Source organism: Exiguobacterium sp. CH10 (assembly GCF_018617635.1).
Classification (GTDB): domain Bacteria; phylum Bacillota; class Bacilli; order Exiguobacteriales; family Exiguobacteriaceae; genus Exiguobacterium; species Exiguobacterium aestuarii_A.
The window spans coordinates 287332-518017 of record NZ_JACSKO010000001.1; the positions used below are offsets into that span (position 1 = coordinate 287332).

233 protein-coding genes, 2 tRNA genes, 1 pseudogene, 1 riboswitch and 2 other annotated features (2 of these 239 running past the window's edge) are annotated in these 230686 nt (G+C 46.9%); of the genes and pseudogenes, 46 read left to right on the forward strand and 190 right to left on the reverse strand.

All coding sequences use genetic code 11. From position 1 onward, the window contains the following. The 14 genes from recN to aroQ form a co-directional block, all read right to left on the reverse strand. Positions 1-444 carry the start of a DNA repair protein RecN gene (gene recN, locus KNP04_RS01530; protein WP_214820203.1) on the reverse strand. The gene continues 1254 nt to the left of window position 1, outside the view, so 444 of the gene's 1698 nt are visible here — the first part of the coding sequence; its start codon is at positions 442-444; its stop codon lies beyond the left edge, outside the window. Between the two features lie 13 nt (positions 445-457). Further along, complete coding sequence (ahrC, locus tag KNP04_RS01535) at positions 458-907, reverse strand: transcriptional regulator AhrC/ArgR (RefSeq protein ID WP_214748051.1); 450 nt, start codon at positions 905-907, stop codon at positions 458-460. Positions 908-1062: 155 nt separating this feature from the next. Next, on the reverse strand, positions 1063-1878 hold the full coding sequence (locus KNP04_RS01540) for a TlyA family RNA methyltransferase (protein ID WP_214820205.1): 816 nt from the start codon (positions 1876-1878) through the stop codon (positions 1063-1065). Positions 1879-1884: 6 nt separating this feature from the next. Then, positions 1885-3777 carry a 1-deoxy-D-xylulose-5-phosphate synthase gene (dxs, locus tag KNP04_RS01545; protein ID WP_214820207.1) on the reverse strand — a complete coding sequence of 631 codons (1893 nt, stop codon included), beginning with the start codon at positions 3775-3777 and terminating at the stop codon, positions 1885-1887. A gap of 123 nt (positions 3778-3900) precedes the next feature. Beyond that, complete coding sequence (locus KNP04_RS01550; RefSeq protein ID WP_214820209.1) at positions 3901-4779, reverse strand: polyprenyl synthetase family protein; 879 nt, start codon at positions 4777-4779, stop codon at positions 3901-3903. After that, the gene (gene xseB / locus KNP04_RS01555) at positions 4776-5000 is read right to left on the reverse strand and encodes an exodeoxyribonuclease VII small subunit (RefSeq protein ID WP_214820211.1); all 225 of its coding nucleotides are present in this window, start codon (positions 4998-5000) and stop codon (positions 4776-4778) included. The genes KNP04_RS01550 and xseB overlap by 4 nt, the downstream gene beginning before the upstream one ends. After that, positions 4975-6321: an exodeoxyribonuclease VII large subunit gene (gene xseA, locus KNP04_RS01560; RefSeq protein WP_214874508.1), complete on the reverse strand. Its 1347-nt coding sequence runs from the start codon at positions 6319-6321 to the stop codon at positions 4975-4977. The genes xseB and xseA overlap by 26 nt, the downstream gene beginning before the upstream one ends. Continuing rightward, complete coding sequence (gene folD / locus KNP04_RS01565; protein ID WP_214820215.1) at positions 6314-7150, reverse strand: bifunctional methylenetetrahydrofolate dehydrogenase/methenyltetrahydrofolate cyclohydrolase FolD; 837 nt, start codon at positions 7148-7150, stop codon at positions 6314-6316. Before folD ends, xseA begins: the two co-directional genes overlap by 8 nt. Positions 7151-7213: 63 nt before the next feature. Next, positions 7214-7600 (reverse strand): transcription antitermination factor NusB, encoded by a 387-nt coding sequence (nusB, locus tag KNP04_RS01570; protein ID WP_214820217.1) that lies wholly within the window; start codon positions 7598-7600, stop codon positions 7214-7216. A 112-nt stretch (positions 7601-7712) separates the two neighbouring features. Next, the gene (accC, locus tag KNP04_RS01575; protein ID WP_214820219.1) at positions 7713-9056 is read right to left on the reverse strand and encodes an acetyl-CoA carboxylase biotin carboxylase subunit; all 1344 of its coding nucleotides are present in this window, start codon (positions 9054-9056) and stop codon (positions 7713-7715) included. Positions 9057-9063: 7 nt separating this feature from the next. Then, positions 9064-9513 (reverse strand): acetyl-CoA carboxylase biotin carboxyl carrier protein, encoded by a 450-nt coding sequence (accB, locus tag KNP04_RS01580; protein WP_214820221.1) that lies wholly within the window; start codon positions 9511-9513, stop codon positions 9064-9066. Between the two features lie 117 nt (positions 9514-9630). Beyond that, a complete protein-coding gene (gene efp / locus KNP04_RS01585) occupies positions 9631-10197 on the reverse strand; it encodes an elongation factor P (protein WP_214820223.1) in 567 nt (188 codons plus the stop codon). Positions 10198-10226: 29 nt separating this feature from the next. Further along, on the reverse strand, positions 10227-11294 hold the full coding sequence (locus KNP04_RS01590) for a M24 family metallopeptidase (RefSeq protein WP_214821688.1): 1068 nt from the start codon (positions 11292-11294) through the stop codon (positions 10227-10229). Further along, positions 11290-11727: a type II 3-dehydroquinate dehydratase gene (gene aroQ, locus KNP04_RS01595; RefSeq protein ID WP_214820225.1), complete on the reverse strand. Its 438-nt coding sequence runs from the start codon at positions 11725-11727 to the stop codon at positions 11290-11292. Before aroQ ends, KNP04_RS01590 begins: the two co-directional genes overlap by 5 nt. A gap of 141 nt (positions 11728-11868) precedes the next feature. Between aroQ and KNP04_RS01600 the strand changes: the two genes are divergently transcribed. After that, positions 11869-12810 (forward strand): DUF1385 domain-containing protein, encoded by a 942-nt coding sequence (locus tag KNP04_RS01600; RefSeq protein WP_214820227.1) that lies wholly within the window; start codon positions 11869-11871, stop codon positions 12808-12810. Between the two features lie 14 nt (positions 12811-12824). Then, positions 12825-13235, forward strand: a complete 411-nt coding sequence (locus KNP04_RS01605) for an SA1362 family protein (protein WP_214874509.1) — start codon at positions 12825-12827, stop codon at positions 13233-13235. Between the two features lie 24 nt (positions 13236-13259). Here the strand turns inward: KNP04_RS01605 and hpt are convergent, their stop codons facing one another. Both hpt and mntR read right to left on the reverse strand, forming a co-directional pair. Further along, positions 13260-13787: a hypoxanthine phosphoribosyltransferase gene (hpt, locus tag KNP04_RS01610; protein WP_074033308.1), complete on the reverse strand. Its 528-nt coding sequence runs from the start codon at positions 13785-13787 to the stop codon at positions 13260-13262. Between the two features lie 175 nt (positions 13788-13962). Then, positions 13963-14391, reverse strand: coding sequence for a transcriptional regulator MntR (gene mntR / locus KNP04_RS01615; protein WP_074033309.1), 429 nt, complete (start codon positions 14389-14391; stop codon positions 13963-13965). Between the two features lie 163 nt (positions 14392-14554). On the opposite strand from mntR, the gene KNP04_RS01620 reads away from it, so the two are divergent. Further along, a complete protein-coding gene (locus KNP04_RS01620; protein WP_083600098.1) occupies positions 14555-14935 on the forward strand; it encodes a rhodanese-like domain-containing protein in 381 nt (126 codons plus the stop codon). A 35-nt stretch (positions 14936-14970) separates the two neighbouring features. Here the strand turns inward: KNP04_RS01620 and gcvPB are convergent, their stop codons facing one another. The 14 genes and pseudogenes from gcvPB to KNP04_RS01685 all read right to left on the reverse strand — a co-directional run bounded on the left by gcvPB (position 14971) and on the right by KNP04_RS01685 (position 23721). Continuing rightward, a complete protein-coding gene (gene gcvPB / locus KNP04_RS01625) occupies positions 14971-16446 on the reverse strand; it encodes an aminomethyl-transferring glycine dehydrogenase subunit GcvPB (RefSeq protein ID WP_483297962.1) in 1476 nt (491 codons plus the stop codon). Continuing rightward, on the reverse strand, positions 16446-17783 hold the full coding sequence (gene gcvPA, locus KNP04_RS01630) for an aminomethyl-transferring glycine dehydrogenase subunit GcvPA (protein ID WP_214821690.1): 1338 nt from the start codon (positions 17781-17783) through the stop codon (positions 16446-16448). The genes gcvPB and gcvPA overlap by 1 nt, the downstream gene beginning before the upstream one ends. Before the next feature lie 25 nt (positions 17784-17808). After that, a complete protein-coding gene (gene gcvT, locus KNP04_RS01635; RefSeq protein ID WP_214820231.1) occupies positions 17809-18885 on the reverse strand; it encodes a glycine cleavage system aminomethyltransferase GcvT in 1077 nt (358 codons plus the stop codon). Positions 18886-19033: 148 nt separating this feature from the next. Next, the gene (locus KNP04_RS01640) at positions 19034-19372 is read right to left on the reverse strand and encodes a hypothetical protein (RefSeq protein WP_214820233.1); all 339 of its coding nucleotides are present in this window, start codon (positions 19370-19372) and stop codon (positions 19034-19036) included. Then, positions 19369-19857 carry a shikimate kinase gene (locus KNP04_RS01645; RefSeq protein ID WP_214820235.1) on the reverse strand — a complete coding sequence of 163 codons (489 nt, stop codon included), beginning with the start codon at positions 19855-19857 and terminating at the stop codon, positions 19369-19371. The genes KNP04_RS01640 and KNP04_RS01645 overlap by 4 nt, the downstream gene beginning before the upstream one ends. Continuing rightward, a complete protein-coding gene (locus KNP04_RS01650) occupies positions 19850-20116 on the reverse strand; it encodes a hypothetical protein (RefSeq protein ID WP_214874510.1) in 267 nt (88 codons plus the stop codon). The genes KNP04_RS01645 and KNP04_RS01650 overlap by 8 nt, the downstream gene beginning before the upstream one ends. A gap of 8 nt (positions 20117-20124) precedes the next feature. Further along, positions 20125-20478, reverse strand: a complete 354-nt coding sequence (locus KNP04_RS01655; RefSeq protein WP_251129805.1) for a hypothetical protein — start codon at positions 20476-20478, stop codon at positions 20125-20127. Then, positions 20479-20586: pseudogene (locus KNP04_RS15470) on the reverse strand (prepilin-type N-terminal cleavage/methylation domain-containing protein); the annotation flags it as partial. It lies immediately after the preceding gene. Beyond that, positions 20543-20779 carry a hypothetical protein gene (locus KNP04_RS01660; RefSeq protein ID WP_074033316.1) on the reverse strand — a complete coding sequence of 79 codons (237 nt, stop codon included), beginning with the start codon at positions 20777-20779 and terminating at the stop codon, positions 20543-20545. The pseudogene KNP04_RS15470 and the gene KNP04_RS01660, both read right to left, overlap by 44 nt. Next, positions 20766-21197: a prepilin-type cleavage/methylation domain-containing protein gene (locus tag KNP04_RS01665; protein WP_214693002.1), complete on the reverse strand. Its 432-nt coding sequence runs from the start codon at positions 21195-21197 to the stop codon at positions 20766-20768. Before KNP04_RS01665 ends, KNP04_RS01660 begins: the two co-directional genes overlap by 14 nt. Continuing rightward, positions 21194-21496, reverse strand: coding sequence for a prepilin-type N-terminal cleavage/methylation domain-containing protein (locus KNP04_RS01670; protein ID WP_214820238.1), 303 nt, complete (start codon positions 21494-21496; stop codon positions 21194-21196). Before KNP04_RS01670 ends, KNP04_RS01665 begins: the two co-directional genes overlap by 4 nt. Positions 21497-21510: 14 nt before the next feature. Next, entirely contained in the window at positions 21511-22488 is a 978-nt protein-coding gene (locus KNP04_RS01675) for a type II secretion system F family protein (protein ID WP_214820241.1), read from the reverse strand. Next, positions 22470-23276, reverse strand: a complete 807-nt coding sequence (locus KNP04_RS01680) for an ATPase, T2SS/T4P/T4SS family (protein ID WP_214874511.1) — start codon at positions 23274-23276, stop codon at positions 22470-22472. Before KNP04_RS01680 ends, KNP04_RS01675 begins: the two co-directional genes overlap by 19 nt. A gap of 58 nt (positions 23277-23334) precedes the next feature. Beyond that, entirely contained in the window at positions 23335-23721 is a 387-nt protein-coding gene (locus KNP04_RS01685) for a Spx/MgsR family RNA polymerase-binding regulatory protein (RefSeq protein ID WP_074033321.1), read from the reverse strand. A gap of 250 nt (positions 23722-23971) precedes the next feature. Here KNP04_RS01685 and KNP04_RS01690 point away from each other — a divergent pair, with 250 nt between their 5' ends. Further along, a complete protein-coding gene (locus tag KNP04_RS01690) occupies positions 23972-24235 on the forward strand; it encodes a DUF2626 domain-containing protein (RefSeq protein WP_012726597.1) in 264 nt (87 codons plus the stop codon). 31 nt (positions 24236-24266) lie between these two features. Here KNP04_RS01690 and KNP04_RS01695 read toward each other — a convergent pair whose 3' ends face one another. Continuing rightward, positions 24267-24887, reverse strand: coding sequence for an MBL fold metallo-hydrolase (locus tag KNP04_RS01695; protein WP_074033322.1), 621 nt, complete (start codon positions 24885-24887; stop codon positions 24267-24269). A 157-nt stretch (positions 24888-25044) separates the two neighbouring features. Between KNP04_RS01695 and KNP04_RS01700 the strand changes: the two genes are divergently transcribed. Next, positions 25045-25224, forward strand: coding sequence for a DUF2759 domain-containing protein (locus tag KNP04_RS01700; protein ID WP_074033323.1), 180 nt, complete (start codon positions 25045-25047; stop codon positions 25222-25224). 112 nt (positions 25225-25336) lie between these two features. Here the strand turns inward: KNP04_RS01700 and KNP04_RS01705 are convergent, their stop codons facing one another. From KNP04_RS01705 to KNP04_RS01810, 22 genes are all read right to left on the reverse strand, one after another. Continuing rightward, complete coding sequence (locus tag KNP04_RS01705; protein WP_214820245.1) at positions 25337-27253, reverse strand: LTA synthase family protein; 1917 nt, start codon at positions 27251-27253, stop codon at positions 25337-25339. A gap of 223 nt (positions 27254-27476) precedes the next feature. After that, positions 27477-28439, reverse strand: coding sequence for an ROK family glucokinase (locus KNP04_RS01710; RefSeq protein WP_214820247.1), 963 nt, complete (start codon positions 28437-28439; stop codon positions 27477-27479). Positions 28440-28532: 93 nt separating this feature from the next. Continuing rightward, entirely contained in the window at positions 28533-28727 is a 195-nt protein-coding gene (locus tag KNP04_RS01715; protein WP_012726602.1) for a YqgQ family protein, read from the reverse strand. Next, positions 28724-29746 carry a M42 family metallopeptidase gene (locus KNP04_RS01720; RefSeq protein ID WP_214874512.1) on the reverse strand — a complete coding sequence of 341 codons (1023 nt, stop codon included), beginning with the start codon at positions 29744-29746 and terminating at the stop codon, positions 28724-28726. Before KNP04_RS01720 ends, KNP04_RS01715 begins: the two co-directional genes overlap by 4 nt. 12 nt (positions 29747-29758) lie before the next feature. Beyond that, the gene (locus KNP04_RS01725) at positions 29759-30808 is read right to left on the reverse strand and encodes a rhomboid family intramembrane serine protease (protein WP_251126051.1); all 1050 of its coding nucleotides are present in this window, start codon (positions 30806-30808) and stop codon (positions 29759-29761) included. 124 nt (positions 30809-30932) lie between these two features. Beyond that, entirely contained in the window at positions 30933-31889 is a 957-nt protein-coding gene (locus KNP04_RS01730; protein ID WP_074033328.1) for an L-lactate dehydrogenase, read from the reverse strand. Positions 31890-32058: 169 nt separating this feature from the next. Further along, positions 32059-32829 (reverse strand): DUF92 domain-containing protein, encoded by a 771-nt coding sequence (locus tag KNP04_RS01735; RefSeq protein WP_214820252.1) that lies wholly within the window; start codon positions 32827-32829, stop codon positions 32059-32061. Further along, positions 32808-33362, reverse strand: coding sequence for a 5-formyltetrahydrofolate cyclo-ligase (locus KNP04_RS01740; RefSeq protein ID WP_214874513.1), 555 nt, complete (start codon positions 33360-33362; stop codon positions 32808-32810). The genes KNP04_RS01735 and KNP04_RS01740 overlap by 22 nt, the downstream gene beginning before the upstream one ends. A 54-nt stretch (positions 33363-33416) precedes the next feature. Further along, entirely contained in the window at positions 33417-33581 is a 165-nt protein-coding gene (rpmG, locus tag KNP04_RS01745; RefSeq protein ID WP_255313299.1) for a 50S ribosomal protein L33, read from the reverse strand. 84 nt (positions 33582-33665) lie between these two features. Further along, positions 33666-35867 (reverse strand): 1,4-alpha-glucan branching protein domain-containing protein, encoded by a 2202-nt coding sequence (locus tag KNP04_RS01750; protein WP_214874514.1) that lies wholly within the window; start codon positions 35865-35867, stop codon positions 33666-33668. Positions 35868-35882: 15 nt separating this feature from the next. Further along, positions 35883-36635, reverse strand: a complete 753-nt coding sequence (locus tag KNP04_RS01755) for a DUF4912 domain-containing protein (protein WP_214820258.1) — start codon at positions 36633-36635, stop codon at positions 35883-35885. Between the two features lie 115 nt (positions 36636-36750). Further along, on the reverse strand, positions 36751-37413 hold the full coding sequence (phoU, locus tag KNP04_RS01760; RefSeq protein WP_214874515.1) for a phosphate signaling complex protein PhoU: 663 nt from the start codon (positions 37411-37413) through the stop codon (positions 36751-36753). A gap of 16 nt (positions 37414-37429) precedes the next feature. Next, on the reverse strand, positions 37430-38191 hold the full coding sequence (gene pstB, locus KNP04_RS01765) for a phosphate ABC transporter ATP-binding protein PstB (RefSeq protein ID WP_224862754.1): 762 nt from the start codon (positions 38189-38191) through the stop codon (positions 37430-37432). Between the two features lie 110 nt (positions 38192-38301). Beyond that, on the reverse strand, positions 38302-39213 hold the full coding sequence (gene pstA / locus KNP04_RS01770) for a phosphate ABC transporter permease PstA (protein ID WP_214874516.1): 912 nt from the start codon (positions 39211-39213) through the stop codon (positions 38302-38304). A 1-nt stretch (position 39214) separates the two neighbouring features. Then, positions 39215-40159, reverse strand: a complete 945-nt coding sequence (pstC, locus tag KNP04_RS01775; protein ID WP_214874517.1) for a phosphate ABC transporter permease subunit PstC — start codon at positions 40157-40159, stop codon at positions 39215-39217. Between the two features lie 83 nt (positions 40160-40242). After that, positions 40243-41178 carry a PstS family phosphate ABC transporter substrate-binding protein gene (locus KNP04_RS01780; protein WP_214693040.1) on the reverse strand — a complete coding sequence of 312 codons (936 nt, stop codon included), beginning with the start codon at positions 41176-41178 and terminating at the stop codon, positions 40243-40245. A 153-nt stretch (positions 41179-41331) separates the two neighbouring features. Continuing rightward, positions 41332-43395 (reverse strand): peptidoglycan D,D-transpeptidase FtsI family protein, encoded by a 2064-nt coding sequence (locus KNP04_RS01785; protein ID WP_214874518.1) that lies wholly within the window; start codon positions 43393-43395, stop codon positions 41332-41334. A 156-nt stretch (positions 43396-43551) separates the two neighbouring features. After that, on the reverse strand, positions 43552-44160 hold the full coding sequence (locus KNP04_RS01790) for a superoxide dismutase (RefSeq protein WP_214874519.1): 609 nt from the start codon (positions 44158-44160) through the stop codon (positions 43552-43554). Between the two features lie 84 nt (positions 44161-44244). Then, entirely contained in the window at positions 44245-45717 is a 1473-nt protein-coding gene (locus tag KNP04_RS01795) for an alpha-amylase (protein ID WP_214874520.1), read from the reverse strand. A gap of 113 nt (positions 45718-45830) precedes the next feature. Then, positions 45831-45904 (reverse strand) — tRNA-Ile (locus tag KNP04_RS01800). Positions 45905-45911: 7 nt separating this feature from the next. Next, a tRNA-Met gene (locus tag KNP04_RS01805) sits at positions 45912-45985 on the reverse strand. Between the two features lie 107 nt (positions 45986-46092). Next, entirely contained in the window at positions 46093-47736 is a 1644-nt protein-coding gene (locus KNP04_RS01810) for a Na/Pi cotransporter family protein (protein WP_214820266.1), read from the reverse strand. A gap of 180 nt (positions 47737-47916) precedes the next feature. On the opposite strand from KNP04_RS01810, the gene KNP04_RS01815 reads away from it, so the two are divergent. Then, positions 47917-48375, forward strand: a complete 459-nt coding sequence (locus KNP04_RS01815) for a hypothetical protein (protein WP_214820268.1) — start codon at positions 47917-47919, stop codon at positions 48373-48375. Positions 48376-48391: 16 nt separating this feature from the next. Here KNP04_RS01815 and KNP04_RS01820 read toward each other — a convergent pair whose 3' ends face one another. Further along, positions 48392-50092: a methyl-accepting chemotaxis protein gene (locus KNP04_RS01820; protein ID WP_214820270.1), complete on the reverse strand. Its 1701-nt coding sequence runs from the start codon at positions 50090-50092 to the stop codon at positions 48392-48394. A gap of 213 nt (positions 50093-50305) precedes the next feature. Between KNP04_RS01820 and ispG the strand changes: the two genes are divergently transcribed. Next, positions 50306-51427, forward strand: coding sequence for a flavodoxin-dependent (E)-4-hydroxy-3-methylbut-2-enyl-diphosphate synthase (gene ispG, locus KNP04_RS01825; protein ID WP_214693053.1), 1122 nt, complete (start codon positions 50306-50308; stop codon positions 51425-51427). 76 nt (positions 51428-51503) lie between these two features. Continuing rightward, positions 51504-52088, forward strand: a complete 585-nt coding sequence (locus KNP04_RS01830; protein ID WP_214820272.1) for a hypothetical protein — start codon at positions 51504-51506, stop codon at positions 52086-52088. Between the two features lie 38 nt (positions 52089-52126). Here the strand turns inward: KNP04_RS01830 and KNP04_RS01835 are convergent, their stop codons facing one another. Genes KNP04_RS01835 through KNP04_RS01850 form a run of 4 tightly spaced genes read right to left on the reverse strand, consistent with a single transcriptional unit; the run spans position 52127 to position 55585 of the window. Next, positions 52127-53515: an NAD(P)H-hydrate dehydratase gene (locus KNP04_RS01835; protein ID WP_214820274.1), complete on the reverse strand. Its 1389-nt coding sequence runs from the start codon at positions 53513-53515 to the stop codon at positions 52127-52129. Between the two features lie 36 nt (positions 53516-53551). After that, the gene (locus KNP04_RS01840; protein ID WP_214747940.1) at positions 53552-53977 is read right to left on the reverse strand and encodes a Fur family transcriptional regulator; all 426 of its coding nucleotides are present in this window, start codon (positions 53975-53977) and stop codon (positions 53552-53554) included. Further along, a complete protein-coding gene (locus KNP04_RS01845) occupies positions 53970-54827 on the reverse strand; it encodes a metal ABC transporter permease (RefSeq protein ID WP_214782324.1) in 858 nt (285 codons plus the stop codon). Before KNP04_RS01845 ends, KNP04_RS01840 begins: the two co-directional genes overlap by 8 nt. After that, positions 54824-55585 (reverse strand): metal ABC transporter ATP-binding protein, encoded by a 762-nt coding sequence (locus tag KNP04_RS01850; RefSeq protein WP_214820276.1) that lies wholly within the window; start codon positions 55583-55585, stop codon positions 54824-54826. Before KNP04_RS01850 ends, KNP04_RS01845 begins: the two co-directional genes overlap by 4 nt. Before the next feature lie 186 nt (positions 55586-55771). Between KNP04_RS01850 and KNP04_RS01855 the strand changes: the two genes are divergently transcribed. The 3 genes from KNP04_RS01855 (at position 55772) to KNP04_RS01865 (ending at position 59733) form a co-directional block, all read left to right on the forward strand. Beyond that, complete coding sequence (locus tag KNP04_RS01855; RefSeq protein ID WP_214820278.1) at positions 55772-57301, forward strand: Ppx/GppA family phosphatase; 1530 nt, start codon at positions 55772-55774, stop codon at positions 57299-57301. A 2-nt stretch (positions 57302-57303) separates the two neighbouring features. Further along, positions 57304-59469, forward strand: coding sequence for an RNA degradosome polyphosphate kinase (locus tag KNP04_RS01860; protein WP_214820280.1), 2166 nt, complete (start codon positions 57304-57306; stop codon positions 59467-59469). Positions 59470-59562: 93 nt separating this feature from the next. Further along, entirely contained in the window at positions 59563-59733 is a 171-nt protein-coding gene (locus KNP04_RS01865) for a DUF1427 family protein (RefSeq protein ID WP_074033351.1), read from the forward strand. A gap of 28 nt (positions 59734-59761) precedes the next feature. Here KNP04_RS01865 and KNP04_RS01870 read toward each other — a convergent pair whose 3' ends face one another. From KNP04_RS01870 to KNP04_RS01890, 5 genes are all read right to left on the reverse strand, one after another. Further along, on the reverse strand, positions 59762-60331 hold the full coding sequence (locus KNP04_RS01870; protein WP_214820282.1) for a hypothetical protein: 570 nt from the start codon (positions 60329-60331) through the stop codon (positions 59762-59764). Positions 60332-60334: 3 nt separating this feature from the next. Then, entirely contained in the window at positions 60335-61237 is a 903-nt protein-coding gene (locus KNP04_RS01875) for a deoxyribonuclease IV (RefSeq protein ID WP_214821692.1), read from the reverse strand. Between the two features lie 81 nt (positions 61238-61318). Beyond that, positions 61319-62662 (reverse strand): DEAD/DEAH box helicase, encoded by a 1344-nt coding sequence (locus tag KNP04_RS01880; protein WP_214693072.1) that lies wholly within the window; start codon positions 62660-62662, stop codon positions 61319-61321. 61 nt (positions 62663-62723) lie between these two features. Then, positions 62724-63662, reverse strand: a complete 939-nt coding sequence (locus tag KNP04_RS01885; protein ID WP_214820284.1) for a sugar ABC transporter substrate-binding protein — start codon at positions 63660-63662, stop codon at positions 62724-62726. Beyond that, positions 63659-65413 (reverse strand): sensor histidine kinase, encoded by a 1755-nt coding sequence (locus KNP04_RS01890; protein WP_251126133.1) that lies wholly within the window; start codon positions 65411-65413, stop codon positions 63659-63661. Before KNP04_RS01890 ends, KNP04_RS01885 begins: the two co-directional genes overlap by 4 nt. A gap of 129 nt (positions 65414-65542) precedes the next feature. Between KNP04_RS01890 and KNP04_RS01895 the strand changes: the two genes are divergently transcribed. Continuing rightward, positions 65543-66496, forward strand: a complete 954-nt coding sequence (locus KNP04_RS01895; RefSeq protein WP_214874521.1) for a 4-hydroxy-3-methylbut-2-enyl diphosphate reductase — start codon at positions 65543-65545, stop codon at positions 66494-66496. Between the two features lie 44 nt (positions 66497-66540). Here KNP04_RS01895 and KNP04_RS01900 read toward each other — a convergent pair whose 3' ends face one another. From KNP04_RS01900 to KNP04_RS02025, 26 genes are all read right to left on the reverse strand, one after another. Further along, positions 66541-67653 carry a Nif3-like dinuclear metal center hexameric protein gene (locus tag KNP04_RS01900; protein WP_214874522.1) on the reverse strand — a complete coding sequence of 371 codons (1113 nt, stop codon included), beginning with the start codon at positions 67651-67653 and terminating at the stop codon, positions 66541-66543. Next, positions 67653-68369, reverse strand: coding sequence for a tRNA (adenine(22)-N(1))-methyltransferase (locus tag KNP04_RS01905; protein WP_214874523.1), 717 nt, complete (start codon positions 68367-68369; stop codon positions 67653-67655). The genes KNP04_RS01900 and KNP04_RS01905 overlap by 1 nt, the downstream gene beginning before the upstream one ends. A 96-nt stretch (positions 68370-68465) precedes the next feature. Beyond that, complete coding sequence (cccA, locus tag KNP04_RS01910; RefSeq protein WP_012726639.1) at positions 68466-68804, reverse strand: cytochrome c550; 339 nt, start codon at positions 68802-68804, stop codon at positions 68466-68468. Between the two features lie 132 nt (positions 68805-68936). Then, positions 68937-70031: an RNA polymerase sigma factor RpoD gene (gene rpoD / locus KNP04_RS01915; protein WP_012726640.1), complete on the reverse strand. Its 1095-nt coding sequence runs from the start codon at positions 70029-70031 to the stop codon at positions 68937-68939. Between the two features lie 35 nt (positions 70032-70066). After that, positions 70067-71878, reverse strand: a complete 1812-nt coding sequence (gene dnaG / locus KNP04_RS01920) for a DNA primase (RefSeq protein ID WP_214874524.1) — start codon at positions 71876-71878, stop codon at positions 70067-70069. Positions 71879-72005: 127 nt separating this feature from the next. Next, on the reverse strand, positions 72006-72848 hold the full coding sequence (locus KNP04_RS01925) for a pyruvate, water dikinase regulatory protein (protein WP_214820296.1): 843 nt from the start codon (positions 72846-72848) through the stop codon (positions 72006-72008). Next, positions 72835-73464 carry a transcriptional regulator CcpN gene (ccpN, locus tag KNP04_RS01930; RefSeq protein ID WP_074033362.1) on the reverse strand — a complete coding sequence of 210 codons (630 nt, stop codon included), beginning with the start codon at positions 73462-73464 and terminating at the stop codon, positions 72835-72837. The genes KNP04_RS01925 and ccpN overlap by 14 nt, the downstream gene beginning before the upstream one ends. A 20-nt stretch (positions 73465-73484) precedes the next feature. After that, entirely contained in the window at positions 73485-75539 is a 2055-nt protein-coding gene (gene glyS / locus KNP04_RS01935) for a glycine--tRNA ligase subunit beta (protein ID WP_214874525.1), read from the reverse strand. Further along, positions 75532-76425 (reverse strand): glycine--tRNA ligase subunit alpha, encoded by an 894-nt coding sequence (glyQ, locus tag KNP04_RS01940; RefSeq protein WP_214760239.1) that lies wholly within the window; start codon positions 76423-76425, stop codon positions 75532-75534. The genes glyS and glyQ overlap by 8 nt, the downstream gene beginning before the upstream one ends. Before the next feature lie 295 nt (positions 76426-76720). Beyond that, positions 76721-77470: a DNA repair protein RecO gene (gene recO / locus KNP04_RS01945; RefSeq protein WP_214874526.1), complete on the reverse strand. Its 750-nt coding sequence runs from the start codon at positions 77468-77470 to the stop codon at positions 76721-76723. A 3-nt stretch (positions 77471-77473) separates the two neighbouring features. Next, positions 77474-78382, reverse strand: a complete 909-nt coding sequence (gene era / locus KNP04_RS01950; protein ID WP_214749221.1) for a GTPase Era — start codon at positions 78380-78382, stop codon at positions 77474-77476. Positions 78383-78412: 30 nt separating this feature from the next. Next, complete coding sequence (locus KNP04_RS01955) at positions 78413-78760, reverse strand: diacylglycerol kinase family protein (RefSeq protein ID WP_214749223.1); 348 nt, start codon at positions 78758-78760, stop codon at positions 78413-78415. After that, positions 78757-79233, reverse strand: coding sequence for an rRNA maturation RNase YbeY (gene ybeY, locus KNP04_RS01960; protein WP_214782295.1), 477 nt, complete (start codon positions 79231-79233; stop codon positions 78757-78759). The genes KNP04_RS01955 and ybeY overlap by 4 nt, the downstream gene beginning before the upstream one ends. Further along, positions 79211-81298, reverse strand: a complete 2088-nt coding sequence (locus tag KNP04_RS01965; protein WP_214820301.1) for an HD family phosphohydrolase — start codon at positions 81296-81298, stop codon at positions 79211-79213. Before KNP04_RS01965 ends, ybeY begins: the two co-directional genes overlap by 23 nt. 42 nt (positions 81299-81340) lie before the next feature. Next, on the reverse strand, positions 81341-82297 hold the full coding sequence (locus KNP04_RS01970; protein WP_074033920.1) for a PhoH family protein: 957 nt from the start codon (positions 82295-82297) through the stop codon (positions 81341-81343). A gap of 134 nt (positions 82298-82431) precedes the next feature. Further along, positions 82432-82854, reverse strand: coding sequence for a hypothetical protein (locus KNP04_RS01975; RefSeq protein WP_214820303.1), 423 nt, complete (start codon positions 82852-82854; stop codon positions 82432-82434). Between the two features lie 5 nt (positions 82855-82859). Next, the gene (floA, locus tag KNP04_RS01980) at positions 82860-83846 is read right to left on the reverse strand and encodes a flotillin-like protein FloA (RefSeq protein ID WP_074033371.1); all 987 of its coding nucleotides are present in this window, start codon (positions 83844-83846) and stop codon (positions 82860-82862) included. After that, positions 83843-84355, reverse strand: a complete 513-nt coding sequence (locus KNP04_RS01985; protein WP_074033372.1) for an NfeD family protein — start codon at positions 84353-84355, stop codon at positions 83843-83845. The genes floA and KNP04_RS01985 overlap by 4 nt, the downstream gene beginning before the upstream one ends. Positions 84356-84486: 131 nt before the next feature. Then, the gene (locus KNP04_RS01990) at positions 84487-84936 is read right to left on the reverse strand and encodes a GatB/YqeY domain-containing protein (RefSeq protein WP_074033373.1); all 450 of its coding nucleotides are present in this window, start codon (positions 84934-84936) and stop codon (positions 84487-84489) included. A gap of 34 nt (positions 84937-84970) precedes the next feature. Then, a complete protein-coding gene (rpsU, locus tag KNP04_RS01995) occupies positions 84971-85165 on the reverse strand; it encodes a 30S ribosomal protein S21 (protein ID WP_029334745.1) in 195 nt (64 codons plus the stop codon). A gap of 74 nt (positions 85166-85239) precedes the next feature. Continuing rightward, positions 85240-85905, reverse strand: a complete 666-nt coding sequence (gene deoC, locus KNP04_RS02000) for a deoxyribose-phosphate aldolase (RefSeq protein WP_214749232.1) — start codon at positions 85903-85905, stop codon at positions 85240-85242. Positions 85906-85984: 79 nt separating this feature from the next. Continuing rightward, entirely contained in the window at positions 85985-86863 is an 879-nt protein-coding gene (rarD, locus tag KNP04_RS02005; RefSeq protein ID WP_214693116.1) for an EamA family transporter RarD, read from the reverse strand. Positions 86864-86971: 108 nt separating this feature from the next. Next, positions 86972-88129, reverse strand: coding sequence for a bifunctional cystathionine gamma-lyase/homocysteine desulfhydrase (locus tag KNP04_RS02010; protein WP_214693119.1), 1158 nt, complete (start codon positions 88127-88129; stop codon positions 86972-86974). Continuing rightward, the gene (locus KNP04_RS02015; RefSeq protein ID WP_214874527.1) at positions 88095-89033 is read right to left on the reverse strand and encodes a PLP-dependent cysteine synthase family protein; all 939 of its coding nucleotides are present in this window, start codon (positions 89031-89033) and stop codon (positions 88095-88097) included. Before KNP04_RS02015 ends, KNP04_RS02010 begins: the two co-directional genes overlap by 35 nt. 1 nt (position 89034) lies before the next feature. Next, the gene (locus KNP04_RS02020) at positions 89035-89502 is read right to left on the reverse strand and encodes an S-ribosylhomocysteine lyase (RefSeq protein WP_074033378.1); all 468 of its coding nucleotides are present in this window, start codon (positions 89500-89502) and stop codon (positions 89035-89037) included. A gap of 16 nt (positions 89503-89518) precedes the next feature. Continuing rightward, positions 89519-90142, reverse strand: a complete 624-nt coding sequence (locus KNP04_RS02025) for a class I SAM-dependent methyltransferase (protein ID WP_214874528.1) — start codon at positions 90140-90142, stop codon at positions 89519-89521. A gap of 309 nt (positions 90143-90451) precedes the next feature. On the opposite strand from KNP04_RS02025, the gene KNP04_RS02030 reads away from it, so the two are divergent. After that, a complete protein-coding gene (locus tag KNP04_RS02030; protein ID WP_214874529.1) occupies positions 90452-94105 on the forward strand; it encodes a S8 family serine peptidase in 3654 nt (1217 codons plus the stop codon). A 44-nt stretch (positions 94106-94149) separates the two neighbouring features. Here KNP04_RS02030 and KNP04_RS02035 read toward each other — a convergent pair whose 3' ends face one another. The 6 genes from KNP04_RS02035 to hrcA all read right to left on the reverse strand — a co-directional run bounded on the left by KNP04_RS02035 (position 94150) and on the right by hrcA (position 100563). Beyond that, positions 94150-94902: a 16S rRNA (uracil(1498)-N(3))-methyltransferase gene (locus KNP04_RS02035; RefSeq protein WP_214820310.1), complete on the reverse strand. Its 753-nt coding sequence runs from the start codon at positions 94900-94902 to the stop codon at positions 94150-94152. Between the two features lie 3 nt (positions 94903-94905). Beyond that, positions 94906-95844, reverse strand: coding sequence for a 50S ribosomal protein L11 methyltransferase (prmA, locus tag KNP04_RS02040; protein WP_214820312.1), 939 nt, complete (start codon positions 95842-95844; stop codon positions 94906-94908). A gap of 18 nt (positions 95845-95862) precedes the next feature. Next, on the reverse strand, positions 95863-96969 hold the full coding sequence (gene dnaJ / locus KNP04_RS02045) for a molecular chaperone DnaJ (RefSeq protein WP_214693130.1): 1107 nt from the start codon (positions 96967-96969) through the stop codon (positions 95863-95865). Between the two features lie 110 nt (positions 96970-97079). Continuing rightward, on the reverse strand, positions 97080-98906 hold the full coding sequence (gene dnaK / locus KNP04_RS02050) for a molecular chaperone DnaK (protein ID WP_214693135.1): 1827 nt from the start codon (positions 98904-98906) through the stop codon (positions 97080-97082). 29 nt (positions 98907-98935) lie between these two features. Beyond that, positions 98936-99523 carry a nucleotide exchange factor GrpE gene (grpE, locus tag KNP04_RS02055; protein ID WP_074033385.1) on the reverse strand — a complete coding sequence of 196 codons (588 nt, stop codon included), beginning with the start codon at positions 99521-99523 and terminating at the stop codon, positions 98936-98938. Positions 99524-99540: 17 nt separating this feature from the next. Further along, a complete protein-coding gene (gene hrcA / locus KNP04_RS02060; RefSeq protein ID WP_214820314.1) occupies positions 99541-100563 on the reverse strand; it encodes a heat-inducible transcriptional repressor HrcA in 1023 nt (340 codons plus the stop codon). Positions 100564-100755: 192 nt separating this feature from the next. Here hrcA and KNP04_RS02065 point away from each other — a divergent pair, with 192 nt between their 5' ends. Continuing rightward, on the forward strand, positions 100756-101361 hold the full coding sequence (locus KNP04_RS02065) for a DUF1054 domain-containing protein (RefSeq protein ID WP_214820316.1): 606 nt from the start codon (positions 100756-100758) through the stop codon (positions 101359-101361). Between the two features lie 44 nt (positions 101362-101405). Here the strand turns inward: KNP04_RS02065 and hemW are convergent, their stop codons facing one another. The 5 genes from hemW to lepA form a co-directional block, all read right to left on the reverse strand. After that, positions 101406-102560: a radical SAM family heme chaperone HemW gene (gene hemW, locus KNP04_RS02070; RefSeq protein WP_214820318.1), complete on the reverse strand. Its 1155-nt coding sequence runs from the start codon at positions 102558-102560 to the stop codon at positions 101406-101408. Positions 102561-102627: 67 nt separating this feature from the next. Continuing rightward, complete coding sequence (locus KNP04_RS02075; RefSeq protein ID WP_214874530.1) at positions 102628-103809, reverse strand: DUF1015 domain-containing protein; 1182 nt, start codon at positions 103807-103809, stop codon at positions 102628-102630. A 10-nt stretch (positions 103810-103819) separates the two neighbouring features. Further along, positions 103820-104983, reverse strand: a complete 1164-nt coding sequence (locus KNP04_RS02080) for a phosphoglycerate dehydrogenase (RefSeq protein WP_214874531.1) — start codon at positions 104981-104983, stop codon at positions 103820-103822. After that, a complete protein-coding gene (serC, locus tag KNP04_RS02085; protein ID WP_214874532.1) occupies positions 104928-106031 on the reverse strand; it encodes a 3-phosphoserine/phosphohydroxythreonine transaminase in 1104 nt (367 codons plus the stop codon). The genes KNP04_RS02080 and serC overlap by 56 nt, the downstream gene beginning before the upstream one ends. A 114-nt stretch (positions 106032-106145) precedes the next feature. Further along, the gene (gene lepA / locus KNP04_RS02090) at positions 106146-107969 is read right to left on the reverse strand and encodes a translation elongation factor 4 (protein WP_214693159.1); all 1824 of its coding nucleotides are present in this window, start codon (positions 107967-107969) and stop codon (positions 106146-106148) included. Between the two features lie 219 nt (positions 107970-108188). On the opposite strand from lepA, the gene rpsT reads away from it, so the two are divergent. Further along, the gene (gene rpsT / locus KNP04_RS02095) at positions 108189-108449 is read left to right on the forward strand and encodes a 30S ribosomal protein S20 (protein ID WP_012726675.1); all 261 of its coding nucleotides are present in this window, start codon (positions 108189-108191) and stop codon (positions 108447-108449) included. Positions 108450-108476: 27 nt separating this feature from the next. Here the strand turns inward: rpsT and KNP04_RS02100 are convergent, their stop codons facing one another. Together KNP04_RS02100 and holA are read right to left on the reverse strand one after the other, a co-directional pair. Then, the gene (locus KNP04_RS02100; RefSeq protein WP_214874533.1) at positions 108477-108914 is read right to left on the reverse strand and encodes a GNAT family N-acetyltransferase; all 438 of its coding nucleotides are present in this window, start codon (positions 108912-108914) and stop codon (positions 108477-108479) included. A gap of 9 nt (positions 108915-108923) precedes the next feature. Continuing rightward, positions 108924-109934, reverse strand: a complete 1011-nt coding sequence (gene holA, locus KNP04_RS02105; RefSeq protein ID WP_353047911.1) for a DNA polymerase III subunit delta — start codon at positions 109932-109934, stop codon at positions 108924-108926. Positions 109935-110024: 90 nt separating this feature from the next. Between holA and KNP04_RS02110 the strand changes: the two genes are divergently transcribed. Beyond that, on the forward strand, positions 110025-110189 hold the full coding sequence (locus tag KNP04_RS02110) for a YqzM family protein (protein WP_012726678.1): 165 nt from the start codon (positions 110025-110027) through the stop codon (positions 110187-110189). Between the two features lie 61 nt (positions 110190-110250). On the opposite strand, the gene KNP04_RS02115 is transcribed toward KNP04_RS02110, so the two are convergent. From KNP04_RS02115 to KNP04_RS02130, 4 genes are all read right to left on the reverse strand, one after another. Continuing rightward, the gene (locus KNP04_RS02115) at positions 110251-112368 is read right to left on the reverse strand and encodes a DNA internalization-related competence protein ComEC/Rec2 (protein WP_214874535.1); all 2118 of its coding nucleotides are present in this window, start codon (positions 112366-112368) and stop codon (positions 110251-110253) included. 1 nt (position 112369) lies between these two features. After that, positions 112370-112945 (reverse strand): helix-hairpin-helix domain-containing protein, encoded by a 576-nt coding sequence (locus tag KNP04_RS02120; RefSeq protein ID WP_214874536.1) that lies wholly within the window; start codon positions 112943-112945, stop codon positions 112370-112372. Positions 112946-113194: 249 nt separating this feature from the next. Then, positions 113195-114838, reverse strand: coding sequence for a methyl-accepting chemotaxis protein (locus tag KNP04_RS02125; RefSeq protein WP_214820332.1), 1644 nt, complete (start codon positions 114836-114838; stop codon positions 113195-113197). Further along, positions 114838-115806: a BMP family lipoprotein gene (locus tag KNP04_RS02130; RefSeq protein WP_214874537.1), complete on the reverse strand. Its 969-nt coding sequence runs from the start codon at positions 115804-115806 to the stop codon at positions 114838-114840. Before KNP04_RS02130 ends, KNP04_RS02125 begins: the two co-directional genes overlap by 1 nt. A 205-nt stretch (positions 115807-116011) precedes the next feature. Here KNP04_RS02130 and KNP04_RS02135 point away from each other — a divergent pair, with 205 nt between their 5' ends. Continuing rightward, positions 116012-116281, forward strand: coding sequence for a hypothetical protein (locus KNP04_RS02135; protein ID WP_214874538.1), 270 nt, complete (start codon positions 116012-116014; stop codon positions 116279-116281). A 52-nt stretch (positions 116282-116333) separates the two neighbouring features. On the opposite strand, the gene KNP04_RS02140 is transcribed toward KNP04_RS02135, so the two are convergent. From KNP04_RS02140 to KNP04_RS02150, 3 genes are read right to left on the reverse strand one after another with little or no spacing between them, the layout of a single operon-like run. Further along, positions 116334-117854, reverse strand: coding sequence for a flotillin lipid rafts scaffold protein FloT (locus KNP04_RS02140; RefSeq protein WP_214693180.1), 1521 nt, complete (start codon positions 117852-117854; stop codon positions 116334-116336). A 3-nt stretch (positions 117855-117857) separates the two neighbouring features. Beyond that, positions 117858-118379 (reverse strand): NfeD family protein, encoded by a 522-nt coding sequence (locus tag KNP04_RS02145; RefSeq protein WP_074033399.1) that lies wholly within the window; start codon positions 118377-118379, stop codon positions 117858-117860. Next, complete coding sequence (locus KNP04_RS02150) at positions 118379-118780, reverse strand: hypothetical protein (RefSeq protein ID WP_214820336.1); 402 nt, start codon at positions 118778-118780, stop codon at positions 118379-118381. The genes KNP04_RS02145 and KNP04_RS02150 overlap by 1 nt, the downstream gene beginning before the upstream one ends. A gap of 119 nt (positions 118781-118899) precedes the next feature. On the opposite strand from KNP04_RS02150, the gene rnhC reads away from it, so the two are divergent. The 3 genes from rnhC to KNP04_RS02165 all read left to right on the forward strand — a co-directional run bounded on the left by rnhC (position 118900) and on the right by KNP04_RS02165 (position 122022). Continuing rightward, positions 118900-119814, forward strand: coding sequence for a ribonuclease HIII (rnhC, locus tag KNP04_RS02155; RefSeq protein WP_214874539.1), 915 nt, complete (start codon positions 118900-118902; stop codon positions 119812-119814). Between the two features lie 71 nt (positions 119815-119885). Beyond that, positions 119886-120698, forward strand: a complete 813-nt coding sequence (locus KNP04_RS02160) for an alpha/beta fold hydrolase (protein ID WP_214820340.1) — start codon at positions 119886-119888, stop codon at positions 120696-120698. Between the two features lie 301 nt (positions 120699-120999). After that, positions 121000-122022, forward strand: a complete 1023-nt coding sequence (locus KNP04_RS02165; protein ID WP_214874540.1) for a PTS sugar transporter subunit IIC — start codon at positions 121000-121002, stop codon at positions 122020-122022. 40 nt (positions 122023-122062) lie between these two features. On the opposite strand, the gene pheT is transcribed toward KNP04_RS02165, so the two are convergent. The 9 genes from pheT to infC form a co-directional block, all read right to left on the reverse strand. Next, positions 122063-124438 carry a phenylalanine--tRNA ligase subunit beta gene (gene pheT, locus KNP04_RS02170; RefSeq protein WP_214874541.1) on the reverse strand — a complete coding sequence of 792 codons (2376 nt, stop codon included), beginning with the start codon at positions 124436-124438 and terminating at the stop codon, positions 122063-122065. 12 nt (positions 124439-124450) lie between these two features. Beyond that, complete coding sequence (gene pheS, locus KNP04_RS02175; protein WP_214820344.1) at positions 124451-125473, reverse strand: phenylalanine--tRNA ligase subunit alpha; 1023 nt, start codon at positions 125471-125473, stop codon at positions 124451-124453. Between the two features lie 302 nt (positions 125474-125775). Beyond that, entirely contained in the window at positions 125776-126522 is a 747-nt protein-coding gene (locus tag KNP04_RS02180) for a TrmH family RNA methyltransferase (RefSeq protein WP_214820352.1), read from the reverse strand. A 1-nt stretch (position 126523) separates the two neighbouring features. Next, positions 126524-127603: a M42 family metallopeptidase gene (locus tag KNP04_RS02185; protein ID WP_214782226.1), complete on the reverse strand. Its 1080-nt coding sequence runs from the start codon at positions 127601-127603 to the stop codon at positions 126524-126526. 19 nt (positions 127604-127622) lie between these two features. Then, entirely contained in the window at positions 127623-128105 is a 483-nt protein-coding gene (locus KNP04_RS02190) for a dUTP diphosphatase (protein ID WP_214749310.1), read from the reverse strand. Between the two features lie 24 nt (positions 128106-128129). Next, positions 128130-128384, reverse strand: coding sequence for a hypothetical protein (locus KNP04_RS02195; protein ID WP_214693206.1), 255 nt, complete (start codon positions 128382-128384; stop codon positions 128130-128132). 86 nt (positions 128385-128470) lie between these two features. Then, complete coding sequence (gene rplT / locus KNP04_RS02200) at positions 128471-128830, reverse strand: 50S ribosomal protein L20 (protein WP_012726696.1); 360 nt, start codon at positions 128828-128830, stop codon at positions 128471-128473. A 27-nt stretch (positions 128831-128857) separates the two neighbouring features. Beyond that, positions 128858-129052 carry a 50S ribosomal protein L35 gene (gene rpmI / locus KNP04_RS02205; RefSeq protein WP_012726697.1) on the reverse strand — a complete coding sequence of 65 codons (195 nt, stop codon included), beginning with the start codon at positions 129050-129052 and terminating at the stop codon, positions 128858-128860. Positions 129053-129082: 30 nt separating this feature from the next. Beyond that, a complete protein-coding gene (infC, locus tag KNP04_RS02210) occupies positions 129083-129613 on the reverse strand; it encodes a translation initiation factor IF-3 (protein ID WP_074033409.1) in 531 nt (176 codons plus the stop codon). 341 nt (positions 129614-129954) lie between these two features. Here infC and KNP04_RS02215 point away from each other — a divergent pair, with 341 nt between their 5' ends. Beyond that, positions 129955-130164: a hypothetical protein gene (locus tag KNP04_RS02215; RefSeq protein ID WP_012726699.1), complete on the forward strand. Its 210-nt coding sequence runs from the start codon at positions 129955-129957 to the stop codon at positions 130162-130164. An 81-nt stretch (positions 130165-130245) separates the two neighbouring features. Here the strand turns inward: KNP04_RS02215 and KNP04_RS02220 are convergent, their stop codons facing one another. The 9 genes from KNP04_RS02220 to KNP04_RS02260 all read right to left on the reverse strand — a co-directional run bounded on the left by KNP04_RS02220 (position 130246) and on the right by KNP04_RS02260 (position 138905). Further along, a complete protein-coding gene (locus KNP04_RS02220) occupies positions 130246-130659 on the reverse strand; it encodes a DUF2231 domain-containing protein (RefSeq protein WP_214874542.1) in 414 nt (137 codons plus the stop codon). A 98-nt stretch (positions 130660-130757) separates the two neighbouring features. Further along, positions 130758-131630, reverse strand: a complete 873-nt coding sequence (locus KNP04_RS02225) for a DUF1002 domain-containing protein (RefSeq protein WP_214820356.1) — start codon at positions 131628-131630, stop codon at positions 130758-130760. A 104-nt stretch (positions 131631-131734) separates the two neighbouring features. Further along, the gene (gene thrS, locus KNP04_RS02230) at positions 131735-133678 is read right to left on the reverse strand and encodes a threonine--tRNA ligase (RefSeq protein ID WP_214782220.1); all 1944 of its coding nucleotides are present in this window, start codon (positions 133676-133678) and stop codon (positions 131735-131737) included. 300 nt (positions 133679-133978) lie between these two features. Continuing rightward, entirely contained in the window at positions 133979-134893 is a 915-nt protein-coding gene (gene dnaI, locus KNP04_RS02235) for a primosomal protein DnaI (protein ID WP_074033411.1), read from the reverse strand. 4 nt (positions 134894-134897) lie between these two features. Next, positions 134898-136250: a DnaD domain protein gene (locus KNP04_RS02240; RefSeq protein WP_214820358.1), complete on the reverse strand. Its 1353-nt coding sequence runs from the start codon at positions 136248-136250 to the stop codon at positions 134898-134900. Positions 136251-136290: 40 nt separating this feature from the next. Next, positions 136291-136758, reverse strand: a complete 468-nt coding sequence (gene nrdR / locus KNP04_RS02245; protein WP_012726705.1) for a transcriptional regulator NrdR — start codon at positions 136756-136758, stop codon at positions 136291-136293. Positions 136759-136770: 12 nt separating this feature from the next. After that, on the reverse strand, positions 136771-137142 hold the full coding sequence (locus KNP04_RS02250; RefSeq protein ID WP_214874543.1) for a hypothetical protein: 372 nt from the start codon (positions 137140-137142) through the stop codon (positions 136771-136773). Between the two features lie 112 nt (positions 137143-137254). After that, a complete protein-coding gene (gene speD, locus KNP04_RS02255; protein WP_026825618.1) occupies positions 137255-137641 on the reverse strand; it encodes an adenosylmethionine decarboxylase in 387 nt (128 codons plus the stop codon). 232 nt (positions 137642-137873) lie between these two features. Then, entirely contained in the window at positions 137874-138905 is a 1032-nt protein-coding gene (locus KNP04_RS02260) for a glyceraldehyde-3-phosphate dehydrogenase (protein ID WP_214820362.1), read from the reverse strand. A gap of 157 nt (positions 138906-139062) precedes the next feature. Between KNP04_RS02260 and KNP04_RS02265 the strand changes: the two genes are divergently transcribed. After that, positions 139063-139545 (forward strand): site-2 protease family protein, encoded by a 483-nt coding sequence (locus tag KNP04_RS02265; protein WP_214820364.1) that lies wholly within the window; start codon positions 139063-139065, stop codon positions 139543-139545. Between the two features lie 23 nt (positions 139546-139568). Here KNP04_RS02265 and coaE read toward each other — a convergent pair whose 3' ends face one another. From coaE to dnaE, 15 genes are all read right to left on the reverse strand, one after another. Next, a complete protein-coding gene (gene coaE, locus KNP04_RS02270) occupies positions 139569-140174 on the reverse strand; it encodes a dephospho-CoA kinase (RefSeq protein WP_214874544.1) in 606 nt (201 codons plus the stop codon). 12 nt (positions 140175-140186) lie between these two features. Further along, a complete protein-coding gene (mutM, locus tag KNP04_RS02275) occupies positions 140187-141014 on the reverse strand; it encodes a DNA-formamidopyrimidine glycosylase (protein WP_214874545.1) in 828 nt (275 codons plus the stop codon). Positions 141015-141035: 21 nt separating this feature from the next. Next, positions 141036-143630: a DNA polymerase I gene (gene polA, locus KNP04_RS02280; protein ID WP_214874546.1), complete on the reverse strand. Its 2595-nt coding sequence runs from the start codon at positions 143628-143630 to the stop codon at positions 141036-141038. 241 nt (positions 143631-143871) lie between these two features. Then, complete coding sequence (pnpS, locus tag KNP04_RS02285; RefSeq protein WP_214874547.1) at positions 143872-145599, reverse strand: two-component system histidine kinase PnpS; 1728 nt, start codon at positions 145597-145599, stop codon at positions 143872-143874. Further along, the gene (locus KNP04_RS02290) at positions 145596-146297 is read right to left on the reverse strand and encodes a response regulator transcription factor (protein ID WP_074033421.1); all 702 of its coding nucleotides are present in this window, start codon (positions 146295-146297) and stop codon (positions 145596-145598) included. Before KNP04_RS02290 ends, pnpS begins: the two co-directional genes overlap by 4 nt. A gap of 182 nt (positions 146298-146479) precedes the next feature. Then, positions 146480-147412 carry a malate dehydrogenase gene (gene mdh, locus KNP04_RS02295; protein ID WP_074033422.1) on the reverse strand — a complete coding sequence of 311 codons (933 nt, stop codon included), beginning with the start codon at positions 147410-147412 and terminating at the stop codon, positions 146480-146482. Positions 147413-147449: 37 nt separating this feature from the next. Beyond that, complete coding sequence (gene icd, locus KNP04_RS02300) at positions 147450-148718, reverse strand: NADP-dependent isocitrate dehydrogenase (RefSeq protein WP_214694005.1); 1269 nt, start codon at positions 148716-148718, stop codon at positions 147450-147452. Between the two features lie 99 nt (positions 148719-148817). After that, positions 148818-149930 carry a citrate synthase gene (citZ, locus tag KNP04_RS02305; protein ID WP_214874548.1) on the reverse strand — a complete coding sequence of 371 codons (1113 nt, stop codon included), beginning with the start codon at positions 149928-149930 and terminating at the stop codon, positions 148818-148820. 185 nt (positions 149931-150115) lie between these two features. After that, on the reverse strand, positions 150116-150580 hold the full coding sequence (locus KNP04_RS02310; protein WP_074033425.1) for a DUF441 domain-containing protein: 465 nt from the start codon (positions 150578-150580) through the stop codon (positions 150116-150118). A gap of 67 nt (positions 150581-150647) precedes the next feature. Beyond that, positions 150648-152390, reverse strand: a complete 1743-nt coding sequence (pyk, locus tag KNP04_RS02315) for a pyruvate kinase (RefSeq protein WP_074033426.1) — start codon at positions 152388-152390, stop codon at positions 150648-150650. Positions 152391-152483: 93 nt separating this feature from the next. Next, positions 152484-153452 (reverse strand): 6-phosphofructokinase, encoded by a 969-nt coding sequence (pfkA, locus tag KNP04_RS02320; RefSeq protein WP_214693237.1) that lies wholly within the window; start codon positions 153450-153452, stop codon positions 152484-152486. Between the two features lie 160 nt (positions 153453-153612). Beyond that, entirely contained in the window at positions 153613-154563 is a 951-nt protein-coding gene (locus KNP04_RS02325; RefSeq protein WP_214693239.1) for an acetyl-CoA carboxylase carboxyltransferase subunit alpha, read from the reverse strand. Next, positions 154541-155395 carry an acetyl-CoA carboxylase, carboxyltransferase subunit beta gene (gene accD / locus KNP04_RS02330; protein ID WP_214693241.1) on the reverse strand — a complete coding sequence of 285 codons (855 nt, stop codon included), beginning with the start codon at positions 155393-155395 and terminating at the stop codon, positions 154541-154543. Before accD ends, KNP04_RS02325 begins: the two co-directional genes overlap by 23 nt. Before the next feature lie 14 nt (positions 155396-155409). Beyond that, positions 155410-155964 (reverse strand): FadR/GntR family transcriptional regulator, encoded by a 555-nt coding sequence (locus KNP04_RS02335; protein WP_214874549.1) that lies wholly within the window; start codon positions 155962-155964, stop codon positions 155410-155412. Between the two features lie 77 nt (positions 155965-156041). Further along, positions 156042-159209, reverse strand: coding sequence for a DNA polymerase III subunit alpha (gene dnaE, locus KNP04_RS02340; protein WP_214874550.1), 3168 nt, complete (start codon positions 159207-159209; stop codon positions 156042-156044). Positions 159210-159311: 102 nt separating this feature from the next. Here dnaE and KNP04_RS02345 point away from each other — a divergent pair, with 102 nt between their 5' ends. Beyond that, positions 159312-159503 carry a YtzJ family protein gene (locus tag KNP04_RS02345; RefSeq protein WP_074033430.1) on the forward strand — a complete coding sequence of 64 codons (192 nt, stop codon included), beginning with the start codon at positions 159312-159314 and terminating at the stop codon, positions 159501-159503. Positions 159504-159519: 16 nt separating this feature from the next. Here KNP04_RS02345 and KNP04_RS02350 read toward each other — a convergent pair whose 3' ends face one another. Beyond that, complete coding sequence (locus KNP04_RS02350) at positions 159520-160488, reverse strand: DHH family phosphoesterase (protein WP_214782187.1); 969 nt, start codon at positions 160486-160488, stop codon at positions 159520-159522. An 87-nt stretch (positions 160489-160575) separates the two neighbouring features. On the opposite strand from KNP04_RS02350, the gene KNP04_RS02355 reads away from it, so the two are divergent. Further along, a complete protein-coding gene (locus KNP04_RS02355) occupies positions 160576-160878 on the forward strand; it encodes a YtpI family protein (protein WP_196431850.1) in 303 nt (100 codons plus the stop codon). Between the two features lie 42 nt (positions 160879-160920). Here the strand turns inward: KNP04_RS02355 and KNP04_RS02360 are convergent, their stop codons facing one another. After that, positions 160921-162231, reverse strand: a complete 1311-nt coding sequence (locus KNP04_RS02360) for a DRTGG domain-containing protein (RefSeq protein WP_214782184.1) — start codon at positions 162229-162231, stop codon at positions 160921-160923. 165 nt (positions 162232-162396) lie between these two features. On the opposite strand from KNP04_RS02360, the gene KNP04_RS02365 reads away from it, so the two are divergent. Further along, positions 162397-163494, forward strand: coding sequence for a M24 family metallopeptidase (locus tag KNP04_RS02365; RefSeq protein WP_214874551.1), 1098 nt, complete (start codon positions 162397-162399; stop codon positions 163492-163494). Positions 163495-163536: 42 nt separating this feature from the next. Here the strand turns inward: KNP04_RS02365 and KNP04_RS02370 are convergent, their stop codons facing one another. Together KNP04_RS02370 and KNP04_RS02375 are read right to left on the reverse strand one after the other, a co-directional pair. Continuing rightward, positions 163537-164259, reverse strand: coding sequence for a metallophosphoesterase family protein (locus KNP04_RS02370; RefSeq protein ID WP_214874552.1), 723 nt, complete (start codon positions 164257-164259; stop codon positions 163537-163539). Between the two features lie 11 nt (positions 164260-164270). Beyond that, positions 164271-164996, reverse strand: coding sequence for an SDR family oxidoreductase (locus tag KNP04_RS02375; RefSeq protein ID WP_214874553.1), 726 nt, complete (start codon positions 164994-164996; stop codon positions 164271-164273). Between the two features lie 183 nt (positions 164997-165179). Here KNP04_RS02375 and KNP04_RS02380 point away from each other — a divergent pair, with 183 nt between their 5' ends. After that, a complete protein-coding gene (locus tag KNP04_RS02380; RefSeq protein WP_012726732.1) occupies positions 165180-165617 on the forward strand; it encodes a universal stress protein in 438 nt (145 codons plus the stop codon). Between the two features lie 54 nt (positions 165618-165671). On the opposite strand, the gene KNP04_RS15420 is transcribed toward KNP04_RS02380, so the two are convergent. The 4 genes from KNP04_RS15420 to tpx all read right to left on the reverse strand — a co-directional run bounded on the left by KNP04_RS15420 (position 165672) and on the right by tpx (position 169458). Then, on the reverse strand, positions 165672-166268 hold the full coding sequence (locus tag KNP04_RS15420; protein WP_214874554.1) for a 3D domain-containing protein: 597 nt from the start codon (positions 166266-166268) through the stop codon (positions 165672-165674). Positions 166269-166647: 379 nt separating this feature from the next. Further along, positions 166648-167859: an acetate kinase gene (locus KNP04_RS02390; RefSeq protein ID WP_214693261.1), complete on the reverse strand. Its 1212-nt coding sequence runs from the start codon at positions 167857-167859 to the stop codon at positions 166648-166650. Between the two features lie 119 nt (positions 167860-167978). Then, positions 167979-168872, reverse strand: coding sequence for a class I SAM-dependent methyltransferase (locus KNP04_RS02395; RefSeq protein ID WP_214874555.1), 894 nt, complete (start codon positions 168870-168872; stop codon positions 167979-167981). A 97-nt stretch (positions 168873-168969) separates the two neighbouring features. Then, positions 168970-169458 carry a thiol peroxidase gene (tpx, locus tag KNP04_RS02400; RefSeq protein ID WP_214874556.1) on the reverse strand — a complete coding sequence of 163 codons (489 nt, stop codon included), beginning with the start codon at positions 169456-169458 and terminating at the stop codon, positions 168970-168972. A gap of 149 nt (positions 169459-169607) precedes the next feature. Between tpx and KNP04_RS02405 the strand changes: the two genes are divergently transcribed. After that, entirely contained in the window at positions 169608-170426 is an 819-nt protein-coding gene (locus KNP04_RS02405) for an NAD kinase (RefSeq protein WP_214694006.1), read from the forward strand. A gap of 53 nt (positions 170427-170479) precedes the next feature. Here the strand turns inward: KNP04_RS02405 and KNP04_RS02410 are convergent, their stop codons facing one another. Further along, a complete protein-coding gene (locus tag KNP04_RS02410) occupies positions 170480-172051 on the reverse strand; it encodes an amidohydrolase (protein WP_214874557.1) in 1572 nt (523 codons plus the stop codon). Between the two features lie 74 nt (positions 172052-172125). Next, complete coding sequence (ezrA, locus tag KNP04_RS02415) at positions 172126-173856, reverse strand: septation ring formation regulator EzrA (RefSeq protein WP_214693268.1); 1731 nt, start codon at positions 173854-173856, stop codon at positions 172126-172128. Positions 173857-174091: 235 nt separating this feature from the next. Between ezrA and KNP04_RS02420 the strand changes: the two genes are divergently transcribed. Further along, a complete protein-coding gene (locus tag KNP04_RS02420) occupies positions 174092-174574 on the forward strand; it encodes a GAF domain-containing protein (RefSeq protein ID WP_214874558.1) in 483 nt (160 codons plus the stop codon). 222 nt (positions 174575-174796) lie between these two features. Further along, positions 174797-175396 carry a 30S ribosomal protein S4 gene (gene rpsD, locus KNP04_RS02425; RefSeq protein ID WP_074033444.1) on the forward strand — a complete coding sequence of 200 codons (600 nt, stop codon included), beginning with the start codon at positions 174797-174799 and terminating at the stop codon, positions 175394-175396. Between the two features lie 35 nt (positions 175397-175431). Here the strand turns inward: rpsD and KNP04_RS02430 are convergent, their stop codons facing one another. Next, complete coding sequence (locus tag KNP04_RS02430; RefSeq protein WP_214874559.1) at positions 175432-176058, reverse strand: GTP pyrophosphokinase; 627 nt, start codon at positions 176056-176058, stop codon at positions 175432-175434. A gap of 96 nt (positions 176059-176154) precedes the next feature. Continuing rightward, positions 176155-177402, reverse strand: a complete 1248-nt coding sequence (gene tyrS / locus KNP04_RS02435; RefSeq protein WP_214821696.1) for a tyrosine--tRNA ligase — start codon at positions 177400-177402, stop codon at positions 176155-176157. Positions 177403-177449: 47 nt separating this feature from the next. After that, positions 177450-177647 (reverse strand) — a binding site (T-box leader). Between the two features lie 168 nt (positions 177648-177815). Here tyrS and KNP04_RS02440 point away from each other — a divergent pair. Continuing rightward, a complete protein-coding gene (locus tag KNP04_RS02440) occupies positions 177816-180269 on the forward strand; it encodes a transglycosylase domain-containing protein (RefSeq protein ID WP_214874560.1) in 2454 nt (817 codons plus the stop codon). Positions 180270-180312: 43 nt separating this feature from the next. Here KNP04_RS02440 and acsA read toward each other — a convergent pair whose 3' ends face one another. Then, the gene (gene acsA / locus KNP04_RS02445) at positions 180313-182019 is read right to left on the reverse strand and encodes an acetate--CoA ligase (RefSeq protein ID WP_214820419.1); all 1707 of its coding nucleotides are present in this window, start codon (positions 182017-182019) and stop codon (positions 180313-180315) included. Between the two features lie 155 nt (positions 182020-182174). Here acsA and KNP04_RS02450 point away from each other — a divergent pair, with 155 nt between their 5' ends. From KNP04_RS02450 to KNP04_RS02460, 3 genes are read left to right on the forward strand one after another with little or no spacing between them, the layout of a single operon-like run. After that, positions 182175-182804, forward strand: a complete 630-nt coding sequence (locus tag KNP04_RS02450) for a GNAT family N-acetyltransferase (RefSeq protein ID WP_214820421.1) — start codon at positions 182175-182177, stop codon at positions 182802-182804. An 11-nt stretch (positions 182805-182815) separates the two neighbouring features. Next, positions 182816-183448, forward strand: coding sequence for an acetoin utilization AcuB family protein (locus tag KNP04_RS02455; protein ID WP_012726747.1), 633 nt, complete (start codon positions 182816-182818; stop codon positions 183446-183448). Further along, positions 183445-184614: an acetoin utilization protein AcuC gene (locus KNP04_RS02460; protein WP_214874561.1), complete on the forward strand. Its 1170-nt coding sequence runs from the start codon at positions 183445-183447 to the stop codon at positions 184612-184614. The genes KNP04_RS02455 and KNP04_RS02460 overlap by 4 nt, the downstream gene beginning before the upstream one ends. Positions 184615-184665: 51 nt before the next feature. On the opposite strand, the gene ccpA is transcribed toward KNP04_RS02460, so the two are convergent. From ccpA to KNP04_RS02480, 4 genes are all read right to left on the reverse strand, one after another. Then, positions 184666-185679 carry a catabolite control protein A gene (ccpA, locus tag KNP04_RS02465; RefSeq protein WP_214874562.1) on the reverse strand — a complete coding sequence of 338 codons (1014 nt, stop codon included), beginning with the start codon at positions 185677-185679 and terminating at the stop codon, positions 184666-184668. A gap of 127 nt (positions 185680-185806) precedes the next feature. After that, a complete protein-coding gene (locus tag KNP04_RS02470) occupies positions 185807-186898 on the reverse strand; it encodes a bifunctional 3-deoxy-7-phosphoheptulonate synthase/chorismate mutase (protein ID WP_214693301.1) in 1092 nt (363 codons plus the stop codon). Positions 186899-187031: 133 nt separating this feature from the next. Beyond that, the gene (locus KNP04_RS02475; protein WP_214746413.1) at positions 187032-187580 is read right to left on the reverse strand and encodes a YtxH domain-containing protein; all 549 of its coding nucleotides are present in this window, start codon (positions 187578-187580) and stop codon (positions 187032-187034) included. 25 nt (positions 187581-187605) lie between these two features. Then, the gene (locus tag KNP04_RS02480; protein ID WP_214782151.1) at positions 187606-188118 is read right to left on the reverse strand and encodes a DUF948 domain-containing protein; all 513 of its coding nucleotides are present in this window, start codon (positions 188116-188118) and stop codon (positions 187606-187608) included. Between the two features lie 169 nt (positions 188119-188287). On the opposite strand from KNP04_RS02480, the gene KNP04_RS02485 reads away from it, so the two are divergent. Next, positions 188288-189400, forward strand: a complete 1113-nt coding sequence (locus tag KNP04_RS02485) for an aminopeptidase (RefSeq protein WP_214746407.1) — start codon at positions 188288-188290, stop codon at positions 189398-189400. A 42-nt stretch (positions 189401-189442) separates the two neighbouring features. Here KNP04_RS02485 and KNP04_RS02490 read toward each other — a convergent pair whose 3' ends face one another. From KNP04_RS02490 to KNP04_RS02515, 6 genes are all read right to left on the reverse strand, one after another. After that, complete coding sequence (locus tag KNP04_RS02490; protein ID WP_214693309.1) at positions 189443-189895, reverse strand: Dps family protein; 453 nt, start codon at positions 189893-189895, stop codon at positions 189443-189445. 97 nt (positions 189896-189992) lie between these two features. Beyond that, positions 189993-191300, reverse strand: coding sequence for a UDP-N-acetylmuramate--L-alanine ligase (murC, locus tag KNP04_RS02495; RefSeq protein ID WP_214874563.1), 1308 nt, complete (start codon positions 191298-191300; stop codon positions 189993-189995). A gap of 85 nt (positions 191301-191385) precedes the next feature. Beyond that, positions 191386-192090, reverse strand: a complete 705-nt coding sequence (locus KNP04_RS02500; protein ID WP_214874564.1) for a hypothetical protein — start codon at positions 192088-192090, stop codon at positions 191386-191388. Between the two features lie 54 nt (positions 192091-192144). Further along, positions 192145-192759 carry a YtpR family tRNA-binding protein gene (ytpR, locus tag KNP04_RS02505; RefSeq protein WP_214821698.1) on the reverse strand — a complete coding sequence of 205 codons (615 nt, stop codon included), beginning with the start codon at positions 192757-192759 and terminating at the stop codon, positions 192145-192147. Between the two features lie 54 nt (positions 192760-192813). After that, entirely contained in the window at positions 192814-193608 is a 795-nt protein-coding gene (locus tag KNP04_RS02510) for a DUF1444 family protein (protein WP_214820442.1), read from the reverse strand. Between the two features lie 6 nt (positions 193609-193614). Further along, entirely contained in the window at positions 193615-193926 is a 312-nt protein-coding gene (locus KNP04_RS02515) for a thioredoxin family protein (RefSeq protein WP_214874565.1), read from the reverse strand. A gap of 116 nt (positions 193927-194042) precedes the next feature. Between KNP04_RS02515 and KNP04_RS02520 the strand changes: the two genes are divergently transcribed. Beyond that, positions 194043-194375, forward strand: coding sequence for a hypothetical protein (locus KNP04_RS02520; protein WP_214693325.1), 333 nt, complete (start codon positions 194043-194045; stop codon positions 194373-194375). Positions 194376-194412: 37 nt separating this feature from the next. Here the strand turns inward: KNP04_RS02520 and KNP04_RS02525 are convergent, their stop codons facing one another. Together KNP04_RS02525 and KNP04_RS02530 are read right to left on the reverse strand one after the other, a co-directional pair. Then, on the reverse strand, positions 194413-195429 hold the full coding sequence (locus KNP04_RS02525) for a PTS sugar transporter subunit IIC (protein ID WP_214693327.1): 1017 nt from the start codon (positions 195427-195429) through the stop codon (positions 194413-194415). Between the two features lie 152 nt (positions 195430-195581). Next, entirely contained in the window at positions 195582-196655 is a 1074-nt protein-coding gene (locus KNP04_RS02530; RefSeq protein WP_214782140.1) for a M42 family metallopeptidase, read from the reverse strand. Positions 196656-196793: 138 nt separating this feature from the next. Between KNP04_RS02530 and KNP04_RS02535 the strand changes: the two genes are divergently transcribed. From KNP04_RS02535 to dhaM, 4 genes are all read left to right on the forward strand, one after another. Then, positions 196794-197096 (forward strand): PepSY domain-containing protein, encoded by a 303-nt coding sequence (locus KNP04_RS02535; RefSeq protein ID WP_012726763.1) that lies wholly within the window; start codon positions 196794-196796, stop codon positions 197094-197096. Between the two features lie 102 nt (positions 197097-197198). Beyond that, positions 197199-198176 carry a dihydroxyacetone kinase subunit DhaK gene (dhaK, locus tag KNP04_RS02540; protein ID WP_214693331.1) on the forward strand — a complete coding sequence of 326 codons (978 nt, stop codon included), beginning with the start codon at positions 197199-197201 and terminating at the stop codon, positions 198174-198176. Positions 198177-198195: 19 nt separating this feature from the next. After that, positions 198196-198786: a dihydroxyacetone kinase subunit DhaL gene (dhaL, locus tag KNP04_RS02545; RefSeq protein WP_214820445.1), complete on the forward strand. Its 591-nt coding sequence runs from the start codon at positions 198196-198198 to the stop codon at positions 198784-198786. Between the two features lie 10 nt (positions 198787-198796). Further along, positions 198797-199147 (forward strand): dihydroxyacetone kinase phosphoryl donor subunit DhaM, encoded by a 351-nt coding sequence (dhaM, locus tag KNP04_RS02550; protein ID WP_251129807.1) that lies wholly within the window; start codon positions 198797-198799, stop codon positions 199145-199147. A 39-nt stretch (positions 199148-199186) separates the two neighbouring features. Here dhaM and KNP04_RS02555 read toward each other — a convergent pair whose 3' ends face one another. Further along, positions 199187-199696, reverse strand: a complete 510-nt coding sequence (locus KNP04_RS02555) for a hypothetical protein (RefSeq protein WP_251126055.1) — start codon at positions 199694-199696, stop codon at positions 199187-199189. A gap of 105 nt (positions 199697-199801) precedes the next feature. Then, the gene (trmB, locus tag KNP04_RS02560) at positions 199802-200449 is read right to left on the reverse strand and encodes a tRNA (guanosine(46)-N7)-methyltransferase TrmB (protein WP_074033469.1); all 648 of its coding nucleotides are present in this window, start codon (positions 200447-200449) and stop codon (positions 199802-199804) included. Between the two features lie 138 nt (positions 200450-200587). Here trmB and KNP04_RS15520 point away from each other — a divergent pair, with 138 nt between their 5' ends. Beyond that, positions 200588-200698 (forward strand): hypothetical protein, encoded by a 111-nt coding sequence (locus KNP04_RS15520; RefSeq protein ID WP_012726769.1) that lies wholly within the window; start codon positions 200588-200590, stop codon positions 200696-200698. Between the two features lie 36 nt (positions 200699-200734). Here KNP04_RS15520 and KNP04_RS02565 read toward each other — a convergent pair whose 3' ends face one another. The 6 genes from KNP04_RS02565 to pepV all read right to left on the reverse strand — a co-directional run bounded on the left by KNP04_RS02565 (position 200735) and on the right by pepV (position 207754). Further along, positions 200735-201529, reverse strand: coding sequence for a phosphotransferase family protein (locus KNP04_RS02565; RefSeq protein WP_214820447.1), 795 nt, complete (start codon positions 201527-201529; stop codon positions 200735-200737). Positions 201530-201579: 50 nt separating this feature from the next. Next, entirely contained in the window at positions 201580-203745 is a 2166-nt protein-coding gene (pulA, locus tag KNP04_RS02570; RefSeq protein ID WP_214874566.1) for a type I pullulanase, read from the reverse strand. Between the two features lie 19 nt (positions 203746-203764). Then, positions 203765-204604, reverse strand: coding sequence for an NERD domain-containing protein (locus KNP04_RS02575; protein ID WP_214874567.1), 840 nt, complete (start codon positions 204602-204604; stop codon positions 203765-203767). After that, positions 204574-205149 carry an RNA 2',3'-cyclic phosphodiesterase gene (thpR, locus tag KNP04_RS02580; RefSeq protein ID WP_214874568.1) on the reverse strand — a complete coding sequence of 192 codons (576 nt, stop codon included), beginning with the start codon at positions 205147-205149 and terminating at the stop codon, positions 204574-204576. The genes KNP04_RS02575 and thpR overlap by 31 nt, the downstream gene beginning before the upstream one ends. Positions 205150-205154: 5 nt before the next feature. Continuing rightward, a complete protein-coding gene (locus KNP04_RS02585) occupies positions 205155-206276 on the reverse strand; it encodes an MFS transporter (RefSeq protein WP_353047912.1) in 1122 nt (373 codons plus the stop codon). Between the two features lie 89 nt (positions 206277-206365). Continuing rightward, complete coding sequence (gene pepV, locus KNP04_RS02590; RefSeq protein WP_214874570.1) at positions 206366-207754, reverse strand: dipeptidase PepV; 1389 nt, start codon at positions 207752-207754, stop codon at positions 206366-206368. Between the two features lie 308 nt (positions 207755-208062). Between pepV and KNP04_RS02595 the strand changes: the two genes are divergently transcribed. Next, positions 208063-208284, forward strand: coding sequence for a DeoR family transcriptional regulator (locus tag KNP04_RS02595; protein ID WP_074033475.1), 222 nt, complete (start codon positions 208063-208065; stop codon positions 208282-208284). Between the two features lie 100 nt (positions 208285-208384). Here the strand turns inward: KNP04_RS02595 and KNP04_RS02600 are convergent, their stop codons facing one another. Next, positions 208385-209095 carry a pseudouridine synthase gene (locus tag KNP04_RS02600; protein WP_214874571.1) on the reverse strand — a complete coding sequence of 237 codons (711 nt, stop codon included), beginning with the start codon at positions 209093-209095 and terminating at the stop codon, positions 208385-208387. Further along, positions 209095-210792, reverse strand: a complete 1698-nt coding sequence (locus KNP04_RS02605) for a putative polysaccharide biosynthesis protein (RefSeq protein ID WP_214874572.1) — start codon at positions 210790-210792, stop codon at positions 209095-209097. The genes KNP04_RS02600 and KNP04_RS02605 overlap by 1 nt, the downstream gene beginning before the upstream one ends. 143 nt (positions 210793-210935) lie before the next feature. Here KNP04_RS02605 and KNP04_RS02610 point away from each other — a divergent pair, with 143 nt between their 5' ends. Continuing rightward, on the forward strand, positions 210936-212201 hold the full coding sequence (locus KNP04_RS02610) for a BaiN/RdsA family NAD(P)/FAD-dependent oxidoreductase (protein ID WP_214693360.1): 1266 nt from the start codon (positions 210936-210938) through the stop codon (positions 212199-212201). Between the two features lie 106 nt (positions 212202-212307). Here the strand turns inward: KNP04_RS02610 and KNP04_RS02615 are convergent, their stop codons facing one another. From KNP04_RS02615 to KNP04_RS02635, 5 genes are all read right to left on the reverse strand, one after another. Further along, positions 212308-213300, reverse strand: coding sequence for a DUF2268 domain-containing putative Zn-dependent protease (locus KNP04_RS02615; protein ID WP_214874573.1), 993 nt, complete (start codon positions 213298-213300; stop codon positions 212308-212310). A 159-nt stretch (positions 213301-213459) separates the two neighbouring features. Beyond that, positions 213460-213972 (reverse strand): pyrophosphohydrolase domain-containing protein, encoded by a 513-nt coding sequence (locus tag KNP04_RS02620; protein ID WP_214693364.1) that lies wholly within the window; start codon positions 213970-213972, stop codon positions 213460-213462. A 17-nt stretch (positions 213973-213989) separates the two neighbouring features. Next, on the reverse strand, positions 213990-215117 hold the full coding sequence (locus KNP04_RS02625) for a hypothetical protein (protein ID WP_251129809.1): 1128 nt from the start codon (positions 215115-215117) through the stop codon (positions 213990-213992). Between the two features lie 117 nt (positions 215118-215234). Further along, on the reverse strand, positions 215235-217640 hold the full coding sequence (gene leuS, locus KNP04_RS02630) for a leucine--tRNA ligase (RefSeq protein WP_214874575.1): 2406 nt from the start codon (positions 217638-217640) through the stop codon (positions 215235-215237). A 39-nt stretch (positions 217641-217679) separates the two neighbouring features. Beyond that, positions 217680-217895, reverse strand: a binding site (T-box leader). 39 nt (positions 217896-217934) lie between these two features. Further along, positions 217935-219125: an MDR family MFS transporter gene (locus KNP04_RS02635; protein WP_353047500.1), complete on the reverse strand. Its 1191-nt coding sequence runs from the start codon at positions 219123-219125 to the stop codon at positions 217935-217937. Positions 219126-219304: 179 nt separating this feature from the next. Between KNP04_RS02635 and mnmL the strand changes: the two genes are divergently transcribed. Beyond that, positions 219305-220279 (forward strand): tRNA modification radical SAM protein MnmL/YtqA, encoded by a 975-nt coding sequence (mnmL, locus tag KNP04_RS02640; RefSeq protein ID WP_214874576.1) that lies wholly within the window; start codon positions 219305-219307, stop codon positions 220277-220279. Next, positions 220233-220805: a tRNA 5-(aminomethyl)-2-thiouridylate-methyltransferase MnmM gene (mnmM, locus tag KNP04_RS02645; RefSeq protein ID WP_214874577.1), complete on the forward strand. Its 573-nt coding sequence runs from the start codon at positions 220233-220235 to the stop codon at positions 220803-220805. Before mnmL ends, mnmM begins: the two co-directional genes overlap by 47 nt. Before the next feature lie 31 nt (positions 220806-220836). Here the strand turns inward: mnmM and KNP04_RS02650 are convergent, their stop codons facing one another. Further along, on the reverse strand, positions 220837-221550 hold the full coding sequence (locus KNP04_RS02650; RefSeq protein WP_214874578.1) for an alpha/beta hydrolase: 714 nt from the start codon (positions 221548-221550) through the stop codon (positions 220837-220839). An 88-nt stretch (positions 221551-221638) separates the two neighbouring features. After that, on the reverse strand, positions 221639-222109 hold the full coding sequence (locus tag KNP04_RS02655) for a GNAT family N-acetyltransferase (RefSeq protein ID WP_214782102.1): 471 nt from the start codon (positions 222107-222109) through the stop codon (positions 221639-221641). Between the two features lie 164 nt (positions 222110-222273). Between KNP04_RS02655 and KNP04_RS02660 the strand changes: the two genes are divergently transcribed. Further along, positions 222274-222795 carry a hypothetical protein gene (locus KNP04_RS02660; RefSeq protein WP_214874579.1) on the forward strand — a complete coding sequence of 174 codons (522 nt, stop codon included), beginning with the start codon at positions 222274-222276 and terminating at the stop codon, positions 222793-222795. A gap of 43 nt (positions 222796-222838) precedes the next feature. On the opposite strand, the gene metK is transcribed toward KNP04_RS02660, so the two are convergent. Then, positions 222839-224047 (reverse strand): methionine adenosyltransferase, encoded by a 1209-nt coding sequence (gene metK, locus KNP04_RS02665; protein WP_214820486.1) that lies wholly within the window; start codon positions 224045-224047, stop codon positions 222839-222841. 132 nt (positions 224048-224179) lie between these two features. Next, a riboswitch (SAM riboswitch) is annotated at positions 224180-224299 on the reverse strand. Between the two features lie 322 nt (positions 224300-224621). On the opposite strand from metK, the gene pckA reads away from it, so the two are divergent. Further along, positions 224622-226193, forward strand: a complete 1572-nt coding sequence (gene pckA, locus KNP04_RS02670; protein WP_214874580.1) for a phosphoenolpyruvate carboxykinase (ATP) — start codon at positions 224622-224624, stop codon at positions 226191-226193. A 23-nt stretch (positions 226194-226216) separates the two neighbouring features. Here the strand turns inward: pckA and KNP04_RS02675 are convergent, their stop codons facing one another. The 5 genes from KNP04_RS02675 to KNP04_RS02695 all read right to left on the reverse strand — a co-directional run. Further along, positions 226217-226981: an alpha/beta hydrolase family protein gene (locus tag KNP04_RS02675; RefSeq protein ID WP_214874581.1), complete on the reverse strand. Its 765-nt coding sequence runs from the start codon at positions 226979-226981 to the stop codon at positions 226217-226219. Then, positions 226962-227435 (reverse strand): RNA deprotection pyrophosphohydrolase, encoded by a 474-nt coding sequence (gene ytkD, locus KNP04_RS02680; RefSeq protein ID WP_074033492.1) that lies wholly within the window; start codon positions 227433-227435, stop codon positions 226962-226964. Before ytkD ends, KNP04_RS02675 begins: the two co-directional genes overlap by 20 nt. A 99-nt stretch (positions 227436-227534) precedes the next feature. Continuing rightward, a complete protein-coding gene (locus tag KNP04_RS02685) occupies positions 227535-228887 on the reverse strand; it encodes a glucose-6-phosphate isomerase (protein WP_214874582.1) in 1353 nt (450 codons plus the stop codon). Positions 228888-228993: 106 nt separating this feature from the next. Further along, on the reverse strand, positions 228994-230157 hold the full coding sequence (locus tag KNP04_RS02690; RefSeq protein WP_074033494.1) for an iron-containing alcohol dehydrogenase: 1164 nt from the start codon (positions 230155-230157) through the stop codon (positions 228994-228996). 74 nt (positions 230158-230231) lie between these two features. Next, positions 230232-230686, reverse strand: partial view of a Gfo/Idh/MocA family protein gene (locus KNP04_RS02695; RefSeq protein WP_214874583.1) — the final stretch only. It continues 538 nt past the right edge of the window; the window shows 455 of its 993 coding nt (coding positions 539-993); the start codon falls outside the window, past its right edge; the stop codon is at positions 230232-230234.

Below are 230686 nucleotides of genomic sequence, written 5' to 3' on the forward strand. Positions count from 1 at the left end.
GTCTAGAATGCCCAAGTGAAATTCTGAGTCCATCAAGTGTTGATGTTCATGCTGACCGTGAATATCTACAAGCAAGCGACCGAATTCACGTAGCGTCGAGAGTGGCATCATCTTCCCATTCACACGGCAGACGCTTTTCCCGCTACTATGTAAGTCTCGGCGCAAAATAACTGTCCCGTCCTCGATTTCGATGCCGTATTGTTCGGCCGCCTCAATGACCGGGTGATCCGATTCAACCATGAACATTCCTTCGATTTCGGCCTTATCCTGACCATAACGAACGAATTCGCTCGATCCACGTCCTCCAACAAGCAACCCAATCGCATCTAACAAAATCGATTTACCGGCACCTGTCTCACCCGTGAGAACGGTCATGCCCCGATTAAACGGAATGTTTAATTCGTCGATAATCGCAAACTGTTTGATTGATAGTTCTGCCAACATACGTACTTTCACCTCATAACATTCCGAGTAGTCGATCGATGATTTGTTTCGCTTTCTCCTCATCGCGAGCAATCATGAGAATCGTGTCATCTCCACAAACTGTTCCAATCAATTCGTCCCATGACAGATGGTCAATCAAGACACCGATTGCATCGGCATTACCTGGTAGCACTTTCATGACAACCAGGTTTTGAGCTGAGTCGACCGAGACGAAGCTGTCACCGAGGATGCGCTTCATTTTTCCGTATGGGTTAAAACGCTGATCCGCAGGCAAGCTGTATTTGTATCGTCCGTCGTTCAAAGGAACTTTCACTAAATGTAATTCTTTAATATCCCGAGATACAGTCGCCTGTGTGACGGGATATCCTAAGCGACGAAGTTCGTCTACTAATTCATCTTGCGTTTCGATTTCACGATTCGTCACGATGTCTCGAATTTTAATCAATCGCTGTCCTTTATTCATAAGCGCTGACACCTCATTCTTCGTTTCACATACACATTATCATTCTAAAGTATTGTCGAAAAAAGGTCTAGCATTCCGGTGGGTATTTCCACCATTCTCCATCTCTTCTTCGTCGATAAGAAAAAGCTACAGACAAAGCTGTCTGTAGCCATTGCTCATCCCTTTAGTTTGGCATGCGCCGCATCCACCACGTCTTCGACTCGAAGGGATGGTTCGACTCCACCTACCCCCGTATAACGAGCGAATAAGAGGAATTCAATGTTTCCGTCCCCACCCGTGATCGGGGAGTAGTCCAATCCTTCGACGAAGAACCCTTCCGATGCAAAATAGCGGACCATATCACTCGCCACTCGCTCATGTACGTCACGGTCTCGCACAATCCCTTTCTTCCCGACGTCGGCTTTACCGGCTTCGAATTGTGGTTTGACGAGCGCCATGACGACACCCTCCTGGTTTAAAATCGCTTTTAGAGGTGGCACCATGAGACGAAGTGATATGAAAGAAACATCAATCGTCGCAAAATCTGGTTTGACCGGGAATTGATCGGCTGTCGCATGACGGAAGTTCATCCGTTCCATGACGATGACGCGATCATCGCTACGAAGCTTCCATGCGAGCTGGTTGTAACCAACATCGACCGCATACATTTGCGTCGCCCCGTTTTGAAGCGCACAGTCCGTAAAACCTCCCGTAGAGGAACCGATATCAATCCCCACACGGCCTTGAACGTCGAGCGGGAACACTTGCAGAGCTTTCTCAAGCTTCAGCCCGCCTCGTCCGACGTACGGTAGAACTTGACCTTTCACTTCAAGAGGGATATCGTCAAACACTTTATCGCCCGCTTTATCCAGACGTTCGGTCCCGCTGTAGACAAGCCCGGCCATGACAGCCCGTTTCGCCTTCTCTCGTGTTTCAGCGAGACCGCGTTCGACGAGTAGTACATCTAATCTTGTTTTCGTTCTTTTTTCCATAATCCCTCACACATTCTGTCGATTTGTCTCCATCACGAACCGTTCAATCGATTCCGCCATTTGGGCTGGTCGGAGACCAATCTCTTCTAAAAGTTGGTTAACACCGCCGTGCTCGATATATCGGTCTGGAATCCCGAGGCGTTGAATCCGCGGGAACGCTCCTGTTTCATTCGCATGTTCTAACACACTGCTTCCAAAGCCACCTGCGAGTGCTGCTTCTTCAAGTGTCACGAGCGGAATGCCCTCTGCATATAAAGAAGTGAGCATTGCATCATCGAGCGGCTTAATCGTGCGACAATTGATGACGCGCACACTGAGCTTGTCCTCTAATAATGAGCGTACTTCCAACGCGTCTTGAACTTGTGGTCCGAACGTCAAAATGGCGACATCCGTTCCTTCCGCCTCGACTTCCCAATCATCGAGCGAGATTTCTTGGAGCGTATCACTCATCGGCACCCCAATCCCTTCACCACGAGGGAAACGGATTGCAATCGGTCCATCATCGTAACGAAGCGCTGAGTAAACGAGTTGTTGTAACTCTTCTTCATCTTTCGCCATCAAAATTCGAATATTCGGTACGTGACGCATGAAGGCGATATCGAATACACCTTGGTGCGTCTCTCCATCTGCCCCGACAAGTCCTGAACGGTCAATCGTGAATACAACGTTCAAGTTTTGACGACAAATGTCATGGACGAGTTGGTCGTACGCACGCTGGAAGAATGTTGAGTAAATCGAGACGACCGGTTTCAAACCTTGTGTCGCCTGACCTCCCGCTAGCGTTACCGCATGTTGTTCGGCAATCCCGACGTCAAACATGCGTTCCGGGAATTTTTTCGTGAAGCAGTCGAGTTTTGAACCAACACTCATTGCCGGCGTGATCAAAGTCACCCGCTCATCCGATTCTGCCACTTTCGTGATCGTCTCAGCGACGACTTTTGAGTAGCTCGGTCCTTTCGGCTTCCCTTTGATCACTTCACCTGACTCAATTTTATAAGGTCCTAAACCGTGCCATGTTCCAACACCATCTAACTCAGCGGGACGGTAACCCTTTCCTTTTTTCGTGATGACATGAACGAGAACAGGTCCATCGATTTTTTTCGCATACTCGAGTGTCTCAAGCAAGTCTTTCAAATCGTGACCGTCAGTCGGTCCAAAGTAAGTGAAACCGAGTTCTTCAAAAAATGTGCCTGGAATGAGTGCAGACTTCAACAAATCTTTTACTCGCTCCCCACTTCGTTCGAGTGAATTGCCGACGAGTGGAATATGCTTGATGATTGATTCCATCTCTTCACGTGCATGTTTCAATTTGCGTGACGCACGGATTCGACCGAGCATATTATGCATCGCCCCAACGTTCGGCGCGATGGACATCTCATTGTCATTCAAGATGACAATGACATTCTGCTTCTCGGCACCGATGTGGTTCAGCGCCTCGAGCGCCATTCCCCCTGTCAATGCTCCATCGCCGATGATGGCAATGGCACGATCATTCGCGCGTCCTTTTAACTCATTTGCGATCGCAATCCCCATTGCTGCTGAAAGAGACGTTGAACTGTGGCCAGTCTCCCATACATCATGTTCACTCTCACAACGTTTAGGAAAACCACATAATCCGTTGTATTGTCGAAGGGTATCAAACTGGCTCGTACGTCCTGTCAAAATTTTATGAACGTACGCCTGATGACCGACGTCCCATACAAGTTGGTCTTTCGGACTGTCAAATACACGGTGCAGGGCTAGCGTCAACTCCACAACTCCTAAGTTTGGCGCTAAATGCCCTCCCGTCACTGCCAATTTTTCAATCAAGAATCGTCTAATGTCTGAGCCGAGTGATTCGAGTTCGGTTACAGACATCCTTTTCAGGAATGACGGGTCTTGAATGGATGTCAAGTCCATAATGACCATCCTTTCTCCTCACATTTTACTGATTCGTACCTTACATTTTACAAGAATGTGACGGTAGATGCCACACATTCCCCAAAACAAAGGTGACACGATGTGCTCATCGTGTCACCGGGGTCAATGATTTCGTTTCACCACAAACGCCAACAAGTCTAATAATAGCGGAGCTTGAATCGAAAGTGACTCAATCGCAAAGGTCGCTGCCTCTACTTCTGCATCGAGCGCACGCTTCGCCCCGTCTAATCCGAGCAGTTTCGGATACGTCGTTTTTTCGTTCTCTTCATCCGAACCGACACGTTTCCCGATTGTCTGCTCGTCCCCGACGACATCTAAAATATCGTCTTGGATCTGAAATGCGATGCCAAGGTGTCGGCCGAACTGTTTTAATTGTGTTCGATCTTCCTCCGATACACCGGCAAGGATTCCACCTGCTTCAAGCGCATAGACGAGCAGTGCACCCGTCTTTCGTTCGTGAATCGACTGAAGTTCCTGTAACGTGACGTCACTCCGTTTCTCAGCAAGCATATCGTCCAACTGACCGCCGACCATGCCAGAGCTACCGGCAGCTAGACCGAAAACGCGGATGATTTCGACGATTTCTTCAGCAGGGAGCGACATTTGTGCGAGAATGCGAAACGCATCCGTCAGAAGCGCATCCCCTGCTAAGATGGCAGTCGCCTCATCAAACTGTCGGTGATTCGTCGGTCGACCTCGGCGAAGATCATCATCATCCATCGCCGGCAAATCATCGTGAATAAGTGAATATGTATGGACCATTTCGAGCGTCGCCGCAACCTCACTGCCTCGCTCGAGTGGTACACCGTACGTTTCTAGAACAGCATAGACAAGCGCGGGGCGGATTCTTTTTCCGCCCGCTTCTAAAGAATAGACCATCGCATCGCGAAGTCGCGACGGCATGTCACTCGTCTCAATGAGCGAACGCATCGACTCTTCGACAGTTCGCTTCCACTTGTTCAAATCATCCGTGCGATTCATGCAGATCCCCCTTTTTCACGAAGGGTACCGTCTAACTCTAGTATTTCGTCCATTTTCTTTTCAGCGGCCGAGAGTTTTGTCTGGCACAAAGCAGATAACCGGACACCTTCTTCATATAAAGTCATCGCTTCCTCTAACGGTACGTCACCGGTTTCGAGTTGCGCGACAATCTGTTCGAGTCGTTCAAGTGCCGCTTCAAACGTCTGTTCTTTTTTCGTCACCAACAATCCTCTCCTTCACCTCAGCGACAGCATGACCGTCCCGAAAACGAATCGAGATGTTCCCATCGCGTAATTCTTTCACATTTTGCACATATGCTCCATCTTGTTCAATGAAGGTGTAGCCCCGTGATAGGACGGCGAGCGGACTGACCGCATGCAATCTTCCTACCTGTTGCGCAAATTGTCGTTTTGATTGTTCTAATGGTTTCGTCCGACGAAGTCGATCGACCATTTGATTGACCTGTTCTCCTTGTTGCGACAAGGTTTTTGAGAACCGTTTCACATCAAGGTATTGTGACAACTGACGGAGCTGATGAGTCGCTTCGGTAAGATGTCGTTTCATCCCTTGCTCGAGGCGGATTTCCGACTGAGCAAACCGTTCTCGTTTTTGAGAAATCGTATATCGTGGTGATTTCAGGCCATAACTGTTGATCATTCGCTCTACACGATTCCGAGAATCATCGAGTTGAATCCTGACGGCTTTATGCAGATGGTTGTCAAGACGCTCTAAATCTTTCCGCTGTGAGTCAATCATCGCTGTGGCGAGTTCAGCCGCCGCTGTCGGAGTTGCCGCCCGAACATCTGCGACAAAATCAGCGAGCGTATAATCCGTCTCATGACCGACAGCAGAGATGATCGGGATGGTCGACGCATAGATGGCTTCGACCACGACATCCTCATTGAACGCCCACAATTCTTCAATCGAGCCGCCACCACGGCCGACGATGAGTACATCACAGTCGGTCCGTTCATTCATCCACCGAATGGCAGATGCCACTTGTGGGGCAGCCATTTCGCCCTGTACGGCCACAGGGGCAAATGTGATGGAAACGTGGGGCGCACGACGCCGAAGTGTAGTCGCGATATCATGTAGCGCTGCACCTTTCGGAGATGTGACAATTCCAATCCGCTCAGGAAACGTCGGAAGGAGTTGTTTTCGGTCTGCATCAAACCACCCCTTCTCCTCAAGTTCACGTTTTCTCGCCTCATACTGTTCGTACAATAAACCGATTCCGTCTTGACGCATCAGTTCGACGTACAATTGAACGTCACCGGTCGCTTCATACATAGTCACTCTTGAGACGGCGATGACCTTCATTCCATCTTTCGGTTCGAATTGAAGCTGTTTCGCATCTCGAGAGAACATGACGGCTTTCATGCGGGACGCATCATCTTTCAAGGTGAAATAACAATGACCAGATGAATAGCGTTTAAAATTCGAGATCTCACCGATGACCGCGACTTGTCGAAGCAAGACATCATCATCGAGTTGTCGCTTCACATATCGAACAACTTCGGAGACCGGAAGTGGATTAGCCACGTGACGCTACCTCGACCGTGTTATGCATAAGCATCGTGATCGTCATTGGACCGACACCGCCAGGAACCGGTGTAATCGCACTCGCCTTCTCTTTGACGGCCTCATAGTCGACATCGCCAACGAGACGTCCTTCGACACGGTTGACGCCGACGTCGATGACGAGCGCACCAGGTTTGACCATTTCTGCAGTAACGAGACTTGCACGCCCAACTGCGACAATTAAGATGTCAGCCTGTCTTGTCATTTCTCCAAGGTCTTTCGTTTTCGAGTGACAGTACGTGACCGTAGCAGATTCATTCAAGAACAACATGCCGACTGGTTTTCCGACGATTTGACTGCGACCGACGACCACGACGTGTTTCCCAGCAATCTCAGTTTGTGTCTTTGCGAGATGCAAAATGCCGTGTGGTGTACATGGAAGCAACGTATCAAGACCGAGCATCATCTTTCCGACGTTCTCAGGATGGAAGCCGTCAACATCCTTCTCAGGAGAGATACGCATGATGACTCGTGATTCGTCAATGTGTTTTGGTAGTGGGAGTTGCACGAGAATCCCGTGTACTTCCTCATCCTCATTCATCAAGTCAATCAAGTCGAGCAATTCTTTCTCGCTAATCGTTTCATCAAAACGGAGCACTTGTGAATCGATTCCGATTTCTTGTGCTGCCCGTTCTTTCCCGCGTACATAGCTATGACTTGCTGGGTCATCCCCAATCAATACTACTTTTAATTTCGGTACGATGTTGCGTGCACGAAGTGCTGTCACACGCTCTTTTAACGTTTCTCGATATGATGCTGCCACTTGTTTCCCGTCGATCACTACTGCCATCTCTCTCATCCCCCGTTGTCTTTAGGTTTTTCTGTAGTTGGTCTGGTGTCTTATCTCTATTTTTTAGTCTTCTCTAATAATGTTGCCGAGTACGCCATTCACGAGCTTACCGGCTTCTTCGTCTCCGAACGATTTCGCGAGTTCGACCGCCTCGTTGATCGTAACGTTCTCTGGGATCGTTTCGACGTATAGCAATTCAAACGTCGCCATTCGTAAAATCGTACGTTCGACATTGCCAAGACGATCCAAACGCCAGTTTTTCAAGTTTTCGACGAGTAAAGCGTCGATATCCTCTTGATGCTCTAGCGTTCCTGTGACGAGCTGTTCGTAAAACGGATCAGACTCTTGACCGTCCAATGCGAATTCGATGGCTTCGTCCACCTCTAATTTAGATACTTCGATTTGAAAAAGCGTTTGAATCGCTTTCTCTCGTGCTTCATGACGTTTCATTCAGTTACTCTCCTTTTACATGCTTTCATTGTGATAGTTTAGCATAAAGCACTCATAAATTCAGTACAAAAAACCAGGAAGCCGAAATAATGTTCGGGCTTCCTGGTTGTTGTTATTTCGCCAATGACATTTCTTTTTCGACAAATTTCGTGTCAAATGTACCGATTCGGAACTGTTCATGTGCCATCACTTGTTGATGGAACGGAATCGTTGTTTTGATTCCCGAAACCGTAAACTCGTCTAAAGCGCGTAACATCTTTAAAATCGCCTCGTCACGCGTCGGCGCATGTACGATCAACTTGGCGACCATCGAGTCATAAAACGGAGGAATCATCGCTCCTGCATATAGACCGCTGTCCACCCGAACGCCCATACCACCTGGGACGATGTATTGATCGATTTTTCCGGCCATCGGACGGAAGTCCATGAACGGGTCTTCTGCGTTAATCCGACATTCAATCGAATGTCCAGAGAACGTGATGTCTTCTTGTGAGATGGCGAGCGGATGTCCGAGCGCAACTTCTAATTGTGCTTGTACGAGATCGAATCCGGTGATCATCTCCGTGACCGGGTGCTCGACTTGAATCCGTGTGTTCATCTCCATGAAATAGAATTCATTGGATTCTGGAACATAGATGAACTCGATTGTTCCCGCTCCAGAATATTGAATCGCTTTCGCCGCCTTGACTGCCGCATCTCCCATCATTTGACGTGTCGCTTCGTCAATCGCAGGTGACGGGGCTTCTTCAACGAGCTTTTGCATCCGTCGTTGAATCGTGCAGTCGCGCTCTCCTAAATGAATCACGTTCCCGAATTGGTCAGCGAGTACTTGCACTTCTACGTGACGGAACGACTCGATAAATTTCTCGAGATACACATCTCCGTTACCGAACGCCTGCTTCGCCTCTTTGCGTGTCGCAATCAACCCTTGAATGAGTTCGTCTTCGTCTCGGGCGACCCGAATACCGCGTCCCCCACCACCTGCCGTCGCCTTGATGATAACCGGATAGCCCATCTCGCGCGCGAGTTCCACTGCCTCTTCATCCGTGACGACACCGCTAGAACCCGGGACGACCGGCACACCTGACTCGATCATCGTTCGTTTGGCCTCATCCTTGATTCCCATCTTGCGGATAGCATAGCTACTCGGCCCGACGAATTGGATACCACACGCCTCACACATCTCCGCAAATTCAGCATTTTCAGCTAAAAATCCGTATCCAGGGTGTACCATTGTCGCATCCACGGCACAGGCGACCGACAGGATGTTCGGAATATTCAAATACGAGTCTTTTGACGGGTTTGGTCCAATACAATATGCCTCATCGGCCATATGAACATGTAACGCTTCACGGTCTGCTTCTGAAAAAACAGCGACCGTCGGAATATTCAATTCTTTTGCAGCACGTATGATTCGAACCGCGATTTCTCCACGGTTAGCGATTAATAATTTCATAACGACCTCACTTCACGCTGAAGAGCGGTTGACCGAATTCGACGAGATCGCCATCTGCGACGAGCACTTCTACGATTTCGCCACTGATTTCCGCTTCGACATCGTTAAACAGTTTCATCGCCTCTAGAATACAGACGATTTGTCCTGACTCCACTCGGTCACCTACATTGACAAAGGCTTCTTTATCCGGAGCTGGGCGGGAATAAAACGTTCCGACCATTGGAGAGGTGATTGTACGATAAGACGCTTCTTCTGGCGTCGATTGTTCTTTATTTTCTTCTGCTTGAGGAGAAGGCGCAGGTGGCGCGATCGCTTGTGTCTGCATCACAGGCGCACTCATGACCGCTTGCGCTTCTTTCTTTAATGACAGTTTGAAATCAGATGTTTCAAGCTCCATTTCATGAACCGTTGATTGGTCCAATAGTTGAATGAGCTCTTTGATTTGATCGATTTGCATCTTTCTTACCCCCTGTTTATACCTGGTACTAATCTCCTCTTCACTATAACTGGTCAGACCAATGAATGCAACGAGAAAAAAAGAGTGCCCATTCATTCGAATGAACACTCTGTCAGATTAACCGTTGTAACGACCCATGAACTCTCCAGTACGTGTATCAACTGTCACTTTTTCACCTGGCTCGATGAAAAGTGGTACTTGAATCACATGACCTGTTTCAACTGTCGCGTTTTTCTTCACGTTCGATGCTGTGTCCCCTTTGACGCCTGGGTCTGCTTCGATGATTGTCAATACGACGCTTGTCGGAAGCTCGATTCCAAGAATCTCACCATTGTAGTCCGCGATGCTGACTTCCATGTTTTCAAGCATGTAAGGAAGCGCTGCTTTCACTTGTTCGCTCGTCAACTCAAGTTGCTCGTATGATTCATTGTCCATGAAGACATACGTGTCGCCCATTGGATAGAGGTATTGCATACGCTTACGCTCGATGTGTGCACGTTCGATTTTTTCTCCACCGCGGAACGTTGTCTCTTGAATCGCTCCGTTGCGCAAGTTACGCATTTTTGTACGTACGAATGCTGCACCTTTACCTGGTTTTACGTGTTGGAATTCGATGACTTGCCAAATCGAACCGTCAGAAGTTTTGACTGTCAATCCTGTTTTTAAATCGTTTACTGATACCATGTTAATTTCCTCCTAAATTCAGATGAGACTCAAGCCTCAATCGTAATTAACTCTTTTGGCGACTGCGTCAGACGGTAACATCCGTCTTCCGTAACGACGACATCGTCCTCAATTCGGCAACCGCCGACACCGTTGATGTAAATACCCGGTTCAATCGTGACGACCATCCCTGGCTCGAGTACTGTTTCCGAGCGGAATGATAATCCAGGTGCCTCGTGCACTTCCATGCCAAGGCCATGACCTGTCGAGTGGCCGAAGTATTCACCATATCCTGCCTCTTTAATGATGTCTCGTGTCAATGCGTCAGCTTCAATCCCTGTGATGCCAGCACGTGTACCTTCCACACCAGCGAGTTGGGCACGAAGCACTGTGTCATAGATTTGACGCAACTCGTCCGAAATCGGTCCGACCGCGAGTGTACGCGTGATATCTGAGCAGTACCCTTTGTAGTATGCACCAAAATCAAGTGTGACGAGTTCGCCAGATTCGATGACCTTATCGCTCGCAACTCCGTGCGGAAGTGCCGAGCGGAGACCAGAAGCGACGATCATATCGAACGATGACGAATCAGCACCTTTTGAGCGCATGAACATTTCGAGTTCGTTTGCGACTTCTCTCTCGGTACGTCCCGGACGAATGAATGTCTGGATATGTGCATACGCTGCATCAGCGATTGCCGCAGCTTCCTTCATAATCTTAATCTCTGATTCATCCTTAATCAAGCGCAGTTTTTCAACGATTCCAGACGTCTCGATTAGATTTGCATCCACTTCTTTTTCATAAGTGCGATATTGTCCGACTGTCATCGCGTCTTGCTCGATTCCAAGGCGTGCGATTGACTCACGTGACACAACATCTGCCACCGATTTGATGAGTGACGTATCAAGTTCAATGATGTCATACCCTTTTACTTGATCGTTCGCCTGTTCCGTGTAACGGAAGTCTGTGATAAAGCTTGCAGATTTCGCCGTGATAACGATCACACCGCTTGATCCGGTGAAGCCTGATAAGTAACGAATGTTCTCCCGTTTTGTGACGAGCAATGCGTCAATCTCGTTTGCCTCTAACTGTGCTTGCAGTTTGTTTACGCGTTCAATCATGTCGATTCCTCCAATGTTCGATTAGTGCATGCAGTGCCAACGTGTAACTCGTCAGTCCAAAGCCGGTAATGACACCTAGACATACGCCTGCGAGTTTTGACTCGTGGCGAAACGATTCTCTAGCATGCACATTCGAGATATGTACTTCAACGACCGGGGCAGCGATTGCAGATATAGCATCGCGAATCGCGATCGATGTATGCGTATAAGCACCCGCATTCATAATGACACCATCATAGTCGTAGGCATCATGTAGCGCATCAATCAACTCTCCTTCGTGATTAGATTGAACGAAAGTGAGTTCGACGTCATCCGGTGCAGCAAGCATCAATTCGGCAGCTAAACCTTTTAACGACACGTCCCCATACACGTCCGGTTCACGGCGACCCAATAAATTTAAATTCGGACCATTCAACACTAGAATCCGCAATCTTCTTCCCCCTCGTTCGTCAAGTCTTATCTATTGTAACAAATTTATCGAAAGAACGTGAATCGAGCCTTCCGCCCTTTCATTTTTTTTATAAATCGCGGTATAATTCAAGTACAACTCTGTAAGAATCGAGGAAAGTGAATGAATTCTAAACCAAACATTCCTGTCGGAGGACAGGCACTCGTGGAAGGCGTCATGTTCCAAGGCCGCTCCGAGAGCGCATCCGCCATTCGGCGAAAAGACGGATCAATCGAAACGTTCGAGCAAGCGCGCATCCTCGTCCCGTGGGTCCAATCGTTGAAAAAGGTACCGTTTTTAAGAGGGATTGTCGCACTATATGAATCACTGAAGAACGGGTCAGCGCATATGAATTTTGCAAGTGATCGCTATGACGTCGATCCGAGTGAAGATGTCAGCACGAACGAGGACCAGAAGCAGAGCATGTGGATGATTGCTTTCATCGCCATCATCGGTGTGATTTCTTATGTTTTTGGGAAGTTGATTTTTAACGTGACTCCAGCTCTTCTTGCCTCGATGTTTCAAGACGTGCCGTTATTTTCCGGACACGTGGTTCAAAACCTCCTTGAAGGGGGAATAAAATTAGTATTGTTGCTCAGTTACCTCTATTTGATATCGTTGACGCCTCTTATTAAACGCGTCTTCCAGTATCATGGGGCTGAACACAAGGTCATCAACTGTTATGAGTCCGGACGTCCGATTACGGTCGAACAAGTTCGAAAGAGCTCACGTCTTCATTACCGTTGTGGCTCGAGTTTTATTTTGTTCACCGTTTTCGTCGGGATTGGCGTGTACATGATCGTCCCAATCGATCCGCTTTGGCTACGACTCGTCAGCCGAATCGCGCTCTTACCTGTCGTCATCGGAATCTCATTTGAAGTCCTTCAATTCACCAACCGTTTCCGTGAACATCGCTTTCTTTCATTCCTCGGAAAACCGGGTCTGTCTCTCCAGCTATTGACGACTCGAGAGCCGAGCGATGAACAGATTCAAGTCGCAATCGAAGCATTCGAGACATGGGAACGTAAAGAGTTAGGAGAATCGGTCATTCATAGAGAGGGATAAGAGGAGGAAGCACCATGATCAGACAAAGAATTGGTTCGACCGCTGCAACAATCGTGTTTATCTTAGGCTTCATCGGGGTCGGGCATATGCTCGCCACCGATCCTGGTCGATTATTTAGACAATTGTTGTTCATCGGGATATTCGGGTTAGTCTTTTATGTGATCTATCGCGTTTTCATCGGACGACGTATGTCCCCAGAGGATATGCGCTATCGTAAAACCGCTCAAGCCTCTAAGAAACGTATGCAAGGGAACCGTGGACCTCAGGTCAAACCTTCCGCATCCGTGAAGAATAAGAAGAACAAGAAGCCGGGATCGAACGTCACGAAGTTGTCCAAACGATCGAACGTTCATCGAAGCAATCCCCCGCATCTCACTGTAATCGAGGGAAAAAAAGGGAAGAAGAAAAAGAAAGCCAACATGTAAAAAGGAGCGCCGCGGCGCTCCTTTTTACGTTGTCTCTACATATCCGATGTAGGGTAAGTTGCGATACTGTTCCGCATAGTCGATGCCGTACCCGATGACAAATTCATCCGGAATCTCAAAACCGACATAGTCTGCATCTAATTGTACGAGACGTCGAGCCGGTTTATCAAGAAGCGTACAGATTTTCAGCTGTTTCGGTTGATGTAGTTCCATATGCTTGCACAAGAACTTCAACGTCTGTCCTGTATCGATGATGTCCTCGATGATGACGACATATTTTCCTTCGACATCCAAGTCAAGGTCCTTACGTAATTGTACACTCCCACTCGAAACGGTCTTTTTCCCGTAAGAAGACGTTGCGACTGTGTCGAGTTGTACACTTCCTTTCATATAACGCATCAAATCAGCAGCAAACACCATTGACCCTTTTAAGACCGCAACAATGACAATAGGTGTCCCGTTAGCGTCTTTCTCAATTTCTTCTGCTAATTCTTGTACCCGATTTCGAATTTGTTGCTCATCAAACAGTTTTCCTTTAATTTGAATGTCCATCAGCTCGGCGAATGTTCGCCGTCACCCCCTATTTAGTGAATCCACGATTCATCTTATCATATTATCGACTTAAAAATATACATTAGAAGATAAAATAGGTTTTTCGTTCGTATTTAACCCCTATTCACCCTATAAAAAAACGTCAATCGTAAGAAATTGACGTTTTTCCTATACATTATTCTTCTGCAGCTCGCTCTTGCTCACGAAATTCTCTAAATTGATCCATTAGTTCGGGTTTGTCTTCAAAAAACTCTACAAACTGCGTCATGCAATCGAGCGTATTTGAACTGAGGTGATGTTCGATTCCTTCCACATCCTCATATACATCCGCTTCGTCGACTCCAATCAGACGTAAAAAAGACTCGAGCATCGCATGGCGCTCGACGAGTCGTTTCCCTACTTTTTGACCTTTCTTCGTAAGCATGAGGCCGCGATATTTTTCGTACACCAAATATTCTTCACGGTCCAACTTCTGGACCATTTTGGTGACAGAGGAGGGATGAACTCCTAAATGTTCGGCAATGTCAGAAACACGCGCATATCCTTTTTCTGACATGAGTAAATAAATCCGTTCTAAATAATCTTCCATACTCGGCGTCGGCATGGGCACGACCTCCCCTAATGTTCCGGTTTCCACTTTACATTTTATCCTAACTAAGCTGAAATCGAAAGGGAAAGCCCCAATTCATTCAGTCAATCATTGTCTCGTGACCTTAAATTCATTATAATGAGATATGGTAACTTTGAAAGAGAAGGGAAGAACATCTATGGGAATCGAAACAATCCTCGTCATCCTCCTATGGGTTGCCTTGATCGCCTACATCGTATGGCGCTTCATGCCAGCTCGCGGGTTGAAAAAAATGAAACAAGAAGAATTCCGTGCTTCACTCCGCAAAGGACAATTGATTGACGTACGTGAACCGAATGAATATAAAGGTGGTCACATCGTCGGTGCTCGAAACATCCCGGTCGGTCAACTCAAGATGCGCATGAAAGAATTACGTAAAGACCAACCGATCTTAATCTATTGCCAAGGAAGCTCACGTTCTAACCAAGCGGCCAAACTACTCATGAAAAATGGATATAACAATATCTACATGCTTGAAGGCGGCTTCAAGAACTGGAAAGGCAAAATTAAAAAAGCATAAAAAATGGGCGGGTCGATTGAATCGACCCGCTCCTTTTATTTCACGGATGACGCCTCACGACGTTCATATTTTAAAACAGGCTTCCGTGCAGCGAGCGTCTCATCCATACGTTTAACGACCGTCGTATGCGGGGCCGTCTGTACGATTTCTGGATTTTCTTCCGCTTCTTTTGCAATCTGAAGCATCGCATCGCAGAATGCATCAAGCGTTTCTTTTGATTCGGTTTCAGTCGGTTCCACCATAATACACTCTTCCACATTCAATGGGAAATAGATTGTTGGTGGGTGGTACCCGAAGTCGAGCAATCGTTTCGCGATATCCAGTGTACGAACACCAAGTGCCTTTTGTCGCTTACCTGACAAGACGAATTCATGTTTGCAATACGTATCGTACGGTACGTCGAAGGCATCTTTCAATCGAGCAAACATATAGTTCGCGTTGAGCACGGCTTCACGCGATACACGCGTCAACCCTTCTGCTCCCATCGTTTTAATGTAGCTATACGCGCGAACATTGATTCCGAAGTTTCCATAGAACGGCTTGATTCGACCAATCGAGAGTGGACGATCGTAATCCAAGCCAAACCCTTCGTCTGTCTTCGTGACGATCGGTGTTGGCAAGAACGGAATCAAATCACGTTTTACCCCTACTGGACCAGAACCCGGACCACCACCGCCGTGAGGACCCGTGAATGTCTTATGCAAGTTCAAGTGAACGACATCAAAGCCCATGTCTCCTGGACGTGCGATTCCAAGAATCGCGTTCGAGTTCGCACCGTCATAATAAAGCTTTCCACCAGCCTCATGAACCACTTTTGAAATTTCGAGGATGTCCGCCTCAAACAATCCGAGCGTATTCGGGTTCGTCAGCATGAGAGCAGCCGTATCTGCACCAACTTTTGATTTCAAATCATCCAAATCCACAAGACCACGCTCATCCGACTTGACCGTCACCGTCTCAAATCCAGCAACGACGGCAGAAGCCGGGTTCGTTCCGTGTGCCGAGTCTGGAACGAGTACTTTCGTACGAGCCGTATCCCCATTGCGTTCATGGAACGCTTTGATCAACATGAGCCCCGTCCATTCGCCATGCGCCCCTGCTGCTGGTTGCAACGTCACTTCATCCATCCCCGTGATTTCAGCAAGTTGCTCTTGTAAGTCGACCATGAGTTCAAGCGCACCTTGAATCGTCTCAACGGGCTGTAATGGGTGAATGTGCGCGAATCCAGGAAGGCGTGCCATATCTTCGTTCACTTTCGGATTATATTTCATCGTACAAGAACCAAGCGGATAAAACCCTGAATCTACTCCATGGTTTCGTGTAGAGAGCGCCGTGTAATGACGAACGACGTCGAGCTCAGATACTTCAGGAAGTTCAGCCACTTCTTTTCGAATCATCGTCGCCGGCAATAATGATTCGAGGTCAACTTCCGGAACGGTAGGTGTCGGTAAGTTATATCCTGTTCGTCCTTCACGTGATACTTCAAAAATTAGCGTTTGTTCGTGTTGCATCATTTCATCCCCCCGACCACTTCGACAAACTGATCAATCTCTTCTTTCGTACGTAACTCTGTCGCACAGACTAGCATCTGTGACTGGCGCTCTTCTTCATACGTTCCGAGCGGAAGTCCACCAATCATTCCATGTTCAAGCAAGTGACGAGATACTTCTTCTGCATCGCGTCCGAAATCGACAACGAATTCATTAAACATCGGTCCCTCGTCAACGATTGTAAATCCTGCTGCTTTCAATGCTTCTTTCATGTAATGAGCTGTTTGGATATTTCGAACAGCCATGTCACGAATGCCATATTTCCCTAAAGCGGACATCGTGATCGAGGCGGCCAATGCGTTGAGCGCCTGGTTCGAACAGATGTTTGACGTTGCTTTGTCACGACGAATGTGTTGTTCACGCGCCTGTAACGTCAAGACAAATCCACGTTTTCCATCCTCATCTACCGTTTGCCCTACGAGTCGACCAGGTAGTTTACGCATCAATGACTTCTTCACCGCAAAATAACCACAAGACGGACCACCAAAACTTTGTGGAATCCCGAACGGTTGAGCATCCCCGACCGTAATGTCCGCCCCAAGCGCACCTGGTGATTCCAAAATGCCTAATGCAAGGGGGTTACTTGATACGACAAAAAGTGCACCTGCATCATGCGCTTGCTTCGCCAATTGCTCCAAATTTTCAATTCGACCGTAGAAGTTTGGGTATTGTACGACGAGACATGAAGCGTCTGTTAAATCGAGATCAGCTACATCCGTCACCCCATTTGTGACGTTTGTATATTCGACAGAAAGTCCTGGACCATCCGCATACGTGCGAATGACATCTTTCGCTTCAGGATGTACCGCTCCAGAAACGACGACGCGTTTTTTCTTCGTCTGCGCACTCGCTAGGTAAGTCGCTTCAGCAAGAGCCGTGATGCCGTCATACATCGACGAGTTTGCAACATCCATTCCGGTTAACTCACAAATCATCGTCTGGAACTCGAACATCGCCTGAAGCTCACCTTGTGATATTTCAGGTTGATATGGCGTGTACGCCGTATAAAATTCAGAACGTAAAAGCATATGGTTCATCACGGTTGGTGAGAGATGATCATACATCCCGGCACCGAGGAAACTTGGATAGGACTTCGTGTGTTTGTTTTTATCCGCTAGTTTCGTCATGTGACGAACGAGATCAACTTCCGGAAGTGGTGACCCGATTGCTGCAAGCGACGCTTTTTCGCGAAGCGACTCTGGAATATCCGCGAGCAACGATTCGATGGAATCCACTCCAATCGTTTGAAGCATGTCTCGCTCATCTTGTTCGGTCATCGGTAAATAACGAAATTCCATTCTGTTCATTCTGAATCCCCCTGTTTCATTTCGTTCGTTTATAGAAAGGTGTCGGTACGCGTTCGGCTTCAATCTTTTTGCCACGAATGTCGATGACAAATCGCTCTTCATCTTTGTAACGTGCATCCACACGTGCCCATGCAATCGACTCGTTTACTGTCGGAGGCATCGTACCGGTAGTAACGACCCCAATGACGTTCCCGTCGATTTCTACTTGCGCACCTTGACGTGCGATTCCGCGACCAAGCAATTTCAAGCCCACCATCCGGTTCGGAATGTTTTCTTTTTGTGTAGCGAGCGCCTCTTTCCCAATAAAATCAGTATCTAATTTAACCGCAAAATTAAGGTTCGCCTCGAACGGAGTGACCGACTCATCTAGTTCATGCCCATAGAGCGGAAGGCACGCTTCAAATCGTAGCGTATCTCGTGAACCTAACCCACAAGGTGTAACACCCTCTGCTTCAAGCGCTGCCCAGATTGCCGAGATTCCTTCTGCCCGCGCATAAATCTCGAATCCGTCTTCTCCTGTATAACCACTACGCGAAATGATTGAAGCAACACCGGCCACATCACCGTTTATAAATTTAAAGAAACCAACTTCGTCAAGCGCTACATTCGTAATCGTTTGAAGAACAGCTTCCGCATTTGGACCTTGAATGGCAATTTGGCCATATTCATCAGACTCATTCGTCACAGTGACGTCACCACTAACAAATTGACGAATATGCGCCTCGTCTTTTTCGATATTCGAGGCATTGACGACGAGCCAATAAGCATCTTCATCTAATCGGTAAACGAGTAAGTCATCCACTACGCCACCATTCTCGAGGCAGAGAAGGTTGTACTGAGCTTGACCGACTTTAATCTTTGAGACATCATTCGTCACAAGATTCTGCACTTGTTCTAGAGCGTCCGGTCCTTCAACCCGAATTTCTCCCATGTGAGATACATCAAACATCCCCACGTTTTGACGTACAGCCTGATGCTCTTCTTTGATCGAAGAAAACATAATCGGCATTTCGAACCCCGCAAAATCAACCATCTTCGCCTTCGGTTCAATCAATTCGAACAAAGGCGTACGTTTCAAAGTAACCTTTTCCATAATATCCCCCAATCCCGAACATAAAATGCTTTTGTTTTTGAAATCTTTCGTTTTCCATTCCACTTTAACAATTTTTATTCTTTCTGCATAGTTAAAAAAGCGAAAAAGAAAAAGGATGAAAAACGAAAACGTTTTCATCCTCATTATTTCATATTTTTGGCTCGGTGGAAACGTCAGAGCGTTCGATTCCCGCCGTACGTTTGATTTCATGTGTCAGCCCGACTGCCGCCTGTTTCAACTCAATCGATTCGTCTTTAGCTTTGATGCCGAAATCTTTGATTTGAGTAATAGATCGGTTAACCGCATCCACATGTCCTTTAATTTCAGTGACTTGTTGGTTGATGACGTCAGCACGAATTTTAAATCGTTCCGTCAAACGGTTTAATCTTCCGAACGTCGGCTTCATCTGTTTTTTAAATAACAAATATCCATATACACCAAGTCCAATGATGGCGAATAAAAGAATTGCAAGGTTAATCCAAATCATACTTTTTCCTCCTTCATACGGATAATTTGCTCTGCAATACATTGCGGTGTCCGGGACGCATTAATCGTCTCGTCCGCTTCTTGATAAAGAATGGTCCGTCGGTTGTACAGCGTCCGAACTTCCGCCTCTCCTTTTTTCACAAGCGGTCGATTCGAATCTTTGATCCTTGCCCAGCATTCCTCAAATGGTAAATCTAAATGAATGATTTTACCGTGTTCGCGCATCCAATGAATATTTTCAGAGCGTTCGACAATTCCACCACCCGTGAGAACAAAGTCAGCATCGATTTGCTGAAGTACTTTTGTTTCCACTTCGCGAAACGCTGACTCCCCGTATCGGTCAAAATATGTAGCGATGTCGGTTCCAATCCAGGTTTCGATTTCTTCATCGAGGTCCACGACGTCTCCATGTTCTTGCATAAAAGTGAACAAGGTAGACTTACCTGTACCCATAAATCCCACGATATAAAACGGTTTCTTATTCATAAGCAATCACCTCTTTATGACGTTCACCAGATGTCAACACCATTTCCACTTCCGTTCGATTCGGTGCAATCGGACGACATGTCACCGTCCCCGTCGGTTTGGTGAGTGTTACTGGTTGATTGCCACAACGTTCTTTTGCCAACAACAAGTGGGATTCAAAACGTATGGCCAATATCTCATCTGAGATTCGTCTCGTCGTTCGTTCTACATCAGTATACCAAAATAATGCAGTACCAAGTAACCACACGACGATTGTCAACGTGGTGATTAGAAAGAATCCTCTTTCATACACATGACGTACCGCTCCCTTTCGAAAGTTGAATCTTTCCATGAAATTCGAAATCCCGTACCGACCGTTTCGACGCGATACTGATCGATTCCTCTTAATAATAACAAGTTCCCTCCTCCGTCTCCAACCATGACCAAGTTCCCATTCAACTGTTTGATTGTCCATGGCCACACTTCTTCATCTGCCTTAAGAAAATCGCCTTTTAATCGCCCCTCATCGACGCGACAATTTTTGCTGTTCTGCAAACGACGTACAATGAGTTGGGGAGTCGTATGGTGCTCCCACTTCGGTTGTTCGTAAAGGCGTTGACCAAGCGTGAGCAATTCGACCAACAATAATAAAAAAATGGGGAGGATCAACAATACTGCCGTCATTTCTAGCATAGTAAACCCCGGATCAAAGCGTCGGTAAGCAAAAACCCTTTTCACACACTTCTTCACGCCCAGTCGGTTCAGCGGCTTCAAGCAGCACCTCTCCTTGTAATCGTTCATAAATGAATAACGTGTCACGCAACCGTGCTACTTGTTCATTCCCTTGCGTCACAAACGACGTCAAAATGAGTACCCACCCCATCACGACCGCTAGGCTCACACTCACTTCCCATAACGAGAATCCTTTTTCATCCCCCTTCATGGATGATCACCTCCGGTTCATACGTCCCAAGCCGAAACTTAAACGTGACAGATGTTTTCCCACTGACAAATTTCCACTGTCCTGCATAGGAAGCTGTTGCCTGGGAGAAGGTGATGGTATTGTAGGTTGGAAGATAAACAATGATTCCTTCCGGTACGTCTACTCTTCGCACTAAGGTCATTCCACACATGATTAAATACCTTCTCTGTTTAGCCACCCAAATCAACTTCGGCACGCAACTTCCATTTTCCGAAATGTACGGGTATTGTCCTGCTTCTTGAATGTTCGTCACTAACGTATCTGTAAAATCATATAGTTCAAGTCGCTCAAAAGGCTTCACTACAGGACTACTGATCAGTAGCAGGAAGGAAATGATCACGAGTACCCACGCCATCTCGACAAACGTATAGCCTTTCATTGTTTCTTCAGCGAACCATCAAGTGGAGAATACGTGTAGGCTGACGATTGACAACTATACACAAGTGGATCCGATGCAGAAGCACGCCCAATTACTTCTAATGTGGCAGGGTACGATTTATGTTCGGCATAGTGCAAATTGATTTCTGACTCGACAATTCGGACACTTCCCTCACAACTTACTTGGTCCGCCCGTGACTTTCCTTCTGTCAGCGTCGGTACGAGCAATAACAGTAAAATTGAAATAATAAGTAAGACCGCAGCCATCTCAACGAGAGTGAAACCTTGTTCTTCCTTCATGTGAATTTCCCCTTTCATAATTGAGCCATAATGAGTTTTACCGGCAAGTAAAGCGTATAGAATAAGGTGCCGACCATGACACTGAGCACACCATAAAGTGCCGGTTCTACTTTTTCAATCAATTGACGACTATATTGTTCCATTTCTTCGAATACAAGTTCTCGATGAAGTGACATCAATTCACCAAGTTCTCCACTCATCGACCCTACCCCTAACAAACTGACCACTTCATAGTCAATAAACCGTTCCTGTTTGACTGCCATTTCGATTCCTTCACCAGCAGATAACCGTTTGTGAATCCGATTTGCTATTTCAGCCATCTCCCCTTTTTCATTGGCGAGACGACTGATAATTTGCCTGATGTTCGTTTCCGTCTGTTGTAACAACGACAATTCGCTGACAAACAAATAAGTCAGGTACAGAGTTTTGCCACGGTTCCATATGTAAAACGGTAGCTCTACACCTTGTCGATGTAGCATGTAGACCGTAATCCCTAGCATCACAAATACAGAAAATAGTGTTGGGAAGAACCATTTCGATAGCAAAATTGAACCTGCCCCATCATACGTAGAGACATCAACCATCCCCATCAGCTTCGGGAAAATGTACAATGCATAGACCATCCCAAGACTGAGCAAGATAAAGAATATGATTAAAGGATATCGAATGAGTCGCTTCAATTCTTCCTTCAGCCGCATCCGCATTTCTAAAACTAAAACGACTTGAGATAACCCATCCATGAACCGCCCGTTCCGCTCGGCTGTCATCAATATCTCTTGCATTTGGCGATTTGTGATGATTAGCGAGAACACGTCCGCTAAGGAAGTACCAGATTCGAGTTGTGCCCTCATCTCCTGAACGTCCGCTTTCCTGTTTCCTTTTTCATGATATTCAAGTGTCTCCATCGTGGCTTTCAACGATACGCCTCGGGATTGAAGACGCAGAAAACGGTGAATCAATTGAATCGGTGGTTTTACTGAAGCGTTGCCCATTCACACGTCACCCCCTGATCACGCGTTAGTACACACCAATGTCTTGTCACTGACGATTTTCCGAGCAATTGTTCGATCCGTTTCTCCCTATCTTGAATCGTCGCTGTATGAAACGTAGTAATCGTCAAATGCCCACTGAGTGCAGCATCATAGGCGACGTTCAACTCCTCTTCTGTCCGTACCTCCCCAATCACAATGATGTCCGGGTCGGCACGTAACGTTTCTTTCAATAACTGTCGATGACTCAACCCTGCATTTGCATTCACTTCAAGTTGAATCACCCCATCAATCTTTTGTTCTGGAGGGTTTTCAATCGTGACAATCCGCTCACGCTTTAAGTGATTGAGCAGCGCGTACAATATTGTCGTCTTGCCCGCACCAGTAGCGCCTCCGATTAATAAGAGGCCATGTCGCGATTCTGACATTTCTTTAAAACGTTCAACGTCTTCTGGTCTCAACAAGTGATGAAGCTCAAATGCTTGATTAGGTACCCTCCAGGACATCAATGTTTGCGCAAATGATGGAAGAAATGTTACGCGAATGTCTTCTTGATCAAGTTCGTACACGCCCGACTGAGGCACACGTTGATTCGTGTCCGGTAACGAACACCAATATCGCATATGAAGTGTGAGACGATCGTATTGATTGATATCCATCGACTGAAGATCAAGCAGTCTCATATCTGATCGCATTTGGATCTTCACTTCATGTGTACTCGGTATAAAATGAAGATCGCTTGCACCCGCCTCTCTCGCCACAATCATCAGTTGTTCAATAAGCTCCTTCATTCCGTTCACCTCGAGAACAGCATAAAAAAAAGCCCACTCTGTTGAAAGTGGACTTGTCTTATGAAACTTGTGTCGAAACGACATGATGACGACGTGCATATGTTTCGATTGAAACCTTGTCATAACCGACAATGACTTCTTTTCCATCTGTTAAAATCGGACGTTTTAACAACTTCGGATTTTCACTCATCAGTTTGAGTAGTTCGCTCAGTTTCAAATCCTCAACATCAACGTCGAGTTGTTTGAAGGCTTGGCTTCTAGTAGCAAGAAGAGAATCTACACCTTCTTCACTAATCGCAAGGAGTTGTAGTAATTCATCGACAGTTGGTGCATCTCTGAAAATGTGACGTTCGCTCACTTGAAGTTCTTGTTCCTGTAAAAACGCTTTCGTCTTCCGGCAAGAAGTACAGCTCGGGTACGTGTAAAACATTAATTCTGATGCCATTTTATGTTCCTCCTCATTTCAACTTTTCACTTCGCTCATTTTGTATAAGTTGATTATACATCTCTTATACCCCGTTTGTACATATTTTGTACAACTTTTTTATAAATTTTGTACAACTTTATTTCCCGCATTGATTTCACATATTTTTCACGATTATTTTGCTCAATTCTCACGTTTCCATAGCATTTTTTCGAATGTGTTGGTAAAATAGTGAATGAGAATGGAATAATGCACGTATGGGGGGATTAACATGGCAAGAATGTTTCGTGTCCTAGGCTTCTGGACTGGGTTAGTGGCGGCACTTGCTTTCGTAGGCGCACTAGGCGGCGACCAAAGTAGTAGTGAACATACTGGTGACTTTATCGTTATGGGACTTGTCTTCTTAGCACAAACGATTTTCTTCGTCGCACTTGGCTACTTAAAGCTTACTGAAAAAACATATGTATACGTCTTCGGCGCGTATTTGACAATTTTCTTCGTTGTCTTTACGTATTGGAGCAACTTCCAAATGTAAAAAAGATTGTCTCGTCGGAGACAATCTTTTTTTATTGTTTGAAGAATGGATTCGTTTGCTTTTCTTCTTCGAGCGTCGTCTTCGGACCATGACCTGGATAAAGAACCGTCGCACCCGGAATCAAGTGTTTCATGCGATCAATAGACCCCATCAACGTTGCTTGATCGCCTCCGAACAAATCGGTACGCCCGACTGATTGTTTAAAAATCAAGTCACCACAAAACGCTATCCCTTCATCCGCCATGTATAACACGACACTTCCCGGAGAATGACCCGGGGTGTGATAAAGATGGAATGTAAAATTGCCGATAGTCAACGTATCGCCTTCATATACCTTTTCAGCCGGTTTCATCGCCGGTACAGGAAGATTGAAAGCAGCCGCCCCGTTCTTTTCTCCATTCGTCAACCAATCGCTTTCAAGACGGTGGACATACACAGGAACTTCATAACGTTCACGGAGTGCATCGACTCCTCCAATGTGATCGAAATGGGCGTGAGTCAGCAAAATCGCAGCGGGTGTACCAAGACGATCGATCACCTCGAAAAATCTTGGGTCATCCGTTCCTGGGTCAATGATAACGACACTTCCTTCTTTTTCAAGGACGTATCCATTCTCTTGCGCTAAGCCAGACGTAATCTTCTTCACTTGCATATGATTGATCCCCCTCTCATTCAAAACAATATTGTGGCAAAATTGTATCGATGTCAACCTTTGCTCGACAGCGCCTCAATAATCGGATAAAATAATAATGATATTTCAGTGAAATTTTTATGAATTTCATGACGTATAATTAAAGGGGGAACTCGTCATGCATTTGTATGAACCGTTCGGATGGATTTCTGTCATCGTCGCGATTGTGGCTGTATGGGGAATGATTCGTTCATTCAAAAAACGCCAATTCTTTCCACTCGCAGTTGCAGGCTTAACTGTACTCGTATTCGGATTCTTTGGTGTTGCCACGTTGATCTACGGCGGTATTCCAGGTTAATGGATTCGTATCAAGCAATCATCAAGCGACTTCGGTCGCTTTTTTTGTGCCTATAATTCCTCAACATAAAAAAAACGAACCAAATCACATTGTGGTTTGGTTCGTTTTTAAATTATTCATTCGTTTGTTCTTTAAAGCGGAGAAGGTCGGAATAAATCAAATCATCGTTCATTTGTAAGATTTTTTCCGCTTCTTCCGTCATTGGACCACAAAGCGTTGTGTCCTCAACCACTTCTCCAGAAGTAGCATTGTAACAAGTTGATTGTGTCCATACATATTCATCCGTCACAACCGTACCATCTCGGAAGATTGCACGACTATTTCGGTTTTCAGAGAACAAGTCATTCCCAAAGCCGATTGTGTCCGACGTGTCAATTCCAAGTAAGTGCAAGATTGTCGGTTTCATGTCGACGTGACTTCCGATCGTTTCATGCACTTCACCTTTATCTTGATCCGGCAAGTGAATCGCAAACGGCACCTGTTGTAATTTCGCCACATCATATGGTGTCAACTCTTCTTTACCGAGCAACTCTGCCATCGCATTGTTGTGGTTTGTCGAGATACCGTAGTGGTCACCATAAACAACGAAAATCGTATCCTCCCACATTCCGTTCTCTTTCAATTGATCGATGAAGAGACCGAGTGCATAGTCTTGATATGCAAGCGCCTGCGGGAAGTTGTTTAACGTCGTCGAACTTGTCTCGAACTTCGGTACGAGTTCATAGTCTTCGCTTGGCATCGTATATGGGAAGTGGTTCGTCAATGTGATGAACTTCGCATAGTATGGCTCAGGCAACTCTTGAAGCATCGGGATCGATTGTTCGAAGAAACTATCATCTAGGAGGCCCCATTCTGTCATGTCTTCTGGGTTACCGAGATCGTAGCTCTTTTCATCGAAGAATTGATCGACACCGATATTTTTATACATTTGGTCGCGGTTCCAGAACGATTTATTGTTCGCATGGAAGACGGCCGAATAATAGTTATCTTCTTTAATCAACTCTGGAAGAGCTTGATATTCGTTGTCCGCGTTCGTAAAGTATACAGCACCACGCGGTAAGCCATATAGCGAGTTATCGAGCGCAAACTCGGCATCTGATGTCTTCCCTTGACCTACTGTATGGTAGTAGTTTGGCCAATAGTGAGACTCTTCAATCAGCTTGTTCAAGTTTGGCGTGATATATTCACCGTTCGGCGCTTTCATGTTATGCGTGAAGTTTTGTGCAGATTCGAATGACACAACAATCACGTTTTTTCCTTTATACTTACCAAACAAATCAGGGTTCGGTGCAGCATAGTTTTGACGAGTGAATTGTTCGATTGTTGCAAGCTCTGATTCGTCAGCCATCGCTTTTTGAGCAGATGTTTTCGTTTGAAGCATCGCGTCATACACATGGAAGTTAAATGTTCCGATGTTTTTCACTAATAGCTCACGGTCGAATGAACGAGTCAACAATTCAGGACGTTCTGTTTCAGCCAATGAAAGGTTGAACAAGAATACCGATACAGCTGCAACGAACGTTACGAGCGCGCGACGATGTGAAGCGGCATTCTCTTTCATATTCATACGCCATAAGATAAACGGTAAGACAAAAACGTCACCAAGAATGATCAAGTCTTTCCATTCGAGAAGTGATGTGAACGATGTCGATAGCGTCTCCATGTTCGATGGTTGCATAATGACCGGCATCGTTAAATAGTCCGTAAATTCACGATAATATACGGCATCCGCAAACAAGATGAAGGATGCGAGCGCGTAAAGCGTGTAGAGCACCCATTTTTGTTTGTTTCCTTTAAAGAAGAAATGGAAGGCAAACAAGAATAATGTCGAACTGATCGGGCTGATCAGTAGGATAAAAGCTTGTGCGGTGTTTTCAATCGGAATGTTGAAGAAAAATTGGTAGACGATATACGTCTTCGTCCAAAGCAATAACGTAAAAATCCAAAATAGACGATATTCTTGAAACGAAGCGCGGACCGTATCGTTCAGTCTCGTCGATAGCTTCGAGAAGCGTTGAGATGAATTCATCTGACGGTCTCCTCCTCTTTTCAGTTTTCGGCATGTTTTTATAGCCATTATTTTTATATTTGTTTATACATTGTACAATTCGATCTGAATAGTACACGTCCAGTATCAAGTCCAAATCTTACCCCTTTTTTAATAAAAAATCAACTGTGACGTTACAAATTTTACAATATCCCATACCCTTTCCCATAAGAAAACACGCCTGCAATGTGCAGACGTGTCAGTTTTATACGCGTGTTGGAAGGAAGTGTTTGCGTGCTAACCAGCCACAACCGATGACTCCGGCATCATTTTCAAGTTCAGCGATTTTAAACGTCGTCGACTCATAGACACGTTCGAGTGCAAAGCGCTTGAACTGAGCATCGAGCGGTTCAAGCAATGACGTCCCTGCTTTTGAGACGCCGCCACCGATGACGATCATTTTCGGGTTGAGTGTGTTGGCGATATTCGAGATTGTTAATCCGAGATATTCTGTCATCTCGTCAATCACTTCTGTCGCGATTGTATCCCCAGCTTTATAAGCTTCGAATACGTCACGTGCCGTCACTTCTTTCAATTCGTTCAACGAAGTATCTTGATTTTTCCGTTTTTGCAACGCTAAACGTGAAATACCTGTCGCAGAGGCAATTGTTTCGATACACCCTAATCGGCCACAACCACATTTTACAGCTTTCGCCTCATCTCGCTCGACGGTGATATGACCGATTTCTCCTGCCATGCCAGCCGTACCATGAACGATGTTTCCGTTCGTGATGACGCCACCACCGACGCCTGTACCGAGCGTGATGGCAAGTAATTCTGATGCACCTTCACCTGCACCCTTCCACATTTCCCCGAGGGCAGCGGCATTCGCATCGTTTTCGAGGACCGCGGGGAGTCCGACCGCCTTTTCGAACTCACTCACAAGAGCGAAGTCTTTCCATCCGATGTTCGGTGAATATTCGACAATACCTTCAGAGAAATTGATGAATCCAGGGGCTCCAATACCTGCACCTGCGAAATCTTCTTTCTTCTTACCTGACGTCTCTAAATACGTTTCAAATGAGGCTGCGATGTCTTTTGGAATATGTACACCGTTTTCTCGAATATCCGTTTTAACTTCCCACTTATCAGAAATGATGCCATTCATGTCTAAAACAGCCATCTTCACCGTTGTACCACCGATGTCGATTCCTAATAACCATTTCATACCGTTCACTCCTCATCTCAACTAAATCGCTTTCATTGAATAGTGTACACTATTATCCCCTCAGTGCAACCCTTTGCACTAAGGGGATTTCTGTCAATCTGTTGAATTTTTCAATTCGTGGGTCAAAATGATTTTTGCCGTATCGTATACACGCTGCTCGATGATGCCCCCTTCATACAACTCGTCGAGTTCCATCATCATCAGTGAGATTTCAGCATCCCGCTCCCCGATGTAAATAATGGTACCGAACGACTTTAAAAACTGTTGGACATCATAAAAGTTTTTCATGCTTCTTCCTCCATCGTTGACAAGACATAACGATTTAACAATTCTCTTGTCGCTTCCATAGACGTCACATGTGTCCGTTCGTAACTATGACTTGACTCAATTCCTGGACCAATCAAAGCGTGCTTCACATCGTATCCAGCCCGAATCGCAGCCGACGCATCCGAACCGTAATAAGGATAGATATCGACTTTATAAGCGATGTCATGTGTCTTACATAATGAAGTAAACTTACGGCGCAAGTTAATATCATAAGGACCAGATGAATCTTTGGCACAAATCGAAACCGTATATTCATCTGAATGTTGCCCATCTCCGAGCGCACCCATATCGACGGCGATGTACTCCACAACATTTTCAGGAATACCGGCATTTCCTCCGAATCCGACTTCTTCGTAATTCGAGATTAGAAAGTGGACCGTGTGGGGTAACTCGTAGCTAACCAAATCTTTAGCTAAGTCTAATAAAATGGCCACAGACGCCTTATCGTCCAAATGACGAGATTTCACGTATCCGGAAGCCGTCACCTTGAATCGTGGATCAAATGATACAAAGTCACCGATTTCAATTCCAAGTGCCGTCACATCTTCGCGAGAATGGACTTTCTCATCCAATCGAACTTCAATGTTTGATGCAGAGCGCTCTGCCGAATTCGTGTCCTTATAAACATGGACACTCGACTGATGGACGAGAATGGTCCCTTCGATTGCCTCACCCTCCTCGCGATGAATGAGACAGTTTTCTCCTTCAATCGCCGTCCAAGCGTATCCACCTACTTGCGTGAGTCGTAAGCGCCCGCTCGGCAAGATGTCTTTGACCATCGCCCCAAGCGTATCGACATGCGCCGTCAAAAGACGCGCCTCCTTCGAACGTCCTGGGAACGTTGCGAGCAACGCCCCTTTATGTAAACGAGACGTCTTCACACCGAGTGCTTGAAGTTCATTTTCTGCAAATCCAATCGCCTCCTCCGTCATGCCAGACGGACTCGGGATTTCAACTAATTTTTTCAGTGTATCAATCATCATATTCTCCCCTTACCAAGATCCATACCCGTATAGTAGACCAAACAACATGGCCGTGAGCACAGAAAATAAGATGCGTTGTGTTCGATTTTTCTCATCAGGCAATCCGACGACACCAGAGACGACGAATCCACCTAGTAAACCACCTGCATGTGCAAAATGGTCCAAGCTCGCGCCTAATACGAACGCGAGTCCCACATTTAATCCTAACATAATAAAGAGCGGAGGTCCGAGCGTCTTCATAAAGAGCGAACGATCCCGTAGTCCAAAATAGAGTAATGCACCGACCAAACCAAATAAGGCTCCTGATGCCCCGGCTGAAATGGATTCACTGAACGCATACGATGCCGTCGTCGCTAGAATCCCACCAACTACGTATATGATGAGAAAGCGGATGGAGCCATACATCCGTTCAACGAGCGGACCGAGTGACCAGAGCGCAAACATATTGATGGCAAAATGGAACCATCCGATATGCAGAAACATTGGCGTAATTAACCGCCACCATTCCCCTTCTTCGATGAGCGGGTTCACTTTCGCACCAAATGCGATCAACGTATTCGGGTCGAATGTCGAACCGACTGATTCAGCTAGCCACATGACTAAAAAGGTGATGAACATTAATCCGTACACTATTTGCGGTTTACCAAAGGAGAATCGTTTCTTTAACTCCGCTTTCTTCTTTCGATCCATTGCGACCGCGAGCAATCGAAAACGGTCGTCCTCCATCGTAGGTGTACAAATCGAGCGAGATAATGTCACTCTCGCCGGAATTGGGAACGTCATGGAGTCGACTCGCTCTTCATCAACGAGACGGTCGCCATATATGTGAATCGTCAAACGCTTTCGTCCAATACGAGATAGACGAAAAGCGCTCAAGATTGCGTTAATGTCAGTACCGACATGATTCGCCCATGCTTTTTCAGTTTGAACGTATAAGTCATAGCGATCACCTGCTTTTGTATCAAACAAGATGACTGCACGAGACGGCTCTAATATCCCTTCAATCCGCCCACCGTTCTCGATCGCTTGATAAATGCCTTCCCAGAAGCAAGTCGCCAACAAAACCCCTCCTCTCTCATTCTATTGTAAATCACGTTGTACCTCACGACAAAGTCACGGCTTGCCCAAAACGTACAAAAAAAACCCACAACCTTTAAGGCTGCAGGTCATTCAAATACGACAATTACAAGACAGGCTCCATCGTTTTCATGAGAACGTTAGCTGAATGTTGCATTTTTTGATGTTCTTCTTCTGACAACTCAATCTCAACGACTTCTCGCACGCCCTGACGGTTAATGATGGCTGGTACCCCGATATGAATATCGTGTAAACCGTATTCCCCATCAAGGTGAGCACCGACTGTCAGCAATGTGTTCTCGTTACGAAGGACCGCTTTGACCAGACGGAGTAATCCGAGGCCGATGGCATAGTATGTCGCACCTTTACGTTCGATGATGTGATAAGCCGCATCACGTACGTTCACATAAATGTCTTCAAGGTCTTGCCAGTTATATTCATCATGCTCTTCAAGCAACTGCTCAACAGACTTTCCGTAAATACGAGCATTGCTCCAAGCAGCAAACTCGGTGTCACCGTGCTCACCCATGATGTAAGCATGACAGTTACGTGGGTCGACATTGAAATAGTCGCCAAGCATATAACGTAAACGAGACGTGTCGAGTACGGTACCTGAGCCGAAGACGCGATGTTTAGGAAGTCCTGAATACTTCCATGCCAAATGCGTCATAATGTCGACAGGGTTTGAGGCGATAATGATAATGCCATCAAAACCAGAATCCATAATATCTGAAATCATCGACTTCATGATCTTCGCATTTTTCTCGACAAGGTCAAGACGAGTTTCCCCTGGACGTTGCGGTGCACCTGCAGTAATGACGACGATGTCTGCTACACCACAGTCTGCATAATCTCCTGCCCACACACGCATCGGTGAAGAAGCGAACGAGACGCCGTGGTTTAAGTCCATCGCTTCTCCTTCTGCTTTTGCCTTGTTGATGTCAATGATGACGAGTTCTTCACAAAGGCTTGCTGTCGTTAACTGGTACGCGAAACTCGCTCCAACTGCCCCTGCCCCTACGAGTGCGACGCGCGTTACTTTAGCATGATTTAATGTTTCCATATTGATTCTCCACCCTTCGATCAATCTGTTTCATGTTTTTGTTATCTCTGTTACAACAAGATTGTAACATCATTCACAAACCCTAACTACAGTGGAAACCGTTTTCACTTTGGCGATATTGTGACAACTTTCACATTCATTTGAAACATCTTCATTTTCTGTACTACCCTCATCCGAACACCAAAAAACAAATAGACGTCGCTCCAAGAACGGATAAAAAATTGACTGCATCATTCCCTAGCACACGCCATCCTGACACATACGTTGTAGGAACTTGATGATGAACTTTCTTTTCCGTCAGCTTTCCACAAACCGTACAGCGAAACTTCCGTTGAACAGTCGCCCCGAGCAATGTATCGATGACGCTCCCGCTCAGTCCGATTCCCCAAAGCGTCAACAGTAATGCCATATCCAATTCGACAAACAGAAGAGAAGAACAGACGATCACGAATGCCCCTAAAATCGACATGACTGTCCCAAACGTTGAGACAGCACCGCTCGTTCCCGGCTCAACTTCTCTAAAAGTGAACATGAAACGCGGTTTACGTTTTGCGAGGACACCGAATTCAGACCCCCATGTGTCACTCGTCGCTGCCGCAATAGACACGATGTACATATAAAGGTAGACGAGATTATCTGTCAGTAAGTAACCGAGGGCACAAAGAATCCCTACCCCACCGTTTGCTAACACTTGAATGGCGTCGCGTGCTCCCGTTTTTTCGACAATCTCATCTACATTTTGCTTATCGCGAGATCGATATTTCGATGCAAGAGAAGACGTCGAGAAAAACACACCGAGTAAATAGAGGCCGAACCAACCAAACGATAACCCGATCAACACCCCTGTCACTATAGTCAAGATGGCTCCCGAGAGCGTCAAAGAGCGCAACCGATACCCGAGAAAGGCGACGATACAAGTTACAACAAAAATGGCGAACATTGAATCATCTCCTTTTCTGTCACAATCCACTGAACAGGTAGATCATGTGGTTCCGTCGGTACTTGATCGACAAGTTGAACCGAGTAAGCCAATGAAACCGTCTCCCCTTCATATGTACGTAAAAAACGGTCATAGTATCCTCCGCCCCAACCGATTCGATATCCTGAACGGTCAAATACTCTTCCCGGCACAAGACAGAGGTCGATGGTTTTCGTTGTTGGCGGGGTCGTCGGCTCCAAAATATTCATGACGCCCGTCTCAAGGTCATCTACCGAATGAATAATATGAAACGTTAACCCCTGCTCCGTTACTTTCGGGACGCACACCGTTTTTCCTGCTTCAAACGCCTCATGAATGATTGGCGACGTATCGATTTCAAGCGGTAGTGACGATGTCACAGCAATCGTCTGGCTTTCTCTCCATATCTCTGTTGCGAACAACCGATGATGGATGACTTGATCCACTTGTTGTCGATTGTTCATTTGTTTAATGTATTGATGGACAGTTCGTCTTAACGCTGCTTTGTCTTCCACAACGCATTCCTCCTTACAAAAAAAGCCGCCACATATGTGACGGCCGGTCCCTCATTACTTCACTTCGCGGTAAAGCGTGTGACGACGGAGACGTGGGTTGTATTTGCGCAACTCAAGGCGCTCTGGGTTGTTACGTTTGTTTTTCTTCGTGATGTACGTGCGATCGCCTGTTTCTGTGCAAGCTAATGTAATTTTAACGCGCATTTCTTTCACTCCCATCTTAATGATGTTGTATCAAGTGCTTTTGCTTTACAGTCTAAGCATACTCAATTATCCTACCAAGTTTCTTATGAAAAAGCAAGGTTATTTCACGTTCTTTTTCATTGATTCCTGTCCGTATGGAGAAGATTCAAGAGGTAGGCATGTGTTGACATTCTCGCTTACTTTATACCATTGTTTCAGGTCGTTCATCGAGATCTCTTCGCCGACATAAACGCACTCCGCTGATGAGAACACACTGTTTTCAATACGATGAATCGCATCAAACAAACCACCGTGCCCATGCGGGTTCCGTGTCGCTTCAAAGGACAACATAGTTGAGTATAACGGAAGCGCAAGTGATTGCGCAAGTTCTCTTGCAGCAGGAATCGTCATCCAATCAAAGTGATGAATCACTTTGAATGATACCCGTTTCGAAAGTTCATGAACGAGTTTGACATACGCAATATTTTGCGTGGCAACCTGATTCATGACGTGCTCTAAAAATGGACTAGTCGGACGAACTCGATACACATGAACGTTTCCGTGTCGTTCGTATTCCGGTAACTCATCGTGATACGGCGTCAGCACATAGACGGTTTCTCCCTCATTTGCTCTCGCCTCCACTTCCTCGACGACACGATGACCAAGTCCACCGACGATATGACCGTGATATTCGGGTGTCAGCATAAGAATTGCTGACTCTTCTACCTCCCGCTCAGTCGTCACGTAATAGTCGTGCGGGGAGAGGAATGAATCGACATCAAGATCTTCGTCTTGAAGGAATGGGTACGCCGCATAATGATCATCGAGCAACTTGTTCGAGACAGTGCCTTGATAAAGCGCCGTTTCAAGTTCGGCGAAGAGGCGTGTATGCTCCCTAAAGCGTTCAGCCGCATACTGCGCTGTCGTTTGCCCATCTAAGATAAACGCCCAGTCACTCGATACAGCCAACACATAATGGCGAATCAATTGCTTTAACGCACGATTCGTCAAATCCGATTGATCGCGATAATCTGCTACGTCTTTGACAAGTTGCATCTCCATCATATGCAGGTGACGGAGCATCCATTCATTTCGTTCATTGATCCAAACTTCACCGTAGCCTTTTCGTCCCCATGTGTTCATGGAGACATGGACGGTTTGTAAATCTTTGAAGTGGCGCTCAAGGAAGATTGCTGGTGTGATCGTTTCGATCCCAAATTCTTCGAGTCGCTCTGCGACTTTCCCAAGAAATTCAGGACCCTCAAACCACCAGTGACCAAACAATTCCGCATCGAACGGTGCTGTGACCAAGAACGGTGGGAACGTTTGTCCGCCATGGGCCTCTAGATGCCCTTCTAACGTTTGGGCGAAATCTGTCGCATGGTTCTCGATTTGATGTTCAGCCCACTCACGTACATAAAAGTCTTTTTGATCGGTGTCACCTGTGATGCGGTGCATTTTTAATCCTGTATCAAATCGAATGCCTTCTGGATGCATGAACGATTGGATATAGTCCCAATCTCGGTCGTAGGCTAAATCTCGATAAAACTCACGATAGTCAGGGTGACCTGGATATCCAATCATCGAACTCCAAATTTTACCCGAGATGATTTGATCCCGTGGGAACAATGCGACGCCGTGTGGAGAATAGACAGGAGCACCAATGCCTTTTTCAGGAGTCGGATCCGCATCGAGCAATGCATGTTCATCGACAAACGTGTATCGGATTCCTTCCTCGTAGAGAATTCGGTCCACGCCTGGTGTATACGCACACTCTGGCAACCAAATCCCTGTCGGACGGAACCCGTAGTGACGTTCGAAACAGTTGAGACCTGTCCGAATTTCAGTCCGTGCCGCCTGCTCCGTGAAGAGATGCGGGTTGAAGCCGTGGGTCGCTGTACAAGTCACCATATCGATATATCCCGCTTCACGATATGTACGGAACGCTTCATTCAAGTTTTTATTCCAATGAAGGAACGTGTTTTTCAAGTCGTGATAACGCTGTTCATAGAAGTGTAACGTCGACGTCTCCTCGTCCGTTCTTCCTTCTGAAAGTTCTAACGCAATCAATTCAAGCATCTCATCGATATGCTCGACATAACGGTCTTGGATGAGCGGGTCTGCGAGCATTTCCACAACTGGTGGCGAAATACTGACTGTCCAATGCAATGGCCGCTTCAAGCGGTCAACTTGCCAAAGGATTGGAATATACGTTTCTGAGATGGCTTCATATACCCATCTTTCTTCTAAACGGTGCTTCTCTTCATGCCTAACGTACGGTAAATGAGCATGAAGGACGAGTGAAAAGTATCCTGGTTTCATGTAAGAATGTCCTCCTTAACGTACGTGACGGTATGCCGCATATTTTGGTAATGTATCTAATAACTCAGGAGAATCTACTTCCCCGTACTGCCAACGTCTCACTGGTTCCGCAAAACGTCCGATGCCGGCTGGTTCTGCACGCGGTGTATCAAGCGGTGCTGATGCCACGATTGGTAAAAATTCTCCCTCCATCGTGCGAATCCCGAATTCGAAGACATATGTCGTATTCGGATCGAGAGGACGAACGAACCAACTATTCGTCATTTCAGGTAGGTCGAACGTATACGATCGATTCGCATGACCACTCGCATAATCCAATAAGGTCACGTCTAAAATACGGAATGCTTTCGGTAGCTCTTCCCATCGTCTCATAAACTGAAGCTCTAACGTCTCTTTAACCAAATCAGACACTTCCCAACACACATAAACCGAGTTCGGAGATTGTACGACCGCATGTAAAAAGTCTACATTGTATCGTTCCGGCAACTGCCAATATCCTTCAGGCCCTTTCGCAAGAAGTGGCGATACGTTCACATCGACCGTTTCTTTCGCTGTGGCGACTTGTTTACGCGAAGTTGCTCCTGGCGCTTTAGCCTTTGCTTTCTTATTACTCTTTTGTTTCACAGGGACAACTTCCTCCAACTCTTGTTGCTGATTTCTCCATTTTCGCCATGCGTATTGGACTTTGCCAATCGGGACGTCTAGTTCTGCCGCAATCTGTTTCAACGTAAGTCCTTGTTGCTTCAAGGATACGATTTTCTCTTCCATCTCTGTATGGCTCCCTTCATGTAAAAATCCATGTAGACTAGTATTCGCTCATTCTTTATAAATTCCTGCCCAAAAAAATAAAGAACAACAGCACTGTTGTTCTTTACCACTAATCTTATTGGTTCAAATCATAATGTTTCCCTTTTTCAAGGAAAATTAAATGTTCACCGAAGTTTGTCACATGGTCACCCATCCGTTCGAGGTATCGAGCGATGTTCGAGAATTCATATACATCGTTCGTTCCAACCGTCATCGCCGGAAGAGAACCGATGTATTGTTTAATCACCGTTAGATTGATTTCGTCAATGACACGGTCCATCTCGTTGAGTTCACGAACACGACTTACCTCGCCTTTACGATAAGCGCGCGTCGCAAGTTCGAGCATGTCAATCAACTGTTCAGCCATCTGCTTGAGTGGTTGAATGTCATGTAAATAAGGAACATGTTCAATTCTCGTCACAGCTTTGGCGATGTTCGTCGCGTAATCCGCAATGCGTTCTAAGTCTGTCGCCGATTTCATCGTCACAATCAGACGACGTAAGTCAGTCGCAACTGGCTGTTGCTTTGCAATCAATAAAATCGCTTCGTCGTTGATTGCTAACTCTAAATCATCGAGTTCGTTATCGTTGTCGATTACCGTTTGCGCCAACTCAAGATCATGTTTTTCTAACACTTCGATTGCCGTCGCCGTTTGTCGCATCGTCAAGTTTGCTAAACGGACTACTTTATCTTCTAATTCAGTTAATTTCGTATCAAAAAATGTGCGATTTTGTGCCATCAATCTAGTCTCCTCCTTAACCGAAACGGCCAGAAATATAGTCTTCCGTCCGTTTGTCAGATGGATTCGAGAAAATCTTATCTGTTACATCGAACTCGACAACTTCTCCATTTAAGAAGAAGGCCGTTTTATCCGAAACACGGGCAGCTTGTTGCATGTTATGCGTGACGATGATGATTGAGTATTGCTCTTTCAACTCTTGAACGAGTTCTTCCACTTTCAACGTAGAAATCGGGTCAAGGGCAGAAGTCGGCTCATCCATCAAGATGACGTCAGGTTCAATCGCCAACGTACGAGCGATACACAGACGTTGCTGTTGTCCACCAGAAAGTCCATAAGCGTTCTCGTTCAAGCGATCTTTTACTTCATCCCAGATGGCAGCGCCACGAAGTGAACGCTCGACAATCTCATCGAGTACTTTCTTATTTTTGATGCCGTGCGTACGAGGACCGTATGCCACGTTATCATATACCGATTTTGGGAACGGGTTTGGTTGCTGGAATACCATACCTACCGACGTACGTAAATCTTCTACTTTATATCCACGATCGAAGATGTTTCGACCATGATACAAGATTTCACCATTCGTCCGAACGGATGGCACGAGTTCTACCATACGATTCAACGTTTTAATAAATGTTGATTTCCCGCACCCAGATGGTCCGATGATGGCCGTGACTTCATTCTTTTTAATGTCGAGGTTGACGTCAATCAAAGCTTGATCTTCGCCATACCATAAGTTCAAATTGTTGACGACATAAGCGCTATCTTTTTTCATCTCAGTAGTTGTCGGTTCTGTCGTTGTTGTGTTCACGTTTTGATCTCCTTTATTGAGCTCTTGTTGTTTCATCATCTCGAGCTTCCTCCTCATTCATCTGCAAGAACGACTTAATGTCGGTTCGTATATTTGTTTCGGATATAAATCGCTACAGAGTTCATCGCAATGAGCATCGTCATGAGTACGATGATTCCTGCCGCGGCCAAGTTTTGGAATTCTGCTTGCGGTCGGCTCGTCCAGTTATAAATCTGGATCGGGAGCGCCGTGAAGTCAGAGAAAATCCCGCTTGGTGTTGTTGAAATAAATGTTGCTGCGCCGACCATGATCAACGGTGCTGTTTCACCGATTGCACGAGAGACGGCAAGGATGATCCCCGTGATAATTCCAGGAATCGCTGACGGCAAGACGACATTGAACGTGGTCTGCCATTTCGAAGCTCCTAGCGCTAAAGAAGCGTGTCGTAACTCCATCTTGACTGCCCGTAATGCTTCTTGTGAGGCTACGATAACAATCGGTAAACTCATGAGTCCGAGCGTTAACGCACCTGCCATAACCGAGTTTCCTAATTCCATGACACGGACGAATATCGTTAATCCAAGCAATCCGAAAACGATTGAAGGGACACCAGCCAAGTTCGAAATATTGACTTCGATAAATGAAGTCATTCGATTCTTCGGTGCGTACTCTTCTAGGTAGATGGCTGCACCGACACCAATGACGAACACCATTGGCACGATTAGAAACATCAACCATAACGATCCGATTAACGCAGGATATAATCCTGCCTGTTCGGGACGACGTGACGGGAAGTTACGTAAGAAATCAAGGTCGACCCAGCCCGCCCCTTTTGAGACGATGTCATAGATCAATGTCGACAAGACGACTAATGCAAAGACAAGTCCTGCCAAAAAGACGTATTTGAAAATTTCATTCAATTGTAAACGGCGTTTGATTCGTTCAGACACCGTTTCACGATCCATCAGGTTCTTCGTATTCTTGAACTCACTGTTCGGTAAAGCCATATTAGTACTCCTCTCTGAAGCGGCGCGTCACCCAGTTTGCGAACAAGTTCATCAATAGAGTGAAGACGAACAATAACGCACCGACCGCATAGATACTGTAATATTCGATTGTGCCGTAACCTGCGTCACCTTTTGCGATTTGAACGATATATGCTGTCATCGTCTGAATCGCATTGAGCGGATTGAACTCGAAGTTCGGTTGCGACCCACCCGCAATCGTTACAATCATCGTCTCCCCAATCGCCCGGCTCATTCCGAGAACGATTGAAGCAATGATTCCAGACGTCGCTGCCGGCATAACGACCTTCGTCGCCACTTCAAGACGCGTTGCACCAAGACCAAGCGCACCATCTCGAATTTTCTTCGGCACCGCACTCATCGCATCTTCAGAAATCGAAGCGATCATCGGTATAATCATGATCCCGACGACAATACCAGGACTAAGCGCATTGTAAATTTGAAGTCCTGGAATCAACGCTTGCAAAATCGGTGTGATGAATGACAACGCGAAGAAACCGAATACGATGGTCGGTACACCTGCCAACACTTCTAAGATCGGCTTTAATACTCGACGCGCTCGCTCCGAAGCGTACTCACTCAAATAAATCGCAGACGCCAGTCCAAGCGGCACGGCAACGATCATTGCAATCACAGTAATTTGGAGTGTTCCCATCACAAGGGCCCATACCCCGAAGCGCTGGTCTGCACTAAGCGGGTACCATTCTGTCGTTCCTAAAAATTCAGCGACAGGCACTCGTTCAAAGAACTTAAATAGCTCAAAGCCAAGTGTGAACGCAATACCGATTGTGGTGACGACCGATACTAATGCGCTCAAGAATAATAAGAACGGCATGATTTTATCAAACACGTTCGTCGTACTATATTTCTTTTGTTTACTTTGTTGAATCATCTCTCGAATCGAGAGCTCTTTGTTTGGTTCATTCATCTCGTGTATCGCTCCCTACCTCTTCATACTAGAAAGCATGACGAGAAGGTGAGAGTTACCCTCACCTTCTGCCACGTATCATTTTATTCTCCAGCGATCTCATCGATCATCTTCATGTTTTCGTCGTAACGCGCTTGCTCCATTTTTACGTAACCAACCTCTTCAGAAAGGTCAGCTGCATTTTCGTTCATGAAGCGTGCGAAGTCAGCTACTTGCTCTTTGTCTTTCAACGAAGCGTTGTTGACATACGTGTAAATTTCACGTGAGAGCGGGTAAGACAAATCGTTGATTGTGTCATGTGTCGGCTCTACTCCTTCAACATTCAAGGCACGAAGTGTGTCTTGGTTCTCGAGGTAGTAAGCAAATCCGAAGAATCCGATTGCACCTTCTGTCCCAGCTACACCTGTGACGAGTACGTTGTCATCTTCAGACAATTGTGCGTCTTGACGAATATCTGTCTCATCAAGAACTTTCTCGTCGAAGAAATCGTACGTACCTGAATCTTTACCTGGTGCGAAGAATGAGATTTCCTCATCTGGCCAGTCTGAGCGAACATCTTTCCACGTTTTCACGCTCGTATCTGTCCACATCTTATTCAATTCTTCAATCGTGATATCTTGAGCCCAATCGTTCGCCGGGTTCACAACGAGTGAAAGACCATCAAGTGCGACTGAGAGTTGTGTAAATTCCACACCATTTTTCTCAGCTTCAGCTGCTTCTTCTTCTTTGATTTCACGTGATGCGTTCGAGAAGTCTGTCTCTCCCGTCACGAAGCGTTTGAAGCCACCACCCGTACCAGAGACACCGACCGTCACTTCAACTTCTGGTTGTTCAGCTGAATATTCTTCTGCGACTGCTTCCATGATTGGGAATACAGTTGATGATCCGTCCATGACGACTTTTCCTGAGAGCGCATCGCCTTCAGCAGCGCCACCTTCTTCATTGTTCCCACAGGCTGCACCTACGAGTGCGACCGAAGTGATTGAAGCGAGTAAAGCTGATTTTTTCATCCAAGACATTTGTGACGTCCTCCTTGAGTTTGCTTTGATTTTTGTTGTGGATCTGTTGTTCTGTCCTACAATTAATATCCTAATGAACTTCTATTAACGAGAAATAAACGGAACGTAAAAGAATTGTAAAGACAAAAAAAGAAGTCACCGAAGTGACTCCTTTCATTGAAGCATTGCATTCACATCTTCTAAGTTAAAGTAAGCTTTCATAATATCGTGCGCGACACGTGTATTGATTCCTTCCGCTTCAAGTCCAGGCATGATAATCGCCCATGCGATTTCAGGATCATCAAATGGCGCCCAACCTACGTGGTTTGAGTTAAGCGTCTTTATTGGTTCCCCTTTTGCATTACGTTTCGCCTGACCGTCTGCACCTTCAGCAATTGCCTGTGCCGTTCCTGTCTTACCGGCCGCAGTCATCCCTGTCTGTTGCAAAATCCGAGATGAACCAGATGAAGATTCAACCCCTTGACGATATCCTTCACGAACCCGCTCAATATACTCGTCTTGAATATCGACTTTATTTAACGCGTTCGGTTGGAACGTGCTGACGACTTGTTTATTGTTTTCATCGAGCGAACCTGGCTCAATGATTTCTTTTAGTAAATGCGGCTGAATGCGATAACCGCCATTCGCTAAGGTAGACGTATATTGTGCCAATTGAATCGGCGTGTACGAGATATACTGTCCGATCGACATATCCATGAGGAGCGTGACACGGTCGGGAACGCTACGGAATCCGATCGACTCGAACGGTAAATCAATTCCCGTCTCGATTCCGAGTCCGAACTGTTTATAGTAATGTTCCATCGTTTCAAATGCCTGTGTGACGTTTTCCCCGACAATTTGTCCGGTCGAATAATAGTCAGCCAAACGTAACGCGATCTGGAACATATAAATGTTTGATGACATCGCAAGTGCATCTAAATCGTTAATGTTCCCCATATTACGGTAAGAGGCTTTGGTCGACGATCCGATTCGAATCGGTGCGTCATAAATATATTCTCCTGGCTCGACGACACCTTCTTCGAATCCATAAGCGACCGTCGCCCCTTTGATGGTTGAACCGATTTGGCTGGCACGGAGCACAGTACCTGTCGAGACATCTTTGAATTCGTTTGTCTCTAAATCAAGCTCCTGACCTGACAAGGCGAGGAGTTCACCCGTCTGCGGGTTCATGACAACAGCAAACGCTCGGTCGAAATGAGGACTTCCAGAACGTCCTGCACGAATCGCCTTTTTCAAAATCTCGTCGACTTCTTTTTGGAATTCAATATCAGTCGACAATACAATATCTTTCCCCGGGTTCCCACTCACGCGAGTCGGCTCCCCAACCGGTTCACCTTTGTACGTCGTGAACACATCGTATGCTGGCGTCCCGCGAAGGACGTCTTCATATTGTTGCTCCAAGTAGGACGTCCCGACACGGTCGTTCAATCCATATCCTTTTGCCTGATAAGAAGCTCGTTGTTCTGCCGGGATTTGACGATAGCTTCCTAAGAAACTCTTGAACGTCTCATCGAACGGATAGTCCCGCTGATAGTAAGGCTCGACACTCACTCCTGGCAACATTTCTAAGTTTTCTTCAATGACTGCCATCTCTTTCGGACTTGCGCCGATTTTGATGACTTGTGGGTCGAGGGCATAGCCGCTCTCCATGTTATGTTTGATCGCAATGATTTCTTCTGTCGCATCATCGAACGTGATCTCTTCTTCTGTGATGGAGTCGAGTAAGAGCCGGTCTACGTCTTGGTTGGACAATGCAGCCCGCTCGTCTTCCGGTAACTCCTCCAACAATGCTTGCGTACGTTCTTGAGCGAGTTCTGGATTCGTTGCAATCCAGTAATCCTTGCGGTCACGTTCCGTCATTTTGCGATCTTCTTTCGGAATATCGACGATTTCCGACAACTTTTTGGCGACATCTAAGCGTTCATCCGCTTTCGTCACTTGCGAACGACGGTACATGATCGAGTAGTTTGAAATCGTATCCGCAAGCACTTGACCGTTACGGTCATAAATCTTCCCTCGTGGTACCTCGTATTTAATCTTACTCGACTCAGTTTTTTGAACTTCACGTGCAATCAATTCCCCATTCACGATTTGAACGACGCCTAATCGAAAGATTAGCGTTGCAAATAGAACGAAGACGATGAAAAATAACAAATTTAAACGTAACGGTAAGTGGTTTCGCCGTTTCTTCGGCACTTTCACACTATTTTTTGCCAAGTCCGTTATCTCCTTCCACAATCGATTCCTTCTATAGTATAGCGTACACGGTCATCTACTATTTTGTCCGTTTTTCACTATATCATAATTTGTTTACAAATTAATGAAAGACACAAAAAAACCCGAGACTCTATGAAGAATCTCGGGACAAACGACTTATTTTGCGTCAGCGTACAATTTCGCAACATAATCCCAGTCGATGACGTGGAAGAATGCATTGATGTAGTCAGGACGACGGTTTTGGTAGTTCAAGTAGTAAGCGTGCTCCCAAACGTCAAGTCCGAGGACTGGCGTAACGCCTTCCATGATCGGTGAATCTTGGTTTGGTGTAGACGTCACTTCGAGTTTGCCGTTCTTCACGACGAGCCATGCCCATCCTGAACCGAAACGAGTAGTTGCAGCTTTTGTGAACTCGTCTTTGAATGCATCAAAGCTACCGAATGACTCGTCGATTGCAGCAGCGAGATCGCCAGAAGGTGTTCCGTTCTCGTTTTTCTTCAAGAGTTTCCAGAAGAACGAGTGGTTCCAGTGACCGCCACCATTGTTACGGACAGCAGTTTGAATGTCAGCAGGAAGTGAATCGATTTTTTGAAGCAAGTCTTCGAGTGAAGAGTACTCCACGTCTTTTCCTTCGAGTGCATTGTTTACGTTTGTGACGTAAGTGTTGTGGTGTTTCGTGTGGTGGATTTCCATCGTGCGTGCGTCAATGTGTGGTTCGAGTGCATCATATGCGTAATCAAGTTGTGGTAATTCAAATTTAGCCATTACTAAAATCCCCCTTAAAAGTGTTTTGAACAACGTTCGTTATAAATGTAACAGATTTGTGACGGTCGACTCAATTGTAATGCCTCACTCTACATCTTCTTCTGGTAACGCCCAGACTGAAATAGATCCCGCCGCCACTTTAAATACCCCAAATCCTTCATCATCAATCTCAATTTTATCTTCTCGTGTATTCGTCAAGTCGACCCATGTTTCGCCAGCTCGCTCTTCCCCAACGAACATTCGCTTTTCAGCCTCGTCCGAAGTTGAGATGAGAACGGCACATCCTGAACGCTCGATCTCCTCCACACCTTTGCGTACCCAGCCGATGACGTTTGCATCATCAAAGTAATCATCCTGTTCCCCATAAGCCTTTTCCCGACGAGCATAAAGAAGCGTGTCAATGGCGAGTTTCATCCCATCAGTCGGGTGGGGACCGTCGATGCCGTAGTAATCCCCGTAGAAGACACATGGATAGCCATCTTTACGAAGCAAGACGAGACCGTATGCGATTTGTTTGAACCAATCTTTTACCCACGACTCAAGCGCCTCTTCCGGTTGCGAATCGTGATTGTCTACAAACGTCACTGAATGGAGCGGGTGTGACTGGACGAGCGTATCATCAAAAATGGTGCGCATATCGAATGCGGCCCCTTCCTCTGACGCCTGGTGTAATTTATAGTGGAGCGGAACATCGAATAAATCGACGTGGTAATCGATGTTATCAAGAAATTCACGGCATGCGTCAAGATCTGACTTCCAGAACTCTCCGACGAAATAAAATTCATCTCCCTTTTCTTCACGCATCGTCTGACTGAATTCTTTCACGAAGTCATAGTTGATATGTTTTATCGCATCCAATCGGAATCCGTCACATTTCGTTTCCTCAATGAACCATTTACCCCAGCTCAACACTTCTTCCCGAACTTCAGGATGATGGTAATCGATATTCGCAAACATCAAATAGTCATACACACCGAATTCGTCATCGACATTGTCGTTCCATCTTTTATTCTCTCCAACTATAAAGAAAATCCCAGAACGGTCTGTCGCTGCATCATAGTCGGTACCGTTAAAATGTGTGAAGTCCCATTTAAATGTAGAATACTTCCCATCACGAGCTTCATAATCAAACTTTGTCCATCCTTCGATTTCGAAAGGTTCTTCTGAAAGGACTTTCGTACGGTCGTTCGGGTCTACTTCAAGCACTTCAAACGTTTCGGTCGCATCCGCGCCTGCTTTGTGATTCATGACGACGTCCATATAAATCTGCATTCCTAGTTCTTGCTGACAATAGGCTGTCGCTTCAAGAAGTTCTTTTTTTGTTCCGTATTTCGTGGCAATCGATCCTTTTTGATCGAACTCACCTAAATCATATAAGTCATAAATGCCATAACCCGTATCCTCACCACTCTGTCCTTTCGTGACAGGTGGTAACCAAAGGGCAGTGATCCCAGCTTTATTTAAATCTTCCGCTCTCTCTTTTAATCGCTTCCAATGTTTATGATCCGCTTCGACATGCCATTCAAAAAACTGCATCATGGTGTGATTTCGTTCCATTTTGTCCGCCTCATTTCATATTTTTCAAAAAACAAAATGCTAACGAGTATTTACCCACGAATTTTAGATTGAAAACAAAAAAACAACTTTCACAAAATGAAAGTTGTTTTGAATGGACCCTGTAGGACTTGAACCTACGACCGGACGGTTATGAGCCGTCTGCTCTAACCAGCTGAGCTAAGGGTCCTTATAAGTAGCGGCGGAGGGAGTCGAACCCACGACCTCACGGGTATGAACCGTACGCTCTAGCCAGCTGAGCTACACCGCCATGTTGTTATACAGTAATAATATACTGAATATGCTCTATACTGTCAAGGGAAATTCCTTTCCATCAAAAAGAAAAACACTCCAACATATAGTTGGAGTGCCTCATCTTTATACCGTCACTTCGTTTGCATCTTCGAGTGTGATTTCTGTGATGTTCATGGCATGGTCACCGATACGCTCAAGGTTTGAGAGCATGTCGACGAAGAACATACCTGCTTGTCCATCACAAGCACCCGTGTTCAAACGAACAACGTGGTTTTTGCGGAATTGACGCTCGAGCATATCGAGTTTCGCTTCCATTTCGATGACTTTACGTGCTTCGACCATGTCACCGCTCGCTAATGTCTGAAGTGATTTCTCTAACGTTTCGCGTGTGAGGTCATACATTTCAGTCAATTCTTTTTGAGCATCTGCCGAAAGTGTCACTTTCGTAGCAGTCTTATAGTCAATCAACTCAATGATGTTTTCAACGTGGTCACCGATTCGTTCGATGTCGTTAATCGCATGCATGAGCGTCTTGTGCTCTTGTGATTCTTGCTCAGTCAAATCAACCGCAGCCAATTTCACGAGGTAGTCTGTGATTTTCGCATTCAACGAGTTTAACGCTTCTTCGATATGCGCAGACTTTTCAGAGTGTTTCTTATCTCCTGTTGTCAAATAGTTACGCGCTTCGTCGAGACCAAGTTTTGCGAAATCGCCCATACGGATGACTTCGTATTTTGCTTGCTCCACTGCAATCGAAGGCGATTGCTGAATGAAGATTGGGTCCAAGTGCTGTGCTTTCGTATCGACGATTGAATCCTCACCAGGCACCAATTTCGTCACGATCCAAGCAATCGTTCCAATGAACCAGAACTGAATCAATGTGTTGACGATGTTAAACGTACCGTGAGCGAATGCAATTTGCATCTTGTCTTCAATTGCCAAGAAGTCTGTAATCCAATAAATATAGTTTGTGAACGGAATCAACAAGATCATGAAGATCGTCGTTCCGATTAAGTTAAAGATAACGTGTGCTGCAGCTGCGCGACGTGCGGCAACCGATGCACCGATTGATGCCAAAATGGCAGTGATCGTCGTACCGATGTTGTCACCAAACAATACTGGAAGAGCGGCATCCAAGTCGATTGAACCACCTGCATAGAGCTCTTGCAAAATTCCGATTGTTGCAGAAGATGACTGGACGATGACTGTAAATACAGTACCAACGATGACACCGAGGAACGGATTGTCACTCATTGATTGCGTCAAGTCGATGAAATACTCACTTGAGCGGAGCGGACGCATGCCGTCTCCCATCAACTCAAGACCGTAGAACAATGCACCAAGTCCAAAGATGACTTGTCCTAGATGTTGGTAACGCTCTTTCTTAAAGAAGAAGAGTAAGACTGCACCGATTGCAATCATCGGGAGTGAATACTCACCGACATCGAATCCGATGATAAATGCTGTCACCGTTGTTCCGATGTTTGCCCCCATGATAACCCCGATCGCTTGACGGAGTGTCATGAAGCCGGCGCTAACAAGTCCGACCGTAATAACGGTTGTACCTGAAGAAGATTGAATCAATACAGTAACGATAATCCCGGCGAGTACACCAAGGAATGGATTCGTTGTATACTTATCTAGGATGTCACGCAGGCGATTCCCTGCAGACTTTTGGAGTCCGTCTCCCATCGATTTGATCCCGAAGAGGAAGATCCCTAGACCTCCAAAAAACATGAATAACATTTCTTGCAAATTGTATTCCACGATTTTTGTACTCCTTTTAATTAAGAATTGGTTGGATTTGCTTGGTTTTTAATGCCCTACTCATTATGCCTTCATCGGCATCTTCATGTAAACACGTTTTATGTAAAAGTTTTATTAAAACACTGTACTAATTTTATCGTTTATACGCATACTGTAATATAACAGATTGGAGTTTTTAGCATGTTGTCCACCATTTTTACGTTTATTCGAACGAGCGTAGTGCCGTCAAAACGAGCCCTCCGCCTCCGCCTCGCTCCGCTTCACGCCTATATGGGAGCCACTTTTGTGTTGACGTTACTCATTACCGTCTTGGACTTTATTGTGATTCGTCCTGACTTTTTCATTCCGATGTGGCTCTTCTTACACGGATTCGCCATCTTCTTTTTCTATTTAATCTGGGTCGCCTTCATGGCTTTATATGTTCAATTATTTACAAGAGTCTATTCCAAAAACATGTGGGCTTACCGCCAAGCTTGGCCATACGCAGTGTCGATGACACTCGTTCCAACGATTTTATTAGTGATTTTGTATCACATGAACCCTTCATTGATATCGATTGGCTTTGTGATTGGACTTGGATATATCACTTATCCATTAACAAAAGTGCCTCAAAAAAAACAACGACGAACGTTTTCGTGAACGCTCGTCGTTGTTTTTATTTTGGAGAAAGTTCCTTAAGCGTTCGATTTAACGCTTCACTTTGACCTTCTAAGTCTGCGCCTGCTGAACGTAAGGCAGATTGAACGTATGACCATCGATCGACTCCCTCGCTCAGCTCTCCTAATTTTTGTTCAAGTAACGAACTGATTTCTCGTAGTTGCTCATTTGATTCGATTAAGTGTAAAAGCTGTCTACCTGTGTGTGAGGTATGATCCGTAATGGTTTGAAACTCACCTAACTGCACTTTGATTTCGTGATCAATCGTTCCAATTCCGCTCTCTACTCGTGAAACGGCATCTTTTAATCCATGTACTTGATTGATAAAGTCATTGACTTCCACTAACAAATCCTTTCGCTCCTCGTTCAGCGCTTCGATTGCATGTACCGCGAGAAGTGTCGCTTCATTTGTCATTTTCGCTAAGTTCCCCACCTCACTGGCAACAACAGCAAATCCTTTCCCATGCTCGCCCGCTCTTGCCGCTTCGATTGATGCGTTTAGCGATAACATCTTTGTGGCTGCCGAAACCGAGAGGATACTCTTCAGCGCTTCATCCGCTTTTGACGAGTTGGCTTCGCTTTCGATTAGTTTTTGCTGAATATTTCCCACTTGGTGTTCAACATACTCACTTGCGTTTTTGACAGAAGAAAATGTTTCAAGTTCTTCATGTAAAATGGACTTCAAGCGATTCCCCCGCTCATCGACACTGTCCATTTGACGTCCAAGCATTTCGATTTGTTCGGTCACTTCCTTCATTTTTGATGTAGAGTCGCTCGTTACCATCTGATACGAATCACTCGTATGTTCTACAGTGGTTGCGACTTCTTGGAACTGTTCCACTTGATGATGACTATTCATCAATTCCCGTTTAAAGACAGGAAGACTTTGATGGAACGCATTTGCCGTCTTCCCCATCATTTCCATAGATTGATTCCATAAATGAATGAATATATTGAACTCGGTTTCGAGAATATGAATCTCCTTTGATTTTGCTCCGAGTGACACATCATCGAATCGGCGCGATTCTACGGCATAACGCAATGAATTGGCAAGTATACTCAACGGTCTGACTTCGCGCTGAATCAATCGTGTAAATAGGATTGCCATCCCGATCATCGAAATCAATAAGATATAAATGATCAATCGTCGTAGCTCATTCATCGGACCAAGTGTCGATTCTTTCGTTACGACGAGAACATAATCCGCTTTTAACTCAGGAATGGAGATAGATGCCATTAAGTATCGCTCCGTTTCTGTCACTTCCGGTTTCGTCTTCGATGCGACTTTCTCCAGGCTTTCTGTTCTCTCCATCCCTTTTGGTCCACTCAATTGCTCAATAGACTGTCCACGCACTAAAAATTGTGCGGCTTCGAATTCATCCCCCGATAGAATAGAAGCTTGTTGCATATAAGTAGATTTTAATGAACGATTCAGTTGCTTTTCGTTTGCAACGTATGCACTGTAGGATGTCTTTACCGCTTCTCGCATGACCGTGACTTCCCGGACGAGACGTTGCTCGATTTCTGCGGACAAGAGTTGTTCAGACTTTAATGCGAACCAACCAAACGTCATGATAAAGACTAGTAAAATAAGCGGCATGAGCGTCCATTGGAGGCGGTGTGCCATTTTATAATGTCGATTCGGTCGATTGTTTTCTCTCGCTTCCTTCATTTGATTCCGTTTGAAGCCCCATTTCATATGTTGCCACCTCTTTTTCTATTCTCGCCTTTATATCGGTCTTGAGACGGTGGAAAATTATGAAGTAGATGTTAAGATAACGTTAGAGTTTGTAAAGAGCACACATCCGTTACGCATCCTAGATGCTTTTTCACATTCTTTTCGTTATGATAATGAAGAAACCTTATTTTCTTAAATCGATTGGAATCTTTCCAAAAGAAGGAGATTACGTATATGTCAGAAATTTTGCATCGTTCATTAACTCGTCCGATTCGCGTCGGTAATTTGATTATCGGAGGATCGAACGAAGTCGTCATTCAATCTATGACTACAACAAAAACTCACGACGTCGAGGCAACTGTCGCCGAGATTAAGCGTCTAGAAGAAGCTGGGTGTCAGGTTGTTCGCGTGGCATGTCCAGACGAACGTGCAGCTGACGCACTCGCTGAAATCAAGAGCCGCATTAACATCCCGCTCGTTGTCGATATTCACTTCGATTACAAGCTTGCCCTAAAAGCCATCGAAAGTGGCGTCGATAAAATTCGAATCAACCCAGGTAACATCGGTCGCCGGGAAAAAGTAGAAGCGGTCGTAAACGCCGCGAAGGCAAAAGGAATTCCGATTCGAATCGGTGTTAATGCCGGGTCACTCGAGAAACAATTCCTTGAAAAGTATGGTTACCCGACTGCACAAGGAATGGTCGAGAGTGCGATGCACCACGTGAAAATTCTCGAAGATCTCGGATTCTATAACACAATCATTTCACTCAAAGCTTCTGACGTGAACTTGGCGCTTGAGGCGTATACGCTCGCCGCGAAGACGTTTGATTACCCGCTCCATGTCGGGATCACAGAATCAGGTCCACTTTTCTCTGGTTCACTTAAATCAGCAGCAGGACTTGGGGCAATCCTCTCACTCGGAATCGGTTCAACGGTACGAGTATCACTTTCAGATGATCCAGTCGAAGAGGTAAAAGTTGCGAAAGAAGTGCTCAAGTCATTTGGTCTTGCAGCAAATGCCGCAACATTAATCTCTTGTCCGACATGTGGTCGAATCGAAATCGATTTGATCTCGATCGCGAAAGAAGTAGAGGAATACATCCAAAACATTAACGTCAACATTAAAGTTGCTGTTCTTGGTTGCGCTGTAAACGGTCCTGGTGAAGCACGTGAGGCTGACATCGGTATCGCCGGTGCCCGCAATGAAGGTCTTCTTTTCCGCCACGGTAAGATTATCCGTAAAGTTCCTGAAGCAACAATGGTTGAGGAATTGAAAAAAGAAATCGACGCGATTGCTGCTGAGAAGATCGCTGAACGCGAGCGCGAAGAACAAGAGCTTGCCAATCAATCAAACTAATGAATCACCTTACCCGCACGGTTGCAACCGTGCGGGTTTTTGATAGAATAGAGGGCATGTGAGGAGGAGTGATGAGATGCGAATCGGCATTGATTTAGATGGGACCGTAACAGACCCTAGAAGTTGCTTTATATATATGAATGAATCACTTGGGTATTCCATTGATTATCATCGTGCGACGGAGTATGAGCTGCATACGTACACCACGATGGAACAGCATGAGTTTTGGAAGTTTATGATTGAAGAAGGACATGAGGAAGCAATCTATCGTCGATCCCTTCCCCATTCCGATGTATTGGACGTATTATGGGAGTTGAAACAACAACATCACCTTCACTACGTCACTGCAAGAAGCGAGGCGGTTCGTCCTGTTACAGAAGAATGGATTACGAGTCACCGACTTCCACTCGATTCACTCGTGATGACCGGATCACACGATAAAATCAATGTCGTCAAAGACTTGTCACTCGAATTATTCATGGAGGACCGTTATGAAAATGCGGTATCGATCCACGAAGAAACGTCTATCCCCGTCCTATTGTTCGATGCACCTTACAATCGGAAAGTGCTACCTGAAGGTGTGACACGTATCTCAACATGGCGTGAAGCGCATCACCAGATTGCGCATATCGAAAAACAAATACTTCTTAACCAACGCTAAAAAGACATTCCCGTTCAGCTAACGGGAATGTCTTCTTTTTATATACGACCAAGTTCTTCAATCACGTCGCTTGCGAGTACACTTGCTGGATGAATCGTTTGACTGATCGATTTAGCTGCGAGCGCGTGCCAAAGGACTGCTTGTTCATTTGGTGACCATGACCCACCTTCTCTCGCCCATAATGCGAGCAAAATTCCTGTCAACACGTCGCCGCTCCCTCCTTTGGCTAAGGCAGAAGCATCCACTGTATTGACGGCGCCTGTTCCGTCAGGTGCCACGATGAGGGTATATGTGCCCTTTAGAATCAAATGGACACGGTGCTGTTTCGCAAATTCGGCAGCAATGGTGAAGCGGTCACTTTCAATTTCTTCAACTGATCGACCTGTCAATTTTGAAAATTCACCAGGGTGCGGCGTGAGGATGAGCGGTCCTCGTGCTTCAAGTCGCCTTGTCGATAGTGCACCTGCGTCAACGATGAGGGGGCACGATTGCCGAGTCACTTGTTGCCAAATCAAGTCCAAACCCTCGCCTTCCACCATTCCAGGACCGATTGCAATCGCGTCGTATGTTTTTTCTAAACGGTCCGTATGTTGGTCGTACATCGCTTCGGGTAACGTCGAAATGAGAGGACTTGCCTCCCTTGGAATCGAGAGGTTTAACAAGCCAATCCCGGAACGAAGTGCTGCGCGACCCGCCATAAATGGGGCTCCGAGGAGATGACGACTCCCCCCAATCAATATGCCGTGCCCATAATCCGTTTTATGACTGAATCGGTCTCTCTCTAAAAGCGATTGATCAAAATCAGATTCGGTCAATACGTTCCAGTCCGATGTATGCGGGAGCCCGATATCGATTCGTTCGAGCTGTCCAAAATAAGGGGCAGTGCGGTTTAAAAAAGCTGTCCGCTTATAGCCATGTAAAGAATAAGTACGGGCCGCCTGAACAGCCAGACCATCAAACTCACGAGCGTGGTCACTCGGCATACCGGAAGGAATGTCAATCGACAATACCTCTGCCGATTGTTCATTGATCCATTCAATGACGTCTCTCGCTTTTCCTGAAACGGGTCCTGAGAGTCCGACACCGAACAACGCATCAATGATGACGTCCGTAGCAATCGGTTGCTCAATAATTTGAACGAATGATGCCGCATAAGTCGCGTGTGTCGATGCCGCATCAGATTTACTTTCACCGAGTGGTGACCAAACGCTCACGTTGTGACCTTTCACCGCAAGTTCTCTCGCGACAACCCATCCGTCTCCGCCGTTATTGCCTTTCCCACAAATCACTAGAATTGTTGAAGAGGAATCTATCTGCATCTTCGGCACGATTGCCGAAGCCGCTCGTTCCATCAATACTGTCTCGGGCATCCCGTTTTGACTGGCGGTTTGATCGATCTGTTTGATTTCTTTCGCTGTGTAAATCATCTGACTTCCCCCTTTCGATACAAAAAAGGGATTGAATCAATTCAATCCCTTTTGCTTACATTCTTTACAATACCCATATATCTCAAATTTATGATCGACCACTTCAAATTCAGGATCCACTGTCTCTACAAAACGCATCGGACACAAATCAAGTAGTTTTGTCTTTCCGCAACTTCGACAAATCAAATGGTGATGATGGTGCGATGCGCTACATGTGACGCGAAACGACTTTTCGCCTTCAAGCTCTGTCGCTTCGAGTAGCCCTTCCTCAGCAAAAGATTTGAGGTTTCGATAAACTGTATCAAAACTCATCGTCGGATGCTTATCGCGCATGTATTCCAGTACGTCTTTGGCGCTGACATAGCGATCTTCTTCAGAGAGAAAGGCGTACATCTCAAGACGTTTCGGCGTAACTTTTAAAGAAGATGCACGAAGACGATTCAATTGTTCAGTCTCATTCATGTTGTACCTCCTTTTTCCTGAAACTCATCACTTTCTCAAGAATCATGACACCCGCCAAGATACCGACCGCAATCAATACGATGACTCCACCTGGTGCGACATCAAGGTCGTAAGCGAGGACGAGTCCGCCGATTGTCGCAACTTCACCAAAGATGATGGACCAAAGGATTGTCTGTTTGAAACTTGAAGTGAAACGTAACGCCGCTGCGACAGGTAGCGTAATCAAACTTGATACGAGAAGCGTACCTACGATTCGCATACTGACAGCGATGACAAGTGCCACTATGAACATGAACAACATATGGAGCATTGTGCTCGGAAGTCCCGAGACTTTCGCTTGTTCTTCATCAAATGACAAGAACAATAACTGTTTATAGAAGATAAAGATTACAAGGACCGTTAAAATCGCCACACTGACAATCAAGGTGATATCTGACTGACTCACTGCAGAGATAGATCCGAATAATAACGTCGACAAATCCACGGAGAATCCTCTTGAGAGCGAGATGAAAATAGCACTCAGTCCCATCCCAGCTGACATCATGATGGGAATCGATAATTCTTGAAAGTGAACATATTTACTTCGTAACCAATTGAGCCCGAGCGCCGCCAATACCGAAATCAACGTTCCCATATAGAGCGGGTTGAGATCAGCAAATAAGGCGATGTATTGCCCGAGAAATAAGCTGAATGAAATACCGGCAAGCGTCATATGGGACAGGGCATCAGCAATCAAACTCATTCGTCTGACGACAATAAACGAGCCGATGAGCGGTGCTGTAAAACCAATGACAAGCGCTGCAATGAACGCATAACGTAGAAAACTGTATGTCCAAAGGTCTGCAATCATGTTGTACCCTCATGGACAAGCACTTTCACGGGATATGGCTTAATAGATGACGCCAGTTCACCGAGTTCGCTATATTCTCGAAGACCACAATTACACGCCAAACGCCCACGGTCGAGATGGACGACTTTCGTGACGAGGTCCGTCACGACGTTTAAATCGTGGGTGACGAGGACGAATGTACACGTCGTATGTTCTCTGAGCATATGCAGCACTTCATAAAAGTCTTGTAAGTGTTTCTGGTCCACACCAACCGTAGGCTCATCTAAAATCAATAAATCAGGTTGATTGACCATTGCCCGCGCGATAAAGACACGTTGTTGTTGTCCTCCTGACAAGTCCCCGATTTTACGATGGCGAAACTGCCACATGTTGACTGTCTCAAGCGCATTTTGAATCGCTGCCTGGTCTTCTATTTTTAGACGTCTGAATAAACCGAGGCGGCCATATCTCCCCATCGCCACAACTTCTTCAACGGTAACCGGGAATCCCGAGTTAAATGAAGCCGCTTTTTGGGAAACGTAACTGATACGAGACTTGTCTTTAAACTGCGAAATTGGCTTGCCGAACAGTTCAACGGATCCTTGTTGTGGTTGTAGTAAACCAAGAATCGTTCGAATTAATGTCGACTTCCCAGAACCGTTTTCTCCAACGATGGCGACGAAGTCCCCTTGTCGAATATCAATCGAAACTTGTTGTAAGGCCGGTGTCCCATCATAGTAATAAGACACATCATTTAATTTGACGACGGATGCTGTCATCTAATCCCTTCTCTCATTTTATAAATCGTAATCATTTCTACTTTCTAGGCGTTTGTATTATACAGAATATCCGACACGCCTTCAAGCGAGACCGTTTTCGCAAATCAAAATGTTTTAAATTCACGTAAATCATATGTTCGTTCAAAACCTTGTCGATTACACTAAGGATATGAAGGGGATGGTTTTATGGAAAAGAAACTTGCAGTCATCGATATCGGATCCAACTCGATTCGGAATGTCATCTTTGAAGTCAACGAGGAAGGACAATATTTCGAGCGCCTAAATGTGAAAGAAGTCGCTCGTTTATCTAGTCATATTAGTGACTCGAATGAAATGACAGAGGACGGAATCGCTGCTTTGATCGATACGCTACGCCATTTTAAAGAATTGAACGATTATCACACCGTTACCGATGTGCTTCCTGTCGCGACAGCGGCCATCCGAAATGCAAACAATTCGGATGATATCTTACAGCAAGTGAAAAACGCTACGGGTATGACGATTCGCTTGCTAAGTGATTATGAAGAAGCATTCTATGGGTACTCTGCCATTGTCAATTCGACGTATGTTGAAGACGGTTACTCTGTCGACATCGGCGGGGGATCAATGGAGGTCACCTATTTCCAGAATCGTGAGCTTGTCTTTTATCATAGCTTCCCGTTTGGTGCTGTCACCTTGACGAAAGAGTTCATGAAAGACGATACGATGACAAAAGACGAACGCAAAGCGTTGACCTCATACTTAAAAAAAGCATTTAAGGAAATCGAATGGTTAGAACCTCATGGTGTTCCGCTTGTCGGCGTCGGAGGAACAGCACGTAACTTAGTTCGCGTCGAACAGACCATGTCGAATTTCCCACTTGAAGGAATCCATCAATATACGATTTCATCCGATCAACTCGAAGAAGTCGTGGATGAACTCGTCGGCATGTCGAGTAAGCAACTCGGACGATTAGATGGATTGTCAAAAGATCGGGTCGACATCATCGCCCCGGCTGTCACAGCCATCGGTGAGCTTGCGAAATATTTGAAAGTTCCGGAATTCACGATGAGCAATAACGGACTTCGAGAAGGATTGTTCTATGAGAACTATTTACATGAGCATGATAAAGTGCGGTTCGCCGATGTGAAAGAAGAAAGCTTTCGACATTTTGAAAAGCAATATGATGTGAACCCGACCCGTCACCAACACTTGATTCGATTGGCTCGTCAGCTGTATACCGGACTCATTGAAGAGAAAGCCATCAAACCAAAACCGTTCGAGCCGGGTCTACTCGAGGGTGCTTGTCGTCTCGCCTATGTCGGTGAATATATCGACCATAACAATAAGAGCGATCACACATTCCATTTGATCACGACGAATGATTTTAAAGGGTTGAATAATGAAGACCGGCTCGCACTCGCGCTCGTTACATCATTTAAATCAAAACGCGTGTTAGAACAACATATCGAGGCCTTTCCGAAGTGGTTTGACCACAAGTTGTTGAAGAGTCTTGAATTACTCGGTTCGATTGTCAAACTTGTCGACGCGCTCGATTTGACCGAGCGTCAAATCGTCACGGACATCCACGTCTCTAGCTCAAAGGATGGTCTTACACTCTCACTTGATACGAACGGGTCTGCCCGCTTTGAGTTGCAACGAAGCACTCGACATAAAAAACACTTAGAACGCGCAATCGACCAATCGATTGAGATTGTTTTGAACGAGGAGGAATAAACATGCCCGACTATACGTACGAACATTTCAACAATCGGGAACTTAGCTGGCTCGATTTCAACGAACGTGTCCTCGAAGAAGCGGTGGACGATCGAAATCCGCTCATGGAACGCTTGAAGTTCCTAGCAATCTTCAGTTCAAACTTAGATGAGTTTTATATGGTTCGTGTCGGAGGTTTAAAAGATGAGGTGCTCGCAGGGTTTAACCGTCCGGAAGACAAGACAGGACTCACTCCGAAGCAACAGATTAAAGCCATCTCGATGCGTGCTCAAGAACTTGTCGAGACACAATATGCGACGTATAAGAAAATCACGAAACAATTATCCAATCAAAACGTACGCTTTTTGCGCACGAAACATCTGAACAAGACACAACAAGAATTCGTGAAAGAGTATTTCCGTACACACGTCTTCCCGGTTCTCACACCGATTGCAGTCGATGCCTATCGTCCTTTCCCGATGCTATTATCAAAATCATTGAATATTGCCGTCGAAATCGCTTCGAATGGCGAAGGAAAAAAACGACTCGCCCTTGTGCAAGTTCCTTCCGTCCTTCCACGATATCTTGAACTGCCTACGGACGACGAGGAACATACCGATTTGATTTTACTGGAGGATTTAATTATTCAATTCATCGATTCCTTATTTAAAGGGTTTGTCGTCGAATCGACGATGCCGTTCCGAATCACCCGTAACGCGGATATGCCCTTCCATGAGGAAGGGAGTCGTGATGTGTTGAAACAAATCGAAAAAGAGCTGAAAAAACGGCGTTATGGGGTCGCCATCCGACTCGAAGTGCAGCAGCGCTCATTACGAAAAGAGCTGTTATTCATGCTTCAAGACGTGCTTGATTTGCACGATCGTGACATTTTCATTGTGGATGGTCCGATTGACCTGACCTTCCTGTTCGGTATATATAGTCAAATCGGGATGGAATATGACGACATGATCAATGAGACGTTGATTCCATTTATCCCGGAAGGTCTCGAATCTGGAAAAGATTTATTCCAAAGTATCGCTAAACAAGATTATCTGCTTCACCACCCGTATCACTCGTTCGATCCAATCGTACGATTCATCGTCCAAGCCGCTAAAGACCCGAACGTATTGGCGATTAAACAGACGCTGTATCGGGTCTCTGGAGACTCCCCAATCATCAAAGCATTGACCGATGCAGCCGAGAGCGGTAAACAAGTGACCGTCCTCGTCGAATTGAAAGCACGATTTGATGAAGAGAAAAATATTCAATGGGCCAAACAACTTGAAAAAGCGGGCGCCCACGTCATTTACGGCTATAAAGAACTTAAGACGCATTCAAAAATCACACTCGTCGTACGTATTTTAGAAGGTGGTGTGTTGCAACGATTCATTCACCTCGGAACGGGCAACTATAATGACTCTACAGCAAAACTGTACACGGATATCGGACTCTTGACGACAAACGAAGAGCTTGCCGAGGATGCCACAAACTTTTTCAACTGGCTATCCGGTTATGGAGAACGACCGTCTTGGCACCAATTCGAGACGTCACCTGATGATATGAAAGACTTCTTCCTCAACAAAATTGAAGATGAAATCAAATTACACGAGAAGTACGGGAACGGTAAAATCGTTGCGAAGATGAACTCGATTACAGATCGGGCCATCATCACAAAATTGTATGATGCTTCGTCCGCAGGTGTAAAAATCGACTTAATTATTCGAGGAATCTGTTGCTTACGACCAGGAATCAAAGGCGTCTCTGAAAACATTCGAGTCATCTCCATCATTGATCGGTATCTCGAGCACTCACGTATTTTTTATTTCTATCAAAACGGAAAAGAAGACTTGTACTGTTCTTCCGCAGACTGGATGACACGCAACATGAAGAAGCGAATCGAGATTCTCTTTCCAATCCTCAATGCATCGCATAAAACGTACATCAAAGATATGATGGCACTTCAACTTGTCGATAACGTGAAGGCGAGAAGACAACGTTCTGATGGTCGTTATGTATATGTAAAACGCGAAAATAATGAAGAAGAGATTCAGTCTCAAATTATCATTCATCAATATACCGGAGGGCGTTGGAACAACATTCCTAGCGTATTTGAACGAGAGCCTTCAAATTGGGCTGAGCGGGAAGTTTTACGACTCCGAGCTGAAAATGAGAAAATGACGGATGACTGATGTTAGACTTCTCAAAAAGAGAAAGTCATTGTATAATAAATGCGGTTCAGTCATTATAAAGCGCTTTCATCAGAAGAGACGGAGGAATTATACATGCAAGAAATTCTACTTTCATTACTCGCTGGCTTGATTTGTGGTGCCATCTTCACGGCACTCAAATTGCCATTACCTGCCCCACCGGTGTTGCCAGGTGTCGTCGGAATCTTCGGGGTTTTCCTCGGGATGAAAGTGTATCAATTCGTCGTGGCAAATTGGCCATTCTAAAAAACGATGCCTCACAGGCATCGTTTTTTTAGTCTAACGTATGAATCGCTTTATGACAGGTCGGACACACCCAAATTCCGTGGTCACCTTGCAGATGATATTCCATCAGTTTCGATGCATCGTTTCCGTATCGTTCGAAAAGATTGATTTCACAAACCGAACATGTTGTCACCGGAGCATAGGGAGCGACAAGGTTCTCCCGAAACAAATGCGCTTCATAACCCTCTTTTGTCCATTTCGATGAGGGAACATGGTATCCATCCATCCATTTCTGATGAATCGACTCGTACGGTTCATCCGCCTCATACATCCCTATTTTCAAAAGCGGATGGTGGAAATGAAGTTGGATTAAATCGACCAAGCTATATGTCGCCACCTCTTCCTTCTCAGCGCTAAGCCAGTATGGATCGTCAGGTTGCTCAATCATTTCCTCTAACAATACCTCTGCCTCTGCCACAATCCCATGTCCCACCACTTCGATGAACGCTGTCGGGGTCGTCACGGACCCTTTCACATAAACGGGACTCTGTTCAAGAAAATAGGTCGGGAATGCATTCCAGACATCATATCGATTCGGATCGACCTGAAGGATCGCCATCGCTTATTGATGAGAAAGCGTGAAGCGTTCACGCCATTCAGGATCAAATTGATTCGCACGGAACATCTCGATTTCTTGTTTATATGGTGCCACTTTCGTTTTTTCACTAACCGGGATGTATGGCGTCTCTAAAATTTTTGGAAGATGTGCAAATGCCTCATGATGAATGATTCGATTTAATGTATCGAATCCAATCTCACCATACCCGATATTTTCGTGCCGGTCTTTTCTCGCACCGCGCACGTTTTTTGAATCATTCACATGAATCACACCGAGACGATCAAGTCCGACGATTCGATCGAATTCTTCAATCACTCCGTCTAGGTCACCGACCAAGTCGTATCCTGCATCATGGACGTGACACGTATCAAAACAGACAGAGAGACGGTCATTGTGTGTGACGCCGTCTATGATTGTTGCTAATTCTTCGAACGTCTTTCCGAGCTCGCTTCCCTTCCCTGCCATCGTCTCAAGCGCAATCTTAACCTGTTCGTCGCCAGTTAACACTTCATTCAGTCCTTCAATGATACGAGCAAGACCAATTTCTTCCCCGGCACCAACATGAGCCCCTGGGTGAAGAACGACATGTCGAGCAACCTGGAGTGCTTCAGCACGCTTCAACTCTTGTGTCAAAAATGAAACGGCCAATTCGAACGTTTCAGGTTTTGTCGTATTTCCGAGGTTAATGATATAAGGTGCATGGACGACAATCTCTTCGATATCATGAGCAGCCATATGTGTGAGTGCAGCCTCGATATTCAAATCCTCAATCGGCTTTCGACGTGTATTTTGAGGAGCTCCCGTATACACCATCATCGTGTTCGCCCCATATGAAACAGCCTCTTCACTACCTGCAAGTAGCATTTTTTTACCTGATACCGAAACGTGTGAACCTATTTTTAACATCATCATCTTCCCTTCATAAGCTTCTATCTTCAGTTTACACAAAAAGAAGAACCGACTCCAAGAAGTCGATTCTTCAAACGATTAACGCTTGTTTTTCTTACGAGCGGCACGACGATCCGAGCGCTGCTGTTGCATGTGCTCGCGTGAAGCCGTTTCTTTTAACTTATACTTGAATTTCTTCTTATAGCCAGGTTTGACTTTCTTCTTCGCCTTCTTGATTTCACCGGCCATACGACTGTGTGCCGTATGCGAAACTTTCATCTTCCGGTCCGTTTGGCGACGACGACGTGTTTTGATTGGCTGAATCGAACCATTGCGCAAGTCCACGTGTGTGAATTCGAACCCTCGTTCTTCAAGTCGGTTGATTGGTCCATTTTCATGGTCTTCATACAACGTATACGCCTCACCAGAAGCGCCCGCACGACCTGTACGACCGACACGGTGCGTATAGAAGTCAAGGTCTTTCGGAATCCCATGGTTGATGACGTGAGAAACGCCTGAGATGTCGATTCCTCGAGCTGCCAAGTCTGTAGCAATCACGTACTGATACTTCGCATCGTTAATGTCCTTAATGGCTTGTTTACGGCGACGTGCCTGCATGTCCCCGTGTAACGTACCGACATTCAATCCCGCTTCACGGAATGATGTCTCTAATTCATCCGCTTCTTGCTTCGTATTCGTAAATACGAGACAGACGAACGGATTGATTGCTTTCGCAATTTCGACAGTCAATTCCTTACGATCACGGTGACGTACCGGGATGACATGGTGCTTGATTTTTGGTGCGACACGATGTTCTGGGCTCGCTTCAGCGAAACGTGGATCATGCAAGTATCTCTTCAAGAACGGCTCGAGCTTCTCAGGGATTGTCGCTGAGAAGACCATCGTTTGAAGTTTTTCTGGAAGTGATTGCGCGATGCGGTCAACTTCCGGCAAGAATCCCATATCGAGCATTTGGTCAGCTTCATCGACAACGAAATGCGTCACTTTATGCGGGAACAATGCTTGTGCTTTCATCAAGTCAAGGATTCGTCCCGGTGTCCCGATAATGAGTTGTGGTGGATTTTTCATCTTATCGATTTGACGTTCGCGGTCCGTTCCTCCGACAATCAAACTTGATTTGATGTAATCCGGATTCTTAATGAGGATTGATTTTAATTCTTCATGAATCTGCCATGCGAGTTCACGTGTCGGTGCGACAACAATCGCTTGGACAGATTCCTCTTCTGGGTTGATTGCTTCTACAATCGGTAATAGGAACGCAAGTGTTTTCCCCGTTCCTGTTTGTGATTTCCCAATAATATCTCGACCATTCAGTGCAGCCGGAATAATCCGTGCTTGTATATCGGTCGGTTTCGTGATGCGTTTTTCTGTTAACGCATCGATCATAAACGGTAGCAATTTGAACTGTTGGAAGCTGTTCAATCGATACACCTCCTGTTTCTTTCCACTTTTCCTAGCATAGCGGAATCAAATCATTTGTCAATCAATCTTTTGCCACGCCTTCATATAAATAACTCGACGAATAATAATGCTTGGCAATTTTCTTTCCATTTAAATGTTGTTCGAGCGCTTTAAAGCCGACTTCCATCATCTCATTCGGGGATTGTACGACAGTCGCATTGACCTTTCCATTTTGAATGAGTGGATAAATATCAGAAATGCCATCCACCGATACAATCGTTTTGTCCGTTAAGTCATGACTTTCTAAAGCTCGAACGACACCGAACGTATTATCGTCATTGTGCGAAAAGACGGCATCAAACGGAATTTCTTCTTCTAACCAACGTGACATCTCAATCTCTGCTTGGAACGTATCATAGTTCCCCGTGATGGAGGCAATGATTTCGAATTGGTCGGCATTCGCTTTTTCATACTCCCGAATCCCAAGACTGCGGTCCATCGTGGAGCGTACCTTCGGCGTACCCCTGACTTCGACGACACGAATCGGTCGATCGAGGTCGCTATATTTCGCGGCAATTTGTTCCGCTGCCATCCGGCCGATATCGACATTGTCGGAGACGACCGAAGTCAAGATACTCGGATGATCAATCATCCGGTCAATCGCAATAATCGGAATATTTTCTCGTTTTGCACGTTCTAACGACGGTTGGATGAACGTGTCATCGAGCGTCGTCAAGAAGATGGCCTCGACACCCCGGTCAATCAGGGAGTCCAATTTTTCTTTTTCTAATACGCGTGAATCTTCACTCGTCGTAGGAATCGGGATAAATCCTTTTTGGTTGGCCGTATGAACGAATGAGTCTAACAGCTTGTTCGCATGCTCATGTTTATCGCTGACGAACACGAATCCGACTTCTCTTTCATCTGTTTTTTGCTCCGGTAATTGAATCGATGTGATCAGTAGGATCGTCATGGCCCAAACGATTGGTAACCAGAGCCAATAGTGTTTGAGCGTTTTCATGATGGATCTCTCCTTGGAATTTTGATCAACATCGCCGTTCCTTTGTCGACGACGCTATCAATCTCCATCGATCCGTTCACGCTCTTCAAGTATTCTTGAATCATGTAAATCCCAAGACCGTTTCCGTTGTCTTTCGTCGTGTTGAATGCCGAACCGACTGTCTTGAGTTGTTCTTCCGTCATGCCAATCCCGTTATCTTCAATTAAGAATCGATATTCCTGCTCCGTAAAGAGGACGGTTACGACAACACTTCCCTCTGCGCCTTTTGACTCGACAGCCTCGACCGCATTTTTGAACAGGTTATAGATGATTTGAACGAGCATATCGAACGAGGCATAGAAAGGAGGCATGTCATTCGGAACGAGTAATTCCCACTTGGTCGGACGCTTGTAACATTCAGCATCCATCAAGAATTCGAGTCGTTTCGCAAAGTCTAACATATCAATCCATTCTTCGTCTCTTCCTGCCTGATCGGGTTTAGCGAGTGTCAGCATTGTCGAGATTAAATCATTTGCCCGCTCTAACTCTTTGATGGCGACGTCTACCATGTCTTTATTGCTTTGTCCTTCTCGTGCCAGCTGTAAGGTAATATGCACCGGTGTGAGCGGGTTTCGAATCTCATGGGCAATCCCGGCTGCCAGTTGACCGAGTGACGCTAGCTTTTCTTGATGCAAAATCAATTGTTGTTGGCTCAACTGTTCACGCCTTGACGTTTCCATCCGTTGGGCATAGTCGTTATACGTATCCAGTAACGTCTCGACTTCTTTTGACCCGGTTCTCTCTAACGTGATGGCACCGAGCGACTGTTGCTTCTTGATTTGATTGACAAGTTCGACGAGCGGGTTAGTCAACGTTCGCGAGAGCAACAATCCGACAAGGATGCTCAAGAAAAATGTGACGAGTGCAATCATCAAGTACTGCCAACGAGTATCGTAGACCGTCTCATATACGGAGTCGTTCTGATGTTTTGCAAGCATACTCCAGCCACTGACTCGTGCATCTGGTTCATACATCATCGTGTCTTCTTCCGTACTTAGAATCGTACGTGTACTCCGTCCTAGCACGTCGTCAATGACTTCACGCGATACACGGCGCTCTGCATCTGTGACCAAGTTGAATGAAGTCGTCAACACTTCTCCTTGTTCATCTAACAGGTAAAGAATCATGTCATCATTCGCTGATTCTAACGACCGACGGTACAAATCAGAGTTAAGTACACTGATGCTTCCGCCAAAAATACCGATTGGTCGGTTGTCTTCAATGACAGGAACGTATAAGAACGTTCCCATGTCCCCACTAATCATGATGGGGTCACTCATATATAGTTCTTTTCCGCTCGCAGTCAATACTTCTGCGAACTTGGGATCACGTTTGATGACAGATGAGGAGACTTGACGCTCAGAATACCATTTAAACGAATTCTCGCTGACATCAAAATAAAAAATCGATGTAAAACCAGTTCGTTGATTTAAATACCCTGTTCGGATGCGCTCTTCAATCCACGGTTCGTTTCCGACGTAAGCTCCTAGATAAACCAGGTCCTCATACAATTTTCCAAGTCGGGACTCGACATTTTCAATACTATCGTCAATCGCATAGTCAAATTGCTCTTTCGCGAGCTCTTCTGCACGAGACACCGTGACGCGATCAGCAGAAAAGGCAAGCGACGAGATAACAAGTGCTAAAATGATGATGATGATAAACGTAATTTGGAAAAAATATGATTTTCTTAGTTCACGTAACTGTTTCATTCGATTCACGATGTCCCTCCTTTCCAACCTAAAAATTATAGCATGAATACACGCAATTCTTTTCGTATTTTCGAAACAATGTTAGACTAATACGTATGAAAGCACTTCGAAAGGAGCCTTCGTCTTCATATGAAAGTTAAAAAAATTAGTCCACGCGGATATTGCTATGGTGTCGTCGATGCCATGAAACTCGCAAATGAGGCGGTTGCAAATCCAGATTTGCCACGCCCGATTCATATACTCGGAATGATTGTCCATAACCGTCACGTCACACAGGCGTTCGAGGATCTCGGCGTCAAAACGGTTGACGGTGAGGATCGGATGCAGGCGCTTGAAACAATTGACCGCGGAACGGTCGTCTTCACGGCGCACGGAATTTCCCCACTCGTTCGGAAACGTGCCATTGAAAAAGGTTTGACGATTGTCGATGCCTCTTGTCCTGACGTCCTCGTCACACACGACTTGATTCGGGAAAAAACGGCCGAAGGATATGATGTCATCTATATCGGCAAACATGGTCATCCAGAACCAGAGGGCGCGATCGGGGTCGCCCCGAATCATGTTCATTTGATTCAATACGACCATGAAATCGATCAGTTACCGAGTCGATTATTCGATCGGAAAATTCTCGTGACGAACCAGACGACGATGAGTCAATGGGATGTCTCCGCATTGATTGAGACAATTCAGGCCCGCTATCCACACGTTGAAGTGCATAACGAAATTTGTAATGCGACTCAAGTTCGTCAAGAAGCCGTGGCCGAACAAGCCGGAGACTGCGAATTATTAATCGTCGTCGGCGACCCAAAATCAAATAACTCGAATCGCTTGGCGCAAGTCTCTAAAGAGATTGCCGGCACAAATGCATATCGCATCGGCGATTTGAGCGAACTCGATTTGAACTGGCTCGTGGGTGTGGAGACTGTTGCCGTGACATCTGGTGCCTCTACACCGACACCGATTACGAAAAAGGTTATCGATTTCTTGTCGCAATATGATCCAGACGATTTGAGTACACATGATAAAACACCATATCTCGAACTTCGCAGTATCTTACCGAAAGTAAAGGCATTGCGTAAGTGAAGGAATCCCCCATTCTCAACGAGAAAATGGGGGATTTTTTGATGTCATCTGAATTGGAACGGATTTGTATTCGCTTCGGAGATCATCAACTCGACATCGATTTTCGCTTTCTGAAACTTTTCTGCAAGCACATCGACTACGCCGTGTTTCATGACACTCTCCACGTGGTGTCCTGGGTCGACGACCGCGAGCCCTAGTGCCATCGCATCATGCGCCACGTGGAAGTATAAATCACCCGTTACGTAAGCATCTGCACCTTTGAAATGTGCAGCGGAGACATATTTGTTTCCGTCCCCTCCAAGTACAGCCACTTTTTCAATCAATCGTTTCGGGTCTCCGACGAAACGGACACCTTCCACTCCAAAGCTCGTCTTCACATGGTCAGCGAATGCTTCAAGTGTTACAGGTTGTTCGAGTCGGCCGATGCGCCCTAACCCATATACGTGTCCTTCAATCTCATCTCGAATCAAGTCGTATGCCACTTCTTCGTAAGGATGAGCAACTTTCATCGCTTTCAAGACCCGCTTCTTCTGACTTTCGCGGACGACCGTCTCGATTCGAATCTCATCGACCTGTTCTGTCTCGTGAACTCTACCAATGAATGGAGTCGTTCCTTCGAGAGGAGTGAATTGTCCTTTTCCAGAAACACGGAACTGACAATCCGCATAGTCTCCGATATGTCCGGCACCTGCTTTGCCTAATGCACGTGACACGTCTTCTGCGTGTGATTCCGGCACGAACACCGTTAATTTATAGACTGGCTCCTCATACGTTGGTACGAGTACTTTTGTGTCGTGCAACCCGATTGCTTCACTCATCCAATCGTTCACACCGCCAACACAGACATCTAAATTCGTATGTGCCACGTAGACCGCGATGTCATGCTGAATACATTTCATCGTGATTTTCCCTGTCGTAGAACGGTCATTGACTTGAGATAACGGACTAAAGATAGGCGGATGATGGGCAATGATCAAATCCACCTTTTTCTCAATCGCTTCATCCACGACCGATTCAAGCACATCGAGTGTCACCATGACCCGCTTCACCTCTTTATTGAGCGATCCGATTTGCAAGCCGATTTTATCTCCTTCGACTGCTAAGTGCTTTGGCGCAAACTCTTCAAACAACTGGATCACTTGATTGCCGTTCGCCATTACTGACTCACCTCTCTCATTTTGTCACGCATCCGTTTGAATTCGATTTGTTTTTGAACTAACGCCTCTGACTGAATGCCATCTGCCATTTGACCGAGTACGTATTCGAGCTTATCCGCTTCACGACTCCACTTCAGTTTGAACGCCTCAGGGCGTTCCTGAATCAAATATGGACCGAATAATAGTTGCCAAGTCCGTTCTGTGAGATTGTCACTATACATCGTCTCAGTCCCTTTTTCGCCGACGAGAATCACATATACCTTATCATTCTCTTCGACAATCGCTTCTTCAACGAGAATATATCCGTTCTCAAGTAGCCAACTCCGAACGTGTTGTCCATCGACATTCGGTTGAAGAATCAGACGCTCGACTGCACCAAGCTTCTCCTTGCCTGCTTCAAGAATCGAACGAATCAAGCTGCCTCCCATCCCACAAATCGAAATACATGTCGCTTCGTCTTCTTGTAGTACAGCGAGACCATCACCGAGACGCACATCGATGACTTCTCGGGCTCCAATCAAGTCCACTTGTGCTTTCGCGGCCTCCATCGGACCAACATTTACTTCGCCAGCAATCCCTTTTGAAATGATTCCTTGTTGAAGAGCATAGCATGGCACATATGCGTGATCTGATCCAATATCAGCGAGCACGCTTCCTTTCGGGATATAATCGACAACTTGCTTCAAGCGCCGATCCAAGATGACACGTTCTTGCATGTAAGACAACTCCTTTGTTCTACTTCTTCCCTAGCGTATCGAATTCTTTACACTTCGACAACAAAAAACGCACCCCGCTACGGAGTGCGCCACTTCTTATTGTTCAATCAACCAGTTCGCAAGCACTTCTGCTTCTTCAGCTGATGCAAGACCTGCAGGCATCGCACCTTGTCCGTTGACAATGATGTTTGCGATTTCTTCTGGTGAAAGACGATCGCCAACACCAGTAAGTGCTGGACCAACGCCACCTTCAAGGTTTCCGCCGTGGCAACCTGTGCAACCCTTCGCTGCATATAACTCTTCTGGGTTCATTTCAGTGACTGCTGGACCTTCAGCCGCTTGTTGCGCCTGATTCACACCAAAATACGATAATGATACCATGGCAATAATTGCGACGATTGCGATTGCCGCAAACGGTAACAATGGATTACGCATTGTAGTTCCCCCTCATGTTCATTCCAAATTTCTATCCAACACTATTTTACTCAAAAAATAATAAAGAAGGAAGGAAAATCACTCATTTTCCTTCCTTTCTTCTAAAACTTCACACTTTATTCAAATATGAACTTAATCGAGGAAGTCTTTCAAGCGTTTGGAACGACTCGGGTGACGTAATTTACGAAGAGCTTTCGCCTCGATCTGACGAATCCGCTCACGCGTGACGCCGAACACTTTCCCGACTTCTTCAAGTGTACGGGTACGACCATCGTCTAAACCGAAACGAAGACGAAGGACGTTTTCTTCACGATCCGTCAACGTATCGAGAACGTCTTCTAACTGTTCTTTTAACAATTCATAGGCTGCCGCATCTTGTGGGGCCATCGCATCTTGGTCTTCAATGAAGTCACCGAGATGTGAATCGTCTTCTTCCCCAATCGGTGTTTCAAGTGACACCGGTTCTTGCGCGATTTTTAGAATCTCACGCACTTTTTCAGGTGTGAGTTCCATCTCTTTCGCAATCTCTTCTGGAGAAGGTTCGCGTCCGAGATCTTGGAGCAATTGACGTTGAACGCGAATCAATTTGTTAATCGTTTCGACCATGTGAACCGGGATTCGGATTGTACGCGCTTGGTCAGCAATCGCACGAGTGATGGCCTGACGAATCCACCATGTCGCATAAGTCGAGAATTTGAACCCTTTCATGTAGTCGAATTTTTCGACCGCTTTGATGAGGCCCATGTTTCCTTCTTGAATCAAATCAAGGAAGAGCATCCCACGACCGACGTAACGTTTCGCAATCGAAACGACGAGACGAAGGTTCGCTTCCGCAAGACGTTTTTTCGCTTCTTCGTCTCCTTGCTCGATTCGTTTCGCAAGCTCCGTCTCATCTTTCGCACTGAGAAGGTCGACACGGCCGATTTCTTTCAAATACATTCGAACCGGGTCGTTGATTTTAATTCCAGGTGGTACCGATAAGTCGTTTAAGTCGACTTCTTCATCTTCTTTTTTCGCAGGTGTTTCTTCTGCGTCAGCTGCGTCCTCTGTGACACGGATATCTTTCGCTTCTAAATCTTCGATGAAGTTATCAATGAAATCCGAGTCCACCTCAAAATGACTGAGGCGGTCTTGAATTGCTTGCATTGAGACGACGCCTTTTTTCTTTCCTAACTTTTCGAGCTCTTCTATGGCGTTAAATAAATCCTCTTTCTTCTTCTCTGCCATTTAGCAGTTCAACTCCTTCCAAACTTCATCCACGTTCATCGTTCTCGTAGACGACGACTACGGGCAATCAATTCTTGTAGCTTAGACGCCTGGTCAACAATACTTTCGGCGTCTTGAGCGATTTCCCTTTTTGCACGCTCGATTTGACGTTGCTCCTCATAACTGTTTATGACCCGAATGTATTCGTCTAAAACCTCTTCAGACAGTTCATCCGGTCCAGCCATCAGTCGTATCTCCGCAAAACGCATCGCATAATCGGGACGTTGGTCACAGTAACGCTCCATAAACGGTAACGTCACTTGATCGAACTCATCTTGTGTCATCGTCTCAGAGACGATTTCATACAATGCCGAGCCTAGCATACGATGTGTCTCATCTTGATAACGGAGCCCTAGACGATCGCGTACAAAGCGGACTTGTTCCGGTCCAGTCAACATGGCACGTAACAAATACTTCTCCGCTTTCATCCAGCGTGGTTCACTCGTTTTACTCGAACGCTTTCGTACAGGTTCCGCAGGCTCCATCGTGCGGACGGGTATCGATTCGCTTGACGTCGGACGAGGGATTCTCGAACGAAGCGTCTCAAGCGGAATCTCAAATTCATCCGCCAGCTTTTTTACATATAAATCTCTTCGAATCGAATCATTTGTCTTACCGATCTCTTCAAGCATAGATTCAATAAAGCGAATCCGTTCTCCTTCTCGGTTCAAGTTTTTTCCTCGTCTGAGCATGCGATTCATAAAATCAAGCACACTCAACTGTTCCGTCTCGACAAACTGTTGCCAATGCGACGCCCCGTGTTGACGAATATAATCATCCGGGTCTGTCTTTTCGGGTAACGGTAAAACCTGTACATCGAGCGGGGATGACTCTAATAAGCGAATGACTTTTTGAGTCGCCTCTTGTCCCGCATGGTCTCCGTCATAACAGATGATGACTTCCTCCACGATTCGTGACAATGCTCTTGCATGCTGTGGAGAGAAGGCAGTCCCAAGTGATGCCACAACTTCTTGTGTACCCGCTTGCGCGACTTGTAAGACATCTACGTTTCCTTCTACGAGGAGGACTCGTTTTTTCTTACGCATCAGTGCCCGGGCTTGAGAGAAGCCAAATAGCAATTCACTCTTGTTGAATAGCGGTGTTTCAGCCGTATTCACGTATTTTGGTTGACGGTCATCAATCGCACGTCCGCTGAAGCCAACGATGGTGCCGTCTCGATCCGCAATCGGAAAGACGACCCGTCCTTCAAATCGGTCAAAATATTCACCGGATTTGGACTTTGAGATTAAACCGGCCTCAACCATTACTTCTAAATCGAACCCTCGCCGCTCCAACAACTCGACAGTAAAGCGTCGTTGGTCTGGGGCAAATCCAATCTTGTATTGCGCAATTGTTTCTTCCGTTAAATCACGGTTTCGCAAATACGACAATCCCACTTCGCCAGCTTCCGTTTTCATCAAGACTTCATGGTACAAGTCCGCAACGAGTCGATGTGCATCACGCATTTGTTTGCGCCATACTTGTTCACGTGTGAGTTCTTCGTCCCCTTGTATACCCTCTACTGAAATATTCGCGCGCGTTGCTAAGCGCTCGACTGTCTCAGGAAAAGATAATCCTTCCGTCTCCATCACGAACGTGAACACGTTCCCTCCGGCACCACAACCGAAGCAGTGATACATCCCTTTTTCAGGTGAAACGGAAAAAGACGGTGAGTTTTCGGAATGAAATGGACATAACCCGACAAGCCGATGTCCTTGTTTCTTTAATTCGACACGCTCGCCAATCAATTCGACGATATCGGTCGCTTGCTTCACTTCTGCGATGACTTCATCTGGTATCCGTGGCATCTTGACCACTCCCTGTTTCCAATCTCGCAACGAAACGGAACGCTCATCACGTTCCGTTTCACTGTACTGTCAATACTCTATTATACCCTCTCAAAGCAACGATTACTAATTGAAACACTTATGCACATTAGTCGTCTTTTGATTGTTCAAGATGACGTAAGATGATGCCCGCCGTCTCTTCGACCGCCTTGTTCGTCACATCGATCACATCACAACCGATTCGTTCATAAATCCCGCGAGCATATTCGAGTTCTCGGTTGATTCGTTCAAGTTGTGCATAATCCGCTTCCGGTTTTAAACCGAGTGACTTGAGGCGCTCCATTCGAATCGAAATCAACTTCTCTGGAGAGATGATTAACCCGACACACCGTTCTGCCGGTAGATCAAACAGTTCTTCAGGAGGTCGTGATTCTGGTACGAGCGGGACGTTCGCGACTTTATATCGCTTCAATGCTAAATATTGAGACAGTGGTGTCTTCGATGTTCGTGAGACACCAACGAGTACGATGTCGGCTTTCTTCAGACCACGCGGATCTCGACCATCGTCATATTTAACGGCAAATTCCATCGCTTCGATTTTGCGGAAATAATCATCGTCCAAGCGATAGATGAGTCCCGGTTTTTCACGTGGGGCTTCTTTCAGTTGTCCCGATAAGACATCGAGTAAATCACCAAGCAAGTCAACCGTCTTGACCTGGTGTTCTTCCCCGAGCCTCATGAGAAGCGCGCGATGTTCTTCATTGACGAGCGTGAATGCAATGATTGCTTGTTGCGCCTTCGCTTGTGTGACCACATCGATAATCGTCTGCTCATCCTCAACGAATGGGATTCGGAGCGTTTCGATTGCATTCTCATGGAATTGGATACTCGCTGCTCGGACTACGAGCTCACATGTCTCTCCGACCGAGTCACTTACCACAAAAACGAGTTGTTTCGTAGTCAAATCGGTTTCCTCCTCAAATCGACTCATCGTTCGCTAACGCAATGAGCACTTTCGTCATGTTCGTTTTCGTCATCCGACCGAGAACAATCAATTTACCATCCTTTTCTTCAACGACCGGCATGGCATCGATTTGTTTCTCAATCAATTTCATTCCCGCACGAATCAATGTCTCACTTTTCTCGCAAACCGTGATATTCGGCATGCGTGTCATAATGACGTTGACCGGTAATTGATCCAAATCCTGATTCCCAATGGCGGCGCGAAGGAGGTCTTTACGTGACAATACCCCTACGAGTTCTCTGTCACGTCCGACAACGAACAACGAGCCCACATCTTCTAAGAACAGCGTAACAATCGCATCATATACCGTCATCTCATCCCGAACGACTTTCGCAGAGGACATGAAATCCCCAACGGTCAAGGAATCTAGCTTTTCGCGGAGCATCGACGAATTCCGTTTGCCAACAAACGTGTAGCCGACGCGAGGTCTTGCTTCAAGTATTCCTGTCATCGTCAAAATCGCAAGATCCGGACGCAAGGTCGCACGCGTCAGCGATAATTCCTGCGCGATTTGCTCCCCTGTAATCGGTCCATTTTCTTTTACAATCTCGACGATTTTTTGTTGGCGTTCATTCAGTTGCATAGCCAACCCCCTCTAGTTTGTTAGAGTACGAGCGCGTTGAAGTCTGCGACACTCTTAATCGTCGTAGCAAGTCGGTTCATTTCGTGGAGTCGGTTTTGGCGTACCGCCTCGTCATCACTCATAACCATTGTATGTTCAAAGTACATCATAATTGGTGATTCAAGCGTCTGAAGAAGTTGAAGCGCTTTGTTGTAGTCTCCTGTTTGAACGGCATTCATCGCATCAGGAGCAGTCTGTTCGATCGCTTCATGTAAGGCAACCTCTTGGTCGTTTTCAAACAATGACGGATCGACGTCTCCTGGCTCACCTTTTTTCGAGATATTGACGACGCGTGACAATTGCTCGATCAATGACTTCGCGTCCGCCGTGACGAATTGTTGAATCGCATGTGCACGAGCATCAAGACGGTCAACCGTAAGCGTAGTCGTCAACACGGCATCAATCACATCATAGCGAACCTGCTGTTCTTGCAAACGATATTTCAAACGAAGTGTAAAGAACTCCACGAGCTGTGCCTTGACTTGTTCTTTATCGGCATCATAGAGTCCTGCCTCCAGTTGTAATTCGACAACTTTCGAAAGAAGTTTGTCGATTGAGAGATCAATCTTCCAATCCCCAAGGATTTGTACGACTCCTTGTGCTTGGCGACGAAGTGCGAACGGATCTTGTGAACCACTCGGGATCATGCCGATACCAAAGAACGCAGCAATCGAATCGAGCTTATCTGCGAGAGCAAGCACGGCACCTGTTGCCGTCTCCGGAGACGAATCACCCGCGAAACGTGGCATGTAGTGTTCACGAATAGCCGCAGCCACTTCCTTGTCCTCACCTTGTTGAAGGGCATACTTCTCCCCCATGATTCCTTGAAGTTCTGTGAACTCGTAAACCATCTGGCTGACAAGGTCAAACTTATGAATCGCACCAGCACGATTTACTTTTTCAAGGTCCGCATCAAACAAAGGAGCAAGGGCTTGTGCGATTTCGGTCACACGTCGCGCTTTCGCACCAGTCGTTCCTAATTTTTCGTGGAAAACGATTCGATCGAGACGTGCAAGCTGATCATCAATTTTTGTTTTTTTATCTTCTTCGTAGAAGAAGACCGCATCCGCAAGACGCGCACGGATGACCTTTTCGTTCCCGCGTGCGACGTTTTCGAGATGATCGGCGTTCCCGTTTCGAACGGTAACGAAATAGTTTTTCAACGTTCCATCAACATATACCGGGAAATAGCGTTGGTGCTCTTTCATCGTCGTAATGAGGACTTCTTCCGGTAAGTCAAGGTACGTCTCATCAAACTCACCAAAGAGGGCAGTCGGCCACTCGACTAAGTTCGTGACTTCCTCTAACAAGTCGGCATCAAGCGGAATCGTCCACCCTTGATTTGTTGCGAGCGTTTGAATTTGACGTTCGATTTCGGCTTTACGTGTCTCGTAACTTGCCATGACAAATGCAGCCTCTAGCGCTTCTACATATTCAGCAGGTGACTCGACGACGACATCTCCCTTGCTGAGGAAACGGTGACCTCTCGTCACATTACCTGTTTTCACGCCTTCAATCGTAAAGTCGATGACGTCTTGACCGAAGAGGGCGATCAACCAACGAATCGGACGCATGTAGCGTAAACTGCTCGTTCCCCACTTCATGTTTTTCGGGAACGTCAAGCTCCGAACGACATCTTCAAGGCCATTTAATAACGACATCGTATCTTGACCCGCCTCATGGCGTTCTGCGAAGACGTATTCAACACCTTTTTCTTCGGCGAAGTATAAGTCTTCTACTGTTAATCCACGACCACGAGCAAAACCTTCTGCCGCTTTCGACCAGTTCCCTTCAGCGTCTTGAGCAATCTTCTTCGCAGGCCCACGAAGAGTTTCCGTCAAATCTTGTTGTGTTTCTGCCACATCGCGAACGATTACAGCTAAACGACGAGGTGTAGAATACACATCGATTGAACCGAATTCAACACGTGCTTCTTTCAAGAACGCATCGACGCGCTCTGCCAATTGCTTCTCTGAGCGTAAAACGTATTGAGCCGGTAGTTCTTCTAATCCAATCTCTAGTAAAAGGTCACGCATTCAAGTCACCTGCTTTCTCTTGTTTCAAAAGCGGGAAGTCAAGGCGTTCCCGTTCTTCAATAAATTTAGCAGCACATGCACGTGACATATTACGGACGCGTTGGATGAATCCAGTACGTTCTGTCACGGAAATCGCACCTTTTGCGTCTAACAAGTTGAACGTATGTGAACACTTCAAAATGTAATCATACGCAGGGAAGACGAGATTTTCTTCGAGAGCACGTTTTGCTTCCTTCTCATATGTGTCAAATAGCGTGAAGAGCATATCGACGTCTGATAACTCGAACGTATATTTTGAGTGTTCGAACTCAGGCTGGTAGAAGATGTCTCCATACTTGAATCCATCCGTCCAAACGAGGTCGAATACGCTCTCGACTTCCTGAATGTACGAAGCGAGGCGTTCGAGACCGTATGTGATTTCAACCGCAATCGGGTCACACTCGATTCCTCCGACTTGTTGGAAATACGTGAATTGCGTGATTTCCATCCCGTTCAGCCATACTTCCCAACCGAGACCGGCTGCTCCGAATGTCGGATTTTCCCAGTTATCTTCGACGAAACGGATGTCATGCTCGAGAGGGTTGATTCCAATCAACTCGAGACTTTCTAAGTACAACTCTTGGATGTTGCTCGGTGACGGTTTCATGATCACCTGGAACTGATGGTGTTGATACAAGCGGTTCGGGTTTTCCCCATAACGTCCGTCAGCCGGGCGGCGTGACGGTTCCGTGTAACAAACGTTCCAAGGCTCTGGACCAAGGCTTCGAAGGAACGTCATCGGGTTCATCGTCCCTGCTCCTTTTTCCACATCGTACGCTTGCATCGTCAAACAGCCTTTCGATGCCCAAAAGTTTTGTAGCGTGAGAATAATCTCTTGCACAGTCATGTGCTTCATAAATGACACCTCCAATAGTATTGAAACGACAAAAAACGCCCCTATGTGCCTAGCACATAGGGACGGGATTGATTCCCGCGGTTCCACCCTACTTGCCCCAACAACGGGGCCACTCTTAAAAAGATGTGGGCGCTCTGGAATCGCCATTCACTCTCCTCATGACGCTCGGCTCACACCACCCCGAACTCGCTTCATTCATGACAGGAAGAGTTACTTTTTTCCTTCATCGCGCACGCTATTTCATTTGTCTAATCGTAACTCATCGTATCGAATTCGGTTTAAAAAGTCAATCCTCATTCAGATGAAGGCGGATCATTTGGTCGAGCACTCGTTTCGTCTTTAATCGCAGCCCACTATACGACTCCATATACGCATCAAAGAGTTGGCGCAAGAGGAGTCTGGACTCGTTCGACAACGGTACGTTCCGAAATTCTGACAGTTCGTGTTTGCTCATCAAGTAAAGCAATTTGGCAAGACGTTCTGATAATCGAACCGCTCCCTCTTCTCGATGCCGCCCACATAAAAAACCGCCAGAGGCGACCGAGAAATACATCGGGTCCGTCACGTCTCCACAGCGGACACACCCTGTCAGCACCGGGGAAACACCTAGAAGATGCAAGATGCGCAGTTCGAGATGATGGGTAATCACATCTGCATCCATGCCCGCATTCAATGCTTGAAGCGCGTCCTGTAAAATCCGAAAGAGCGGACGATTTTGTACCCGACCCTCGACAGACCGGTCGACGAGCTCCAACCAGTACATGGCGTACGCCATCCGGTCGACATCTTTCCGGATTTCCGGATAGGACGTCATGACATCGGATGATTTTAACTGAGCGAGCCCACGGCTAGAAGGGAAAATATACACACCTTCTACAAACGGCTGGCTCGAGGCATGAAACCGGCTCCCCGGTTTTTTTGCGCCTCGTGCCATAATCGCAACTTTGCCAAGCTCTTCTGAAAACAATGTCACGACTTTATTCGATTCACCATAATTGACGGTACGAATGACGATTCCCGTGACTTTTTGTAACATGGCTTAATACTCGTCGTCGCGGAAACCGAGGTCACGAAGCTGACCCATCTTGTTACGCCAGTCTTTCTGGACTTTGACCCAAAGGTTCAAGTACACTTTCGTGCCGAGAAGCGCTTCGATGTCTTGACGCGCGTCTGTCCCGATTTCACGGAGCATCGCCCCTTTTTTCCCAATGATGATTCCTTTTTGCGAATCACGTTCCACCATGATGACGGCTTCGACATCAATCATCTCCGAGTTATCACGTTTCTTGATCGATTCGATTGCCACAGCGATCGAGTGCGGGACTTCGTCTCTCGTCTTATGCAACACTTTTTCGCGAATCATCTCTGAGATAATAAACCGCTCCGGGTGGTCCGTCACTTGATCGGCCGGATAGTACATCGGTCCCTCAGGTAACAGTTTCTTAATCTCTCCTAGGAGTGGTTCGACGTTATTGCCTTGTAAAGCCGAGATTGGGACGTACGCTGCAAAGTCCAATTCATTTGTATATTGCTCGATCACTTTCGGCAGTTCATCCGGGTGAATCAAGTCGATTTTATTCATCACCAAAATGATAGGTGTGTCGAGTCCTTTCAATTTTTCAATGATGAAGTCATCGCCGGCGCCACGAGGTTCCGTCACGTTCACCATGAAAAGAATTGCATCGACTTCGCGAAGGGCGTTCGTCGCCACTTTCATCATAAAGTCACCGAGGCGGTGTTTTGGTTTATGGATTCCCGGTGTATCGATGAAAATGATTTGGGAATCATCCGTCGTATACACACCTTGTACTTTATTTCGGGTTGTTTGTGGTTTATCCGACATGATGGCAATCTTTTGACCGATTACGCGGTTTAGGAATGTTGATTTTCCGACGTTCGGTCGACCGATGATCGACACGAAACCAGATTTAAAATCTTCTTGATACATAGTGCACCTGCTTTCTCAATTTCAGAACTCTTAGTATAGCACGTTCCATAGCCTTGGACCGAATATAATGAGTGCTGTCACAGCCGCTCCGATTGAAGCGACGAGTACGGCACCCGCGGCCACATCTTTCGCCTGTTTCGCGAGTGGGTGGACATCTTTTGTGACAAGGTCGACCGCTCGCTCGATTGCCGTGTTCATGAGCTCTAAACTTAGGACTAGCGTCACCCAGGCAAGTAGGACGAGGTTTTCCATCCTTGTCGTTTGTAGCCAAATCGCGACAGCAAATACGAGTAAGGCGGATATGAGATGGACACGCATATTCCGTTCTGTCCGAATGGCATGGAGGATTCCCTCACATGCCACACGAAACGGTCTCACACGTTGCCTCGCTTCAACTCGAAATGAGTGAGAACTTCCTCTTGTCTTGCGGTCATTTCCGCCTCTTCCTCTGGTGTCATGTGGTCATATCCTAAAAGATGAAGGAATCCATGGATGGCCAAGAAACCGAGTTCTCGTTCAAAGGAATGTCCGTAGTCCGCTGCTTGTTCGCGGCATCGTTCCACCGAGATGACCAAGTCTCCGAGGAGATGCGGTTCGTCTTCATCGAGTGTGAAGTCCATTTCGTCTTCGCCCATCTCATCAAAGGCAAAGCTGATTACATCGGTCGGAGCATCTTTGCCTCTCCACTCCCGGTTCACCTCATGGATTTCTTCATTCGTTAAATAGGTGACCGATAATTCACTCGGCTCTTCGACCTCTTCTAATTGTGCGGCATGTTTTAGAATCGACTCGACAAGCTCGATTTGAGACACTGTCAACAATTCATGTTCATCGTTCGAGATGATTTGCATGTAGTTCTCCCTCTTTCTTTAGTTCTGGATATTCAATTCGCTCGTGGAACAAGCCCGTCAACGTCTCGCATGCGCTCTCACCGACGCGCCAAATTTCTTTTGTCGTCAAGTCGCAGTCTTCAAACTGTCCGTCTGCCAGTTTATCACGGATGATGGCACGGACGAGCATCCGGATTTTCTCCGGTGTCGGTTGTTTTTGCGAACGAACGGCCGCTTCGATTGAGTCGACAATCATGACGACCGCCGCTTCCCGTGTTTGAGGCTTTGGACCAGGATAACGATATCTGGACTCCACCACGTCTTTCTCATGATCTTCTTTCGCTTTGACAAAGAAGTATTTCAATAAAGATGTCCCATGATGTTGCTCAGCAATATCGATGATTTCCTTTGGTAATTTATAGCGTCGCAACAGATCGGCCCCATCATAAGGGTGAGCCATGATGATGTCAGCGGACTCTTCTGGTGTCAGACGATCGTGCGGATTCCCTCCACCTTGTTGATTTTCAATGAAGTGAAGAGGACGTTCCGTTTTCCCGAGGTCGTGGTAATAGCTCGCCACCCTTGCGAGCAAACCGTCTGCTCCAATGGCTTCACAAGCCGATTCAGCCAAGTTTGCCACCATCATACTATGATGATACGTGCCAGGCGCTTCCATCAAGAGCTTTCGGAGCAATGGATGTGTCGGACTCATCAATTCGACGAGTCGACCAGACGACAAGACGCCAAACCATGGTTCTAAGAAAGGCAAGAACCCAAATGTCAATACGATGGATAACAAAGCACTGATGACGGCAAACCCAGAAAGGTACATCGCCATTTCCCAAGTCACTTGGACGTTTCGCAATAAGAGCAATGCGATGACCATGATGATGTTCACGATGCCGAGTAAGACGCCCGACAAGAACAAGCGCTTCCGCTGAATTTTCGGTTCGACCAAAAAGACGGCTAAGAAACTTCCAGTCGCGACATATACCAATGTCATGAAGTTCGTGCTTTGTCCAAATGTGACGACGATACTTCCCGCAATCATAGTAATGAACGCCGATGCGAGGGCGACACGCTCGTCAATCAAGATACGTAGTAATAATACGACGAAGGCGGTCGGTGCCAAGAGATAAGCATATGTCGTGTAGTCGACGCCGATGTATCCGACGCCAAAGAAGATACCGAGTTGTAACAGAAGCAACCCGTAGACGGTCACTAATATTTTCGGGCTTAGTAATAAATCTTTGATTTTCGAGCGAATGAGCATGAACAAGAAACCGCCCGTCAACAACCCGCTCAATAAGAATGATCCGAACAGTGGAGCGAGTGACCGGTTCGGATCGATCGCTCCAGTGAGTTCTAGCTTCCGATAAATCTCACGCGTGACGACTTCCCCTTGACTGACAAGAAGTTGCCCTTCTTGGATGATGACAGGATCGACTGCATCGACGGCTTCTTGTTCTTTTTGACGAGTCGCCTCAGAGTCAAACACATAGTTTGGGACGATGAGTTCATCGCTTAATGTTTTTGCGATTGCACGGAATTCAAACGAGAGTGGTGATTGATCAACGATTGCAGCCGCGCGGTCTCTGGCCGCTGCGACCGCTTCATTACTTGCCTCAATCCGGTCGTCCATCACTTGTTGCAAAGCCGTTACCGTCACGTCTTCAACGGTTTGGCGCGTATCTTCCGTCGCCTCTAGGAGTGAGTTCAGTTCTTCGTCAGCGAGTACCCCGCTCGCTTCTGTCGAGTTCAGACGGTTCTTAATATCTGCAAGTTCCGTCTCTTCATCGGTTTGGTCGAACGCCGCGAACAATTGCTCGACTTTAGCAATCTGTTGGTCGGCAAATTCCCGACGTAGCGAAAACTGACTGCCGACGCCGTTCGTTACTTCTTGTTTCAACCGTTCAGTCGCCACTCGATCCTCGACCGTAATCGGAGACCGGATGTCCTGTTCGGCAATCCCTAACGGTTCCACACTAATAATGGACGGGCGCACGGTGAAGTATAGAATGGCACCTAGTAAGAGAAAGAAAATCAGCGAAATCGTCGCGACTGTCCAATGTTTAGCTTGCTGCATTCGTGTGCCCCCCTTTCACGATCATTGACCTCACTATCGTCCTTATGTGAGGTCTGTACTATAGGCGTTGATTATTTTCTTAACGAGTGGATGACGGACGACGTCAGACGCGCTGAAGTGTTCAAAATGAATCCCATCCACGCCCTCTAATAAGCGTAACGCCTCTTGTAAACCTGACGCCTTGCCTTTCGGTAAATCGACTTGTGTCAAATCCCCCGTGACCACCATCTTCGATCCGAAACCGAGTCGCGTCAAAAACATCTTCATTTGTTCTTTCGTCGTGTTTTGTGCCTCATCTAATATGACAAACGCATCTTCTAATGTACGTCCACGCATATAGGCGAGAGGAGCCACTTCGATTGTCCCTCGTTCTAATAAGCGATTCGTCTGTTCAACGCCGTAGACGTCGAATAAGGCATCATATAACGGTCGAAGATAAGGATCTACCTTTTCTTTCAAATCACCTGGTAAAAACCCAAGATTCTCCCCTGCTTCAACGGCAGGTCGCGTCAAGATAATCCGTTTCACCTGACCTTCTTTTAGTGCGCGCGCCGCTAGCACGACTGCCAAATACGTTTTACCTGTTCCAGCCGGTCCGATTCCAAAGACGAGGTCTCGTCGTTCGATTGCGCGAACATAACGACTCTGCCCAACTGTTTTAGCACGAATCGGTTTTCCCTTGTTTGTCGTGAAGACGACACGCTCATAATGTTCGAGCAGTTCGTCACCCTTTCCGACTTGGATATGTTGAATGACACTGATGGCGTCGCTCTCGTTAAGACGTGCACCTTTTTTCACTAACGTCTGTAACGTGAGGATGACTTGCTTTGTCAATTCTAGCGCTTCTCCAGTATCAGCTTGGATAATCAATTCCTCGCCTCTTGGAATGAGTGCCACTTTCAATTCTGTCTCAATCGCTTGGAACACTTCATCTTTCGGTCCGAGTAAAGCTTGTGCTTCATTCGCATGTTCCATGACGAAAGGTATTTTATCAGTCATAATCAATGGATACGTTGCCCCCTCTAAATATCGGTTATTCCTCTTTTACTTTAGCACTATCACGCCTATCGTGAAAGAAAGACCGTGTATTTTCCCCATGCAAAAGGCAGTAACGCGAGGTTACTGCCTTTGCCTTACTTCTTTCGTTTCGAGATCGGAGGTTGTAATACCTCGCTCCAAATGACAGCTTCCCGCATTTGTTTTTTCGAAACTTTCAGTTGTCGCGGTTTAATTTCCTCCTGAATTGGAGGGATTTTCACCGCTTGTTCAAACTGCGCACTCACTTTCGGCATCTCGACTTGACGTTCCCGAGGAGCTGGTCGCTCTTCGGTACGCGCTATCCGACGTCTCACCTTTTGTGGTGCTGGCTTTTGTTCTGATTCGGAGTCGTCAAACGCCGATTCAATTTCCTTCATCACGTCTCCGACCGAATCCAAGTAGCGTTTCAGTTCACTGCTTTGAGGACGGTCGCCTGAAGACGATGACTTTTCAAGCCGCTTCATCACCGCCGAGGCGATTCCGAAGGCTGCTAACAAAAGTACCCATAGTCCATCCATATTTATCACTCACTATCTGATTCAGAATCGATAGGTGACCCGATCGCTTTACGCATTTCCGTATCTGCTTGAACGTTCAAGTAATTCACGTAATCCATGACGCCGAGTTTACCGTTACGCAACGCCTCGGCCATCGCGAGTGGGACTTCCGCTTCGGCGCCGACAACTTTCGCACGCATTTCCTCTACAGAAGACTTCATTTCCTGTTCGCGAGCAATCGCCATCGCTCGGCGTTCTTCCGCCTTCGCTTGAGCAATCTTTTTATCTGCTTCGGCTTGGTCAGTCTGAAGGACCGCCCCGATGTTCTTACCGATATCGATATCTGCAATATCAATCGAGAGAATTTCAAACGCCGTACCTGAATCCAAACCTTTTGTGAGTACGGTACGTGAAATCATATCTGGGTTCTCCAGTACGTGCTTATGATTGTTTTGAGACCCGATCGTCGATACGACACCTTCTCCGACACGGGCGATAATCGTTTCTTCTCCTGCACCACCGACGAGACGATCGATATTGGCACGCACTGTAATACGCGCTTTCGCCTTCACTTCAATCCCGTCCATTGCCACACCGGCGATAAACGGTGTCTCGATGACTTTCGGGTTAACCGACATTTGTACGGCTTCTAGTACGTTACGACCTGCCAAGTCAATGGCAGCGGCACGCTCGAACGATAATTCGATGTTTGCGCGGTGTGCCGCAATCAATGCGTTTACGACACGGTCAACATTACCACCCGCTAAGAAGTGACTTTCCAGTTGGTTCGTGTTTAAACCGAGACCGGCTTTGACTGCTTTAATCAATGGGTTAACAATTTTTGATGGTACGACGCGGCGAAGGCGCATTCCGACCAATGTGAAAATCGAGACGTGTACACCTGCTGCGAATGAGCTAATCCATAATCCGATTGGTACAAACGTGAAGAAGACGGCAAGCGCAATCAATCCTCCACCTGTAATGAGTAACGTCGTCAATAGTTCTGGTGTCATTCTGTTACATCCTCCTTCGGTTCTATAAAGGTCCGAACGACAATCCGCCCTGAATCCACTTTATATACCTGAATTTTTGTCTGCTGATCGAGATAGCCACCCTCTGTCACGACGTCAATACGTTCTCCGTCGATTTCGGCAGTACCGGCCGGGCGAAGTGGTGTTAACGTCACACCGACTTTCCCGAGAAGTTGTTTACGGTCATCATGGGACAAGTAACCTTTTTCGGTCGATGTCGAATCCGTCAAAATCAACCCTTTATAAATGAGAGGACGATTCGTACTTAATCGGCGGTATGCCCAGAACCCAAGTCCAGTGAGCACCGCTGCCGCTAAACCGATGGAAAGCCATAGCTGACCGATTGTCGCACCCGCCATAATCAAACTGGCAACAACCGCTCCGATCCCAAGTAAACCGAACAATCCAAACCCTGCAACGAACACTTCAATTCCAAGAAGGACGACTCCGACAAAAAAGACTGTCAGAATCACTCCGAGACCAAATGTCATCGTCTTACTACCCCCTTCCAAATTCAAAGCTATCTCCTATCTCTAGTGTATACGAAACAAGAATGAATGTGGTTTCAGAATACGCAAAAAAAGCAGAAACTTTCGGTTTCCCGAAAAGTTCTGCTTTTTCATCAATTCGTCAATTGTTGTTTGACGATTCGGTTCACAAGACCACCGTCTGCCTTGCCTTTGACTTGCGGCATGACGACGCCCATCACCTTACCCATATCAGATGGAGCGGATGCGTTCGTTTGAGCAATTGCTGCTTGGACGATCGCAGTCACTTCATCTTCTGAAAGTTGTTCAGGCATATAGGCTTCTAGGACGACAATCTCTTCTGCTACTTTGGAAGCAAGGTCTTCACGACCAGCGCTTTCGAATTCTCGGAGGGAGTCTCTGCGCTGTTTCATCTCTCGGTTGAGCACCGTGAGTTCCTCTTCCTCGGTAAGATCTTGACGACCTAGTTTGATAGCCTCATTTTGGAGCGACGCTTTTACCATCCGGATCGTCGTGAGACGATCTTTTTGTTTAGCGCGCATGGCTTGCTTCATGTCGTCCGTCAAGCGTTCTTGAAGACTCATGAGCCAACACCCTCTCTACACAATGAAACTGGAATCAGAATTTCTTACGCTTACGCGCAGCTTCTGATTTCAATTTACGTTTTACGCTTGGCTTTTCGTAGTGACGACGTTTACGAACTTCGGCAAGTGTGCCATCTTTCGAAACACCGCGTTTGAAACGACGAAGAGCGTCTTCAAGCGATTCGTTTTTACGGACACGAGTTTCCACTAGTTTTCCCTCCCTCCGAATTACACGACTAAGGAAACGTGTTTCACACGTCATATCATATTATAGTGAAATTAAGTCGTGTGGTCAACCACTTATTAATAGTCGCTGTCTGAACGTCCGCCTGTGACGATTGCGATACCAGCTGAAGCACCGATGCGTGTCGCACCAGCATCGATCATCGCTTTCGCTCCTTCGAAGTCACGAACACCGCCTGAAGCTTTTACGCCGAGGTCTGGTCCAACTGTTTCACGCATGAGACGAATGTCTTCGACCGTTGCGCCACCAGTTGAGAAACCAGTTGATGTTTTGACGAAATCTGCTCCAGCTTTCACTGAAAGTTCAGCAGCTTTCTTGATTTCTTCTTTTGTAAGCATGCACGTCTCAAAGATGACTTTGACGAGTGTACCGTTTGCCGCTTCGACAACCGCACGAATGTCACGCTCTACGAGGTCGTAGTCGCCGTCTTTGAGTGCTGCGATATTGATCACCATATCGACTTCATCCGCACCGTTTGCGATCGCGTCTTTTGTTTCGAACGCTTTCACTTCAGGCGTGTTCGCTCCGAGTGGGAATCCGATGACTGTACATACTTTGACGTCGTCATCTGACTTAAGTTGCTCCGCAGCATATTTGACCCATGTTGGGTTGACACAGACACTTGCGAACTTATATTCGAGTGCCTCTGCACAAAGTTTTGTAACTTGATCTTTTGTTGTTTCAGCTTTTAAAGCTGTGTGGTCGATATAACGGGCTAATTCCATTATTCATTTCCTCCTCTGACAAATAAGTCTGACATCTAACATATTACCATGTTTTTTCGAGATGTAACAGCTTTCAAATTCAAATGAGCTGACGACGTTTACGAGCGACGACCCAACTGTTCCAACTGAAAAAGAAGATGGCCAGCCAAATACAAGTAAATGCGAAGACATGATACGCTGTGAACGGTTCATGATACATGACGACTCCGATAATCAGACTAAGTGTCGGTGCGATGAATTGAAGGAATCCGACGAGTGTGAACGGGATATGTTGTGCCCCGTAACCAAACAAGAGAAGCGGAAGCGCCGTCACCACACCCGTCCCTAGCAATGCGACCCAAATCATCGGTGACATGTCGAAAGCAATCTGATCCGTGACGACCTGATTGCTGAGAAAGATGAGCGCGACAGGCACGACAGCTAACGTCTCAATCCCGAGACTGACTGTTGAAGCGAGAGGTCGCCTTTTTTTCACCATTCCATAAAAACCGAACGTACTCGCTAATACGAACGAGATCCACGGAAACGAGCCATACCCAAGCGTCAAGACGAGGACGCCGATTGACGCGATCCCGACCGCCATCCATTGGACTCGGTTTAATGATTCCCGAAAGACGAGCACCCCTAACACCATACTGACAAGCGGGTTAATATAATATCCGAGGGATGCCTCGATGATATAACCGTGATTGACAGCCCATATGTACACGAACCAGTTTGCACTGACGATGAATCCATTCAACATGAACGCGTTTCGTGTGGCAGGGTGGCGAAGAGCGTAACCGAACTCTTTCCACTGATTCGTCCATCTTAAGACGAGTAAAATAAATAAAAAGGACCAAACGATACGATGTGCCAAAATTTGCCCACTCGGCACTTCCTGCAAAAACTTCCAATAGATTGGGAGGACGCCCCACATCACGTAGGCCCCGATTGTCGTCCATACTCCCTTGTTCACACGTTCACCCGCTCTCTTTCAAGATAAAAATAGTTTAGTCGATGAATGACTTCCGATACAAGGCTTTTGTTTCATGAAAAAAGGACGCGAAATCGCGTCCCCTACTGTTTATTGCTTTATCTGTTCGATGGCAGATAGAGCTTGTGCTAAATCTTCAACTAAATCATCGATATCTTCTAATCCAACTGAGATTCGAACGAGTCCGTCCGTGATCCCGAGTTCTGCACGTCGCTCAGCCGGAATCGACGCATGTGTCATGCGAGCCGGAACACTGATCAAGCTTTCAACTGCACCTAGGCTCTCTGCGAGCGTGAAATACTTCGTCTTCGCGACCATCATTTCAGCCGCTTCGGCCGAACCGACGTCAAACGCAATCATGCCACCGAACCCACGCGCTTGCGACAAGTGGACGCGTTTCGCTTCTTCACTAGAGACACTTGGGTGGAGTACACGTGACACGTTCTCGTTTGATTGTAAGAATTCAACCAACGCCCGTGCGTTCGATTCAATCTCTTCCATTCGAACGGCAAGTGTCTTGATTCCACGTACGACGAGGAAGCTGTCTTGGGGTCCGAGGACTGCACCGACCGAATTTTGGAGAAATGCCAACGCTTCTCCTTGTTCTTCCGTACGTGCGACGACTAAACCTGCCACGACGTCACTATGACCGCCTAAATATTTTGTGGCGCTGTGTAAGACATAGTCGGCACCAAGGTCGATCGGATTTTGGAAGTAAGGTGTCATGAACGTGTTGTCTACGACGAGCAAGACATCTGCCTCATCCGCAATCGTGCGCATCGCTCGGATATCCGTCACGTTCAAGAGTGGATTTGTCGGTGTCTCCACATAAATCATTTTCGTGTTCGCTTGTAGCGCATCACGAACCGCCGTTTCATCGGATGTATCGACAAAAGTTGCCTCCAAGCCTCGTGACTGAAATACTCGATTGAATACACGGTATGTTCCTCCATATACATCAGACCCGACGATGACGTGGTCTCCAGATTTCAACAACATGAGTACGGTCGAGATGGCAGCCATCCCAGACCCAAATGCAAAACCTTGCACACCGCCTTCGATATCCGCTATGAGTGTCTCAAGTGCGGTACGTGTCGGGTTTGCAGATCGAGAATACTCATATCCTTCCCGTAAGTTACCGATTCCGTCTTGCTTATATGTGCTCGTTTGATAAATCGGTGGTGTGACCGCCCCTGTTAATGGGTCGGTCGTTTTACCGCCGTGAATGAGTGCTGTCTTTGTACGCATGTTCTGCCTCCTTGACAATTCCTTGACTTAAATATCGTTCTGCACTATCTGGCAAGATCGTCACAATCGTGCCTTCTGACATTTGATTTGCTTCCTTTACACATGCTGCGATGGCAGCACCAGAAGAACTTCCGATGAGCAATCCTTCCTGTTTCGCAAGATGCGCCACGTAATAGAAGGCTTCCTCATCTGTGATGGTATGAATCGCATCGACATAAGCCTTTTCCAAAAATGGCGGCCATTTTTCGACGCCGATTCCTTCTGTTTTATGTGGACCTGGCTCACCGCCGTTCAAAATCGAACCAACCGGCTCCACGACGACGGTTTTCGTCCCTTGTGGTTTTAACGTTTTGGCGACACCGGTGAACGTACCTCCTGAACCCGCACCCGCTACAAATACATCGATTTGTGGCACGTCCTTCAACAACTCTTGCGAAAGAATGTCGACATAGGCGTCCGGGTTGTCCGGGTTTGAAAACTGTTCCGGCACGTATGCATCATATTCTTCAGCCAACTCGAGTGCATGACTGATTGCGCCTTTCATTCCAAGCTCGGTCGGTGTGTTGACGACGGTCGCTCCAAGGAGACGCATCAATGCTTGTTTCTCTTGACTAAACTTTTCAGGGGTCACGGTAATCAGACGAATGTCGTATCGCTGACAAGCGAGCGCGAGTCCGATTCCCGTATTCCCGGCTGTCGGCTCGATCACCGTACCACCTGGTGCCACGTCTCCACGTTTCATCGCCCGCTCAATCAAATTCATGCCGAGTCGGTCTTTGACACTTCCTCCCGGATTCATCATCTCCATCTTCCCGTACACTTTTACCGTAGCTGGAACAGGTAATGAACGGAGCTCGATGAGCGGTGTGTCCCCGATGAGTTCATAGACGTCACGGACAATCATCTTACGCTTCGTCCTTGAAGACGATATGCCACTCGTCACGTTTCGCAAGCATGTCAGCTGCTAATTTTTTGGCTCCCTCAAAATCATGATGGTTCGCATTCCCGCACTGTACCGGGTTTTGCGCTGGCAATTCTTCCGCGTTCATTGCATCGCGCAATGTCGCTTCTACGAGGTCGAGCATGCGCTCATAGTCCCCATCATTCAACATCGTCCAATAGAAACCTGTTTGGCATCCCATCGGCGAAATGTCCACGATGTCTTCTGAATGATTACGGCTGTTTTCGGCGATCAAATGCTCGAGAGAGTGAACAGCACGCATCGGCATGAGGCCTTCGTTCGGTTGGATGAAGCGAATATCATACTTGTAAATCGTATCAGCCGTTCCTTCTTTCACACCGGCGAGACGGACAAATGGAGCCTGAACTTTCGTATGATCCAAGTTAAAGCTTTCAACGTTATATGTTTTCATGAGTAATTCCTCCTAATTATTTTGTAGCGACGACAAACCAAACAAATTTATTTTTCTGTGTCATTGTCACGTTGTATCCATTCGCCTCTAGCATCGTACGAATGGTAGTCGTATATGGATAATATTCACGATTTAAATCCTCGACCAAGTCTGAATAGCCTTGTTCCGTAGCCCAGTCAATAATTTCTTGACGTGCGTGTGGAGATTCGAACATTGTATCAAGCAATACGAATTTCGGATGTCCCCAATCACGAACATATTGACCGATCGCTGTTTCTTTCTCAGAATCCGTCAAGTGATGGAAAGCGTACGAGGAAACGACCGTATCAACATGTGAGAACGTTGGATAACGGAGAAAATCTCCATGTTCGACCGATATGCCCAACTTCTCAATTGCAATCTGCCTCATTTCTGGAGAAGGTTCGATTGCAATTAAAGGATGTCCCTTTAAAATTCGGGCACTCAAGTTGCCTGTGCCGACACCAAATTCCAAGACCGTTCCTTCAACGTGTAACGCAACGTCATCAAGCATTTGATCATATCCGACAAATACTTCATGATATTGTTCGTCATGCCCCCCGACTGCCGTATCGTAATCTTTCGCCCAATCCTTGAAGATATCCATGAATGGTAAATTCATAGCGCCACCCCATCCTTAATTCTGACTAAATTGATATGTTTTATTGGTATTTAACATTAACGTTACATTAACAGGTTTTTTTGAACATTTCAAGTCATTCGCGTGATTCTGACGATCACCAAAATTTGATATAGGTCTTATGATTCAGGTCTTTAGTAATTGTCTGAACATTTAAATTTGTGCAAAAACACTCCCCTACTTTACAAAAAAATCCACTCTTTTTCCCCTGAACAACGATATGATAGTTCACAATGCAAGAGGAAATCTTTGTTTTTTACAGGTAATAACAAATATTAGGGGGTAAACACGTTGTCAAGAAGAAAAGTCTACTTAAACGCTTCACTTGCTACATGTATTGCTTTAACACCTGTGTTGATTCAAGCGGGTACGTCATCTGTTTCAGCAGAAGCTTCCATCAAACCAAAAATTGAGCTCGAAAAGAAACAGAAAAAAGTCCGGGTCGTCGTCGAACTCGTCGGTGCACCTGCAATCGCAGAAGCAGCGCAAAAAGGGAAAAAATTTAATGAGTTGACGAAATCAGAACAAAACAAGGCACAACAATCTGTACAGTCTGAACAAAAACGCGCAAAATCCGCTTTGAAAAAACAAGGCGTGACTGCTACACCGATTGAAGAGTTCACGACCGTTTTTAACGGCTTCTCCACTTTCCTCTCAACAAGTGAAATCGCTAAAGTTGAAGCTCTACCTGAAGTAGCGACTGTCCATGTCGTCAACGAGTATGAACGTCCTGAAGTGAAACCAGATATGGTTACAAGTAACGGAATGGTACAAGCCGAACAAACATGGGGAGATTACGGATTTGCCGGGGAAGGCACCGTCGTCGCTGTCATCGACTCGGGAATTGATGCCGACCACCGAGATTACCGAATCACGGATGCGAAAACGGCAGAATTGACAAAATCAGAAGTCGATCAGGCCATCACTTCGTTCGGTCTACCTGGAGAATATGTGAATGAGAAAGTTCCATATGCCTATAATTACTACGACGAAAACGATGATATTAAAGATGATTCACCAGGGGCTTCCATGCACGGTCAGCACGTCTCAGGGACGGTCGCTGCAAACGGTGATCTCGAAAACGGTGGAATTAAAGGAGTCGCACCTGAAGCTCAAATCCTTGGTCTTAAAGTATTCAGTAACGACCCGAACTACGCATCTACATACGGAGATATTTATATTAAAGCGATTGACGATGCGATCAAGCTTGGAGCTGACGTTATCAACATGAGTCTTGGTTCAACAGCAGGTTTTGTCGATGCCGACTCACCTGAGCAACAAGCCGTTCAACGCGCTGTAGACAACGGTGTCTTCATGTCCATCTCTGCTGGGAACTCAGCATACTTCGGACATGGCTTTGACTTACCAACGGCTTCAAACCCTGATACGGGTGTCGTCGGTGCGCCAAGCGTCAGTCAAGCATCGACATCGGTCGCTTCACTCGAGAACGATCAAATTCAATTGGATGCTTTCCGCGTCGGTGACGAAAAAATCGGATGGAAGAAACAAGATGGACCTGCATTCTCGGAAGGTACATATGACGTCGTTTACGTCGGAGATGGGCAACCAGAAAACTATGCTGGTAAAGACGTGAAAGGAAAGCTCGTCCTCGCCGTTCGCGATGGAGGATACTTCTACTCGAAGATTCAAAAAACGGCTGAGGCACAAGGGGCAGCCGGTGTCATCGTACGAGGCGCCGTTTCACACGGAGACTATGTGTCTATGGCTCTCGATCAACCACTCATCCCGATGGCATCACTCAGCATCCAAGACGGGAACGAGTTAAAAGAGAAATTAGCGGATGGACCGCTCCAACTCACGTTTGCCGGTGACCGGATCAGCGTCAACAACCGTTCGGCAGGCGCGATGTCTGATTTCACATCTTGGGGTGTCACACCGAACCTTGACTTCAAGCCGGAACTTTCAGCCCCAGGCGGTCAAATCTTCTCAACGTTCAACGACAACCAATACGGTTTGATGAGCGGGACATCGATGGCCGCACCTCACGTTGCCGGCGGTGCAGCTCTTGTTCTTGAACGCGTCGATCGCGATTTCGACTTGAGCGGAGCGGCTCGTGTGACGATGGCAAAGAACTTGCTACTCAATACGTCGAAGCCCGTCACAGACATCGGGCCGTATAACCAGGAATTGAAGCAATCCCTTCCATATTCACCACGTCGGGCTGGGGCTGGTCTCATGCAACTCCATGCGGCCGTCACATCTCCGGCAGTCGCTTATGAGAAGAAGACGAAAGAAGCGAAAGTCGCTTTGAAAGAATTGTCGAAGAGTAAGGCGAAGTTCACGATTGTCGTTGAAAACATATCTGACGAATCACTCACATACGATGTGGCTGCTTCCCTCCAGACTGATCTTGCCGTCACTAACAAGGATGGCGTCATTCAGAATGCGATGGAAGCTCAGGCGCTTCAGCAAGCAGTCATTAAAATCAATGGCAAAAACACAAGTAAAGTCACGTTGAAAGCAAAACAGAAGAAAGAAATCACCGTCTCGATTGACGTCTCGAAGGCACAAGTACTTAATCCTGAAACGCTAGAAGGAACGGTATCTGCAAAATCAGTCTTTGAGAATGGTTATTTCGTCGATGGATTCCTCCGCTTGTCTGACCCACGTGGGACAGACGGTAACCCGTCACTCGTTGTCCCATTCGTTGGATTCGAAGGCGATTGGGGCAAAGCACCAATCTTTGATGAAACGATTTATGAAGATGGTTCATTCTATGGAATCTCTGGATTGGTCGATGCGGCCGGGAACTATTTAGGAGAGAAACTTGATGAGTCTGTAGCTGAAGAGGCGGTAGCGATTTCGCCTGACGGAGACGGTTCAAAAGACACGGCTACCCCGGTCTACTCGCTCTTACGAAATGCGAAAGACATCAAATATCGGATTGTCGATGAGAAAGGAAACGTCCTCCGTACCCTTAAAATCGAAGAGGAATTGAGAAAGAACTACTTTGATGGCGGAAGTGGTGACCCATACTATTACACGTCAGATAACGCTTGGGACGGAAAACTGAACGGAGAGATGGCGCCGAAAGGAACGTACTACTACGAAATTGAAGCGAGCATCGACTACATGAAAAAACAAGCCCAGACGCTTCGGATCCCAGTGAAAGTGGATTACACAGACCCTCGTTTCACGATTCGTTGGAACGAAGGTGTGGCTAGTGTCAAAGCATCCGACGACTTTGCAGGAATCAATGGTATCGAATTCCTTCTCAATGGGAAAGTTGTTGCGAAAGAAGCAAAAGATACAGCAAACTTCACACTCGATGCGCCACTTGAATCAACGGACCAACTATCGGTTCGCGTTTCAGACAATGCGGGTAACGTGATTACACGCGACGTATCTACAGAAAATGACGCAGATAAACCAGGAGTCTTTGTCGATGCACCACTCGCCCTGTCTCCTTACGGTTCATCGATTGTACCGATCATCGGTCAAATCAAAGATGCCTCTGACGTTGTATCGTTCACTGTCGACGATGTGGACGTACCACTCACGTATGACGCAGCTGCAAAACAATACACGTTCAATACGACACGTTCGTATGAAGATGGATTCCACAAGATTCGTTTCATCGCGGAAGACACGTCTGGTAACGTGACGAACTTCGTCCGTCCAATCTTTGTCGACTCGACAAAAGCCGCGCTGTTGATCAGCAACGTTCCGAAAAACGTTTCGGCGAAGCAAAACTCTGTGAACGTGAAAGTTCAAGTGACGGATAACTTCGACGACATCAAACTTCGTGTCAACGGAGATTTGAAATGGAGTCATACGTTGAAAGAACCTTATGCGATGCGCGCATTCTCACGTACCGAAACCATCTCACTTCCTGTAACGAAGGGACAAAACACTTTCACATTTGAAGTGACTGACCTCGGTGGCAACGTGACGAAGAAAGTCATCACGATCAATAAAAAATAATTTTTTCACGAAAAAACGGCTGCCCACGTGGGTCAGCCGTTTTCTTATCCTTTCGCCAATTCAAGCGCGTACGAGATGGCAGACAGTGCATAAAGAGGAGCCGTCTCCGATCTGAGAATTCGAGGTCCGAACGCGCAAGCGATCGCACCAGCCTCTATCCATTGCGTGACTTCCGCTGTGTCAAATCCGCCTTCCGGTCCCGTGATAACGAGGAGACGTTGTTTTGATTGAAGTCGATTCAATGTGTTGGCAAGTGCCGACTGCTCGCCTTCTTTTGCCGATTCTTCATATGCGATGATGACTTCGTCATACTCTTCGAACTGCTTCGAAAGCTGTTTCGAAGTGAGGAACGTACATGAAGGGACAACGGCTCTATACGATTGCTCAGCCGCCTCCTGCATGATTTTTTGAATACGTTCTACTTTTTTCGGCACTTTTTTCGAGTCCCATTTGGCGACTGATCGGGAAGATTCGAACAATAGAAGATGATGAACGCCGAGCTCGGTCGCTTTTTGAGCGACAAGTTCGACTTTGTCTCCTTTTGGCAACGCATAAGCGAGCGTCACTTCAATCGGCAGTTCGGTCTCTGATTGACGAGTCGACAATACTTTAGCCTCTCCACGCTTCTTTTCAAGTGACGTCACGACACATGCGTACTCATTTCCCGTCCCGTCGAGAAGCACCATTTCGTAACCCGGTCCTTGTCGTAGGACCGTTCCAATATGATGAACGACATCTGAAGGAAGTGACACAGTATCTCCTGTAAAAGCTTCTGGTGTCAGAAAATAACGTTGCATAGCTTACCCTTTCTTGGCGATGATTGCGACCCAGTCTTCCATCACGCGTGTCTCTTCAATCTCGAAACCTGCAGCCATCAGAGCGTTCGTAACTTCCGCCCGTTTCTCTCCAATGATACCGGATGTGATGAAGCGACCACCCGTTTTTGTACGAGCATATGCATCTTCGATGAAGAGAAGAATGACATCGGCAAGGATGTTTGCCACGACTAAGTCATATTCTCCATCTACACCTTTTAATAAATCTCCCGTATCCACTTGAACAAGTGATTCAACACCGTTCGTCTCTACGTTTTGACGAGCAGCTTCAACAGCAACCGAATCCAAGTCTAGCGCTTTTACGCTCGTCGCTCCAAGTTTTGCAGCCGCGATCGACAATACGCCCGATCCTGTACCGACATCAATGACGCGGTCGCCTTCCTGGATGTAGTTCTCAATCGCTTGAATGCATAGCATCGTCGTTGGGTGTGTACCTGTACCAAACGCCATGCCCGGGTCAAGCAAGATGACATTTTCTTCCGGTTGTGGTGTGTACTCTTCCCACAAAGGGACAATCGTCAGCTGTTGTGAGATTTTGACCGGCTTGTAATACTGCTTCCAAGAATGCGCCCAATCTTCCTCATCAATCTCTGCGACCGTGACCTCACCTGATCCGATATCAAGCATGTTCCGGAGTCGCTCGATTTCTTTTTTCAAGTTTGCGAGCACATCTTGGAAATCACCTGAGGCCGGCACGTACGCTTTGACGTGTACTCCAGAAGTTGGATACGTTTCACGATCCGAAACGTCCCAAATCTCTCCGAAATGGTCTTCCGCCATCATTCGGTCGAAGTCTTCAACGTCCTCGATGACGACACCTTGTGCGCCCACTTCGTGTAATAAGTTCGATACGGCTTCCACCGCAAGCTGTGTCGTGTGGACACAAATTTCAGACCATTTCATCGTTTGTACACACTCCTTTTAGTGACTAAAGAACTTTTTCATTTTTTGGAACATGCCGTGTTCCTCTTCGACACCCGATTCGCCACTGATTTCTTCGAATTCGCGAAGCAATTCTTTTTGACGGTCTGTCATATTTTTCGGTGTCATGACGATGACGCTCACATACTGGTCGCCATTCGCGCCACCACGTACACTTGGCATCCCTTTTCCGCGTAAGCGGAACTTCGAGCCAGTTTGTGTCCCGGCTGGCACTTTCAAACTCACGTTCCCGTGAACCGTCGGAACTTCGATCTCTGCGCCGAGTGCCGCTTGTGCGAACGTGACCGGCATTTCCATCGCAATGTGCTGGTCGACACGTTCAAAGATTTCATGAGCTTTCACGCGTACGACGACGTATAAGTCTCCCGCTGGTCCTCCGTTCACACCAGGACCGCCTTTTCCAGATAGACGAATCTGTTGACCGTTATCGATACCGGCTGGAATTTTTACCTCGACGGTCTGCTTCTTCTTCACATGACCTGAGCCGTGACAAGTCGGACATTTTTCTTTGATTGTCTTACCGCTACCATGACACTTGCTACAAGGACGTTGATTGACCATACGACCGAGAATTGTGTTTTGCTCAACCGTTTCAACGCCACTGCCGCCACATTGGTTACACGTTTCTGGTTTCGTTCCAGGTTTCGCACCGTTCCCCATGCACGTGTCACACTCGACTTCAATTTCGAGCTCGATTGTTTCCGTCTTGCCTGTCACACTTTCCATGAAGTCAAGGTCGACTACATATTGATAATCTTCCCCACGACGCGGTGCGTTCGGGTCTTGACGGCGTCCACCGCCACCGAAGAACATGTCAAAGATATCTCCGAATCCACCTTGGAAGTCGCCGCCGCCTCCGAATTGGTTCGCCCCTTCAAAACCGAATCGGTCATACTGGGCACGTTTTTGTTCGTCAGAAAGCACTTCATAGGCTTCACCGATTTCTTTAAACTTATCCGCCGCATCTGCCTCTTGGTTGATATCCGGGTGATATTGACGGGCCAACTTCCGGTATGCCCGCTTGATTTCTTGTGCTGAGGCCGACTTGTCGAGCCCGAGCACTTCATAATAATCTCGTTTCGCCACTATTCTCGCTCCTATCCTTACAATCTACGTATCGATTTTACCGATTCTACCTTAACATGGAAAGAGCCAAAGCAGAAACCTGCTTTGGCGCTCTCCTTTACAACGGCTGTTTATTTACGGTCGTCGAGATCCTCAAACTCTGCGTCCACGACATCATCGTCCTGTTTCGCTTCTGTTTGTGGTTCTGCGCCTTCAGCACCTTGCTGTTCAGCCATTTTAGCATATACTTTTTGCGTCAACTCTTGAACGACAGCTGACAATTCGTCTTTGGCTGTACGGATCGCCTCAAGGTCTGAACCTTCGAGAGCAGTTTTTGCTTTTTCTTTCGCAGCTTCTGCTTTTTCTTTGTCCGCCTCTTCCACTTGCTCACCAAGGTCTTTGATTGCCTTGTCTGTCGCGAAGACGAGTTGGTCTGTTTCGTTGCGAAGTTCCGCTTCTTCTTTACGTTTGTTATCTGCGTCTGCGTTCGCTTCAGCTTCTTTCACCATACGCTCGATTTCTGCCTCATCGATACCTGAAGAAGATTGGATTGTGATCGATTGTTCTTTGTTCGTACCGAGATCTTTCGCTGATACGTGAACAATTCCGTTTGCATCGATATCGAATTTAACTTCGATTTGTGGCACACCACGTGGTGCTGGCGGAATGTCAGTCAATTGGAAGCGACCAAGTGTCTTGTTGTCTGGTGCCATCGGGCGTTCCCCTTGAAGGACGTGGATGTCAACAGCAGGCTGGTTATCTGCAGCAGTTGAGAACACTTGTGATTTCGATGTCGGGATTGTCGTGTTACGATCAATCAATTTCGTCATCACGCCACCCATTGTCTCGATACCGAGCGAGAGTGGAGTAACGTCGAGAAGAACGACGTCTTTTACGTCTCCAGCAAGAACTCCACCTTGGATTGCCGCACCGAGTGCAACAACTTCATCCGGGTTTACCCCTTTGAATGGCTCTTTCTTCGTGAAGTCGTGGATTGCTTTTTGGACGGCAGGGATACGTGTCGAACCACCGACGAGAATGATCTTATCGAGGTCAGATGGTGTAAGTCCTGCATCTTTCAAGGCACGACGAGTTGGTTCCATTGTGCGTTCGACAAGGTCAGCCGTCAATTCTTCAAACTTCGCACGCGTGAGTGTCATCTCCAAGTGGAGTGGACCTGCTTCACCTGCTGTGATGAACGGAAGGCTGATGTGTGCGCTTGTGACGCCTGAAAGGTCTTTCTTCGCTTTTTCAGCCGCATCTTTCAAACGTTGAAGTGCCATCTTGTCTTTCCCGAGGTCGATGCCGTTCTCTTTTTTGAATTCTGCAACGAGGTAGTCGATGACTTTTTGGTCGAAGTCATCTCCACCGAGACGGTTGTCACCAGCTGTAGCGACAACTTCGAATACGCCATCACCAAGTTCAAGGATTGATACGTCGAACGTACCACCACCGAGGTCATAGATCAAAATCGTGTGGTCTTCACCTTTATCTAATCCGTAAGCGAGTGCCGCAGCAGTTGGCTCGTTGATGATTCGCTTGACATCAAGACCAGCGATTTTACCAGCATCTTTTGTCGCTTGACGCTCAGCGTCATTGAAATATGCAGGAACTGTGATGACTGCTTCCGTGACTGTTTCACCGAGGTAGTCTTCAGCATCCTTCTTCAACTTCTGCAAAATGATTGCCGAGATTTCTTGTGGTGTGAATTTCTTGCCGTCTACGTCAACTGTATGTGACGTTCCCATGTGACGTTTGATTGATTGGATCGTGTTCGGGTTCGTGATGGCCTGACGTTTTGCGACCTCACCTACTTGACGCTCTTCTCCTTTGAATGCAACAACCGAAGGAGTCGTACGGTTACCTTCTGCGTTTGAGATGACGACTGCTTCGCCACCTTCCATTACTGCCACACATGAGTTTGTAGTCCCTAAGTCAATACCGATAATTTTACCCATCGTTTATTCCTCCGTCTCGTTAAGTAGTATTATTCTGCAACTTTTACCATGCTTGGACGAATGACTCGACCATGCATCGTATATCCTTTTTGAAGCTCCATCGTCACGATGCCCGACTCGAACTCGTCGCTCGGCTCTTGCATGACTGCTTGATGGAAATTCGGGTCGAACGGTTGTCCGACTGCTTCAATCACTTCGACTTGCTCAGCATTCAATACGTCAAGCAGTTGACGATGAATCATATCAACGCCTGATTGAATTTGCTTTGCATCCTCTGAAGTTGCTTGTACTTGAAGTGCACGCTCAAAGTTATCAATGAGCGGAATCAATTTTTCAATGACAGACTGTGAAGCAAACTTGACGCGTTTTGCGTTCTCTTCATTCGTCCGACGACGGAAGTTGTCAAAGTCGGCACGAATACGGAGTTCGCTCGCTTTCAACGCTTCGATTTCTTTTTGTAAGTCCGTCCCCTCAGAACTTTCTTCCACAATCTCAGCATTTAAAACCTCATCTTCATTTGATTCAGTTGACTCGTTCTCTTCTGTCTGTGCCGAGTCTACAGATTTTTCTTCAAGCACGTCTTCTTGTTCATGCCCGTTTTGATGATCTGCTGTCATAGTAAAACTCCTTTCCGTCACTCATCTAGTTTCGTTCGTCGCAACGCTTCGATAATTTGTCCCATCATTTGGACACCGTGACGGTAATTCATTCGAGTCGGACCAATCATGGCAATCGTTCCGAACGTTTTTCCATCTAGTGTATAATCCGAAGTGATGACACTACAATTTTGAAGGGCGACAATTCCGTTCTCGCTCCCAATGCTCACATAAATCTCGCGATTTGGCAACGATTCGAGCCAGTGCGTCAATCGTTCTTGCTCATCAATCCATTCTAAGAACGGTCTGAGCGTGTCTAACGTCTGAAACTCAGGTTGGTTGAAGATATTCTTCTTTCCTCCGAGATAAAGCGAAGACGGCGTTTGAATCCCAACCGTCGATTGAATCAGTTGCATCATATTTTCATATTGCTGTCGCTGCGCGAGTTGCAATTTTGCAACCTCTTCTCCGATTCGGACTTTAAGTTGTCCGATCGCTGTCCCGATGAGACGATCGTTTAACAGTCGAATCGTCTCCTCAATGACTTCAGGAGCTACACGTGATTCGAACATGACAGTACGATGCTCGACATGACCTTGATCCGTGACGATGAGAACGACACCTCGTCGCTCATCTAATGGCATAAAGTCCACACGTGCCAATCTTTCAGATTGGCTATTGGGACCGAGGGCGACCGTCGTATAATTGGTCAAATCAGAAAGGAGATCTGCAGCTTGGCGAATCAGGATCTCAGACTCTTTTGAAGATTGTTTTAAACGCTCTTCTAAGCGACCTGTTTCCCGCTCGTCGATGATCTGCATCTCGACGAGGTGGTCCACATAATATCGGTATCCGACCTCTGACGGGATTCGACCCGCGGAAGTATGTGGTTTTTCAATCAACCCCATGTCTTCCAAATCGGCCATATCGTTCCGAATCGTTGCCGAACTAAACGTCAAATCGTCTCGTTTCGATAACGTACGTGAACCGACCGGTTGAGCCGTCTGAATATAATCGTCAATGATGGCTCGAAGAATGAGCAATTGTCGATCTGTCAGCACAACATCACTCCTCTCTGAAAAAATTACCTCGCTTTATTAGCACTCATATTTAACGAGTGCTAATCACACTTCAAATATTATCACGTTCTCACTATTTGTCAATTCATACACTCGGATTTTTTCACCTTTTTTACAGACGGCAAACCTGAAAAAGAAACAGTGTTTCGTTATGATAGAACTTGAGGTGATAATATGTTTACAACTAAACAATTTAACGTATTCAAACAGGACGGACTCGACGAACGCATGTCTGGCATCCGTTCGGATATTCAACCGCTCTTCCATCGGATTTATGACGAGGTCGGACCACAACTCGAGGCAGATGTCGGAATCCCCCTCTACCTGCATGTCGCAAAACATGCACGTCGTACGGTAAACCCTCCGAAAGACACATGGATGGCCATCTGTCACGATAAGCGCGGGTATAAAAAACATCCCCATTTACAAGTCGGACTTTTCGACGACCGCGTTTTCATCTGGCTCGCATTCATCTATGAGATGCCGAACAAAGACGCAATCGCGAAACATTTGCAACAAATCGATTTCAAATCAACGTTTACTGATTTCCATATTGCAGGCGACCATATGAAAAAAGATGCGTTCCTGATTGAAGAGATATCAAACGAAGACATCCAAGCGTTGCTCGAGCGATTCGGCACTGTCAAAAAGGCTGATTTCTTAATCGGACGACAACTTCCTGCCGATGCATCGATTCTTCAAAACGAAGACGCTTTTCTCGCTTTGGTCGAAGACACGTTCGCTCGGCTCACGCCGCTCTATCGTGATCTCGTCTTATAATGCTAAAAAATGGACAAATCCCAAATAAGGGACTTGTCCATTTTTTATGACTCGGTATGCTCCAGTTTTGCCTCTCCGATAAATGCCGCGAACGCTTCGTTCGCGAGTGGTAGACCGGACGCAGTCAATCGGATATGGGAGTCTGTCCGTTCAATCAATGACTTCTTCACCAAATCGTCGATGACGTGACCAAACACATGATCGAGTGCCACGCCATATTTCTGTTCAAATGTCTGAAGGGAGACCCCTGAACGCATGCGTAGCCCGAGGAACAGCTCTTCTTCCATTTTTTCTACTTCTTCCAGCTCAGTCACCCGTTTCACCGGGATGCCTTCCGCTTTAATATAGTGAGGAATCGGTGCGATATTGGCACGACGTGTCCCATTTAAATAACTGTGCGCACCTGCCCCGAATCCATAATACTCTTCGTTCCGCCAGTACACTTGGTTGTGACGACTTTCTCGACCCGGCAACCCATAGTTCGAGATTTCGTATTGCTTCAGTCCATACCGTTCAAGTGTCTCCATCACTTTCAGGTACATCTCGACCTCAACATCCTCTCCCGGTAGACGGAGCTTACCTTTCCGGTCCTGAATCGCAAACACGGTATGCGGCTCAAGAATTAAGGAATAGGATGAGACGTGTTGAATCGGAAGCTCGAGCGCAAGCTTCAAGTCTCGGTCAATCTGCTCGAGCGTCTGTTCTGGTAACCCGAACATGAGGTCAATCGAAATATTATCAAAGCGCTTCGCCGCTTCATTCACCGTTTCAAATACGTCGTCGGCGCGATGGGTTCTTCCGATTCGTTCGAGTCCACCATCGTCGAACGTCTGGACACCGAAGCTGAGTCGATTGACACCACCAGCTTTCATCGTGTCGAGTTTTTCCGTACTTACAAAGTTCGGGTTCGCTTCGACAGAATACTCTAGGTCGTCTGAAGCGAACGGGAGGAGGTGTCGACGGACCATGTCCATCAGGCGACCCATCTGCGCTTCATTGAGCGCCGTCGGTGTGCCCCCTCCAATAAAGATGGTCTCAATCCGTTCTGTCGGAAACGCTTCGAGCGTCAATACCATCTCTCGTTCTAATGCATCTAAATATTCATCAACAGGTTGGTTTTTTAAAAACACCTTGTTGAAATCACAGTAATAACAAATATGTTCACAAAATGGAATGTGAAGATATACGGCTTTAGCCAATTTCGGCCACCCCTTTCTTCTCATTCCATTTATAACGCTTTTCGTCCGTTCTTTCCAGCCTGCGCCATCAATCGAAACGATGAATAAACAGACCGCTCTTTAATTTTGGTTCGAACCACGTCGATTTAGGCGGCATCTGCCCACCCCCATCGGCCACTCGCATCAACTGTGACATCGTCGTTTCATGGCACGTAAACAGTAATTGGTCAGGTACTTGCGCGAGTTGTTGCAATTCTTCGATTGACCTGTTCCCTCCCACAAAATCGACTCTGGCATCCGTACGAATATCTTCAACGTTGAAGTAAGGAGCAAGGATATCACGCTGTAACACGGCGACATCGAGATCGGTTTCATTTTTTCGTTTCGATAACCTGTAATAATTTCCTCGATACGCAGCGCCGAACACGCCATGACTTTCAGGCAAGACGAGTTCATCTACTTCTGTCACTTCATACGAGAACGAAAGTCCTTCCAACATATGTTCTACTTCTTCAGGTGCGATGGTTGTCAACAGGCGATGATATGGCAAAATCGTCAACTCGTCGCTCGGGAAGAGGACACCTAAAAAGTGTGTTCGTTCATTCTTTTGAGAATGTTCCCCACCCATTTCAGAAACAACCGCTGCCGCTTTCGCGCGATGATGACCATCTGCGATATAGATAGACGGGATCGTTGCACCGATCATCATGACGCGCGCAAGTTCTCGACTCGGAATCATAAACCCTTCGTGTAACACGCCACGATCATCCGTAAACGAGAACAGCGGTTCTTCTTCCGTCGCACTCGTTAAAATCTGTTTGAGACTCGCATGTGGCGGGTGGCTGAGCAAGATCGGACCGGTATGCGCCCCTGTCGCTTGGACATGTTCAACCCGTTCCCGTTCCTTCGTTTCACGGGTATGTTCGTGAATCTTGATTCGCCCGGCTTCATAGTCTGCAACAGAGAATGTGGCGACTAAGCCCGTTTGCTGACGTTCGTTCCGGGTCAATCGATATACGTAAAATCCACTCGGACGAACCGTCAGCTCTTCTTCGTATAGACGTTCAAGTTCCTGACGAGCACGCTTTCCCCAGTCTTCGAGTGAGAGGTTTGCTTGAAGTGCTTCTGGCTTATCTACTTTCAAAAATGAGTTCGGTTGCTCAGCGATGATCGCCTTCGCCTCTTCCAAAGAAACGACGTCATACGGATCTGCGGCAACATTTTTAGCAAGTATTGGCATATATGGACTAAACGGTTTAAATACGACCATAGGATCCTCCTTAAAATTCCCGGACGCGAATGACGCCCTTGATATCATACAGTGCATGAATCGATAACGGTTCATGTTCGTTGTTGTCTAAATCAATCAACGTATACGCCATATCACCTCGGCTACGGTTGATCATGTTATCGATGTTCAATCCATGTGAGGCGAGCTCTCCCGTAATTTGTCCGACCATGTTCGGTACATTTTGATGCAAAATCGCAAGGCGACGTTTGCCGGTATACGGAAGTTCGGCATTTGGGAAGTTTGCAGATGAACGGATGTTACCGGTCTCAAGATATAATTTGAGAGTCTCGACGGCTTGAATGGCACAGTTGACTTCTGATTCCTTTGTCGAAGCACCGAGATGAGGCAATGCCATCACTTGAGGATGCCCGATGAGCGAATGTCGAGGGAAATCAGTGATATATAGCCCAACATGATGATGGAATGCTTCAACTAAATCAGCATCTTTCACGAGCTCCCCGCGTGCGAAATTCAAAACGGTCATACCAGGCTTCATCCGTTCGAACCAACTCCGGTCGATACTGAAGCGCGTCTCTTTCGTCAGCGGCATATGAATCGACAAGAGGTCAACGGACCCTAGAACCTCACTCAAATGCTTGGCTCGTGTGACATGTTTTGAAATGTTCCAAGCGGCATCGACCGAGAGATGAGGATCATATCCGATGACATCGACCCCGAGTTGGAGAAGGTCGTTAGCAAGTGAAGCCCCGATGGCCCCAAGGCCGATAATCCCTATTTTTTTCCCACGTAACTCCGCTCCGAGGAACTGCCGTTTCTGTTGCTCCATCGCTTCTTCCAACTGAGATTGTGACTCGGTCGCCTGTTCATTTACCCAGTTAAAACCTTTGACAATCGGTCTGACCGAGAGGATCATGCTGGCCAAGACGAGTTCTTTCACCGCATTCGCATTCGCACCCGGAGTATGAAACGCCACGACTCCTTGTTTCGCAAGTTGATCAAGCGGGAGATTGTTGACACCGGCACCTGCCCTTGCAATGGCGAGCAGATGGGGCGGAATTGCTTCATCGTGCACGTTATGACTTCTGAGTACCCAAGCATCAGCTTGATCTGAAGCATTGATGATATATTCATTCGGCTCAAAACGCTTCAGACCCGCTGCAGCGATTTGGTTTAACGTTTTGATGTGATACATTGTTTTCCTCCTCAAATGCTCTCATGACGTCGACAAGGCGCACAGCACCTTCTTTTGGCATCGCGTTATAAAGACTCGCCCTCAGACCACCGACGGAACGATGACCGCCGAGTTCGAGTAATCCGCGTTCAAGGGCAAATTGTTGAAAGCCCATGTCTCGATTAGGGTCACCCGTCGTGAACGGAATGTTCGTCAAGGAGCGGCGTTCTCCCGACACGAGAGAAGAAAATACATTCGATTGTTCAAGGAACGAATAGACCGTATCGCTTTTTTCACGATTCAGTCGCTCCATCGCCTCGACACCCCCTTGATCTTCGACCCACTTGAGGACACGTTCTGCAGCATACATACTGAACGTCGACGGCGTATTGAATAACGTATCGACATGAGACGCGTAATGAAGATAACTTGGTAGCTCGATCGACTGAATCAAGTCGCGGCGTATGATGACGACCGTCAGTCCTGCTGGACCAATATTTTTCTGGGCACCAGCATAGATCATCCCGAAGCGCTCAACGTCAATCTGCTCGGCAAGAATGTTCGAAGAGGCATCCGCAATGAGCGGGACATCCGTTTCGGGTATAGTCGTAAATCGGGTTCCTTCAATCGTATTGTTCAACGTCACGTGAAGATAGTCGACATCTTGAGCGAGTCTCGGTTCAAATGACATCCCACCCGTCTCATCTATGAGCGGATGGATGACGTCGACCTGCCCGAAGTGCCTGGCATCTTCCATCGCTTTTTTAGACCAAATCCCTGTATCAACATAGGCGAATCGATTTCGATTCTGCAAATTCATCGGAATCATGGAAAATTGCAGTGTTGCCCCACCTTGCAGCCAAAGAACCGCATAGTTCTCGGGAATGTGCATGAGTCTTCTCAGTCTCGCCTCGAGCGAGTCGACTACATGCTGGAATGCCTCTGAGCGATGACTCGTTTCGATAATCGAGACCCCTTCATATTCGAACGTCAGCAGATGTTGTTGAATCTCTTGCATCACTTCTTTTGGTAGCATGCCGGGACCCGCAGAGTATGTATACGTCGACACGGTGTTTCCTCCTCTTTTGTCTGTCTAAGGGTGTACTCTTCCTTAAAAGAAGTGCCATTTCCTGCCTAAACAAAAAAATCACCCCGATTCGAACATCAGGGTGATTCAATCCAATTATTCTTCGTCCATCGATAGAACAGACATGAACGCTTCTTGCGGGACTTCGACAGACCCGACCATCTTCATGCGCTTCTTACCTTCTTTTTGTTTCTCAAGGAGTTTCCGCTTACGCGAGATGTCTCCCCCATAACATTTAGCCAAAACGTTTTTACGAAGTGCTTTGATTGTCGAACGTGCGACAATTTTTGTTCCGACGGCAGCTTGTACCGGGACTTCGAACTGCATCCGTGGGATGAGTGCTTTCAACTTCTCGACGATCACTTTTCCGCGCTCATACGCAAAGTCACGGTGAACGATGAAGCTGAGGGCATCGACCACTTCGTTGTTGAGCAAGATGTCCATCTTCACGAGACGTGATTGACGATAGCCGATCAACTCATAATCGAGAGACGCATACCCTTTCGTGCTCGACTTCAATTGATCGAAGAAGTCATAGACGATTTCACTCAGTGGGATCTCATACGTGATTTTGACGCGTGTCGTGTCGATATACTGCATATCGATGAACGTCCCACGTTTCTTCTGGCAAAGTTCCATGATGGCCCCGACATAATCGTTCGGTGTCATGACGGCCGCTTTGACGTAAGGTTCTTCAATCGATTCCACTTTTTGTTGTTCCGGCATCTTCGATGGGTTATCAACGTGGACGACTTCTCCTGAAGTTGTCGTCACGTGATAGATAACCGATGGTGCCGTCGTGATCAAGTCGATCCCGAACTCACGCTCAATCCGTTCTTGGATGATTTCCATGTGAAGCATCCCTAGGAATCCACAACGGAAACCGAATCCGAGTGCCTGTGACGTCTCAGGTTCAAACTCGAGCGCGGCATCAGAAAGTTGAAGCTTTTCGAGTGCCTCACGAAGGTCGTTGTAGTTGGCTGCATCGATTGGATACAATCCACAGTACACCATCGGGTTCATTTTACGGTAACCCGGAAGCTGACTCGTGGCAGGATTTTTCGCAAGTGTGATCGTATCCCCGACACGAACATCTCCGACTGTTTTGATTGATGCAGAAAGTGTTCCTACATCACCGACGTTCAATTCTTTGACCGAGACAGGCTTCGGTGTCGATACACCGAGGTCCGTTACTTCGAACGTCTTCCCTGTCGCCATCATTTGAACTTTATCTCCTACTTTGACCGAACCGTTGACGATTCGAATCGATGCGACGACACCACGGTAGGCATCATAGTACGAGTCGAAGATCAAGGCTTGTAACGGTTCTGACGGATCACCTGTCGGAGGTGGAACAAGTTCGACGATTTGCTCGAGAATCTCTTCGATTCCAATCCCTGCCTTGGCAGAAGTCGGGACCGCATCGCTCGCGTCGAGACCGATGACGTCTTCAATCTCTTGACGCACGCGATCGACATCCGCTGACGGCAAGTCGATTTTATTGATGACCGGAATGATTTCCAGGTCGTTATCGAGTGCTAAGTAAACGTTCGCAAGAGTCTGCGCTTCAATTCCTTGTGCCGCGTCGACGACGAGAATTGCACCTTCACATGCCGCAAGCGAACGCGACACTTCATACGTGAAGTCGACGTGTCCTGGCGTGTCAATCAAGTGAAGAATATACTCTTCTCCGTCTTTTGCCGTATAGTTCAATTTAACAGCGTTCAATTTAATTGTAATCCCACGCTCACGCTCTAAATCCATCGCGTCAAGCGTCTGCTCTTTCATCTCACGAGCCGTGAGTGCACCAGTTTTCTCAAGAATCCGGTCAGCGAGTGTCGACTTTCCATGATCGATGTGAGCGATAATCGAAAAGTTACGAATCTTCTTCTGACGATTCTCTAATTCTTGTTTATTCATATATGGGTTCACCTATCCTTCTCATGCATACCGTGTCATTATATCAAAATCCTAAAGTAATGTGTACGACCTACTACAACAATACCACATATAGTTTTCAGAATAATCATCAAGTGGTTGCTTTTCATATAACCGTTTGCTACAATTGTGCTTGTTCTGTTGAATGATTACTTGAAGTAATAAGAACATACACTTTCTTGTTTCAGGAGGTGACAAACAATGGCAAACATCAAATCAGCAATCAAACGTGCAAAAACTTCTGAAAAACGTCGTGTTGCGAACTCTCAAGAGAAAGCGGCAATGCGTACAGCAGTAAAACGTGTTGATGCTCTCGTACTCGAAGGAAACAAAGAAGCTGCTCAAGAAGCTTTCGTCCTCGCTACGAAGAAGCTCGACAAGGCTGCATCAAAAGGCCTTATCCACAAAAACAAAGCAGGTCGTGATAAATCACGCCTCGCAGCTCGTATCGCTGCTCTCTAATTAGAGACCAAACGAAACAGCCGCCTCCTACTCGGAGCCGGCTGTTTTTTTGTATACCATGACGTAGTGAGGACCAATCCCAGGAATATCGAACGGTTCACCAATTCGCTCGAGACCGTTTCGTTCGTAGAAGCGAACAGCCACTTCTCGGGCGTTACACCACCACGACCCATCCAACTCTTCATGTAATGCCTGTAAGAAATGCGACCCGATTCCTTGTCCGGCTAGATCCGGATCCGTCGCCATTCCCCGAAGTTGATACGGCACCGACTCGCCTTCGATTTCTCTTGATGACAACATGACAGTCGCGACCGATTGCACGTGGTCTCTTTCGACCCAAGCAAAATGACGTGTCGTCGACGTCTCATCCCCTTCAAAATAACAAGTCTCAATCCCTTTTCCCGGTCTGAGTACAATGTGCCGAAGCGGAATCACATCTTGCAGAGATACTTGTTTCAATCCCATCTTCTCACCTCACAGTAAGGCCAATTGGCAAACGAGTGTATCGAATACGATTTGTTTATCGCCACGACCAGTTTTCATCGCTTCATCCGCATCTGCAATCAACGTCAACGCTTGCGCGAGCTGCGCTTCTGAAAAATTACGACTCGCTTGTGTTGCTAGTTTGACGGTATATGGATGAGCACCAATTTTTGAAGCGATTTGTTTTTCTCCGTACCCCGCTTCTGTCAACTGCTTTGATAGATACATGTTTCGGTATTGCCTTGCTAACAACCCGAGAAGTCCAATCAGTTCTTGTCCTTGCTTCTCTAAGTCACGTACTAACCGAAGCGCCGTATCTGCGCGTCGTTTGACGAGGAGCTCGGACAGCTGAAACACATTATCTTCTAGCGTACGTGGTACCAAATCATTCACGATGTCAATCGGAATCATCGCTCCTGTTCCAGCATATAACTGTAGCTTTTCTAATTCTCGGACTAATTTTCCCCAGTCATCCTGACATAAGAACAACAGTCGCTCCATGGTCGCACGTTCCATTTTTTGTTGTTTCTGACTAAGCTTATCATTCACATAACGCATCAATTCTGCTTGGCTCGGCTTTTTCGCTTCGAGTACGATAGCCCGTTCTTTCAATCGTTTTACGATTTTTTTACGTTCATCGAGTTTTTCTGACTCGACAATGAGGACGAGGATCGAGTAAGTCGCAGGCTGAACGACATATTCGGCGAGACGGTCGACGTTATGCTTTTGCTTTTCTTTCGCTCCCGTCAAAAATTGGGCATTCTTGACGATGACTGTCCGAAATTCACTGAAAAAAGGGACCGTTTCCGCTTCGTCGAGCGCAGTATCTAATGACGTCTCTTGGAGATCGAGTTGCATGACATCAAATTGATCACCGGATGGGTTGGCCGCCTTCACGATTCCACGTTCCCAATTCTCTAATAAATACTTTTCAGTTCCATGGAGAACATAGACGCTCGCTAGTTTACCATTATGTAACCACGGTTCATTCAAAACACACACCACTTTCACAATTTATTCTCATCTAAACATAGATTATCTTCGCATGATTCGCTATACTTATAAAGGAAGTATGATAAGGAGGGACCTAATATGCAAATCAACTCTGTACGCCCACCGAGTGAAAACCCGTTTGAAAATGATGTTCAATGCAAACGTAATGACGCGATCGACTCTGCGATCGGCTTCATCGTCCCATTTGGCTTTTTCTTCACGATTTTCTTCATCGGTGTCATCATCAAGTTCTTAAGCCTATAAGTTTTCAAACGATTGCCCCGGGGGAGCAATCGTTTTTTAGTGTATCATATTTATTCACGTGCTAGTCGATGATCCCCCGACACATTCTTTTTTCACAGATGATCATCCCATCGAGATCCGTTCGCAACAAGCGACGTCCGACAATACGGTCTAACGTCTCCTGATGTGGGTGGCCATAACGATTGTTCGCTCCGACGCTCGCAATCACCCATTCCGGATCGATTCGCTCGAGCAACTCTTCCCCTGACGACGTATTCGATCCATGATGCCCTAACTTAAACACGTCGACATCAACCGTCGGTAAGTTAGTCTCTTCTTCTATAGGCAAATCCCCTGTCAATAAATACCGCATGCCACCTACGTTCATATAGAGGCAGATCGAATGATCATTTTCATCTTCATGCACTTTAGTCGGTGCGACAATCCACATCCAAGACATCGGTCGATCTCCTGCCTCGAGATAGCGAACGGATGCCCCGTATTTTACCGCCAACCGAAGAATCTCCTCACGCTTCTCTGCATTCGCCACTTCTTTCGATAACCAAATCTCCTTTACATGCACGAGCTTCAACAATCCTTCTAAGCCACCGATGTGGTCATGGTCTGCATGCGTCAAGAGGACAAAATCAAGTGCACGCTCCCCACGCTTCCATATATATGGAGCCACAACGTCCGCTCCCGGGTCATATATTGTCCGTTTTTGCTCGTTGGGATCCTGAAAGACGCCGCCGACATCAATCACACCAATTGTTTCTCCTGACTCTACAACAATCGCATCGCCTTGACCGACATCTAAAAATGTCACCCGTGGAGCCTCTGCCCATTCGGCCCAACCGGCAACGAGAATACACGTCAATATGGCCATACACCATCCGAACCATCGCTTCCGTTGGACAAGAAGTAAACTTCCCCAAATCCCAATCCATAAAGCGACTTGCTGCGGAAATGTCAGTTCATGCAACGGTAGCCATGGTCGATTCATATCGTGCATGGAGAATATTCCGTTAATGGCGTCCAGGATCACCATGAATAATTGTGCGGCTTCTGGAACGACCCAAACAATCAGTGCGAGCGGCATCATCACCCATGATATGCAAAACGCCATGATGATATTGAAAAGGGGTGCAGCGACGGATAGAATCGGTTGAACTTGCCAAAGGACAAATAATCCAAATAGTTGGGCAAACACGGACAACTCCAACAACCCGGTCCACAGTTGTCTCGTGACCAACAAGAAGAACGTCATCCCGACCGTTAACTGAAACCCTAAGTTTGAGAGAAGGTGTGGTTGAAAGGCAAGCATGGCAGCTGCGCACCAACTTAAGAGACGAATCGGGTCCCTTACCGATACACCAAATAAAGAAAGGATGAGCAACACATCTGCCACGAGGACAGCTCGTGCGACCGGTGGTGAAAAACCAGTCAGCCATCCGAACGCCGTAATCGTCAATAGAATCAATACCGTCTTCGTCTCTCGTCGAATCGGGATTGGCCGAAACATTGCTCGAAGCGCGACAATCAGCATGGCGATATGCGAACCTGAGATGACGAGAAGATGCAGGAGACCCGTCACTCGATATGAGAAAGAAGTCTGTTCGTCGAGCATCCGGCTCTCACCGAACAGTAAGGCCTCTATGTATAGCGCGACATCGGCGCGATATTGTTGTTCAATCTGTTGGAGACGTCTCTCTTTCCACCTCAACATCCAACCGTCCATCCCTGCTGTCGGACGGCACTCGTCGATTCGCTTGATCTTTCCTTTTAAGGACAAGTCCGCGCTAGCCGCCCATTTCTGTTCGTCAAATCCCCCGATGTTCCGTAACGGCTGAAACAGTTCTTGTTCCATTTCTACGAGACACGTCTCACCAGGTCTACCAATCGAGAGCTCCCTCCCCCGCAACACACCTTGATGAGTCCCCGCGTTTCCATATAATCGGGTCGTCTTCCCGTTCTCTTTACGACTCTCAATCGAGAACACGACTGTGTCTGTCGGTGTCCATTCTGCCGGATTGGCATGTAGCCATGCAATCAGGATGAGGAGAATGACACCGAGTTTCGCATATAGATGTTGTCCGCCTCGAGACGCGAAGTATAACACACCGGAAACGATTGTGACGAGGTAGATTCCTTCAGTCAATCCGGTCACCATCACGATCGCAAATAGTGGAAATAACGGCATCTCATGGTACCAATAAGTAAGGTTTCATACTTTCTAATGTTTTCTCTCCAAATCCTTTCACATCACCTAAGTCCTCGTATGTTTTAAAGGGACCATTCTCTTTCAGGTGGTTCAAAATCGCGTCTGCTTTTGCAGGACCAATACCAGGGACCGACATCAACTCGTCTTTCGTGGCACTATTCACGTGTACCCCATTTGCTTCTAACTCTGTGCTAGGTACCTCTTGTGCAATCGGCGCTTCTCCTTTTTTCGGTACGATGATTTTTACACCGTCCACGAGTAGTTGTGCCAAGTTCAATCGTTCCGGGTCGGCTTCATCTGTTAATACGGCCAACGAGAGAACATCCCCGACTCTAGCACCTTCTGGCACGGTATAGACGTTCGGAGACTCGACCGCGCCTGTGACATAGACGACGATTTCTAATCGCTCTACGGTCTCATCCGGAACTACTTCTTCTGATTCTACGACGAATTCATCGACGACACGTTCTTCTGGTTCTTTACTATAAAATAAATAACCAACACCTAAAAACAGGACGACGACAACACCGATGATGACCTGCTTCCACTTTTCCAAGACGATTCTCCCCCTGTTTCGACTATTGTATCTAGTATGCCGAATCTAGCGTGACTACACTTGTCTCGTTCCAGGTCTTAATTCATTCTCAACGGAGTCGTTTGCTTGCCTGCAACGTACCCGACCCTCATACAATATGAAAGATAATCGCTCATTTCCTTGCGACAACAGAAGAAGGAGCCCAAACATTCGAAACAGCAAAAAAACCAAAAACCAATGATGGTCTTCGGTCCTTCTGCATAAGGATTATTACTCTTCCTCGAAATGCTGGACTTGGTCAGCGAGTGCCGCAGCCTGTCCTTCTAGTTCTTGCATCAACGTAAAGATTTGATCAAAGCTTGCTTGTTGTTCTTTCATCGAAGCAGCCACTTCTTCATTTCCAGCTGCCAATTCTTCTGTCACGCCCGATACTTCCTCGACACGACGCAACACGTTGTTCACTTCACTACTAGATGTGCGCATCTCTTGCTCAATTGTACGGACAAATGAGGCGACATGGTCTGTACGTTCATGGATTCGGTTGAACGCTTCCTTCGTCAAACCGAATGCTTCAAGCTGTGCTTCTTGTTCGCGTTTTGATTCGTTCACCGTTTCTGTCAATCGCACGACTTCTTGTTGAATCGTCTCCACGACATGGAAAATCGAGCGGGTTGCCTTATTGCTCTCTTCGGCCAACTTTTTCACTTCGCTCGCCACGACCGCGAATCCACGTCCTGCTTCACCGGCACGAGCCGCTTCAATCGCTGCGTTCAAGGCGAGTAAATTTGTCTGGGCTGCCACGTCTTCCACGAGTTTCGCCATCGATTCGATTTCTGTCGTCTGTCTAGCAAAGTGATCCATTCTCGTGACAAGCACTTCATTCCGTTCGCTAGAGCGATCAAGGATGTGTTCCTGATCCGTCAACGTCTCAATCCCGGCTGCCACTTCTCGTGTCATCTCAGTCGTTTCTTCTGTCGTCTGTTTCGTTTGATTCAAGCTCGTCTCGAACGAAGTCGCCATCGTATGGACCGAGCTGAGTGTTTCTTGCAATTCATTGGCGATGGACTGCGCGCCATGTGCCATTTCATCCACTGCGTTCGTGATGTTTGACGTCGTGCTGACAACCGCTTCATTTTCAGCCGCTGCCGTTTCCGTCATCCCATTCACTTTCATCGATGTCACACGAATCGAACCGATGACCGTTTGAAGAGATGTCGTCATCTCGCGCATTGCGCGTTCTAGTCGCCCGATTTCATCATTGCGAGTTGATTCTGGCAATGTGATGAGGCGTCCTGAAGCGATGGCTTCTGCGACTTTCACGTTGCGCTCGAGCGGGCGTGTGATGGAACGCGCGAAGAAGAAGTTGTAAATGCCGAGCGCTAAGACAACGAGAATCGTCAACAAGATTGAGATGAATAATAGACGCTCTGTCTCATTTGCCGCCTCTACTTGAAGCGCCTCGTAGAACGAACCGTTCTTTGCAATCAGCGTGTTGATATCATTTAACAACCCTTCGAGCTTAGCAGCTTGAATCCGAGCTCCAATCCCACCTTCTAATGCAGACTCGACATCCTCGTTCACTTGCTCATACTTCATCGTGGCACGGTCTAGATGATTCGAAAACTCTGGAATCAAGTAAGACTGTTTTAATTCATCAAACGTTTCCGCGTTCAATACACGGATGCGTTCAAGTTGAACGAGTGTAGACTGATTCGACTGTTCGCCAAGCGACGTCCAGAGCGATTGTTCTTGTAAGAGTGACGTCTCGAGCTGAGACAATTCAATCATTTGACTCCCGTACTGTTCATTGTATGTCTGCAGACGGTTCAAGGTCGACAAGACATAACTCATCATGAGAACGATCAAGACGACGGTGAACACCGTTGAGAAGATAAACCGTTTACGTAGACTCATTATAGCGTCCCCTCTTTCAGTTGACGTTCGACCGATTCATACTGAGTTGTCTCATTCTTATCCCACTGAATACGACGAAGTGGCGCTAAGCCGACGCCTCCTTCTTCAATACCTAGGATGACATGATCATTGAACGGCTGTTTTGTCACACGACCTGCGATTTCAACGATCGCCAAATCGACTTGTTTCAACATCGAAGTCACGACCGCATCAGGTGCAATCATCGATTGATCGCTATCGACTCCGATTGCCTTAATTCCATACTTTTCAGCAGTCTCCAATACCCCGACTCCTGTGAGGCCCGCCGCTGCATAGAGGACGTCTGCACCCTCTTCGATTTGTTTCTCCGCTAGTTCGCGTCCAAGCTCTGGTGAGGCGAAGTCGTTCGAGAAATCAACGAGCATCTCGACATCCTCGTTTACGGATTTCGCTCCGCGCTCAAATCCTGCCTCGAATTTCTGAATGAGTTCAATATCCATCCCACCGATAAAACCGATTTTATCCGTCTCTGTCTCAAGACCAGCTACCGCACCCGCGAGCGCACTGCCTTCTCCTTCTTCAAACGTGACATTTAAAACGTTCGGTAACGCTGACACGCCATCAATGAGGGCAAATTGTTGGTCCGGGTGTTCTGCCGCCACCGTCTCAAGATCTTCCTGACATGCAAAGCCGAGACCGACAATCACATCATGTCCCTCTTTAACCAACTCTTCAAACCCTGCCTGATACGTCTCTGTCTCTGATAATTCACGATAGTCAACGAACCATTCGCCTGTCTCACGTAACTCCCCCATACCACGCATCGCCGCATCACTAAACGATTGGTCCCCGAGACCAACATCCGATAGAACGACACCCATCGTCTGACGTTCTTCAACAGCGGCAGTCGGGTCATCGATGACCGACTGACAACCGGACAACCACAGTGTACAAGCTGTGATCGTGCTGATGATTATGCTTTTCTTCATGTATTCCATACTCCCTCTCTCTATTGGTCTGACAACTATTTTATCGACAGAGAAGGCATGGTTATCCATCATTATTTTTAAAAGTTGTGGTAATAAAATGTGGGAACATCTGAGAATGTTAGATGGTTTAAAAGGGAATTTTTTCTAATTGTTGAATACTCATATGAACGACTATGATGTCTAGTCCGAAGGGAAGGTTAAGGAAATGATTGAAAAGATGATTCGACATAGTTGGAACGTCATATCAGGATTATTTGTTCTCTTATTGTCACTTTGGTTGAGCGGTCCTGGTATAGCAGAGACAGATACCCCACAATATCGTTGGTATTTCATGCTTTGGTTTGTACTATGGACGGTTGGTTTTATTTTACAGTTCAGAACGCGAACAAAATGGTTGGGTCTGTTCATCACGCTCGTGCCGACATTGTATTATTTTATTTCTGTTCTAAAAGCTGCAGAAGTGATTTCATACTAGTCAATCATGAGCAAAAATCAGAGCCATAGACGATGTCTATGGCTCGTGTAATTTATTCTTTTGATGCAGCGACCGTCGTATCCGCTAACTCTCGCTCCGGTGCAGGTGCCTTCGCGACATTCCCTTTTCCGGCAAAGTTCTCGAGCAAGTCTTTCATATCGATACCCGAAGATGCTTTCAACGTTTGTTGCAATGAAGCCATAAGGTCCGTTGCATATCCCGTCACTTTCCCTGCTCCACCGTTTTGACCACCGCCTGTGTCGACGACAGTGATTTGATCGATGTTGCCAAGTGGTGCCGCAATTTCCTTCGCATAATCCGGAAGCATTTTGACGACCATATCAAGAATCGCAGCCTGCCCATATTGAGCGAACGCCTCGGCGATTTTCTCTTTCGCTTCCGCTTCCGCGAGACCCGTCAAGCGGATGATTTCAGCTTCCGCTTCACCTTTCGCACGTTCAGAATCGGCTTCAGCAAGACCAGCCAAACGAACTCGTTCCGCATCCGCTTTCGCTTGTGCTTCGATGCGATATTTCTCAGCATCCGCGCTTGCGATTTGACGTGCTTTATCCGCAGCGGCCGATTGTTCGATCGAGTAACGGTCCGCATCGGCTTTTTTCTTCACTTCTGAATCATACTGTTTCTCACGACGCATGATTTCTTTCTCTTCGAGCTCGATTTGCTTTTGACGCTCGATGATTTGAACTTGCATTTGTTGTTCTGTAACTTCTTGTTTCGCACGTGCTTCCTCGAGCTCGTACGCTTGGTCAGCCCGGGCTTTGGCAACGTCTTGCTCGCGACGGTATGCCGCAATCCGGAGTTGATTCTCTTTCTCTGCTTCTGCAATTTCTGATGCTCGTTCTAACTCTGCTTTTTTCGCATCTTTCATCGCTTCGGCCTGTTTGATACGCGTTTCTTTATCCGCTTCCGCTGTTGCGATATCAGCATCACGTTTCACTTGCGCGATACGAGGTTTACCGAGTGATTCTAAATAACCATTTTTATCTCGAACATCTTTAATCGTGAAGGAGACGATGACAAGTCCCATCTTCGCCAAGTCTTGAGAAGCGACGCGTTGGACTTCTTGAGAAAACTTGTCCCGGTTTTTGTAAATTTCTTCAACCGTCATCGAACCAAGAATAGATCGCAAATGACCCTCTAATACTTCTTTCGCCTCGTTTTCTCGTTCAACTTTCGGTTTTCCGAGGAATTGTTCTGCGGCTGTCGCAATTTCACTGATTGACCCGCCGATTTTAATAATGGCCGTTCCGTCCGCCATGACCGGTACACCTTGTTCGGTATACACTTCAGGCGTTGTGACCTCTAGCTTGCTAGAGAGTAAACTGAGTGGTTCTGCTTGTTGGAACACTGGGAGGACGAACGTTCCTCCACCACGAATGATTTTGACACGGTTACCCGAGGTGTCGCTATGTACATTTTTCTTGCCTAAATAACTACCTGTTACAATCAGCGCTTCGTCAGGTCCGACCGTGCGGTATTTCAAAACGAATACAAACACGAGTGCGAGGATGATGACCCCGACGATGATGCTGACTAAAATAGCCGTATTCATAAGTTATTTCTCCTCTCGAATCGTAGGTTCGTCATATGTCATGACGATGGCGATATTACTTTTCACTTCAATAATGATGACTCGGTGGTCCGTGGAAATCGATGTCCCATCCAAACTTTGAGCTGTCTTTAAAAGGGAACCGGTCACTGTCTCAATCATGACTTCACCGTATCCGCCTTCTGGGATCGGTACCGTCAACCGTCCGACTTGTCCTACCAACGCTTCATCGGTCAATCCAATTGACTCTTCAGCATTGGATAATGGTAACAACACGAACAAATAGAGAAGTGTTGTCAGAGCGAGCGATCCGACCAATGCGACAGCAAGTCCAATCACCGGTGACACGTGCGCCAATGCGTTTAAAATGAGTCCGATTCCAGCACCGAGTGCTAAAAACGATAAAATAACTGCAGGGTTAAACCATCCTTCAAACATGTCAAATGCATCAGAGAACATCATATAGATGAAGGTTCCAAAACCAGCGATGATCAACACCCACCAGTACAGTTGATCGATTGCCTCCATTACCACCCCTCCTCCTGTCGACGTTGCTGTTCCATTAATAACATACGTCGAAGTTGTTCGACTTCAAGGGCGAGCTGATCCTCAATCTTATCCCATTCGGATAGGGACGACGTGGATAGATCGTTCGCTTCTCGAACTCGACCAATCGATTGTTCAATGCGCCGTCGATTATATACATCGACGAGTTCTTGACGTTCGAGTCGCATCCTGTTTAAAAAATATTCAACTTCTTTTTGAACCTGAACTACTTGATCCGTCACGTCCTCCGAAGAATCTTGCATCAGCAGCCGACGCACTCTCACTTGATGAGCCACTAACTTGGCAATTCTCGCTTCGAGTTCGAGAATGTGCTTGTACAATTCCTCTACCTCATCTTGATGCGTGTCATCGCGCCACCACACGTCTATCTCACCTCACTTTACTCTAATCACTTTCATATACGATAAAACCTCATCATCGGTTTCAAAAAATCATAAAAAAATGTAAAATGAATTTGCCAGACAGAAAGGAAGTGCTCATTTTGGGCAACCAAGTCATCAAGCTATCAACTGCTGATCAAGAAAAACTAAAAAACATGTATCACACGTATGCAGTCACCCCCCCTCCTTACGCGACTTTCAGTGCAAAAACCCCTGGATTTGTCGTCACGATTTATCAATCGGGTAAAGTGATGTTTCAAGGTAAAGATGCAGATTCCGAGGCAGTGAAATGGGGAACCCCTGCCAAGAAAAAACAAGCATCTCCACCGAAGACGACACTACCTGAAGGCTTTTCAAATTGGTCTGTTGTCGGGAGCGATGAAGTCGGAAAAGGTGATTATTTCGGACCACTCGTCGTCGTGTCCGCTTTTGTATCACGCGATCAGATCGCACTCGTCAAAGAACTCGGCGTCAAAGACTCAAAACAGCTGTCTGATCCCGAAATCATCCGAATCGCTAGGGATTTACATGCGACAATCCCATATCAAAAAGCGACAATGCACAACCCGACGTATAATAAGATGCAACGCACGATGACACAAGGCAAAATGACCGCCATCGCACATAACGCTGCACTTCATGCATTGCTTGAAAAACTTGAACAGAAACCAGACGCCATCCTGATCGATCAGTTTGCGGAAAAGTCGGTCTACTATCAACATCTACGGGCAGAGCGCGATGTCGTCCGTGATGACGTCTACTTTTCAACAAAAGCGGAAGGACTACACGTCGCAGTCGCAGCCGCGTCCATCTTAGCCCGCGCCTTTTTCTTAAAAGAAATGGACAAACTAAGTAAACAAGCCGGATTGACCCTTCCGAAAGGGGCAGGGGCAAAAGTCGACCAAGTGGCCGCTCAGATCATCCGACGTCATGGACAGGATTATTTACAAAAGATTGCTAAAGTCCATTTTGCCAACACAAAAAAAGCAATAAACTTAAACGAACGTCGTCTGTAGAGGTTCGATTTCAAATATGATATACTCATTTTATGGTTAAATGAACTTAAAATTTTTGGAGGATAGCGTTCATGTTGCATTATAAAACCTACACGATCAGCGATGACCATCCTTGGGTCGTCTTCATTCACGGAGCCGGTGGAAGTTTGTCACATTGGTATCGTCAACTTCGCCCATTCCGTAAGAAATATAATGTGTTGCTCGTCGATTTACGTGGACATGGTGGTTCATACGATGCTGAACAATCGCTTAAACAACCATTGAACGCCTATACGTTCGATGTCGTCGCGAAAGATGTCATCGAGGTCATGGACCACTTAGGCATCGAAAAAGGTCATATGGTCGGACTCTCTTTAGGTACGATTGTGATTCAGGCGATGTTTGAACATTATCCGGACCGGATCGCATCGGTCGTCCTTGGAGGCGCCATCGTCAAGTTCAACGTTCGTTCGACGCTTCTCATTCGACTCGGTAGCCTTGTTCAAAATTTCGTTCCATATATGTGGTTATACAAATTGTTCGCATGGATTTTACTGCCGAAAAAACGGCATAAAAAATCACGGATGATGTTTGTACGAGACGCTGCGAACTTGTGTCAACGCGAATTTATACGCTGGTTTAAGATGACCGAGAACATCAATCCATTACTAAATCAAATCACTTCGATTCAAACGAACGTCCCGATTTTATATATCATGGGCGATGAAGATTATATGTTCCTTGAAGCTGTGGAACGGACCGCAAAACACCAACCGACTGCCAATGTTGAAATTGTTGCAGACTCAGGTCACGTCGTGAATGTGGACCAACCCGAGAAATTCAATTCATTGTCGATGAAATTTATCGACGATCAAATTCAAGCACGCTCTCTACAAATGAGCTGATTCAGGATGCCACCATACATCCTGAATTTTTTTCAGTTTATTTTCAGAAAATATTGATTATTACAAAAATAGATGGTATTCTTTAGCAAATCCAACAAAGAGGAGATGCTTGAGATGTTCAAACCCGTACATATGAACAGCCTGCTGATTATTATTCGACTGAGGGACTGAAATCGTTTTGTTTTTGAAAAACGACTTTTCAGGCCCTTGTTCCCGTGGTAATCGGACAGGCGCCTGCACATGTAACCCGCGCCTATCCTAGTTGGATAGGTTTTTTTATTGGCACATAGACAAAGAGGAGATGATGGAAGTGAAGCAGTATATGATGGATCGAATGGTAAAAATTTCAGCAGGGATGGCAAACGCCGTACTCGTCACGCTCGGTGTTGGTCTATTGATTGAGACGATTGGTAATTTGACCGGGATCGCGATGCTTGTTCAAATTGGACAAGTTGCGAAATCTTTGTTGGCACCAGCACTAGGAGCCGGTGTTGCCTTTCAACTCGGAGGGAATACGCTCATCTTGTTTAGCGCCATGATTGCCGCAACGATTGGCGGTGCTGCTTTAAAAGCGACCGAAAGTGGGCTCGTCCTCGTCCCAGGTCAACCGATTAGTGCATTGATTGCAGCCGCAGCAGCCGTATGGCTCGGTAAACGTGTTCTCGGAAAAACAAAGTTCGACATGATGGTCGTACCCGTAACAGTCGTTCTCGGAGGTGGAATCGTCGGTGTAGCCGCAGCGGCTGTAACGACCCCTGTCATCAACTCCATCAGCCAAGGAATCACAGCATCCGTTGAAACGTCACCAATCGCGACATCTCTCGTCATCGCCCTTGTCTTCAGTGTCATGCTCATGTCACCTGCTTCATCGGCCGCACTCGCCATCGCTCTTCAATTAGACCCTGTCGCCAGTGCTGCCGCATTGATTGGTTGTTCTGCTCAGTTTGTCGGATTTACATTGATGGCGTATCGTCAAACCGATCCAGGTGGTTTGGTCGCTTCCTTCTTTGTCACGCCGAAAGTTCAGTTCCCGAACATCATCAAAAATCCGCGAATCGTCGTTCCACCATTCATTGCCGCGATGATCTCAGCACCGATTGCCACGTTAATGTTCTCACTACAAGTGCCGTATGAAATCGCCGGTCTCGGACTCAACTCTCTCATTGCCCCGCTTCAAATTTTAGCGGTACAAGGAATGGACGCGTTTCTCATCTTCACGATGACGGGTGTCGTTCTTCCTGCACTCATTACCTGGGCACTTTATCGTGTCACGAGCCTCGTCGGTTGGACGAAGTTCGGTGACCTTGCCCTTGAAATTCAATGAAATAAGGAGCGCTGTCCAAATCGGACAACGCTCCTTATTTTTACGCTCGTACTTCAGCGCCGTGTGCTGCACGGACCGCTTCGACGATTGTTTCATATGCTGCTGTTACTTCTTCATCTTGTAACGTTCGTGACGGGTCTTGGAACTTGAGTGAGAAGGCAATCGACTTCTCCTCCGGTCCAACATTTTCCCCTGTATATACGTCAAACAAGACGAGGTCGATCAAGAGTGGACCTGCCGCTTCACGGATTGTTTGCTCCACTGTGCCAGCCGGAATCGAACGTGGCAAGACGAGTGCCAAATCTCGTGAAATCGATGGATAACGCGGCACGTCTTGATACAGAAGCGTCTCTTCCCCACTAAGTGCCAATAGGTCGAGTTCAAATACGTACACTTCTTTCATCCCATAGACTTCTTTTGATGTTCCTGGATGCACTTGTCCAACATATCCGATGACGTCACCGTTCATCAAAATGTTCGCCGTACGACCTGGATGCATATCTGGCATCGATACCGCTTCATACGTGACATCAAGACGAAGTGTTTGAAGCAACGTGTCGACAATCCCTTTCGCGACAAAGTAGTCGACCGGAATCCGAGTGCCTTGTGAACGATGATCCATCCAAAGACCTGTGACAACTCCCGCCACTCGTTCTTTTTCACGTGGTAACGTATCACCTTGCTCTGTATAGACACGTCCTGTTTCGTAGAGTGCGACGTTTGATTGTTGACGCGCCGTGTTGTAACGTGCCGCCTCTAACAATCCAGGGATGAGTGATGTGCGAAGCACAGAACGCTCTTCACTCATCGGCATCGCTAGACGGACGAGTTGATCGGCTTGACCACCAAAACGTGTCGCATGTGCCTCACTCGTTAATGAATAGGTGATCGCTTGTGATAATCCGACACCTTGTAACATGCGGCGTGTCTTTCTGCGCAACACGTTGATTGCTGGTAAATAGCCTTTCGACTGAGATGCAGGTAACGTCGATGGGAGACTGTCATATCCGTATAGACGCGCAACTTCTTCCGTGATGTCAGCCGGCAGCTCTAAGTCCGGACGACGAGAAGGGATATGGACACTCAATACATCATCGCCTTCTGTAGCTAGACCGAGACGTTCTAAAATACGTTCAATCGTTTGACGATCGAGTGTCATCCCTAAACGTTTATTAATGTAATCGACCGAGACTTCAATTTGACGAGCGCGTGACTCTTTTTCACCAGAGACAGTCGCTTCCCGAATCTCGCCTCCACCGAGCTCCACAATCAATTGAGCGGCACGGTCGAGCGCAAGCATGACACGTTCCGGATCCACACCTTTTTCAAAACGAGCGCTTGAGTCAGAACGAAGACCGAGCGTACGGCTCGTCTTACGAACTGAAGCCGGATCAAAGTATGCTGATTCTAAGACGATATCTGTCGTAGAGGCGTCCACTTCAGTGTTCGCACCACCCATGACACCTGCGATTGCGACCGGTGTCTGACCATCTGTGATGACCATCATCGAAGCGTCGAGCGTACGTGTCACATCATCCAGTGTAACCATCTCTTCTCCATTTTCAGCCTGGCGGACCACAATCGATTGACCGAGTTTTTTCGCATCGAATGCATGGAGCGGTTGACCGATCTCAAGCATCACGTAGTTCGTCACATCAACAATGTTATTGATTGGGCGAACGCCCTCTGCAATCAAGATGTTTTTAAGCCATTGTGGAGATTCTGCGATTGTGACTCCTCGTACTTCACGCGCCGCATAGTACGGGCAGTTCGGTGTAGCGAGTTCAATCGACACTTCAGACGCAGAAGAGGACATGACCTCTGCTTCTGGTAACGTGTACGGACGTTCTAGAATTGCCGCCACTTCATGAATGATTCCATAAAGGCTCAAACAGTCCGAACGGTTCGGCGTCAGGCCAAGCTCGATGACCTCATCGTTCAAGTCGAGTAAATCGAGTACGTCCGCTCCAACTTGGACATCTTCCCGGAACGTGTGAATTCCGTCTTGCTCATCTTCTCGAATTTGCTTCTTCTCGAATCCGAGTTCCTCGAGCGAACAGATCATTCCTTGAGATTCGACACCGCGAAGTTTCGCTTTTTTAATCTTTAGTCCTGGTAAACGTGCGCCAACTTTCGCCACGATGACGTGTTGACCTTCGCGTACGTTCGGTGCGCCACAAACGATTTGAACGGGATCACATTCCCCGATGTCTACTTTTGTCACGTTCAATTTATCCGCTTCTGGATGCTTCTCACATGAAAGGACACGACCGACGACAATCCCAGAAAGTCCTTCTGCACGGTTTGTGACACTTTCCACTTCAATCCCGTTTTTTGTGATCAAGTCGCCAAGTGCTTCTCCGCTCAAATCTGACACATCAATATATTGATTCAACCATTTTTTTGATAGTAACATCTGTCTTCCTCCTTAGAATTGCTCGATGAAGCGTAAGTCGTTTGTGTAGAAGTGGCGGATGTCATCGACACCGTGTTTGAGCATCGCCATACGCTCAACACCGATTCCGAATGCGAATCCTGACACTTTTGACGAGTCATAGCCTGCCATCTCTAACACATGTGGATGTACCATCCCGCCTCCGAGAATTTCAATCCAGCCGGTTCCCTTACAGACGTTACAACCTTTTCCTCCACACTTGAAGCATGAAATATCAACTTCAACTGACGGTTCCGTGAATGGGAAGAAGCTTGGGCGAAGACGAATTTCACGTGCCTCACCGAACAATTGCTTCACGAACACTTCAAGCGTCCCTTTTAAGTCTGCCATCGAAATCGATTCATCGACGACTAACCCTTCGATTTGCATGAATTGATGCGAGTGTGTCGCGTCATCTTCATCACGACGATATACTTTTCCTGGGCAGATGATGCGAATCGGTTTCCCGTTCGCCTCTAACATCGTCCGTGCTTGTACAGGTGACGTATGGGTACGGAGCAACGTCTCCTCTGTAATATAGAACGAGTCTTGCATATCACGTGCTGGATGGTCTTTTGGCAAGTTGAGCATCTCAAAGTTGTACAAGTCCGTTTCGACTTCAGGACCTTCTGCGATCGTGTATCCAAGTCCGACGAATAAATCTTCCATCTCGTCGATGATCTGTTGCAGTAGATGACTGTGCCCTGGAGCCGATGTACGTCCCGGGAGCGTCACGTCAAGCGTTTCCGCTTTTAACTTCTCTTCCAGCTCGATTGCCTTCACTTCTTCGATTCGAGCGTCGAGCGTCGTTTGAATCGACGTTCGGACCGTGTTCGCCAATTCACCAATGACCGGACGTTCCTCTGCGGATAACTTACCCATCCCACGAAGTACCTCGGTCATCGGGCCTTTTTTCCCTAAATATTTGATGCGGACGTCATTTAATGATTTTTGTGTGGATGCTTCTTTGATTTCTTCAAGTGCTTCCATTTGTAACTGTTCTAATTGCTCTTTCATGTGTTCACTTCCTCCTCTACATAAAAAAGTCCCTTCAGTCGTTGACTGAAGGGACGAATCATCGCGGTACCACCCTACTTGGCCAATAGTTGGCCCACTTGAGAGCATCGTTATCGAGATGCCAAACCGGTGTTGTCTCCAACACGACTCCAGAGTGAATTCAGCGACGATTCCGGCTTAGGCTTTCAGTCACGGCCTATGCTCCCTGAACGGAATCGATCATTCGCTTACTATGTTCTTTCAACGTCATATCTTATTCATCGATGTGTTTAACCTATCACGTTTTTCACGCGCTGACAAGATTATTGTAAAGCAATCCGATACATTAAAATACCGGCAGCGACCGCCGCATTGAGCGATTCTGCCTCACCGAGTACTGGAATATGGACACGTGTGTCACACAGTGCCAACACATCGGCATGTACACCTTGTGCTTCATTTCCGATGACCAAGGCTACTTTGTCTTCAAATGCTACCTGCTCATACGATGTCGCTTTCGAAAGGGCTGTTCCATACACATGGAAACCACCTTCTTTCAGTTCAGGTAGTTTTTCAAGCAAGTCAACCGAAGTCACGTTCACGTGAAAAAGGGAACCTTGAGTCGCACGAACGACTTTAGCATTGAACGGATCGACCGTCCCTTTCCCGAGGAGCACCGTATCAAATCCGGCTGCATCTGCCGTCCGGATCATCGTACCTAGGTTACCTGGGTCCTGTACCCGGTCTAACACGAGGACTTTCTTCATCTTACGCTCTACCGGTGTCATCTTCACGACAGCAAACACACCTTGTGTCTTTTCTGTCTCAGATAACAGGTCAGCGACATGATCAGATAACTCGAGCACCGGCATGTCCTCGATGCGCCACGTCTTTTTCGGCACGTACGACTCTGCCATGATGAGTTGTACGAGACGACCTGCTCGGATTGCCTCATCCACCAAATGCTCTCCCTCTACAAGGAATTGCCCGGTTTCTTGGCGTCCTTTTTTCGTCATCAATCGTTTTAATCGTTTAATCGTCTCGCTCTTCGTAGACGTAATCTTCGTCATATTATCCCTCTTTCAACCATTGGACCGTCTCGTGGTCTAAGCGTTTCGTTAATGCGACAACGAGTTCAATTGCTGCTTCGTAGTCGTCTTTATGGATGATTGACACGTTCGTGTGTAAATAACGAACAGGTACTGTTAACGCAATCGCCGGCATTCCAATCCCAGACAAATGGAATCGTCCTGCGTCTGTTCCGCCACCTGGTGTCAAATCAAGCTGATATTTGATGTCGTTTTCTTTTGCTACCTCAACAATGAGGTCGACGAGACGTGGATTTGTCACGGTCGTTGCATCAAAGAAGATGACTTGAACGCCATCGCCGAGTTTTGACAATCCTTCTGCCGGTGTCATTCCTGGCGTATCACTTGGAATTCCTGTATCGACAGCAATCGCCACATCCGGTTGAACCAAGTTAGCCGCTGTAACCGCTCCACGCAATCCAACTTCTTCTTGTACCGTCGCACCTGTATAGATGACACCTGGGAATGCTTCTTCTTTCAGGCGTTTTGCAGCTTCAATGGCAATGGCACAACCGATTCGGTTGTCCCAAGCTTTCGCCATCAAGAAGTTCTCATTTTTCATGACCGTGAATTCACAATGCGGGACGACCGTATCACCCGGACGAATTCCCCATTCGGCGACTTCGTCTTTTGATGTCGCTCCGATATCTAAAAACATGTCTTTGATTTCAACTGGTTTTTTACGTGCTTCAAGGGGAAGGACATGTGGTGGTTTCGCACCAATCACTCCCGGGATTTTTTCACCTGAACGCGTCACTACATCCATCCGTTGTGCCAATAAGACTTGGTTCCACCATCCACCAAGCGCTTGGAAACGTAGGAAACCACCTTCTTCCACACGCGTGACCATAAAGCCGACTTCATCCATGTGACCTGCAATCATGACACGAGGACCTTCTGATTTTCCAGTCACTCGACCAAATAAACTTCCGAGACCGTCTTGTTCAAATGATTCGACATGTGGTTCAAGGTATTCACGCATTAATTGACGGACTTCCCCTTCATTTCCTGGGACGCCAGTTGCGTCTGTCAGACGTTTTAACATATGTAACGATTCATTCATACCAATCCGCTCCTTTTCCTTAATAGCCTAATTGTTGTCGCTCATGGTTCACTTCATTTTTGTTCATATACGCCATGAAAATGAGTTGTTCATTGAACCCAAGCGTATAGCCAAGTTCAAGATACGCTGCCATCAGCGTCTCGTACATCGCTTCTGTTTTCGAAAGACCAAAGTTCGTCACTTTTCGATAAATATCTAAAAAAGCATCAGTCGCATCAAGATATGAGCTCCCCGCCGGAAACGCGTCTCGTTCATACCCAAGTGCAAGGCCGAGTGACAGTAAGAAGTGAATGCCGTCTACATATTCTTCTAAGATCACATCTTGAGGCGACGGTCCTTTCTTCGACCAAAACTTAAAGCTACGTGTTTCGTTAGCCAGTTCACCGAGTTCGACAAGCAGCGCCAGTAACCGTTCATCGAATTGATTGCCGGATAATCCATGTTGTTCTTTGATCCGCTCGTCTAATTCGCGCTGCCGATCAAACAATGTTGTCCAGTTCACCGGATGTTCCTCCTCTATCTCCACTTATAGCAGTACTAAAATCATTAAAGACCAGCCTACCGCTAAAATCAATACTTGTAATTGGAGCAGTTTTGGGGCATGAACGGTCTTTTTTCGTGTCAAATGGAGACCGAACAAGGCACCGATGGCTCCTCCCGCATAGGCGTATAGTACGTTGAAATCACCTTGGCCATGCGTATAACGTTTTGCCTGGATATAGGTATATACGTTCAAGACGATCAGCGCAAGGGCAACGATGGCGACAACTGATTGATTCATACGCTTTCCTCCTTCTTTTAATTCTAAGAAATTCTGAAGAAAAAAGAAAGCGCCGAGAGAGTGTCTCGGCGCTGTCGATTGAACGATTACGCGTTCAATTTTGATTTAGCTGTTTCAGCGAGTGACGCGAATGCCTGTGCATCTGTCACAGCAAGCTCAGCAAGCATCTTACGGTTGATGTCGATTCCTGCAAGCTTGAGGCCGTGCATCATACGGCTGTATGAGAGACCGTTTGTACGTGCTGCCGCATTGATACGTGTGATCCAAAGACGACGGAAATCACGTTTCTTCTGACGACGGTCACGGTAAGCGTACATGAGTGACTTCATGACCTGTTGTTTTGCTACTTTAAATAGAATGTGTTTCGAACCAAAGTATCCTTTGGCAAGTTTAATTTGCTTTTTACGACGTTGACGAGTCGTATAACCGCCTTTTACGCGTGGCATATGGATTCCCTCCTAATTGTTTCTGTATTACTTCGCGATCATGTTGCGAATGCGTTTGAAGTCTCCAGCTGATACGATAGCGCCTTTACGGAGCTTACGTTTCGCTTTAGTCGATTTGTTTGCGAACAAGTGACTTGTGTAAGCGTGTGAACGCTTGAGTTTACCTGATGCTGTACGTTTGAAACGTTTTGAAGCACCGCGGTGCGATTTCATTTTCGGCATGAGTATTTCCTCCCCACTGAGAATCGATGATTAATCTTCTTTGTTCGGAGCCAGCACTAAGAACATGCTGCGTCCTTCCATCTTCGGCTTTTGTTCAACTGTTGCCAAATCGGCACATTCCGCTGCCATTTTGTCCAAAACACGTTTCCCGATTTCCGAGTGTGTGATGGCACGTCCGCGGAAACGAATCGAAGCCTTCACTTTGTTTCCTTTTTCAAGGAACTTGCGTGCGTTACGCAATTTTGTTTGGAAATCGTTGTCCTCGATTGTTGGACTGAGACGTACTTCTTTCATTTGGATGACTTTTTGGTTTTTACGCGCTTCTTTCTCCTTTTTCTGGAGTTCGAAACGGTACTTCCCATAATCCATAATTTTAGCGACCGGTGGATTCGCTTTGTCCGCGACCAAGACTAAGTCTAGTTCTGCTTCTTCAGCTAAACGTAACGCATCGTTACGCGATTTCACACCGAGTTGTGCGCCGTCTGCGCCAATGAGACGTACTTCACGGGCACGAATGTTTTCGTTGATAAAGAGCTCTTTGCTAATGGTTAGCACCTCCATCGTGCGATTGCACGAGATTTAGATTGACAAGACAACATGGCAATAAAAAAAGCGTCGGCAGTTTCCCACCCACACATCAGTTGAGGTCATAAAACGGCAGACGATGCCGATTGAACCAAGAACTTGATGGACCTGCCTGATGACTCTCAGACGAGGTGAAAAGCGGGTGCTTCTGCTTTGTTGTTTTTAATCACTATGTCATCTTAGCACTAGCAGGAAAAGATGTCAAGATATCGCGCATGAATAATTGGTAGCTCACACTTTTATGATGATACCAGTCATTCTCTCGTTTCGCAATACCTTTTCAAAGGGAATAATGAAATAACAAAGGAGGGATTTACATGAACTGGCGAAAAGACGTCTCGCGCGAACATGACTATCACGACCAGGTTCAGCAGATCGTCAGTAAAACGATGCAGGCGCATGGCTTAGAAGATGAAAAGTTACAGGCAGTATTAACGGACTTATTAGAAGAGATGAATCGTATCACATTAAAGATTGTCGATGATCACGAGTCAGCTCAAAACTATATTCATAAACGATGGTATTGAAGTGTAAAAAACCCTGTCCTGCTTATGTACCATATAAAAACGTCCAGTTCCAAATCAATGGAATTGGACGTTTATTCATGTTTACTGTGCGTAAACCATCTGTCCCCCGAGGTGCCCGGCGTATGCAAGAAGTCCCGCTCCCACGAGCGCAATCACAAAACTAAGTGTGATCCATAGCTTCCCTTTCGCACGATATCCTACGGCAAGCAAGACAACAGTGATGCCAAACGCGATCAAGCTGTACAAGGCAAAATGTTCATGGTTTTCAATCATCGCCTCTGTGACCGAAGGAAGGTTTGCTTCCGCATACTCCTCGGCACTGTCACCCGATAGAAATGCCACTCCGCCCGATATCAATCCAGCGACGAGCGTGACGAGTGCAAACAGTCGAAAACTTGTCCATTCGAAGCTAATCAAAATCAAAAGCGTCCCAAACAGTAGAAGACCAATCGGAGCGTGCACGAGCAATGGATGTAGCGGAACACCACCGAGCATAACGATTCCTCCTTAAGATTAAGATAATGGATGAAAGTTATTTACCCCGTTTGATGATTTCCTTATCCAGTTTTCCTTCTTTTCAAAATGATACACAATTAATTCGTGAGCGACTTGAAGAAGTTACTGATTGCTTCAAACAATCTTGCGAAAAATCCTTGGACTTCCTCTTGTTCAAGAAAAGCCTGTACGTCCTGCCCTGCATCTTTTAATCCGTTACTGATCGCAGACCAATCCAGATTCGCTTGTTGCATGTTTTCAAATAGTGTCGTCAATTGGTCGAGTTGTCCTTCAGACAATTGAACGTTATTTTGATTTAACACTTGAATGACGATATCGCGAATCTCAATATTCGTCTCCGGCATTTGGTTCGCGATTTCCGCTTTGATTTCGTTCATGAGACCGGCTACATCTTCTTGACCGACCGTCTTTCCGATTTCAGACGTCACTGCTAACTCTTCCTGTGCAAGTTCTTTTCGCTCATCAGACAGTTCAATTCCGGTTTCGGCCGCCGTTTGATCATACGCCTTCATGATCCCTGTCAAAGCAGACGTACCTGTCACGTTGATTGGTGACGTGATATAGATGTCCGCATCCGTCACACCTGCCGTGACCAATGCGTTCGCATACATATCTTTCGTGACCCACGTCACATTTTCAGTTTGAATATCAAGACCTGTTCCGTCCGTTAATTTAATTCGTGCGGACGAATACATGCCACCCCCACGTTGCGCTTGTGGGACAGAATCTCCTAAATATTTTTCTTCATCCGCTGCCGTCGTAATAATCGGTTCGATTCCCTCTGGCGCGTCCATACGTTCAAGTACCCATTTTTGTTGTTCTGAAGAGAGCGATTCCCCGAGCGTCACAATCGTGTCATTGACGATTGCCTCCGCCCCGACTTTCGGAAGTGCTCCTGTAAATGCGACTGCTCCAATAGTAAGTGCCAATACTGGCTTCAAATAATTCATGAATTATCACTCCTTAATGTTTACGATACGTGGAGACGACAAAATACACATCCGTCTTTAGACCGAAAAAAGCCACCTTTCTAGATGGAAAGGTGGCTCACCACTTAGCGTGAACGGTTCGCGATCTCTTCTGTGAGGGATGCGATGAATTCGTCAAGTGATGCTGATACTTGTTCTTGTTGACCGTAACGGCGAATGTTGACCGCACGCTCATCACGTTCTTTATCCCCAAGTACGAGCGTCATTGGAATCTTCTTCATTTGCGCTTCACGAATCTTATAGCCGAGTTTCTCGTCACGAAGGTCCGTTTCGACGCGAACCCCACGCTTGACGAGTTCCGCTTTGACTTCAGCGACATACTCATCATGGACGTGTGATACCGGAATCAATTTCACTTGTACCGGTGCGAGCCATGTTGGGAATGCGCCTTTGTATTCTTCAATCAAATACGCCACAAATCGTTCCATCGTCGAGACGACACCACGGTGCAAGACGATTGGACGATGGTCTTTCCCGTCTGGTCCTGTGTACGTCAAATCGAAACGTTCTGGGAGTAAGAAGTCAAGTTGAACAGTCGAGAGCGTCTCTTCTTTCCCGAGCGCCGTGCGTACTTGCACGTCGAGTTTCGGTCCGTAGAATGCCGCTTCTCCTTCTGCTTCGAAGTATGGAAGTTCGAGCTCGTCCATTGTTTCTTTCAACTGGCTCTGTGCCATCTCCCAAATCGCATCGTTATCGAAGTACTTCTCTTTATCGGCAGGATCGCGATACGAGAGACGGAAACGATAATCTTTAATGCCGAAGTCAGCATACACCTCTTGAATCAAGTGAACGATGTCTTTGAACTCTTGTTTCATCTGTTCAGGTGTCACGAACGTATGCCCGTCGTTCAAGACCATGTAGCGGACACGTTGAAGTCCTGTGAGCGCGCCTGACATCTCGTAGCGGTGCATCCCACCAAGCTCAGCGATTCGGAGTGGAAGCTCACGGTATGAGCGTGGCTCATGTTTGTAGATTGTCATGTGGTGCGGACAGTTCATCGGACGAAGGACGAGTTCCTCATTGTCCATCTCCATTTTCGGGAACATGTCATCTTGATAGTGGTCCCAGTGTCCCGATGTCTTGTACAAGTCGACCGACCCAAGCACCGGTGTATAGACGTGTTGGTATCCGAGTTCGAGCTCTTTATCGACGATGTAACGTTCGACCGTACGACGAATCGATGCACCTTTTGGCAACCACATCGGAAGTCCCTGACCGACTTCTTGCGAGACGAAGAAGAGGTCGAGTTCTTTTCCGAGTTTACGATGATCGCGCTCTTTCGCTTCTTCAAGAAGTCGCAAGTGCTCGGCGAGTTGTTCTTTCGTTGCCCACGCCGTCCCGTAAATACGCTGTAACATCTTGTTGTCAGAGTCGCCACGCCAGTATGCTCCAGCCACGCTCATCAATTTAAAGATTTTTAACTTCGAAGTCGATGGGACGTGCGGTCCGCGGCATAGGTCGAAAAATTCACCTTGATGATAGATTGTAAGTGTCTGATCGGCAGGAATGTCTTCAATCAACTCGATTTTGAGCGGGTCTCCCAGCTCTTTATAACGAGCGAGCGCTTCGTCACGTGAAACAACTTCACGAGTGATTTCTAAGTTTTCATCGACGATACGTTTCATCATTTTCTCAATCTCAGGAAGGTCTTCCTCGTTGATTCGGCGGTCCATTTCGATGTCGTAATAGAATCCGTTCTCGATCGTCGGCCCAATCCCGAGATAGATGTTGTTCTCTTCTCCATACAGACGCTTGATCGCTTGTGCCATCAAGTGCGCTGACGAGTGACGCATCAAGTCGAGACCGTCCTCTGAATCTGGCATGACGAGCTCGATTTTGCCGTCCTGTTCAATCGGACGACGGTAGTCGATGAGTTCTCCGTCTAGTTTTGCTGCGATTGCTTTTTTGCGAAGTCCCGGGCTGATTGAGCCTGCGACGTCTTCTGCTGTGACGCCGGCATCAAATTCTTTTACCGCGCCATCTGGAAATGTCAATTGAATCATGTACATCTGTCCCCTCTCAAAAAAATGAATATAAAAAAAGCCCATCCCTCAAAAAGGGACGAGCTTTGATTCTCGTGGTACCACCCTCGTTCCCAAGCATCATGCTTGGCTCGAACACACGATAACGAGTGTGAATCGCCGCACGATTGACCCGTACGGTGCTCTGAGGGAGTAAATGCATCGTCGTCGTTAGGAAGCTTCCACCGCCCTTCCCTCGCTAAAACTCGTCTCGATGATTCATATCCTCTTCTATGCATCACTTATATGGTTATTAGTATAGTCAACTCATCCGAGAAAAACAATCCTTTACCGACGTCGATTTTCACCCTTCAGTTCGATTTGTGTCGTCGTCGTTGAAATTCGTTGCATGAGACGCTGCGCTTTCATTTTATTTTGCGCGGACCCATCGATTGAAAAGTGAGTCTCGAGCTCCTCTCCGCTAAAGTTTGAACTATATAGCGTCGGCAATCGATGCATCATCCGATATTGGAGAATGATGCCGAACAGTTCGTCGCGCACCCACGGGCTGATCGCCTCAGCACCAATGTCATCAATTAACAAGACAGGCACGTGTTGAAACGATGTCAAAAATGAATCAAACGATTCCGTACGGATTTTGCGCTTTGCCTCTGATACGAATCCAGGGGCATGAACCAAAATCGTCTCGATATCCGCCACTTTTAATTCATTGGCAATGGCGGCGAGTAGATACGTTTTCCCGACACCGAAACTTCCGTGTAAATAGAGTCCGTTCACTTTTTGTTTGGACTTCATCCCCGTCACGAAACGCATCGCTTCTCGAAGTGCGATCTTGCGCGCATCATCCGCCCAATCAAATGACTCAAAGCTCGCCTCACGGACTTCTTCCGGTAAAAACAGGCTCTTAAACTTTCGGTCCATCTCTTTTTGGCGTCTAGCTTGTCGATGAGCGACCGTCTCTTCATAGCGAATGGCAATCTGCCCGAGATCGACATAGAGCACCGGTTGATGACCAGGGATGACGGCCTGTTCTTCGATGAACGTCTTTCCATCCATTTGCTCGGCATACTCACTCAGCTTCGTGAATCCAATTTCAATCGCTTTCTCTTCTAACTCAGGATGAGCGTTCAAAAAGGCGATCACTCCCGGATGATTGAGCGTTCGTCTGCGAATCGACTCATACGCTTCGCGGACTTCTTTTCGATTCATCAACTGCGATAACGACTGGTTGATTCGTTCCATCCCCTCACCCCTTCTCTTTCAATTCATTTAATAGTTTTACAAGTTCCGCATCATCTGGAACGGAAGATTCCAATTCTTTCTTCCTCGCTTGATCATACGATCGCTGTTGTTTCGCTTCATCTTCGAGCCATTTCGGCATCTCGCCTTGTTGGGGTTTCCGACGTGAACCGACAGTCGTCCGCTGTACATTTTCACGTTTTTGTTGCTTCTTCTCAATGAGCGCATCTTGTGACGCTTCTTGCTCTAACGCCTCTTTCGCGTTCGTATAACCAGCCGTCTTCCAACTCGTCGCGATGCGAAGGACATAGTTCTCGTTCAGACGAGTCTGTTTCTTCACTTCAATACAATAATAGAAGAGTGCGTTGATCACGCCCGGTGCGAGTCCGAGCGTATCAACGAGTTCGATGACCAACTGTTCGTCACTTTTCGACAACTGAGGCGTCTTCCGAAGTGTCGATACGTACTGATGGGGGTGGGCCGCTTCCATTACCGCTGGATCATGTAAATCTCCCAATTTGGTCTCTTCGTGCTCCACCGTCTTCTCTTTTCGATGCCGCGTTTGTTTTTTCTTCAACTGGAGTACCATCTGACGACATCCGTCTCGCTTCTCCTGCTCACTGAGCGGAAGATAGGCTTCGTGAACAAAATATTCTTTCAACATTTCGGCCATCGTCTCTTCGTCGAGTTGAGACACATAGGCCAATTTTGTGATGGTTTCGTCTAATTTCTTTGTGAAAAACCCGACTGGGAAATTCGTCAGTTTCTTCACAATGTCCATATCGAACGAATAGTTGATTTCAATCTTCGCACGGTCTGGTTTTTCGTAGTTCTTTTGTGTGAACGCTCGATGGTTGACGCCTTTCACATCAAATACTTCATTAAAGTCTTTCGTCACCTCGACGATTCCCGCAGGCAAAGGGTCGATCGTGAAACGCCCTTGAAGTTGTTTAAATCGCACTTCCCCTACTTTATAGAAGAGAAAGCTCGATAACAGCCCATCGTTTAAAAACGTATGCGGTGCGAGCGGAACACGCAACTGATAGACGTATTGCGTCAATCGGGCATCTTTCGTTTTATACGTCCGTACCAATCCGATAGCTTCGAGGCGAAATAGATTATCCGTCAATTCATTGATGGAGTACTCCAACATTTCACACAAGGCACTATGTGACATATAGTTCGATTTCATCTTGCCTGGTTTCAATTCACTCCAAAGCGTCTGGTACAGTGCGAGTGCTTTGACGCCGATGACAGGTTGATACAAATGATAGAGGGACTGATATGATTCGCGGTCAACAAGACCTGTACTCATAATGAGCAGTTCATCCGTCCCAAAGATTGTACGTTCTTTCTCCATAGCTCTCTCCCCTGAAAAAGGGCGACCAGCAGGCCGCCCTTTAGTTGGTCGAATTTTCTTGCTTCATTAAATCTTCAAGTTCTTTAAAGAACACAGTGATATCTTTGAATTGGCGATAAACAGATGCGAAACGAACGTATGCGACTTCATCGACACGTGCGAGTTCATTCATCACCAACTCACCAACCTGCTCACTCGGAATTTCCGACTGTGCGAGGGCGCGAAGTTGTTGTTCGACTTTTGTCACGACCCCTTCAAGCTGTTCAAGCGTGACCGGTCGCTTTTCACACGCACGAATGATTCCACGAAGCACTTTTTCGCGACTGAATTCTTCACGGTTTCCATCTTTCTTCACAATGATGAGGGGTGTCTGTTCCACCGTCTCAAACGTTGTGAACCGATACCCACATTTTTCACATTCACGACGACGTCGAATCGAATAATGGTCTTGCACCGGTCGGGAATCGAGCACTCTCGTTCCATTGTGATCACATTTCGGACAACGCATGCTCAAGCCTCCTTATCGTTCGACAGATTTTTTTCCGATAGCACGAAGCGGGAATTGTTGTGTGAGCGCCTCGTAATAGTGAGTGATGATTTGTCCAAGGTCTGCCCCTAGTCGTTGTTCGCGGTTCAGTGTAAAATCGACCGCTGTACGACCACCATCCACTTGCACGACCGTAATGAGTCCGTCCCATCCTTCACCAATGAATGAGAGTTCGCCACGGTTCGAGTCGATTCGACGCACCGTCTGACCATTCGACTGAATCTGACTTTCTAACCATTGTAAGATTGCGTTCGGAGATGCCGCATAGTAACGTGTCCGAAGCGATTCATTTTTATGTGTATCTTTCGTTTCAATATGTGTTTGTAACTTATCTAACAGTCCCATAATCCACCTCAACGCCTGAGTTATATACGTTAAGCATATCAAAATTAAGGCAACAACAAAACAATTAAAAGGGCTGACCGTTAAACGGCCAGCCTCAAAAGGTTCTTCAGAATTATTTAGTTAGTGCAACTTGTGCTTCTGGAACACGAATCGGTCCCATTCCACGCTCAAGTTTCACATCTTCACGTACTTTTGCATCCAAGCCTTCGGCGATGTATTGCGATGCCGTAGCTGGATCGATTCGATCTCCACATGTGAACACGTCAACCGACGCGTAGCCATGCTCTGGGAAACTGTGAATCGTTAAGTGTGATTCTGAAATGATGACGACTCCACTCACACCGTGTGGCGCGAATTTGTGGAAAGCGACTTCGCGGACTTCAGCGCCCGAACGAAGAGCAGCATCGACGAACAAACGCTCGATGTAGTCGATATCATTCAATTTGTCGGGATTGCACTCCCAAAGTTCTGTAATAATGTGACGTCCCATAGTATCCATATTAGTGGATCCCCCTTTACATCAATGGTCTCAAAGTAGTTGATGATCACTCACTTTGTGCCTGAATCGCCCACAACCACGGGGGCAAGTTAGTCCTAAGAGGTCCTAACCCTTTAAGTTGCGTTTGTCAGACCAATTGAAGTTCACGAAATTGAGTGTAACGTGTTTGGGACGTCGTTACAAGACATTTGTTTAAAAAAATCAAAAATATTTTTTAGAGCGTAATATTTTTTTAGGCGTGTGTTTCTTGTTGCCCAATTTGAAGGTAACTCGCCACCATATCTAACAAGTCGACGACACGGCACGAATAGCCCCATTCATTGTCATACCATGCGAGAACTTTTACATGATTTCCGCCGAGTACCATCGTCGAATCCATATCGATAATTGACGAGCGATCGTCTCCGTTAAAATCAATCGATACGAGCGGTTCATGAGAAACACCTAACACGCCCGTCATCTCTCCAAACGCTGCCCGCTCAAACGCTTCATTCACTTCATCAACCGTGACGTCACGATGAAGTTCAACAACTAAATCGACGAGTGATACGTTCGGTGTCGGAACGCGGAGTGCCATTCCGTTTAATTTCCCTTGTAGCTCTGGCATGACAAGTCCAATCGCTTTAGCCGCTCCTGTCGAAGTCGGGATGATCGAACTGCCACAAGCACGCGCCCGGCGTAAGTCCTTATGCGGGTTATCAATATTATTTTGGTCATTCGTGTACGCGTGAACAGTTGTCACTAAACCTGTCTCGATTCCGAATGTCGAATGCAATACCTTTACGACAGGTCCTAGACAGTTTGTCGTACACGATGCATTTGAAATGATGTGGTCTTCTTCCGGGCGATAGTCTCGATCGTTGACCCCCATCACAATCGTACGTAATTCCCCTTTACCTGGCGCTGTTAAAATTACTTTTTTTGCACCTGCATCTAAATGAAGTTTTGCTCCAATATCCGAGTTGAACTTCCCTGTCGCCTCGACCACGATGTCGATGCCAAGGTCTGCCCATGGTAAACGTGATGGATCACGTTCTGAAATAAGTTCGATTCGCTTTCCATCGACTTCAAGCGCATCCCCTTGCGCTCGAACTGTCAATCCGAATGGACCGTGAATGGAATCATGTTTGATGAGATGAGCGAGCGTTTCCGCTGGATAACTCGCATTGATTGCCACAACTTCATGACGCCCCTCAAGCATCAATTTCCGGAATACCATTCTCCCGATTCGACCGAATCCGTTAATCGCAACTTTTGTCCCCATGCTAAATCCCCCTTTTTCTACATTACGGTTTCATTATAACGGATAGCTGTAAGCGTTTTCACTATGATTCGTCACATTTTTTTCGTTTTTCTCTGTTTATTTTTTAAAAATGAGGGAAATTTCTTGGCGTAAAGCACATCAGAAAGGAGGCGTCACCATGTTTGATTGGGGAGATATCGATAAGTTCTTCATTTCATTTTTCATCATCTTACCGATTGTGACGTTGATTCACGAGTTCGGACATTTCTTTTTCGCAAAATTGTTTGGGGGCTCGCTCGACATGCAAATCGGCACAGGAAAAAAACTATTTAAAGTTGGACGTCTTCAAGTAAACCGCGTCTATTTTTACGATGCGTGGTGTCAATTCACAGATTTAAAATGGAGCAATAAGGTTACCCGCACGCTTGTATATGGCGGTGGGGCCATTTTTAATCTGGCGAGCATCTTGATTCTCAATTCATTTATTTTAAGTCGAGAGATTGAACCAACGTTGTATACGTATCAGTTCGCTTATTTCTCGTTTTACTATATTTTCTTTTCACTGTACCCGATCAATTATTCGAACGGTCATCCTAGCGATGGACGTGCCATTTATGATACGTGGAAGAAGGGTTCACCTGACTCCGATCCATTAAACTGACTAAACGAAAAGAAGGCGAATCATCATTCGCCTTCTTTTTCAATCATCTTAAATTGTTCGACCAAACGGTCAATTTGCGGTGGTAAGTCACCGAGTGAACCGTTGTTATTGACGAGAAAATCGGCCTGATGTTTTTTCTCCTCGATTGGGATTTGAGAATGAATGCGAGCGAGCGCCTCTTCTTTCGTCAATCCATTCCGCTCCATGAGACGCATCAGTTGAATCTCTTCGCGACAATAGACGACAACAGAATAATCGACGAGGTCGAGCATTGTCCCCTCAAATAAGAGAGGAATATCAAAGATGACGACAGACTCGCCGGCTGCTTCATAAGCACGCATCTGTTCCTTCATCTCTTCACGAATCGCTGGATGCACCAGCTGATTGAGATGTTGACGCTTCGTCTCATCATGAAAGATTTCACGCCCTAGCGCTGGACGGTTCAGGACATCACCGTCAAAACATTTTGGAAATGCCGCTTTTACGCCCTCGATTGCCTTTCCTCCAGGTTCGACGACCGTCCTCGCAATCAAATCGGCATCGATGATCGGAATCCCCTTTTTCCGAAAAAGTCGAGACACCGTGGACTTCCCGGTTGCAATCCCACCCGTCAATCCAATTTTCAACATAACGCCCACTCCTTAACGTTGTTGACAGTGTGGACAATAATGCGTGCCACGACCGCCTAGTTTCATCTTTTCAATTTCTTGTCCGCAACGGCGACATGGTTCACCGGCTTGTCCGTATACATAAAGTCGTTCTTGAAACGTTCCCGTGGCCCCGTCTGGATTCGTATAACTACGAATGGTACTTCCCCCACGTTCAATCGCCTCATTTAGCACGGCTACCGCTTCAATGCGTACACGCTCCACTTCTTCGTGCGTCAAACTAGCAGCTGGTCGTGTCGGATGCACACCGGCACGAAACAATGTTTCATCTACATAGATATTCCCTAATCCGACGAAGATGGACTGATCAAGAAGCGCCGTCTTGATAGCGCGTGTCTTCATCCGCTCTAGACGCTTAAGCAACGCATCAGTTGTCACACGCTCGTCAAACGGTTCGTATGCAAGTAGTGACAGTGGTGGTGTCGTATGAACCGCCTCATTCGTCCGCAACTCCATCGTTCCAAACTTCCGCACATCATTATAATGTAGGGTCGATTGGTCCGTGAAGTTGATGACGACATGCGTATGTTTAGCCGGTTCTGTGATTGTCTCATAAGGGAAGAACTTCCCTTCCATTCGGAGATGAGAGACGAGATATCCGTTCGTTAATTTGAATAAAATAAACTTCCCTCGACGTTCTACATCAGTAATGGTCTCTCCAATCAAATGGTGTACCCATTCTTCTGGCTCGAGTCCCCGAATGATTTTAGGGTCGAGCACATCGACAGACTGAATCGTCTTTCCGGAAACGGCAGGTCGTAATCTGCGACAAACCGTTTCGACTTCTGGTAATTCTGGCATACTGATTTCCTTTCTATCTTCTTATTTCGTATCGAACCACGTCGTTCCAACGGCTCCATCCGCACGTAACGGTACATCGAGTGTCACTGTATGTTCCATCGCTTCCGTCACCAATTTTTCTAGCGCTTCCATTTCTTCAGCCGGACCTTCAAAAATCAATTCATCGTGTACTTGTAACAACAACTTAGATTGAAGTTGCGATGATTGAAGAGCGTGATCGACGTCAATCATCGCTTTTTTGATGATGTCTGCTGCCGTTCCTTGAATCGGCGTATTGATTGCCGTACGTTCAGCGAATCCACGCAAATTAAAATTACGAGAATGAATGTCTGGGATATTACGACGTCGTTTTAACATCGTCTCGACGAACCCATGCTCACGAGCCCGTTCAATCGCAGCATCCATGAACGTCTTCACTCCCGGGAATTGTTCAAAGTACGTATCGATAAACGTTTGTGCTTCTTTTCGTGTGATACCTAGGTTTTGCGAGAGCCCATAATCACTGATTCCATATATGATTCCGAAGTTGACGGCTTTCGCCTGACGACGCATGAGTGAAGTGACTTCCTCATTTGCGACTTTGAACACGTTTGCGGCCGTCGACGTGTGGATATCCTCATCATGCAAAAAGGCCGCCATCATTTTCTCATCTTGTGACATATGCGCCATGATCCGAAGTTCGATCTGTGAGTAGTCGACCGCATAGAGTACCCAGCCCGGCTCGCTTGCGGTGAACGCCTTACGGATTCGACGTCCTTCCTCTAACCGGATCGGAATGTTTTGTAAGTTCGGGTTGACCGACGAAAGTCGTCCCGTTTGCGTCAATGTTTGCGTGTACCGGGTGTGAATCTTGCCATCTTCCTTCACAACTTTCTGCAATCCTTCTACATAGGTCGATTGTAGTTTCCCGAGTTCTCGATAGTGCATGATTTTCTCGATGATCGGATGAAGCGGCGCCAACTTCTCAAGAACATCCGCCGCAGTCGAATAACCCGTCTTTGTCTTTTTCACAGGGGGAAGCGCTAGTTTCTCAAACAGGACGACCCCTAGCTGTTTCGGCGAGTTGATGTTGAACGGTTCACCGGCCAATTCATGAATCGTTACTTCAAGCGCAGAGAGGCGCTCTCGAAGATCTGTCTCCATGTGTTGAAGTGTTTCAACATTTACATGAATGCCTGCCCATTCCATCTCGGCTAACACCGAGACGAGCGGTTTTTCAAGCGCCTCATATAATTCCGTCTGTTCGTTGTCTTTCAACTCTGAAGCGACACGTTCGAACAACGTCAAAATCGCATGTGCTTTCTCCGCGAGATGGGAATGGAATACTTCCTCATCTGGGACTTTTATTTTTGCGCCTTTCCCATAAACTGCTTCATCTTCTTCAAGAGGGTATGCGAAATGAGAAGCAATCGAGCTGAGTGACGTTCCACCAGATAAATTCAACAAATATCCGGAAACGAGTAAATCTTCGTAACCGCGAAGGGATAACTGATGACGTTTCAACTGAATGATTGTTTGTTTAGCATCGAGACAAATCGTCGTCTTCGATTCGTCTTCAATCCATTCCTGGACTCGTGCATCTTGTAACAGTGTCACGTCACCGACGGTCACGCCACGATCTGATGCGATTGCAACCCCAACGATGCCTTCTTCGAAGTAGTCATCGTGTAGTTGCTCAAGAAACAGGACAGCTCGAGACAAATCTTGTTCAGAAAGGTCGATGGTCGGCCGTACTTCTTTTTCGACCGTTTCTTCTGTGGAGCTATCCGCTAATTTTCCGATCAACGACTTGAATTGAAGTTCCATGAACAAAGGTTTTACGACAGAAGCGTCATAAGGTTTAAAGACGAGATCGTCGACTGTCACATCAATTGGCACGTCCGTATAAATCGTCGCCAACTGTTTTGACATCTTCGCCTCTCGCTCGTTCGCTTCCACTTTTTCTTTCTGTTTCCCCTTTAGTTCATCCGTATGTTCGTACAGGGATTCGACGGTTCCATACGTTGAAATCAACTTGAGCGCCGTCTTTTCACCGACACCTGGGATACCTGGAATGTTATCCGACTTATCCCCCATCAACCCTTTTAAGTCGATCATCTGAATCGGTTGTAGTCCCTCATAACGTTCCTGGAATGCCATTTCGTCCATTTTTTCGACATCTGTGATGCCTCGTTTCGTCAAGTAGACGGTCACGCGATTATCAATCAGTTGCAGTAAATCTTTATCTCCTGTCACAATCGTCACTTGATCGTATGATGTATCCTTGGAGAGCGTACCGATGATATCATCCGCCTCATATTGATCAAGTTCTAAGACAGAGATACCAAACGCACGACAGACATCTCGCACGAGCGGGAACTGTTCGCGTAATTCCCCAGGAGTCTTTTGACGCCCCCCTTTATAGTCAGCAAACGTATCGTGACGGAACGTCTTCTTTGACGCATCGAACGCGACGGCGAAGTGCGTCGGTTGTTCATCTTCCATCAATTTTAACAACATCATCGTAAAGCCGTACACCGCGTTCGTATTTCGACCTGACGCGTCCGACATCGGAGGCAGTGCAAAAAACGCACGATATGTTAAGGAGTTCCCATCTAGGACTAGTAGTTTATTCATTCAATCGACCTCCATTCTTCTCTTCATTCATCATACCATACGGGTACATGCGTTCGAAAAAAAAGACCCTTTTCTACGAATAGAAAAGGGCCAAATTCTCGACCGTGTGGAGATGAGCACCGATCGAGTCACGAGATGATGAAGAGGTCTCATTCATAAGAATAGCAAGGTTTTGTAAAGTAAATATGAATGGAATAGCAAGGTTTTGTAAAGTGACTAAGAATCAGCGGTCAAGTGGGATTCAAACCCGCGGGAACGTGATGGTGAACGTCGTCCCTTTGCCCTCGACGCTATCGACATCGATTGTCGCATGATGTAAATCGATGATGTGTTTCACGATAGCAAGACCTAGACCCGTGCCACCTGAATTTCGACTTCTTGCTTTGTCGACACGATAGAAACGCTCAAAGATTCGACTGACTTCTTTTTCAGCAATCCCGATTCCATTGTCCTTGACGCGTAATTTATACGCATCCTCATTCGCCTCGACAGAAATTTCGACACGACTTCCTTCCGGAGAATAATTAATGGCGTTCGCGACGAGGTTCATGATGACTTGTTTCATCCGATTCAAGTCAGCCTGTAAGACCGCCGTCCCATGATGCTTCGCCTCTAAATGAATCGACTTCTTGTTCGCTTTCTGACTGAGCAAGAGACATACCTCATCGACGAGCTGGTTCAAGTCGACGGATACCAACTCCATCTGGAAATCATCACGCTCTAATCTCGACAGCTCAAGTAAATCTTCAACGAGCATCTGCATCCGCGTCGCCTCTTTTTGAATGATGTCCAAGAACTGGTCGCGGAGTTCAGGCACTTCTTTAGCCCCGTCGAGTAATGTCTCACTAAATCCACGAATGGATGTGAGCGGGGTCTTAAGTTCATGACTGACGTTCGCGACAAAGTCTTTCCGCATCTTCTCGAGTCGCTTCAGCTCAGTGATGTCGTTGAATAATAATGTCGTCCCACGAAGCATTCCCGTATCACTAAATATCGGTGCAGCAGAAACCATATACGTTTTATGATTGAAGCCGGTTCGAATCGACAGCTGACGACGATGGACTTCTTCCGTCAAATAGACGTCTTCGATCAGAGTCTCGACATCAGGACTCGGTAACATCCCGTGATAAAATTGTCCAATCGATAAATCATCGTACTGGAACATCTCGCGATACGAACGGTTGACTAATGTGACGATCCCTCGCTCGTCCACGAGAAGGAGCCCTGCCCCCATATATTCGATGAGTGATTCGAGTCTCGCACGCTGAACCGATTCTCCGAGTGAAATTGACTCCAAATTTCGGGCGAGGACGTTGATTGATCCCGCTAAACTTCCGGTCTCCTCGTCATTTCGCAGTTCATAAACGCGAGCCCGATAATTGCCATCGGCGAGTTCCCGTAAGACGATGGTCGCTTCATCGATTGGTCGTATAAATTGGTTCGTCAGATGCTGAAGGACGAATAAGATGATGAAAAATGAAAAGAACAGCGCGAGCGCAATCGTTAACCAAATTCGATCATACACGCCTTCAAGGTCTGACACGTAACGGATGAACGTTAAATAGACTGTCTCCCCCGTCGCAAGTTCAATCGGTTTTGTGAACTGAATCAGTTCATCTTCGTCCGCTTCGCCAAACGTTCCGTCTTCAGGCACCATATTCGGTTCAATCTTATAATCGATTGACCCGACACGAAACGGTGTCCCGGCGATGACTTCCATTCTGCTATTGAGTAGCAAAATATCAAAGCTACTCCCGTCATCGATTTGACCGACATATTCTCGAATTTCGTCTAGCTCTCCTCCTTCAAGGTACAAAGCGGCGAGCTGAGCATCCTCTTTCAAGCGGTCACGTTCAGAATCCAAATAAAAATCTTTGAACAGTTGGCCGAGCACGATGCCAAGCGTCAAAAGCACGCCCGTGACAAGAAGAATAAGCGTCGTCATGAATCTAGAGCGATACGTCTTCATTCCGAAGTCGGCTCCTCCATTTTATAACCGAGGCCACGAATCGTTTTAATATATGTCGGTTTCTTCGTGACCGGTTCGATTTTTTCACGGAGATGACTGATATGGACATCGACGATTCGCGTGTCACCGACGAAATCGTAATTCCAAATAGCCGATAACAATTGGTCTCGCGTCAGCACACGTCCTTTATTTTTGGCTAAATAAGCTAACAGTTCAAATTCTTTCGGAGTCAACTCAAGACGTTCGCCTTGTTTGAACACTTCGTAGTTCGAAGCGACAATTTTTACGTCACCGATTTGAATGACATCCTCTTCGACTGCTGTTTCTTGCGGCGCCGAGCGTCTTAAAATCGCTTTGACACGAGCCACGACTTCCCGGGGACTGAACGGTTTCGTCAAATAGTCATCTGCACCGAGCTCGAGACCGAGAACTTTATCAAACTCATCGTCTTTCGCCGTGAGCATCAAAATCGGCGTATTGACTTTTTGTTGACGGAGTCGCTTACATACTTCAAGTCCGTCCATTTCCGGAAGCATTAAATCAAGCACGATTAAGACGGCATCTTTCTTTTCAGCCAGTTCCAATCCTGTCTTTCCATCATGGGCGGTCTCCACCTCGAAACCAGCCTGTTCTAAATTAAATTTTAATAACGTCGCAATCGATACTTCATCGTCGACAACAATTACTTTATCAGCCACACTACTTCCTCCTCTTAATCCATCAAATGTCACTCTCTATTTTACAAATCAAAGCTTGCAACGACCAACCTCAAAGCAAATCTTTACAAAAACAAAACAAATCCACTTTCAGTGTAGCATGCCCCACATGATGGAAACCGCAAAAAAGTGCTTCCCACAAAATTGTAGGAAGCACTTTCTTCTTATAAGACGCCTAATACGGAGCGGACCGAGTCGGCAGAACGTGAAAGTGCTGCTTTCTCCTCATCCGTCAAGTCGAGCTCAAGTACTTGCTCGATGCCATGTTTCCCAAGAATAGTCGGGACGCCAAGATACAAATCGCTAAATCCGTACTCGCCTTCTAGATAAGCAATAGCAGGTAAGATGCGACGCTGATCTTTTAAAATCGCCTCGACCATCTCTACGATTGCGGCAGCTGGCGCATAATAGGCCGAACCGTCACCTAGCAGTTGGACAATCTCACCGCCACCTTTACGTGTCCGTTCGACGATTTGCTCAATCCGCTCATGTGGTATGAGTTTTTCAAGCGGGATTCCCCCGGCGTACGAGTAACGCACGAGAGGCACCATATCGTCACCATGTCCTCCGAGAACAAACCCGGATACATCTTTGACGGAAACGTTTAATTCTTGAGCGACAAACGTCCGGAAACGAGCCGTATCCAGCACACCAGATTGTCCGATGACGCGTTCTTTCGGGAAACCCGATTCTTTGAACGCCGCATAGGTCATTGCATCCACCGGATTAGTCAAGACAATCAAAATCGCTTCCGGAGAATAGCGAGCAATCTCTTTGACGACAGAACGCATCACGTTTGCATTCGTTGCAACGAGATCGTCTCGACTCATCCCTGGCTTACGCGCGATTCCCGCCGTGATGACCACAATGTCCGAATCAGCCGTATCGGCGTAATCCGATGTTCCTGTGACCCAAGCGTCAAACCCTTGAATCGGAGCCGTTTCTTGCATGTCGAGCGCTTTCCCTTTCGTCGGTCCAACTTTTTCTTCCATATCGAGTAGGACGACATCCCCTAGCTCTCGTTGAGCCAGGTATAGTGCAGTGGTTGCACCGGTGAAGCCACTTCCAATTACAGAAATTTTGTTACGACGAATCATGAGCTCTCCCCCTCAATTGGCGACTTATTCGTTTGAATTACATGTTTTTGATCAATTCATCCGCAAATTCAGAACACTTCACTTCTGTCGCGCCGTCCATGAGACGTGCGAAGTCATATGTTACAACTTTCGAAGCGATTGTTTTCTCCATTGAGTTGATGATGAGGTCAGCCGCTTCGTTCCAGTTCATGTGGCGGAGCATCATCTCACCTGAAAGGATGACTGAAGATGGGTTTACTTTATCAAGACCTGCGTATTTCGGAGCTGTGCCGTGTGTCGCTTCGAAGATTGCATGTCCTGTGATGTAGTTGATGTTCGCACCAGGTGCAATCCCAATTCCACCTACTTGCGCCGCAAGTGCGTCTGAGATGTAGTCTCCGTTCAAGTTCATCGTCGCGACGACATCGAACTCACGTGGGCGTGTCAAGATTTGCTGGAGGAAGATATCAGCGATCGAATCTTTAACGATGATTTTTCCTTCAGCTTCAGCTTTCGACTGAGCTTCGTTCGCAGCTGCTTCGCCAGACTCTTCTTTGATGCGGTCATATTGTGCCCATGTGAACACTTTGTCACCGTATTCAGCTTCAGCGAGTGCATAACCCCAGTTTTTGAATGCACCTTCTGTATATTTCATGATATTCCCTTTGTGTACGAGCGTGACCGATTTACGGTTGTTATCAATTGCGTACTCAATTGCAGCACGGACGAGACGCTCTGTCCCTTCAGAAGAAACAGGCTTGATGCCGATTCCTGAAGTCTCTGGGAAACGGATCTTGTTCACGTTCATTTCATCTTGCAAGAATTTGATAAGTTTTTTCACTTCGTCGCTTCCTGACGCGTACTCGATTCCTGCGTAGATATCTTCTGTATTTTCACGGAAGATGACCATGTCTGTATCTTCAGGACGTTTTACTGGTGAAGGAACACCTGTGAAGTAACGAACTGGACGAAGGCATGTGTATAAGTCGAGCTCTTGACGAAGCGCAACGTTCAATGAACGAATTCCACCACCGACCGGTGTCGTAAGTGGTCCTTTGATCGCAATCAAGTACTCGCGAATTTGATCGAGTGTTTCTGTCGGGAGCCACTCACCTTTTTCGTTATAAGCTTTCTCCCCAGCGTATACTTCCATCCATTCGATTTTCTTGTCGCCGCCGTATGCTTTTTCAACTGCAGCATCGAATACACGAACAGCCGCGTTCCAAATATCAGGACCTGTTCCGTCACCGATAATGAATGGTACTGTCGGAACGTTTGGTACGTTCAATACACCGTTTTCAACTGTAATTTTTTGTCCTTGTGTCAACATAATGAATCCCCCTAAGTACATTACTGTAGGTCGACGCGTACGCCGACCTACGTCACTTGTTAGTTTACCAAACTTTTGTCTAAAATGTGTCTCGAATTAACGTTCGTTCACAGGAACATATTTACGGCTTGTTTCACCGACATATTCCGCACGTGGACGAATCAAACGGTTATCCGCATATTGCTCGAGAATGTGCGCAATCCAACCTGACATCCGTGATACGGCGAAGATTGGTGTGAATAAGTCTTCTTCAAGACCGAGCGCATAGTATGTTGATGCCGAGTAGAAGTCGACGTTTGGTTTCAATCCTTTTTCGGATTCAACGAGATGATCGATCTTCTCAGACATCTCATACCATTTCGGCTCGCCGATTTGAGCAGTCAACTGGCGGCTCATTTCTTTCAAGTGTTTCGCACGCGGGTCGCCGTCTTTGTAGACACGGTGACCGAAGCCCATAATTTTTTCTTTGCGTTCGAATTTACCACGTACATATTCTTCAACACGGTCGACCGAGTCAATCTCATGAAGCATTTTCATAACCGCTTCGTTTGCACCACCATGAAGCGGTCCTTTGAGTGCTCCCATTGCCGCCGTCACACCAGAATACATATCAGAAAGCGTCGCCACACAGACACGGGCCGTGAACGTTGAAGCGTTCAATTCATGGTCTGCATGAAGGATAAGTGCTTTGTCAATTGTCTTCTCTGCGACTTCGCTTGGTTCTTCTCCATTCAACATATATAAGAAGTTCGCTGCATATGAGAGACCTTCCTTCGGAGCGACAGGTTGCTCGCCTTTACGTAGACGTGCGAATGCCGTCACGATTGTAGCGACTTGAGCTTGAAGACGAATCGCTTTACGCATGTTTGCCTCGTCACTCATGTCTTCAGATTCTTCATCATATAGAGCAAGTTGTGAGAGCGCCGTACGAATCGTCGCCATTGCATTGGCTGATTTCGGTGCACGGGCTAACGTATCAATCACTTCTTCTGGCAACGTCGCTTCTTTCACGAGTGCCTCTGAGAGCGCTGTCAATTCCTCTGCATTTGGTAAGCGATCATTCCACAATAAGAATACAACTTCTTCAAATGTGGCGTTGTCCGCTAAATCATCAATGGTGTATCCTCCATAAGTCAATTGTCCGTCAATAATTGAGCTGACTTTTGAGGCTGCTGCCACAATACCTTCTAACCCTTTTGTCGTTGACATTCATAACTCCCCCTCAGTCTTGTTTGAAAGTAGTCGACCGTAAAAACAGTCTGTGTATAGGGAATAAGGATACGGGACGGGCTTCTCCCCTGCATTCACCCAGTCTCCGTTTACCCTGTCCTTTATATAGTATAAACAATTTATTGCAAAAAAGAAATGTAAGCGGCTTCAGTTGTCAGAAAATATCAAAACCATTTTTCAATGACTTGATATCCACCTAGAATCAAGGCCGCAATTCCAGCTCCAATCAACGGTCCAACAGGTACGCCTTTCATGAATCCGACCGCTAGAATCGTGCCTGCGAGAAGGGCCGTCGTGACGACCGGGTCGACGCGCATCAATTGCACGCCTTGCGCCGCTGCTAAGGCTACAAATATTCCTGAACCAAATGCAACGATTCCAACTGGACCACGAATACTATTCCACAATTCTTTAAAACCGATATCTCCGGTTGCAATCGGGACGAGTACGGCAATGGTAATAATCGTCACACCCCAATTGATTCCTTTCGATGCAAGTGTCGGAAATAATTGATCACCAAACCCTAATGCTTTGATGATGAGTAACGCACTGCTCGCGATAATAATTGACTGGTTTTGTGCAATGACACCAATTAGCACCAATAGAATTAAAAATAAATATGCACTCATACGTATTCCTTTCTTCGAACGGAAAAAGAACCGACCTTTGTAGAAGGCCGGTTCGATTGTCGTTCAATTATGCGTTATAGATTTTACCTGTGAGTGGGTCGATTGAAATCATCTGACCGTCACGAAGTGAAGTTGTGGCAGTATCCACACCTACGATGACTGGCTTACGGAGTGATGGTCCAACGATACCAGCGTGGCTCGTCAATCCGCCGTCTTCCGTGATAATTCCAGCCGCTTTTTCGATGGCAGGCATCATTTCTTTATCTGTGAATGGCGCGACGAGAATCATGCCGTCTTTTGCTTTCGCGTTTGCTTCTTCCGCATTTTTCGCGACAACGACTTCTCCAACGACACCGCGCTCACCGATTCCACGTCCGTCTGCGAGAGCATGACCGACGATGTGAACTTTCATCATGTTCGTCGTACCAGCTGTCGCTGCAGGAATACCAGCTGAGATGACAACGAGGTCACCGTCAGTGACGAATCCAGCGTGACGTGCTGCTTCTGATGCTTGAACCAACATTTCATCCGTGTTGTTTGGCATCGTCTCAGCAACGATCGGGTATACGCCCCAAACGAGGTTCAATTGACGAGCAACGCGCTCTGATTCAGTGACTGCGATGATGTTCGCTTCTGGACGGTATTTCGCCGTACGAGCAGCCGTGTATCCTGATTGTGTTGGCGTCAAGATCGCTTTCGCGTTCAAGTTGATTGCTGTGTGAGCAACCGCTTGTGAGATCGCATCCGTTACCGTATGCTCACTGCGCTTCTGACGATCTTTCAACAAGTTTTTGTAGTCGAGCATGCGCTCAGTGCGCTCTGCGATTGCAGCTTGCATTTGAACTGACTCGATTGGGTAGTCCCCTGCAGCTGTTTCACCAGAAAGCATGACTGCATCTGTTCCGTCCAAGATCGCGTTTGCTACGTCAGATGCTTCCGCACGTGTCGGACGTGGGTTACGTTGCATCGAGTCGAGCATTTGCGTTGCAGTGATGACCGGCTTACCGAGGTCGTTACACTTCTTGATGAGTTCTTTTTGAACAGGTGTTACTTCTTCTGTCGGGATCTCGATACCGAGGTCACCACGAGCAACCATCAAGCCGTCAGAGATTGCCAAGATTTCTTCGATGTTATCCACACCTTCTTGGTTCTCGATTTTCGGGTAGATCTTGATGTGTGACGCGTTGTGTTTTTCAAGCAATTGACGAATTTCTACCACGTCAGACGCACGACGTACGAACGATGCTGCGATGACGTCGATGTCTTGTGAGATACCGAACTCGATGTCCGAGATATCTTTGTCTGTGAGGGCAGGAAGGTTTACCTTGACGTTTGGCAAGTTAACACCTTTCTTCGTCTTGATGATTCCTTCGTTTTCGATTACACAACGGAGGTCGCGGTTCGGAAGTTTTTCAACGACACGGAGTCCGATGAGACCGTCGTCGAGCATGATGTGTGAACCGACTTCTACATCATCGTAAAGACCTTCATACGTTACAGAGAAACGATCTTTCGTTCCGACGATTTCTTCACTTGAAACGATTGTGACTTCTTTCCCTTTTTCAAGAAGAGCTTTTCCATCTTCAAACGTATGTGTACGGATTTCTGGACCTTTCGTGTCAAGAAGGACTGTGACCACTTTCCCAGCTGCTTTCGCCGCTTCACGGATGTCACGGATACGTGCACCGTGCTCCTCATAGTCACCGTGTGAGAAGTTGAGACGGGCAACGTTCATTCCAGCTTCAATCATTTCAGGAAGACGCTTCTCAGAAGCCGGTCCAATCGTACATACAATTTTCGTTCTACGCATAATATAAAAACCTCCTAGGGGATATAGTGCAACTTACATACAGAAAACGGGGGGCCATAGACCTGATCCCGTCTCTGCAACTTCTAAAATCGTTTAGATCGACAATTGGTTGACGAGGTCAATCAATTGCATATCGATTGTGTGCTTGTTGTGGTCGAGCGCCTCATCGATATCAAGATCCATCATCTGGTTATTGCGGATCCCGACGACGCGGCCCGCTTTCCCTTCAAGAAGAATCTCAACAGCGTATGCACCCATACGACTTGCAAGTACACGGTCTGCAGCAGTTGGGGAACCACCACGCTGAATGTGTCCGAGAATCGTAACACGTGTCTCTGAGTTCGTTTTCTCAGCAATCAATTTGCCGATTTCTTCAGCACTTCCGGCACCTTCAGCAACGATGACGATTGAGTGCTTCTTACCGCGGGCAATCCCGTGATTGATCCGTTCCACGATTGCATTCAACTCTTCTGGACGTTCTGGGACAAGAATCGACTCCGCGCCACCAGCGAGACCAGAATAAAGTGCGATATCACCAGCATCGCGACCCATTACTTCAATCACATACGTACGTTCATGAGATGAAGCTGTGTCGCGAATTTTGTCGATTGCGTCAAGCGCTGTGTTGAGCGCTGTATCGAAACCGATTGTCGCATCCGTTCCCGGAATATCGTTATCAATCGTACCAGGAAGGCCGATTGTTGGGAATCCGAGTTCCGTCAATTTTTGAGCTCCGCGATAAGAGCCGTCTCCACCGATGACCACGAGGGCATCTATATTGAACTTCTTCAACTGTTCTACTGCTTTTGCACGTCCTTCTTCAGTTCTGAATTCAGGACAGCGTGCAGAGCGAAGGAACGTACCTCCACGTTGAATGATGTCGCCGACTGATCCAAGGTTTAATTCGACTAAATCACCTTCGATTAATCCTTGGTAGCCGTTATACACACCGTACACTTCAAGACCTTCGAAAATCGCTTTTCGGGTCACGGCACGGACAGCAGCGTTCATTCCAGGAGCGTCTCCTCCGCTCGTTAATACCGCAATACGTTTTAAATTCACGTCACTCACCTCTTATGTGTTTTAACGAAATCTGAAAATAAAATACCATGTCTGACCTTTGTTTTACAACACAAGTATGTGAAAAAAATGCATAGGGTATGTTACAAAGCAGTCACTTGATGAATGAATAACTCTATATTCAAAGCCATTGTTACCGTTTTCACTCACTAATTGTGCCAATTTGATGATATTTGGTCGCACGTCCTTGAATAAGCTGAGAAGTCGACAGATCGAGCAACTCGTTCATGTGCTGTAATAATACAGGTTTCAAGAGTGATGACTGTAATGACACATCGACATGCGCGCCTCCATACACTTCCCCTACAACTTCATCCACAATCCCTAGGTTGAACAAATCTTGTGCTGTAATTTTCATCGTTTCTGCTGCACGTTCTGCTTGTTTGGCATCTTTCCATAATAGTGCCGCTGCACCTTCTGGCGAGATGACCGAGTACGTACTATTCTCAAGCATCAACAATCGGTCGCAAACACCAATTCCAAGCGCACCACCAGAACCGCCTTCTCCGATTACAACGGAAACGATCGGTACTTTCAACGTCGCCATTTCAAACAAGTTTCGAGCAATCGCTTCACTTTGACCTCTCTCTTCAGCGGCTTTCCCTGGATAAGCCCCTTTCGTGTCAATGAATGTCAAAATCGGACGGTTGAACTTCTCGGCTTGCTTCATGAAACGCAAAGCTTTTCGGTATCCTTCAGGATGAGGCATCCCAAAATTCCGCTTCATGTTTTCTTTCGTATTCCGACCACGCTGATGCCCGATGATGGTCACCGGAACACCTTCGAATGTCGCAAGTCCCGATACAATTGCCGCATCATCATACCCGTGTCGATCGCCATGGAGTTCCATGAAATCAGGGAACATATGATGGATGTAATCGAGTGTTGTCGGACGTTTCGGGTTTCGCGCCAATTGTACGCGGTCCCACGGTTTCATATTCCCATAAATATCTTTTTCTAATCGGTCGAGCTTCAACTCCAGGTGACGAATCTCACGTGATAGGTCAATCCCTTTCGTTTCGGCTGTCTCACGCAATTTGTTTAACTGTTCGGTCACTTCTTTGATTGGGTCAAACATGTCGAACACCCCCATCGTGTAATCCGATCATTTTCTTCAAGAACGAACGCATCTGTTCACGATGGATGACCGCATCCAATTGTCCAGACTCGAGTAAGAACTCTGCCGTCTGGAAGTTTTCCGGAAGTTTTTCCCGAATCGTCTGTTCGATGATTCGTCTTCCCGCAAATCCAATAAGCGCTCCAGGCTCTGCGACGTTTAAGTCGCCAAGCATCGCAAAACTTGCTGAAACCCCACCTGTCGTCGGATGTGTCAAATAGGCGATGTAGAGAAGGCCCGCTTCATCATGTTCTTTTAAAGCGATGGACGTGTTCGCCATCTGCATCAAGCTGACCATCCCTTCTTGCATGCGTGCGCCACCTGACGCTGTGAATAAGACGACCGGAAGACGTAGTGATGTCGCTTGGCGAACAGCGGAAGCAATCGCTTCTCCTACGTAAGCACCCATCGACCCCATTCGGAATCGGGCATCCATCACGCAAACGACGAGAGGTAGTCCATCGATCGTCGCTTTTCCGCAAACGACCGCTTCTTCAATCCCGGTCCGTTCACGGTCTTTATTCAACTTTTCTTCATAGTCAGGAAAATCAAGTGGATTCGCTTTGACGGAAGGCCCCGCAAACCGTTCGAATGAACCCTCATCGACGAGCATGTCAATTCGTTCCTGTGCATGAAGCGGAAAATGGTAGCCACAGTCACATACCTTATGGTTTTCGTTTAACTGTTTCGTATAATGCATATATTTACAAGATGGACACTTCGTCATTAATCCCTGTGGAGCGTCAATTTTTGGTTCTCGTTGACGCAACGGCATATATCGTTTCGGTTTCTTGAAAAAAGCAGTCATCGCTTCCCCCTCGTTCATTCCGGCATCCCCATTCCACGCCACGTCTCGACAAAACGCTTACGTTCTTCGAGCGTATATAACTCCCCAACATCTAGTCCCTCGAAAAATCGGTTCACTTCGCTCCAAATCCTGATGAACAACTCATTCTTCAACTGAAAAATGAGTTGCTGACGAAACGTTCGATCCTCTTCGATCACTGCCTCTAATTGAGTCAGTCGCTCCTTCGTCGGCTCGACTTCCGAAAACGCCATTCGCTCTAACAGTCTAAGCATTTCGATGATATCGGTCGCTTTCGTCTGTTTCGTGACGATGAACTCCGACAAAATCTCGATGTAGCGATGTCGGTCCTGTTCACATAGGAAAGTACCCCCGCCGCGCCTTGTCTCGACGATCCCTAAAAAGCTCAATGCGCGTAACGCTTCTCGAACGGAGGCACGACTAATAGCTAGCGTCTCCGCAAGTTCACGTTCGGATGGAAGTCGATCCCCCGGGACCAGTGACGATTGGACAATTAATTTTCGTATCTTTGAAATATTCTCGTGAAATGTGGATGCGTGTTTTTCATGCATCTGACCGTTCAACTCCCTTATTTGGATCACTTATCAATCTTAAGTGGTCAGACCAATTAGTGCGATTATATCACTTTTTAGGACTTGGTACTAGTTTCTGGACCAACCATTTTTAGATCGATTCGTTTTAACACAACATTCTCTTCTCCAAATCGTCTCTTCGCCTCTGCGACGTACTCCTCGTTCGGGTTGATTGAAAAAGCGGATGCCAGTTGTTTCACTTCTTTCGAATCCGTGAACCGACAGACGACCGGAACATCTCCTTGCGCACGCTGAATCCAATCTTCTAGTTCAGAGAATCGATCTAGCGTAAGCCTTACGAACAAAGCTTGACCATGTAATGGGCGCACCCGCTCGACAATCAATTGTTTACGTCCATCCCGTTCGTTCGAATGGACTTCAAGCAACAAAATGTTACCCACGTAGAGGGAGCGACTGAATTGAGCGAAGGTTCTAGGAAAGACGACGACTTCTTCTTGCGTCATCCCATCATCTACCATCATGACACCCATTCGTTCTTGCTTTTTCGTTATGAACGTACGCACGTCATCCACATACACGACTAGATACCCGTTCGTCCCGTGCATAACGTCTTCAATCGTGGAGGGCTCAATTCCCACGTCCGGAATCGACGTAAGCGGAGAGTGCACAACCCATGTTCCGAGTGCTTCCCGCTCTTCTTCAGACCAGTTTGGCTCTTTCGCTTTTTTCTGCTTAAGCCCGAGTGATGACAGTTCATCTGGTAAGAAGTGCGTACCGGCCTCTTCACGTAAACGTTCGACTGCTTCAAACGCACTCGTTCGGTCACCGTGATACATGCGGTCAAGCGCCCCAGCTCCTAGCAAACGTCTCAACTTCAGTTGATCTTTACTCTTCCATTCCATCGCTTCCTGAAGAGTTCGGACATCTTTTAGCTGTCCATTCAGCTCGATGAGTCGTTCGACGTCTCGTTTCGTCAGTCCTTGAATCGCTCTAAGCCCAAGACGGACGCCAGGACCTTCAAGTGTCGCTTCGGCATGTCCGTGCAATACATCGGGCGGATACACAGGGATTTTGTCTTTACGCAATAGTCTCACGAGTTGACTTGTCTTCTCCGACGTCACGACATGGAAAACACGTGGATAATGCGCTTTGACGTAAGACAATCGATAACTGATCAAACTGTAGGCGACCGCATGGGAACGGTTAAACCCGTACCCTGCAAACTTTTCAATCCAAGAGAAGATTTGTGACAAGACATCTCGGTTCTTTCCTTCAGATTGACGTAAAAACCGCTCTCGTTCTCGTTCAATCGTACCGGTATCTTTTTTGGCAATCGCTCGTCTGACCAAATCCGCCTCGGCATATGAATATCCACCGAGTTTTCGAAGAAGTCGCATGACCTGTTCTTGATAGACGAGCACACCATACGTCGACTTCATGATTTCTTCGACGTCCGGGTGAATCGGTTGATACGGCATACCATGTTTTCGTTTTGCATACGTTTCAATAAACTGCATCGGCCCTGGTCGATAGAGCGACATCGTCACAACGATATCCTCAAACTCCGTCGGTTTGACTTGACGCAGCGCCTGTTTCATACCAGACGACTCAAATTGGAAGATCCCGTCCGTCTCTCCTCTTGCTAATAATCGGTACGTCCGGGCGTCATGTAAGGGAATCGTCTTCAAGGAGAACATCGCGTCACTCTCGCGGACCAATTCCTCCATTTGACGAAGGCGACTCAAGTTTCGGAGCCCGAGCAAATCAATTTTGAGTAGCCCGATTTCTTCCAAATCCTTCATATTATATTGGGTCACATGCTCATCAAGTTCGGGTTGGAGCGGTGTCACGTCTTCAATCGGTTGACGACTGAGTACAACCCCAGCGGCGTGTATGGATGATTGACGTGGCAATCCTTCTAGCTGTTTCGCAATCCGAATCAACTGTTGACGCTTCTGGCTACCTGCGAACCATTTCATCTGTTTTGGATTCGCCATCAACTCGTCCAACCCACCTGATTTCACTTGTTTACTTGCAGCCTGCCCCTCTTCTAACGTCATGCCGAGCGCCCTCGCGACGTCACGTATGGCCGCCTTTGCCCCAAAGGTTGCGAGTGTACCAATTTGCGCCGCATGAGCCTCCCCATATTTCGATAGCACGTATGAAACGACTTCTTCCCGACGCTCATCTTCAAAATCTAAGTCAATATCCGGCATCGAGACGCGTTCCGGATTGAGGAACCGTTCAAATAGGAGGCCATAGCGAACTGGGTCGACTTCTGTAATGTGCAGTGCAAAACTGATGAGCGAGCCGGCCGCCGACCCCCGACCTGGACCGACCTCGATCCCGGACTCACGGGCGAATCGGATGATATCTTCGACAATCAGGAAATACGAAGAAAACCCGGTCTTGGCAATGACGTCAAGCTCAAATTTCGCTCGTCCGATATACGGCTCTTTCATCAGTTCCATCGCTTTTAACCGTTCACCGACGAGCCGCTTCAACTTTTGATCAGCGTCCGGTAACTCTGGAATCGCGCCTTCCGCTTGTGGAAGATGTTCGAGTTGAATCAGTGCTTCAAATCGCTCAAGCTCGCCCAATTCTTCTGAAGTGAACCAGTCGTTCATCTCGCTTGGTAACCGGACATGCAGACCTTTTTGACGTACATCCTCCTCTGACATCACTTCGCCTTCTCGAATGGCAGAGATTGCCCGGAAACCCTCCACATCTTCAGGTCGCATATATCTCGTTTCAGGGACCGGAATCAATTGGACGGCGAGTTCTTCTTTCATCATGCGAAGTTGCTTTAACAGTTGTACCTGTTCTGTCGTCTGCGGTGCCGGGAGACCGAGCCATAGTCTGTTCTCGTCTACAAAAGATAGCAGTTGATGATAAAGACGACGTCGATGGACCGGGTCGCTCGCTTTCCAGTTTTCCGGTAGGACAATGAGGGGCATCGTCGTACGTTCATCGATCCCGCCTTTCTTGATGATTCGGTATTGCTCTTGTAGTTCTGCTTCGTTCGATGCATAAGCAAGTACCGACACATCGAGCCCGTCTAGTCGAAGGACGGTTCTCAGTCCGATGAGCGGCTTCACCCCATAGCGTTTGCAGTAGGATAGAAACGACGGCACACCATAAAAGGCATCGTCTGCGATGGCAACCGCGCGACTCCCTCGCTCTGTCATCTGCATCACATATTGTTCTAGTCGAATCGTGCTTTGTAGTAAGCTATAAGCAGTTCTGACATTAAGATGAATCATCTTCGTCCTCCTCTCTATTTAATGATATTGTCAAACTCAATTCTCCACTTCTCTGATACAATAATTATAGACAAAACTCACGACAAAAGGGGGCAAAAGCGTATGATTATCAATCGGGGACAAATTGCGCGCGATAAGTTAGAAAAATTACAGAACGGTCAAACCGTCTTTGCGGACAGTCCTGAAATCATCGACCGACTTCGAAAGTATATTGCAGAATATCAACTCGATGTCGTCGAAGATGTGACCGACCGCGGCACGTGGTTTATCCCACAAGAAAACGGAGACAAATGAAGAGAGCTGACCGCGGTCAGCTCTCTTCATTTTCTTCAAACGTGAACTCTCCTGCCACTTCATTCAAAGCAGCAATGACGTCATCCATTTCATCCCACGTATCAATCGTGGCACCTGACGCCATCGGATGGCCACCACCACGGTAACGCTTCGCCACTTCATTGATGACAGGTCCTTTCGACCGAATCCGGACACGAATCTCTTCTTTGTTTTCGACGAACATGACCCAACATTTCAATCCTTCGAGGCCAGAGAAGCTATTGACGAGTTGCGATGCCGCTTCTGGGGACGCATGGAACGTCCGGAGCACATCTTTATCAATCTTCACATACCCGACGCCTTCTTCTGTGACATTGACGTGCTGTAACACGTAGCCTTGTAACTGAAGCGTCGCCAAGTTGGTCTTATACATGTGTCGGTACAGTTTGTTCGTATCGATGCCTTTGTCAATCAATCTCGAAGCAATCTCAAACGTACGTGCCGTGGCATTCCGGAACTGGAAGCGCCCCGTGTCACCTACGATACCGGCATATAATAAGAAGGCCGCTTCTTGATCGATCGGATAATCCCAAATGTTCGCCAACTCCACAATCATCTCGGACGTCGAACTGACCGTGGTGTCCACGATTTGTGTCATCGCATACGGGTCTTCATCAGGGTGATGGTCGATTTTAATGATTGTTTTTCCTTTTAACGCATATGGTCCATCGATTCGTTCCTGATTCGCTGTATCTAGAATCAAAACGAGCGCATCCTTATACATTTCTTCCTCAACGTGTTCCATCTTTCCTAAAAATTCAAGGTCGGGCACCATACCGCCGACTACATAAATCTTTTTATCCGGATGAACCGACTTTAAAATACGTTGGAGCCCGAGCTGGCTCCCCAATGCATCTGGGTCTGGTCTGACATGTCGATGAATAAAAATAGTGTCAGCCGCCTCGATTTCTGTTTTGATTGAATCCGCTTTCGCCCATGCCCACATGATGATTCCTCACTTTCTTACACACTATTATGGTATGATGATAACAGATTACGAGAAAGAAAGGGGTTCCTTCACTTGCAACTTGTCATGATTGGACTCATTTTGTTCGCGCTCGGAGCGTACCTTGTCTTCAAGCGTCGTGCTTTTTTGACAAAGACGCCAAACCGTAAAGCCTTGTTCAATACACAAGCTTTAATCTGGTTAAGTTTATTCCTCGCGCTATTTGCCGCGAACCAAATGGTTGGTGGATTCGGTTTGAATTCATCGGTCGGTTGGATTGTCAGTATCGTCATGTTGGTCGTCGGCTTAGGCAATGCGGTCGTTGGATTTATCCGTTACCGGAAAATCTATCCGCTCGCCGCAGAAGAACCGACGAATACGCCTTCATAAAAAGAGAGCACCCGCTACTCGTGTAGCCGGTGCTCTTTTAAGTTACCGATCAATCAACTGTGCCGTGACAAGCGCCTTGGCGACAAGTTGTGTACCTTGTGTCATTTCTACGTCTACTTTCCCGAACTTCCGCCCAAGATCGAAGACGTTTGCCGACACTCGAATCTGACTCTCAATCTGAATCGGTTTCATGAAGTAGACGGTGATGTTCTCGACCACCAAATCACCTTTTTTCATATGACGCAGACTGCGCGTCGCCCCTTCCACTAACAAAGTCGTCAACACCCCTGATGACGCAGTCCCCATATGGCTCGTCATTTGCGGAGCGACCTCGACAGTGAACGCCGTACCGTTCGACGTAGGATCTTCTTTCAATTGGTTCGTGATCATGTTGTCGAACGTTTCACCAACTTGTGGCTGACGATTTGCAAGCTGTAACGCCTTCAACACATCTTGACGACTGATGATGCCGAGTAAGCGACCATAGTTATCGACGACAGGGAGCATCTCAATCCCTTCCCATACCATCTGGTGCGCAGCGTTGGTCACGCTCGTCTGGACGCCGACCGTGATCGGGCTCTTTGTCATGACTTTCTCGATATCATAGTCGTGCGATTTGTCGATGACATCTTTCGCAGTAATCACCCCGACCACTTTCATCTGCTCATCGATGACCGGATAACGATTATGCTTCGTCCGCTCATTCAATTCGTGCCAACGTTTCACCGTGTCATCCGACTTCAAATAAAACGTGTCGTGAAGCGGGATGACGATGTCCGAGACAAGTAGAATCTCTTTCTTGATGAGTCGATCATAAATAGCCCGGTTAATCATCGTAGCGACGGTAAAGCTGTCGTAAGAAGTCGAGATGACAGGCATATCATACTTATCCGCCATTCGTTTTACTTCATCCGTCGTATCAAATCCCCCTGTGATCAACACGGCCCCGCCGGACTGCAAGACGAGTTCATGTGCCTTCTCCCGGTTTCCGATGATGACGAGTGAATCGACATCGATATAACGCATCATCGCTTCCAATTTCATGGCTCCGATGACAAATTTAGATAATGTCTTATGCAGACCATTTCGTCCACCCAACACTTGTCCATCGACGATATTGACGACTTCGGCAAATGTCAACTTCTCAATATTCTCTTTCTGTTTACGCTTGATTCGAATCGTCCCTACACGTTCGATGGTAGAGACGAAGCCCAGGTTCTCAGCTTCTTTGATGGCCCGATAAGCCGTACCTTCTGATACAGCTAACTCTTTAGCGATTTGTCGGACCGAAATTTTTGACCCAACATCGAGTGACTCGATATGTGCTATGATCTGTTCATGTTTTGTGGTCATACGCGGAGTCCCTTCTCTCAATACATTTTCTACTCTTTCTAGTATACTGTATCAGTCGAACTTGTTCAAACTGTACTAATCAAATTGCAACATTTCCTTTCTGTTTTCGAAACAGCTATAATAGACGAGTAGTCAACGTAAGAGTGAGAAGGGAAGGGATTCATCTTGAATCAACGCACCAATCAAATTGCACAATCTTTAGCGACGAAAGGATTAGACGCGGCATTCGTCACGTCAAAGGCATCTGTATTTTACTTTTCGGGAGTATACGCAGAAGCCCACGAGCGGCTGATCGCCATCCTCGTCCTAAAGAATGGGACAACTGCCATCATTTGTCCTGCCCTTGAAAAAGGAATTGTCGAAGCGAGTGACTGGTCAGGTGAAATCGTGACGTACATGGACCATGAGAATCCGTGGGATAAAATCGTCAAGTTGTTCCTTGATAACCAAATCGTTCCTGAGCGTATCGGGATTGAAGGCGAGCATTTGACATTCAATCGTGTCGAGCACCTCCGCGCTGGTTTTGCCGGATTATCGATTATCGATTTGACAGACGAACTCCAAACGTTACGCATGATCAAATCACCGGATGAAGTACGTACAATGAAACGTGCCGCTGAACTTGCAGATATGGCAATCGAAGCAGGAATTCGGTCACTTCGTGAAGGCGTGACCGAGCTCGAAGTCATCGCGGACATTGAATATGCGATGAAACAACAAGGCGTTCGTGAAATGTCATTCGACACACTCGTATTGTTCGGTGAAAACAGCGCTGACCCTCACGGTGTACCAGGCAACAACCGTTTGAAGAAAGGCGATTTCGCCTTGTTCGACCTCGGTGTCGTCTGGCAAGGGTATTGCTCAGATATCACTCGAACGGTCGTCTTCGGTGAAGCGAGTACGAAACAACGTGAAATTTACGAAACGGTATTACAAGCAGAAGAAGCAGCGATCGAGATGGCGAACGTTGGCACGACGCTCGGAGCGATCGATATCGCAGCCCGTCAAGTCATCACGTCCGCTGGATACGGTGAGTACTTCACGCACCGTATCGGTCATGGAATCGGAATCGAAGTTCATGAACATCCATCGATGGCGGCGAACAATGACATGACAGCTCAAGTCGGGATGACGTTTACCGTCGAACCAGGTATTTATCTACCGGGCGTAGGTGGTGTCCGCATCGAAGATGACCTCGTCATGACAGAGAGCGGTCCGATTACATTGACGAGCTATCCGAAAACACTTCAAGAGATTCAATAAGAAAAAGGTGGGGTCCAAGGACCTCACCTTTTTACGCACTCTTCAATAGAACAATCGGAACATGACGTCGCGTTGCGGAACTTCATAACGTTCCATTTTTTCTAGAAATGTTCGTTTATCATAAGGGACAGCCCGCACATCAATCTGCATCCCGTTTTCCCCGTCTGACAAAATCGCGAACCGCGCAAGTTCATCTCGGGCGACACCGAGCGCACCTGGATTGACGTACCGCTTCTTCTCGTCTTGGAATAGGTGAACCGGGTGGTGATGCCCAAATAAGATGACATCTCCATCGTACTCTCCATACAACCGTTGCATGTTTTCAAGTGTCGGCTCTAGAATATCATGGAATGGTTCTTCGACGATGGTAGCTTGACGCTTTTCGCTCGGGATATGGTAATGAATGCCGAATGCCTTTTGACTAGCCAACTCACCCGTGATTGTCCGTGGAAGAGACTCAAGAACATCCACATATCTAGATTGAAGATGACGCGCGACCCACTCGTGATGCGGTCGCGTATGCGCATAACTTTCTGGATGGCCCTGTCCGGCTAAAAGCGAGACGACTGCTTCATCGTGATTACCGGAAATCATGTGTGCCCCGCGGTCAATCAATCTCTCCATGACCGCGTTTGAGTCCGGCCCCATCGCAATCATATCACCGAGTGACCAGATGATGTCGACCTGCTCTGTTTCTAACGCATGAAGGACTGCCTCTAGCGCCTCTAGATTTCCGTGAACGTCAGTCACAACCCCAATCTTCATCGCTCTCCCCCTCACTTTCGATACTGATGCACCACGTTGACCCCGCCGGTCACATCGATGACGGCACCCGTGATCATATCTGATTCCTCATGTAATAGGAAGGAAATGAGTCGTGCGATATCCTCTCCAGTTCCGTGTCGTCCGACTGGAGTCCCTTCATCGATTTCCGCCTCCTCGATACGCATCTCTTTTTGAGATCCGACGATGTTTCCTGGATTGACCATATTTGCCGTGATCCCAAAAGGCGCCTCCTCAAGAGCGACCGATTTCGTCAAGCTGACGAGTGCCGTTTTCGCTGCCGCAAACGCTGAACGGTGAATCCATCCGGGAGCCGATGCACTCTCCGGAAACCCGTATGAGATGATGCGCCCGAAACGATTAGAGCGCATCGCAGGAATCGCGCGACGCATCAACCAAAACGAGGCAGACAGGTTACCTGTCACCACTTCATCCCACTCCTCATCCGTCAATTCGACGAGCGGTTTCCGTTCAAAAATGTATGGACCCGCATTTAGAATTAAGGCATTCGGTTCACCAAACCGCTCGACTGTTTCCTCATAGGCCGAGAGCAGCTGTTTACGGTCAGTCAACCCTGCCTCGATCATATGTATCCGCTCATGTTCCCAATCAATCGGATTCCGCTGCAGAATACTGACGTGCCAGCCATCTTGCAAAAGACGCTCTGTCACGACACGCCCAATCCCTTTCGCACCAGAAGTAATCATTACATGTTTCATCGTCCAACCTCCTCCGCCTTATTTTACCCGTTCTTTCACGTGAATTCCAAACTTGGACATGTCGTGAACAATTCTATGAAAAAATTCACTCATTTTCATGACGAAAAAGCGTGAAATCCGAAAGAAGTGGTATACTATATATGTAAGCCGAACGTATAATTCGAGCGAAAGGTTGGGATTTACATGGCAATTGTATACAAACACATTCTATCTGCCGTTGACGGCTCTAAAGAGGCGGAACGTGCATTCGAAACCGCAATCGATGTCGCCATTCGTAACGAAGGGAAACTGTATGTGGGTCACGTGATTGACACGCGTACATTCGCGACAGTTGAAGCCTACGACCGGACGATTACCGAACGCGCAGAAACGTATGCCAAAGAGTTACTCGAAGATTATGTGAACCGCGCGAAAGAACGTGGCGTAAAAGAAGTCGAGACCGTGATTGAATACGGTTCTCCAAAAGTGACAATCGCTAAAAAGATTGCTCCTAACCATGATATTGATCTTATTATTTGTGGCGCGACTGGGTTGAACGCCGTCGAACGCTTCTTTATCGGAAGTGTTTCAGAAAGCATCGTCCGCTATGCGAAGTGCGACGTGCTCATCGTTCGTCAATAATCGTTTATCCTCGAAAAAGGGGTCTTGCGCAATCGCAAGACCCCTTTTTCTTTATTACAACACCTTGACCGTAACCGTTTTGCGACCGAATTGAATCGCCGCACTGTGCGAGTACATTAAGATATCGATTTTATTTCCTTTGATGGCGCCGCCAGTATCTGCAGCCGTATACGTTCCTAACAACTTGCTCCCTACGTATACTTGAACTTTCGTGCCAAGTGGAATGACACGCGGGTCGACCGCGATCACATTACGTTTTTGTGTACGAACGTTCCAACCGAGAGCCGTCTTCCCAGAACAGCCTTTGCAATAAGGTGTATACGCGGATGCTTTCATCGTGTACGTTTTGCCGACAGACTGTTTCTTCGCTCCTGTAGTTGTGACATAACTTGTCGCAACCCATGCTTTTTTCTCTTTATAATAAACTTGTGTCCAGGCTCCTTTTGAACCTAAACGTTGCAACTTTTGACCTTTGTTTAACTTACCCAAGATTTTTGTACCCATTCGTGCATCTGAACGAATATTTAAATCGTTCACTTTACTGACGACATAAACTTTATTTGAAGAGGCAGCTTGCACTTGCGATTGTGGCAGGAAAAGCGTTGAAACTAAAATCGTAATTAGCATCATCCATCCTAACTTTTTAAGCATGCAATCGTTCCTCCCTCAGTTCAGATCGTGTCATCGATGATTTGTACATCGAATGTTTCGTCCAGATAACTATATGATGAAATATGTAGCAGTGCCGTTACACTTACGGTTCATTTAAATGTCACGAACGTTACAACTTGATGTCAAAACAGCCGATTCTTTGCTTTAAATTGCACTTCCAAAACGAAGTAGCGATATTTATATAAATAATCATCCAATATATGGCTCTTTCATGACTCAAATATTACAAAACGATATAAAACATGCACCCAATGTTACAAAGTGAAAATTCATTTGTCCTATTCATCCTCTAGCACGTTAGGAAAAAAGGCTCAAAAAAAACCCCACGTTACGCGAGGTAACGTGGGGTTGAGTGATCTTATGCGTGCTCTTCAACGAGGTTTGCAATGCGAACCGTGTCACGCGCGATGACCAATTCTTCGTTCGTCGGGATGATGATGACCTTAACTGGTGAATGTGGGTAGTTGATGAACAACTCTTTGCCTCGTGCACCGTTGTTAAGTGAAGGATCCCAGTAGACGCCCATGAATTCGAGACCACGAAGGATACGCTCACGGATGACATCCGAGTTTTCACCGACACCTGCCGTGAAGATGATGGCGTCGACACCATTCATTTCAGCGGCATATTGACCGATGTAACCGTGAATACGGTTTGAGAAGATTTTGAGTGATACTTCTGCACGGTGGTTTCCTTCTGCAGCCGCTTGCTCGATGTCACGTAAGTCACTTGAAATACCAGAGAGACCGTAAACACCTGACTCTTTGTTCATGACGTTCAAGACGTCTTCAGCAGACTTACCTGTTTTTTGCATCAAGAATGGAATGAGAGCTGGGTCAAGCGAACCTGAGCGAGTTCCCATCGTAATTCCTTCAAGCGGTGTGAAGCCCATTGTTGTATCAATCGAGCGACCACCTGCAACGGCTGCGATTGACGCACCGCTACCGAGGTGACATGAGATTAAACGTAAGTCTTCGAGCGGACGACCGAGAAGTTCTGCTGCACGCTGTGTCACATACTTGTGGCTAGTCCCGTGGAAACCATATTTACGAACGCCGTGCTCTGTATAGTATTCATACGGAAGACTGTACAAGAAGTTCTCTTCTGGCATCGATTGGTGGAATGCCGTGTCGAATACCGCAACTTGTGGAACGTTTGGCAGAATTGCTTGGAAAGCACGAATCCCAGTCAAGTTTGGTGGGATGTGAAGTGGTCCGAGCTCTGTGAAAGACTCGATGTTCTTCATGACTTCGTCGTCGATCACAACCGAATCCGCATACAACTCTTTCCCGTGTAACACACGGTGACCTACGCCAGAAATTTCATCGAACGATTGAATGATATCAAGTTCGATCAGTTTCTCTAGCGTCAATTCAACCGCTTCTTTGTGCGTGTGAAGTGGCGTGACCACGTTGAACTTCTGTCCTTCACCGTACTTGATTGTAAAAATTGCATCTTCTTTCCCTACACGCTCAACCAATCCGACTGCGAGCAACTCTTCCGTTGGCATCTCGAGTAACTGAAACTTGAGCGATGAACTACCAGCATTGACTGCCATAATTTTCGTCATGTCATACACCTCTTACCTTTCGTTTTAAACGCGTTTCTTTATCTGTTCAATTTAAAACTGATAACTGTATCATAATGAAGATACTTGATTTTGAATACCTTTTTCAAGTATTTTGTCTATTATTTTTGCGTTGTTTTGAACCAATCATCAATCTGTTTCACTACATTGGCAACCGCTCGAACGTCTGTGAATGACGGAAGCTCAACGAATAAGGCTTGTTTCGGGCGTGTGACGCCTTCCCCCACTTTTTGCAGGAGCAACAAACTTTTCGCATAACGTTCGTCTTTAAACATTGTCGTCGGAAGTTGGATCACACCTTTGACAACCGCTTCACGGTCCATCCATTGTTTTAATTTCCCTTCATCATCCTGTTCAAACAAATTGTTCGGAATGACGAACAATCCGTGTCCACCCGGTTTCGTATGACGGATCGCCTGTTCCATCATCAAGAAATGAGAATAGGCATGTCCTTCATTACGTTTCATGTCGTATTCGGCCGCGACTTCATCATTTGGGTAATAACCGATCGGCAAATCCGCAAGTGACAGGTCGTTCGGTTCGACAAACAAGGGGGCGAGCGCGTCTTGATGGAAGTATGAAACCGGCTCTCCTAATAAATTGCTGATCGAATAAGAGAGACGAAGCAACAATTCATCGACTTCAACCGCTTGTGCCGTCGCTTCTTTCAATTGCGAGAGGACAGCGTGTGTCAACGTGCCTGTTCCGCTCCCAAGATCGAGAATCGTCGCGCCATCTTTGAGTAGCTTCGTTGCCAAGTAGCCGATGAACAAACTGACCGCATCCGGAGTCGGTTGGTTGTTCGGTGGTAGTTGCGTCGTTTCTTCAAGCACGAGTAGACTGACGGCTTTCCGCACATCATCCATCTTCTCATTTTCGATGTCGACATGGTCAAACACTTGCACGAGTGCCTCAATCGGTAATACATCAAGGTCGTTGACAAGTTTTTTCGCTTCTTTCTTCCAATCACGATACAGTTGTTCAAAACGTTCCATTTTCGTTCATCCTTTCCATACAAAACCGGCCCCCCATAAGAGGACCGGTCGGTTCACGTACTAGTGTAAGCTATTTTAATCAATTTCGCCAAACGAATCAATTCGCTTGTTCGAATGCTTTGAGCGCGGCTTCGAAATCGACTTCGTCCGTCATTTCATCCATATATTGAACGTACTGGACGACACCGTTTGAATCGACGACGAACACAGAACGAGCGAGAAGACGCATTTCTTCAATTAATACGCCGTACGCTTTCGCAAATGATAGATCACGGTGATCAGAGAGTGTGACCACGTTGTCTAGACCTGAAGCCGAGCACCAACGACGTTGTGCGAATGGGAGGTCGTTCGACACAGTCAAGACCGTTCCGCCAAGTGATGATGCTTTTTCATTGAATTCACGCGTTTGTGCGTCACATACGCCTGTATCAATTGAAGGAATGACACTGATTAATTTTTTCCCCGGATAACTTGCTAATGTCACTTCTTCTAAAGCTGTCGTCAACACTTGGAAGTCAGGAGCTTGGTCTCCCACTTTCACTGGATTTCCTTGTAATGTCACGTTGTTCCCTTTAAATGTTGGCATGAACTCATCCCCTTTGTTGTAGTTACTTTCTCATCATATCGATGAAATTGAGCCTTTGACAAACTTCCTGCTTTTGGCTCTGTTTCAGTTTTCCCTATATTGGTTGAAGGAAACACGTTATAATAAGAGGGACACCATTGACAAAGGGGATGACTCAGATGAGAAATAACGTCTATTTGTACCATCGTAACGTCAACGAATTCACTAAAGAAGTGAAAAAGCTAAAAGAAATCGGGGAGAAACACGGGTTCAACATCGTCAATCAACCGGAAGATGCGAATATTATCGCTGCGGTTGGTGGGGACGGCGCCTTTTTACAGGCTGTTCGCTATACAGGTTTTCGTCAGGATGCTATCTACGTCGGATTCGGACGCGGATTGAACGAGTTTTATTGTGACTTTGACATACATAAACTCGATGAAGTCGACCGTCTCTTCTCAGACAACTCGACGCGAATCGAAGAAGGTCTCGAAGTACGCAAATATCCACTTCTCTCTGCATCAATCAACGAATCAACACCGCTTCTTTGCTTAAATGAAGCTTCTATTAAATCGAGTATCATCAAATCACTCGCGATCGAGGTTTATATCGACGACTTGCACTTTGAGACATTCCGTGGGGACGGAATGGTCGTGTCGACTCCAACCGGTTCGACTGCTTATAACAAATCGTTGAGCGGCGCGGTCGTCGACCCACTCATCCCATGTATGCAAGTCAGCGAGATCGCTTCGGTCAACAACAACCGTTATCGTACCCTCGGCTCATCGTTTATCGTCCACGAATCGCGCAAGTTATCGCTTCGCATCGTCGAGGACGGAAACGATTACCCGATCATCGGTATGGATAACGAAGCACTCAGCTTGAAGTACACTGATCGGATTGATATCGAACTTTCTGATAAAGTCATCAAGACTGTCAAACTTCGCACGAACTCGTTCTGGCATAAAGTACAACGTTCATTCTTCTAATCAAGAAGAGGAGCCGGTTGACCCTAATTGGGATCAATTGGCTCCTCTTTTATTTACGATGTGACGACTTCCGCCTCATATACCGGTTTTCCTTCGACGACCGTCATGACTAAACGATTGTGAAGAATCTCCTCCCCTTGTAATTGGAAGAAGTCCTCGTCCCACACGGTGAAATTTGCGTTGTAACTTTGAATCAACAACCCGTTTCTTCCGTGTGTACCCGTGGCGACATGAGGTGAATACGTAAAGCTACGAAGTGCCTCATACATCGATAAACGTTCACTCGGATTTAACGTGCCCGAACCTTTAAACGACTGTCTCGCTACCGCTCCGAACAACCCTTTCCGAACATCGACGGATGAGATCGGGGCATCACTTCCCCCAAGCAACAACGCTCCCGTATCAAGAAGTGACTTGAAGCGATACACATCATGAACGCGGTCATTCCCTAACCGTTCAAATAACATATCTAAGTCGTCAGAAAGGAAGACCGGTTGCGCATCAATCAGAACAGGCAGGGATTTGATACGCTTGATTAAGGAATCGTTCAACAAGGAAGCGTGGATAATGCGGTCCCGCGTTCCTTTTTTAGCTGGATATTTCTCAAGCAGACTGACAAACTGTTCGACGGCCGCATCCCCAATCACGTGAGCCGCGACGTTCATTCCGTACGTACGCGCCTTTTTCACGAGTGCTTCCAAATGATCCGGTCGGTGCACTTCGATCCCTCGCTGAGCCCGGTCATCGGCATACGGTGCTGAGAGCAGCGCTGTCCGTCCCCCGAACGAGCCGTCTACGAACAGTTTCATCGCCCCAAAGTCAAATCGTTTTCGTTTTGTCATCGCATCATGTTGAATGACACGGTCCACAACTTGTTCATGAACGAGAAGATGCGCTTGGAATGGCAATTCATCTAGCACGTCCTCATACGCTTGAATCGTCTCTAACGGGTCACCATGATAAAACAAGTCCTCGGTGTGGGCACCAACAATCCCGTGTGCGAACAACGAATCGATGGCACGTCGGAGTGAGGCAGCATTTTTCTTTCGATTCCCACTCAATTCTTTATATAAGAGGTCGAGCGCGGCATCATACAGGACACCATTCAACTTCCCTTCCTCATCCCGCCCGAGCTTCCCGCCTTCGATGACCGTGTGATGAATCAAGCCGAGGCGCTCGAGTCCTTTCGAGTTCACGACCGCAACATGACGGCAGACACGCTTCAAGACGACGGGACGATCCGAAATGACTTCATCAATCATGTCTCGCGTCGGCATTTCACCCAGTAATCGATCATCAAATCCTTCTGCGACCACCCATTCATCATCTGACCCTTGTTGTTTCATCGTCTCAAGTAATTCTCGAAGGTTGGTCGCCTCGCTTGCATCGACACGGTCTAGCGCTTCCCCGTAACCGACAAGGTGAATGTGCGAGTCTGTGAAAGCAGGATAGACACTCTTTCCTTCTAAGTTCACAATCTCTTCAATCCGACCGGCGTATGTACGACGGAGATGACCCTCTTCGCCCATTTTTAAGATTCGTCCATACTCCACAAACATGGCCCGCATCATTTCACCCGGTTTATTCAACGTATAGATGTTCCCATTAACCCATAACGTACCCATCTGACGATTCCTCCTTGATTGAAAAAAGATTGACGTCTACGTTTTTCCCGTTTCCGTCAATCTTCATGCATCGTTTATTTTTTTAGCAGTTCTTGCTGTTCTAAACCTTGATCGACGCGCCGACGAATCTCATGCGCCCCATCTTCTTCGAAGCGGCCGAGCACACGCTCACCGATTTCAACGGCAGTACCATACTCTCCGTGCAAAAACTTGTTTTCTGCGAGTGTCAAAGCGATGTGCACTTCGTTGTCACGACGACGGAATCGGTTGGCGTATTGTAACAACTGTTCAGCATATGTCACTTGACGAATCAGCGCATGGACACGGTCGCGGAAGTGATCCATCATTTCTTCTACATCATGACTGAGTCCGACGATATAAGTCATATTGAATGGCGCTTTATCGAACTGTTCATCTAGAGACTGGACGCCTTTTTGAAGTTGACGTAAGTCGTTGGATAAATCGTTCGGGACGACAGGCATCGCGCTTTTCGCCAAGAGGCGGCGGTGCGCAGACAATTCTTTCTTCCACGTTTCGAGCTTATGTCGTACTTCGAGTTCTTCCTTACGTAACGAATTCGTGTCCTCGATGAATCGCTCATGCATGGCATTGAATTGATCGAGCGAACGTTTCGCTTCTTGGACTTTCGATTTAATCATGCTATACGGCAACATTTGGGCGACGAGCGCTTGCTCGATATCAAGTACATTCGCCGTGAGCGTCGTCCGTTCGCGTTCTAACTGTTCAAACTCCTCGCCGACACGAGCGTTGATCTCATAATTACTGACGAGTCGAGACATTTCTGTTTGCAGGTTGCCCATGATTTCGGAAGACTGACGTTCACGTTCCTGAATCGTCGCAAATTCCTTCTTCACATATTGGCGTGCATCGACTTCTGTTCGGAACGCCTCAAACAGCTGGTCGATATCGGAACTCAACTGTTGCATGTCCTCTTCGAAATGATCAAATTCCAATCTTTCGATGCGAGCCATCAGTTCCTCACGACGTTCTTCCGCTTGATCGATTTCTTCCATTAATCCGAGCGGTTCGAGCGCATACCCGTCCATTTGCATTTCTTTATGTCCAGCCCGTAACTGTTGAAGTTGTTGTTTCAACTCCACTTGGACCGTACGTACGAATTGCGGGATGATTCGAATCAATTCACGGATATGACCGACTTGGTTCGATAAGGCTTGTCCAGTCTCGAACGCCTCAGAGACTTGACCGACTTGTTTCAAGTTGATCATTTCACTGCGTTTCGCCTCAGCGGCGGCAATCTCTTGCTCGACAAGCGCATACGTCGGCCCGAACGCATGATTTTGTGAATTCAATGTTTTGCGGAACTGATACAATTCTTTCTCGTCTTGCTTCACGATGTCCATGAGCGAAGTGTGGTGTGTCGTGAACTCATCCATCTCATCGAGCATGGCGTGTACCATCGTCTCGAGTTCTTCGATGAGTTGTTCTGTCGCATTCAAGTCCGCCTTCACTTTCATAAAGCGATATTTGTCCAAGTCTTCCTCGGCTCGGTATAGCGCTTCATCGATTTGACCTGCATGCACACTGACCAACTCATCCCAAGATTGATGCCAACGATCGAACTTTTCTTTCGTTTCCCCTTCCATTGGCCATTGCTTGAACTTCTGAAGTTCAACCGGGATGCTCGCGCTGAGCACACTCTGTTTCCTCATATCCAAGTCATCGATTTTTTGGTAAAAATTCCTTCGAATGAGCATACTCCCCAACATGCCGCCTAATACGACGACGATGATTCCAATGATTAACCCATAAATTCCGTAATCCATCTTTGTCACAACCTCCAAGCCGCTTTCGTGGACTTATGTACCTTATATAAAAAAGAAGTATTTTATAAGAATAGATATACCTAATCATATTATAGAACCAATGATTTGCATAGGTTTTCCAATGGTTTCAGTGGAGATTGTTCATTTTTTCTGAACTTTCTAGCAAGACAAATCCGAAATTTGCGTGTACCATAATGCTAAATTCTAAAAACAAGAAAGATGGAGGGGATTCAATATGTTCCAAACAACATCCTATTCAGGTGATTTAGCTGCCGGTTACGACCTATTAAATAAACAGCTCGCTGCTCTATTAGAAGGCGAAACAAATGCGGTCGCCAACCTTGCCAACGCAAGTGCTTTACTGAACCAATTTTTAGATCGAATCAACTGGGTTGGCTTTTATGTGACAGACTCTGAAGATAGCCTCATTCTCGGCCCTTTCCAAGGTCTTCCAGCTTGTGTGCACATCGCGTTCGGAAAAGGCGTTTGTGGAACGGCAGCAGCTACACAAGAAACGCAACTCGTCGCTGACGTTCATCAATTCCCAGGACACATTGCGTGCGACGCGGCTTCGAACTCTGAAATCGTTGTACCACTCGTACGGGATGGGAAGACAATCGGTGTCCTCGATATCGACAGTCCAGAATTCAATCGTTTCTCCGAAGTCGATCGTGTTGGACTCGAACGTTTTTGTGAGACACTACTTCGCTTTATTTGATTGACAAGCATTTACTTTCATCGTATACTCATCTTTGTGCATGAAATGACGATAGCAGTCATAGACAAACGTATCCACCTTTCGGGCCTCGACTTAGTCGGAGGGGCATCTCGTAGCTTCGCTATCAAGTGAAGGTGCTTGCACCTTGAAAGGGGCGTTACTCGTCTTTGACACCGTTGTTCTTTTGTGCAAAATACATGAACAACAAGGAGGAGTCCAATCATGGCTCGTTACACAGGTCCAGCTTGGAAACTCTCGCGTCGCTTAGGCATCTCGCTTAGCGAAACGGGTAAAGAATTAGTAAAACGTCCTTACGCACCAGGTCAACACGGAAATGGTCGTAAGAAAATCTCAGAATACGGTCTTCAGCTTCAAGCGAAGCAAGCACTTCGTCACATGTACGGAGTGAACGAGAAGCAATTCCGCCGCATCTTCAACGATGCTGGTAAAATGCCAGGCATCCACGGTGAGAACTTCATGTTCTTGCTCGAATCACGCCTTGACAACCTCGTTTACCGTTTCGGTCTCGCTCGCACACGTCGTGGAGCACGCCAACTCGTCAACCACGGTCACATCACAGTTGACGGATCACGCGTAGACATCGCGTCTTACCGCGTAAAACCAGGTCAAGTTATCGCAGTTCGCGAAAAGTCGAAAAACGTGAAAGCAATCGCTGAAGCTCTTGAAGTAGCACCAGCTACAAAAGACTTCGTATCGTTTGACGCTGAGAAACTCGAAGGTACATTCGTACGTCTCCCAGAACGCGCTGAACTCAACGACCAAATCAAAGAGCAATTGATCGTCGAGTACTACTCACGTTAATGCTTTTAATCCCCTTCTTCGCGAAGGGGATTTTTTTATTTCTTCAAAATTTCTTGTCGAATGCGCCCCATCTGCGTATCGAGGGCATCGGCCATCCTTGACGCCTCAATGAGTTCTTCTTTCGATGAATCTGGTACTTCATGCTGATATTTATATTGAAGCTTATGTTCCGTCGCCGCCCAAAAATCCATGGCAAGTGTACGAATTTGAATTTCAGCCGGTACCCAGATGATTCGTTCCGCCAAATACACCTTCGTCTTCACGATCAAATGTAAACTCCGATACCCGCTCGGCTTCGGATGCTCGATATAATCTTTGATCTCGATGATGTCCAAATCATCCCGCGCCTCTAAATGACGCAAGATTTCATAAATATCATCACGGAAGCTCGTGACAATCCGAATGCCTGCCACATCGTGGACGTGTTCCCAAAGTGCAGACACTTCTAGAGGTAAGTCTTTCCGTTTCATCTTGCGCACGATGGACGGTAACGTCTTCATTCTCGTCTTCACATGCTCAATTGGTGAATAACCGAGTCTCGTCTGCCAATCCAAGTCAATGATCCCGAGATCGCTTTCGAGTTCCGTGATTGCCATTTCATAATACCGAAAGTGTTCGCGCCATTGATGGAACTGGTCGCCGAAAAATTCTTCAATTTCCATCGTCATCCCTCCTATCTCCTCATTTTATCAAATCCGAATAACATAGAATGTATAAAAAACGTCCATTCCTCAACAAATGAGGAACGGACGTGATGATTATACGTGACGAATCACGAAATATTTTTTCTTACCGCGACGAATGATTGTGAATTCACCGAGTGTGTCTTCGCGCGTGACGACTTTATCAAGCGCTTGTTCGCGTCCGCCGTTCAAGTAAATCGCTCCGTTCGTCACATCTTCACGTGCCTGACGTTTTGATGGTGAGATCTTCGCCTCGACGAGGAGGTCGACGATGTTGCGCTCGCCGTCAAGCTCGAATTGTGGCATTCCTTTGAAAGCATCTTCCATGTCTTCTGGTTGAAGCGACGTCAAATCTCCGCTAAAGAATGCTTTCGTGATACGTTCCGCTTGTTCAAGTCCTGCTTCACCATGGACGAGCTTCGTCATCTCTTCTGCGAGACGGCGCTGCGCCATACGCTTCTCAGGTGCTTCTGCCACTTCAGTCGCAAGTGCTTCAATCTCTTCATGCGACATGAACGTGAAGTATTTGATGAACTTGATGACATCTGCATCGTCAACGTTGATCCAGAACTGGTAGAACTCGTATGGCGACGTCTTATCTGCGTCTAACCAAACCGCACCGCCCGCTGTCTTCCCGAACTTCTGTCCGTCCGACTTTGTGACGAGCGGAACCGTGAGACCGAACGCTTTTTCTGAGTGCCCGAAGCGACGAATCAATTCAAGACCTGCCGTGATGTTCCCCCATTGGTCACTTCCACCGACTTGAAGACGACATTTCTCTGTCTCGTATAGTTTCAAGAAGTCGTAGGATTGGAGCAACATGTATGAGAATTCTGTGTACGAAATCCCGTTCTCCATGCGTGAATCGACAGAATCTTTCGCAAGCATGTAACTGATTGGGAAGTGCTTCCCGATGTCGCGAAGGAAATCGATGATGGACATCTCTTCCGTCCATTCGTAGTTGTTGCGAATCGTGATCGGGTTCTCCCCTTCAAGTGGAAGGAATCGGCTCAACTGATCTTTGATGCGGTCCGAGAAAAGTTTAACCGTATCTAACGTGTTCAATGAACGTTCATCCGAACGACCTGACGGGTCTCCGATCATACCTGTCGCCCCACCGACGAGCGCGATGACCTGGTGACCTGCTTGTTGGAAACGTTTCAGCGTCAAAATCGGGAGCAAGTGCCCGATATGAAGCGAGTCAGCTGTCGGGTCAAATCCCGTGTACAACGTCGTAGGTTGTTTCAGTTGTTCTTTCAATCCTTCTTCATCTGTCATTTGGTTGACAAGTCCTCGAAACTCTAAGTCTTTTAATAGTTCCATCTGTTCCACTCCTTCAATTGACATAAAAAAACGTCCCTTCTCATATGAGAAGGGACGGAGATTCCGCGGTACCACCCTACTTGTCGCAATTTGCGACCGCTTGAGCGAGAGATAACGGTCTCGAACCGGCCCGAAGGCACGCTCTGAAAGTGTAATTCATCGTTTGGCATTGGCTAGTTCACAGCAACCACTAGCTTTCTGGACAAGAGGCCCACCGACTACTTCGCTTTCTTCATCGCGTCATGATATCGTTGACTATGCTATTCATTTTATAAGCATCGTTTTCAACTTGTCAACTCCCATAATGAAACTTGCACGAGACTTCGGTTTCAAGGTAAGGTGTAGGTTGAATTGTGCTATAATCGAATATATTACTGTCTAAAATAGTTTTACACCATATTAAGGAGGCTGTCATGCTGCAGAAGATTCGAGATTTATGGAATAATCCGACGTCCATGAAAGCACGTCGCTATGCCAATGTGATCTATGATGTGTCGTGGAACGTCTTACTCCTCACCATCATTTCTGTTGTACTAATCGGATTTTTAGGTGCCGGAATCGGTGTCGGATATTTCGCATCCCTTGTCAAAGATATGCCGACCCCTGCCTATAAGACGATGACGTCACAAATCAATACGTACACGTCGACGTCAAATATTTATTTCGGGAGCGGAGAACGCATCGGGAACTACACGACCGATGAAGTACGCATTCCAATCCCCGTAGAAAAAGTATCACCCTATGTGGTCGATGCGCTTCTCGCGACAGAGGATGTCGAGTTTTATGAACATGATGGTGTCGTGCCAAAAGCGACGCTTCGTGCCATCTTACAAGAAGCGACAGGGTCAGAGGATCGCACAGGTGGTTCGACCTTGACGCAACAATTGATTAAAAACCAAATGCTGACGAACGAAGTATCGTTCGAACGGAAAGCAAAAGAAATCCTACTTGCCCTTCGTCTTGAAAAAGCAATGGATAAGGATGAGATTTTAAATGCCTACCTAAACGTTGTCTCATTCGGTCGTAACTCGATGGGACGTAACATTTCAGGAATCGAAGCCGCTGCAAACGGCGTATTCAACACGTCTGCTGAGAAATTGACGCTTCCACAAGCAGCATTTTTAGCAGGTATTCCGAAAAACCCATTCTTCTATACACCTTACTATCAAGGTGGGGTCATTAAAGAAGATGTGTCAGGTGCGGTCAACCGAATGAAGACCGTCTTGAACCGGATGTATGTCGCTGGGAAGATTACACAAGAAGAGTATGACGCAGCGTATAACTATGACATTACGCAAGACTTCATGAAGACGCAGTCGAAACCACGGGATAAGTATCCGTACGTCGTGCAGTGGGCGGAAGATGAAGCTCGCTTGATTGTACGTGATCACTTATTGGCACAAGACGGGGTAGACGTCAGCGAACTGAACGCCGACGACAGAAAAGAAGTACTCAGTACTTATGCTCGTCGTGCGCATAACGCCCTACGTCAGGGTGGTTACAACATCAAGTTGACGCTAGATAAAGGGATTTATGAGGCTATGCAAAAGCCAGCAAAAAACGATGGAAACTTTGGCCCAAACAATGTGAAAGACCCTGAAAATGGACCAGAACAAACATCGTCAATCATGCTTGAAAATAAAACCGGAAAAATTCTTGGTTTTGTTGGTGGACGCTATATAAATGGTAAGACAGATGATTTTAACCGCGCTCACCAAATGGAACGCCAAATCGGTTCTACTGCGAAATCAATTCTTGTATACCCAAACGCAATAGAACAAGGATTAGTCACGCCAGCAACAGTTGTCGTGGACGAAGAATATAAGTACCAACATGGATCTGAACCAAATACAGTTTCTGTCGGTAACTACTATTTTAATCCCCCTTATCGCGGTGCGATGACTGTTCGAGAAGCGCTTAAAATTTCAAGTAACGTACCTGCTGTAAAAATTTATGAAGAACGAGCTGCCTTTAGACAAGATACTGAAAAGCTGATCAAAATGGGGATTGATGTACCTGACGAAATGCGTGATGCTCCGTCAATGGCACTTGGTGTTAACTCAGTGAAGCTTAAAGACCTTGCTTCTGGTTATGCCATGCTCGCAAACCTTGGTGAACACGTTGAACCTTACATTGTTGAAAGTGTCGAGTATCAAGGCGAAGTCATTTACCAACATGAACAGAAAAAGACAAGAATCTATCAAGACCGAACTGCTTATCTCGTTGTCGATATGCTTCGAGATGTCTTTAAATCAGGTACCGCAACGTATGCAAATTCATTGTTAAACGTACCAGGAGACTGGATGGGTAAAACTGGGACGACACAGGATGTACGAGATTCTTACTTTGTTGGTTCGACTCCAGGTATTACACTCGCAGTGTGGACAGGATATGATCAAGAAGCTAGATTAAATGAAAAGTATCCATATGGTGGAGCTTATCAACGTACACAGAATATGTGGTCGCAACTTATCAATAATGCATATGGTGCAAATCCTGAAGTATTTGAAACGAATGCTCGTTATAAACAACCTTCTAGCGTAACTGCGAAAGACTTCAAAGACTCTGGTTCATTCTCTGAGAAGAAAAAAGTAGAAGAGAAAGAAAAAGAAGAGGAAGAGAAGAAGAAGGAAGAAGAAGAGAAGAAACGAGAGGCGGAGGAAGCGAAGGAAGAGGCTGAAGAGAAGAAACAAGAAGCCGCTGCCGATGCTGCCGCTAAGAAAAAAGCTGAAGAAGAAGCTAGAGCTAAAGCCGAAGCCGAGGCAAAGAAAAAAGCCGAGGAAGAAGCGAAGAAGAAAGCTGAGGAAGAGGCACAACAAGAAGCTGAGCCACCAGCTGAAGAGAATGCCGATTCGGACGGTGCATAAGCAAACGGTCGACACATCGCGTGTCGACCGTTTTTTGTATATCTTAATCTTCCATCGTGGAGAGGTCACCTGTCTCAAGATTCAACTCCCAAGCTTTCAAGACACGACGCATGATCTTACCGCTTCGCGTTTTCGGCAACTTGTCTTTGAATTCAATTTCACGTGGTGCCGCATGCGCAGCTAATCCTTCTTTGACGAATTGCTGGATTTCTTGTTTTAACTCATCCGACGGCTCATAGCCTTTCCGAAGCGCAATGAATGCTTTGATGATTTCGCCTCGGACCGGGTCCGGTTTTCCGATGACACCCGCCTCAGCGACAGCCGGGTGCTCTACGAGTCGGCTTTCGACTTCAAATGGACCGACGCGTTCTCCAGCCGTCATGATGACGTCATCCACACGTCCTTGGAACCAGAAGTATCCGTCTTCATCCATGTAAGCCGAGTCGCCCGATACGTACCAATCTCCCCAGAAATAGCTCTCATACTTCGCATCGTTCTTCCAGATCTTCCGCATCATCGATGGCCAAGGCGTCTTGAGTGCCAAGTTCCCCATTCGGTGTGGCGGAAGTGGTTGACCGCGGTCATCCAAAATGGCAGCTTCACATCCTGGGACCGGTTTCCCCATTGAACCCGGTTTGATGTCCATCGTCGGATAGTTACAAATCATCATTGCGCCTGTTTCTGTCATCCACCACGTGTCATGGATCCGGAGGTCGAACGCTTCGTGTCCCCAACGAATGACTTCAGGATTCAACGGCTCACCGACCGATAAAATGTGTCTTAGTGACGATAAGTCATACTTTTCAAACGCCTCATCGCCCGCACCCATGAGCATGCGAAACGCCGTCGGTGCACTATACCAGACCGTCACACCGAATCGTTCGATGACCGAATACCAGAACTCAGGGTTGAATCGGCCCCCAACGATGACGTTCGTCGCCCCGTTCAAGAACGGTGCAAAAATCCCGTAGCTCGTTCCAGTTACCCAGCCCGGGTCAGCGGTGCACCAGTAAATATCGTCCGGCTGAAGGTCAAGCACCCATTTACCGGTCATCATATGTTGAATCATGGCATTATGAACATGAAGGACCCCTTTTGGTTTTCCTGTTGATCCTGATGTATAGTGTAAAATCAGACCGTCTTCTCGATCGACCCATGTTAACTCGAGTTCTGTCGTCGCCCCGTTCGCCAATTTCCGATAGTCGAGCACTTTCCCCGACTCTTCGATATCGTCACCGACGAGCAGAATCGTTTCGAGGTGCGGCAACTGGTCGACCGGTACACGTGGCAACAGTTCTTTCGTCGTCACAATCACTTTTGCTTCAGAGTCGAGCAATCGATCGTGTACCGCCTGTTCCATGAACGCCTCAAACAACGGTCCAACGATTGCTCCGAGTTTGATGGCACCGAGTAAAATAAAATAAAGTTCTGGTTGACGTGGCATAAAGATAAAGACGCGGTCGCCTTTCTCCACACCAATCGACTTCAGAACATTTCCAGAACGATTACTTTCTTGCTTCATATCCGCATACGTGTAACGCTCTTCCCGATCCCCATCGAAATAGAGCAATGCCACTTTCGTCGCTAATTCACTCTCCGCATGACGATCGATTGCTTCGTATGCCAAATTGACTTTCCCCGTTAAGTTCCAAGAAAATAAAGCTTCTGCTTGTGTCCATTCAAACGACTGACAAGCCTCTTCATACGACGCTAATTGATGCTCCCCTGTTAACGCTTTCAATTTTTCCATCGCTAAAGATTCGCCTCCCCTGTAAAGATTGGTATAACCACTTTCAGTATAGTGTTAAAATTATGACAAATCAATGAATTTCCAATTTCATCAAAACAGGATGATTCCTGCTTCATGAAAGCGCTATAATAAGAGGTGGAAAAGGTGGTGACCCAATGGAAAAACAATATCATTCAAAAGTGTGGCAGACCTCACAAGGTGACGTCACGATTGACGGTCCGGTTGCGCCCAACGTGCTGCAGACGTATCGTCTTGATGAAGGATTGACGGCTTTTCGTGAACCAGAAGATCAGCACGAGGCTCTTGTCGATATTGCTGGGTTGAAAGAAGGAAGAATCATCGTCGCCAGACAGGATGATCTCGTGATCGGTTACGTGACATTCCTTTATCCGGACCCATATGAGCGTTGGAGTGAAGGAAACGACCCATACATCCTTGAACTTGGGGCAATCGAGGTGAGTCCCCGCTTCCGTGGTCAACGAATCGGGAAGCAATTACTCGAAGTATCGATGATGGACCCACATATGGATGACTTTTTAATTTTGACGACCGAATATTATTGGCACTGGGATTTGAAAGGCAGCGGACTCTCGATTTGGGATTATCGAAAAGTCATGGAGAAGATGATGAATCACGGTGGACTTGTCTTCTTTCCGACAGACGATCCTGAAATCGCCTCTCACCCTGCCAACTGTTTGATGGCTCGCATCGGCAAAAACGTGCGCCAAGAATCCATCGATCATTTTGATTCGCTACGACTTCGCCGGCGATTTATGTACGACTAAGGAGGGATTTCATGCTAATCGAACAGATGATGAATCGACATGTTGTGACGATTCAACCGACCAATACGATCGCTCATGCCGCTAAATTGATGCGCGAGCATCGTGTCCGACATTTGATTGTGACAAATCCGGCCCGCCAAGTTGTCGGGATCGTCGGACAATTTGAGATGAGTGGTGCGACGAGCGTCTTTCATCCCGAAAGTGAAAATGCAGACTTTCAAAACCCTGTATCGAGTATCATGCGTTCAGAGGTACCGACAGCGCATCCTTTCGACTTCTTTGAAGATGCAGCTGCTTTGTTTTATGAAAACCGGCTAACCTGTCTCCCCATCGTCGAACAAGGGAAACTCGTCGGTGTATTAACTGAGACCGATTTATTACGCTATTTCGTTCAATTGACCGGCGCACTCGAACCAAGTTCGCAAATTGAGATCCTCGTCGAAAATACGACCGGTACACTTGAAAAAGTAACCCGACTCCTCGCCAAAACAAACGTCAATATCATCAACGTCTTCGTTCATCCGACGAGCGATCCGTATAAGCGCATCATCTCGTTCCGCGTCCAGACGATGAACCCGCTCCGAATCATCGAACGGTTGAAACGCGAAGGCTATGATGTCCTCGGTCCGGAGATGTCGCGATGAGACCGATTTACATATTTGGCGAAGACGAGACGTCTTATCGCTTTCATGAGGATCATCCGTTCAATCCGCTACGGCTGGAATTGACGACATCACTTTTGATTGCAGCCGGAAAACTTTCCAAATCGGAATGTGTGTCTCCTCCACTCGCCTCGGTTGAAGAGTTAGCGCTCGTTCACGACCTCGATTATATCGAAGCCGTCCAAGCTGCGGCTGCAGGAGAACTTTCTACGCTGAAAGCGAATAAGTTTGGTCTCGGTACGGAAGACACACCTATCTTTCCGACGATACATGAGGGGGCCGCTCGGCTTGTCGGCGGGACGATTCATGCGCTCGATTTGGTCGCGAGCGGGAAAGCGGAGCGCGCCTTTCATGTCGGCGGCGGTTTACATCATGGCATGCGACGCAAAGCATCCGGATTTTGCGTCTATAACGACGCAGCCGTCGCGATTGCACATGTCAGGAAACAATACGGATCGCGCGTCCTTTATGTCGATACGGATGCGCATCATGGGGACGGCGTCCAATGGCTCTTCTATGACGATGATGATGTGATGACACTGTCGATTCATGAGACGGGACGCTATTTGTTCCCCGGCACCGGAATGGTGACAGAACGAGGGAACGGCAAAGGATACGGCTACAGTTGGAACGTACCGGTCGATGCGTTCACCCAAGATGATTCTTTCTTGACGTGCTATGAGACTGTCTTGCGCGAGGCGTGCGAATGGTTTAAACCCGATATCATCTTGACCCAAAACGGTGCAGACGCCCATGTCTTTGATCCGCTCACCCATCTGGCATCAACAATGCGGACGTTTGAACAAATTCCTCAGATTGCCTCACGCCTGGCAGATGAATATACAGATGGCCGTCTCGTCGCCCTTGGTGGCGGCGGGTATGACTGGTATCGTGCCGTGCCACGCGCTTGGGCTCAAGTATGGGCTGGATTGACGAGAGAAGCACCCTACTCTGGAGATATCCCGCGCGAGTGGATTGAGAAGTGGTCAGGTATCGCTGATCAACCGTTGCCTACTCGGTGGGACGACTCTCTGTATTCGTTTGACCATATCCCGCGACGTCAACAAATCGAAGAAAAAAATTGGGAAGTCACGAAACGAGCCTTTTGGCCGTTTATTTCAAATGACCGAAAGTCAATATACCTATAAAAATAAGCCTCCCCTTCCCTCACATGACGTGACGGATGGGGAGGCTTTTCGTTAGTCTTGGCGAAGCGAATCACGACGCTCAATCCGGTGAGGAAGCACGACGTTTTTCTCTTCGATTTCTTCTGCGTTCAAGATCTTTGTCAAGAGACGCATCGCGACGGCTCCGATATCGTACATCGGTTGAACGACAGTCGTCAACTTCGGACGAATCATCGTCGCAAGACGCGTGTTATCGTGACCGACTACTTCAAAGTCGTTCGGAACCGAGTAGCCGGCATCTTGAATGGCATGGATGACACCGAGGGCCATCTCATCAGTCCCAGCAAAGATTGCTTTCGGGCAATCGTCTCGCTGCAACATTTTTTGCATCGCTTCAAGACCTGATGCGTATGTGTAATTCCCGAGAATCATATCGTTGTCGTGGAATGGAAGACCTGCATCTTCAAGGGCGCGACGGTATCCCGCGAATTTCTTCTCGCCATTGATCTGTTGCTCGAGTGGTCCAGTGATGAATCCAACACGGTCATGTCCGTGGTTGATTAACATCTGAGTCGCGTCATATGCTGCTTGCTCATAATCGATGTTGACGGCCGGGAGGTCATATCCTTGGTTCAACGTCGCTGCGAGAACGATTGGAACCGGTGATTTTTTGAACTCTTCGACGAGATCTTCATGCAAGCGTCCACCCATAAAGATGATGCCGTCTACTTGTTTCCCTAATAGCGTGTTCAATAAATGGATTTCTTTGTCACGACTTGAATCCGAGTTTCCAAGGATGATGTTGTATTTGTACATCGTCGCCACATCTTCAATGCCTCGTGCCAAATCGGCGAAGAAAATGTTTGAGATGTCCGGTACGATGACACCGACCGTCGTCGTTTTCTTACTTGCTAGTCCACGTGCGACGGCGTTCGGACGATAACCGAGACGGTCAATCGCATCTTGTACTTTCTTACGTGTCGTTGGTTTGACGTTCGGGTTTCCGTTGACGACACGAGAGACGGTTGCCATAGACACCCCGGCTTCTCGTGCGACATCGTAAATCGTTACGTTGTTACTATTCATAAACTACTCCTCCTACAAGTCATGATTTTCAAAAAGTTTTCATAAAACGTCTTAAAAAAGGAAGACAGGTATCTGTCATCCATTTACCCTGTCTTCATGCGATATAAAACGTTTCCATTTGGAAAGCTTACTTTTTCACCAAATCAAGTTGAGGAAACTGGACCGTTAGTCCTTCCACAAATTGATCGAATTGATCGAAATCCAATTGTTGTTGCGCATCCGATAATGCAATGGCAGGATTCGGGTGTACTTCGACCATGACACCGTCTGCCCCAATGGCAAGTGCCGCTTTCGCAGCCGGCAACAACAAGTCACGACGACCTGTCGAATGGGTCACATCTACCATAACCGGTAAATGCGTCTCTTGTTTCAAAATCGGCACCGCCGTGATATCTAACGTATTGCGTGTCGCACGCTCATACGTCCGAATCCCTCTTTCGCACAAGATGACTTGGCTGTTCCCACTCGCCATAATGTACTCTGCCGCATAAATGAACTCTTCGATTGTAGCGGATAATCCACGCTTCAACAAGACCGGTTTGTCTGTCTTACCGACTTCTTTCAACAAATCAAAGTTTTGCATATTCCGGGCACCAACTTGAATGATATCGACATATGGCAAGGCCGACTCGACTGCTCCTGGCGTCATGATCTCTGTAATGACTCGTAAATCATGACGGTCCGCTGCTGCCTTCAGCATTTTCAACCCTTCAAAACCTAAGCCTTGGAAGTCATACGGCGATGTACGTGGTTTGTATGCTCCGCCTCGCATCACTTTCACTCCAGACAAGGCGAGCTTCTCTGCGACCGCGTTCACTTGTTCGAACGATTCGACGGCACATGGCCCCGCAATCAGCTGCGGACGTCCATTTCCAATCGTCACGTCCTTCAAATGGACCAACGTATCTTCCGGTTGACGTTTACGCGAAACGAGTAACGTCTTATCCCGGTCTTCGCCTTGCAGTTCAGCAGACGCTTTGAATACTTCTTTAAAAATATGTTGAAGACGTGACGTTTCGAACGGTCCTTGATTCGAAGCTGCGATGAAATCGAGCATCTCTCGTTCCCGGACCGGGTCGTATCGTTCGACGCCTTGAAGACGTTTGATTTTTCCAATTTCGACGGCAAGTGCACCACGCCGACTCAGTAAGTCGAGCATTTCATGGTTCAATTCATCCATTTCTCGACGTAATCGATTCAATTGATCTTGTGGACTCATTTGTTTCCCTCACATTCTTAAGCCGTTCTTTCCAGAAACCTAATTATATCGAACTTTGTGCGCTTTGTCATAAGGAAACCTTCTACGTCACAAAATCACCAAAAAAGGACCGAACGCGTTCGGCCCTTTTACATCATTCTTCTTTTTTAAGGTCTTTCTTCAAATCATTGAGTTCTTCTTTCGACTCATCATCGAGCATCTCATTGACAGGTGCTTCGAGTGAATCGTCCGACTCAGATTCAAGTGATGAGTCCGTCGTCTCTTCTTCAGCCGCGCGGTCCATCTGTTCTTTCACTTCAGATTCCGCTTCCGCGACGAGTTGATCTGCTTTCTCCATCGCTTCTTCAATTGAGAGGTCATCCTCGTCCATCTGTTGTTTCAATTCGGCCGCTTCACGCGCCTTATCTTTCACGATATTGAGGACCGGCGCCGCTTTATCGCTCGCCACTTTAATCCACTCGCCGACGACTGGTTCTGCCTTCTCACGCATTTCCTTCGATTTGACAGTCAATCGTTCACGCGATGTAGATGTCTTTTCATCTAGGTATGTTCTTACTTCACGTCCGCTTTTCGGTGATGTCAATAGTGCGACAGCCGCTCCGACGATCCCTCCGAGAATGACACCCGTCAAAAATCCACTACTTGATTGATTCTGTTCTGTTGGTTGCTTTTGGTCTGTCATGTGTGAGTTCCTCCCCGATGTATCGTTATTTGATTGTATCGTCCGTGTTAATCATGTCGGGCGATACAGGTGCTTCCTCTTTCTTTTCACGTCGCGTGCGACGACGTGGACGTTCTTTCGTAGTTGATGATTCTGGTTTGTTTTTCTTGAACAGTTCTACCGCGACCGATCCCCATCGAACCGCTTGAGCAATCTGTTCTTTGTTTTCATCTGCTGCCGAGTGGACAGAAGTTGAGACGGTACGGACCGATTCAGTTACCTCGTTCAGTGATGTACCTAATTCATCGAGTGCATGGGCAACAGGTGCGAGCAACTCTGTTTTTTCTTCCACGTTGTCGACGAGACGGTTCGTCTTATGTAAGAGCGCCGTCACTTCCATTGTGATTCCGTCGAGCTGGCGTTCTAAGTTTTCTGTCGTATTGGCTACGCTACCGAGTGTACGGTTTACATTCGATAAGACACGTGCCAAGAAGATGACGAGTACGACAAACGCGAGGGCCGCAATCAGGCCAGCGATGCCTCCTAATGTGATCTCCATTCAATCCATTCCTCCTATTCAATCGTTTCTTGTTTCATTATAGCACCATTATGACTGAAAAGATTTGCTACAACCGTTTTCGCCATTCGGTCTGATTATTCCTTTACCCGTTTTTATGTTTTCGATTACACTAAAATAGAAATTCATAAAAATAATTAGGGGTGGTCGTGTGAGAGATCCAAGAATTACACAATTAGCAGACGGTTTAATCAATTATTCCGTCAAGTTACAACCGGGGGAAAAAGTACTGATTGAGAATTTTGGCGTAGAGGAATCGCTCGTCGAGGCACTCGTCGAAAAAGCATATGAGGCCGGCGGACACCCATTCGTCTTGTTGAAAGAAAGCCGTATCTTACGCAAATTGTATACGGGAGCAAGTCGTGAGCAACTCGAACTCATGGCTGACATCGAACGGAAACAGATGCAGGCAATGGATGCGTACATCGGCTTACGTGCCGGCGATAACATCAACGAACTTTCTGACGTGCCGAGTGAGCAACAAAAACTCGTCGGTGCCACACTCGGTAAAATGCACACGGAAGACCGTGTCAAAGGAACGAAATGGGTCGTACTTCGTTACCCTTCTCCATCAATGGCACAATTGGCAGGTAAATCAACAGAAGCGTTCGAAGACTTCTACTTCAATGTATGTACACTCGACTACGGCAAAATGGACCGTGCAATGGACGGATTGGTCGAATTGATGAACAAGACGGACCGCGTCACATTGAAAGGACCAGGAACGGACCTCTCGTTCTCTATTAAAGATATTCCGGCAATAAAGTGCTCTGGTCAAATGAACATTCCAGACGGTGAAGTGTTTACGGCACCGGTAAAAGATTCGGTCAATGGTGTGATCACGTACAACACTCCATCTCCATACCAAGGATTCACGTTCGAGAATGTGAAATTGACGTTCAAAGACGGCAAAATCGTGGACGCGACGGCCAATGATACAGAACGAATCAATGAAGTGTTCAATACAGATGAAGGAGCTCGTTACGTCGGTGAGTTCGCAATCGGTGTGAACCCATACATTCAACATCCGATGAAAGATATCCTCTTCGATGAGAAAATTGACGGCAGCTTCCATTTCACGCCAGGTCAAGCGTATGACGATGCCTATAATGGCAATAATTCGTCAGTTCACTGGGACCTCGTCAACATCCAACGTCCGGATTATGGCGGTGGTGAAATCTGGTTCGATGATGTCCTCATTCGCAAAGACGGACGTTTCGTCATCGATGCGTTGCTTCCACTCAATCCGGAAAACTTGAAATAATATAAAAATGGTGCGCCTTCGTCAGGCGCACCATTTTTGTGGTTACAATTTTGTTTTTTTACCGAGTGCGGCAGACATCATCCAAATTTCTTTTTCGAGTCGCTCGATATGAGAGACGAACGTATCTTCAATCGCTTCATCCCCGTCTTCAAAGTTTTCCATCGCATCTTGCATCTCTTGGCGAATTTGTTTGAAGTCGTTGATGATATCTTTAATCATCTGATCCGTCTCCGCATGACGATCGCCTTCTGTCAGCGTCGAGTGTTCCAAATACTCTTTCATCGTCGCAAACGGTTCACCGTCATTCATGAGAAGTCTTTCCGCTACGTCATCGTAGAGTTCCGCGACCAAGTTATAGAGCTCTTCGAGTTTCTCATGATACGTAAAGAAGTGAGGACCGCTAATGTACCAATGATAATTATGCAGTTTCACAAACAGTAACCCATAGTTTGCGACTTCCTTGTTTAACGTATTGAGTGCACCTTGACTAGCCATTCCAAACATCTCCTTTGTCATATTCATCGATACTACTATTACCGAGATTTTGGTTGGCTAAACATAAAAAAGGAGAGACATTCGTCCCTCCCCCGTCTTATGCTTCAAGTTTTACGATTTCTTCATATTCGCGCTGGTACGTTTGGATGTCACCTGCACCCATGAACAAAAGTACTGCCTTGTCATGATTGCGTAAGACGCTCGTACCACCACGTTTCAAAATATGCGCACCGTCGATTCGTGATTGAAGGTCCTCGATTGTGACAGTCCCTTCTTGTTCACGGGCTGAACCGAAGATATCACAAAGATAGACCGTATCTGCTTCAGCCAATGCTGTTGCAAAGTCATCCATGAATGATTTAAGACGTGTGTACGTATGTGGTTGGAAAATCGCAACGACTTCCCGCTCTCCATACTTCTTCCGAGCCGCTTCGACCGTCGCACTGATCTCACGTGGATGGTGTGCGTAATCGTCAACGAGTACTTGATTGTTAAGCGTTGATTCACTAAAACGACGCTTCACCCCGTTGAATGATGCAAGACGATCTTTCACCAACTCTTTAGGTAAGTTCTCGTAATCACATGTAGCGATGACAGCAAGAGCGTTCAACACGCTATGGTCTCCGTATCCAGGAATGCGGAACGTTCCGTAGAAATCATCACGTAAAAAGACATCGAACGTCGTTCCGTTCTCTGTCGACGTAACGTTTTCTGCACGGAAATCGTTATGCGTCCCAAACCCGTAATAAACGAGTGGAACGTTCGCTTGAATGTGCTGAAGATTCTCATCATCGCCACAAGCAATGATTCCTTTCTTCACTTGCTTCGCCATCTCCTGGAATGCATCGATGACATCGTCTAAACCAGAGAAGTAATCTGAATGGTCAAAGTCGATATTCGTCATGATGGCATAGTCCGGACGGTAATATAAGAAGTGACGCTTATATTCGCAAGCCTCGAAGACAAAGTTCTTCGAATCGGCAACACCTTCACCTGTTCCATCACCGATTAAGAATGATGTCGGTTCGATTCCACGCATGACGTGTGCAAGCAAGCCTGTAGTCGATGTTTTACCGTGTGACCCTGTGATGGCGACACTCGTGTAATGGTTCGCGAGCTCACCTAAAAACTCGTAGTACTTATAAATCGTCAATCCGAGTTCACGCGCGCGTACGATTTCTGGATGATCGTCGCTGAACGCATTTCCTTGTACGACGATTTGATCTTCAGAAATATTTTCAGGGTCGAATGGCAAAATTTCAATCCCTTTTCGTTTCAATGCTTCTTCTGTAAAAAATGCTTTTTCAACGTCCGATCCACGGACCTCATTATTCATATCAAATAAAATTTGAGCTAAAGGACTCATGCCCGTTCCTTTAATTCCGACGAAGTGATAACGGTTCATCTGTAAATAGCCCCCCTAATTCATTGCGGCTCGTCAAAATGCGACAAACCTTTGTCATTATAGCAAAACTCACTGAGTCGTGCTATTACAGATTATTGTTTTTTTGCGCAAGTCGTTGGCTACGGTACATCGCCATGCGATCTTTTGGCGTCATCATCACGTTTACAGGTGGTTGGTCGGTTTTAAACGAAACTTGAACAGCCGGTGTCAACTCGGTGTCAGCCGGTAATTCTTCTTGTTCAGATGGCGTTTGTAATTTTTCTGCAATCTGCTCAATCGATTCCCCGATTTGTTCCACAGAACCGTCGATGTCTAAACTTTCATCTGGCGCTGCACTTTGATGAACTTCCACGACCTCTTCTTTTTTCGAGCGGGATAAGTCCGTTGATTGCATAAAGACGGACGAAAAACCGTTATCTAAAATCGAAACCTGACCGAGAATCGATTTTTCTTCTTCGGTCGTTTCCCCGGAAATGTCTTCAACATGTTCTGCGTCTATTTCAGGACTAATGCTAACAGTCTCTTCATCTTGAAGTGACTCTTCTGGCAGAACCACTTCAGACGCTGTGTTCATTTCGAACGGTTCTCTCGTTTCAGGAGAATGCTCGACCGGTAGAACAATCTTCGGTTTCGGACGGGCATATCCGTAAATCGGTGAAGGAACATCAGTCGGAATGAATTCATCGGTGATATCTACCTTCGGAGGTGGTGAGACCGGCTGTCCTTCTCTCGACAGCTCTCGCTTGATTCGATCTGCTTGTTGTTTCAATGAACGTTCATATGCATCCATACTTGATTCCTCGCTTTTTCACTCAATCCATATTTAACAAAAAATCGGTCGAGTTTAGCGACCGATTTCAAATGCTGTACCTACTTCATATTCGTTATCTAATACTAAAATCCCTTTTTCTTGCGGGGCATTCGGAAGATTTAATTCACGCGCCGAGCAAATCATGCCATGCGAGCTCTCTCCGCGAAGTGCCGATGGTCGAATAATCAAACCGGTAGGCATGACCGCTCCTGGTTTGGCTACGACTACCTTTTGGCCAGTCGCGACGTTTGGTGCGCCACATACGATTTGAACAGTGCCTTGATCGATTTGAACTTGGCAAACGGATAATTTATCCGCATCCGGATGTTTTTCCGCACTTTCCACATAACCGACGACAAACTTCGGTGTCACATCTACCCATGAGAAGTCTTCGTCAATTCCATGTTCCTTCAAGACAGCTTGTACCTGTTCAACTAATTCCGTTGTCAAATCAACTGGACCATTCCAACCTGTGACGTCAAAGTGCTCACTTGCTTGAAACAAATTGTATCCGTTGACGGCTCCGTCTACAGATTTGACGATGGCAACGTCACCTGTTCGTTCTACAGATTGATGGTGACGTTCTCCTTCTTTCAATAACACCATGAGTACATCGCCGATTCCTTCTCGGTTATAAAACACATTCATTTGCATACGTTCCTACGTCCCTTCTTTCAAACTCATCTCACTTATTTTATCAGATTATGTGTTCGATGGCGGGGTCTTTTTTCCGACAATAAAAATCGGTTCAAGTTGCCCTGCCTCATAATGAAAGGCGAGTGCAGTCACTGGGACACGACCATTGGTAAAGAAGTCAAACATCAATTGTTGCATCGCATCATACCCTTGGTCATTTCGGATATCGGCGATAATCATCACATCTTGATGCGGTACACCGACGAGCATATCCCCTTCGACTCGGCGCTCCATCATTCGAAGAAAATCATCGTTTAAAATGCGCGATGCCTCGTAGCCGTCTCGCGTCGATAAAAAGTAGAATGGGTTGCCGGCAACTTCATCTTGTTTCATCTCGGTCGGAAGTTTTTTGACATTTTCCCGGGCGATGCGCTCAATCATTTCAAGAGTCAAATCACCGGATACATGCTTCTCCTCGATTAAACGATAGCCGTTCCCGCGATCTAGCGCATAAAAGATGGCGGTCTCCGCCGTATGCGGACTGAAAATAAGCGGTTCCCCACTTTTCGTCGTCTTTGCGAACGAGTTCGAACGAATGACCGGATAGATGGCATCCAATTTTCCAGCGAGTGAGATGTGATCATCCGCCTTCATTGCCGACTCGATGTATTCGATGACTTCATCGACTGCCACTTTGCCCCGCGTTTTCGCTTTCGCGACGATTGGTGCGAGTCGAATATTCACACCAAAGCGATCAGTTTTCCGTTCGACGCGCAACACCTCATTCTCGCGGTCATAAGATGTGCGATAGTCCTCTTTGAAATTCGCTTCTAAATAGCGTCTTAACTCATTCCGTTCCATAAAGGGTCACCCTAATCCATTCAAGAATGCTTCGACCTGTTCCGGCGTCTTCCGTTCGCGACCGACATAGCGATCAATTTCCTTACCATTTTCAAATGCGACAAAGCTTGGGATCCCAAAAATATCGAGCTCTTGCGCGAGTTCCATAAACTCATCACGGTCGACGTAATAAAACGTCCAGTCTTCAAATTTCTGTTCGATTTCAGGCATGAACGGGTCGAGGAAACGGCAATCTCCACACCATGTTGCCGAGAACATGAAAATACTTTTTGATTCTTTTGCTTCTGTATATTCTGCCACTGTTGATAATTGTTTCATGATTAACCACTCCTGTTCGTTTTTTCCTCACTTATAATAGCATAAGTCCTGTCACACATTCTGCTCTGCTGTTTGTTATAATCAAAGCCGAAACTAGTTGAAACAGGTGAAACCATATGAAATTGACACGAGAAAAATTGAATCCTGAAATGAAACATCCGCTCGAACAGATGGTCGGCGTCTTTGGTATGCTCGCCATCTTGCGATATGGATATTTATTTATTGATACCGATAAAACGAGACTCGAGATCTTGATTTGGCTAGTTGTGGGCTTTGCCGTCATTTATGTCCTCGAAAAGTGGCTCAAGCAACTCGCCCGTCATTTACCGATTGTACGAAAACGGTATTTGATCCCAATCTATGTAATCGTCCTTCTACTGTTCCTCATCAGCTTCCGTGTCCCTCGCGAGACGGTTGATTCTGTCAAAGTCTTATTCGGTATCGGATGACACGAAAAGGCGCCGTTTGCTTCAAACGGCGCTTTTTTTAATAGTCAATTTTCATATCGTTCGGCTGAATGCGTCCAGTCCTTCTCAATACAGCATAGACCGCATAACTTAACAGAGCAGGTCCGATGACTAGGAAGCCGAGGACAATGATGAATGTGTACCAACTGAAACCCATCGTTTCAAGCATGACAATCGGTCCGACGAGTCCACTCGTCCCCATCCCTGCCCCAGCTGCCACACTTTCTAATTCAAACAATAGAATCGCGATTGGTGCGAGGACAGCCCCAGCTAATGTAGGGGGTAAAAGAATCCATGGATTTTTCACGATATTCCCGACTTGGAGCATTGACGTTCCAATTCCTTGCGCAATCGCTCCGCCGACTCCGTTATCACGATAACTCGTAATCGCAAACCCAATCATTTGAGCTGCACATCCGACCGTTGCGGCGCCAGCCGCAATACCATTCAACCCAAGCATCAAAGCGATGGCTGCACTCGAAATCGGCGCAGTCAGTGCCAATCCCATGAGTGTCGCTACGACGACTCCCATGAACAATGGTTGTTGCTCAGTCCCCCACTCAATCCAACTACCGAGCTGTGTCATGAACATCCCTACATATTTCCCGATATATGTCGCTGTGAAGAAACCAACTGCGATTGTCGTAAATGGCGTCACCAAAATATCAAGCTTCGTTGATTTCGATACAAGTTTTGATACCTCAACGGCTAAAAGTGTGGCGACGTAACTACCGGCCGGTCCAAACTCATATCCGAACGTCCCGACGACGAGTGCAGAAAATAGAATAAGAGGTGGCGCCTCTAGAGCATAAGCAATCGCAATCCCGATCGCTGGACCCGTCAGACTCATCGCCACGTCACCAATTTGAACGAGCGTAGCGCTTATTCCCGCAAGTGCGGTCCCTTCAAGCTGACCACCAATCGTCTTCATAATCAAACCGATAATCAACGTACTGAACAACCCTAGTGCCATATAACTAAGTGCCGTCACAAAATAAACAGACGGGCTAAGTGAGATTCCTTTTTTCTTGAACATATGAGATCCTCCTTACAATCATACAGGTGTATTGACATGAGTAAACAACATGTATAAACACCTCTATCAGTATAAGGTGTTTTCTTGAAATAGCAAGAACATCTATACAAAAAAACCGTCCACTCAACATCATGAGTGAACGGCATGTGCGTTTAGCGAGACGGACGAAGTGTTTCAAGCGTCGAACGGTCAAGTCGTTTGACCAACGCTTTCAGTAACGCTTTCGCCGCATCGTAGTCGTCTGTATGAAGAATCGAAGCATGTGTATGAATGTAGCGTGATGCGACACCGATAACGGCTGTCGGTACACCTTCGCCACTCATATGCACGCGTCCAGCATCGGTACCACCTGGCGAGACGAAATACTGCGTCTTAATATTTTCATCAGAAGCCGTGTCGAGCAAGAAGTCACGCATTTCAGGAGACATGACCATAACCCGGTCTAAAATTCGAATCAAGGCACCCTCACCGAGTTGTCCAAACTCCGTTTTACTTCCAGATGCATCGTTCGCCGGTGAAGCATCGAGTACGAGTGCCACATCTGGCTGAATCAATTCAGATGCCGTCTGCGCTCCACGTAGTCCAACTTCTTCTTGTACGGTAGCACCCGAGAACAAGATGTTCGGGTGGTCTGCTTTTGTCGTCTCTTCTAACAATTCGACAGCAAGACCGACACCGTAACGGTTGTCCCATGCTTTCGCCATAATTTTTTTCGGGTGATGAAGTGGTGTAAATGCGCTCGATGGCACTGCAGGAACACCCGGACGTACTCCCCATGATTCTGCTTCTTCTTTTGAATCCGCACCGATATCGATGAACATTTGTTTGATATCCATCGGTTTACTCATCGCATCTGGTCCGAGTAAGTGAGGCGGTGTTGAAGCGACGACGCCTGGGATTTTCCCGTTCGAAGTGATGATGTCAAAACGTTGTGCCATGAGCACTTGGCTCCACCATCCGCCAAGCGGTTGTATGTATAACATTCCATTTTCCGTGATGCGTGTCACCATGAAGGCAACCTCATCCATGTGACCGGCTACCATTACTTTAGGTCCCGCTTCGTCCCCGACACGTTTCCCAAAAATTGATCCGATGCCATCCGTGACGATTTCATCTGAGTGCGGTTCAATTCGTTCACGTACGAACTGACGAACTTCTGACTCGAACCCCGGAGCTCCCGGTAGTTCTGTTAACGTCTTGAATAAATCCCTAGTCTTTTGATCCATCTTTTATCATCCCTTCTTAACCGTTCTTGTCTCATTATATACAAAAGTTTTGATAGGATGCGAATGCTTTTCATTCCATTCGGGTACAGGTTTTGGTACGATGTACATGATAGCCATAGTTCAAGGGGAGGTAGTCATATGAAAAAAAGGTATTGGTTTATTGGAATCGGGGTTGCCGTCATTGCCGCACTTATGACGAAAAAGGCTTTAGATGAACGTAGCTTATCTGCAGAAAACGCGTTGGAGTACACAAAACGTGCTTTCTCAGCGAAAGGTCATGTCCAAGGGGCATGGATTTCTGCATCACCTGAGATTTACACGTATGACGGTCGTGAATACGATGTCTACAAAGGTGGAATCTCGGTTCTTGAGAACGACGAAGAAAAAACGTATGAGTTCACAGTCGACTCTGAGACTGGCGCTTTACTCGAATATGCATGACACGAAACCGACGAATGATTCGTCGGTTTTTTTGTTTAGTTACAGCGAAAGAGTGGAAAATTGAAATTGGTAGTTTTCAATTTAAAAAAGGAGTGATCTCGCGTGAAAAAGCTAATCGGTGAGGCAAGTGAACTCGTATCGCAAATGGTAGAAGGGATGGTCCATGCCCATCCTGAACTGTACGGTCGTGTCGAAGGATTCAATGTCATCTGTCGGGCGAACGGTGCAAAATCCGGTAAGGTCGGGCTCGTCTCGGGTGGTGGTAGCGGACACGAACCGGCACACGCCGGTTATGTCGGAGACGGCATGCTCGATGCGGCAGTTTGCGGGGAAGTCTTTACATCCCCTACTCCGGACATGGTGCTTGAAGGAATCAAAGCAGCTGACGGTGGCAACGGTGTCTTGTTGATCGTCAAAAATTATTCGGGGGATGTCATGAACTTCGAACTCGCCGCCGAATTGGCAGAAGGAGACGGGATTAAAGTCGATCATGTTGTCGTCGCCGATGATGTCGCGATTTCAAACAAGGAAGACCGACGTGGTGTTGCCGGTACCGTCTTCGTTCATAAAATCGCAGGTGCCGCTGCAGCAAGCGGTAAATCACTCGAGGAAGTTAAATCGATTGCAGAAAAAGTCGCATCACACGTCCGCTCAATGGGGATGGCGGTAGAACCTTGCTATATGCCAGTGAGTGGCAAGCCTGGTTTTGACTTGAACGAGGAAGAGATGGAAATCGGGATTGGTATTCACGGGGAGCGCGGTGTCGAACGTAAACCAACGAGCGATGTCGACCAAATCGTCGATGACCTTCTCAGCCATTTGAAAAAAGAAGTTGAGCCTGGCGAAGTCGCCGTTATGGTAAATGGAATGGGCGGGACTCCATTGTCCGAACTATATGTGACGTATCATTTCGTCGCGCAAAAACTCGAAGCTGCTGGATATACGCTGAAACGTAAATATGTCGGTAACTACATGACGTCACTCGAGATGCACGGATTCTCGATTACACTGTTACCGCTTGATGATGAGATGACCACTTATCTAGATGCTCCATCGGAAGCACTTGGATTTAAACTTTAATAAATGAGGTGTTTGTTTTATGTTGACGATTGATCGGATGAAGCAAGCGTTACGCGACACACAAGTCGGAATTGAGGACCAAAAAGACACACTGACAGATTTAGACCGTGCCATCGGGGACGGAGATCACGGGATCAACATGTCTCGTGGTTTCGACGCGGTCACTTCCATTCTAGATGAGGATTATGACTCTCTCGGAGCGCTCAGTAAAAAAGTAGGCATGACCTTGATGTCGAAAGTAGGCGGTGCGGCTGGTCCATTATATGGTTCTGCTTTCGTCAAGATGGCGACCAAGTTCGGGGATGCGACTGAAGCTGACTTTGATCTTCTCAAAGAAGCACTCCAAGAAGGTTCAAATTCGATTAAAGCGCGAGGAAAGTCAGAAGTCGGTCAGAAAACGATGGTCGACGTTTGGGACCCGTTCCTTGAACATGTAAAACAAGGGGACGACTACAAACATCAGTTAGACGAACTCGTGCAAAAAACGGAAGATATGGTGGCGACGAAAGGTCGAGCTTCCTACTTCGGTGAAAATTCGCGTGGAACGGTCGACCCGGGTGCCCTCTCCAGTTCGATTCTGTTAGCCGCGATTATGAAGGAGGTCGATTGACATCGTTGAATTGATTATCGTCTCGCACAGTGCAAAAATTGCGGAAGGGATCCAAGATCTCATGAAAGAGATGGCGCCATCCGTCCCCATTCATTTAGCTGGCGGTCTCGAAGACGGTTCGATCGGAACAGACGTCACCCGCATCTTGGCGGCACTCGAGCAAGTCGAAGGGGAAGCGCTTCTTCTCAGCGATATCGGTTCGGCCACAATGAACGCCGAACTTGCCATCGACATGTACGAAGGAAGTAAAGAGGTCGCATTTTTCGACGGTCCGATTGTCGAAAGTGCATTCATCGCTTCGGTTTCCTCAGGAAACAACATGTCTCTCACAGATATCGTCGAACAGTTGAAGCAACAATGAAAAAGCACCCCGTTCAGGAGAACGGGGTGCTTTTATGTCTTAACGTGGGTTGTCATTCTTTTCATATACGGCATTCATATATGAGCTTGTTGAATAGAAACGTGGTACGACCAAGAACAAAATGAGTGCTGGAATCGCAATCAATAGAAGCAATACCAATACCGGCAACCAGTAGACAATTTCATGACCGAGCATATCGATGTTCGCATCTGCGAATTCGGCTGCTCCTTCAACTTCTACGAGGTCTGCTGATGAGAGGATTTTGTTGTCTGTCGCATCAAAGTAATGGTACTCGGTTTTACGTGTGATGAAGATTCCATCACGAATCGTATCGAGTTCTACGACAGCCGCGATCACTTCGTTGCCATTTGAATGGCGAAGCGTCTCTTCTTTGATGATTTCAGCTGTTCCTTCTTTATAATCGTAATGCGTCGCTTTCAAATCCTCTTCGAGTGCGTCCAAGAACGCTTCGTTCGCTGAGGTATTCATTGGTGCGATTGTTAGAATGAAGATTACTGCAAGCAGGCTTGCCCATGCTTTTTTCAACATCCCCATGTTCCCCCTTCTCTTATTCCAGTTTAGCGTCATTCCTATTGTACCAAGAAGAAAGAAAAAAGTGTGAAGAAAATACTATTAAAATAAGAAAAAAGCGTGTCAATTTTTCGGACGGAATACAGCTTCCATTCGATAAATCGGCTGACCGAGCGCACTGAAGCGCTCTTCATACTCTGTTCGAATATTATCTTCCGGTTCATTTACATGCAAATCAAGTGAAATTTCTGTGAAGAACATCCCGTATTGACTCATGCTTTGAAGAGAATATTCAAAGAGTCCGCGGTTGTCTGTCTTGAAATGAATCTCCCCTGCTTTCGGAAGAATCGCTTCGTATGTCGCTAAAAATGTCTTGTACGTCAAGCGACGTTTCGCATGGCGTGTTTTCGGCCAAGGGTCCGAGAAGTTTAAGTATACGCGGTCGACTTCTCCAGCTTCAAAATATTCGACGAGTCGCTTCGCATCAACCGTCAGTACTCTCACGTTCGGCATCGGTGTCTCGACGAGCTTTTGAACGATTGAGACAGCTACGCTTTCAAATAGTTCGATTGCGATAAAGTTCACGTCCGGATGTTGTTTCGCCATCCCTAAAATAAATTGCCCTTTCCCTGAACCGACTTCGATAAAGAGCGGGTGGTCATTGCCGAACTCGGCGTCCCACTTCCCTTTTAATTGTTCAGGATGTTGAATAAATACGTGTTCTTGAGCTTCCATATATTCTTTTGCCCAAGGCTTATGTCGTAAACGCATGAAAATCCTACCTTTCGTTCATCAAATGTTCAAGTTTAATGGGAATATGCACGTTACGTACGAGCAGTCCTCTTGCGATTATACACGAAATCATAGTTTAATGAACGTGAATCATCCTTCACAAGGAGGTTATATACGATGAGTACATTAGATCAATTCTTAATTTTTTATGCGGCTCCACTTACGTTTTTCGCAGGCGTCATCGCAACGTTCGTTTGGGCTTACTTCATGAATCCAGACGACATCTAAACACATTCAAAAAGGGGTGGCGCACAGCCATCCCTTTTAATTGATTCGTTCATACGCCTCATCGATCAATTCGCGCAGTACATGAAAACCTTCTGTTCGTGCTGCATCGTTTCGTTCCCCATAGATCGTTAAAATCGTTTGGGCAATTGCATACCAATGCATTCGATTATGAAGCTCACTCGAAACCTCGATCCCATAATGCGTGAACCAACGCTCCCATTCCGTCTCTTCGACATAGCTATAGACTACCATCGCCAAATCAAAAGCACGGTCCGCGATGATCGCATCGTCCCAATCCGTCAAATAGAGAAGACCGTTTTCATCTTCAATCCAGTTGTTGTGATTTAAATCAGAGTGGCATACGACGAACTCTTTCTCGTCAACTTTCGGCAAATGGTGTTTTAACCATTGAATCGCCTCTCCAATCGTAGGATCTGTCTCATCTTGTTCATATGCCTCACACTGACGAAGCAATAAGTGCGGCGTCACCGGTGTCTGATTTAATTGTTGTAACATGAATAATAGCTCTTTCGAATCATGAATCTTTCCGAGTTGTGCCGCGACATCTGGTCGCTTCATATCTTCTGGTGAAAGTTCGCGGCTCTCAATGAATTGTTGGGCACTTAATACGTCCCCGTTAAACATCCGCTTTGTCCAAAGAAGTTTCGGAACAATTCCTTCCGCTGAAAGAATCGCCAAGAATGGAGAAGAGTTCCGTTTCACAAAAATCTTCTGTTGGCGCGTCGTCGCTACATACGCTTCGCCTGTAATACCTCCGGCAGAAGCGACTGTCCACTCTTTACCGAGCGCACCGACTATATCTGAATACATATTCATCACGCTCAAATCTTACTTGAAATTAAAGAGATACAATCAACATCTTAACACGCGAGAATCGTCATTGACAACGACTCGACTTGAATGTGTGACGGGTTTCTTTCGATCGGGACGAGGCTGGCAGTCTCCCCCTGAACGTAGACGTTCCATTTCGTATCGCTTTCGAATGTCACTTTTTCGAACGTTCCATTAATATATACGCGTACCCGCTGCCAAGCGTCATACGAGTGGCTCGCCGTCAGTTCATAAATAATGACGCCAGGCGGCGACGGTAAGAATGTGAAATGGTCGATGACTTCCTGACGTGAATCGTAACGGAAGCACGTATGCAGTCGTCGCAGTTTCAAAAGCGTCTTTACATACTCGATCTCACTGATTCGCGCATCGCGTAAGTCCCAATCGAAGTGATTGATGTGGTCTGGTGAATTATAGCTATTCTCTACGCCGTGCTTCGTTCGACCGAACTCTTGACCCGCATGGATAAACGGGATGCCTTGAGACGTGATAACAACCGCATTGGCGAGTCGCTGCATAGCGAGGCGAGTCGCTTCATCAATCCCTTCACATGACAACTGTAAATTATCATAAATCGTATAATTGTCATGGGCTTCGGCATAGTTGATCGAATACGTCGGACTCGGGAAACGTCCAACCGTCACGTTCGGAATATGGACGGCCCCAGTCAGACATTCACGGAGCTCCCATTCTCGCCACTCATTTCCTGAAATGAATCCACGTTCTCGATCATTGAAGGTTGACCCTTTTAAGGCATCCCGAATCATATCGTTGAAGTGTCCGATTCGAGGCATTCGGGCTGCATTTTGCGAAGTCGCCTTTAAGGACTGTCCGAGCGGTGTCGCCAAGTCCCACCCTTCTCCATATACAAGGATGGACGGGTCAACTTTATCAAGGGCGGCTCGCACCTGATTCATCGTCTCGACATCATGGATCCCCATCAAGTCGAAACGGAATCCGTCCACTCGATAAGTTGTCGCAAAGTATGAGACGAAGTCGACAATCATTCGCCGCATCATATAACGTTCCGATGCCGTATCGTTTCCGACACCGGTTCCGTTTGCGACCGTTCCGTCATGCTCATACCGAAAATAATAATAAGGGACGAGAGCCTCGAGCGGTGAATGCTCACGAATATAGATGTGATTCATTACGACGTCTGTGACGACACGAAGACCTGACCGGTGAAGATCCGCGACAAGTGACGCGTACTCGAATACCCGACTCATCGGCACATCCGGGCTAGAGGCGTAACTTCCTTCAAGGCTGAACCAATGAATGGGATCGTAACCCCAGTTATACGGCATGCGTGTCGCTTCATCGACACTTCCGAAATCATGAACGGGTAACAATTGGACATGGGTCACGCCGAGTTCTTTTATATAATCAAGTCCTGCACTGTGTCCGTCTTTCGTCTGAACTCCCTTTTCGCTTACCCCTCCGTATAGACCTTTCAGTTGGCTCAATGATGAGGGATGGCTTGTGAAGTCTCGGATGTGCAGTTCATAGATGACGGCATCGGTCGCTTTCCAAAGAGGTGGACGCGGAGCTTGTTCGACTTGTTCATTCACAAATCGTTCCACGTCTATCAATACCCCGTACTCTCCATTCAAGCTAACAGCTCTCGCATAAGGGTCAACGACTTGTCTCGTATCGACGGGCGTCTTTACTTCTAGACGATATAACATCCCTTCGAACGCTTTTGGCACTTCTCCATTCCACTCCCCACGAGAACCGCGGTGCATATGGAAGCGTTCGAGTTCACGGTGATTCGTGTCGTCATGGACGGTAATCCACATCGAGAGTGCGACAGGCGACCAAACGGTCACTTCCATCCCGTGTGGTGTAAATGAAACACCGAGTGGTCCATCATATGAGAACCGACGCTCGAACTCTTCGGAGCGTACAATTTCTCGTGGAACGATGACCGTCGTCTTTTGTCCCGGATGAAACACCGTATACATCATGTCTAAAGAAATGGGTTCATATAGTCGCAGAATTTGTTCAATCATCCCTGATTCGTTCACATGTTGTTGTTCGACCATGTAGTCGATCGGGCGTCCATTCTGTTCAATTTGTACTGGAACGGATTCATATTCGCGCACAATCTCAAGTTGTATAGTCTCAAACGATACGAAAGACGCGCTCTCAATGGTTACATGCGAGGCCGTCTTTTGATCTGGTGTATGATGCATATGCGTCCCTTCCTCTCAATCACTGATCCATAAATTGACGAATCGGCATCTTGGCTGTCACTTCTAACAATGTGGCGACATCACGGACTTGTTGCGCTTTTACAATCGGTGCACGCCCATTCACTTGTTTCATCCACTCTCTATACTCATTTCGTCCCACATAATGCGTCGTTCGAACGCTCGGAACGTTATCAAAATAACCATCTGCTGCAATGACGACCTTTTGAAGTACACCCGCATAGTTCGGCACAATTTGGCGAACGAGTTCTTCGGTGCGTGTTAACGCAATGAGCGGGTTCACTACACGAGTATTTTCCCCTTTCAGCGGTTGATGAACCCACGTCTTCTCTTTCGATATGTGATAGATGCTTCTGTCTCCCTCGAGCCACTCTACGATATAGAGATGCGTCGGACCGACAAGGACGTGACTTAATTCAACGGTCGCACCGTTCCACTCAATGACGGGACGATAAAAAAAGAAGTGTCGTTCATTCCATTCGGAACGCATCACGCGATATGCAAAATCTCGTGTGAATGCCAAATATGGTAAATCTGCCTCAAGCACCCCTTCACAAGCAAACTGCAGTTTTTGGATGTGTCGGCGCTCTCGAAGTAATTTCTGATACTGTGATTCGGCGAGTGGTTTCGGTTCTAGTTCAATCCGTTCCGACTTCGCCCAAAATTTCCACCACGGTCGATCGATCTCAAGCACTTCGACTGGACTCAGTCGATTGTTTTCATGAAGACGCTGCAAACGGGCCGTATCAGATTCTACATATTCTAAATAGCGATTATATTGGTCCAATACATCACGTTCATATTTTGAGATTACGTCAAAAATTTTAACCGGGATTGCCATATGTCCTCCTCTGGCCGTCTTAACGGAAATACTTCAATCGCCCTATAGGACGGAGTATGATTCGGCTGCACTTCATACAGGATCACTTCTTCCACCGACTCGGTCACGTTGAACTCGGGTGGGACGTAAGCAATCCGTTCCCCCTTGTCCCACTTTTTTGCGAGAGTGACATGAGGGACGAATGTTTTTCGGTCTAAATTCGGAATCAATGGGACGAGCTCTTGACGCAGCGCCGTCGCAAATCGCTGAAGAGCATCTGACGCATCAGGTACAATCGTCAACACGCGTGGACGGTCCGCTCTCCCGAAATGGTCGATGGCATGAAACGTCAACGTGAACGGAAGGGTCTCTTGACTGATTCTTCTAGTGATTTCTTTCACTTCATCCAGCTCCTCACCATCGATCCCCCCTAAAAATTGTATCGTCAAATGAAACTCGTCCGGTCGATAAATTCGACGATACGAGTAATACGGTAAGATGGCTTGTTGCACAGCGGCGAGTTCGGCCGCTTCGATCGGAATCGCAATAAAATAATGTGTGCTCATCTGATTCATCCTTTCAGTGCGCGACGTGACAGTCCAATCCAAATCACTGCCCCGATTGCCGTGACAATCGTATACATCCAAAATACGCCGATGATGTCATCGAGTTCGATGATTGTACCACTCAACTTGTTGAATCCCGCTGTCGCAAGTCCTGAAGTCAACGCCATGTAAACACCGATTGCTGTTGAAGAGACTTGACGGTCGACAAGTTTCCGGACGAACTGAAGCGCGACCGGAATTAAAAGTCCGACGACGAGACCTTGTGCAATCGCCAGAATCCAAACAACCCAAATAGGTGGCTCCAATGCAAGGATTCCATTTCGCATGGCCGAGATGGCTGCCGCCCCGACGAGTACCGGGACACTGCCGAAGCGTTCTACAAATTGTGACGCCACTTTCATGAAGGGAATTTCAAACAAAACCGCGACGAGGAATAGTGTTCCGACGAGCGTCGTCGATCCCCCGCTACTTGTCACGTATAATCCAAAATAATAGTTGTTCGCATAAATTGGTCCGAAGACGAGCATGCCCCCGAGCAGAAAGAATAAGAAGGACTTATTCCATACAGCTGTCCATGAAATCGGAGCTAACGTGACGTCACGAATCGAGCTCTTTTCCGGAATCATTCGGACGAACACACTTCCGAGGATCAGTAGGACGGCACTTAATACGAACGTACTAGCAAGGCCCCACGTCGTATCGGAAATCCACCCCATCGCAAACACCGCGATGGCAAAACCTGCCGACCCATACAAACGAATCGCTCCATAATCCACTTTTGAACGTGTCGTATAGTCGAGTGTCATCATATCGACGAGCGGAATGTGTGCACATTGGAATACTGACCAAATCACCATGAGCATCACAATCCATACATATGAAGTCGCTACTAAAAAAGTAAACGAAATGAGGGCTGCGCTTAACATCGCTAACATGAGCCACGCCTTCACCCGCCCGGTGCGGTCGGTCAACATTCCCCAAAGTGGTTGTACACCAATCGAAAGAATGGGAAGAATGGCCACGATATTTCCGACCTGACTAGGACTCAGTCCAAATTGATCTTGTGAAAAATATAAAGCCATATAAGGGATCAATGCCCCTTGTGCAAAGAAAATGGCGACGTACACAGATTGAAACAATCTTTTTTGCGAATTCAATGATAACTTCCTTCCTAAAGGACAGAGAGCCGACTACATCAGTCAGCTCTCCACGGTTCTTATTTAGCGAGCTCGTAAATCGCTTCAGCATAAATCGCTGCTGCGCGTAATAAATCTTCTATCTCCATATATTCATCGACCTGATGCGCCACATCTTTAGCGCCTGGGAACAATGCACCGAATGCGACCCCCGCCTCGAGTGAACGGGCGTAAGTTCCCCCACCGATTGCCATCAAGTTCGCATGCTCCCCCGTCTGACGTTCGTACACACTCGCGAGCGTCTTCACGAGCGGATGATCTTCAGCCACGTGATGTGGTGGCATATGTTGACGCGTCTTCAATTCGAAACCGAGCGACAACGCGATTTCACGTAGGTTTTGCAACCGCTCTTCAAACTTCGCTGTATAAGGATAGCGAATGTTAACCGTAGCCGTACGCTCATCTTCGCGATAGCGGAACACACCACCGTTGATCGTCAAATCACCTGTCTCGTCACTCGCCTCAATCCCAAGCGAAATCCCGCGAGAATCGGCAAACACATGACGAACGAGTTCAATATAGCGTTCCCCTTGAATATCGAGAGGAAGGTGCAACAGGAATCCAGCGAGGACGTAGGCCGCGTTGATCCCGTTATCCGGTTCCATCGCGTGTGCCGCTTTTCCTTTCATCGTGAACGTATATGTGCCGCGATCATACACGCATGTCCCGTCCGCTTCATACTTTTCAAGATAAGCCTCGAACTTTTCTTCGAGTACTTCGTCTGTCTTCAATTCAGCTTTCGCGAAGTCCGGCACCATATTCGGACGCTCTCCACTCGTGAATGAGAGAAGGTGATACGCCGACTCTGGTGCGCGTTGAATCGGAAGTTGTGTCAATACACCGTCATATAGCCCTTTCTCCGCGTTAATGATTGGGAAGTCCGCGTCTGGTGCAAAGCCGTATGTCGGCATCTGTTCTTGTTTAAAGTATTCGCGGACACAGCGCCACTCGCTCTCCTCGTCACAACCTGCGATTAGGCGGACACGTTTCGAGAGCGGTAACCCGAGCTCTTTGACGATACGTAAACCGTAGTAAGCAGCCATCGATGGTCCTTTGTCATCATTACTTCCGCGAGCGACGATTTTTCCGTCCGATGTAATCGTCGGATTGAACGCACCATATGTCCATCCTTCACCAGCAGGAACGACATCAAGGTGACATAAAATCCCGACGATGTCCTCACCATCCCCATACTCCAAGTGTCCTGCATATCCACCGACGTCCTTCGTTTTAAAGCCATCTCGCTCACCGAGTTCAAACATGTAGTCGAGCGCTTTTCGAACCTCTGGCCCGAATGGCATGTTCGGCGCGGCTTTTGATTCATCGAGCACGCTAGGGATTTGTAATAATCCTTTTAAATCTTCTAAAAATGCATCTTTACGATTGTCGACTTCTTGTCTCCAATTCATGTTCTTCTCCCCTTTTGCGAATGTTCTCTCCCTTACTAGTATATCCAAATGAATGAAAGACGAACATTCATTTAGAAAAGTTTTTTTCGTTCGTGTTTGACCTTGTTTTAAATACTAAAACACAATCTTCATTCGATATTTACGTTCATAATCAAATCTTTACAAACAGATTGTTCGTGCTTTCTGCTTGCTTTTTTGCACAGGAGCGGTATACTAAAGGTGTAATTTTAGAAAATAACAATTTTATATTTCATTTTGTCGTCTGTAGGTATGGTTTGTCATTATTCTACACATTGGGAGGTTATCCAATGAAAGGCTCAACAGATCGGATGTTAACGCGCATCAAGTCCATTTATTTGTTCATCAATGAAAGGGAGACAGTTACCACTTCAGAACTAGTAGAAGAGTTCGGCATTACGTCGCGCACTGTGCAACGTGATTTGAACGTACTTGAGTACAATAATCTTGTGGAGAGCCCTAGCCGTGGCACGTGGACTTCATCGAAACGTTCACTCAAGACGGCAAATTGAAACGTATATGTAGATTCAAGAGACCTGACATTCAGGTCTCTTTTTTGATTAAAAAAAAGAGAATCCGCCCCATCGGACAGATTCCCTCTCACCTCTTTAATTATTGAAGAAACAATTGAACCTCTTCTTCCGTCAACTCACGATATGCCCCGAGCTCGAGCGTTTCATCAAGTTCTAGCTCCCCGATTTGAACACGCTCTAATCGCTCGACGTGTTTGCCTACCGCCGCGACCATTCGTTTCACTTGATGATATTTCCCCTCAGACAACGTGAGACGAATGACAGAGCGACGCCCGCTCCGACTCAAAATCTCGAGTCGGGCCGGCTTCGTCGTATATCCATCTTCTAATTCGACGCCGTTTGCAAACGCTTTGATGTCGTCCACGGTCATCTCCCCATCGACTTCGGCGATATACACCTTGTCGACATGTTTACGTGGTGACATGAGCGCATGGTTAAACGCACCATCGTTTGTAATGAGGAGAAGGCCAGTCGTATCTTTGTCGAGACGTCCGACCGGGAAGAGGTCGTAATGGGCATACTCCGGATCGATCAACTCGATGACCGTCGTCTCGACTTGATCTTCCGTCGCACTGATGACCCCTTCCGGCTTGTTCATCATGAAATAGATGTACGGACGATATTCAACGACTTCCCCAAAAACGGTGACCCGTTCTGATTCTGGGTTAACGTGCCGCTTCGCATCTTTTACAGGCACATCATCGACTCGTACTGCCCCTTGTTTTAATAGGATTTTTACATCTTTTCGTGACCCATATCCCATGTTCGATAGCAATTTATCAATTCGCATTATCCGTTCCTCCGATATTCAAAGCGTTTCCCTAATAATTTCCCTGCAAGATGGCTGCGCCAACCGAGATATCCGTATACGAGAATCCCGACAATGACACCGACGATTGTCGCAAAGATGTCATTTCCCCAACTCGCTTCTTCTTGCAACGTGACGAGAAGAGAAAGGTAAACAGCCGCAAACATCGCCGCCCCCATCAAGAACATTAAGATGGTCCGACGAAGCAACTGCTTGTATGGGAAATGTAGAGACCGCTGAATCATCCATACCATGAGCACGATCGCCACGATGTATCCAGCAATCGTCGCATAACCCGCACCGATGCCACCGAGCCAATAAACGAACGGCACGTTCAGGGCGAGTTTCGCCAATAGCCCCATCGATGTAGCAAAGATGGTGAAGTACTGACGGTTAATCCCTTGGAGGATCGCAGCCGCAACCGAGTAATAGGCTAAGAAGAAAGCACTCGGTGCATAATGAAGTAAATACACCCAGCCTTCACGGTCTCCCGGGAACAACGTCCCAAACAGCGGCTCCGCGAGAGCCACGAGACCGATGACAGCAGGAATTGTCACGAAGAACGAAACTTGGAAAATATGGTTGACCTGATTTCGTACCTTTTGCATATCTCCTGTCGTGAAGGAACGAGTCACGAGCGGGATGGTCGCCATCGAGACACTCGCCGCAACCGACACAGGGATCAATACAATTTTATGTGCGTTTCCGGTCAAGAATCCATAAGCCGATGTCGCTTCGGATACGGTCGCACCCGAACTGAGTAATGTATTGACCATCGTCAACTGATCAATCAGCTGATAGAGAGGGGTCGATACCCCGACCATCACGATTGGGATCGAGTAACTGAGCAACTCGAGTAACAACGACTTCATCGAACGGACAGGTGTGCCCGCTGGATTATCCGTCTGACGATGGATGTCTTTTCGACGCTTCCAGTACATCATGAGTACGACGAAACTACCGATTGCCCCGACAAAAGCACTGAACGTCGCAATCGTGACGGCAATGACTTTCAATCCATTCAGTTCAGTCGTCTCGACGGATTGCGTTCCCCCAAGAGCGTTCGCGATTGGTCGAATGAAATCAGAGTCCGCAAAGACGAACAAGACGAGCATCGTCCCGCTGAGAAGGAATAGAATGCGCACGATTTGTTCGACGACTTGTGAGATTGCCGTCGGAGCCATGTCTTGATGTCCTTGGAAATAACCACGAACCATACTCATCGCCGGGATGAGCAGTAACGCAAAACTGACGCTTCTCGTCACGAGTGTGAGCGAATCAATGTATTGCTGATTGTTCTCCGAATTTCGGACCATCAGCTCGGATAGCCATGGTGCCGCAAAAAAGAGTAATAAAAAAGCGACGACACCGGTCGCAAGCATCAGCTTCATTCCTTGTCGGAACAATCGTTGACTCGTTCCGTATTCCCCTAGCGCATTATATTTGGCGATAAATTTCGAGACGGCAACAGGAATCCCTGCCGTCGATATGGAGATCATGATTGCGTAATACGTATAAGCCGCTTGATACAACGTCACTCCGGCAATCCCGACCATCGCTTGGAACGGGAATGTGTACAACAGCCCTAACATCCGGGAAATCAAGTTTCCCGCCGATAAAAGAAGCGTTCCTTTGACGAAGGAGGCTCTTCCAGAATCTTGTTTGGCGCTTGATGACATGAGGCACCTCCATCTATAAATCAACTATTCATATGAATTCGGTTTTACAAAACAACCGCTTCTCATTATACTCTTACTGTTACGGATAATAAAGTTACGATAATTTTACTAATCATATAGATGAAGAAATGAGGAGATTTTACATGAAAGATGTCATCGTCATCGGCGGAGGTCCAAGCGGACTTATGGCAACGTATGCGGCTGCAAAGAGCGGCGCATCGACCTTGTTGATTGATAAAGGGTCTAAACTCGGTCGGAAATTAGCGATTTCAGGTGGAGGGCGTTGTAACGTCACGAACCGAAAACCAATCGATGAATTGATTCAGTTCATCCCTGGGAACGGCCGCTTCTTATATAGCGCCCTCGCCCAGTTCGACAACCAATCGATTATCGACCTCTTTACAGGATTCGGCATCCCGCTGAAAGAAGAGGACAACGGGCGCATGTTCCCTGTGACGGACAAGGCACAAGACGTGGTCAACACGTTGCTTCGTGCGATTGAAGACCTCGGTGTCGAGATTCGAAAAAAAGCAGAAGTCAAAACGCTACATTTTAATGAAGAAAACGAGTTTCACGCGGTCGAGCTGATGGACGGAGAAATGATTGAAGCGAAAGCATGTGTCGTCGCGGTCGGCGGACAATCCGTCCCTCACACCGGTTCGACGGGTGACGGTTATCCGTGGGCACAAAAAGCCGGGCATACGATTACGGAACTATTCCCGACAGAAGTACCGATCAAGTTGAACGATTCGTTCATCGGAACGAAACAACTTCAGGGATTATCATTACGTGACGTCGCTTTGACGGTACACGGCAAAAAAGGAAAAGCCATCAAGACGCACCAAGGCGACATGATCTTTACCCATTTCGGGATCTCAGGTCCAATCGCACTCCGTTGCAGTCAGTATACGATTAAAGAACGGAAGCGCAGCAAAGAACAAGTCGTACTCTTGTCACTCGACTTCTTCCCGGACACGTCACGAGATGCGCTCGTCCAGGAACTGTGGAACCAAGTGCAGAGCCAACCGAAGCGTGCCGTTAAAAACGTATGGAAAGGCTATATCCCCGAGCGACTTCTTGACTTGTTGCTAGAAGAACTCGCATTTGGAGAAGAAGATGCGAGTCAGTTAAAGAAGCAATCCGTCATTGATTTCGCAACGCGTTTGAAAATGTTTGAGATGCACGCCGTCGGGACACTCGACTTTGACAAAGCATTTGTCACAGGTGGTGGCGTTTCGGTTAAGGAAGTTGCGCCACAGACGATGATGTCAAAGAAAGCACCAGGTCTCTTCTTTGCTGGTGAAGTGCTCGACATTCATGGATACACAGGCGGCTACAACATCACGGCCGCTTTCACGACAGGACATTGCGCCGGATCTCACGCAGCTGAACTGGCCACAGAGCGGTAATGGGTTCAGTCCAACGCATCGTCTGCGTTCTATCGTGATCATTAAACAATTAAAAGGCTTGATCCTGTCTCATTCAGGGTCAAGCCTTTTAACATTCTTTTTCAACTTAATTTTCCAATTCCATCACATCTCGATACTTGTATTTTTCTAAAAGCTCATGATCTTCTTTGAAGGTCCATTCGGGAATCGACAGCTCTGGGTGCTCCGTCAAATAGTCATGGAGCACATCCCTCCCTAGAATATAGTTACTCCACCGTGGCATATCTTTTTGATAATTACCAACCGCAAAATCGGTATAGGTTGTTTCATAATCATTCACTCGGCTCGCGATGTGTTCCATGGTCGCTTCATCAATCTTTACATTCCACGGGGGAGTCACATCTTTGACGATGTGATCAGCAAACGTATCGGCTTTCCCTTCAATAATGACAGAATCGAAAATTGTATTAAGACGGAACCCAGGGTGATTCTGAACAATCAGATGGTGATACTCGTGAGCCGTCGAATAGGCTAGCACACCTTTGTCAAAATCTGTATCGAGAAACAAGATGAATGCGTCCTTGTACGCCGCTCCTGCTACACCTTTCAACGGTTCACTATCGTAGAAAAATTCAGGATTATACGGGGCAACAAACACCGTACCTTTCTTTTTAGGAAGGATTTGATTTGAATCTGCGTATGTCGATGCAATAATCTCTTTAATCTCGTCATGCTGATTGATCAACGTATCCAGTTGCTTCAGCAATTGTTGCTTATGAGGAGTCGGCTTTAGTGAAAAATCAGTTTTCAATATGGATGTATCAATCTTTTCTTCCTCTCCGACCTCTCCTATGTAATCTAATACATATTTCTTGAAGTTTTGTTTGTTCTCCTCCGCATCGGTTGTTTCAAGGGATGCATTCAAATATTGTTGGTATTGGGTGTAAAGTGGGACGATTGTCAATTCATTCTCTTCGTTGATTTTTATCGTTTCGATTGAAACGTCAGGCTCAGACGTTTTAGATTCTGACGTTTTTTCATCATTGCTACATGATGCTAACAGAAGTACTGAACTACAACATAGAATACCGAATAATTTTTTCAGCTGAATGACCTCCATCTCAATGATCAATATTCATCGCTCGCTTACTTATGTTAAATTATACCATTAATTACTCTCATGACCTTCCTAATCTCATCTAATACCATGATGTCATTATGACCTTCACAACAAAAAACGACTCAAACCCTTTCTAATGAGGGCTCAAGCCGTTTGTGATTATTCTTTCCCTGCGATTTGACGACGCACTTCTTTTTCGAGCTCCGGCTCCGGTGGCATCCAACCTTCAGGTTTCATGACTTTATTGTCCGACTCGCGTAAAATCGGTTTCCCGTCCGGTCCAAGCTTCGCCATGTTGGCACGCTGGACGATTTCAAACAACGGAACGGGATCAAGTCCAAGTTCAACGAAACTTCCCATCACAAAATATAACGCATCCGTTAACGCATCCCCTTGACCGACGAGGCGTTCCACATCATCTGACGGTGGTGCGTCTTGTAATGATTTTTGGACCGCTTTTTGGAATCCTTCTTGGAATTGCTCGATCGCCTGTAAGAACTCTTCTTCTGTCTGTGACGATTGGTGTAAAAATTCAACGACCGCTTCCTCTGCCGTCCAAACCGATCGTTTTGTCGCACGATCAAGTGTCAACGGTTGAGGAGATTTTGCTCCTGGATGTCCGAATGTCTCGTGGAATTGTTTCACTTCTTCAAAAAAGTAACGTTTGCTCATCTGTCTTTCCCCCATTGTTAGTCCACAGAGACGAAAGCATCCAAATCAAATACTTCCGGGTGGACGATTGCAAAGATTTCATTGTCTTGTAAAAACATGCCGGTCGAGTCATACACGCGAGGTGTCACCATCTGACCGTTGATAGTACTTTCTTCCGGGTTCACTGTGTAGAGGACGAGTTCTTCCGAGTCGAGAACGTAAATCCGGCCTTGTCGTTCGACAAGCCCGACGCCTTCGAATCGCTCAAACTTTTGCTGGATTGAGGCGCTCATCCCGTCAGCCGATAACGCTTGACGCGAATCGAGCATCCATTCCGTTTCCGGTTCTTTTTCCTCGACTGCCCCTTCTGGCGCATCCTGCTCATTCTCAGGTGCCTCTTCTTCCGCAACGGCCGTCTCACTAGAGACATTGTCATTCGTCGACACGTTTTCTGCCGTCGCTTCTTCTGTTGATTCTTCAGTACCTTCAGCATTATCATCAGGTTCTGTCGATTCTTCTGACCCGCTTTCCGCATGCGCTTCCGGCTCGATTTCACGCTCTTCAATATAGAGGAGCTCAAGGTCCGGCGTGTCTGCTAATCGATTCATCATGAAAAGACGATTCGATTCTCGGTCATATCCGAGACCAAAGATTCGGTCTTCCGATACGAGACCTTTGATTTGTTTACGCGGTCGTTCGACCCAACGTCCTTCTTCGCGCTCAATCGTGATAAGTGTCCCGTTTGCTGTCACCGCATATACGAGGTTCTCTTCGACCATCCGCATCCCGATAAAGTCATCGAGTCGCGCCTGTCCCGTATTTTCGAGTTGAAGCACTGAGTTGACGCGTGTGCCGTTCCCGCTCACTTCGAAAAATTCAGCCTGCTCGGTAAGCACGAGATAGGCCCCGATCGTATCGCTATAGTACACTTCATCGATCTGGTTGATTTGCTCGAGCGCATCGGTCGTATCAATATCTTCGTCATCTTGTGCTGCTTCCACAGGTGGGAGGGATGCCGTTTGATGACTCGTTTGAATGTCGATTTTTTCAAATGTCGAGGCGACCTGTCGCTGAATCTCTTCATCAGAGAAGACAAAGACATAGCAAAGGATCACGCCGACCACGACAGCACATAGTGTCGTGTATAGCACATAAGAACGTTTCATGGACATGTCGTCCCCTTCTACTTCAGTATCGCCCTTTAGTGTATCAAAACCGACCGTAAAAGAAAATGACCTCACCAAAAAGAAAAGAATGTGCGACAATGTCACACATTCTTTCGATTATCCAACTACGATATTGACGAGTTTTCCAGGAACGACAATGACTTTACGAACCGTCTTGCCTTCTGTGAACTCTTGGACACGCTCGTTGCCGAGTGCCTCCGCTTCAAGCGTTTCTTTTGATGCGTCACGCGAAACGTGCATTTTCGCACGGAGTTTCCCGTTCACTTGGATGACGACTTCAATCGTGTCACTCACAAGTTTTGACTCATCGTACGTCGGCCAAGCCGCATACGTCAACTCTTCTGTCATGCCCATCTTCTCCCACAACTCTTCAGACAAGTGTGGAGCGACCGGTGAAAGCATCTTGATGAAGTCGACCATTTGCGATTTTGGCAACGTCTCTTGTTTGTTCGCTTCATTGACGAAGACCATCAACTGAGAGATTGCTGTGTTGAAGCGAAGTGCTTCATAGTCTTCAGTGACTTTTTTCACCGTCTGATGATACGTACGTTCAAAGTCGGCAGTCGGTGCCACGTCCGCAAAGTTCGTTTGATCGAACAAACGCCATACGCGGTCGAGGAAGCGACGTGCCCCGTCAAGACCATTCGTTGACCATGCGATTGCCGCGTCAAGCGGGCCCATGAACATTTCATAGAGACGGAGTGTATCCGCCCCGTGTGACTTCACGATATCATCTGGGTTGACGACGTTCCCACGAGATTTCGACATCTTCTCGTTGTTCTCACCGAGGATCATGCCTTGGTTGTACAATTTTTGGAACGGCTCGTTCGTCGGAACGACACCGATATCGTAAAGGACTTTATGCCAGAAACGTGCATAGAGCAAGTGAAGAACGGCATGTTCCGTACCACCGATATACAAGTCGACTGGAAGCCAACGCTTGAGTTTTTCAGGGTCCGCGATCATTTCTTCGTTATCTGGATCGATGTAACGGATGTAGTACCAGCAGCTACCTGCCCATTGTGGCATCGTGTTCGTCTCGCGACGACCTTTTTCCCCTGTGACAGGATCTGTGTACGTCAACCACTCTTCTGCGTTCGCGAGTGGCGACTCACCCGTACCAGACGGTTTGATTTCATCGATGATCGGAAGTTCGAGCGGAAGCTCTTCGACCGGTACCGTCTTCATCGTTCCGTCTTCCATGTGGACGACCGGAATTGGCTCTCCCCAGTAACGTTGACGGCTGAACAACCAGTCACGAAGACGGTATGTCGTCTTCGCACGACCTGTACCCGCAGCTTCAAGTTCTTCAATGATCGTCTTGATCGCATCGGCTTTATTAAGACCGTTCAAGCTACCTGAGTTGACGTGTTCTCCGTCTTCGATGTAAGCCGCCTCTTCCAAGTTTCCACCTTTGACGACTTCACGGATTGGGAGGTCGAACGTTCTTGCAAACTCATAATCACGCTCGTCGTGTCCAGGAACGGCCATGACTGCACCTGTCCCGTATGTCGAGAGGACATAGTCTGCTGTCCAAATCGGAAGTTTCTCACCGTTTACCGGGTTGATTGCATAAGCGCCCGTGAAGACTCCTGTCTTCTCTTTAGCGAGGTCTGTACGCTCAAGGTCCGTCTTCTTCAAAACTTCCTCGATGTATGCCTCAACTGCCGTTGATTGTTCAGGCGTTGTGATCACTTTCGTGAACGGATGCTCTGGTGCGAGCGTCACATATGTCGCTCCGTGAAGTGTGTCCGGACGTGTCGTGAAGACTGTGACAATCTTGTCGTGACCGTCGACTTTGAAGTCGACCTCGGCACCGACCGATTTCCCGATCCAGTTGCGTTGCATCTCTTTTACGCTCTCTGGCCAGTCAAGACCTTCCAAGTCTTCAAGCAAACGCTCCGCGTATTCTGTGATGCGAAGCACCCACTGTTTCATCGGGACACGGTATACCGGGTGGTTCCCACGCTCTGACAAGCCGTCGATGACTTCTTCGTTCGCAAGGACCGTACCGAGTGCCGGGCACCAGTTAACGGCAACTTCGTCGACGTATGCAAGGTCACGCTCGAACAATTGCGTGAAGATCCATTGTGTCCACTTATAATATTTCGGGTCCGTCGTGCTGATTTCACGAGCCCAGTCATACGAGAAACCGAGTTCTTTCAACTGACGGCGGAACGTCTCGATGTTACGTGCCGTGAATTCGCGTGGGTCGTTCCCTGTGTCGAGTGCATATTGTTCGGCAGGAAGACCGAACGCATCCCAGCCGATTGGGTGAAGGACGTTATATCCTTGCATCCGCTTCATACGAGCGATGATATCCGTCGCCGTGTAACCTTCCGGGTGACCAACGTGAAGGCCAGCACCTGATGGGTAAGGGAACATATCGAGGACGTAGAAACAATCCTTCTCCGGGTCTTCTGTCGTTTTGAAAGCGTCTTTCTCTTCCCAACGCTTTTGCCATTTCGGCTCGATTTCTTGATGTTTAAAATAGCTCAACATTCTTCCTCCTCTGCATAATAAAAAGCCTTCCGTCCCCGAAAATGGGACGAAAGGCTTGAAAGCTCTCCGCGGTACCACCCATGTTGCATTGCTGCCACTTGAGACGCCGATAACGAGGCGTAACCCCGGTTTTCCCTACTCGGTTCAGGAAAACAGCTCCAAGGCGAGTTCACGACCTCCATTTATCGATTCACACCAACCATCGACTCTCTTTGAAACGGAACGTTCGCTACTAATCCTCTTCATCGCTTGCTATTCATCGTAGTCTATTTTAGCCCATTCTGAAATTCAACGTCAACTTGATTTTTCAGCGACGCGAATGTCTTTCATAATAACGAATAGAGTAAGGGCGAACGTAGCGAGCAGAAGAAGCATGCCGAAGACCGCAGTAATGCCGAACATGTCATAGACAAATCCGGACAATGTCGGTCCAATCATCCGGCCGACTGATGCTGCGATATTGACGAGTCCCTGATATTGTCCTGCTTTACCAGGCGGTGCGAGTTTCGCCGCAATCGTCGGGACTGCTGGCCAGACGAACATTTCCCCGATTGTCATGACGACCATCGCGACCATGAACATGCCAAATCCGCCGGCGAACGGCACGATTAAAAAGGCACCGAGGAAAATCGAGGCTCCGATAATCAATTGGCGTTTCAAGTCGTCCTCAAACTGTCGCAAGACACGGTTGAGTAACGGCTGTGCGAATACGATCATCGCCCCGTTCACCGTCCAAAGCAGTGAATATTGGCTGATAGTAACACCAAGGTCTTTCGAATGAACGGCAATCGTCCCTTGCCACTGAACGTACACGAACCAAAGCACGGCGTAACCGACGGCGACATACCACATCGACTTCATCGTTGCGCTCGAGAGGGTCGTGGCGGCTGCCTCTAACTGTGATTGAACGACAGGACGTGCCGGGTTTTTCAAGTAGCGAAGTCCAAATAAAAGGACCACGACAAATAAGACCGACAAGAAGAAGTTTGCATAAAAAATCCACTCGATGTTAAAGCGCGCGATTTGACCACTCATGGCCGTACCGAGTGCGACACCTACGTTTTGCGCAACGTAAATCGCGTTAAACGAACGGCGTCCACCCTCTGGCCAGATGAGTCCCGCAAACGCGTAAACGGTCGGAAAGACGAGTCCACCTGAGAACCCAATCATACCGAGCCACACCAAATAGCCGAAGAACGTGGCGTGGAACAGTAAAAATCCGAGTGAGCTCGCAAGCAACAAACCGACAGAAATCATGAGCGTCATCTTTCCACCGATTCGATCGAATAATGTCCCTCCGATGTAGTTTCCGACGATCGCGAGTGCGGAGTTCACAAGAAGTGCCACCCCAGCAAGTGTCATCGACTCACCTAAAAAATCATGAATATACAGTGTGTTAAATGGCCATAAAAAAGACGCCGCCGTTGTATTGAGCGCCATCGCAATGACTAGAATCCATACCGAAATTGGCATTTTATTGTTCACACCAAGTCCTCCTTTCATTCCTCTTTCACATCAAAAAAAATCGGCACAAATGGCCGAATCGACAAGATTTCCTTATCAAACCTAAACGAATGCCAAAGAAGTGTCAAGAAAAATTACTTATTATGAAGTTTTGTCATTTTTCATTTGTGATAGCATGAGCAAGGAAGGAGAGATGTTGAATGAATCCATTTGGTCAAAACCGATATCATACGTTAAATGAGGCGTATCGCCGAGAATATGGAGGAAAGGTGTTCAAAGTCCCGCTCGATGGCGGATTCACCTGTCCGAACCGTGACGGGCGCGTCTCAAAGGGAGGATGTACGTTCTGTTCAGACGACGGGAGTGGTGATTTTGCAGGAAATGCTTGCGATCCGATTCCCGTTCAATTTGCCGAAGTAAAGGCCCGTCTTCATCGAAAATGGAAGAACGCCAACTACATCGCTTATTTCCAAGCATTCAGTAACACGTACGCGCCGGTCGAACGATTACGTGAGTTGTTCGAACCAGCACTTCAAGAGGATGGCGTCGTCGGTCTCTCGATTGCGACACGTCCGGACTGCTTGCCAGACGATGTCGTCGCCTATTTGGCAGAGTTGAATGACCGGACTTCCCTTTGGGTGGAACTCGGTCTTCAGACCATCCATGACACGACGGCGAAAAAAATCAATCGCGGACATGATTACGAGACATTTTTGAGCGGTCTTGCAAAACTACGACGCCACAACATCCGTGTCTGTGTTCATATCATCAACGGTTTACCCGGTGAGACACCAGAGATGATGCTCGACACAGCCCGAGAAGTTGCTAAAATGGACATACAAGGAATCAAGATCCATTTACTTCACGTCTTGAAACATACACCGCTCGCCCGTCAATACGAAAAAGGTCTACTCGAATTGATGGAGGAAGACGACTATGTCTCCCTCGTCTGCGATCAGCTCGAATGTATACCTCCCGAGGTCATCGTCCATCGCCTGACAGGAGACGGCCCACCTGACTTATTGATCGGTCCATTGTGGAGCCGTCACAAAATGCAGGTGTTAAACAAGATCCGTGCAGAATTGGAACGACGAGATTCTTTCCAAGGAAAAAAGAAGGATGAGATGTATGGGATTAATGAGAGTACTACCTTTTGCAAAACAATTATTACATGACCACCTCGAAGAAGGACACGTCGCCATCGACATGACAGCCGGAAACGGACACGATACGCTGTTTTTAGCAAACGCAGTGGGCGAAACGGGTCATGTGTATGCATTTGATATCCAGTCAGAAGCGGTCGCGTCCACACGCGCACGTATACAGGAAGCCGGTCTCGATGAACGGGTATCCGTCATTCATGACAGTCACGACACGGTTCAAGCGGTCGTCGCGAACGAGACGCGCCCCATCTCCGCTGCCGTCTTCAATTTAGGCTATTTACCAGGAAGCGATAAATCAATCACGACTCACGGGAATACGACGATTGCCGCGTTATCTCAATTATTAGAGGTCATGACCGTCGGCGGCGTCATCGTCATCGTCATTTATCACGGGCATGAGAGCGGAAAAGTCGAACGGGATGAAGTGCTTCATTACGTGGAGTCGCTCGACCAAAAACAGGCTGGCGTCCTCCGCTACGGTTTCATCAACCAAATCAATCATCCCCCATTCATCGTGGCGATTGAAAAACGCGCATAAGCAAAAGGCGGCTCATTCGAGTCGCCTTCTGTCATTCTTGAATCAATTCATAAAACGTCATCAATGTCTCCGCAAACTTGGTGTTCAAACGTTCATATCCAAAATGCGGGAATCCTTCCAACCGACGGATGTACACTTGATCGCCACCAATCTTCCGGCAGACGTTTAACGTCAGCTTCACATCCGCAAATTGATCGTCTGGTGCATAGAAACAAGCAAGTGGAAGTCGTGGTAAGTGCTTCTTCTCTTCTTGATGTTCCACGATTTCTTCTTCAATCTCACGGTATTGCGCATACGTAATCTCACCGAAGCGTGACGATTCCTCGCCTCCACCAGTGAATGTCATCATCCCGAGCGGTAAGTCTGGGCGGAAACGGTCGACAGCACTCGCGACGACTTGTTTCAATCCGCCGATTTGACGAGTGGCATGCCAATCAAATAAAGGAGAGATATACGTCAAACTCCCAAGCGGCACATCATACTCTTGCAAGAGTCGGTTCGTGAAAAGTGCCCCTAGACTGAATGCCACGACGTGGATTGGTAGTTTGTATTCCCCTGCCTCACGCAACGCTCGCTTGATGAGCTGTTTATGGTCATCTGCAGTCAATCCGACCGATTGGTCACGGACGACAATTACCTCGTACTCGTCTTGGAGTCGGCGAATAAAGTTCTCACTAATCCGAGACGTGAACTGTAGCGGGTACACGATGACGATGACCCCTTTTCGTACTTCTTCATATGTCATGCTGCCGTCACCTCATTTATGGACTATGTGTATTGTATCAAAAAAACATCAGCCGCAACTGATGTTTGAAGAAAATCCGTCTGGAGGCTTAGCTCGGATGATATCGTAAATGAATGAGTTCCATCGGTTGGTCGTATACCTCTTCTTGGATTCGATTCACTTCTTTAAACGATTGATGCAAAAGGAAGGCAATCGCTTGGTCATTTGAATTTTCAACGTACACTTCCATCGGTTGTGTTTTTTTCGATTGGAGATAGTTTAAAAAGGCTGCCCCATATCCGTTCCGGTGAAAATCAGGATGAAGATAAAGTCGAAGCATCTCCCACATGTCACCGCGATCGATGGCATGACAAAATCCGATGACATCTTCTTCGAACTCGCCGACGATAAAATATTGCTCTCGTGCTTCTTCACTCGAATTGATCGCTCGAACAATCTCTTCTTGTCGATAAGCGCGCTCCATCGCTTTCAAACGATTTAAATCATCCTCTGAAATCGTCGCAAGTGCAATCGTTCGAATTAATGCTGCATCTTCTGGAACTGCTTCCCTCATGTTCATGACAGCTTCCCCCTTTTGGCCAATCTATTTGTATCATTCCCTATCGTCACGTTTTTATCCTGCCATTCGTTTCTTTTTCGTGACGATTCATAAGAAAACGTTATGTCCGCAATCGACTAGGGTATAACACTAGCAATGCCAATCACATGAAGGAGTGGAACAACATGGAACCAAAATTAGAGCATGACCCGAAAGTCGAACAAACAGAGAATCCGAACCGTCAATTCGACCAATTGGATGCTGGGGGCCCAAAGATCAGCGTTGTGACCGGGATGTTACTCGGTGCCCTCGTCGGTGGTCTCCTCGCCTTACTTAGCTCTTCGAATCGAGAGCAGACGAAACAATCGCTTACGAATGCAAAATCTTCGGTCGGAGGCATCGTGAACGAAGTCAAACAAGATCCAGCCGGGAAAGCATCTCAAGTCATTGAACAAGTAAAGACCGCTTCTGGCAAGATTCAGGAAGTCTCAACAGACGTCCAAAACGTATATGAAAAAGTTGTCGGAGAAGTCGATACGGTCAAAGAAGACGTCAATAAAATCGTCGAGACGGCTCAAGAAGCCAAATCAGATTTACAAGACATCGGTGAAAAAGTCGTCGAAGCGAAGGATACCGCGCTTGGACAAGAAAACACTTCAACTGATTCGTCATCGAATGATCATAAACAGACACCTCCAACGACTTGAACCTAAAAAAACGACCTTTCCGCGGAAAGGTCGTTTTTGTTGTTTACGCGAAACGCTTCGCGCCTTCTTCAAGAACTGCTGCTTTATCTGTTTGCTCCCATGGGAGTTCGATATCTGTACGACCGAAGTGACCGTAAGCTGCTGTTTGCTTGTAGATTGGACGGCGAAGGTCAAGCATCTTGATGATGCCTGCTGGACGGAGGTCGAAGTTCTCACGAACGAGTTCGACGAGCTCTGTTTCGCTCAATTTACCAGTGCCGAACGTATCGACAGCGATTGATACTGGATGTGCTACCCCAATCGCGTAAGCGAGTTGAACTTCTGCTTTATCCGCAAGTCCTGCTGCAACGATGTTTTTCGCTACATAACGAGCTGCGTATGCTGCCGAACGGTCAACTTTTGTAGGATCTTTACCAGAGAATGCGCCACCGCCGTGACGTGCGTATCCACCGTACGTATCAACGATGATTTTACGTCCTGTAAGACCTGCATCTCCTTGTGGTCCACCGATTACGAAGCGACCAGTCGGGTTGATGAAGTATTTTGTTTCAGCATCGATGAGTTCAGCCGGGATGACTGCTTCGATGACATACTTTTTCAAGTCTTCTTGAATTTGCTCGAGCGTGATCTCTTCTGCGTGTTGTGTCGAGATGACGATTGTATCGATACGAACAGGGTTGTTGTCCTCATCGTACTCAACCGTTACTTGCGTCTTACCATCCGGACGGAGGTAATCAAGCATACCGTTCTTACGAACTTCAGCAAGACGACGTGACAATTTGTGCGCCAATGAGATCGGAAGCGGCATGAGTTCAGGTGTCTCGTTTGTCGCGTATCCGAACATGAGACCTTGGTCACCTGCTCCGATTGCATCAAGTTCCTCTTCAGTCATCTGACCTTCACGTGCTTCAAGAGCTTGGTCAACACCTTGCGCGATGTCTACTGATTGCTCGTCAATCGACGTCAAGACTGCACATGTTTCTGCGTCGAAACCATATTTCGCACGTGTGTATCCGATTTCACGGATTGTTTCACGGACAACTTTCGGGATATCCACGTAAGTTGACGTTGTGATTTCACCAGCTACGAGTACAAGACCCGTTGTGACAGACGTTTCTGCCGCAACACGGGCATTCGGGTCTTCCGCTAAAATGGCATCCAAAATCGAGTCAGAGATCTGATCACAAATTTTATCTGGATGTCCTTCAGTAACCGACTCTGAAGTAAAAAGTCGACGGTTCAATTTTGACATTCAAAAAACCTCCTATAATAAGGGTGATATGTGGACGGTACTCGTTCCCCTTACGCGTTGCTTTGGGACGGTAATGAAAAAAACCTCCCCCGATGACATACATGGGGAAAGGTTGAATCGTTCTTCCTTACCCTCTTATCGTTCGAAGCTAATGGCTTCGCTTCAGGATAGCACCTTTTCCGCACAAGACTTCATGTCGGACGGTTGCTGGGCTTCGTAGGGCCTTGTTCCCTCCACCGCTCAGAATAAGAGTATCCGTTACGAAAACCATCATATAAATGACGCTCGATTATGTCAAGGGAATCAGACGAATTCGTTAAAGTTTTCACCGACTTGCAAAACATTTCTGTTTGTGAATCGTCAAACATTTTTTTAATTCGTTTCTGTTTTTTAACACCTTGTGATAAGAGAATGTGATAAACTGTCTTTGTAAGAAAGCGCTTACTTAGAGAGAAGAAACGCTTGTGTTTGATTAGTGTGTCACATATAATTAAAAATGTCATACTGATTAATCGTAATCGCGGAAGTATGCGGATTTCATCCACATCTATTTAGGGGAAAGGTGGGATTCAGGATGGCGACAACGCTCCTGAAAATCGAAGAATTAATTAATGGTGCCGACATGAAACGGAACTTGACGGTTCCAGAATTGGTGGAAGAAGCCATCCAAAATGGTGAAGGTGTACTGACAAAAGACGGGGCTTTATCTGTCAGCACCGGTGCTTTTACCGGACGGTCACCGAAAGACAAATTCGTCGTACAAGATGAAGTCAGCAACAACCTTGTCGATTGGGGAAAAGTGAACCAACCGATCGCAGAAGAGAAGTTTTCAGCACTTCTCGACAAAGTACTCAACCATTTAGAAAAGAAAGACAAACTTTATTACCTCGAAGCGTCTGCTGGTGCCGATGAGCACTATACGTTACCGGTCCGTGCCATCACGGAATATGCATGGCATAGTCTGTTCGCTAAACAGCTATTTCTACGCGAATGGCCAACGAAAGGTGCGTTCGATCCGTTCACTGTGATTTATGCACCGAGTTATAAAGCAGATCCTGCAGTGGATGGCACGAACTCAGAGACGTTCATTCTCGTTTCATTCGCCAAGCGCACAATTCTGATCGGGGGAACAGAATACGGTGGCGAAATTAAAAAATCAATCTTCTCCGTCATGAACTTCTTGCTACCTGAGCAAAACGTCTTATCGATGCACTGTTCGGCAAACGTCAACGATGCAAACGAAACGGCACTCTTCTTCGGGTTGTCGGGAACTGGGAAGACGACACTTTCAGCTGATCCACAGCGCCACTTAATCGGAGACGATGAGCATGGATGGTCACCGGATGGGGTCTTCAACATTGAAGGCGGTTGCTACGCGAAGACGATCAACCTTTCGCGTGAGAACGAACCACAAATCTATGATGCAATCCGTTTCGGTTCATTGATTGAAAACGTCGTATTGAATGAAGATCGTACGCCGGACTACAAGAACATTTCCTTGACTGAAAATACGCGTGCGGCATATCCGATTGAATTCATCGACAACGCGATGCTCCCATCACGTGCCGGTCATCCAAATACGATCGTCTTCTTGACGGCCGATGCGTATGGTGTCTTGCCACCAATCAGCAAACTGACGAAAGAACAGGCGATGTATCACTTCTTGTCTGGTTATACGTCTAAGCTTGCCGGTACGGAGCGAGGAGTCACAGAACCACAAGCGACGTTCTCGACTTGCTTCGGTTCACCGTTCCTTCCGCTCGCTCCAGAGCGTTATGCGGATATGCTCGGTAAATTGATTGAAGAACACGATGTGGATGTCTACCTCGTCAACACGGGCTGGACAGGTGGAGCATACGGCGAAGGTTCACGTATGAAACTCGCCTATACGCGTGCGATGGTCAATGCCGCCGTCAACGGTCAGCTTCGTGATGTGGAGACGATGAAACATGACATCTTCAATGTCGAGATTCCTGTAGCCATCGATGGTGTACCGAGTGACGTGCTCAATCCGCGAGATACGTGGAGCGACCCAGCTCGTTACGACCTAGAGGCAAAAGCACTCGCCATGAAATTTAAAGAAAACTTCACTCGCTTTACGAAAGCAAGTGAGTCCGTCATCGCAGCCGGACCACTCGTCATCTAACGCAAAAGCACTGACTCATTTTTTTATCGAGTCAGTGCTTTTTCTTGTCGCAACATCCAATCCATCGCTTGTTCGGTCGTCTCCCATTTATCCCAAAACGGGAGCTGGTGACCGAACGGGAGCACCCAAAACTCTGCCTGTTCTCCTAATTTCTCAGCGACGGCTGTCGCATGACGTAAGCGAACTTGTTCATCGTCCGTACCGTGGATGAGCAGTGTCGGGGCGACCCATTCCTTGTAAAGCGGTGAACGGTCGACATACGCAGATTCTGCGGATTCGGGGTCCCCTCCCGTCATCCGACGTAACATCTTCCGCATCGAACGCTGTTCTTCATACGTCCACTCGAGGTTTGTCACGCCAGCCCATGAAGTAACCGTCGTGACCGGTCGTTCGGAAGCGAGCGAGAGGGCCATCATGCCCCCTCTTGAAAAACCGAGGACGTGGACCGATCGTCCGCTCATGTGGACACGATCGAATAGCGAGAGCACGTCCTCTAAGTCTTCTCCTCCAAAGTCTTCTTTTCCCGTCCCGCCGTGATTGCCACGATAGACCGGGGCGACGACATGAAATCCCCGCGATGCAAATTGCATGAGACGTGGTAAACGGACATCCCCGATTCGGGCCGTTCCTCCTCGTAAGTACATCAATACTTGGCCGTTTGAACGTTTCGGCTCAATCGAATACGCCACGACCTCTTCCCCATCTGTCGTCGTGTACCATCCTCGTGTCACCCGATAACCCGCATAAGGTGGTAACACATCGATTCGGTCAAACCAGTTTTTGATCATAAAGAACCCTCATCGTTTCCGGTAGGACACGGTCTTTCATCATGAAGCTGTAGCGTGGATTGCGCAATAAGTTATCCGGCAAGGCATCGATCAGGACAGCCCCATCTGTCTCGTCAATAGCAGGATGATCCTCGAATCGCTCAATCTCCGCATAATAAATGTTTTTGATGACCGTATCGCCTCTACCTAGCACACGGTACTGTCCCAAATATCGTAATGTTTTGACGACGCCGCCGGTCTCTTCATATACTTCCCGGATGGCGGCATCGTCCTCGTGTTCTCCTGGCTCGACTTTCCCTCCTGGAAACTCGAGTCCGCGCTGTTTATGCTTCGTCAATACCCACTTGTCTTCATATCGGGCGACGACCCAGACGTGGAGCGGCGTGTCTGAGAACGGATAATGGGTGAAGCTTAACTCGACTTGATTATGATAGTAATCCTTGAATGTCTTCATAGTCCATCCCTTTCTTTCCCCTGTCTACTCTCACTTTACCTTGTCTTCACCCAGTTTCAAACAAAAAAATCGGTCCGACACGCGGACCGATTCGTTTTCTTATTGATTCAAACGTTTTTCGAGCTCTGCTTTTTGTTCTTCATAACCCGGTTTACCGAGTAACGCGAACATGTTCGCTTTGTAAGCTTCGACGCCTGGCTGGTTGAACGGGTTCACCCCAAGGATGTATCCGCTCATCGCACATGCTTTTTCGAAGAAGTAGAACAAGTAACCGAGGTGATACGGTGTCATCTCTGGCAATTCGACGACCAAGTTCGGTACATCGCCGTCAGTGTGTGCGAGAAGTGTTCCTTCTGTCGCTTTGTCGTTCACGAACTGAATCGTTTCGCCTGCGAGGAAGTTCAAACCGTCCAAATCTTGAGCGTCTTCTGGGACGTTCATCGAGTGACGGACTTCTTTCACACGAATGACCGTCTCGAACAAGTCACGACGACCTTCTTGGATGTATTGCCCCATCGAGTGGAGATCCGTCGAGAAGTCAACTGCCGCTGGGAAGATCCCTTTGTTGTCTTTTCCTTCTGATTCACCGTAAAGCTGTTTCCACCATTCTGACACGTAGTGAAGAGCTGGCTCATAGTTGACGAGCATCTCAATCGATTTACCTTTCGCGTAAAGGGCGTTACGTACGACCGCATACTGATACGCTTCGTTTTCAGCCAATTCTGGTGAGCTGTAAGCGTTTTGTGCGTCGCGTGCACCTTCCATCAACGCATCGATATCAATTCCTGCAGCGGCAATCGGAAGAAGTCCGACTGGCGTGAGGACAGAGAAACGTCCACCGACATCATCTGGAATCACGAACGTCTCGTATCCTTCTGCGTCTGCAAGTGTCTTGAGCGCACCACGGGCACGGTCTGTCGTTGCATAGATCCGCTCACGTGCTCCATCTTGACCATACTTGTCTTCCATGAACTGCTTGAGGACACGGAATGCAATCGCAGGTTCTGTCGTCGTTCCTGATTTCGAGATGACGTTGACTGAGACCTCTTTGCCTTCAAGTACTTGAAGCAACTCTCTCATATACGTTGAAGAGATATTGTGGCCCGCATAGAATACTTGTGGTGCCTTGCGCTCTTCTTTTGACAATACGTTGAAGAACGAATGTTGAAGCATTTCGATCGCTGCACGGGCACCGAGGTAAGATCCTCCGATTCCGACGACGACGAGAACGTCTGAATTCTCGCGAATTCGTTCCGCCGCAGCTTTGATTCGTGCGAACTCATCTTGATCGTATTCGGTCGGAAGATCGACCCACCCAAGAAAATCACTTCCGGCACCGCTCCGCTCATGAATCACCGAGTGAAGGGTTTTTACCGTTTCTTGCATTTGGTCGATTTCGTGCTTCCCTACGAATGAGAGCGCGTTTGAATAATCGAAACGTACAGTTGACATGTCATTTCCTCCTTTAAATCGCTCGTAAAAGAGCCATACATGACCCATCATAAACGGAAACGTTAGATTCGTTCAATCATTATTGTAAAATAGGCAATAAATTGCCTTATTTGCTGAGTTCGAGGATATGCGCGACATCTTCACGTTCGAGGGTACGGAAACGACCGAATGCGCCACGTTTCATCGCAGAATCGAGAATCGCATCGAATGTCGACTCATCGATATCGTAGTCCCGGAGTGAGTTTGGTGCACCGAGTTGGTCGAAGAATGCACGAATCGCTTCGATTGTACGTTTACCAGTCTCCAAGTCGTTTTCACCTGGTTCCACATCGAATACCTCCGTACCGAGTCGGGCGAAACGTGCCGCATTGTCTTCATCCAATACGTGCTCCATCCAACGTGGGAAGAGAATCGCGAGACCACCAGCGTGCGGGATATCGTGGACAGCCGATACGGCGTGCTCGATGTTGTGCGATGCCCAGTCCCCAGCAGCACCCATTTGAAGGACGCCGTTCAACGCCATCGTACCTGAGAATAGGATGATGGCACGAAGATCGACGTTTTCCAAATCATTTACGAGTTTCGGTGCCGATTCAACGACCGCTTTCAAGACACCTTCTGTCATGCGTTCCTGTACCGGTGCATGGTTCGGGTGGAAGTATTGTTCGAAACAGTGGCTCATCATATCGACAATACCGTAAATCGTCTGATCTTTTGGAACCGAGACCGTGTAGCGTGGATCAAGGATTGAGAATGTCGGGAAGACGAGTGGGTGACCCCAACCGAACTTCTCTTGTGTTTCCCAGTTCGTGATGACCGATCCTGAGTTCATTTCTGATCCTGTTGCCGCGAGTGTGAGGACCGTTCCAAATGGTACCGCCTCTGTCGGGATGTGTTCACGGAGAACGATGTCCCACGCATCCCCTTCATAAGGAATCGCTGCTGAAATGAGTTTCGTACAGTCGATGACGGAACCTCCGCCGACCGCGAGCAACGCATCGATGTTTTCTTCACGTGCAAATTTGACCGCACGACGTACTGTCTCAATACGCGGGTTCGGTTCGACGCCAGAGAAGTCTACGTATGAGATGCCTGCCTTTTCAAGCTCAGCCACGACTTCATCGTACGTTCCGTTCTTTTTGATGCTTCCGCCACCATAGACGAGCATCACTTTCTTCGCGTCGAGCGCGCCAAGTTCTTTCGATAATGTTTCGACCTGATGTGTACCGAAAATCAATTTTGTCGGGTTTTTGTATTCAAAGTTGTGCATGATTCATCCTCCTCATAGAAATATGTAACACCTACACTATATACCCTGTTTTCAAAGAATGAAAAGTATCGTGCTTATGCGTAAATGCGATCGATGATGCGATGGAGTATGACGGCTTCTTCTGCTTGCCGATAGTTCGGTTCCTTTCGGCACGCTTCGAGAAACAGCTGAATTTGACGTTCATACGGATCATGCTCCGTCAAATAGGCAGGTCGTTCGTCAAACAACGCCCCATATTTTTCAGTATGTAATGTGAGCGGGAATAGACTTGCCCCAGCGTTCGTTCCCCGGCACTCGACACGCATCGTATCTTCTGCTTCGACATTGGCCATATAACTGACGTCGAGCAACAAAGAAGCACCTGTGTCGAAGGTGATCATCGCTCTCGCCGTGTCTTCGACAGACAGAGATTCGTGATCCCATTTGCCCATCAAGCCGACACCCGGACGATTCCCTAAATATTGCCCGACGTGACCGACAACCTCTTTCGGTTCCGGATAACCCATCAAGTGGAGCGCGAGATCTAACA

Bases quoted from the DNA above. Each gene is read 5' to 3' on its own strand.
- ahrC (WP_214748051.1), bottom strand. From the start codon at position 907: ATGAATAAAGGACAGCGATTGATTAAAATTCGAGACATCGTGACGAAT.
- KNP04_RS01540 (WP_214820205.1), bottom strand. From the start codon at position 1,878: ATGGAAAAAAGAACGAAAACAAGATTAGATGTACTACTCGTCGAACGC.
- dxs (WP_214820207.1), bottom strand. From the start codon at position 3,777: ATGGACTTGACATCCATTCAAGACCCGTCATTCCTGAAAAGGATGTCT.
- KNP04_RS01550 (WP_214820209.1), bottom strand. From the start codon at position 4,779: ATGAATCGCACGGATGATTTGAACAAGTGGAAGCGAACTGTCGAAGAG.
- folD (WP_214820215.1), bottom strand. From the start codon at position 7,150: ATGGCAGTAGTGATCGACGGGAAACAAGTGGCAGCATCATATCGAGAA.
- nusB (WP_214820217.1), bottom strand. From the start codon at position 7,600: ATGAAACGTCATGAAGCACGAGAGAAAGCGATTCAAACGCTTTTTCAA.
- accC (WP_214820219.1), bottom strand. From the start codon at position 9,056: ATGAAATTATTAATCGCTAACCGTGGAGAAATCGCGGTTCGAATCATA.
- accB (WP_214820221.1), bottom strand. From the start codon at position 9,513: ATGCAAATCGATCAAATCAAAGAGCTCATTCAACTATTGGACCAATCA.
- efp (WP_214820223.1), bottom strand. From the start codon at position 10,197: ATGGTATCAGTAAACGATTTAAAAACAGGATTGACAGTCAAAACTTCT.
- KNP04_RS01600 (WP_214820227.1), top strand. From the start codon at position 11,869: ATGAATTCTAAACCAAACATTCCTGTCGGAGGACAGGCACTCGTGGAA.
- KNP04_RS01605 (WP_214874509.1), top strand. From the start codon at position 12,825: ATGATCAGACAAAGAATTGGTTCGACCGCTGCAACAATCGTGTTTATC.
- hpt (WP_074033308.1), bottom strand. From the start codon at position 13,787: ATGGACATTCAAATTAAAGGAAAACTGTTTGATGAGCAACAAATTCGA.
- mntR (WP_074033309.1), bottom strand. From the start codon at position 14,391: ATGCCGACGCCGAGTATGGAAGATTATTTAGAACGGATTTATTTACTC.
- KNP04_RS01620 (WP_083600098.1), top strand. From the start codon at position 14,555: ATGGGAATCGAAACAATCCTCGTCATCCTCCTATGGGTTGCCTTGATC.
- gcvPB (WP_483297962.1), bottom strand. From the start codon at position 16,446: ATGCAACACGAACAAACGCTAATTTTTGAAGTATCACGTGAAGGACGA.
- gcvPA (WP_214821690.1), bottom strand. From the start codon at position 17,783: ATGGAATTTCGTTATTTACCGATGACCGAACAAGATGAGCGAGACATG.
- gcvT (WP_214820231.1), bottom strand. From the start codon at position 18,885: ATGGAAAAGGTTACTTTGAAACGTACGCCTTTGTTCGAATTGATTGAA.
- KNP04_RS01640 (WP_214820233.1), bottom strand. From the start codon at position 19,372: ATGATTTGGATTAACCTTGCAATTCTTTTATTCGCCATCATTGGACTT.
- KNP04_RS01645 (WP_214820235.1), bottom strand. From the start codon at position 19,857: ATGAATAAGAAACCGTTTTATATCGTGGGATTTATGGGTACAGGTAAG.
- KNP04_RS01660 (WP_074033316.1), bottom strand. From the start codon at position 20,779: ATGAAGGGGGATGAAAAAGGATTCTCGTTATGGGAAGTGAGTGTGAGC.
- KNP04_RS01665 (WP_214693002.1), bottom strand. From the start codon at position 21,197: ATGAAAGGCTATACGTTTGTCGAGATGGCGTGGGTACTCGTGATCATT.
- KNP04_RS01670 (WP_214820238.1), bottom strand. From the start codon at position 21,496: ATGAAGGAAGAACAAGGTTTCACTCTCGTTGAGATGGCTGCGGTCTTA.
- KNP04_RS01675 (WP_214820241.1), bottom strand. From the start codon at position 22,488: ATGGGCAACGCTTCAGTAAAACCACCGATTCAATTGATTCACCGTTTT.
- KNP04_RS01680 (WP_214874511.1), bottom strand. From the start codon at position 23,276: ATGAAGGAGCTTATTGAACAACTGATGATTGTGGCGAGAGAGGCGGGT.
- KNP04_RS01685 (WP_074033321.1), bottom strand. From the start codon at position 23,721: ATGGCATCAGAATTAATGTTTTACACGTACCCGAGCTGTACTTCTTGC.
- KNP04_RS01690 (WP_012726597.1), top strand. From the start codon at position 23,972: ATGGCAAGAATGTTTCGTGTCCTAGGCTTCTGGACTGGGTTAGTGGCG.
- KNP04_RS01695 (WP_074033322.1), bottom strand. From the start codon at position 24,887: ATGCAAGTGAAGAAGATTACGTCTGGCTTAGCGCAAGAGAATGGATAC.
- KNP04_RS01700 (WP_074033323.1), top strand. From the start codon at position 25,045: ATGCATTTGTATGAACCGTTCGGATGGATTTCTGTCATCGTCGCGATT.
- KNP04_RS01705 (WP_214820245.1), bottom strand. From the start codon at position 27,253: ATGAATTCATCTCAACGCTTCTCGAAGCTATCGACGAGACTGAACGAT.
- KNP04_RS01710 (WP_214820247.1), bottom strand. From the start codon at position 28,439: ATGAAATGGTTATTAGGAATCGACATCGGTGGTACAACGGTGAAGATG.
- KNP04_RS01715 (WP_012726602.1), bottom strand. From the start codon at position 28,727: ATGAAAAACTTTTATGATGTCCAACAGTTTTTAAAGTCGTTCGGTACC.
- KNP04_RS01720 (WP_214874512.1), bottom strand. From the start codon at position 29,746: ATGATTGATACACTGAAAAAATTAGTTGAAATCCCGAGTCCGTCTGGC.
- KNP04_RS01730 (WP_074033328.1), bottom strand. From the start codon at position 31,889: ATGGAAACATTAAATCATGCTAAAGTAACGCGCGTCGCACTCGTAGGG.
- KNP04_RS01735 (WP_214820252.1), bottom strand. From the start codon at position 32,829: ATGTTCGCCATTTTTGTTGTAACTTGTATCGTCGCCTTTCTCGGGTAT.
- rpmG (WP_255313299.1), bottom strand. From the start codon at position 33,581: ATGGGAGTGAAAGAAATGCGCGTTAAAATTACATTAGCTTGCACAGAA.
- KNP04_RS01750 (WP_214874514.1), bottom strand. From the start codon at position 35,867: ATGAAACCAGGATACTTTTCACTCGTCCTTCATGCTCATTTACCGTAC.
- KNP04_RS01755 (WP_214820258.1), bottom strand. From the start codon at position 36,635: ATGGAAGAGAAAATCGTATCCTTGAAGCAACAAGGACTTACGTTGAAA.
- phoU (WP_214874515.1), bottom strand. From the start codon at position 37,413: ATGGCACAAAATCGCACATTTTTTGATACGAAATTAACTGAATTAGAA.
- pstB (WP_224862754.1), bottom strand. From the start codon at position 38,191: ATGAAAAAAGATAGCGCTTATGTCGTCAACAATTTGAACTTATGGTAT.
- pstA (WP_214874516.1), bottom strand. From the start codon at position 39,213: ATGGCTTTACCGAACAGTGAGTTCAAGAATACGAAGAACCTGATGGAT.
- pstC (WP_214874517.1), bottom strand. From the start codon at position 40,159: ATGAATGAACCAAACAAAGAGCTCTCGATTCGAGAGATGATTCAACAA.
- KNP04_RS01780 (WP_214693040.1), bottom strand. From the start codon at position 41,178: ATGTCTTGGATGAAAAAATCAGCTTTACTCGCTTCAATCACTTCGGTC.
- KNP04_RS01790 (WP_214874519.1), bottom strand. From the start codon at position 44,160: ATGGCTAAATTTGAATTACCACAACTTGATTACGCATATGATGCACTC.
- KNP04_RS01795 (WP_214874520.1), bottom strand. From the start codon at position 45,717: ATGGAACGAAATCACACCATGATGCAGTTTTTTGAATGGCATGTCGAA.
- KNP04_RS01815 (WP_214820268.1), top strand. From the start codon at position 47,917: ATGTTGTCCACCATTTTTACGTTTATTCGAACGAGCGTAGTGCCGTCA.
- KNP04_RS01820 (WP_214820270.1), bottom strand. From the start codon at position 50,092: ATGAAATGGGGCTTCAAACGGAATCAAATGAAGGAAGCGAGAGAAAAC.
- ispG (WP_214693053.1), top strand. From the start codon at position 50,306: ATGTCAGAAATTTTGCATCGTTCATTAACTCGTCCGATTCGCGTCGGT.
- KNP04_RS01830 (WP_214820272.1), top strand. From the start codon at position 51,504: ATGCGAATCGGCATTGATTTAGATGGGACCGTAACAGACCCTAGAAGT.
- KNP04_RS01835 (WP_214820274.1), bottom strand. From the start codon at position 53,515: ATGATTTACACAGCGAAAGAAATCAAACAGATCGATCAAACCGCCAGT.
- KNP04_RS01840 (WP_214747940.1), bottom strand. From the start codon at position 53,977: ATGAATGAGACTGAACAATTGAATCGTCTTCGTGCATCTTCTTTAAAA.
- KNP04_RS01845 (WP_214782324.1), bottom strand. From the start codon at position 54,827: ATGATTGCAGACCTTTGGACATACAGTTTTCTACGTTATGCGTTCATT.
- KNP04_RS01850 (WP_214820276.1), bottom strand. From the start codon at position 55,585: ATGACAGCATCCGTCGTCAAATTAAATGATGTGTCTTATTACTATGAT.
- KNP04_RS01855 (WP_214820278.1), top strand. From the start codon at position 55,772: ATGGAAAAGAAACTTGCAGTCATCGATATCGGATCCAACTCGATTCGG.
- KNP04_RS01860 (WP_214820280.1), top strand. From the start codon at position 57,304: ATGCCCGACTATACGTACGAACATTTCAACAATCGGGAACTTAGCTGG.
- KNP04_RS01865 (WP_074033351.1), top strand. From the start codon at position 59,563: ATGCAAGAAATTCTACTTTCATTACTCGCTGGCTTGATTTGTGGTGCC.
- KNP04_RS01870 (WP_214820282.1), bottom strand. From the start codon at position 60,331: ATGGCGATCCTTCAGGTCGATCCGAATCGATATGATGTCTGGAATGCA.
- KNP04_RS01875 (WP_214821692.1), bottom strand. From the start codon at position 61,237: ATGTTAAAAATAGGTTCACACGTTTCGGTATCAGGTAAAAAAATGCTA.
- KNP04_RS01885 (WP_214820284.1), bottom strand. From the start codon at position 63,662: ATGAAAACGCTCAAACACTATTGGCTCTGGTTACCAATCGTTTGGGCC.
- KNP04_RS01890 (WP_251126133.1), bottom strand. From the start codon at position 65,413: ATGAAACAGTTACGTGAACTAAGAAAATCATATTTTTTCCAAATTACG.
- KNP04_RS01895 (WP_214874521.1), top strand. From the start codon at position 65,543: ATGAAAGTTAAAAAAATTAGTCCACGCGGATATTGCTATGGTGTCGTC.
- KNP04_RS01900 (WP_214874522.1), bottom strand. From the start codon at position 67,653: ATGGCGAACGGCAATCAAGTGATCCAGTTGTTTGAAGAGTTTGCGCCA.
- KNP04_RS01905 (WP_214874523.1), bottom strand. From the start codon at position 68,369: ATGCAAGAACGTGTCATCTTGGATCGGCGCTTGAAGCAAGTTGTCGAT.
- cccA (WP_012726639.1), bottom strand. From the start codon at position 68,804: ATGCGTAATCCATTGTTACCGTTTGCGGCAATCGCAATCGTCGCAATT.
- rpoD (WP_012726640.1), bottom strand. From the start codon at position 70,031: ATGGCAGAGAAGAAGAAAGAGGATTTATTTAACGCCATAGAAGAGCTC.
- dnaG (WP_214874524.1), bottom strand. From the start codon at position 71,878: ATGCCACGGATACCAGATGAAGTCATCGCAGAAGTGAAGCAAGCGACC.
- KNP04_RS01925 (WP_214820296.1), bottom strand. From the start codon at position 72,848: ATGAGTCGATTTGAGGAGGAAACCGATTTGACTACGAAACAACTCGTT.
- ccpN (WP_074033362.1), bottom strand. From the start codon at position 73,464: ATGCAACTGAATGAACGCCAACAAAAAATCGTCGAGATTGTAAAAGAA.
- glyS (WP_214874525.1), bottom strand. From the start codon at position 75,539: ATGCGTGACCTTTTACTAGAGATTGGATTAGAAGAACTACCGGCTCAA.
- glyQ (WP_214760239.1), bottom strand. From the start codon at position 76,425: ATGACTGTGCAAGAGATTATTCTCACGCTACAAAACTTTTGGGCATCG.
- recO (WP_214874526.1), bottom strand. From the start codon at position 77,470: ATGTTACAAAAAGTCACGGGAATCGTCATTCGTACCGTCAATTATGGT.
- era (WP_214749221.1), bottom strand. From the start codon at position 78,382: ATGTATCAAGAAGATTTTAAATCTGGTTTCGTGTCGATCATCGGTCGA.
- ybeY (WP_214782295.1), bottom strand. From the start codon at position 79,233: ATGCAAATCATCTCGAACGATGAACATGAATTGTTGACAGTGTCTCAA.
- KNP04_RS01965 (WP_214820301.1), bottom strand. From the start codon at position 81,298: ATGCAGCAAGCTAAACATTGGACAGTCGCGACGATTTCGCTGATTTTC.
- KNP04_RS01970 (WP_074033920.1), bottom strand. From the start codon at position 82,297: ATGACTGATAAAATACCTTTCGTCATGGAACATGCGAATGAAGCACAA.
- KNP04_RS01975 (WP_214820303.1), bottom strand. From the start codon at position 82,854: ATGGATGGACTATGGGTACTTTTGTTAGCAGCCTTCGGAATCGCCTCG.
- floA (WP_074033371.1), bottom strand. From the start codon at position 83,846: ATGACACCAGAACTATTGACGACGTTACTCATTACAGGTGGAGGATTG.
- KNP04_RS01985 (WP_074033372.1), bottom strand. From the start codon at position 84,355: ATGACATTTGGTCTCGGAGTGATTCTGACAGTCTTTTTTGTCGGAGTC.
- KNP04_RS01990 (WP_074033373.1), bottom strand. From the start codon at position 84,936: ATGAGTCTTCAAGAACGCTTGACGGACGACATGAAGCAAGCCATGCGC.
- deoC (WP_214749232.1), bottom strand. From the start codon at position 85,905: ATGGAATTAGCCCGTTATATCGACCACACAGCTTTAAAAGCTGAAACA.
- KNP04_RS02010 (WP_214693119.1), bottom strand. From the start codon at position 88,129: ATGCGTACAAAGACAGCACTCATTCACGGCGGTAAAACGACCGACCCA.
- KNP04_RS02015 (WP_214874527.1), bottom strand. From the start codon at position 89,033: ATGATTGTCCGTGACGTCTATGAACTCATCGGGGACACACCGCTCATC.
- KNP04_RS02020 (WP_074033378.1), bottom strand. From the start codon at position 89,502: ATGAAAACATATAACGTTGAAAGCTTTAACTTGGATCATACGAAAGTT.
- KNP04_RS02025 (WP_214874528.1), bottom strand. From the start codon at position 90,142: ATGAATTTACCATTCATGGATATCTTCAAGGATTGGGCGAAAGATTAC.
- KNP04_RS02035 (WP_214820310.1), bottom strand. From the start codon at position 94,902: ATGCAACGTTATTTTCTGACACCAGAAGCTTTTACAGGAGATACTGTG.
- prmA (WP_214820312.1), bottom strand. From the start codon at position 95,844: ATGAAATGGTCTGAAATTTGTGTCCACACGACACAGCTTGCGGTGGAA.
- dnaK (WP_214693135.1), bottom strand. From the start codon at position 98,906: ATGGGTAAAATTATCGGTATTGACTTAGGGACTACAAACTCATGTGTG.
- grpE (WP_074033385.1), bottom strand. From the start codon at position 99,523: ATGACAGCAGATCATCAAAACGGGCATGAACAAGAAGACGTGCTTGAA.
- KNP04_RS02065 (WP_214820316.1), top strand. From the start codon at position 100,756: ATGTTTACAACTAAACAATTTAACGTATTCAAACAGGACGGACTCGAC.
- KNP04_RS02075 (WP_214874530.1), bottom strand. From the start codon at position 103,809: ATGGTCGTATTTAAACCGTTTAGTCCATATATGCCAATACTTGCTAAA.
- KNP04_RS02080 (WP_214874531.1), bottom strand. From the start codon at position 104,983: ATGTATCACATCAAAACGTTAAACCAAATCGCTGCAGCGGGTCTGAAG.
- lepA (WP_214693159.1), bottom strand. From the start codon at position 107,969: ATGAATAAACAAGAATTAGAGAATCGTCAGAAGAAGATTCGTAACTTT.
- rpsT (WP_012726675.1), top strand. From the start codon at position 108,189: ATGGCAAACATCAAATCAGCAATCAAACGTGCAAAAACTTCTGAAAAA.
- KNP04_RS02100 (WP_214874533.1), bottom strand. From the start codon at position 108,914: ATGGGATTGAAACAAGTATCTCTGCAAGATGTGATTCCGCTTCGGCAC.
- KNP04_RS02110 (WP_012726678.1), top strand. From the start codon at position 110,025: ATGCAAATCAACTCTGTACGCCCACCGAGTGAAAACCCGTTTGAAAAT.
- KNP04_RS02115 (WP_214874535.1), bottom strand. From the start codon at position 112,368: ATGCCGTTATTTCCACTATTTGCGATCGTGATGGTGACCGGATTGACT.
- KNP04_RS02125 (WP_214820332.1), bottom strand. From the start codon at position 114,838: ATGAGTCTACGTAAACGGTTTATCTTCTCAACGGTGTTCACCGTCGTC.
- KNP04_RS02130 (WP_214874537.1), bottom strand. From the start codon at position 115,806: ATGAAGAAAAGCATAATCATCAGCACGATCACAGCTTGTACACTGTGG.
- KNP04_RS02135 (WP_214874538.1), top strand. From the start codon at position 116,012: ATGATTGAAAAGATGATTCGACATAGTTGGAACGTCATATCAGGATTA.
- KNP04_RS02140 (WP_214693180.1), bottom strand. From the start codon at position 117,854: ATGAATACGGCTATTTTAGTCAGCATCATCGTCGGGGTCATCATCCTC.
- KNP04_RS02145 (WP_074033399.1), bottom strand. From the start codon at position 118,379: ATGGAGGCAATCGATCAACTGTACTGGTGGGTGTTGATCATCGCTGGT.
- KNP04_RS02160 (WP_214820340.1), top strand. From the start codon at position 119,886: ATGTTGCATTATAAAACCTACACGATCAGCGATGACCATCCTTGGGTC.
- KNP04_RS02165 (WP_214874540.1), top strand. From the start codon at position 121,000: ATGATGGAAGTGAAGCAGTATATGATGGATCGAATGGTAAAAATTTCA.
- pheT (WP_214874541.1), bottom strand. From the start codon at position 124,438: ATGTTACTATCAAAAAAATGGTTGAATCAATATATTGATGTGTCAGAT.
- pheS (WP_214820344.1), bottom strand. From the start codon at position 125,473: ATGAAAGAGCAATTAGAACAGTTACAAATGGAAGCACTTGAAGAAATC.
- KNP04_RS02180 (WP_214820352.1), bottom strand. From the start codon at position 126,522: ATGACGAAGATTACGTCTACGAAGAGCGAGACGATTAAACGATTAAAA.
- KNP04_RS02185 (WP_214782226.1), bottom strand. From the start codon at position 127,603: ATGAATGAATCGTTACATATGTTAAAACGTCTGACAGACGCAACTGGC.
- KNP04_RS02195 (WP_214693206.1), bottom strand. From the start codon at position 128,384: ATGAATCAATCAGTTGTCGCCATCGTTGCCCTTGCGCTGATCGTCTTG.
- rplT (WP_012726696.1), bottom strand. From the start codon at position 128,830: ATGCCACGCGTAAAAGGCGGTTATACGACTCGTCAACGTCGTAAAAAG.
- rpmI (WP_012726697.1), bottom strand. From the start codon at position 129,052: ATGCCGAAAATGAAATCGCACCGCGGTGCTTCAAAACGTTTCAAACGT.
- infC (WP_074033409.1), bottom strand. From the start codon at position 129,613: ATGGAGGTGCTAACCATTAGCAAAGAGCTCTTTATCAACGAAAACATT.
- KNP04_RS02215 (WP_012726699.1), top strand. From the start codon at position 129,955: ATGAACTGGCGAAAAGACGTCTCGCGCGAACATGACTATCACGACCAG.
- KNP04_RS02220 (WP_214874542.1), bottom strand. From the start codon at position 130,659: ATGCTCGGTGGTGTTCCGCTACATCCATTGCTCGTGCACGCTCCGATT.
- KNP04_RS02225 (WP_214820356.1), bottom strand. From the start codon at position 131,630: ATGAATTATTTGAAGCCAGTATTGGCACTTACTATTGGAGCAGTCGCA.
- thrS (WP_214782220.1), bottom strand. From the start codon at position 133,678: ATGTACATGATTCAATTGACATTTCCAGATGGCGCGGTAAAAGAATTT.
- dnaI (WP_074033411.1), bottom strand. From the start codon at position 134,893: ATGGAACGAATCAACCAGTCGTTATCGCAGTTGATGAATCGAAAAGAA.
- KNP04_RS02240 (WP_214820358.1), bottom strand. From the start codon at position 136,250: ATGGAGAAAGAACGTACAATCTTTGGGACGGATGAACTGCTCATTATG.
- nrdR (WP_012726705.1), bottom strand. From the start codon at position 136,758: ATGCGTTGTCCGAAATGTGATCACAATGGAACGAGAGTGCTCGATTCC.
- KNP04_RS02250 (WP_214874543.1), bottom strand. From the start codon at position 137,142: ATGGGACTGTTAGATAAGTTACAAACACATATTGAAACGAAAGATACA.
- speD (WP_026825618.1), bottom strand. From the start codon at position 137,641: ATGGATACTATGGGACGTCACATTATTACAGAACTTTGGGAGTGCAAT.
- KNP04_RS02260 (WP_214820362.1), bottom strand. From the start codon at position 138,905: ATGGGGACAAAAGTTGCGATTAACGGATTCGGTCGAATCGGGAGAATG.
- KNP04_RS02265 (WP_214820364.1), top strand. From the start codon at position 139,063: ATGTTTGATTGGGGAGATATCGATAAGTTCTTCATTTCATTTTTCATC.
- coaE (WP_214874544.1), bottom strand. From the start codon at position 140,174: ATGTTGAAAATTGGATTGACGGGTGGGATTGCAACCGGGAAGTCCACG.
- mutM (WP_214874545.1), bottom strand. From the start codon at position 141,014: ATGCCAGAATTACCAGAAGTCGAAACGGTTTGTCGCAGATTACGACCT.
- polA (WP_214874546.1), bottom strand. From the start codon at position 143,630: ATGAATAAACTACTAGTCCTAGATGGGAACTCCTTAACATATCGTGCG.
- pnpS (WP_214874547.1), bottom strand. From the start codon at position 145,599: ATGAAGACGTATCGCTCTAGATTCATGACGACGCTTATTCTTCTTGTC.
- mdh (WP_074033422.1), bottom strand. From the start codon at position 147,412: ATGATTCGTCGTAACAAAATTTCTGTAATTGGAAGTGGCTTCACCGGT.
- citZ (WP_214874548.1), bottom strand. From the start codon at position 149,930: ATGTCAACGACAAAAGGGTTAGAAGGTATTGTGGCAGCAGCCTCAAAA.
- KNP04_RS02310 (WP_074033425.1), bottom strand. From the start codon at position 150,580: ATGAGTGCATATTTATTTTTAATTCTATTGGTGCTAATTGGTGTCATT.
- pyk (WP_074033426.1), bottom strand. From the start codon at position 152,390: ATGCGTAGAACGAAAATTGTATGTACGATTGGACCGGCTTCTGAGAAG.
- KNP04_RS02325 (WP_214693239.1), bottom strand. From the start codon at position 154,563: ATGGGGGTGTTCGACATGTTTGACCCAATCAAAGAAGTGACCGAACAG.
- accD (WP_214693241.1), bottom strand. From the start codon at position 155,395: ATGACTGCTTTTTTCAAGAAACCGAAACGATATATGCCGTTGCGTCAA.
- KNP04_RS02335 (WP_214874549.1), bottom strand. From the start codon at position 155,964: ATGCATGAAAAACACGCATCCACATTTCACGAGAATATTTCAAAGATA.
- dnaE (WP_214874550.1), bottom strand. From the start codon at position 159,209: ATGATTCATCTTAATGTCAGAACTGCTTATAGCTTACTACAAAGCACG.
- KNP04_RS02345 (WP_074033430.1), top strand. From the start codon at position 159,312: ATGATTATCAATCGGGGACAAATTGCGCGCGATAAGTTAGAAAAATTA.
- KNP04_RS02350 (WP_214782187.1), bottom strand. From the start codon at position 160,488: ATGTGGGCATGGGCGAAAGCGGATTCAATCAAAACAGAAATCGAGGCG.
- KNP04_RS02355 (WP_196431850.1), top strand. From the start codon at position 160,576: ATGATTGGACTCATTTTGTTCGCGCTCGGAGCGTACCTTGTCTTCAAG.
- KNP04_RS02360 (WP_214782184.1), bottom strand. From the start codon at position 162,231: ATGACCACAAAACATGAACAGATCATAGCACATATCGAGTCACTCGAT.
- KNP04_RS02370 (WP_214874552.1), bottom strand. From the start codon at position 164,259: ATGAAGATTGGGGTTGTGACTGACGTTCACGGAAATCTAGAGGCGCTA.
- KNP04_RS02375 (WP_214874553.1), bottom strand. From the start codon at position 164,996: ATGAAACATGTAATGATTACTTCTGGTGCGAAAGGGATTGGGCGTGTC.
- KNP04_RS02380 (WP_012726732.1), top strand. From the start codon at position 165,180: ATGGCAATTGTATACAAACACATTCTATCTGCCGTTGACGGCTCTAAA.
- KNP04_RS15420 (WP_214874554.1), bottom strand. From the start codon at position 166,268: ATGCTTAAAAAGTTAGGATGGATGATGCTAATTACGATTTTAGTTTCA.
- KNP04_RS02390 (WP_214693261.1), bottom strand. From the start codon at position 167,859: ATGACGAAAATTATGGCAGTCAATGCTGGTAGTTCATCGCTCAAGTTT.
- KNP04_RS02395 (WP_214874555.1), bottom strand. From the start codon at position 168,872: ATGGAACGTTTTGAACAACTGTATCGTGATTGGAAGAAAGAAGCGAAA.
- tpx (WP_214874556.1), bottom strand. From the start codon at position 169,458: ATGCCAACATTTAAAGGGAACAACGTGACATTACAAGGAAATCCAGTG.
- KNP04_RS02405 (WP_214694006.1), top strand. From the start codon at position 169,608: ATGACTCAGATGAGAAATAACGTCTATTTGTACCATCGTAACGTCAAC.
- KNP04_RS02410 (WP_214874557.1), bottom strand. From the start codon at position 172,051: ATGGGTACGTTATGGGTTAATGGGAACATCTATACGTTGAATAAACCG.
- ezrA (WP_214693268.1), bottom strand. From the start codon at position 173,856: ATGGATTACGGAATTTATGGGTTAATCATTGGAATCATCGTCGTCGTA.
- KNP04_RS02420 (WP_214874558.1), top strand. From the start codon at position 174,092: ATGTTCCAAACAACATCCTATTCAGGTGATTTAGCTGCCGGTTACGAC.
- rpsD (WP_074033444.1), top strand. From the start codon at position 174,797: ATGGCTCGTTACACAGGTCCAGCTTGGAAACTCTCGCGTCGCTTAGGC.
- KNP04_RS02430 (WP_214874559.1), bottom strand. From the start codon at position 176,058: ATGGAAATTGAAGAATTTTTCGGCGACCAGTTCCATCAATGGCGCGAA.
- tyrS (WP_214821696.1), bottom strand. From the start codon at position 177,402: ATGGAACTATTAAAAGACTTAGAGTTTCGAGGACTTGTCAACCAAATG.
- KNP04_RS02440 (WP_214874560.1), top strand. From the start codon at position 177,816: ATGCTGCAGAAGATTCGAGATTTATGGAATAATCCGACGTCCATGAAA.
- acsA (WP_214820419.1), bottom strand. From the start codon at position 182,019: ATGGAAAAATTGAAAGCGTTAACAGGGGAGCATCAATTAGCGTCGTAT.
- KNP04_RS02450 (WP_214820421.1), top strand. From the start codon at position 182,175: ATGGAAAAACAATATCATTCAAAAGTGTGGCAGACCTCACAAGGTGAC.
- KNP04_RS02455 (WP_012726747.1), top strand. From the start codon at position 182,816: ATGCTAATCGAACAGATGATGAATCGACATGTTGTGACGATTCAACCG.
- KNP04_RS02460 (WP_214874561.1), top strand. From the start codon at position 183,445: ATGAGACCGATTTACATATTTGGCGAAGACGAGACGTCTTATCGCTTT.
- ccpA (WP_214874562.1), bottom strand. From the start codon at position 185,679: ATGAATAGTAACAACGTAACGATTTACGATGTCGCACGAGAAGCCGGG.
- KNP04_RS02470 (WP_214693301.1), bottom strand. From the start codon at position 186,898: ATGAGTCCACAAGATCAATTGAATCGATTACGTCGAGAAATGGATGAA.
- KNP04_RS02475 (WP_214746413.1), bottom strand. From the start codon at position 187,580: ATGACAGACCAAAAGCAACCAACAGAACAGAATCAATCAAGTAGTGGA.
- KNP04_RS02480 (WP_214782151.1), bottom strand. From the start codon at position 188,118: ATGGAGATCACATTAGGAGGCATCGCTGGCCTGATTGCGGCCCTCGCG.
- KNP04_RS02490 (WP_214693309.1), bottom strand. From the start codon at position 189,895: ATGGCTAGTCAAGGTGCACTCAATACGTTAAACAAGGAAGTCGCAAAC.
- murC (WP_214874563.1), bottom strand. From the start codon at position 191,300: ATGAACCGTTATCACTTCGTCGGAATTAAAGGAACGGGCATGAGTCCT.
- KNP04_RS02500 (WP_214874564.1), bottom strand. From the start codon at position 192,090: ATGGATGCATATGAACGTTCATTGAAACAACAAGCAGATCGAATCAAG.
- ytpR (WP_214821698.1), bottom strand. From the start codon at position 192,759: ATGAATGTGTTTTATAACCGAGAAGGAATCGGCGATGTACTCATGGTG.
- KNP04_RS02510 (WP_214820442.1), bottom strand. From the start codon at position 193,608: ATGGAACGGAATGAGTTAAGACGCTATTTAGAAGCGAATTTCAAAGAG.
- KNP04_RS02515 (WP_214874565.1), bottom strand. From the start codon at position 193,926: ATGAAACAATTATCAACAGTGGCAGAATATACAGAAGCAAAAGAATCA.
- KNP04_RS02520 (WP_214693325.1), top strand. From the start codon at position 194,043: ATGAAATTGACACGAGAAAAATTGAATCCTGAAATGAAACATCCGCTC.
- KNP04_RS02525 (WP_214693327.1), bottom strand. From the start codon at position 195,429: ATGTTCAAGAAAAAAGGAATCTCACTTAGCCCGTCTGTTTATTTTGTG.
- KNP04_RS02530 (WP_214782140.1), bottom strand. From the start codon at position 196,655: ATGGATCAAAAGACTAGGGATTTATTCAAGACGTTAACAGAACTACCG.
- KNP04_RS02535 (WP_012726763.1), top strand. From the start codon at position 196,794: ATGAAAAAAAGGTATTGGTTTATTGGAATCGGGGTTGCCGTCATTGCC.
- dhaL (WP_214820445.1), top strand. From the start codon at position 198,196: ATGTTGACGATTGATCGGATGAAGCAAGCGTTACGCGACACACAAGTC.
- KNP04_RS02555 (WP_251126055.1), bottom strand. From the start codon at position 199,696: ATGTTGAAAAAAGCATGGGCAAGCCTGCTTGCAGTAATCTTCATTCTA.
- trmB (WP_074033469.1), bottom strand. From the start codon at position 200,449: ATGCGTTTACGACATAAGCCTTGGGCAAAAGAATATATGGAAGCTCAA.
- KNP04_RS15520 (WP_012726769.1), top strand. From the start codon at position 200,588: ATGAGTACATTAGATCAATTCTTAATTTTTTATGCGGCTCCACTTACG.
- KNP04_RS02565 (WP_214820447.1), bottom strand. From the start codon at position 201,529: ATGTATTCAGATATAGTCGGTGCGCTCGGTAAAGAGTGGACAGTCGCT.
- pulA (WP_214874566.1), bottom strand. From the start codon at position 203,745: ATGCATCATACACCAGATCAAAAGACGGCCTCGCATGTAACCATTGAG.
- KNP04_RS02575 (WP_214874567.1), bottom strand. From the start codon at position 204,604: ATGGCAATCCCGGTTAAAATTTTTGACGTAATCTCAAAATATGAACGT.
- thpR (WP_214874568.1), bottom strand. From the start codon at position 205,149: ATGAGCACACATTATTTTATTGCGATTCCGATCGAAGCGGCCGAACTC.
- pepV (WP_214874570.1), bottom strand. From the start codon at position 207,754: ATGAATTGGAGACAAGAAGTCGACAATCGTAAAGATGCATTTTTAGAA.
- KNP04_RS02595 (WP_074033475.1), top strand. From the start codon at position 208,063: ATGAAAGGCTCAACAGATCGGATGTTAACGCGCATCAAGTCCATTTAT.
- KNP04_RS02600 (WP_214874571.1), bottom strand. From the start codon at position 209,095: ATGCGAATTGATAAATTGCTATCGAACATGGGATATGGGTCACGAAAA.
- KNP04_RS02605 (WP_214874572.1), bottom strand. From the start codon at position 210,792: ATGTCATCAAGCGCCAAACAAGATTCTGGAAGAGCCTCCTTCGTCAAA.
- KNP04_RS02610 (WP_214693360.1), top strand. From the start codon at position 210,936: ATGAAAGATGTCATCGTCATCGGCGGAGGTCCAAGCGGACTTATGGCA.
- KNP04_RS02615 (WP_214874573.1), bottom strand. From the start codon at position 213,300: ATGGAGGTCATTCAGCTGAAAAAATTATTCGGTATTCTATGTTGTAGT.
- KNP04_RS02620 (WP_214693364.1), bottom strand. From the start codon at position 213,972: ATGAGCAAACGTTACTTTTTTGAAGAAGTGAAACAATTCCACGAGACA.
- KNP04_RS02625 (WP_251129809.1), bottom strand. From the start codon at position 215,117: ATGAAACGTTCTTATGTGCTATACACGACACTATGTGCTGTCGTGGTC.
- leuS (WP_214874575.1), bottom strand. From the start codon at position 217,640: ATGTTGAGCTATTTTAAACATCAAGAAATCGAGCCGAAATGGCAAAAG.
- mnmL (WP_214874576.1), top strand. From the start codon at position 219,305: ATGAATCCATTTGGTCAAAACCGATATCATACGTTAAATGAGGCGTAT.
- mnmM (WP_214874577.1), top strand. From the start codon at position 220,233: ATGGGATTAATGAGAGTACTACCTTTTGCAAAACAATTATTACATGAC.
- KNP04_RS02650 (WP_214874578.1), bottom strand. From the start codon at position 221,550: ATGACATATGAAGAAGTACGAAAAGGGGTCATCGTCATCGTGTACCCG.
- KNP04_RS02655 (WP_214782102.1), bottom strand. From the start codon at position 222,109: ATGAACATGAGGGAAGCAGTTCCAGAAGATGCAGCATTAATTCGAACG.
- KNP04_RS02660 (WP_214874579.1), top strand. From the start codon at position 222,274: ATGGAACCAAAATTAGAGCATGACCCGAAAGTCGAACAAACAGAGAAT.
- metK (WP_214820486.1), bottom strand. From the start codon at position 224,047: ATGTCAAAATTGAACCGTCGACTTTTTACTTCAGAGTCGGTTACTGAA.
- pckA (WP_214874580.1), top strand. From the start codon at position 224,622: ATGGCGACAACGCTCCTGAAAATCGAAGAATTAATTAATGGTGCCGAC.
- KNP04_RS02675 (WP_214874581.1), bottom strand. From the start codon at position 226,981: ATGATCAAAAACTGGTTTGACCGAATCGATGTGTTACCACCTTATGCG.
- ytkD (WP_074033492.1), bottom strand. From the start codon at position 227,435: ATGAAGACATTCAAGGATTACTATCATAATCAAGTCGAGTTAAGCTTC.
- KNP04_RS02685 (WP_214874582.1), bottom strand. From the start codon at position 228,887: ATGTCAACTGTACGTTTCGATTATTCAAACGCGCTCTCATTCGTAGGG.
- KNP04_RS02690 (WP_074033494.1), bottom strand. From the start codon at position 230,157: ATGCACAACTTTGAATACAAAAACCCGACAAAATTGATTTTCGGTACA.